This window comes from Thermomonospora sp. CIF 1 (assembly GCF_001896795.1).
Classification (GTDB): domain Bacteria; phylum Actinomycetota; class Actinomycetes; order Streptosporangiales; family Streptosporangiaceae; genus Thermomonospora; species Thermomonospora curvata.
The window spans coordinates 114093-344778 of the sequence record NZ_MOYN02000015.1 but is presented as its reverse complement, the minus strand read 5'-3'; the positions used below and the strand labels follow the sequence as shown (position 1 = coordinate 344778).

Annotated in this window: 170 protein-coding genes and 4 pseudogenes (2 of these 174 only partly in view); 98 read left to right on the top strand and 76 right to left on the bottom strand. The window is 73.1% G+C overall.

Translation table 11 applies throughout. The features are described 5' to 3' along the window. Both BUE48_RS09525 and BUE48_RS09520 read left to right on the top strand, forming a co-directional pair. A protein-coding gene (locus BUE48_RS09525) for a hypothetical protein (RefSeq protein WP_286989653.1) crosses the window boundary here: on the top strand, window positions 1–1014 show its final stretch. 4680 nt of this gene lie to the left of the window's left edge; the window shows 1014 of its 5694 coding nt (coding positions 4681–5694); its start codon lies off the left edge, out of view; the stop codon is at window positions 1012–1014. Further along, a complete protein-coding gene (locus BUE48_RS09520) occupies window positions 1011–2969 on the top strand; it encodes an MBL fold metallo-hydrolase (RefSeq protein ID WP_286989652.1) in 1959 nt (652 codons plus the stop codon). The genes BUE48_RS09525 and BUE48_RS09520 overlap by 4 nt, the downstream gene beginning before the upstream one ends. Window positions 2970–3000: 31 nt before the next feature. Here BUE48_RS09520 and BUE48_RS09515 read toward each other — a convergent pair whose 3' ends face one another. Further along, window positions 3001–3810: a hypothetical protein gene (locus tag BUE48_RS09515; RefSeq protein WP_012852262.1), complete on the bottom strand. Its 810-nt coding sequence runs from the start codon at window positions 3808–3810 to the stop codon at window positions 3001–3003. Window positions 3811–4034: 224 nt separating this feature from the next. On the opposite strand from BUE48_RS09515, the gene BUE48_RS09510 reads away from it, so the two are divergent. From BUE48_RS09510 to BUE48_RS09500, 3 genes are all read left to right on the top strand, one after another. After that, window positions 4035–4193, top strand: coding sequence for a hypothetical protein (locus tag BUE48_RS09510; RefSeq protein ID WP_286989651.1), 159 nt, complete (start codon window positions 4035–4037; stop codon window positions 4191–4193). A gap of 543 nt (window positions 4194–4736) precedes the next feature. Next, window positions 4737–5924: a hypothetical protein gene (locus BUE48_RS09505; protein WP_286989650.1), complete on the top strand. Its 1188-nt coding sequence runs from the start codon at window positions 4737–4739 to the stop codon at window positions 5922–5924. An 89-nt stretch (window positions 5925–6013) separates the two neighbouring features. After that, window positions 6014–7147 (top strand): NUDIX domain-containing protein, encoded by a 1134-nt coding sequence (locus tag BUE48_RS09500; RefSeq protein WP_012852259.1) that lies wholly within the window; start codon window positions 6014–6016, stop codon window positions 7145–7147. 27 nt (window positions 7148–7174) lie between these two features. On the opposite strand, the gene BUE48_RS09495 is transcribed toward BUE48_RS09500, so the two are convergent. Both BUE48_RS09495 and BUE48_RS09490 read right to left on the bottom strand, forming a co-directional pair. Further along, complete coding sequence (locus BUE48_RS09495) at window positions 7175–7990, bottom strand: PIG-L family deacetylase (RefSeq protein ID WP_012852258.1); 816 nt, start codon at window positions 7988–7990, stop codon at window positions 7175–7177. 83 nt (window positions 7991–8073) lie between these two features. Next, a complete protein-coding gene (locus BUE48_RS09490) occupies window positions 8074–8949 on the bottom strand; it encodes a class II glutamine amidotransferase (protein WP_012852257.1) in 876 nt (291 codons plus the stop codon). Between the two features lie 143 nt (window positions 8950–9092). Here BUE48_RS09490 and BUE48_RS09485 point away from each other — a divergent pair, with 143 nt between their 5' ends. The 3 genes from BUE48_RS09485 to BUE48_RS09475 are packed head-to-tail and all read left to right on the top strand — an operon-like array spanning window position 9093 to window position 10892. Beyond that, complete coding sequence (locus tag BUE48_RS09485; RefSeq protein ID WP_012852256.1) at window positions 9093–10022, top strand: SPFH domain-containing protein; 930 nt, start codon at window positions 9093–9095, stop codon at window positions 10020–10022. A 9-nt stretch (window positions 10023–10031) separates the two neighbouring features. Continuing rightward, window positions 10032–10265, top strand: coding sequence for a type II toxin-antitoxin system antitoxin (locus BUE48_RS09480; RefSeq protein WP_286989649.1), 234 nt, complete (start codon window positions 10032–10034; stop codon window positions 10263–10265). 3 nt (window positions 10266–10268) lie between these two features. Beyond that, window positions 10269–10892, top strand: coding sequence for a GOLPH3/VPS74 family protein (locus tag BUE48_RS09475; protein ID WP_012852254.1), 624 nt, complete (start codon window positions 10269–10271; stop codon window positions 10890–10892). 91 nt (window positions 10893–10983) lie between these two features. On the opposite strand, the gene BUE48_RS09470 is transcribed toward BUE48_RS09475, so the two are convergent. Next, the gene (locus tag BUE48_RS09470; protein WP_012852253.1) at window positions 10984–11955 is read right to left on the bottom strand and encodes an AurF N-oxygenase family protein; all 972 of its coding nucleotides are present in this window, start codon (window positions 11953–11955) and stop codon (window positions 10984–10986) included. Window positions 11956–12111: 156 nt separating this feature from the next. Here BUE48_RS09470 and BUE48_RS09465 point away from each other — a divergent pair, with 156 nt between their 5' ends. From BUE48_RS09465 to BUE48_RS09455, 3 genes are all read left to right on the top strand, one after another. Next, complete coding sequence (locus BUE48_RS09465; RefSeq protein WP_012852252.1) at window positions 12112–12789, top strand: TetR/AcrR family transcriptional regulator; 678 nt, start codon at window positions 12112–12114, stop codon at window positions 12787–12789. A 59-nt stretch (window positions 12790–12848) separates the two neighbouring features. Continuing rightward, window positions 12849–13088, top strand: a complete 240-nt coding sequence (locus BUE48_RS09460) for a hypothetical protein (protein ID WP_012852251.1) — start codon at window positions 12849–12851, stop codon at window positions 13086–13088. A gap of 65 nt (window positions 13089–13153) precedes the next feature. Then, complete coding sequence (locus tag BUE48_RS09455; RefSeq protein WP_041441408.1) at window positions 13154–13735, top strand: 3'-5' exonuclease; 582 nt, start codon at window positions 13154–13156, stop codon at window positions 13733–13735. A gap of 60 nt (window positions 13736–13795) precedes the next feature. Here the strand turns inward: BUE48_RS09455 and BUE48_RS09450 are convergent, their stop codons facing one another. Next, window positions 13796–14842 (bottom strand): mechanosensitive ion channel family protein, encoded by a 1047-nt coding sequence (locus BUE48_RS09450; RefSeq protein ID WP_012852249.1) that lies wholly within the window; start codon window positions 14840–14842, stop codon window positions 13796–13798. 161 nt (window positions 14843–15003) lie between these two features. On the opposite strand from BUE48_RS09450, the gene BUE48_RS09445 reads away from it, so the two are divergent. Then, complete coding sequence (locus tag BUE48_RS09445) at window positions 15004–16641, top strand: CocE/NonD family hydrolase (RefSeq protein WP_012852248.1); 1638 nt, start codon at window positions 15004–15006, stop codon at window positions 16639–16641. Between the two features lie 17 nt (window positions 16642–16658). On the opposite strand, the gene BUE48_RS09440 is transcribed toward BUE48_RS09445, so the two are convergent. Both BUE48_RS09440 and BUE48_RS09435 read right to left on the bottom strand, forming a co-directional pair. After that, entirely contained in the window at window positions 16659–17114 is a 456-nt protein-coding gene (locus BUE48_RS09440) for a peroxiredoxin (RefSeq protein WP_012852247.1), read from the bottom strand. A 16-nt stretch (window positions 17115–17130) separates the two neighbouring features. Continuing rightward, window positions 17131–17778: a hypothetical protein gene (locus BUE48_RS09435; RefSeq protein ID WP_012852246.1), complete on the bottom strand. Its 648-nt coding sequence runs from the start codon at window positions 17776–17778 to the stop codon at window positions 17131–17133. A 267-nt stretch (window positions 17779–18045) separates the two neighbouring features. On the opposite strand from BUE48_RS09435, the gene BUE48_RS09430 reads away from it, so the two are divergent. Continuing rightward, a complete protein-coding gene (locus BUE48_RS09430) occupies window positions 18046–19260 on the top strand; it encodes a glycosyltransferase (protein ID WP_245537022.1) in 1215 nt (404 codons plus the stop codon). Window positions 19261–19279: 19 nt separating this feature from the next. Here the strand turns inward: BUE48_RS09430 and BUE48_RS09425 are convergent, their stop codons facing one another. The 8 genes and pseudogenes from BUE48_RS09425 to BUE48_RS09390 all read right to left on the bottom strand — a co-directional run bounded on the left by BUE48_RS09425 (window position 19280) and on the right by BUE48_RS09390 (window position 52918). Continuing rightward, window positions 19280–20020 (bottom strand): thioesterase II family protein, encoded by a 741-nt coding sequence (locus BUE48_RS09425; protein ID WP_012852244.1) that lies wholly within the window; start codon window positions 20018–20020, stop codon window positions 19280–19282. A 28-nt stretch (window positions 20021–20048) separates the two neighbouring features. Further along, entirely contained in the window at window positions 20049–20264 is a 216-nt protein-coding gene (locus BUE48_RS09420) for an MbtH family protein (RefSeq protein WP_012852243.1), read from the bottom strand. A 40-nt stretch (window positions 20265–20304) separates the two neighbouring features. Next, window positions 20305–24204: pseudogene (locus BUE48_RS09415) on the bottom strand (amino acid adenylation domain-containing protein); the annotation flags it as partial. Window positions 24205–24248: 44 nt separating this feature from the next. Beyond that, window positions 24249–25358, bottom strand: coding sequence for a condensation domain-containing protein (locus tag BUE48_RS09410; RefSeq protein ID WP_286989669.1), 1110 nt, complete (start codon window positions 25356–25358; stop codon window positions 24249–24251). A 436-nt stretch (window positions 25359–25794) separates the two neighbouring features. Then, window positions 25795–32058 (bottom strand): annotated as a pseudogene (locus tag BUE48_RS09405) (amino acid adenylation domain-containing protein); the annotation flags it as partial. Continuing rightward, window positions 32040–39869, bottom strand: a complete 7830-nt coding sequence (locus tag BUE48_RS09400) for a non-ribosomal peptide synthetase (protein ID WP_286989648.1) — start codon at window positions 39867–39869, stop codon at window positions 32040–32042. The pseudogene BUE48_RS09405 and the gene BUE48_RS09400, both read right to left, overlap by 19 nt. Continuing rightward, window positions 39866–51019: a non-ribosomal peptide synthetase gene (locus BUE48_RS09395; protein WP_286989668.1), complete on the bottom strand. Its 11154-nt coding sequence runs from the start codon at window positions 51017–51019 to the stop codon at window positions 39866–39868. Before BUE48_RS09395 ends, BUE48_RS09400 begins: the two co-directional genes overlap by 4 nt. 402 nt (window positions 51020–51421) lie before the next feature. After that, the gene (locus BUE48_RS09390) at window positions 51422–52918 is read right to left on the bottom strand and encodes an amino acid adenylation domain-containing protein (protein WP_286989647.1); all 1497 of its coding nucleotides are present in this window, start codon (window positions 52916–52918) and stop codon (window positions 51422–51424) included. A gap of 353 nt (window positions 52919–53271) precedes the next feature. On the opposite strand from BUE48_RS09390, the gene sbnA reads away from it, so the two are divergent. The 7 genes and pseudogenes from sbnA to BUE48_RS09350 all read left to right on the top strand — a co-directional run bounded on the left by sbnA (window position 53272) and on the right by BUE48_RS09350 (window position 58765). Beyond that, entirely contained in the window at window positions 53272–54273 is a 1002-nt protein-coding gene (sbnA, locus tag BUE48_RS09385; protein ID WP_286989646.1) for a 2,3-diaminopropionate biosynthesis protein SbnA, read from the top strand. Window positions 54274–54316: 43 nt separating this feature from the next. After that, window positions 54317–55342, top strand: a complete 1026-nt coding sequence (sbnB, locus tag BUE48_RS09380) for a 2,3-diaminopropionate biosynthesis protein SbnB (RefSeq protein WP_012852237.1) — start codon at window positions 54317–54319, stop codon at window positions 55340–55342. Between the two features lie 89 nt (window positions 55343–55431). Continuing rightward, window positions 55432–55909, top strand: a pseudogene (locus BUE48_RS09370) (response regulator transcription factor). Between the two features lie 34 nt (window positions 55910–55943). Further along, window positions 55944–56311: pseudogene (locus BUE48_RS09365) on the top strand (ATP-binding protein); the annotation flags it as partial. A 29-nt stretch (window positions 56312–56340) separates the two neighbouring features. Further along, window positions 56341–56583, top strand: coding sequence for a hypothetical protein (locus BUE48_RS09360; RefSeq protein WP_012852236.1), 243 nt, complete (start codon window positions 56341–56343; stop codon window positions 56581–56583). A 41-nt stretch (window positions 56584–56624) separates the two neighbouring features. Next, on the top strand, window positions 56625–57734 hold the full coding sequence (locus BUE48_RS09355; protein WP_012852235.1) for an acyl-CoA dehydrogenase family protein: 1110 nt from the start codon (window positions 56625–56627) through the stop codon (window positions 57732–57734). 26 nt (window positions 57735–57760) lie between these two features. Continuing rightward, complete coding sequence (locus BUE48_RS09350; protein ID WP_012852234.1) at window positions 57761–58765, top strand: ADP-ribosylglycohydrolase family protein; 1005 nt, start codon at window positions 57761–57763, stop codon at window positions 58763–58765. 222 nt (window positions 58766–58987) lie between these two features. Here BUE48_RS09350 and BUE48_RS09345 read toward each other — a convergent pair whose 3' ends face one another. Continuing rightward, complete coding sequence (locus BUE48_RS09345) at window positions 58988–59650, bottom strand: class II aldolase/adducin family protein (protein WP_245537020.1); 663 nt, start codon at window positions 59648–59650, stop codon at window positions 58988–58990. Between the two features lie 231 nt (window positions 59651–59881). Then, complete coding sequence (locus tag BUE48_RS09340) at window positions 59882–60586, bottom strand: ACT domain-containing protein (protein WP_286989645.1); 705 nt, start codon at window positions 60584–60586, stop codon at window positions 59882–59884. Between the two features lie 264 nt (window positions 60587–60850). On the opposite strand from BUE48_RS09340, the gene BUE48_RS09335 reads away from it, so the two are divergent. The 7 genes from BUE48_RS09335 (at window position 60851) to BUE48_RS09305 (ending at window position 71834) form a co-directional block, all read left to right on the top strand. Beyond that, window positions 60851–61537, top strand: a complete 687-nt coding sequence (locus BUE48_RS09335; RefSeq protein ID WP_245537019.1) for a nucleotide exchange factor GrpE — start codon at window positions 60851–60853, stop codon at window positions 61535–61537. 3 nt (window positions 61538–61540) lie between these two features. Then, window positions 61541–63124, top strand: a complete 1584-nt coding sequence (locus BUE48_RS09330; protein ID WP_012852230.1) for an Hsp70 family protein — start codon at window positions 61541–61543, stop codon at window positions 63122–63124. Window positions 63125–63139: 15 nt separating this feature from the next. Further along, window positions 63140–65740, top strand: coding sequence for a SaeA-related protein (locus BUE48_RS09325; RefSeq protein WP_286989644.1), 2601 nt, complete (start codon window positions 63140–63142; stop codon window positions 65738–65740). A 2-nt stretch (window positions 65741–65742) separates the two neighbouring features. Then, window positions 65743–66975 (top strand): TRAFAC clade GTPase domain-containing protein, encoded by a 1233-nt coding sequence (locus BUE48_RS09320; RefSeq protein ID WP_012852228.1) that lies wholly within the window; start codon window positions 65743–65745, stop codon window positions 66973–66975. 3 nt (window positions 66976–66978) lie between these two features. Then, the gene (locus BUE48_RS09315; RefSeq protein WP_286989643.1) at window positions 66979–69333 is read left to right on the top strand and encodes a GAP1-N2 domain-containing protein; all 2355 of its coding nucleotides are present in this window, start codon (window positions 66979–66981) and stop codon (window positions 69331–69333) included. Window positions 69334–69337: 4 nt separating this feature from the next. Continuing rightward, window positions 69338–71089 (top strand): TRAFAC clade GTPase domain-containing protein, encoded by a 1752-nt coding sequence (locus BUE48_RS09310; RefSeq protein WP_012852226.1) that lies wholly within the window; start codon window positions 69338–69340, stop codon window positions 71087–71089. A 118-nt stretch (window positions 71090–71207) separates the two neighbouring features. Next, window positions 71208–71834 (top strand): malonic semialdehyde reductase, encoded by a 627-nt coding sequence (locus tag BUE48_RS09305; RefSeq protein WP_012852225.1) that lies wholly within the window; start codon window positions 71208–71210, stop codon window positions 71832–71834. 81 nt (window positions 71835–71915) lie between these two features. Here the strand turns inward: BUE48_RS09305 and BUE48_RS09300 are convergent, their stop codons facing one another. Beyond that, the gene (locus BUE48_RS09300) at window positions 71916–72521 is read right to left on the bottom strand and encodes a TetR/AcrR family transcriptional regulator (protein ID WP_012852224.1); all 606 of its coding nucleotides are present in this window, start codon (window positions 72519–72521) and stop codon (window positions 71916–71918) included. Between the two features lie 126 nt (window positions 72522–72647). Here BUE48_RS09300 and BUE48_RS09295 point away from each other — a divergent pair, with 126 nt between their 5' ends. Both BUE48_RS09295 and BUE48_RS09290 read left to right on the top strand, forming a co-directional pair. Next, window positions 72648–73628 (top strand): phosphotriesterase family protein, encoded by a 981-nt coding sequence (locus BUE48_RS09295; RefSeq protein WP_012852223.1) that lies wholly within the window; start codon window positions 72648–72650, stop codon window positions 73626–73628. A 199-nt stretch (window positions 73629–73827) separates the two neighbouring features. After that, window positions 73828–74457: a DUF1707 SHOCT-like domain-containing protein gene (locus BUE48_RS09290; RefSeq protein WP_012852222.1), complete on the top strand. Its 630-nt coding sequence runs from the start codon at window positions 73828–73830 to the stop codon at window positions 74455–74457. 12 nt (window positions 74458–74469) lie between these two features. Here BUE48_RS09290 and BUE48_RS09285 read toward each other — a convergent pair whose 3' ends face one another. The 7 genes from BUE48_RS09285 to BUE48_RS09255 form a co-directional block, all read right to left on the bottom strand. Further along, the gene (locus BUE48_RS09285) at window positions 74470–75069 is read right to left on the bottom strand and encodes a hypothetical protein (protein WP_012852221.1); all 600 of its coding nucleotides are present in this window, start codon (window positions 75067–75069) and stop codon (window positions 74470–74472) included. Between the two features lie 84 nt (window positions 75070–75153). After that, a complete protein-coding gene (locus BUE48_RS09280; protein ID WP_012852220.1) occupies window positions 75154–76905 on the bottom strand; it encodes a substrate-binding and VWA domain-containing protein in 1752 nt (583 codons plus the stop codon). 675 nt (window positions 76906–77580) lie between these two features. Continuing rightward, window positions 77581–79389, bottom strand: coding sequence for a carboxyl transferase domain-containing protein (locus BUE48_RS09275; protein WP_012852219.1), 1809 nt, complete (start codon window positions 79387–79389; stop codon window positions 77581–77583). A gap of 380 nt (window positions 79390–79769) precedes the next feature. Then, the gene (locus tag BUE48_RS09270) at window positions 79770–80630 is read right to left on the bottom strand and encodes an esterase/lipase family protein (protein ID WP_012852218.1); all 861 of its coding nucleotides are present in this window, start codon (window positions 80628–80630) and stop codon (window positions 79770–79772) included. Between the two features lie 348 nt (window positions 80631–80978). Then, window positions 80979–82187 (bottom strand): acetyl-CoA C-acetyltransferase, encoded by a 1209-nt coding sequence (locus tag BUE48_RS09265; protein ID WP_012852217.1) that lies wholly within the window; start codon window positions 82185–82187, stop codon window positions 80979–80981. A gap of 219 nt (window positions 82188–82406) precedes the next feature. Next, window positions 82407–83561 carry a CaiB/BaiF CoA transferase family protein gene (locus BUE48_RS09260; RefSeq protein ID WP_012852216.1) on the bottom strand — a complete coding sequence of 385 codons (1155 nt, stop codon included), beginning with the start codon at window positions 83559–83561 and terminating at the stop codon, window positions 82407–82409. A gap of 518 nt (window positions 83562–84079) precedes the next feature. Beyond that, a complete protein-coding gene (locus BUE48_RS09255) occupies window positions 84080–84748 on the bottom strand; it encodes a response regulator transcription factor (protein WP_286989642.1) in 669 nt (222 codons plus the stop codon). 417 nt (window positions 84749–85165) lie between these two features. Between BUE48_RS09255 and BUE48_RS09250 the strand changes: the two genes are divergently transcribed. The 9 genes from BUE48_RS09250 to BUE48_RS09210 all read left to right on the top strand — a co-directional run bounded on the left by BUE48_RS09250 (window position 85166) and on the right by BUE48_RS09210 (window position 94389). Continuing rightward, complete coding sequence (locus BUE48_RS09250; protein ID WP_041439453.1) at window positions 85166–85387, top strand: Flp family type IVb pilin; 222 nt, start codon at window positions 85166–85168, stop codon at window positions 85385–85387. A 98-nt stretch (window positions 85388–85485) separates the two neighbouring features. Next, window positions 85486–85902: a TadE/TadG family type IV pilus assembly protein gene (locus BUE48_RS09245; RefSeq protein ID WP_012852213.1), complete on the top strand. Its 417-nt coding sequence runs from the start codon at window positions 85486–85488 to the stop codon at window positions 85900–85902. Between the two features lie 50 nt (window positions 85903–85952). After that, window positions 85953–87038: a pilus assembly protein TadG-related protein gene (locus BUE48_RS09240; protein ID WP_169313010.1), complete on the top strand. Its 1086-nt coding sequence runs from the start codon at window positions 85953–85955 to the stop codon at window positions 87036–87038. Between the two features lie 25 nt (window positions 87039–87063). Then, window positions 87064–87732: a Flp pilus assembly protein CpaB gene (gene cpaB / locus BUE48_RS09235; RefSeq protein ID WP_286989641.1), complete on the top strand. Its 669-nt coding sequence runs from the start codon at window positions 87064–87066 to the stop codon at window positions 87730–87732. 14 nt (window positions 87733–87746) lie between these two features. Next, window positions 87747–88940, top strand: coding sequence for a CpaE/TadZ family protein (locus BUE48_RS09230; protein WP_012852210.1), 1194 nt, complete (start codon window positions 87747–87749; stop codon window positions 88938–88940). A 112-nt stretch (window positions 88941–89052) separates the two neighbouring features. Then, window positions 89053–90465, top strand: a complete 1413-nt coding sequence (locus BUE48_RS09225; protein WP_012852209.1) for a TadA family conjugal transfer-associated ATPase — start codon at window positions 89053–89055, stop codon at window positions 90463–90465. Continuing rightward, complete coding sequence (locus BUE48_RS09220; RefSeq protein ID WP_286989640.1) at window positions 90459–92441, top strand: type II secretion system F family protein; 1983 nt, start codon at window positions 90459–90461, stop codon at window positions 92439–92441. Before BUE48_RS09225 ends, BUE48_RS09220 begins: the two co-directional genes overlap by 7 nt. A 1-nt stretch (window position 92442) precedes the next feature. After that, window positions 92443–93366 carry a type II secretion system F family protein gene (locus BUE48_RS09215; RefSeq protein ID WP_012852207.1) on the top strand — a complete coding sequence of 308 codons (924 nt, stop codon included), beginning with the start codon at window positions 92443–92445 and terminating at the stop codon, window positions 93364–93366. 120 nt (window positions 93367–93486) lie between these two features. Further along, window positions 93487–94389, top strand: a complete 903-nt coding sequence (locus BUE48_RS09210) for a phosphorothioated DNA-binding restriction endonuclease (RefSeq protein ID WP_286989639.1) — start codon at window positions 93487–93489, stop codon at window positions 94387–94389. A gap of 927 nt (window positions 94390–95316) precedes the next feature. Here BUE48_RS09210 and BUE48_RS09205 read toward each other — a convergent pair. Further along, window positions 95317–97170 (bottom strand): hypothetical protein, encoded by a 1854-nt coding sequence (locus tag BUE48_RS09205; protein WP_012852204.1) that lies wholly within the window; start codon window positions 97168–97170, stop codon window positions 95317–95319. 317 nt (window positions 97171–97487) lie between these two features. Here BUE48_RS09205 and BUE48_RS09200 point away from each other — a divergent pair, with 317 nt between their 5' ends. The 9 genes from BUE48_RS09200 to BUE48_RS09160 all read left to right on the top strand — a co-directional run bounded on the left by BUE48_RS09200 (window position 97488) and on the right by BUE48_RS09160 (window position 109889). Further along, window positions 97488–99164: a protein kinase domain-containing protein gene (locus tag BUE48_RS09200; protein WP_012852203.1), complete on the top strand. Its 1677-nt coding sequence runs from the start codon at window positions 97488–97490 to the stop codon at window positions 99162–99164. Between the two features lie 82 nt (window positions 99165–99246). After that, window positions 99247–100005 (top strand): M50 family metallopeptidase, encoded by a 759-nt coding sequence (locus BUE48_RS09195; RefSeq protein ID WP_012852202.1) that lies wholly within the window; start codon window positions 99247–99249, stop codon window positions 100003–100005. A 69-nt stretch (window positions 100006–100074) separates the two neighbouring features. Next, window positions 100075–101394, top strand: a complete 1320-nt coding sequence (locus tag BUE48_RS09190; protein WP_286989638.1) for an SWIM zinc finger family protein — start codon at window positions 100075–100077, stop codon at window positions 101392–101394. 82 nt (window positions 101395–101476) lie between these two features. Continuing rightward, window positions 101477–103117 carry a DUF5691 domain-containing protein gene (locus BUE48_RS09185; RefSeq protein WP_286989637.1) on the top strand — a complete coding sequence of 547 codons (1641 nt, stop codon included), beginning with the start codon at window positions 101477–101479 and terminating at the stop codon, window positions 103115–103117. Window positions 103118–103167: 50 nt separating this feature from the next. Beyond that, the gene (locus tag BUE48_RS09180) at window positions 103168–104304 is read left to right on the top strand and encodes an ATP-binding protein (RefSeq protein ID WP_012852199.1); all 1137 of its coding nucleotides are present in this window, start codon (window positions 103168–103170) and stop codon (window positions 104302–104304) included. A gap of 153 nt (window positions 104305–104457) precedes the next feature. Next, window positions 104458–106863, top strand: coding sequence for a DUF5682 family protein (locus BUE48_RS09175; RefSeq protein ID WP_286989636.1), 2406 nt, complete (start codon window positions 104458–104460; stop codon window positions 106861–106863). A gap of 161 nt (window positions 106864–107024) precedes the next feature. Continuing rightward, window positions 107025–108188, top strand: coding sequence for a VWA domain-containing protein (locus BUE48_RS09170; protein ID WP_286989635.1), 1164 nt, complete (start codon window positions 107025–107027; stop codon window positions 108186–108188). An 80-nt stretch (window positions 108189–108268) separates the two neighbouring features. Then, a complete protein-coding gene (locus tag BUE48_RS09165) occupies window positions 108269–108709 on the top strand; it encodes an ArsR/SmtB family transcription factor (RefSeq protein ID WP_012852196.1) in 441 nt (146 codons plus the stop codon). A 175-nt stretch (window positions 108710–108884) separates the two neighbouring features. Beyond that, on the top strand, window positions 108885–109889 hold the full coding sequence (locus tag BUE48_RS09160) for a cation diffusion facilitator family transporter (protein ID WP_286989634.1): 1005 nt from the start codon (window positions 108885–108887) through the stop codon (window positions 109887–109889). A gap of 23 nt (window positions 109890–109912) precedes the next feature. On the opposite strand, the gene BUE48_RS09155 is transcribed toward BUE48_RS09160, so the two are convergent. Next, window positions 109913–111010 carry an alpha/beta hydrolase gene (locus BUE48_RS09155; RefSeq protein WP_286989633.1) on the bottom strand — a complete coding sequence of 366 codons (1098 nt, stop codon included), beginning with the start codon at window positions 111008–111010 and terminating at the stop codon, window positions 109913–109915. Window positions 111011–111225: 215 nt separating this feature from the next. On the opposite strand from BUE48_RS09155, the gene BUE48_RS09150 reads away from it, so the two are divergent. The 9 genes from BUE48_RS09150 to BUE48_RS09110 all read left to right on the top strand — a co-directional run bounded on the left by BUE48_RS09150 (window position 111226) and on the right by BUE48_RS09110 (window position 121079). Beyond that, window positions 111226–112158 carry a diacylglycerol/lipid kinase family protein gene (locus BUE48_RS09150; RefSeq protein WP_286989632.1) on the top strand — a complete coding sequence of 311 codons (933 nt, stop codon included), beginning with the start codon at window positions 111226–111228 and terminating at the stop codon, window positions 112156–112158. 154 nt (window positions 112159–112312) lie between these two features. Then, window positions 112313–113767: a flavin-containing monooxygenase gene (locus BUE48_RS09145; RefSeq protein ID WP_012852191.1), complete on the top strand. Its 1455-nt coding sequence runs from the start codon at window positions 112313–112315 to the stop codon at window positions 113765–113767. Between the two features lie 19 nt (window positions 113768–113786). Then, window positions 113787–114545: an SDR family NAD(P)-dependent oxidoreductase gene (locus BUE48_RS09140; protein WP_012852190.1), complete on the top strand. Its 759-nt coding sequence runs from the start codon at window positions 113787–113789 to the stop codon at window positions 114543–114545. A gap of 131 nt (window positions 114546–114676) precedes the next feature. Continuing rightward, window positions 114677–114997 (top strand): GroES family chaperonin, encoded by a 321-nt coding sequence (locus BUE48_RS09135; RefSeq protein ID WP_012852189.1) that lies wholly within the window; start codon window positions 114677–114679, stop codon window positions 114995–114997. Between the two features lie 886 nt (window positions 114998–115883). Continuing rightward, window positions 115884–116852 carry an ABC transporter substrate-binding protein gene (locus BUE48_RS09130; RefSeq protein ID WP_286989631.1) on the top strand — a complete coding sequence of 323 codons (969 nt, stop codon included), beginning with the start codon at window positions 115884–115886 and terminating at the stop codon, window positions 116850–116852. 53 nt (window positions 116853–116905) lie between these two features. Next, on the top strand, window positions 116906–118228 hold the full coding sequence (locus BUE48_RS09125; protein ID WP_012852187.1) for an ABC transporter substrate-binding protein: 1323 nt from the start codon (window positions 116906–116908) through the stop codon (window positions 118226–118228). 67 nt (window positions 118229–118295) lie between these two features. Continuing rightward, window positions 118296–118982: a RibD family protein gene (locus tag BUE48_RS09120; RefSeq protein WP_012852186.1), complete on the top strand. Its 687-nt coding sequence runs from the start codon at window positions 118296–118298 to the stop codon at window positions 118980–118982. A gap of 56 nt (window positions 118983–119038) precedes the next feature. Continuing rightward, a complete protein-coding gene (locus tag BUE48_RS09115) occupies window positions 119039–119494 on the top strand; it encodes a deaminase (RefSeq protein WP_286989630.1) in 456 nt (151 codons plus the stop codon). Between the two features lie 151 nt (window positions 119495–119645). Next, window positions 119646–121079, top strand: a complete 1434-nt coding sequence (locus BUE48_RS09110) for an aldehyde dehydrogenase (RefSeq protein WP_012852184.1) — start codon at window positions 119646–119648, stop codon at window positions 121077–121079. Window positions 121080–121134: 55 nt separating this feature from the next. Here BUE48_RS09110 and BUE48_RS09105 read toward each other — a convergent pair whose 3' ends face one another. Both BUE48_RS09105 and BUE48_RS09100 read right to left on the bottom strand, forming a co-directional pair. Beyond that, window positions 121135–122628, bottom strand: coding sequence for an AMP-binding protein (locus BUE48_RS09105; protein WP_286989629.1), 1494 nt, complete (start codon window positions 122626–122628; stop codon window positions 121135–121137). Between the two features lie 120 nt (window positions 122629–122748). After that, window positions 122749–125409 (bottom strand): LuxR C-terminal-related transcriptional regulator, encoded by a 2661-nt coding sequence (locus BUE48_RS09100; protein ID WP_286989628.1) that lies wholly within the window; start codon window positions 125407–125409, stop codon window positions 122749–122751. A 227-nt stretch (window positions 125410–125636) separates the two neighbouring features. Between BUE48_RS09100 and BUE48_RS09095 the strand changes: the two genes are divergently transcribed. The 4 genes from BUE48_RS09095 to BUE48_RS09080 are packed head-to-tail and all read left to right on the top strand — an operon-like array spanning window position 125637 to window position 131132. Then, window positions 125637–126851: a hypothetical protein gene (locus BUE48_RS09095; RefSeq protein ID WP_286989627.1), complete on the top strand. Its 1215-nt coding sequence runs from the start codon at window positions 125637–125639 to the stop codon at window positions 126849–126851. Beyond that, the gene (locus tag BUE48_RS09090; protein WP_012852180.1) at window positions 126848–127375 is read left to right on the top strand and encodes a hypothetical protein; all 528 of its coding nucleotides are present in this window, start codon (window positions 126848–126850) and stop codon (window positions 127373–127375) included. Before BUE48_RS09095 ends, BUE48_RS09090 begins: the two co-directional genes overlap by 4 nt. Next, the gene (locus tag BUE48_RS09085) at window positions 127372–128052 is read left to right on the top strand and encodes a hypothetical protein (protein WP_012852179.1); all 681 of its coding nucleotides are present in this window, start codon (window positions 127372–127374) and stop codon (window positions 128050–128052) included. The genes BUE48_RS09090 and BUE48_RS09085 overlap by 4 nt, the downstream gene beginning before the upstream one ends. After that, window positions 128049–131132, top strand: coding sequence for a coiled-coil domain-containing protein (locus tag BUE48_RS09080; protein ID WP_012852178.1), 3084 nt, complete (start codon window positions 128049–128051; stop codon window positions 131130–131132). The genes BUE48_RS09085 and BUE48_RS09080 overlap by 4 nt, the downstream gene beginning before the upstream one ends. A 91-nt stretch (window positions 131133–131223) precedes the next feature. Here the strand turns inward: BUE48_RS09080 and BUE48_RS09075 are convergent, their stop codons facing one another. From BUE48_RS09075 to BUE48_RS09015, 13 genes are all read right to left on the bottom strand, one after another. Then, a complete protein-coding gene (locus BUE48_RS09075; protein ID WP_012852177.1) occupies window positions 131224–131727 on the bottom strand; it encodes a nitroreductase family deazaflavin-dependent oxidoreductase in 504 nt (167 codons plus the stop codon). After that, window positions 131728–132759 carry an NAD-dependent epimerase/dehydratase family protein gene (locus BUE48_RS09070; protein ID WP_012852176.1) on the bottom strand — a complete coding sequence of 344 codons (1032 nt, stop codon included), beginning with the start codon at window positions 132757–132759 and terminating at the stop codon, window positions 131728–131730. It lies immediately after the preceding gene. Window positions 132760–133043: 284 nt separating this feature from the next. Then, window positions 133044–135440: an endopeptidase La gene (gene lon / locus BUE48_RS09065; RefSeq protein WP_012852175.1), complete on the bottom strand. Its 2397-nt coding sequence runs from the start codon at window positions 135438–135440 to the stop codon at window positions 133044–133046. 906 nt (window positions 135441–136346) lie between these two features. Further along, entirely contained in the window at window positions 136347–136967 is a 621-nt protein-coding gene (locus tag BUE48_RS09060) for a GNAT family N-acetyltransferase (protein WP_286989626.1), read from the bottom strand. 383 nt (window positions 136968–137350) lie between these two features. Next, window positions 137351–137659 carry a DUF3817 domain-containing protein gene (locus BUE48_RS09055; protein ID WP_012852174.1) on the bottom strand — a complete coding sequence of 103 codons (309 nt, stop codon included), beginning with the start codon at window positions 137657–137659 and terminating at the stop codon, window positions 137351–137353. A gap of 74 nt (window positions 137660–137733) precedes the next feature. Continuing rightward, a complete protein-coding gene (locus BUE48_RS09050; RefSeq protein ID WP_041439446.1) occupies window positions 137734–138093 on the bottom strand; it encodes a hypothetical protein in 360 nt (119 codons plus the stop codon). 137 nt (window positions 138094–138230) lie between these two features. Next, the gene (locus BUE48_RS09045; protein WP_286989625.1) at window positions 138231–138659 is read right to left on the bottom strand and encodes a phage holin family protein; all 429 of its coding nucleotides are present in this window, start codon (window positions 138657–138659) and stop codon (window positions 138231–138233) included. A 376-nt stretch (window positions 138660–139035) separates the two neighbouring features. Continuing rightward, complete coding sequence (locus BUE48_RS09040) at window positions 139036–139941, bottom strand: oxidoreductase (RefSeq protein ID WP_012852171.1); 906 nt, start codon at window positions 139939–139941, stop codon at window positions 139036–139038. A gap of 92 nt (window positions 139942–140033) precedes the next feature. Next, entirely contained in the window at window positions 140034–140522 is a 489-nt protein-coding gene (locus tag BUE48_RS09035) for a glutathione peroxidase (RefSeq protein ID WP_012852170.1), read from the bottom strand. Between the two features lie 80 nt (window positions 140523–140602). Beyond that, window positions 140603–140761, bottom strand: coding sequence for a hypothetical protein (locus BUE48_RS09030; RefSeq protein WP_012852169.1), 159 nt, complete (start codon window positions 140759–140761; stop codon window positions 140603–140605). Between the two features lie 274 nt (window positions 140762–141035). After that, window positions 141036–141191 (bottom strand): hypothetical protein, encoded by a 156-nt coding sequence (locus BUE48_RS09025; protein ID WP_012852168.1) that lies wholly within the window; start codon window positions 141189–141191, stop codon window positions 141036–141038. Window positions 141192–141292: 101 nt separating this feature from the next. Next, window positions 141293–141586: a hypothetical protein gene (locus BUE48_RS09020; protein ID WP_012852167.1), complete on the bottom strand. Its 294-nt coding sequence runs from the start codon at window positions 141584–141586 to the stop codon at window positions 141293–141295. Between the two features lie 67 nt (window positions 141587–141653). Continuing rightward, window positions 141654–142880, bottom strand: a complete 1227-nt coding sequence (locus tag BUE48_RS09015; protein WP_286989624.1) for an LCP family protein — start codon at window positions 142878–142880, stop codon at window positions 141654–141656. Window positions 142881–143035: 155 nt separating this feature from the next. Here BUE48_RS09015 and BUE48_RS09010 point away from each other — a divergent pair, with 155 nt between their 5' ends. After that, on the top strand, window positions 143036–145024 hold the full coding sequence (locus tag BUE48_RS09010) for an ABC transporter ATP-binding protein (RefSeq protein WP_286989623.1): 1989 nt from the start codon (window positions 143036–143038) through the stop codon (window positions 145022–145024). Window positions 145025–145179: 155 nt separating this feature from the next. Here BUE48_RS09010 and BUE48_RS09005 read toward each other — a convergent pair whose 3' ends face one another. Genes BUE48_RS09005 through BUE48_RS08990 form a run of 4 tightly spaced genes read right to left on the bottom strand, consistent with a single transcriptional unit; the run spans window position 145180 to window position 149653 of the window. Then, window positions 145180–145758: a GTP-binding protein gene (locus BUE48_RS09005; RefSeq protein ID WP_012852164.1), complete on the bottom strand. Its 579-nt coding sequence runs from the start codon at window positions 145756–145758 to the stop codon at window positions 145180–145182. Between the two features lie 37 nt (window positions 145759–145795). Then, entirely contained in the window at window positions 145796–146251 is a 456-nt protein-coding gene (locus BUE48_RS09000; protein ID WP_148232964.1) for a DUF742 domain-containing protein, read from the bottom strand. Between the two features lie 58 nt (window positions 146252–146309). Beyond that, window positions 146310–146717 (bottom strand): roadblock/LC7 domain-containing protein, encoded by a 408-nt coding sequence (locus BUE48_RS08995; protein WP_012852162.1) that lies wholly within the window; start codon window positions 146715–146717, stop codon window positions 146310–146312. After that, window positions 146714–149653, bottom strand: coding sequence for a sensor histidine kinase (locus BUE48_RS08990; RefSeq protein WP_286989622.1), 2940 nt, complete (start codon window positions 149651–149653; stop codon window positions 146714–146716). Before BUE48_RS08990 ends, BUE48_RS08995 begins: the two co-directional genes overlap by 4 nt. Before the next feature lie 1156 nt (window positions 149654–150809). On the opposite strand from BUE48_RS08990, the gene BUE48_RS08985 reads away from it, so the two are divergent. Further along, window positions 150810–151613, top strand: coding sequence for an ABC transporter ATP-binding protein (locus BUE48_RS08985; RefSeq protein WP_012852160.1), 804 nt, complete (start codon window positions 150810–150812; stop codon window positions 151611–151613). A gap of 7 nt (window positions 151614–151620) precedes the next feature. On the opposite strand, the gene BUE48_RS08980 is transcribed toward BUE48_RS08985, so the two are convergent. The 4 genes from BUE48_RS08980 to BUE48_RS08965 all read right to left on the bottom strand — a co-directional run bounded on the left by BUE48_RS08980 (window position 151621) and on the right by BUE48_RS08965 (window position 157127). Then, window positions 151621–153174, bottom strand: coding sequence for a metallophosphoesterase family protein (locus BUE48_RS08980; RefSeq protein WP_286989621.1), 1554 nt, complete (start codon window positions 153172–153174; stop codon window positions 151621–151623). A gap of 413 nt (window positions 153175–153587) precedes the next feature. Next, complete coding sequence (locus tag BUE48_RS08975) at window positions 153588–154523, bottom strand: hypothetical protein (protein ID WP_286989620.1); 936 nt, start codon at window positions 154521–154523, stop codon at window positions 153588–153590. Between the two features lie 88 nt (window positions 154524–154611). Next, the gene (locus BUE48_RS08970; RefSeq protein WP_286989619.1) at window positions 154612–155538 is read right to left on the bottom strand and encodes a diacylglycerol kinase family protein; all 927 of its coding nucleotides are present in this window, start codon (window positions 155536–155538) and stop codon (window positions 154612–154614) included. 2 nt (window positions 155539–155540) lie between these two features. Next, complete coding sequence (locus tag BUE48_RS08965) at window positions 155541–157127, bottom strand: FAD-binding oxidoreductase (RefSeq protein ID WP_286989667.1); 1587 nt, start codon at window positions 157125–157127, stop codon at window positions 155541–155543. A gap of 51 nt (window positions 157128–157178) precedes the next feature. Between BUE48_RS08965 and BUE48_RS08960 the strand changes: the two genes are divergently transcribed. From BUE48_RS08960 to BUE48_RS08945, 4 genes are all read left to right on the top strand, one after another. Then, a complete protein-coding gene (locus BUE48_RS08960; protein WP_286989618.1) occupies window positions 157179–157772 on the top strand; it encodes a TetR/AcrR family transcriptional regulator in 594 nt (197 codons plus the stop codon). 76 nt (window positions 157773–157848) lie between these two features. Continuing rightward, window positions 157849–159405 (top strand): glycerol-3-phosphate dehydrogenase/oxidase, encoded by a 1557-nt coding sequence (locus BUE48_RS08955; RefSeq protein ID WP_012852154.1) that lies wholly within the window; start codon window positions 157849–157851, stop codon window positions 159403–159405. Between the two features lie 112 nt (window positions 159406–159517). Further along, window positions 159518–160456 carry a ferredoxin family protein gene (locus BUE48_RS08950; protein ID WP_012852153.1) on the top strand — a complete coding sequence of 313 codons (939 nt, stop codon included), beginning with the start codon at window positions 159518–159520 and terminating at the stop codon, window positions 160454–160456. A gap of 184 nt (window positions 160457–160640) precedes the next feature. Further along, complete coding sequence (locus BUE48_RS08945) at window positions 160641–160937, top strand: WhiB family transcriptional regulator (RefSeq protein ID WP_021600082.1); 297 nt, start codon at window positions 160641–160643, stop codon at window positions 160935–160937. Between the two features lie 467 nt (window positions 160938–161404). Here BUE48_RS08945 and BUE48_RS08940 read toward each other — a convergent pair whose 3' ends face one another. From BUE48_RS08940 to BUE48_RS08920, 5 genes are all read right to left on the bottom strand, one after another. Continuing rightward, window positions 161405–162049 (bottom strand): dienelactone hydrolase family protein, encoded by a 645-nt coding sequence (locus BUE48_RS08940; protein ID WP_012852151.1) that lies wholly within the window; start codon window positions 162047–162049, stop codon window positions 161405–161407. Continuing rightward, the gene (locus BUE48_RS08935; protein ID WP_012852150.1) at window positions 162046–162744 is read right to left on the bottom strand and encodes a phosphoribosyltransferase; all 699 of its coding nucleotides are present in this window, start codon (window positions 162742–162744) and stop codon (window positions 162046–162048) included. The genes BUE48_RS08940 and BUE48_RS08935 overlap by 4 nt, the downstream gene beginning before the upstream one ends. A gap of 127 nt (window positions 162745–162871) precedes the next feature. Continuing rightward, complete coding sequence (locus BUE48_RS08930) at window positions 162872–165124, bottom strand: MMPL family transporter (RefSeq protein ID WP_286989617.1); 2253 nt, start codon at window positions 165122–165124, stop codon at window positions 162872–162874. A gap of 309 nt (window positions 165125–165433) precedes the next feature. Beyond that, window positions 165434–166396 carry a phosphotriesterase family protein gene (locus tag BUE48_RS08925; RefSeq protein WP_286989616.1) on the bottom strand — a complete coding sequence of 321 codons (963 nt, stop codon included), beginning with the start codon at window positions 166394–166396 and terminating at the stop codon, window positions 165434–165436. A 59-nt stretch (window positions 166397–166455) separates the two neighbouring features. After that, complete coding sequence (locus tag BUE48_RS08920) at window positions 166456–167358, bottom strand: YihY/virulence factor BrkB family protein (protein WP_012852147.1); 903 nt, start codon at window positions 167356–167358, stop codon at window positions 166456–166458. A gap of 888 nt (window positions 167359–168246) precedes the next feature. Here BUE48_RS08920 and BUE48_RS08915 point away from each other — a divergent pair. The 5 genes from BUE48_RS08915 (at window position 168247) to BUE48_RS08895 (ending at window position 172214) form a co-directional block, all read left to right on the top strand. Next, on the top strand, window positions 168247–169899 hold the full coding sequence (locus BUE48_RS08915) for a nitrite/sulfite reductase (protein WP_012852146.1): 1653 nt from the start codon (window positions 168247–168249) through the stop codon (window positions 169897–169899). A 60-nt stretch (window positions 169900–169959) separates the two neighbouring features. Beyond that, the gene (locus BUE48_RS08910; RefSeq protein WP_012852145.1) at window positions 169960–170139 is read left to right on the top strand and encodes a hypothetical protein; all 180 of its coding nucleotides are present in this window, start codon (window positions 169960–169962) and stop codon (window positions 170137–170139) included. A 131-nt stretch (window positions 170140–170270) separates the two neighbouring features. After that, window positions 170271–170996: a phosphoadenylyl-sulfate reductase gene (locus tag BUE48_RS08905; RefSeq protein ID WP_012852144.1), complete on the top strand. Its 726-nt coding sequence runs from the start codon at window positions 170271–170273 to the stop codon at window positions 170994–170996. Then, on the top strand, window positions 170978–171745 hold the full coding sequence (locus BUE48_RS08900; protein ID WP_286989615.1) for a sirohydrochlorin chelatase: 768 nt from the start codon (window positions 170978–170980) through the stop codon (window positions 171743–171745). Before BUE48_RS08905 ends, BUE48_RS08900 begins: the two co-directional genes overlap by 19 nt. Before the next feature lie 220 nt (window positions 171746–171965). Next, on the top strand, window positions 171966–172214 hold the full coding sequence (locus BUE48_RS08895; protein ID WP_012852142.1) for a hypothetical protein: 249 nt from the start codon (window positions 171966–171968) through the stop codon (window positions 172212–172214). 9 nt (window positions 172215–172223) lie between these two features. On the opposite strand, the gene BUE48_RS08890 is transcribed toward BUE48_RS08895, so the two are convergent. Next, window positions 172224–172844: a DUF1707 SHOCT-like domain-containing protein gene (locus BUE48_RS08890; protein ID WP_012852141.1), complete on the bottom strand. Its 621-nt coding sequence runs from the start codon at window positions 172842–172844 to the stop codon at window positions 172224–172226. 296 nt (window positions 172845–173140) lie between these two features. On the opposite strand from BUE48_RS08890, the gene BUE48_RS08885 reads away from it, so the two are divergent. The 6 genes from BUE48_RS08885 to BUE48_RS08860 all read left to right on the top strand — a co-directional run bounded on the left by BUE48_RS08885 (window position 173141) and on the right by BUE48_RS08860 (window position 178771). Then, a complete protein-coding gene (locus BUE48_RS08885) occupies window positions 173141–174772 on the top strand; it encodes an isovaleryl-CoA dehydrogenase (RefSeq protein WP_012852140.1) in 1632 nt (543 codons plus the stop codon). A 79-nt stretch (window positions 174773–174851) separates the two neighbouring features. Then, on the top strand, window positions 174852–176333 hold the full coding sequence (locus BUE48_RS08880; RefSeq protein WP_012852139.1) for an amidase: 1482 nt from the start codon (window positions 174852–174854) through the stop codon (window positions 176331–176333). A gap of 42 nt (window positions 176334–176375) precedes the next feature. After that, a complete protein-coding gene (locus BUE48_RS08875; RefSeq protein ID WP_012852138.1) occupies window positions 176376–176792 on the top strand; it encodes an acyl-CoA thioesterase in 417 nt (138 codons plus the stop codon). Between the two features lie 133 nt (window positions 176793–176925). Then, a complete protein-coding gene (locus tag BUE48_RS08870) occupies window positions 176926–177588 on the top strand; it encodes a maleylpyruvate isomerase family mycothiol-dependent enzyme (protein WP_012852137.1) in 663 nt (220 codons plus the stop codon). A gap of 4 nt (window positions 177589–177592) precedes the next feature. Further along, window positions 177593–178228: a TetR/AcrR family transcriptional regulator gene (locus BUE48_RS08865; RefSeq protein ID WP_286989614.1), complete on the top strand. Its 636-nt coding sequence runs from the start codon at window positions 177593–177595 to the stop codon at window positions 178226–178228. A 9-nt stretch (window positions 178229–178237) separates the two neighbouring features. Then, on the top strand, window positions 178238–178771 hold the full coding sequence (locus BUE48_RS08860) for a DUF4262 domain-containing protein (protein WP_012852135.1): 534 nt from the start codon (window positions 178238–178240) through the stop codon (window positions 178769–178771). A gap of 23 nt (window positions 178772–178794) precedes the next feature. Here the strand turns inward: BUE48_RS08860 and BUE48_RS08855 are convergent, their stop codons facing one another. After that, window positions 178795–179451 carry a hypothetical protein gene (locus tag BUE48_RS08855; protein WP_286989613.1) on the bottom strand — a complete coding sequence of 219 codons (657 nt, stop codon included), beginning with the start codon at window positions 179449–179451 and terminating at the stop codon, window positions 178795–178797. A 338-nt stretch (window positions 179452–179789) separates the two neighbouring features. On the opposite strand from BUE48_RS08855, the gene glgX reads away from it, so the two are divergent. After that, window positions 179790–181895: a glycogen debranching protein GlgX gene (gene glgX, locus BUE48_RS08850; RefSeq protein WP_012852133.1), complete on the top strand. Its 2106-nt coding sequence runs from the start codon at window positions 179790–179792 to the stop codon at window positions 181893–181895. 76 nt (window positions 181896–181971) lie between these two features. Here glgX and BUE48_RS08845 read toward each other — a convergent pair whose 3' ends face one another. The 3 genes from BUE48_RS08845 to BUE48_RS08835 form a co-directional block, all read right to left on the bottom strand. Next, a complete protein-coding gene (locus BUE48_RS08845) occupies window positions 181972–183054 on the bottom strand; it encodes a peptidoglycan-binding domain-containing protein (RefSeq protein ID WP_041439443.1) in 1083 nt (360 codons plus the stop codon). Window positions 183055–183291: 237 nt separating this feature from the next. After that, a complete protein-coding gene (locus tag BUE48_RS08840) occupies window positions 183292–184089 on the bottom strand; it encodes a hypothetical protein (protein WP_286989612.1) in 798 nt (265 codons plus the stop codon). Next, window positions 184086–184604 carry a SigE family RNA polymerase sigma factor gene (locus BUE48_RS08835; protein ID WP_012852130.1) on the bottom strand — a complete coding sequence of 173 codons (519 nt, stop codon included), beginning with the start codon at window positions 184602–184604 and terminating at the stop codon, window positions 184086–184088. The genes BUE48_RS08840 and BUE48_RS08835 overlap by 4 nt, the downstream gene beginning before the upstream one ends. Before the next feature lie 76 nt (window positions 184605–184680). On the opposite strand from BUE48_RS08835, the gene BUE48_RS08830 reads away from it, so the two are divergent. After that, window positions 184681–185370, top strand: a complete 690-nt coding sequence (locus tag BUE48_RS08830; RefSeq protein ID WP_012852129.1) for a pyrimidine reductase family protein — start codon at window positions 184681–184683, stop codon at window positions 185368–185370. On the opposite strand, the gene BUE48_RS08825 is transcribed toward BUE48_RS08830, so the two are convergent. Together BUE48_RS08825 and BUE48_RS08820 are read right to left on the bottom strand one after the other, a co-directional pair. Then, entirely contained in the window at window positions 185352–186074 is a 723-nt protein-coding gene (locus BUE48_RS08825) for a dihydrofolate reductase family protein (protein ID WP_012852128.1), read from the bottom strand. The two genes, BUE48_RS08830 and BUE48_RS08825, sit on opposite strands and share 19 nt — an antisense overlap. A 90-nt stretch (window positions 186075–186164) precedes the next feature. Then, entirely contained in the window at window positions 186165–187832 is a 1668-nt protein-coding gene (locus tag BUE48_RS08820; protein WP_286989611.1) for an alkaline phosphatase D family protein, read from the bottom strand. A gap of 406 nt (window positions 187833–188238) precedes the next feature. Here BUE48_RS08820 and msrB point away from each other — a divergent pair, with 406 nt between their 5' ends. Continuing rightward, on the top strand, window positions 188239–188646 hold the full coding sequence (gene msrB / locus BUE48_RS08815) for a peptide-methionine (R)-S-oxide reductase MsrB (protein ID WP_012852126.1): 408 nt from the start codon (window positions 188239–188241) through the stop codon (window positions 188644–188646). Window positions 188647–188653: 7 nt separating this feature from the next. Here msrB and BUE48_RS08810 read toward each other — a convergent pair whose 3' ends face one another. The 3 genes from BUE48_RS08810 to hemG all read right to left on the bottom strand — a co-directional run bounded on the left by BUE48_RS08810 (window position 188654) and on the right by hemG (window position 191496). Then, complete coding sequence (locus BUE48_RS08810) at window positions 188654–189184, bottom strand: hypothetical protein (protein WP_041439441.1); 531 nt, start codon at window positions 189182–189184, stop codon at window positions 188654–188656. A 157-nt stretch (window positions 189185–189341) separates the two neighbouring features. Next, the gene (hemQ, locus tag BUE48_RS08805; RefSeq protein ID WP_286989610.1) at window positions 189342–190058 is read right to left on the bottom strand and encodes a hydrogen peroxide-dependent heme synthase; all 717 of its coding nucleotides are present in this window, start codon (window positions 190056–190058) and stop codon (window positions 189342–189344) included. Beyond that, window positions 190015–191496, bottom strand: coding sequence for a protoporphyrinogen oxidase (hemG, locus tag BUE48_RS08800; protein WP_286989666.1), 1482 nt, complete (start codon window positions 191494–191496; stop codon window positions 190015–190017). The genes hemQ and hemG overlap by 44 nt, the downstream gene beginning before the upstream one ends. A gap of 256 nt (window positions 191497–191752) precedes the next feature. Between hemG and BUE48_RS08795 the strand changes: the two genes are divergently transcribed. Continuing rightward, window positions 191753–192655 carry a DUF4349 domain-containing protein gene (locus tag BUE48_RS08795; protein WP_012852122.1) on the top strand — a complete coding sequence of 301 codons (903 nt, stop codon included), beginning with the start codon at window positions 191753–191755 and terminating at the stop codon, window positions 192653–192655. Window positions 192656–192658: 3 nt separating this feature from the next. Here the strand turns inward: BUE48_RS08795 and hemE are convergent, their stop codons facing one another. After that, window positions 192659–193723: a uroporphyrinogen decarboxylase gene (gene hemE, locus BUE48_RS08790; RefSeq protein WP_012852121.1), complete on the bottom strand. Its 1065-nt coding sequence runs from the start codon at window positions 193721–193723 to the stop codon at window positions 192659–192661. Between the two features lie 405 nt (window positions 193724–194128). On the opposite strand from hemE, the gene BUE48_RS08785 reads away from it, so the two are divergent. From BUE48_RS08785 to BUE48_RS08755, 7 genes are all read left to right on the top strand, one after another. Then, window positions 194129–194725 carry a DUF3000 domain-containing protein gene (locus BUE48_RS08785; RefSeq protein WP_041439437.1) on the top strand — a complete coding sequence of 199 codons (597 nt, stop codon included), beginning with the start codon at window positions 194129–194131 and terminating at the stop codon, window positions 194723–194725. An 82-nt stretch (window positions 194726–194807) separates the two neighbouring features. Beyond that, on the top strand, window positions 194808–196064 hold the full coding sequence (locus BUE48_RS08780) for a ribonuclease D (protein WP_052305654.1): 1257 nt from the start codon (window positions 194808–194810) through the stop codon (window positions 196062–196064). 318 nt (window positions 196065–196382) lie between these two features. After that, window positions 196383–197579: a thiolase family protein gene (locus BUE48_RS08775; RefSeq protein ID WP_286989609.1), complete on the top strand. Its 1197-nt coding sequence runs from the start codon at window positions 196383–196385 to the stop codon at window positions 197577–197579. Continuing rightward, window positions 197576–199654: a 3-hydroxyacyl-CoA dehydrogenase NAD-binding domain-containing protein gene (locus tag BUE48_RS08770; RefSeq protein WP_286989608.1), complete on the top strand. Its 2079-nt coding sequence runs from the start codon at window positions 197576–197578 to the stop codon at window positions 199652–199654. Before BUE48_RS08775 ends, BUE48_RS08770 begins: the two co-directional genes overlap by 4 nt. A gap of 144 nt (window positions 199655–199798) precedes the next feature. After that, entirely contained in the window at window positions 199799–201286 is a 1488-nt protein-coding gene (locus BUE48_RS08765) for an amino acid permease (RefSeq protein ID WP_012852116.1), read from the top strand. Window positions 201287–201479: 193 nt separating this feature from the next. Continuing rightward, window positions 201480–202838, top strand: coding sequence for an FAD-dependent oxidoreductase (locus BUE48_RS08760; protein WP_012852115.1), 1359 nt, complete (start codon window positions 201480–201482; stop codon window positions 202836–202838). 86 nt (window positions 202839–202924) lie between these two features. Beyond that, on the top strand, window positions 202925–203290 hold the full coding sequence (locus BUE48_RS08755) for a hypothetical protein (RefSeq protein ID WP_012852114.1): 366 nt from the start codon (window positions 202925–202927) through the stop codon (window positions 203288–203290). Between the two features lie 140 nt (window positions 203291–203430). On the opposite strand, the gene dxs is transcribed toward BUE48_RS08755, so the two are convergent. Then, window positions 203431–205350, bottom strand: coding sequence for a 1-deoxy-D-xylulose-5-phosphate synthase (dxs, locus tag BUE48_RS08750; protein ID WP_012852113.1), 1920 nt, complete (start codon window positions 205348–205350; stop codon window positions 203431–203433). 150 nt (window positions 205351–205500) lie between these two features. On the opposite strand from dxs, the gene idi reads away from it, so the two are divergent. Further along, entirely contained in the window at window positions 205501–206076 is a 576-nt protein-coding gene (gene idi, locus BUE48_RS08745; RefSeq protein ID WP_012852112.1) for an isopentenyl-diphosphate Delta-isomerase, read from the top strand. Between the two features lie 318 nt (window positions 206077–206394). Next, the gene (locus BUE48_RS08740; protein WP_286989607.1) at window positions 206395–206844 is read left to right on the top strand and encodes an ASCH domain-containing protein; all 450 of its coding nucleotides are present in this window, start codon (window positions 206395–206397) and stop codon (window positions 206842–206844) included. Window positions 206845–206899: 55 nt separating this feature from the next. Here the strand turns inward: BUE48_RS08740 and mug are convergent, their stop codons facing one another. From mug to acnA, 4 genes are all read right to left on the bottom strand, one after another. Then, a complete protein-coding gene (mug, locus tag BUE48_RS08735; protein ID WP_286989606.1) occupies window positions 206900–207493 on the bottom strand; it encodes a G/U mismatch-specific DNA glycosylase in 594 nt (197 codons plus the stop codon). A gap of 101 nt (window positions 207494–207594) precedes the next feature. Then, complete coding sequence (locus BUE48_RS08730) at window positions 207595–208317, bottom strand: sulfite exporter TauE/SafE family protein (protein WP_012852109.1); 723 nt, start codon at window positions 208315–208317, stop codon at window positions 207595–207597. 54 nt (window positions 208318–208371) lie between these two features. After that, window positions 208372–209250 carry a DUF192 domain-containing protein gene (locus tag BUE48_RS08725; protein ID WP_012852108.1) on the bottom strand — a complete coding sequence of 293 codons (879 nt, stop codon included), beginning with the start codon at window positions 209248–209250 and terminating at the stop codon, window positions 208372–208374. A 137-nt stretch (window positions 209251–209387) separates the two neighbouring features. Beyond that, window positions 209388–212153, bottom strand: a complete 2766-nt coding sequence (gene acnA, locus BUE48_RS08720) for an aconitate hydratase AcnA (protein ID WP_012852107.1) — start codon at window positions 212151–212153, stop codon at window positions 209388–209390. 350 nt (window positions 212154–212503) lie between these two features. Here acnA and BUE48_RS08715 point away from each other — a divergent pair, with 350 nt between their 5' ends. The 4 genes from BUE48_RS08715 (at window position 212504) to BUE48_RS08700 (ending at window position 219199) form a co-directional block, all read left to right on the top strand. Beyond that, window positions 212504–213157 carry a PadR family transcriptional regulator gene (locus BUE48_RS08715; protein ID WP_286989605.1) on the top strand — a complete coding sequence of 218 codons (654 nt, stop codon included), beginning with the start codon at window positions 212504–212506 and terminating at the stop codon, window positions 213155–213157. Between the two features lie 4 nt (window positions 213158–213161). After that, window positions 213162–213635 (top strand): DUF1707 SHOCT-like domain-containing protein, encoded by a 474-nt coding sequence (locus tag BUE48_RS08710; protein WP_012852105.1) that lies wholly within the window; start codon window positions 213162–213164, stop codon window positions 213633–213635. Between the two features lie 483 nt (window positions 213636–214118). After that, window positions 214119–217889 carry a WD40 repeat domain-containing serine/threonine protein kinase gene (locus BUE48_RS08705; RefSeq protein ID WP_286989604.1) on the top strand — a complete coding sequence of 1257 codons (3771 nt, stop codon included), beginning with the start codon at window positions 214119–214121 and terminating at the stop codon, window positions 217887–217889. 98 nt (window positions 217890–217987) lie between these two features. Next, a complete protein-coding gene (locus BUE48_RS08700; protein WP_012852103.1) occupies window positions 217988–219199 on the top strand; it encodes a M28 family metallopeptidase in 1212 nt (403 codons plus the stop codon). On the opposite strand, the gene eda is transcribed toward BUE48_RS08700, so the two are convergent. From eda to edd, 3 genes are read right to left on the bottom strand one after another with little or no spacing between them, the layout of a single operon-like run. Continuing rightward, window positions 219200–219820, bottom strand: coding sequence for a bifunctional 4-hydroxy-2-oxoglutarate aldolase/2-dehydro-3-deoxy-phosphogluconate aldolase (gene eda / locus BUE48_RS08695; RefSeq protein WP_012852102.1), 621 nt, complete (start codon window positions 219818–219820; stop codon window positions 219200–219202). It abuts the gene before it with no gap. Beyond that, entirely contained in the window at window positions 219817–220797 is a 981-nt protein-coding gene (gene glk / locus BUE48_RS08690; protein WP_286989603.1) for a glucokinase, read from the bottom strand. The genes eda and glk overlap by 4 nt, the downstream gene beginning before the upstream one ends. Continuing rightward, the gene (edd, locus tag BUE48_RS08685) at window positions 220794–222635 is read right to left on the bottom strand and encodes a phosphogluconate dehydratase (protein WP_286989602.1); all 1842 of its coding nucleotides are present in this window, start codon (window positions 222633–222635) and stop codon (window positions 220794–220796) included. The genes glk and edd overlap by 4 nt, the downstream gene beginning before the upstream one ends. 175 nt (window positions 222636–222810) lie before the next feature. Between edd and BUE48_RS08680 the strand changes: the two genes are divergently transcribed. Further along, window positions 222811–223959: an ROK family transcriptional regulator gene (locus BUE48_RS08680; protein ID WP_245537013.1), complete on the top strand. Its 1149-nt coding sequence runs from the start codon at window positions 222811–222813 to the stop codon at window positions 223957–223959. Between the two features lie 58 nt (window positions 223960–224017). Here BUE48_RS08680 and BUE48_RS08675 read toward each other — a convergent pair whose 3' ends face one another. Beyond that, window positions 224018–224809 carry a thioesterase family protein gene (locus tag BUE48_RS08675; protein WP_286989601.1) on the bottom strand — a complete coding sequence of 264 codons (792 nt, stop codon included), beginning with the start codon at window positions 224807–224809 and terminating at the stop codon, window positions 224018–224020. A gap of 272 nt (window positions 224810–225081) precedes the next feature. Here BUE48_RS08675 and BUE48_RS08670 point away from each other — a divergent pair, with 272 nt between their 5' ends. Continuing rightward, on the top strand, window positions 225082–226734 hold the full coding sequence (locus tag BUE48_RS08670) for a glycoside hydrolase family 13 protein (RefSeq protein ID WP_286989600.1): 1653 nt from the start codon (window positions 225082–225084) through the stop codon (window positions 226732–226734). A gap of 279 nt (window positions 226735–227013) precedes the next feature. Here BUE48_RS08670 and BUE48_RS08665 read toward each other — a convergent pair whose 3' ends face one another. Further along, window positions 227014–228273: a glycoside hydrolase family 6 protein gene (locus BUE48_RS08665; RefSeq protein ID WP_286989665.1), complete on the bottom strand. Its 1260-nt coding sequence runs from the start codon at window positions 228271–228273 to the stop codon at window positions 227014–227016. Window positions 228274–228470: 197 nt separating this feature from the next. On the opposite strand from BUE48_RS08665, the gene BUE48_RS08660 reads away from it, so the two are divergent. After that, window positions 228471–229742, top strand: a complete 1272-nt coding sequence (locus BUE48_RS08660) for an ABC transporter ATP-binding protein (RefSeq protein WP_012852095.1) — start codon at window positions 228471–228473, stop codon at window positions 229740–229742. A gap of 197 nt (window positions 229743–229939) precedes the next feature. Then, on the top strand, window positions 229940–230686 hold the 5' portion of the coding sequence (locus tag BUE48_RS08655; protein WP_012852094.1) for an ABC transporter substrate-binding protein. Its footprint extends 561 nt past the window's final position; 747 of the gene's 1308 nt are visible here — the first part of the coding sequence; the start codon lies at window positions 229940–229942; its stop codon lies off the right edge, out of view.

The window sequence follows — 230686 nt, the reverse complement described above, 5'->3', positions numbered from 1 at the left end:
GAGCTGGAGCTGCCGGACTCCTTCGACGTGCACTCCTACCGTCCCGCCTACGGGGCGGGCCCGGAGCGCTCCCCGCTGACCGGCGGGCAGATCTCGCGGCTGCTGACCCGGGCCAACCTGGTGCACGTGATCGCCGGTTCGGGGGCGCTGCAGCTGGAGCGGGTGCCGATGGCGCTGCAGGCCGAGGAGGAGCGGCACGAGGACGTCACCGTGGTGCCGGTGCGCTCCGACGGCCTGACCTTCGACGACGCGGTGCGCGACGCCCGCGACCGGCCCGGCCACACCCTGGTGGTGGTCGGGCTGCGGGGCCGGACCCTGGCGCAGGCCCGGCGGCAGATCCGGGACGCCTGCCAGATCATCTCCCGCCACCGGGGCCGCAACGACGGCACGCTGGCGGTGGTGTTCACCGCGCCGCCCGCCCTGGCGCCGCTGTGGCTGGCGGTGCGCGAGTCCGGCGGGCCCGAGCCGCTGCCGGAGCTGGGCGGGCGGGCCGAGCTGATGCAGCTGCGCCGCTTCGACGCCGCGGCGGTCCGGCAGTGGATGCGCGAGGCGGCGCACGCCTTCCAGAACCGGCGCGGCCAAGAGGAGCTGCTGGCCTGCACCGGCGGGTGGCCCATGCTGATCAGCATCGTGCTCGGCGGCGACATGGTCGCCGACCAGCAGCAGGCCCTGGAGCGCTGCCGGCGTCACCTGCGCGACCGCCCCGCCGACCTGGTGGAGGCCGCCGGGGTGCGCTGCTGCCCGCCCGTCGCCGCGGCCTGGCGCGAGCTGGTGGACCTCGCCGGCTCCGGGTCCCCCGCCGACCTGGCCGATCTGCTCGCCCCTTCCGACCTGGAGGAGGATCACCCCCTGTCCCCGCGTTCCCTTCACCAGCACGGCTACCGCACCGTCGACGACGTCATCGAGGTTCTGCGCATCCTGGGCGCCCTGGTGCCGGCCCCGCACGCCCCCCACGAGCTGCAGTGCGAGCCGGTCCTGGCCGAGGCCACCAGAAACAGCGGTGAGGTGCGGTGAGCGGCGACGAGCACGCCCTGGCCTCGGTGGAGGAGGCGCTGGAGGCCGCGGCGCGGGTCGTGCTGTCGCGGCCGCGCTATGCGGGACCGGAACGGCGGGCCGCCGAGCTGGTGCGCAACCGGCGGGAGTGGCTGCTGGACCTGATCGAGGCGTCCCCGACGCTGCGGGCCGCCGCCCGTGACCTGCTGCGCTCGGCGAGCGGGCCGGGGCGGCTGCTGCTGCACCCCGACCCCGAGGTCGCCGCAGGGGTACGGCGGCTGCTGAACGGCGCGAACGGCACGGGCGGCCGGTCCGCGGCCGCCGCCGAGCGCAAGGTGCGCCGTCTCACCGAGGCGCGCAACAAGCTGCGGGAGAAGCTGGCCTCCTTCCGCCAGAAGCTGGAATACGCGCACGCTGACGCGGCCCGGCTGCGAGCCGAGCTGGCCGAGGCGCGCCGCGGCATGGCCGACGCCGAAGAGGAGCTGGCCGGGCTGCGGGCCCGGCTGGCGGCCCAGCAGCGCCGGCTGCAAAACCCCCGGTCGCTGGCCGCCGCGCTGCTGGCCGCGCTGCCGCAGCCCGCAGACGGCGCCGCGGCCGAACCCGATGCGCTGCGCAGGGGGCTGCGGGAACTGCTGGAGCCGCCGCGGCCGGCGTCGCTGAGCGTGGGCCGCTGCCGTGAGCTGCGGGTGACGCCGCTGGGCGGCGACGACCACATCGGCGGCTCGTGCCTGCTGGTCGAGGCCGGGGACACCAGCCTGCTGGTGGACGCCGGCATCCGGCCGGGCACCCCGCCGCAGCCGCCGCGGGACGTCGCCGAGGCGCTCACCGCGCGGCCCGAGGCGGTGATCGTCACGCACGCCCACAACGACCACTGCGGCTATGTGCCCGCGCTGGCGCACCGGCTGCCCCGGCTGCGGATCATCGCCACGCCCGAAAGCTGCCGGCTCATGCCGGTGATGTGGCAGGACGCGCTGAAGGTCATGCGCCGGCACACCGCCGGTGCCTCCAGCGGAGGGTCGTGGACGCCGCTGTATGAGCAGGACGCCGTGGACGTCGCGATGGAACGGCTGGAGGAGCTGCCGACCGGCGCTCCCCGGCGGGTCGGCGACCTGACCGTCGAGCTGTTTCCCGCCGGGCACATCCTGGGCGCCGCCGGGGCGGTGATCAGCGCGGGCGAGCGGCGGGTGGTCATCACCGGTGACATCTCCGGCTTCCGGCAGGCCAGCGTGGACGGCTACCGGCTGCCCGACGGCGCCCGCGGGGCCGACCTGCTGGTGCTGGAGTCGACCTGCTGCGGTGAGGAGCACGGCGACCACCGGGCCCGGGTCGGCGAGCTCCTCGGCATCGTCGAGGAGGTGCACGCCGCCGCCGGACGGGTGCTGATCCCCGCCTTCGCGCTGGGCCGTGCCCAGGAGCTGGCCCTGCTGCTGCGCGAGCACCTGCCCCACGTGCCGGTGCTGATCGACGGCATGGCCGCCGAGGTGAGCGCCGTCTATGAGACGGCCGACGGGCCCGGGGAGCGCCGGCTGTCCATCTTCGGCGGGAACGTCACGGCCGCCGGCCACCCGCGGGACTTCGACGGCTTCACCAAGGGCGTGGTCATCGCCCCGGCCGGGATGCTGACCGGCGGCCCCGCCGTGGACTGGGCGGCGCGCATCCTGCCCGAGCCGCACAGCGCCGTGCTGCTGGCCGGTTACCAGGACGATTCCTCCGGCGGGCGCCGCCTGCTGCAGGACGTCCGGGAGGGGGCCGCCGAACACCTGCTGCCCGGCAACCGGCCGGTGCCGCTGCGCGCCCGGGTCCACCAGGTGCGCCTGTCGGCGCACGCCGACCGCCACGGCCTGCTGCAGATCGCCAAGGAGGTCTCCGCCCGCCAGACCATGCTGGTCCACGGCCTGCCCTTCCGCCAGCGCGCCTTCCGCGAGATCCTGCACGTCCGCCACCACCGCACCGTCGACACCCGTCCTTGGAGCTGACCTTTTCTCCGGCGGTTTTCCGGCAAAGAGCTCAACGCACGGCCGGTTGGGCGCCTTCGGCCGCCGGTTCCCGGTGGAGGCGGATGGCGGTTCTGGCGGCGGTCAGCGCGCGCAGGGCGCGGGTCAGCTCGGCGGAGTCCGGGGGACGGTCGGTGGCCTGGGAAAGGTAGTCGTCGCAGTCGCGCATCCAGCGGCGGATCACCTGCTCGCTGCGGGTCTGCTCGCGCCGGGCGGCCTCCAGGGCCATGATCCGCTGCTGTTCGGCGACGGCCGCCTGCAGCTCCCGGTCGCCGGCCAGGGCCCGGACGTCGGCCAGGGCGTACCGGCCCAGGCGGTCGACGGGCAGGGCGCGCTGGGCGGCGACGCGCAGGAAGAGGCTCTTGGGCCAGCCGAGCAGCGTGGCCGCTCCCTTGGCGCCGACCGTGGCGAAACGCGGCCCCTTGCGGGCCGCCACCACCTCGGTGACCCGTTCGGGGTCGAGGGCGTCGAGGTCGTGCGGGTCATACAGTGGGCGGCCCTGGTAGCGGTGGACCACCTCCAGGTCTCCGGAGAGCACCAGCACCTCGATGTCGGCCGGCTCCACGTCCAGGCCGACGCGCACGGCCAGCCGCTGGGCGGCCTTGACCGCGCCGATCGGCGGGTCCTCCCCCAGGGCCGCCCGGATCTGAGCGGCATGCCCGGCGATCTGCTCGGCGACGGCCGCCGACCAGCGTCCGCCCTCCAGGTCGGGAGGGGGGATCAGGCCGCGTTCCCGGGCCAGGCGCATCTGCCAGCGGGCGAGATCGAGTTCGGCGGCCAGCTGCCCGAATCCATAGTCGGCCCTGGCGGCGGGTTCGGCCATGAAGTGCTCCTTTCCCGAAAAAGCCTCCACGGCGATCCTCTCCGTGACAGAACCCGGCAGGCAGCAGAAGGCGATTCTGTGGATAAGCGCACAGAAACGAACGTCTCCGGGCGTGCGGCCGCTCGGCGGCGATGAGCCCTTCCCGCTGCCGCTCCCATGGGTCAAGACGGCGGCGCCCCGGTCAGGGACGGCGGGGCGGCCCCTGCGGGCCGAGCCTTTTCGGCATGCTGTCTTCGCAGGTCAAGACGGGTGAGCCGCAGCCGGGGGCGGTGCGGGCGGCCTGGGACGCCCCGGCACCGGGCGCCATCAGTCCTCCGGTCTTCGACGCCCGAGACGGCGTGGCGAAAAAATTCAATGCGCGCGAGATTTCACCGCGCACGTGAAAGGGATTTCATCCGGTCCCCTTACGCTCATCGCAGCCGCAGCCGCCGGCTATGGCGATTTGTACGTGACCGAGGACGGCGGCAATATGGAAGCCTGCACGATCAGACCGGACGGCGAGATCCCGGTTTCCTGCAGATCTTGGGGCGGGGTTCCCCGAAGATCTGCGGGCCGGCGTTCAACCCGGCGGGAGACCGGCCGCACTTCTCCTCCCGGCGCGGCACGTCCGGGTCCTCCTCCGGAGGCGCCCTCTCTTGCGTGACCGGCCCGTCCCGGAAGTGATGGACGCAAGGAGAGACGGACCGGCCGCGCGTACGTTCTCAGCCGGGCGCGCGGCCCCGCATTGTTCAGAGCACCGAACCCCCATGCGGTCCGATAAATCCAGGTATCACCCTGATGAGTGAGAGTCTCAAAAAGGGGGAGGCCGAAGAAAACCCGGGAGTGTGGCGAAATAAACGCAGCCAGTAATCCAATCAGGACACCCGAGCGTCTCCTTCTGTGTACGATCAGCGGCCTCACGGTCACACGAAGCCACATTCAGGAAAATGAACCGCCTCATTGCACTTTCCACCGCCGCCGGGCGGTTTCTCGGCTCCCGCCGGCTCGGCCGCGGTCTGCTGGGCTGTGCCGTGGTCGCCCCCGCCGTCGTCCTCGCCGTGGGACACCTGGCCCATGCCACGACGGCGGCCCCTCCGGCGGTGCGGTGCCCCGAGGATGCGCGGTCCCTCGATGCGCAGGCCACACCGACCGGCCCGGCAGCCGTCGCGGGCACCGGCCGCGACCGCAATCCGCCACCCGAGCCGCACCGCGGCGGCGACCATGCGGGCCGTGAGCACCACCCTCACGGTCCCGCCGCGGTCTCTGCGCTCCCGCAGGCGGACGGCCGGGCAGAGCGCGCCGCGGCACCGCCCCCGGCGGCGCGCTCGGCCTCCACCTGGCCCACCCCCCGGCCCGCGCCCTCCGGTGAGATCACCGAAGATCCGGCGAGCCGTCCCGTGGAGCCCTCTCCCCTGCTGGGGCTGCTCATCCTGCTGCTTCCGGTGGCGGCGATCGGGCTGACGCTCCGCCGGCGGGCACCGGCCCCCGCACCGGCGATGACCGCGCGGGTCTCCGCCGCCCCGCCCGCCGCGGCACCGCCGGCGCCCCCTCCGCCCCGGCAGCGGGCCGATGGCGTCGCGCTCACCCCGTTTTGCGGCCTTCTGCTGGCGCTCGGCGGCCGGCGGGCGGCCGACCTGGCACGGCTGATCACGTTGTCGGCGCTGGAGGACGGCTCCGGCCTGGTCGTGCTGCCGCGTGCCGACGCCATGAGACTGCTGGGACTGGAGGAGGACGAGCTGCTCGACGAGCCGCCGGATGAGCTGTTCCTGCCCGGCACCCTGGATGCCGCGCTCAGCTACCTGGAGACGGAATTGCGGCTGCGCGCCAGGGGGCAGGGCTCCGGCGCGCAACCCCGCCTGCTGCTGGTGGCCGACTGCGGCGCAGAGGCCGACCGGATCGCCCGGCTGTTCGCCCGCCATCCCGGGGCGCTGTCAGCGGTGATCCTGGGCGAGTGGCCGGGCGAGCGGACCGTCGTGGACACAGACGGCCGGATCTCGGCGCCGTCCCATCTCGCCGCCCTGCTGCCGAAGCAGGCGCCGGCGCTCTCCCGCGCAGAGGCCCGTCACCGGCTCGATGCCCTGCTCGCCGGCTCCCGCCGCCGGTCTCGCGGCCCTCGGCGGGGGCGGCGCCGCTGACCCGCCTCACCCCCGGGGACTCAAGCGGCGCGCCCGGGGCCGTCCGGAAACGGAAGCGGCGGGTTCCCCGGACGGCTACCGTCGAAGCCATGGACACCAGCAAGGCGGGCGACGGGATTCGGGGGTCGCTGGGCCGGGTGCTGGCGGAGGTCGCCGCCGAACGCGCCGCCCAGGACGCGTTGTGGGGAGTCCAGGAGTTCCCCGACGGCACCGGTGCCGCCTGGCGCAAGCGGGCGGAGCAGGCCCGCCGGGAGCGGGCGCAGGCCGCCTCGTCCGGTGAGGTGACCTGGCGGCACGCGCTCACCGAGGAGTTCTATGAGGCCCTGGCCGAGGAGGACCCGCAACGGCTGCGCACCGAGCTGATCCAGGTCGCCGCCGTGGCCGTGCAATGGGTGCAGTCGCTGGACCGCCGCCACGGGGTGATGCCCCACCACCCTCCGCAGCGCGGCGGGCGGACCGAGAAACTGGTGCGCGACCGGATCCCGGAGATCATCGAGTCGGCGGGCGGACGGCCGCAGACCCGCATCGCCGACGACGGCGAGTACCGGGCGCTCCTGCGGGCCAAGCTGTATGAGGAGGCCGGGGAGTACGCATCCGGCCAGGACCCGGCCGAGCTGGCCGACGTGCTGGAGGTGGTGCGGGCGCTGGCCGCCGCGCACGGGATCGACGCAGCCGAGCTGGAGCGGATGCGCGCCGCCAAGGCCGCCGAGCGGGGCGCCTTCACCGGCCGGGTGGTCTTGTGCGGTCCGGAGCGCACGGTCCCCCACGAAGAGCTGCGCACCCGGCATGCGGTGCGGGCGCTGCTGCTGGACGGTAACGGCGACCTGGTGCTGCTTCGCCGGACCAAGCCGGGCCGGCGGCCCTACTGGTCGACGCCGGGCGGCGAGATCGAGCCGCAGGACGCCGACCCGGAGGCGGCGCTGCGCCGGGAGCTGGACGAGGAGCTGGGCGCCACCGTGGGGCCGGTGCGGCAGGTGTTCGCCTATACCGAGCAGACGCTGGGCCTGCGCTACCTGAGCACCTTCTACCTGTGCCGGCTGACCGGGATGGACCTCTCCCGCCGGCACGGCCCGGAGTTCGACGACCCGTCCAAGGGCGTCTATGAGGTGGACCGGGTGCCCTGCAGCGCCGAGGCCGTGGCCGCCATCGACCTGTTCCCCGCCCCGCTGGCGGCGTACCTGCGGGCTCACGCCGAGGAGCTGCCCGGTCTGCTGCCCGCCTGAAACAGGGCCCCGGCCCGGCGCGGGCGCTCAGCGCAGGCCGGCGAACAGGTCGTCCTCCCGGGCGGGGGCGTCGATCCGGCATCGGACGCGGACGAAGTGCTCTTCGCCGAAGACGCGCAGCTGGAGCTCCTCGGGCAGTTGCAGCAGGAAGATGCTGTCGCTTTGGCTGGCGTGGGCCCGCAGGGCGCGGCGCTTGCGCTCGGCGTAGGCGGAGACGTCCAGGGACGTGGTGATCAGTTCGTCGGGGGTGCCGAAGTCCTCGGGCAGTTCCTCCTCGCCGAAGTCCCAGCCGGCCTCGGCGGCGCGGGCGGCCATCTCCTTGATCCGGCCGCGGGGGACGGCGGTGTAGTAGAGCTTGTCGGGGACGCCGCTGAGCTCGGCCGCCGCCATCGTGATGCGGTGCGCCTGGATGTGGTCGGGGTGGCCGTAGCCGCCTCGTTCGTCGTAGGTGACGACCACCTGCGGGCGGTAGCGTTCCATCAGGGCGGCCAGGCGGCGGGCGGCCTCGGCGACGGGGACGCCGGCGAACGCGCCGGGGGCGTGGTTGGCCTCCCAGCCCGCCATGCCCGAGTCCCGGTAGCCCAGCAGCTCGATGTGGCCGATGCCCAGGTGGGCGGCGGACTCGCGCAGCTCGGCCAGGCGCCGCCGGCTGACCTGCCGCTCGTCGTGGCCGGGCCGGCCGGGCTTGACTCCCCCGGGGCCGTCCCCCTGCTCGCCGTTGGTGCAGGTCACCAGGACGGTCCTGATCCCTTCTGCGCTGTAGCGGGCGAAACTGCCGCCGGTGCCGAGCACCTCGTCATCGGGGTGGGCGTGCACGGCCATCAAGGTGAGCTCAGAGTCCATGATCCCGGTTTCCGCCAAGGAGTCGTCGGTCGCGGCTCACTGTAGCCAGCGACGCGGACGTTCCCTGCGGCCGGGCTTTGCGATCAGGTCGCGTGCTCCTGGGAGGCGGCCTCCCGGGCCGACAGGTCGGCTGTGGTGAGCCGGATGCGGGGCGGGTCGAAGGGGAAGCGGGACTCCCCTTTGAGACCGTTGACGATCAGCAGCTCGCCCGGTTCCAGCAGCCGCCAGCCGGGGCTGTCGTCCATGGGCTCGCTGGCCACCACGTAGGCGGGGACCGCCCGGCCGGCGGCGGTCACCTCGACCGAGCCCGGCTCGTGGGCGGAGGCCAGGTGCCGGGCGCAGGTGTCGATCATGCCGCCGCCCTCGTCCTCGGGGGGCAGCACCCACAGCTCGTTGGACTCCGGGTAGCGCAGCGCCCAGATGCGGTGCGCCTCGGCGAGCACCAGGTTGAGGGAGTAGACCGGCAGCTCGGCCCCGATGCGGCGGACGGCCTCCACCAGGCCGGCGGTGGTGTCGCCGTGCCGGCGGATCTCGGCGGTGATGTAGGCGAAGACCCGCTCAGAGTCGGTCTGTCCTTCGATGAGGGCCTTGTCGGCCTCGCTCAGCCAGCTCTCCAGCACGTCCAGGCCCTTGACCACGCCGTTGTGCGCAAAGAGGCGGTCGCGCATGTGGAACGGGTGGCAGTTGTGGACGTGCACCGGGCCGGCGGAGGCGTAGCGCAGGTGCGAGACGAAGGTGTGGGAGACCACGTGACGGGCCGCCAGCACGAAGTCGCGGCTGTCGTAGGCGGGCAGCGGGGCGCGGTCGCGCACCGGCTCGTCGCCGAGTGAGAACCAGCCCAGGCCGACGCCGTGGGGCATCCGGCGGCTCTGCTCCCGAAGGCTCTGCGGGGCGTCCAGGAGCCAGAACTCCGCCTCGACCCGGGGCCCTCCCGTGGTCATCCCGAACAGTCTGCACATGCCTCTCACCTTGCCATTCGGGTGGGGATGCTCACGCCGCGCCCGGAGCCGGGCCGGCAAAGACCGCCGGATCGGGACGTCCCGGGCCGGTTGGAAAAGTGATATCACTTTGATAGTTTGCAGCTAGCAACGGAAGGAGTGCGATGAACATCGCGAGCACCCCCGATTCCCCCCTGCCCGAGCCGTCGATCGGCGAACGGCCGGCCCGCGACCTGTCCGGCTGGCCGATGCTGGCGCTGACCCTGGCGCTGATCGTCGGCGGCGCGGTGGTGGTGGCGGTGACGGCCGTGAAGAAGGGGCCGGACCTCGATCCGGCGGGGATCACGCTGCTGGTGGCCGGCGGGCTGCTGATCGCGGCCGGGCTGCTGGTCGGCGCCGGGCTGACGTTCGTGGCGCCCAACGAGGCCCGCGTGCTGCAGCTGCTGGGCGCCTCCTACAGCGGCACGGTGCGCCGTGACGGGCTGCGCTGGGTCAACCCGCTGACCGTGCGGCGCAAGATCTCCACCCGGATCCGCAACCACGAGACCGGCCTGGCCAAGGTCAACGACCTGGACGGCAACCCGATCGAGATCTCGGCGGTGGTGGTCTGGCAGGTCGAGGACACCGCCCGGGCCTGTTTCGCGGTCGACGACTATGTGGAGTTCGTGGCCTTCCAGACCGAGGCGGCCGTGCGGCACATCGCCGGCAGCTTCCCCTACGACTCCGATGACCGGCTGTCGCTGCGCGAGAACGCCGACGAGATCACCGCCAAGCTGTCAGAAGAGATCAGCGCGCGGGTGGCCTCGGCGGGGGTGCGGATCATCGAGTCGCGGATCAACCAGCTGGCCTACGCTCCCGAGATCGCCCAGGCGATGCTGCGCCGCCAGCAGGCCGGCGCGGTGGTGGCCGCCCGCCAGCGCATCGTCGAGGGAGCGGTCAGCATGGTGGAGCTGGCGCTGGCCAAGCTGCAGGAGCAGGACGTGGTGGAACTGGACGAGGAACGCAAGGCCGCCATGGTCAGCAACCTGATGGTGGTACTGTGCGCCGACCGGGACGCCCAGCCGGTGGTCAACACCGGGACGCTCTATCAGTGATGCGAGTCCGTGCCCAGGGAACGCAAGAAACTCCTGCTGCGGCTCGACCCGGCCGTCTACGACGCGCTGGCGCGCTGGGCCGGTGACGAGCTGCGCAGCACCAACGCCCAGATCGAGTTCCTGCTGCGCAAGGCCCTCAAAGAGGCCGGGCGGATGCCCCGCGACGCCGGGCAGATGCGCCGGCCGGGCCGGCCGCCCAAGCCCCGGCCCGCCGAGGAGGGCGCCCCCCGCGACGAGGAGTAGCCGATGGTCAAGGTCCCCGACTCCCTGCCGGCCAGGATGTACCTGCTGGCCTACGACATGGAGCGCGGGCGGCTGACCGCCCGTGACCGGCTGGGGATGCTGCTGCGCGCCGCCGCGCTCACCGAGCTCTACCTGGACGGCCGGCTGGTCGGCGAAAAACGCCCGGCCCTGGGCACCCCCGGCGACGACCCCTATGGGCTGCTGGCGCAGATCGGCTCCTCCCGCCCCCGGCGCTGGCAGTACTGGATCGGCCGGGACGGGCGGGCGATGGTCCGCGCCGTGCAGGCGGAGCTGGAGTCCGGCGGCTGGATCCGGGTGCGCTCCCGCCGCCTGCTGGGGGTGCTGCCCGTCCGGCGCGTGGAGGTGCGCGACCCCAGGGTGGTCAAGGACCTGTGGGGGCGGGCCTCGGCGGCGCTGCGCGGCCGGCCGGTGGCGCATCTCAACAGCTATGACGCGGCGACCATGGCGCTGGCGGCGGCCGGGCGGCTGCGCACCGTGATCGCCCGGGACGAGCAGCGCCGCCACCGCGAGCGGATCGCGGCGCTGACCGCCCGGTCCGGCCCGGCCGTGCCCGCGCTGCGCCGCGCCCTGGAGAGCCGGAACGCGACGATGGCCGTCACGGGCTGACCGTCTGCGGGCCGTGCGCGATCCCCTGCCGTTCCGGATTCCCGGCGGGTGCGGCTGCCGGGGCGACTTGTCCAGCGGCGTCCGGTAGCGGTCAGGGGATCGTGATGTGGCTGTCGGGGAGCAGGCCGGCGCGGGCCCACAGGGTGCGGCCCCGGCCGTCCAGGAAGCCGACCTCGTCGAAGAAGCGGGTGCAGCGCCGCATGGCCCACGCCCACACGGCGCGGCGGTGCGGGCTGGTGGCGGCGGCCCGCCGGGCCTCCTTGGGGTCCAGCCCCACCTCCGCGTAGATGGCGGGGTGGATGAGGGTGGCCTGGATGAAGGAGACGAAGCGGGCGATGCCGGCGGCGGCGAGGCGGCGGCGCAGCGGGGAGGCGGTGGCGATGTGCCGCTTGAGCTCTTCCTGGGCGTACCTGATGTGCCGGGCCTCCTCGATGACGTGGATGCGGGAGACCTGCCGCACGATGGGCTGGATCTCCTCGTCCGCCATGGCGACCCGCTGCAGGGAGTCGGTGAACTCCTCCACCACCAAGATCCCGGCGAACATGTGCAGCGGCATGTAGGGCGCGCCGGCGGACAGTTTGCCGAAGTGGTAGGCCACCGGGTGCGGCCGGCGGGTGCGCAGCCCGAAGGTGCGCACCATGCGGCCGAACATGATGGAGTGCCGGCACTCGTCGGCGATCTCGGTGAGCGCGTAGGCGGTGTGGTTGCTGTCGTAGCGGAACCGGTAGGCGGTCTTGACCAGGATGTGCATCAGCAGCAGCTCGGCCCAGATGCCGAAGGAGGCGATCTCGGCGACCTCCCGCTTGGACAGCTCCACCCGCTGCCGGTGCGTCATCTGATCCCACAGCGGCGTCTCATACAGCGACACCAGCTGCGGCGGCATGTAGAAGCGGTCCGGGTCCTGGGGAGCGTCCCAATCGACGTCGGTGTCGGGGTTGAAGGAGTGCTTGCGGGAGATCTTGATCAGCCGTTCGGCGACCGGTTCCCGTTCGGTCAGCTCGATGGTGTGATCGCCGTTCTTGCACCGCACCACCGCGGTGCGCGACGCGGTCTGGACGCCCATCCGACTCCTCCAGTCCTTGCCGACTTACGGCGTAAGTGTGGCACTTACGGCGTAAGTCGGCAAGGTTCTGCCGAGGCGTTCCGGGCGCGTAACGTGTGCATACGGGCGCGCGCGAACCGACCGCGTCCCGCGGCGAGCACTGGCGAAAGGCGGCAGGTGGCGGAGCAGACGAGCGGCGGCACCCTCCCGGTGGACGGGCGCGTGCCACTGACCTACGACCGGATCATCCGCACCGCGATCGAGCTGATCGAACGGGAGGGCGAACAGGCCCTGTCCATGCGCCGGGTCGGGGGCGAGCTGGGCGTGGCCGCCATGTCGCTGTACAACCACGTGTCCGGCAAAGAGGCCATCTTGGACGGGGTCGCCGACCGGATCCTGGCCGGGCTGGAACTGGAGGCCGACCCCGAGGCCGACTGGCGCGACCAGATCCGCGCGCTGGCCCACGCCTTCCGCCGCATCGCCCATGAGCACCCGCGTTCGATGTCGGTGGTGCTCTCCCGGCCGGCGGTCTGGACGAGCAGCCTGCCGGTGATCGAGCGGATGCTGACCATCGCCGAGCTGGCCGGGCTGGAACGGCGGACCGCGGTGCGCGTGATGCGGCTGTTCATGTCGTATGTGATGGGCACGCTGATGCGCGAGGAGGGCATGGCCAACACCCTGCGGCACATCGCCCAGGACGGGGCGCGCGCCGCCGAGCTGGTGGACCCCGCGGCCTTCCCGCACGTGGTGCAGTCCGCCTGCGAGCTGCTCAGCTCCGACTTCGACGCCGACTTCGACTTCGGGCTGGAGCTGCTGATCGCCGCCATCGAGCGCCTGCCGCGCACCCCCCGCTGAACCCGGCCGCCGGGCCGGCTCGTACCCGTGGGCAGCCGACCCGGAAGGGGGCCACCGCCATGATCTGCCTGAGCAGGCTGGGCAGGTTCCACCTGCACCGTCCCGCACTGCGCGGACCCGCCGAGCGCGTGCTGATCGAGATCTGGCCGACCGGCCTGACCGGCCTGGCGCTCAACGGGTACCCCGAGCCGCCGGCCGGGCCGGTCCGGCGCTGGTCGATGCGTCCCTACCGGGCCGTGCGGTACCTGGTGCCGGCCCCGCGCAAGCCCGCCCCGGCCGGGCGGGCGCGGGCCGCCTGACAGGACGCCGGCGCGGCGGGAAAATCATTGGCCCGCCGCGCCGGCGGAACGCTAGCGTGCCCGGCATGGAACCGCCCGGACGCTTGCTCAACGTCATCGATGTGGAGGCCACCTGCTGGGAGGGCTCCCCGCCGGACGGCCAGGTCAGCGAGATCATCGAGATCGGGTTGTGCGTCGTGGACCTGGCGGCGTGCAAGCGGGTCGCGCGGCACGGCATCCTGGTGCGGCCGGAGCGCTCGTCGGTGAGCCCGTTCTGCACCGAGCTGACCGGCTGGACGCAGCAGGAGGTGGAGCGCGGGGTCACCCTCGCCGAGGCCTGCCGGATCCTGGAACGCGAGCACTGCGCACGGTCGCGGCCGTGGGCGAGCTGGGGCGACTACGACCGCAAGCAGTTCGAGCGGCAGTGCGCGGCGGGGCAGGCCGACTACCCCTTCGGCGCCCGGCACATCAACGCCAAGGCGGTGTTCACCGAGGTCTACGGGTTGCGGCGCAGGCCGGGCATGGCGCAGGCGCTGCAGATCGCGGGGCTGCCGCTGGAGGGCCGGCACCACCGGGGCGTCGACGACGCCTGGAACATCGCCGCACTGGTGCTGGACATCGCGGCGCGCGGCGCCTGGCCCGACCCGGCGGACGCCGTGCCGGCCTGAGCGGGGCCGGTCGGGCTTTTCCGCACGGGCCGGGCCGGCCGGCACGTCGGGCAGGGCGCGCTACGGCAGCAGAGCGGCGCTGCCGTCGGGGAAGAGCAGCTTGCGGGTGGGCAGCGGGATCTGGATGTCCTCTTCCCGGAAGCGGGCGTGCAGCCGCTTGATGAACTCGTGCTTGACCACGAACTGGTCGGCGAACTGGCGGACCCGCAAGATCACCGTGAAGTCGATGCTGGACTCGCCGAAGGTGTGGAAGCGCACCAGCGGCTCATGGTCGGGCACGCCGCCTTCGACCTGGGTCATCACCTCGCGGCCGACCTCGATGGCGACCTTCTCCACGTGCGCCAGGTCGCTTTCATAGCCGACCTTGGCCTGGATCAGGACGCTCATGTCCGGGTCGGGACCGTGGAAGTTGGTCAAGATGGCGTCGGCGAAGCGGGCGTTGGGGATCACCACCAGGTTGTCGGCGAGGGTCTGGATGGTGGTCTTGCGCCAGTTGATGTCGACGACGCTGCCCTCCTCCCCCGTGCTGAGGCGGACGAAGTCGCCGGGCACCACGGTCTTGGAGGCCAGGATGTGCACCCCGGCGAACAGGTTGGCCAGGGTGTCCTGCAGTGCCAGCGCCACGGCCAGACCGCCCACGCCCAGGGCGGTGAGCATCGGGGTGATGGACAGGCCCATGCTCTGCAGCAGCACCAGCACGCCCACCACCAGCACCACCGCGCGGGTGATGTTGGCGAAGATGGTGACCGACTGGGCGACGCCGGAACGGGCCAGCACGATCGAGGTGACCACCCCGGCCGCCAGGCGGGCGCTGGCCAGCGTCACCGCCAGGATGATCACGGAGACCAGGATCGAGCCGATCACCTGGCGGGTGCCGGGCTGGAACCGCACGATCAGCACCGCCGCCCACAGGCCCGCCACGGTGGTCAGCACCACCGCCAGGTCGCACAAAAGCCGGGCCAGCAGATCGTCCCAGACCCATTTGGTGTTCTCGGCCCGCCGGATCAGCCGTTTGAGCAGCATCCGCAGCGCGATGCCGAGCACCACGGCCGACACCACCACCACGGCGCCGACCAGGACTCGTCCCCATTCCACCGGATCAGGCACGTTCGTCCGTTCTATTCAAATGTTCGGGATTGTCGGTCGGGTCTGATCGTAGCGATCAATCCCCGGTCAGATGGGCGGGTTCACTTTGCCGGAAAAGTGAGTGAGCACCGTGGGCAAGGGGCGCTTCCACCGCGGGTGACATGCCTGAATAGCCTGGCGGTATGGAGGGGTTGGGGCTGATGCGCCGGCTGGGGGCCGGCGCGCTGCGGCTGCCGCACGGCCCGTACCGGGTGAGGGTGCACCGGGACCTGGAGGTCCCCGCGCCGGACGGGGTGACGCTGCTGGCCGACCGGTACGCACCGCAGGGGCTGGACCGTCCACCGGTCATCTTGGTGCGCTCCCCGTATGGGCGGCGCGGGCCGTTCGGGCTGATGTGCGGGTACGTGTTCGCCACCCACGGGTTCCAGACGGTGGTGCAGAGCGTCCGCGGCGGGTTCGGCTCCGGCGGGGCGTTCGAGCCGCTGGACGAGCGCGAGGACGGGCTGGCGACGGTGGCCTGGCTGAAGGCCCAGCCGTGGTTCGGCGGCGCGTTCGCCATGCACGGCCCCAGCTATCTGGGCTATGTGCAGTGGGCGGTGGCCGCGGACGCCGGGCCGGAGCTGAAGGCCTTGTCGATGCAGGTGACGGCCTCGCAGTTCCGGGATGCGATCAATCTGGGCGGCGGGTTCGCCCTGGAGTCCACGCTGACCTGGGTGGATCTGACCACCCGCATCCAGCGGCCGCTGTCGGGGCTGGTCGCCGGGGTGCTCTCGCCGCGCCGGGCCCGGCGGGCGGCATTGTCGGGCCGTCCGCTGGCCGAGCTGGACGCGCTGGCCACCGGGGCGCCGGTGCGGTTCTTCCAGGACCTGCTGGCCAACGGCCCCGACACCCCGTTCTGGCACAAGCGGGACTTCAGCCGGGCGGTGGGGCGGGTGCAGGCCCCGGTGAACATGACCGGCGGCTGGTATGACGTGTTCCTGCCCTGGCAGCTGGAGGACTACGCGGCGCTGCGGGCGGCCGGGCGCAACCCGCACCTGACCATCGGCCCGTGGTGGCATTCGGATCCACGGCTGACGCGCCACTCCATGCGCGACTCGCTGCAGTGGTTCCGCGCCCACCTGCTCGGCGACCGCTCCGAGATGCGCCGGGACCCGGTGCGGCTTTACATCACCGGCTCCGGGGAGTGGCGGGACTTCCCCCACTGGCCGGTGCCCGGGATCGACGAGCAGCGCTGGCACCTGCAGCCCGGCGGCGGGCTGTCCCCCGACGGGCCGCCGCAGAGCCCGCCCGACTCCTACCGGTACGACCCGATGCACCCCACCCCGTGCATCAGCGGCCCCTCGCTGCTGGGCGACTGCTCCCCCGCCGACCAGCGCCGCCTGGAGGCCCGCCGCGACGTGCTGGTCTACACCTCCCCGCCGCTTTCCAAGGGGCTGGAGATCATCGGGCCGATCCGCGCGGAACTGCATGTGCGCTCCGACCGGGCGCACGCCGACTTCGTGGTGCGGCTGTGCGACGTGGCCCCCGACGGGGTGTCGCTGAACCTGTGCGAGGGCGTGCGCCGGGTGCGCCCGGGGGTGGGCGAGACCGACGGCGAGGGCGTCTGCAAGATCACGGTGGATCTGTGGCCGGCCGGGCACCGGTTCCGCCCCGGGCACCGGCTGCGCGTGCACGTGGCCGGCGGCGCCTACCCCCGGGTGGCCCGCAATTCCGGCACCGGCGAGCCGCTGGGCGCGGAGACGGCCTGGCTGGCCGCCCGCCACGAGGTCTTCCACGACCCCGGCCGCCCTTCGGCGATCATCCTGCCGGTGCTGCGCTGAGACCGGCCCGGCGCCGGTCAGCCGCGACGACGGCGAAGGGCCTCCAGAGCGCGGTCGGCGTGGACGCTCATGCGGATCTCGCTTTTGACGATCTCGATGATGCGGCGGTCGGTGTCGATCACGAACGTCCGGCGCTTGGTGGGGGCCAGCGCGAAGCCGCGGCGGACGCCGAAGCGGCGGGCGACGGTGCCGTCCTCATCGCTGAGCAGGGGGTAGCCGAGGGAGTGCTTGCCGCTGAACTCGCGCTGCTTGCTCACCGGGTCGGCGCTGATGCCGACCGGCTGGGCGCCCAGCTCGGCGAACTCGGCGGCCAGGTCGCGGAAATGGCAGGCCTCGGCGGTGCAGCCCGGCGTCATCGCCGCCGGGTAGAAGAACAGCACGACGGGACCGCCGGCCAGCAGGCCGCTGAGGGAACGGAGGGTGCCCTGCTCGTCGGGGAGCTCGAAGTCCTCCACCACATCACCGATCTTCATGGACGTCAGTATTCCCTTATCGGCACTCGGCCGACAGGGCGGCCCCCGCGTCCTGCAGCAGCCCGGCGATGTCCTGCGGCGACCAGTGCTCCCGGGCGCCGGGGCAGGCGGCCAGGTAGGAGGCGGCCCGCTCGGCCGGCCAGCCGTGCGCCTGGCGCAGGCCGCGGCCGAGCATCCGCAGGTAAGGAGCGGAGGGGGCGTTCAGATCGGCCCGCAGCGCGCCGTGCGGGGCGGTGAAGGTCAGCATCGGGTGCCCGTCGCACTCGCCGACCCGCAGGATCGTCTCATAGCGGCCGGGGCCGAGGCGCTGCCGCCCGGTGCGCAGCGCCTCCGACAGGTCCAGGTCGGCGCCGACCCGGCGGCGCATCTCCTGGGCGAGGACGTCGGCGAACTGCCCGACCGTCAGCAGGTAGGCGCGGGCGGCGGTGCGGGCCGGCAGTTGCGGGTCGTAGAAGGCCATGCCGCCGCCCCAGGTCTGCGAGGTGTGGGCGAAGTAGATGCCGCCGGGCAGCGTCAGCGCCCGCTCGGCCCGGGCCGGGGTGGCGTCGCGGCAGCCGGTGTAGTGGCGGGCGGCGCCCTCGGGCCGTCCCCCGGCCAGGTAGCACTGAAACCGTTCGCGCGCCAGATTCGACCCGTAGGCCACGTACCAGACCCTGCCGTTCACCCCTTCAGTATGGCCGCCGGGTCCGACATTTCCCCGTGTGCGCGGCGGCCCGGTATGCGTGGTCTTCCCCCTGCTCAGGACATCAATACGACAGGCACCGATCACCCTGAGCGTCGAAAAGATCCCGAGTTCACATGTTTGGTGGAGAAGTGGCTTGGATACAACGATCACCGTGGGTGTCTAAGACGCAGATACCTCCTGGTTCCATTCCTGTGCGATCCCGGAGGCCGCGTCATGCCCTCGTCCCTGAACCTAGCGCTTGTCTCATTGGCCGATCTGACGGGCGATTCGGCAAGCGCCGGCGTCCACTCCATCCACGTGCTGGAGTTGGCCCGCGCATTGGGCGGGCAGGGCCATCGAGTGACCGTCTACACCCGGCGCACCACCGAGAGCGGACGCCCCCGGACCAGGCTCGGCGCGGGCGCCACGCTCGAACAGATCACCGCGGGCCCCGCCCGGCCGCTGCCGGAGGCCCATCTGCTGCCGCACATCCGGGCGTTCACCGACGAGCTGAGCCGCCGGCTGGCGCAGCAACGCAACCGGCCCGACCTGGTGCACGCGCACGGCTGGCTGGGCGGGCTGGCCGCCTACGCCGCGCTGCAGGACACCGGGCTGCCGCTGGTGCAGTCCTTCCACGGCCTGGGCGTGGTGGAAAGCCGCCGGCCCGGCGGGCGGCGCACCGTGCACCCGGCCCGCATCCGGATCGAACGGGCGCTGGGCCGCGGCGCCGACACGGTGCTGGCCGGCTGTGAACACGAGGCCGACGAACTGGTGCGCATGGGCGTGGCGCGGCCCCGGATCTGCGTGGTGCCCTACGGCGTGGACTGCGAGCGGTTCCGCCAGACGGGCCCGACGATGCCGCGGGGGCGGCGCCCCCGGCTGGTGCTGGTCGGCAACGACCTGGACAACGCCGGCGCGGCGGTGGCCGTGCGGGCCCTGGCGCACGTCCCCGAGGCCGAGCTGGTGGTGGCCGGCGGCCCGGCCCGCGAGGACCTGGAAAGCGACCCCACCGTGCACCGGCTGCGCACCCTGGCCAAGGAGCTGGACGTGGCCGACCGCACGCTGTTTTTGGGCCGGCTGCCCCGCAAGGACGTCCCCAAGCTGCTGCGCACCGCCCGGCTGGCGCTGTGCCTGGCCCCGCACCAGCCCTCGGGGATGGTGCCGCTGGAGGCCATGGCCTGCGGCGTGCCGGTGGTCGCGGTGCCGACCGGCTCCGGCGCCGACAGCGTGCTGGACGGCGTCACCGGGCTGCACGTGCCGCCCGGCCAGCCGGTGACCCTGGGACGGGCGCTGCGCCGGCTGCTGGCCGAGGAGACCACGCTGTCGGCGTGGGCCATCGCCGCCGCCGACCGCGCCCACTCCCGCTACGCCTGGGAGCGGATCGCCGCCGAGACCGTGCGCTGCTACAGCGCGCTGCTGCCCGAGCCGGAGCCCGAGCCCGCCGAGCGGCACGCCGAGGAACCGGTGGGCGCCGGCGTCTGAGCGCCCCGCCCGGCCGCGCTCAGGTGGGCACGTGCAGGGCGCGCTGGATCTCCCCCAGCACCTCGGCCTGCCGCGGGACCAGGTAGAAGTGGTCGCCCGGCAGGACCTTCAAGGCGAAGGGGCCGTCGGTGGCCTCGGCCCAGGCGGCGGCCCGCTCCCGGTCCACGTGCGGGTCGGCGTCGCCGATGATCGCGGTGATCGGGACCGAGGGGTTGGGCCCGGGCCGGCGCTGATAGTTCTCGATCAGCCGGAAGTCGTTGCGCACATACGGCAGCACCAGCTCGCGCATCTCCGGGTCGGCCAGCACCTCGGCGTCGCTGCCGCCCAGCTCGGTCAGCGCCGCCACCACCCCCTCATCGTCCCGGTCGGCGACGCGGTCCTCATCGGCCAGGTCGCGGCGGTGCGGGGGGCGGGCGCCGGAGGCGAACAGGTGCGTGGGCGGCACGCCGCGCTCCTCCAGCAGGCGGGCGGTCTCATAGGCCAGCACGGCGCCCATGCTGTGCCCGAACAGGGCGGTGGGCCGGTCCATCAGCGGCACCAGCGCCCCGGCGATGAGCCGGGCCAGCCGGTGGGCGTCGTCGATCATGGGCTCGGCGAGCCGGTCGGCCCGGCCGGGGTACTGCACGGCGTGCACCTCGATCGCCGCGCTCAGCTCCTTGCCCCAGGAGCGGTAGGCCACCGCCGAACCGCCGGCGTGCGGGAAGCAGATCAGCCGCAGCGACGCCCACGGCCGGCTCTCCGGGCAGCGGAACCAGTTCACGGCCGGCCCCCCGCCTTGCGGACGCGCCTCAAGCCGAGCCCTCCATGGCCTCGATCAGGCTCTTGGGCCGCATGTCGGTCCAGTTGGCCTCCACGAACTCCAGGCACGCCTGGCGGGTGTCGGCGCTCTTGGCCACCGTCCAGCCGGCGGGGACCTCGGCGAACGACGGCCACAGCGAGTACTGGCCCTCGTCGTTGACCAGCACCAGGAACGTGCCGTCGGGGTCCTCGAACGGGTTGCTCATCCGGGGGTTCCTTTCGGGGTCTTGGGGCAAGGTTAATCGGTCAGCGTGAGTGCAGCTTGCCGAGCCGGGCGGCCAGCACCGCGCCGATCTCGGCCGCCGGCCCCGGCTCCATCAGCAGATGGTGCTCGACGTCGATCGGGTAGTCCTCGATCTGGCCGTCGGTGACCGGCTGCCAGTTCTCGCGGGCGGTGGGCGCCCCGTCCGGACGGCCCTGCGTGGCGGTGAAGAACACGATGTCGCCGCGGAAGCGGCCGGGCCGGTACTCCTCGGCGCAGCGCAGCCCGTTCTCGTAGTTGCGGTACAGCTTGAGCAGGTCGTCCTCGTCCAACGTGGCGAAGGCGTCGCCGCGCTCCCTGATGACCTGCATGATGCGGTCCATGTCGGGGGTGCCGTCGGCCTTCATCCCGGCGTCGATCCCGGCGGCCTCCAGCAGCTCCGGCAGCACCTCGCGTTTTTCGGAGTTCAGGTCCTGGCTGTGGTAGGAGTCGATCAGCGCCAGCAGGGCGACCTCCTCCCCGTCGGCCTGCAGCCGGCAGGCCATCTCGTAGGCGATCAGGCCGCCCAGCGACCAGCCGGCCAGGTGGTAGGGGCCGTGCGGCTGGACGGTGCGGATCTGCTCCAGGTAGTCGGCGGCCATCGCGTTCACCGACTCCGGCAGCGTCCCGGAGGTGAAGACGCGCGCCTGCAGCCCGTAGATCGGCTGCTCGGGTCCCAGGTGCCGCTGGAACTGGAAGTACGGCCAGGCCAGCCCGCCGGCGGGGTGGACGAAGAACAGCGGCGGGCGCGACCCGGTGGCGCGGATCGGCAGCAGCACCTCCAGGCTGGGGGCGTCCTGCTCGGTGGAGTCCCCGGCCCGTGCCAGCGCCTCGACGGTCTGGTGGGTGAACACATCGCGCGGCGACAGCTCCAGCCCCGCCTGCCGGGCGCGGGTGGCCAGCCGCATCGCGGCGATGCTGTCGCCGCCCAGGTCGAAGAAGCTGACGTCGGCGCCGACCTTCTCCACGCCCAGGACCTCGGCGAACAGGGAGCACAGCAGCTCCTCCCGCACGCCCTGGGGCGGGCGCCCGCCCAGCAGCTCGCCGTAGTCGGGGACGGGCAGGGCGCGGCGGTCCAGCTTGCCGTTGGCGTTGGTGGGCAGCGTCTCCAGCGGCACGATCGCGGCGGGCACCATGTACTCCGGCAGCGATTCGGCCGCGTGGCGGCGCAGCTCGGCCGGGTCGACCCGGCGGCCGGCGACCGGGACCACATAGCCGACCAGCCGTTTGTCGCCGGGCCGGTCCTCGCGGGCGATCACCGCGACGTTGGCCACGTCGGGGTGGCCGGCCAGCACCGATTCGATCTCGCCCAGCTCGATCCGGAAGCCGCGGATCTTGACCTGGAAGTCGGCGCGGTCGATGTACTCCAGCATCCCGTCCGGCCGCCACCGCACCAGGTCGCCGGTGCGGTACATGCGCTCGCCGGGCGCGCCGAACGGGTTGGCGACGTAGCGTTCGGCGGTCAGGCCGGGCCGGCCGAAGTAGCCGCGGCCCAGCCCGGCCCCGGCCACATAGGCCTCGCCGACCACGCCCGGCGGCACCGGCTGCAGGTTCTCGTCCAGCACGTACACGCGCATGTTGTCGATGGGACGGCCGAGGAGGGCGACCTGCTCGCCGCGCTCCAGGATCTCCCGCATCGACAGGACGGTGGTGTAGGTGGTGGCCTCGGTGGGGCCGTAGACGTTGCCGACCCGGGTGTCGGGGCAGGCCCGCAGCACCTTGCGCATGGCGGTCACCGAGCCGGCCTCGCCGCCGGTCAGCACCTCCCGCAGGCCGGCGAAGGCGCCCGGCCGTTCCTCGGCCACCAGGTTGAACAGGGTGGTGGTGATGAACAGGCCGGTGACCTGCTCGGCGGTGATGATGCGTTCGAGGGCGGCGGCGTCCACCTCACCGGGCGGGGCGATGACGACGGTGCCGCCGGCCAGCAGCGGCACCCACAGCTCGTAGGTGGAGGCGTCGAAGGCGTGCGCCGAGTGGCACAGGACGCGGTCGTGGGCGCCGTCGCGCATGGTGGCGTCCAGCGCCAGGTCCACCACGTCGCGGTGGCGGACCGCCACGCCCTTGGGCAGCCCGGTGGAGCCGGAGGTGAACAGCACGTAGGCGGCCTGCTCGGGGTGGCAGGCGACGCCGGGATCGGTGGCGGGCAGGCCGGCCAGGGCCGCTTCGTCGTCGACCAGGACGACCCGGGCGGAGTGCTCGACCTCCCGCCGGGCCATGGCGCGGTCCAGCAGCAGCACCGGCGCCCCGGTCTCCCGGATCGCCCAGGCGATGCGGTCGGGCGGGTAGCTGTGGTGGATGGGCGCGTACACCCCGCCGGCCTTGAGGATCGCCAGCGTGGCCACCACCACGTGCGCCGAGCGCTCCACCATCATCGCCACCGGGGTCTCCGGCCGCACCCCCAGCCCGATCAGGCGGTGCGCCAGGCGGTTGGCGCGTTCGTCCAGTTCGGCGTAGGTGATGGAGCGTCCCCGCAGCTCCCCGTCCTCGACGGTCAGCTCGCGCAGCGCGACGGCGTCCGGGGTGGCGGCCACGTGGCGGGCGAACCGTTCGAGGATGGTCTGCGGACCTTCCGGGCGCGGCACGACCGGCCCCTGCCAGGCGGTCAGCAGGCGCCGGCGTTCCTCCTCGTCCAGGATGTCGATGGCGGCGACCGGCTGGTCGGGCCGGCGGGCGATGGCCTCCAGGATGCGGCGCAGCCGGCGCATGATCTGCTCGGCGTCCCGGTCGCCGAACACTTCCGGACGGTGGTCCAGCCGCAGCGACAGCTGCTCGCCGGGCACCGCGGCCAGCGCCAGCGGGTAGTGGGAGGCGTCGTGGCCGCCGGTGCCGCGCACCCGCAGCCCGCCCAGGTCGGTGCCGTCGGCCTCGGGGTCGAACGGGTAGTTCTCCAGCACCGTCATGGTGTCGAACAGGGCGCCGAGCCCGCTCAGCCGCTGGATGTCGGCCAGCCCCAGGTGGTGGTGGGGCATCAGGTCGGCCTGCTCGCGCTGCAGCCGGCGCAGCGCCTCGGCGATGGTGTCGCCGGGACGCACCCGCACCCGCACCGGGATGGTGTTGATGAACAGGCCGATCATCTGCTCCACGCCGGGCAGCTCCGGCGGGCGGCCGGAGACCGCCACGCCGAACACCACGTCGCTGCGGCCGGTCAGCCGCCCCACCAGCAGCCCCCAGGCCAGTTGCAGGATCGTGCTGAGCGTGACGCCGTGGGCCTTGGCGCACTCGGTGATCGCGGCGGTGAGGTCCGCGTCCAGCTTGATGTGCAGCTTGTGCGGGACGGACGGTTCCCCGCCGGCGGCGTGCGGGGCGACGAGGGTGGGCTCCTCCAGCCCGGCCAGCGCCCGCCGCCAGGCGTCCTCGGCGGCGGCGCGGTCCTGCCGGGCGACCCAGGCCAGGTAGTTCTTGTAGGGGGTGGGGCGGGGCAGGCCCGTGTCGTCGCCGCCGGCCACATACAGCGCGAACAGCTCGGTCTGCAGGATCGGGGTGGACCAGCCGTCCAGCAGGATGTGGTGGTTGGTGAAGATCAGCCGGTGCCGGTCGGGGGCCAGTTTGACCAGCAGGAACCGCAGCAGCGGCGGGCGGGTCATGTCCCAGGGGCGGGCGCGTTCGGCATCGGCCAGCACCGCGGCCTGCGCCTCGGCCTGCTCAAGCGGCAGGTGCGACAGGTCCCGCTCCTGCCAGGGCAGCTTCACCTGGCGGTGCACGAGCTGGACGGGCGAGCCCTCCTTGCGCTGCCGGAAGCTGGTGCGCAGATTGGGGTGGCGGCGCAGCAGCGTGGCGACCGACCGGCGCAGCGCGGCCACATCCAGCTTCCCTTCCAGGTCCAACACGCCCTGGGCGGTGTAGACGTCGCCGGCCTCGTCGTAGAGGGCGTGGAAGAACAGGCCCTGCTGGAGGGGCGACAGCGGCAGGATGTCCTCGAGCTGCGACTGCCGGGCCTGCTTCGGCTGGGTCATTGCTCCAACTCCCAATCGTCCAGCTCGGCTTCGAATTCGTCGATCTCGTCCTGGGTGAGGTCCACCAGCGACAGGTCCGAGGGGGTGAACCCGCCGGCGCCCTCGGTGGAGGCGTGCGCCACCAGGCCCCGCAAGGCCTCGAACCACGCCTCGGCCAGGGCGCGGACCTGTTCTTCGGCCAGCAGGTCCCCCGGCCAGATCCAGGTGGCGTGCAGCTGCGGGCCGGTGGGCAGGTCGCGGGTGTGGGCGCTGATCTCCAGGACGTGCGGCATGGCCAGGCCGGGGTTCTGCCCGGGGCCGAGGGCCTCGGCCTCGTCGGGGGCGGCCGGGCTCCAGTCGGCGGCCTGCCCGCCGTCGTCGGCGGTGACCCGGCCCAGGTAGTTGAAGGCGATCTGGGGGCGGGGCAGGCCGGCCAGCTTCCCGGCGGTGGCCGGGTTGAGGTGGCGCAGCAGGCCGTAGCCGATGCCGTTGTCGGGGGTCTCCCGCAGCTGCTCCTTGACCGTCTTCAGCGCGGTGCCGACCTGCGGGCCGCCGGTGCGGACCTCCTCCCAGTCGACGGGTCCGGGGTCCAGGCGCACCGGGCTGATGGAGGTGAACCAGCCGGCGGTGCGGGACAGGTCCACGCCGGGGAAGATCTCCTCGCGGCCGTGTCCCTCCAGGTTGACCAGGACGGCGGTCTGCGCGCCGGGGCGGCGGTGGGCGACGGCCAGCGCCAGCCCGGTCAGCAGCACGTCGTTGACGCGGCCGTGGTAGGCGGCCGGGACGGTGGTCAGCAGCGGCTCGGTGACCTCCGGCGGCAGCGTCAAGGTGAGCTGCCGGGCGCTGCCGAAGGTGTCGACGTCCGGGTCCAGGGGACGGTCGCCCAGCTGAGGATCGGGGGTGCGGCCGATCTCGAGCCAGGTGTCCAGTTCGGCGACGCGTCCCGGGTCGGTGGCCTCGGCGACCAGGCGCTGCGCCCAGCGGCGGAAGGAGGTGCCGACCGGTTCCAGGCGCGGGGTCTGCCCGGCGGCGATGGCGGCCCAGGCGGTGACCAGGTCGGGCAGCAAGGCGCCCCTGGGCGGTGGGCCCGGCGTCGAAGTGGACGAGCTGGGCCATGATGCCCGCATCCGGGCGCAGCCGGGAGCGGGCGGCGGCGCCTTCCTCGGCGAGGACGGCCTTGAGCGCCTCGCCGTCCAGGCCGGCGACGTCCACCCGGCGGACCAGGGCGGCGGCGTCGACGGTTCCCGGTTCGGTGATCTCGAAGCCGTCGCCGGTGACGCGCAGGCGGAGCATGTCGTGGTGGTCCAGGACGGCCTGCAGCGCTCCGGTCAGGTGGTCGAGGTCCAGGCCGGGGGGCGCGTGCAGCAGCATCCGCTGGCTGTAGTCGTCGGTGGGGCCGTGCAGCTCCCGGAACCAGTGCATGATCGGGGTGGCCGGCACAGGACCCACCCCCGCACCCGGAGGTTCGGTTTCGGCGGCCTCGTCGGTGGCGTTGCGGGCGATGGCGGCCAGTTCCTCAACCGTCTGATGCTGGAAGACCTCCCGCGGGGAGATCACCAGCCCGGCCTGGCGGGCACGGGAGACCAGCTGGATGGCGATGATGGAATCCCCACCCAAATCGAAGAAGCCGTCATCGATGCCGACCCGCTCCAGCCCCAGCACCTCGGCGAACAGCCCGGCCAGGATCTCTTCCCGCTCATTGCGCGGGGCACGCGAGGAGACCTGGGCGGAAAAGTCCGGAGCCGGCAGGGCCTTGCGGTCCAGCTTGCCGTTGACCGTCAACGGCAACGCATCCAAGAACACCACCGTGGCCGGAACCATGTAATCCGGCAACGACCGGCCCGCGAACCTGCGCAGCTCGGCCACATCGGCATCCCCGACCACATACGCAACCAGCCGATCATCACGAACGATCACCGCGACATCGGAGACCGCTTCGTGGCGGGAGAGCACCGCTTCGATCTCACCGAGTTCGATGCGGAAGCCACGCAGCTGCACCTGCTGGTCCGAACGCCCCAGGTACTCCAGGCGGCCATCACGCAACCACCGCCCCAAGTCCCCGGTGCGGTACATGCGACTGCCCGGCTCCCCGAACGGATCAGCGATGAACCGCTCAGCCGACAACCCCGGCCGGTTCAGATAGCCGCGGGCCAGCCCGGCACCGGCCACGTAGAGTTCACCGATCACTCCCGGCGGGACCGGCTGGAGCCGCTCATCCAGCACATACAGGCGCAGGTCCGGGATACCGGTACCGATCACGCTGCCCGGGGCCGAGGCGCAGTAGAAGCTGTCCAGGGCGATGTAGGAGACATGCACGGTGGTCTCAGTGATCCCGTACATGTTCACCAACACCGGCGCATCATCGGCATGCCGGGAGTACCAGTCCTCCAACCGGCCCAGCTCCAGCGCCTCACCACCGAAAATCACATACCGCAACGCCAACTCGGCGCCCGGGTTGTCCCGGTCGGCGGCCATCAACTGGTAGAAGGCCGACGGCGTCTGGTTGAGCACGGTCACCTTCTCCCGGGCGAGGAGCTTGAGGAAGTCCTCGGGCGAACGGGAGGTCAGGAACGGCACCACCACCAGGCGGCCGCCATACAGCAGCGGCCCCCACAGCTCCCACACCGAGAAGTCAAAGGCGTAGGAGTGGAACAGCGTCCACACATCGTCCGGGCCGAAGCCGAACCACTGCTCGGTGGAGGCCAGCAACCGCACCACATTGCGATGCGGAATCACCACACCCTTAGGCCGGCCGGTGGAACCGGACGTGTAGATCACATACGCCGGATTGTCCGGACGCAACCCCACATCGCCCAGGTTCTCGGCTGAGTAATCGGCGAGGGTGTGCTCGTCCAGGAGCACCTTGGGCATGGACTCCGGGAGCACCCCGGCGGCCTCGGCCGTGGTGACGGCCAGGACGGGGCGGGAGTCTTGGAGCATGTAGGCGATGCGATCGGCCGGGTAATCGGGGTCGATCGGCACATACGCCGCCCCCGCCTTCAACACCGCCACAATCGCCACCACCAGCTCAGCCGAACGCGGCAACGCCAACGCCACAAACCGCTCCGGCCCAGCCCCCCGCTCCCGCAACAACCGCGCCAAACGGTTGGCCGCCGCGTTCAACTCCCCATACGTCAGATGCGCACCCTCAAAAGTCACCGCCACCGCATCCGGAGCACGCAACGCCTGCGCCTCGAACAACGCAGGAATCGTGGCCCGCTCGGCGGTCGTGTCCGCTCCCGCGAGCAGGGCCGGGGCGGCCGGGGCGGCGGTGCTCAGGTGCGCTCCGCGCGCCCAGTCGGTGAGGATGGTGCGCCGCTCGGCCTCGCTCAGCAGCTCCACCGAGCCGATGGGGGCGTCGGGGTCGGCGGTCACCGCGCGCAGCAGGCGGGTGAGGCGTTCGGCCAGCGCCGCCACGGTGGGCTGGTCGAAGCGGTCGAGGGCGTATTCGAAGGCGGCCTCGATCCCGGCCGGGGTGCCGTCGTCGCCGGTGCGTTCCTCCACATACAGCGACAGGTCGAACTTGGCGGCGCCGGCGCCCAGGGATTCGGGGGCGGCGGTCAGGCCGTCGACCTCCAGCGACGCCTCGGGGTTGTTCTGGAAGGACAGCACCACCTGGAACAGCGGGTGGCGGCCCATGTGCCGGGCCGGGTTGAGCACCTCCACCAGCCGTTCGAACGGCACGTCCTGGTTGGCGTAGGCGGCCAGGTCGGTCTCCCGCACCCGCGCCACCAGCTCCCGGAAGCTCGGGTTCCCGGAGGTGTCGGTGCGCAGCACGAGCATGTTGACGAACATGCCGACCAGGTCGTCCAAGGCCTCGTCGGTGCGGCCGGCGATCGGCGAGCCGATCGGCACGTCGGTGCCCGCGCCCATGCGGGTCAGCAGGGCGGCCAGCGCCGCCTGCAGCACCATGAACAGGCTGGCCTGCGAGGAGCGGGCCAGTTTCGTCAGCTCCGCGTGCAGCTCGGCGTCCAGCTCGAAGGAGTGCAGGCCGCCGCGGTAGCTGGCCTCGGCCGGGCGGGGCCGGTCGGCCGGCAGCGCGATCTCCTCCGGCAGATCGGCCAGCGTCTCCTTCCAGAACGCGATCTGCCGGCTGATCAGCGAGTCGGGGTCGTCCTCGGAGCCGAGGAGCTGCTGCTGCCAGAGGGTGTAGTCGGCGTACTGCACCGGCAGCGGCGACCAGCGCGGCTCCTCGCCGCCGCGGCGGGCCAGGTAGGCGGTGATCACGTCGCGGGCCAGCGGCGCCATCGACCAGCCGTCCCCGATGATGTGGTGCATCACCAGCACCAGGACGTGCTCGGTCTCGCCCAGCCGCAGCAGCCGGGCGCGCAGCGGCGGCTCGGCGGCCAAGTCGAAGCCGCGGCCGGCGATCTGGGCCAGCGCGGCCGGCAGGGCGGCCTCGGTGACGTCCTCCACCGGCAGGGCGGGGCGGGCGTCGGCGGGGTCGAGGATCTGCTGGCGGGGGGTGCCGCCGCTGTCGGGGAAGATCGTGCGCAGCGACTCGTGCCGGGCCACCACGTCCGCCAGCGCCGCCCGCATCGCCGCGTAGTCCAGCTCGCCGTGCAGCCGCAGCGCCACCGGCACGTTGTAGGTGGCCGACGGACCTTCGAACCGGTTGAGGAACCACAGCCGCTGCTGGGCGTACGACAGCGGGATGCGGTCGGGGCGTTCGGCCGGCCGCAGCGGGGGGCGCGCCGTGCCGGCCGCCTCGTCCAGGCGGGCCGCCAGGCGGGCCACGGTGGGCGCCTCGAACAGCGCGCGGACCGGCAGCTCGACCGACAGCGCCGAGCGGATCCGCCCCACCAGGCGGGTGGCGGTCAGCGAGTCACCGCCCAACGCGAAGAAGTCGTCGTCGATGCCGACCCGGGGCACGCCCAGGATCTCGGCGAACAGCCCGCACAGGATCTCCTCGCGGGGGGTGCGCGGGGCCCGTCCGGCGGTGGCGGAGGCGTCGGGGGCCGGCAGCGCCGAACGGTCCACCTTGCCGCCGACCGTCAGCGGCAGCGCCTCCAGCACCACCACCAGCGGAACCATGTAGTCCGGCAAGGTTTCGGCGAGGAAGCGGCGCAGCTCGGCGGCGTCCAGGGCGCGCCCGGCGGCGGGCACCGCGTAGGCGGCCAGCCGCCGCTCGCCGGGCCGGTCCTCGCGGACGATCACGGCGGTCTGCGCCACGTCCGGGTGGCGCAGCAGCGCGGCCTCGATCTCGCCCAGCTCGATGCGGAACCCGCGGACCTTGACCTGGTCGTCGACGCGGCCCAGGTAGTCCAGCGCGCCGTCGGCCCGCCAGCGCACCAGGTCGCCGGTGCGGTACATGCGGGCGCCGGGCGGGCCGAACGGGCAGGCCACGAACCGCTCGGCGGTCAGGCCCGGCCGGTGCAGGTAGCCGCGGGCCACGCCGTCGCCCTCGACGTACAGTTCGCCGGGCACCCCGATCGGGACGGGCCGCAGCCGGTCGTCCAGCACGTGCAGCCGGGCGCCGGTCACCGGGCGCCCGATCGGCGGGGTCTCCCCCACCTGCAGCGGGTCGCTGATGGTGGCGGCCACGGTGATCTCGGTGGGCCCGTAGGCGTTGATCATGCGGCGGCCGGGGGCCCAGCGCGCCACCAGGTCCGCTCCGCTGGCGTCGCCGCCGACCACCACGGTGCGCAGCGACTCCAGCCCTTCGGAGGGGACGCCGGCCAGCGCGGCGGGGGTGATGAACGCGCGGGTGACGCCCTGGTCGCGCAGCAGTTCGGCGAGCTGCTCCCCGCCGTAGATCCCGGGCGGGACGATCACCATGGCCGCGCCGGGGCGGAAGGCCATCAGCGCCTCCAGCACGGAGGCGTCGAAGCTGGGCGAGGAGAACTGCAGCGTCCGGTCCTCGGCGCTCACCTCGTAGCGTTCGACCTGGGTTTCGGCGAGGTCGGCCAGGCCGCGGGCGGTGACCACCACGCCCTTGGGGCGTCCGGTGGAGCCGGAGGTGTAGATGACGTAGGCCGGGTTGTCCGGCCGCAGCGGGCCGCGCCGTTCACCGTCGGTGACGTCGGCGGCGTCGTAGCCGGAGACGTCGGTCTCCTCCAGGATCAGCCAGCCCGCCGCGGACGCGCCCGCGTCCGCCCCGGGCGCCGGGGGCAGGGCGGCGGCGTGCTCGCCGGTGGTGATGCCCAGCACCGGCCGGGAGTCGCCCAGCATGTAGGACAGCCGGTCGGCCGGGTTGGCCGGGTCCAGCGGCAGGAAGGCGGCGCCGGCCTTGTTCACGGCCAGGGCGGCGGTCCAGTACTCCACCGAGCGGGGCATCGCCAGCGCGACGATGTCCTCCGGGCCGACGCCCCGTTCGATCAGGTGGCGGGCCAGGCGGTTGGCGCGGGCGTTCAGCTCGGCGTAGCTCAGCACGGCCTCGCCGGAGATGACCGCCGGGGCGTCGGGGCGGGCGGCGGCCTGGGCCTCGACCATGGCGGGCAGGGTGAGCGGCGGCACCGAGGGGGCGCCGGTGCCCCAGGCGGTGATGCGCCGGTGCTCCTCCTCACCCAGCAGGTCCAGCCGGCCGATCTCGGTCTCGGGGTCGTCGGCGAACGTCTCCAGCAGCCGCACCACGCGGCCCAGCAGGCGGTCGGCGGACTCGGCGTCGCAGGCGTCGGGACGGTGGTCCAGCCGCAGCGACAGGCGCGGCCCGGGCACGGCCACGAACGACAGCGGGAAGTGGGTGGCGTCGCGGGAGCCGAAGCCGGTGATGCGCAGCCCGCCCAGGGTGCCGTCCATGGCCGACGGGTCGAACGGGTAGTTCTCCAGCGCCGTCATGGTGTCGAACAGGGCCGGGTGCCCGGTGACGCGCTGGATGTCGGTCAGCCCCAGGTGGTGGTGGGGCAGCAGCTCGGCCTGCTCTTCTTGGAGGCGTTCCACCAGGTCGGCCAGGGTGTCGGTGGGGGCGAAGCGGACCCGCACCGGGATGGTGTTGATGAACAGGCCGATCATCTGCTCCACGCCGGGCAGCTCCGGCGGGCGGCCGGAGACGGCGGCGCCGAACACCACGTCGCGGCGGCCGGTGAAGTTGCCGAGCACCACGCCCCAGGCGGCCTGCAGCAGCGTGGCGAGGGTGGCGCCGTGCCGGCGGGCCAGCCGGGTCAGCCGGCCGGACAGTTTCTCCTCCAGCTCCACTTCCCGCCGGCCGGGCGGGACGGGGGGACGGCCGGCCAGCTCGGGCGCCACCAAGGTGGGCTCTTCCAGGCCGTCCAGGGCCTGCCGCCAGGCGTCCTCGGCGGCGGCGCGGTCCTGCTTGACCAGCCAGGCCAGGTAGCTCTTGTAGGGAGCGGGACGGGGCAGCCCGTTGTCGCTGCCGCCGGCCACATACAGCGCGAACAGCTCGGTGGCCAGCACCGGGGTGGACCAGCCGTCCAGCAGGATGTGATGGTTGGTGAAGATCAGCCGGTGCCGGCCGCCGGGCAGGCGGGCCAGCGTGAACCGCAGCAGCGGCGGCTCGGTCAGGTCGAACGGGCGCCTCAGCTCCTGTTCGGCCAGCCGGTCGGCCTCTTCTTCGGAGGCCACGTCGATCTCCTGCCAGGGCAGGTCGACCCGGCGGGGGATGACCTGGACGGGACGGCTGAGCCCTTCATGCCAGAAGGCCGCCCGCAGGTTGGGGTGGCGGCGCAGCAGCGTCTGCGCGCTCGCCCGCAGCACCGCCGCATCCAGCGGCCCCTCCAGGTCGAGGGTCAGCTGGGCGGTGTAGATGTCGCCGCCGGCCTGCCCGGCGGACCCTCCGTCCAGCAACGCGTGAAAGAAGAACCCCTGCTGGAGCGGCGACAGCGGCAGGATGTCTTCCAGGTCCGACCGGTTCAACTCTTGTTCCTCCACGCCGCCTGCAGTGCGTCGATCTCAGCCTGGTCAAGGTCCACCAGCAGGTCGGAGGGGGTGAACCCGCCGGCCTGCCCGTCGTCGGCCTCCAGATGGGCCACCAATCCGCGCAACGCCGCGAACCACGCCTCGGCCAGCGCCCGCACCTGGTCTTCGGGCAGCACGCCGTCCGGCCAACTCCAGGTGGCGGTCAGCTCGGGACCGCCGGGCAGGTCGCGGGTGACGGCGTTGATCTCCAGGACGTGCGCCATGGGCAGCCGCGGGTCCTCCCCGGAGGGCGGCTCCTCGGGGGCCAGCGCCCAGTCCTCCTCCCCGCCGGGGGCGACCCGGCCCAGGTAGTTGAAGGCGATCTGGGGGCGGGGCAGATCGGCCAGCTCCTCGGCGGTGGCCGGGTTGAGGTGGCGCAGCAGGCCGTAGCCGATGCCGTTGTCGGGGACCTGCCGCAGCTGCTCCTTGACCTGCTTGAAGGCGGTGCCCAGGGCCGCGCTCCCGGCGGTGACCTCCTCCCAGGGCACGGCCCCGGGGTCCAGCCGCACGGGGTGGATGGTGGTGAACCAGCCGACCGTGCGGGACAGGTCCACGCCGGGGAAGATCTCCTGCCGGCCGTGGCCCTCCAGGTCGATGAGCACCCCGCTGCCCTTGCCGCCGCGGTCGCGCCGCCACTTGGCCACGGCCAGCGCCAGCCCGGTCAGCAGGGCGTCGTCCACCCCGGCGTGGTAGGCGGCCGGGACCGAGGTCAGCAGCGGCTCGGTGACCTCCGGCGGCAGCGTCAGCGACAGGCTGCGGGCGCGGGCGGCCACGTCCACCGCCGGGTCCAGGCGGCGGTCGCCGAGCTTGGCGTTGGGGCCTTCGAGGATGCCGATCCAGGTGTCCAGTTCGGCGACGCGCTCCGGGTCGGTGGCCTCGGCGACCAGGCGCTGCGCCCAGCGGCGGAAGGACGTGCCGACCGGTTCCAGGCGCGGGGTCTGCCCGGCGGCGATGGCGGCCCAGGCGGTGACCAGGTCGGGCAGCAGGATCCGCCACGACACCCCGTCCACCACCAGGTGGTGCAGCATGACCAGCAGCCGGCCCTGGGCGGCGGGGCCGGCGTCCAGCCACACCAGCTGCGCCATGACGCCGCCGGCCGGGTCCAGGCGGTCGCGGGCGGCGGCGGCCTGCTGGGCCACCACTTCGGCGATCTTGTCGCCGTCCAGCCCGGCGATGTCGACCCGGTGCACGAGCGCGGCGGCGTCCACGCTCCCGGCCGGCCGCACCACCGGCTGCCAGCCGTCGTCGATGCGCAGCCGCAGCATGTCGTGGTGGTCCAGGACGGCCTGCAGCGCTCCGGTCAGGTGGCCGAGGTCCAGGCCGCCGGGGGTGCGCAGCAGGACCGACTGGTGGAAGCCGCTGTGCTCGCCGCCGCGTTCCCGCAGCCAGTGCATGATCGGGGTGGCCGGCACAGGACCCACCCCCGCACCCGGAGGCTCGGTTTCGGCGGCCTCGTCGGTGGCGTTGCGGGCGATGGCGGCCAGTTCCTCAACCGTCTGATGCTGGAAGACCTCCCGCGGGGAGATCACCAGCCCGGCCTGGCGGGCACGGGAGACCAGCTGGATGGCGATGATGGAATCCCCACCCAAATCGAAGAAGCCGTCATCGATGCCGACCCGCTCCAGCCCCAGCACCTCGGCGAACAGCCCGGCCAGGATCTCTTCCCGCTCATTGCGCGGGGCACGCGAGGAGACCTGGGCGGAAAAGTCCGGAGCCGGCAGGGCCTTGCGGTCCAGCTTGCCGTTGACCGTCAACGGCAACGCATCCAAGAACACCACCGTGGCCGGAACCATGTAATCCGGCAACGACCGGCCCGCGAACCTGCGCAGCTCGGCCACATCGGCATCCCCGACCACATACGCAACCAGCCGATCATCGCGAACGATGACCGCCACGTCCGTCACGGACGGGTGCCGCGCCAAGGTCGCCTCGATCTCACCGAGTTCGATGCGGAAGCCACGCAGCTGCACCTGCTGGTCCGAACGCCCCAGGTACTCCAGGCGGCCATCACGCAACCACCGCCCCAAGTCCCCGGTGCGGTACATGCGACTGCCCGGCTCCCCGAACGGATCGGCAATGAACCGCTCAGCCGACAGTCCTGGGCGGTTCAGGTAACCACGCGCCAGCCCGGCACCGGCCACGTAGAGTTCACCGATCACTCCCGGCGGGACCGGCTGGAGCCGCTCATCCAGCACATACAGGCGCAGGTCCGGGATACCGGTACCGATCACGCTGCCGGGGGCCGAGGCGCAGTAGAAGCTGTCCAGGGCGATGTAGGAGACATGCACGGTGGTCTCAGTGATCCCGTACATGTTCACCAACACCGGCGCATCATCGGCATGCCGGGAGTACCAGTCCTCCAACCGGCCCAGCTCCAGCGCCTCACCACCGAAAATCACATACCGCAACGCCAACTCGGCGCCCGGGTTGTCCCGGTCGGCGGCCATCAACTGGTAGAAGGCCGACGGCGTCTGGTTGAGCACGGTCACCTTCTCCCGGGCGAGGAGCTTGAGGAAGTCCTCGGGCGAACGGGAGGTCAGGAACGGCACCACCACCAGGCGGCCGCCATACAGCAGCGGCCCCCACAGCTCCCACACCGAGAAGTCAAAGGCGTAGGAGTGGAACAGCGTCCACACATCGTCCGGGCCGAAGCCGAACCACTGCTCGGTGGAGGCCAGCAACCGCACCACATTGCGATGCGGAATCACCACACCCTTAGGCCGGCCGGTGGAACCGGACGTGTAGATCACATACGCCGGATTGTCCGGACGCAACCCCACATCGCCCAGGTTCTCGGCTGAGTAATCGGCGAGGGTGTGCTCGTCCAGGAGCACCTTGGGCATGGACTCCGGGAGCACCCCGGCGGCCTCGGCCGTGGTGACGGCCAGGACGGGGCGGGAGTCTTGGAGCATGTAGGCGATGCGATCGGCCGGGTAATCGGGGTCGATCGGCACATACGCCGCCCCCGCCTTCAACACCGCCACAATCGCCACCACCAGCTCAGCCGAACGCGGCAACGCCAACGCCACAAACCGCTCCGGCCCAGCCCCCCGCTCCCGCAACAACCGCGCCAAACGGTTGGCCGCCGCGTTCAACTCCCCATACGTCAGATGCGCACCCTCAAAAGTCACCGCCACCGCATCCGGAGCACGCAACGCCTGCGCCTCGAACAACGCAGGAATCGTGGCCCGCTCGGCGGTCGTGTCCGCTCCCGCGAGCAGGGCCGGGGCGGCCGGGGCGGCGGTGCTCAGGTGCGCTCCGCGCGCCCAGTCGGTGAGGATGGTGCGCCGCTCGGCCTCGCTCAGCAGATCGACCGACCCGATGGGGGCGTCGGGGTCGGCGGTCACCGCGCGCAGCAGGCGGGTGAGGCGTTCGGCCAGCGCCGCCACGGTGGGCTGGTCGAAGCGGTCGAGGGCGTATTCGAAGGCGGCCTCGATCCCGGCCGGGGTGCCGTCGTCGCCGGTGCGTTCCTCCACATACAGCGACAGGTCGAACTTGGCGGCGCCGGCGCCCAGGGATTCGGGGGCGGCGGTCAGGCCGTCGACCTCCAGCGACGCCTCGGGGTTGTTCTGGAAGGACAGCACCACCTGGAACAGCGGGTGGCGGCCCATGTGCCGGGCCGGGTTGAGCACCTCCACCAGCCGTTCGAACGGCACGTCCTGGTTGGCGTAGGCGGCCAGGTCGGTCTCCCGCACCCGCGCCACCAGCTCCCGGAAGCTCGGGTTCCCGGAGGTGTCGGTGCGCAGCACGAGCATGTTGACGAACATGCCGACCAGGTCGTCCAAGGCCTCGTCGGTGCGGCCGGCGATCGGCGAGCCGATCGGCACGTCGGTGCCCGCGCCCATGCGGGTCAGCAGGGCGGCCAGCGCCGCCTGCAGCACCATGAACAGGCTGGCCTGCGAGGAGCGGGCCAGTTTCGTCAGCTCCGCGTGCAGCTCGGCGTCCAGCTCGAAGGAGTGCAGGCCGCCGCGGTAGCTGGCCTCGGCCGGGCGGGGCCGGTCGGCCGGCAGCGCGATCTCCTCCGGCAGATCGGCCAGCGTCTCCTTCCAGAACGCGATCTGCCGGCTGATCAGCGAGTCGGGGTCGTCTTCGGAGCCGAGGAGCTGCTGCTGCCAGAGGGTGTAGTCGGCGTACTGCACCGGCAGCGGCGACCAGCGCGGCTCCTCGCCGCCGCGGCGGGCCAGGTAGGCGGTGATCACGTCGCGGGCCAGCGGCGCCATCGACCAGCCGTCCCCGATGATGTGGTGCATCACCAGCACCAGGACGTGCTCGGTCTCGCCCAGCCGCAGCAGCCGGGCGCGCAGCGGCGGCTCGGCGGCCAAGTCGAAGCCGCGGCCGGCGATCTGGGCCAGCGCGGCCGGCAGGGCGGCCTCGGTGACGTCCTCCACCGGCAGGGCGGGGCGGGCGTCGGCGGGGTCGAGGATCTGCTGGCGGGGGGTGCCGCCGCTGTCGGGGAAGATCGTGCGCAGCGACTCGTGCCGGGCCACCACGTCCGCCAGCGCCGCCCGCATCGCCGCGTAGTCCAGCTCGCCGTGCAGCCGCAGCGCCACCGGCACGTTGTAGGTGGCCGACGGACCTTCGAACCGGTTGAGGAACCACAGCCGCTGCTGGGCGTACGACAGCGGGATGCGGTCGGGGCGTTCGGCCGGCCGCAGCGGGGGGCGCGCCGTGCCGGCCGCCTCGTCCAGGCGGGCCGCCAGGCGGGCCACGGTGGGCGCCTCGAACAGCGCGCGGACCGGCAGCTCGACCGACAGCGCCGAGCGGATCCGCCCCACCAGGCGGGTGGCGGTCAGCGAGTCACCGCCCAACGCGAAGAAGTCGTCGTCGATGCCGACCCGGGGCACGCCCAGGATCTCGGCGAACAGCCCGCACAGGATCTCCTCGCGGGGGGTGCGCGGGGCCCGTCCGGCGGTGGCGGAGGCGTCGGGGGCCGGCAGCGCCGAACGGTCCACCTTGCCGCCGACCGTCAGCGGCAGCGCCTCCAGCACCACCACCAGCGGAACCATGTAGTCCGGCAAGGTTTCGGCGAGGAAGCGGCGCAGCTCGGCGGCGTCCAGGGCGCGCCCGGCGGCGGGCACCGCGTAGGCGGCCAGCCGCCGCTCGCCGGGCCGGTCCTCGCGGACGATCACGGCGGTCTGCGCCACGTCCGGGTGGCGCAGCAGCGCGGCCTCGATCTCGCCCAGCTCGATGCGGAACCCGCGGACCTTGACCTGGTCGTCGACGCGGCCCAGGTAGTCCAGCGCGCCGTCGGCCCGCCAGCGCACCAGGTCGCCGGTGCGGTACATGCGGGCGCCGGGCGGGCCGAACGGGCAGGCCACGAACCGTTCGGCGGTCAGGCCCGGCCGGTGCAGGTAGCCGCGGGCCACGCCGTCGCCCTCGACGTACAGTTCGCCGGGCACCCCGATCGGGACGGGCCGCAGCCGGTCGTCCAGCACGTGCAGCCGGGCGCCGGTCACCGGGCGCCCGATCGGCGGGGTCTCCCCCACCTGCAGCGGGTCGCTGATGGTGGCGGCCACGGTGATCTCGGTGGGCCCGTAGGCGTTGATCATGCGGCGGCCGGGGGCCCAGCGCGCCACCAGGTCCGCTCCGCTGGCGTCGCCGCCGACCACCACGGTGCGCAGCGACTCCAGCCCTTCGGAGGGGACGCCGGCCAGCGCGGCGGGGGTGATGAACGCGCGGGTGACGCCCTGGTCGCGCAGCAGTTCGGCGAGCTGCTCCCCGCCGTAGATCCCGGGCGGGACGATCACCATGGCCGCGCCGGGGCGGAAGGCCATCAGCGCCTCCAGCACGGAGGCGTCGAAGCTGGGCGAGGAGAACTGCAGCGTCCGGTCCTCGGCGCTCACCTCGTAGCGTTCGACCTGGGTTTCGGCGAGGTCGGCCAGGCCGCGGGCGGTGACCACCACGCCCTTGGGGCGTCCGGTGGAGCCGGAGGTGTAGATGACGTAGGCCGGGTTGTCCGGCCGCAGCGGGCCGCGCCGTTCACCGTCGGTGACGTCGGCGGCGTCGTAGCCGGAGACGTCGGTCTCCTCCAGGATCAGCCAGCCCGCCGCGGACGCGCCCGCGTCCGCCCCGGGCGCCGGGGGCAGGGCGGCGGCGTGCTCGCCGGTGGTGATGCCCAGCACCGGCCGGGAGTCGCCCAGCATGTAGGACAGCCGGTCGGCCGGGTTGGCCGGGTCCAGCGGCAGGAAGGCGGCGCCGGCCTTGTTCACGGCCAGGGCGGCGGTCCAGTACTCCACCGAGCGGGGCATCGCCAGCGCGACGATGTCCTCCGGGCCGACGCCCCGTTCGATCAGGTGGCGGGCCAGGCGGTTGGCGCGGGCGTTCAGCTCGGCGTAGCTCAGCACGGCCTCGCCGGAGATGACCGCCGGGGCGTCGGGGCGGGCGGCGGCCTGGGCCTCGACCATGGCGGGCAGGGTGAGCGGCGGCACCGAGGGGGCGCCGGTGCCCCAGGCGGTGATGCGCCGGTGCTCCTCCTCGCCCAGCAGGTCCAGCCGGCCGATCTCGGTCTCGGGGTCGTCGGCGAACGTCTCCAGCAGCCGCACCACGCGGCCCAGCAGGCGGTCGGCGGACTCGGCGTCGCAGGCGTCGGGACGGTGGTCCAGCCGCAGCGACAGGCGCGGCCCGGGCACGGCCACGAACGACAGCGGGAAGTGGGTGGCGTCGCGGGAGCCGAAGCCGGTGATGCGCAGCCCGCCCAGGGTGCCGTCCATGGCCGACGGGTCGAACGGGTAGTTCTCCAGCGCCGTCATGGTGTCGAACAGGGCCGGGTGCCCGGTGACGCGCTGGATGTCGGTCAGCCCCAGGTGGTGGTGGGGCAGCAGCTCGGCCTGCTCTTCTTGGAGGCGTTCCACCAGGTCGGCCAGGGTGTCGGTGGGGGCGAAGCGGACCCGCACCGGGATGGTGTTGATGAACAGGCCGATCATCTGCTCCACGCCGGGCAGCTCCGGCGGGCGGCCGGAGACGGCGGCGCCGAACACCACGTCGCGGCGGCCGGTGAAGTTGCCGAGCACCACGCCCCAGGCGGCCTGCAGCAGCGTGGCGAGGGTGGCGCCGTGCCGGCGGGCCAGCCGGGTCAGCCGGCCGGACAGTTTCTCCTCCAGCTCCACTTCCCGCCGGCCGGGCGGGACGGGGGGACGGCCGGCCAGCTCGGGCGCCACCAAGGTGGGCTCTTCCAGGCCGTCCAGGGCCTGCCGCCAGGCGTCCTCGGCGGCGGCGCGGTCCTGCTTGACCAGCCAGGCCAGGTAGCTCTTGTAGGGAGCGGGACGGGGCAGCCCGTTGTCGCTGCCGCCGGCCACATACAGCGCGAACAGCTCGGTGGCCAGCACCGGGGTGGACCAGCCGTCCAGCAGGATGTGGTGGTTGGTGAAGATCAGCCGGTGCCGGCCGCCGGGCAGGCGGGCCAGCGTGAACCGCAGCAGCGGCGGCTCGGTCAGGTCGAACGGGCGCCTCAGCTCCTGTTCGGCCAGCCGGTCGGCCTCTTCTTCGGAGGCCACGTCGATCTCCTGCCAGGGCAGGTCGACCCGGCGGGGGATGACCTGGACGGGACGGCTGAGCCCTTCATGCCAGAAGGCCGCCCGCAGGTTGGGGTGGCGGCGCAGCAGCGTCTGCGCGCTCGCCCGCAGCACCGCCGCATCCAGCGGCCCCTCCAGGTCGAGGGTCAGCTGGGCGGTGTAGATGTCGCCGCCGGCCTGCCCGGCGGACCCTCCGTCCAGCAACGCGTGAAAGAAGAACCCCTGCTGGAGCGGCGACAGCGGCAGGATGTCTTCCAGGTCCGACCGGTTCAACTCTTGTTCCTCCACGCCGCCTGCAGTGCGTCGATCTCAGCCTGGTCAAGGTCCACCAGCAGGTCGGAGGGGGTGAACCCGCCGGCCTGCCCGTCGTCGGCCTCCAGATGGGCCACCAATCCGCGCAACGCCGCGAACCACGCCTCGGCCAGCGCCCGCACCTGGTCTTCGGGCAGCACGCCGTCCGGCCAACTCCAGGTGGCGGTCAGCTCGGGACCGCCGGGCAGGTCGCGGGTGACGGCGTTGATCTCCAGGACGTGCGCCATGGGCAGCCGCGGGTCCTCCCCGGAGGGCGGCTCCTCGGGGGCCAGCGCCCAGTCCTCCTCCCCGCCGGGGGCGACCCGGCCCAGGTAGTTGAAGGCGATCTGGGGGCGGGGCAGATCGGCCAGCTCCTCGGCGGTGGCCGGGTTGAGGTGGCGCAGCAGGCCGTAGCCGATGCCGTTGTCGGGGACCTGCCGCAGCTGCTCCTTGACCTGCTTGAAGGCGGTGCCCAGGGCCGCGCTCCCGGCGGTGACCTCCTCCCAGGGCACGGCCCCGGGGTCCAGCCGCACGGGGTGGATGGTGGTGAACCAGCCGACCGTGCGGGACAGGTCCACGCCGGGGAAGATCTCCTGCCGGCCGTGGCCCTCCAGGTCGATGAGCACCCCGCTGCCCTTGCCGCCGCGGTCGCGCCGCCACTTGGCCACGGCCAGCGCCAGCCCGGTCAGCAGGGCGTCGTCCACCCCGGCGTGGTAGGCGGCCGGGACCGAGGTCAGCAGCGGCTCGGTGACCTCCGGCGGCAGCGTCAGCGACAGGCTGCGGGCGCGGGCGGCCACGTCCACCGCCGGGTCCAGGCGGCGGTCGCCGAGCTTCAGGCGGCGGTCGCCGAGCTTGGCGTTGGGGCCTTCGAGGATGCCGATCCAGGTGTCCAGTTCGGCGACGCGCTCCGGGTCGGTGGCCTCGGCGACCAGGCGCTGCGCCCAGCGGCGGAAGGACGTGCCGACCGGCTCCAGGCGCGGGGTCTGCCCGGCGGCGATGGCGGCCCAGGCGGTGACCAGGTCGGGCAGCAGGATCCGCCACGACACCCCGTCCACCACCAGGTGGTGCAGCATGACCAGCAGCCGGCCCTGGGCGGCGGGGCCGGCGTCCAGCCACACCAGCTGGGCCATGACGCCGCCGGCCGGGTCCAGGCGGTCGCGGGCGGCGGCGGCCTGCTGGGCCACCACTTCGGCGATCTTGTCGCCGTCCAGCCCGGCGATGTCGACCCGGTGCACGAGCGCGGCGGCGTCCACGCTCCCGGCCGGCCGCACCACCGGCTGCCAGCCGTCGTCGATGCGCAGCCGCAGCATGTCGTGGTGGTCCAGGACGGCCTGCAGCGCTCCGGTCAGGTGGCCGAGGTCCAGGCCGCCGGGGGTGCGCAGCAGGACCGACTGGTGGAAGCCGCTGTGCTCGCCGCCGCGTTCCCGCAGCCAGTGCATGATCGGGGTGGCCGGCACAGGACCCACCCCCGCACCCGGAGGCTCGGTTTCGGCGGCCTCGTCGGTGGCGTTGCGGGCGATGGCGGCCAGTTCCTCAACCGTCTGATGCTGGAAGACCTCCCGCGGGGAGATCACCAGCCCGGCCTGGCGGGCACGGGAGACCAGCTGGATGGCGATGATGGAATCCCCACCCAAATCGAAGAAGCCGTCATCGATGCCGACCCGCTCCAGCCCCAGCACCTCGGCGAACAGCCCGGCCAGGATCTCTTCCCGCTCATTGCGCGGGGCACGCGAGGAGACCTGGGCGGAAAAGTCCGGAGCCGGCAGGGCCTTGCGGTCCAGCTTGCCGTTGACCGTCAACGGCAACGCATCCAAGAACACCACCGTGGCCGGAACCATGTAATCCGGCAACGACCGGCCCGCGAACCTGCGCAGCTCGGCCACATCGGCATCCCCGACCACATACGCAACCAGCCGATCATCGCGAACGATGACCGCCACGTCCGTCACGGACGGGTGCCGCGCCAAGGTCGCCTCGATCTCACCGAGTTCGATGCGGAAGCCACGCAGCTGCACCTGCTGGTCCGAACGCCCCAGGTACTCCAGGCGGCCATCACGCAACCACCGCCCCAAGTCCCCGGTGCGGTACATGCGACTGCCCGGCTCCCCGAACGGATCGGCAATGAACCGCTCAGCCGACAGTCCTGGGCGGTTCAGGTAACCACGCGCCAGCCCGGCACCGGCCACGTAGAGTTCACCGATCACTCCCGGCGGGACCGGCTGGAGCCGCTCATCCAGCACATACAGGCGCAGGTCCGGGATACCGGTACCGATCACGCTGCCGGGGGCCGAGGCGCAGTAGAAGCTGTCCAGGGCGATGTAGGAGACATGCACGGTGGTCTCAGTGATCCCGTACATGTTCACCAACACCGGCGCATCATCGGCATGCCGGGAGTACCAGTCCTCCAACCGGCCCAGCTCCAGCGCCTCACCACCGAAAATCACATACCGCAACGCCAACTCGGCGCCCGGGTTGTCCCGGTCGGCGGCCATCAACTGGTAGAAGGCCGACGGCGTCTGGTTGAGCACGGTCACCTTCTCCCGGGCGAGGAGCTTGAGGAAGTCCTCGGGCGAACGGGAGGTCAGGAACGGCACCACCACCAGGCGGCCGCCATACAGCAGCGGCCCCCACAGCTCCCACACCGAGAAGTCAAAGGCGTAGGAGTGGAACAGCGTCCACACATCGTCCGGGCCGAAGCCGAACCACTGCTCGGTGGAGGCCAGCAACCGCACCACATTGCGATGCGGAATCACCACACCCTTAGGCCGGCCGGTGGAACCGGACGTGTAGATCACATACGCCGGATTGTCCGGACGCAACCCCACATCGCCCAGGTTCTCGGCTGAGTAATCGGCGAGGGTGTGCTCGTCCAGGAGCACCTTGGGCATGGACTCCGGGAGCACCCCGGCGGCCTCGGCCGTGGTGACGGCCAGGACGGGGCGGGAGTCTTGGAGCATGTAGGCGATGCGATCGGCCGGGTAATCGGGGTCGATCGGCACATACGCCGCCCCCGCCTTCAACACCGCCACAATCGCCACCACCAGCTCAGCCGAACGCGGCAACGCCAACGCCACAAACCGCTCCGGCCCAGCCCCCCGCTCCCGCAACAACCGCGCCAAACGGTTGGCCGCCGCGTTCAACTCCCCATACGTCAGATGCGCACCCTCAAAAGTCACCGCCACCGCATCCGGAGCACGCAACGCCTGCGCCTCGAACAACGCAGGAATCGTGGCCTGCTCGATCACGGAGGCGGCGTCCACGCCCAGCAGGTCCGCGAAGACGCTTCCCTGGGCGTCCTGCGCCGCCTGGGCGGTGCCGCGCGCCCAGTCGGTGAGGATGGTGCGCCGCTCGGCCTCGCTCAGCAGCTCCACCGAGCCGATCGGGGCGTCGGGGTCGGCCAGCAGCGCCGCCAGGAACCGTTCGAAGCGGGCCGCCAGGTCCTCGGCGGTGGACGGGTCGAACAGGTCCAGGGCGTACTCCAGTTCGCCCTCCAGCCCGTCGTCGGTCTCGGTCAGCACCATCAGCAGGTCGAAGCGGGCGGTGCCGGCGTGCAGCGGTTCGGGCTCGGCGGTGAAGCCGGGCAGTTCCAGGCGGGCCCGCGGGTTGTTCTGGAAGGTCAAGCCGACCTGGAACAGCGGGTGGCGGCCCAGGTGGCGGGGCGGGTTGAGCACCTCCACCAGCCGTTCGAACGGCACGTCCTGGTTGGCGTAGGCGGCCAGGTCGGTCTCCCGCACCCGCGCCACCAGCTCCCGGAAGGTGGGGTTGCCGGAGGTGTCGGTGCGGAAGACCAGCATGTTGACGAACATGCCGACCAGGTCGTCCAAGGCCTCGTCGGTGCGGCCGGCGATCGGCGAGCCGATCGGCACGTCGGTGCCGGCGCCCATGCGGGTCAGCAGGGCGGCGAACGCGGCCTGGGCGACCATGAACGGGCTGGCGCCGGTGGCGCGGGCCACTTCCTGCAGCCGGTCGCGCAGCGCGGCGGGCAGGTGGAAGCGGACGGTGCCGCCCCGGTAGCTGGCCTCGGCCGGGCGGGGCCGGTCGGCCGGCAGCGCGATCTCCTCCGGCAGATCGGCCAGCGTCTCCTTCCAGAACGCGATCTGCCGGCTGATCAGCGAGCTGGGGTCGTCCTCAGAGCCGAGCAGTTTCTGCTGCCAGAGGGTGTAGTCGGCGTACTGCACCGGCAGCGGGTCCCAGCCGGGGGCGCGGCCCTCGGCGCGCGCGGCGTACGCGGTGATCAGGTCGCGGGCCAGCGGCGCCATCGACCACCCGTCGGCGGCGATGTGGTGCATCAGCAGCAGCACCACGTGCCGGTCGGGGGCCAGGGTGAACAGGTGGGCGCGCAGCGGCGGCTCGGCGGAGATGTCGAAGGGGTGACCGGCCGCCGAGGCCAGGTGCATCGGCAGTTCTTCCTCGGTGGTCTGCACGACCTGCAGCTCGGGGCGGGCCGCCGCCGGGTCCAGCACCAGCTGGCGGGGGGTGCCGCCGCTGTCGGGCAGCACGGTGCGCAGCGACTCGTGGCGTTCCACCACGTCACCGAGGGCGGCCTGCAACGCGGCCGGGTCGAGCCGGCCGGTGATCCGCAGCGCCACCGGCACGTTGTAGGTGGCCGACGGACCTTCGAACCGGTTGAGGAACCACAGCCGCTGCTGGGCGTAGGAGGGCGGGATGATCTCCGGGCGTTCGGCGGCCACCAGCGGCGGCCGGGCGGCGCCGGAGCCCTCCTCCCCCAGCAGGGCGGCCAGCTCGGCGACGGTCGGGGCGGTGAACAGCGCGCGGATCGGCAGTTCGGCGCCGAGCGTGGCGCGCACCCGGCTGACCACCCGCATGGCCAGCAGCGAGTCGCCGCCCAGGGCGAAGAAGTTCTCGTCGATGCCGACCTGCGGCAGTCCCAGCAGGTCGGCGAAGATCCCGCAGAGGATCTCCTCGCGGGGGGTGCGCGGGGCGCGGTGCTCTTCGGCGGTGACCGTCAGGTCCGGCTTGGGCAGCGCCTTGGTGTCGACCTTGCCGTTGGGGGTCAGCGGCAGGTCGTCCATCATCACCACCGCGGCCGGGACCATGGTCTCCGGCAGGTGCTCGCGGACGAAGGCGCGCAGCTCCTCGGGGTCGATCTGGGCGCCGGGGGCGGGCACCACGTAGGCGACCAGCTTCTTGACCGGGGCGGGGGCGGCCCGTCCGGCGTCGGCCGGGCTCTGCTGGGCGGCCAGCTTCTGGAACGCCGCCCGCAGCGCCGCGGCGTGCTCGCCGTCCGGCAGGTCGAGGTCGGCGATCTTGCGGGTCGCATCGTCGATCACCGTCTCGATCAGCGCCGGCAGCAGCGCGGCCAGGTGGCCGGCGCTTTCGCGGTCCAGCACGTCGGGGCGGTGGCCCAGCCGCAGGTGCATCCGCTCGCCGGGCACCACGTCCAAGGTGAGCGGGTAGTGGGTGGCGTCCAGCAGGTCCGCCCCGCTCAGTTGCAGGTCGCCGATGCGGGCGCCGAGCAGGGAGGAGTCCAGCGGGTAGTTCTCGAACACCGTCATGGTGTCGAACAGGGCGCCGCCGCCGGCCAGGCGGTGGATCTCCCCCAGCCCCAGGTGGTGGTGGGGCAGCAGCTCGGCCTGCTCGCGCTGCAGCCGGGTCAGGAACGCCGCCACCGTCTCATCGGGGTTCAGCCGGACCCGCACCGGCAGGGTGTTGATGAACAGGCCCACCATCTGCTCCACGCCCGGCAGCTCGGGCGGGCGGCCGGAGACCGTGGCGCCGAAGATCACATCGTCGCGGCCGGTGAGGCGGGCCAGCAGCAGGCCCCACACGCCCTGCATGAGGGTGTTGGGGGTCAGGCCGTGCCGGCGGGCCCAGCCCTGCAGCCGCTCGCCCAGGCCGGCGGGCAGCTCGATGCGGGTCTTGTCCGGCGGGACGGGGGGCCGGTCGGCGGCGGCCGGGGCGATCAGGGTGCCGGTGGCGCCCTCCAGCGCGGTGCGCCAGGCGGCCCGGGCCTCGGCGGGGTCCCGGTCGGTCAGCCAGGCCAGGTAGTCCTTGTAGGCGGGGGCGCGCGGCGGCTCCTGCCCGGTGTAGCGGGCCAGCAGCTCGCCGGCCAGCACCGGCATCGACCAGCCGTCCAGCGCGATGTGGTGGAAGCTCAGCAGCAGCCGGTGCCGCCGCTCCCCCAGCGTCAGCAGCGCAAAGCGCAGGAACGGCGGGCGCGTCAGGTCGAAGGGCCGGTTGCGTTCCTCGGCCATGACCTGCCGGACGGTCTCCTCGTCGGCCCCGGACAGGTCCAGGTGCCGCCAGGCGGGTTCGGCCCGGTCGCCGCGCAGCACGACCTGCAGCGGGGTGCCGTCGGCGCCCTGGACGAACGCGGTGCGCAGCGCCGGGTGCCGCCCGGGCAGGGCGCGGGCGGCCTCGCGCAGCGCGGCCTCGTCCAGGTCGCCGTCCAGGTCGAGGATGAGCTGGCCGGTGTAGACGTCGGTGACGCCCTCGGCCTCGGCGGCCAGCAGCGCGTGGAAGTACAGGCCCTGCTGCAGCGGCGCCACCGGCCAGATGTCCTCCAGGTCCGGGTGGGCGCGCTCCAGCCGTTCGACCTCGGCCTGGTCGAGGGAGACCAGCGGGAAGTCCGAGGGGGTGTGGCCGCCGGCGCCGGGGGTGCGGGTGTGCGCGGCGATGCCGCGCAGGGCGTCCAGCCACGCCTGCGCCAGCTCCCGCACGTCGGCCTCGGTCAGCAGGCCGGCGGGCCAGGTCCAGGTGGCGCTCAGGGCGGGGCCGTCGCCGGTGTCGCGGACGAGGGCGTCCACGGCCAGGGCGTGCGGCAGCGGCATCTGCGGGTCGGCGCCGCCGCTCAGCGCGCCGGCCTCGGCGGCCACGCTCCAGTCCCCGGAGCCGGACTCCACCTGGCCCAGGTAGTTGAAGACGACCTGCGGGGCGGGCAGCGCGGCCAGTTCCGGGGCGGTCTGCTCGTTGAGGTGGCGCAGCAGCCCGAAGCCCAGCCCGTCGCCGGGTACGGCGCGCAGCTGCTCCTTGACGCGTTTGACGGCCCGGGCGGCGTCGGGGCCGCCGGAGCACAGCGACGCCCAGTCGACGGCGCCCACGTCCAGGCGCACCGGGTATTTGCTGGTGAACCAGCCGACGGTGCGGGTCAGGTCGATGCCGGGCCGCAGCTCGGCGCGGCCGTGCCCCTCCAGGTCGAGCAGCACCGGGCCGGCGCCGCGGCCGCGGCCGCGGTGCCAGTGGGCGAGCGCGGCGGCGAAGGCGGCCAGCAGCACGTCGTTCGCCCGGCCGTGGAAGGCGGCCGGCGCCTCGCCCAGCAGGCGGGCGGTGACGTCGGCGTCCAGTTCCACTTCCAGGCGGGCGGCCGTGGCGTGGGTGTCGACGGCCGGGTCCAGCGGGCGGTCGCCCAGCGGCGCGTCGCCGCCGGACAGCACGTCCTTCCAGTGGCTGAGTTCGGCGACGCGCTCGGGGGCGCGCGCCTCCTCGGTGAGCAGCTCGGCCCAGCGGCGGTAGGAGGTGCCGACCGGGTCCAGCTCGGCGGGGCGGCCGTCGGCGGCGGCCTGCAGGGCGGTGACCAGGTCGGGCAGCAGGATCCGCCAGGAGACCCCGTCCACCGCCAGGTGGTGCAGCACCAGCAGCAGCCGGCCCTGGGCGGCGGGGCCGGCGTCCAGCCACACCAGCTGCGCCATGATCCCGGCGGACGGGTCCAGCCGCCGCCGGGCCGCCTCCAGTTCGGCGGCGACGGCCTGCTGCAGGTCGCCGGGGTCGGGGACGGGGACGCGCCGCACGCAGCCGGCGGCGTCGAGCGAGCCGGGCGGGGGGATCTCCAGGCCGCCGTCGGGCAGTTCCCGGATCCGCAGCGCGTCGTGGTGGTCCAGCACCGCCTGCAGCGCGGCGGTCAGGTGGCCGGTGTCCAGCCCGGCGGGGACGCGCAGCACCACGTTCTGGCTGAAACCGGCGGTGGGGCCGCCCAGTTCGCGCAGCCAGCGCATGATCGGGGTGGCGGTGAGCGGGCCGACGCCCGAGTCGGGGGCCTGCTCGGCCGTCTCCTCCTCGTCCCGGGTGCGCACGACGGCGGCCAGTTCCTCCACGGTGGGGTACTGGAACACCTCGCGCGGGGAGATCACCAGCCCGGCCTTGCGGGCCCGCGACACCAGGCGCATCGCGACGATGGAGTCGCCGCCCAGGTCGAAGAACCCATCGTCCAGCCCGATCCGCTCCACGCCGAGGACCTCGGCGAACAGGGCGCACAAGGTCTCCTCCACGGGCGTGCGCGGCGCCCGGTGGGGGCGTTCCTCGGCGGCGGAGTAGTCGGGGGCGGGCAGGGCGCGGCGGTCGAGCTTGCCGTTGCCGGTCAGCGGCAGCGTGTCGAGCACCATCACCGCGGCGGGCACCATGTACTCCGGCAGCCGGCGGGCCAGGTGGGCGCGCAGCCCGGCCGGGTCGGGGGCGGCGCCGGCGGCGGGCACCACGTAGCCGACCAGGCGTTTGTCGCCGGGCCGGTCCTCGCGGGCGATCACGGCGGCGTGGGCCACGTCCGGGTGGGCGGCCAGCGCGGTCTCGATCTCGCCCAGCTCGATCCGGAAGCCGCGGATCTTGACCTGCTGGTCGGCCCGGTCCAGGTACTCCAGCGTCCCGTCGTCGTTCCAGCGGACCAGGTCGCCGGTGCGGTACATGCGCTCGCCGGGCGCGCCGAACGGGCAGGCCACGAACCGTTCGGCGGTCAGCGCCGGGCGGTTCAGGTAGCCGCGGGCCAGGCCGGTGCCGGCGATGTACAGCTCGCCGGGCACGCCGGGCGGCACCGGGCGCAGCGCCTCGTCCAGCACGTACAGGCGGGTGTCGGCCAGGGGACGGCCGATCGGCACCGAGGTGGCGTCCTCGGGCAGGTCGTCGACGTAGTGGATGCTGGAGTAGGTGGTGGTCTCGGTGGGGCCGTAGACGTTGGCGATCCGCAGCGCGGGGCAGGCCTCCTGGACCCGGCGCATCGCCGCGGCCGAGGCCGCCTCGCCGCCGGTGTGGACCTCCCGCAGCGACGCCAGCGCCTGCGGGCGCTCGGCGGCCACCAGGTTGAACAGCGAGGTGGTCAGGAACATCCGGGTCAGCCCGCCCCCGGCGACGGCGCGGGCGAGCGCGTCGGCGTCCACCAGGCCCGGCTCGGCGACCACGCAGGTGGCGCCGCCCAGCAGCGCCGCCCAGGTCTCCACGGTGGAGGCGTCGAAGGCGTGGGCGGTGTGCACCAGGACGCGCTCGCCGGGGTGCATCACCAGGGCCGGGTCGGTGACGAAGTCGACCACGTCGCGGTGGCGGATCGCCACGCCCTTGGGGTGCCCGGTGGAGCCGGAGGTGAAGATGCCGTAGGCGAGCTGCTCGGGATGGACCGGTACGCCGGGGTCGGTGGCGGGCTGGGCGGCCAGCAGCGGGTCGGCGTCGACCACCAGCACGGTGGCGTCCAGCCCGGCGGCGCGGCCGGCCATGGCCCGGTCGCACACCAGCACCGGGGCGCCGGTGTCGGCCATCAGCCAGGCCACCCGCTCGGCCGGGTAGCCGTGGTGGACCGGCACGTAGTAGCCGCCGGTCTTGAGGATCGCCAGCGAGGCGACGATCAGTTCCGGTGAGCGGTCCACCAGGACGGCCACCGGGGTCTCCGGGCCGACGCCCAGGCCGATGAGGCGGTGCGCCAGGCGGTTGGCGCGCTCGTTCAGCTCCGCGTAGGTCAAGGTGGTCTCGCCGGCGCGGACGGCGATCGCGTCCGGGGCGGCGGCGACCTGCCGGGCGAAGCGGCCGACCACGGTGTCGGGGGTGCGGCCGGTGGCGGTGTCGTTCCAGCGGTGCAGCACCGTGTGGCGCTCTTGCGCGCCGAGCAGGTCCAGGGAGGCGAGGGTGGCGTCCGGGCCGGCCTCGGCCATGCGCTGCAGGAAGCGCACGTGGCGCTCGTGGTGGGCGGCGATCTCCTCGGCGGTGTACAGCTCGGGGTGGCCGTCGAGGTCGATGCGGGTGCCGCGGCCGTCCAGGCCGTCGTGGATGTTGAACGACAGGTCCTCGGTGAGTCCCAGCGCCAGGGCGTGGGCGCGGGCGCGGGCTTCGCCGAAGCGGGCGGTGTAGTCGAAGGGCATGATGTTGACGACCGCGCCGTACAGGCGGCGTTCCGCGCCGCCCAGCAGGCCCAGGTCGCGCATCAGGTCCTCGCGGCGGTAGCGCTGGTGGCGCAGCGCCCGCGCGGTGGCCCGGGAGACGGCGCGGGTCAGCTCCGCCACCGTCATGGACGGGCGCACGCTCACCCGCAGCGGCACGATGTTGGACATCATCGTGGGGGTCTGGCGGGCCAGCTCGGTGGTGCGCCCGGTCACCGCAAGGCCCAGCACGACGTCGTCGGTGCCGGTCATGGCGGCCATGTAGGCGGCGGTGGCGGCGATCGCCAGGGCGGGGGTGGCGCTGCGCAGCGCGCGGGCGGCCTCGGCCAGGCGGCGGCTGTCGTCGGGGCCGAGCGCGGTGGTGGCGCGGACGAAGTCCATGCTGGGGGCGACGACCTTGCCGACGTGGCGGGACAGGCCGCCGACCTCCGGCAGGTCGGCGAAGCGCTCGGTCCAGTAGGCGCGGTCCTGCTGGAAGCGCTCAGAGGAGCGGTAGGCCTCCTCTTCGGCCAGCAGCTCCCGGTAGGAGCCCAGGGAGCCGGGCCGGTAGCCGCGGCCCTCGGCCAGGTCGGTGTAGACCTCGGCGACGCGGGCGGCGATCAGGGCGCCGCCGAAGCCGTCCACGCAGATGTGGTGCGCCCGCAGGTACCACAGGTGCCGGTCGGGGGCCAGCCGCAGCACCGCCATCCGGTACAGCCGCTCACCGAACAGGTCCATGGGGGCGGCCATGTCGGCGCGCATCCACTCCTGCGCCGCCGCCATCGGATCGGCCTCGGCGGTGAAATCGACCGTGGGAATCGTGGCCTGAACACCCTCGGGAACGATCTGGTAGGGAATTCCGTCCCGTTCGACCAACCGGATGTGCAGCCCGGGGGTCTCGTCGGCCGCGAGGCGGGCCACCTCGTCCAGCAGCCCGGGTTCCAGCGCCCCCTCGATCTCGATGTACTGGGCGATGCAGATCGGCGTCTGCGGATTCAGTTGCTGCGCGTACCAGACACTGCGCTGCGCCGCTGAGAGAGGCAGAAGTTCCGGTGTCGACATCAAGCAAGCACTTTTCCGGTGAGAGGGGTTTCGGTCACACGAAGACAAAAACCGGGATGGGCTGGCCGGCCCCGTTTTCTTTTCGCTATGCCATACGGCATCACGGTCCCCACAAGCCGACCTTCCCGTCCCTTGTCCAGCCGGCTTCCCCCACCGCAGAGGCCCCCGTCTCTACTCAGGAGTAGCGGGGCCTTAGTCAACCAGTGTGTCACTAGCGTTGCAATCCCCTCACCATGCGAACCTGACCTCCCGAAACACTCACGCCCGTGACAAAAATCCGAGCCGCGGGAGGCTTGGCCCGCTTCCGTTCACCGAACATTCACCGGCGTGCGGGCCGACGGTCGGGGGCGGCCGCGAAGACGGCCGAGCCCGGCCCGATCGGCTACCGATGGTGATGGCCGGTCACCTGCTGGGGGTGAACTCGTGCACCACCACCGCGGCCGCGGCCACCGCCGGGTGGCGTTGCAGCACCGCCTCGATCTCGCCCAGCTCCATCCGCACGCCGGCGATCTTGACCTGGCGGTCCACCCGGCCCAGGTACTGCAGGGTGCCGGTGGGCAGCAGCCGGACCGCATCCCCGGTCTTGTACAGCCGTCCGCTGGGGGTGTCGGCGATGGGGTCGCGGAAGAAGGCGGCGCGGGTGCGGTCGGGGTCGCCCAGGTAGCCGCGGCCCACGCACAGCCCGCCGACGAACAGCTCGCCGACCTCGCCCATCTCGCAGGCCGCCCAGGTGCCGTCGTCCTCTTGGCGCAGCACGTACAGGTCGGCGTTGACGATGGGGGTGCCGATCGGCAGGCGCCGCAGCTCCAGGTCGGCGTGGGTGACGGTGTGGTGGGTGACGTCGTCGGAGCACTCGGTGGGCCCGTAGGCGTTCAGCAGCCGGGCCTGCGGCATGGTCTCCAGCCAGCGGCGGGCCAGCTCGGTGGGCAGCTCCTCGCCGGTGGCGATCATCCAGCGCAGCCCGCCCAGGGTGCCGGCGGGGGCGCCGGCCAGGTCGTCCAGCAGGTGGCGGACCATGGTGGGCACCAGCTCGACGATGGTGATGCCGCGCTCGTCCACGGTGCGGGCCAGCGCCACCGGGTCGTGGCCGACCTCGTCGCCGATCACCTCGACCCGGCCGCCCAGCAGCAGCGGGCACAGCATCTGCCAGACCGAGATGTCAAAGCCCAGCGGGGCGGTCTGGGCGAGCACGTCGGCGTCGGTCATCTCCAGGTCGATGACCTTGGCCCACAGGTGGTTGAGCATGCCGCGGTGCTCGACCACCGCGCCCTTGGGGCGTCCGGTGGAGCCGGAGGTGAACAGCACGTAGCGGGGCTGGTCCAACGAGTGCAGCCGGGGCTTGCCGGCCCACGGCTCGAAGTCGGACGCCTCCAGCGCGCGCAGCACCGGGCAGCCGGCCTGCGCGGCGCCCTCCAGCAGGGCCGGGGAGCGCTCGCCCTCGTCGACGTCCAGCAGCGCCACCGCCCCGGCCTGGGAGAGCACGTCGCGGACGCGGGCGGCCGGCCAGGTGGCGTCGGCGGGCACGTACAGGGCCCCCAGCAGCTCGATCGCCAGGAACGCCGCCACCACGGTGGCCGAGCGCCGTCCGCCCACGCCGACCACCTCGCCGGGCCGCACACCGGCCTCTTCCAGCAGCGCGGCCAGCCGGCGGGCCTCCTCGGCCAGCTCCCCGTAGGTCAGACGGCGCCGTTCGTCGGCCACCGCCGGGCGGTCGCGCTCGGCGGCCCACCGCTCCACCCGGGTGATCACCGGGTCGGCGATGTCCAGCTCGCGCGTGCGTGTCATCGCGTGCCGCACCGCCAGCTCACGGGCGCGCTCGGGCTGGCCCGGGCGCATCGGCAGCTCCTCCAGCCCGCTGAGCGGCAGCAGCCGGTCGGCGGCCGGTCCAGGACGCTCCATGATCACTCTCCGTAAACACAAACTGCTGCACAGTCACCCCGGAACAGATCCGGCAGGCGGCACTCGTCGTAGCTTATGACCACCTGGCCGCCAAATCAGCATTGTTGACGCAATCGAGCCTGATCGGGGCTTGCAAGGGGACATGCCCACAGGTACGGTGAGGCTCCGCCGCGCTTGATCAGCAACACGGCGAGTTCGGGGACGAGGAAAGTCGGGGGCAGCGACCCAACTAAAAACAATACTCCTTGCAAACGTCTTTTGAAAGACGTCTTCGAAACCTCCGGACCCAACAATAGAATAACGTTGACAAATTTCCCGGATCCGGGTTTTGAATCTCGTACGAGGTGCCCAGCGTGCCCATCATCAACTCGCCTCAGGACTTCAATGTCGAGGACCTTTACGTCGATTTGCGACCGGTGCTCGGCTACCCACTGTTTCTGAAGTGCGAGGGCTTCAATTTCGCCGGCTCGGTGAAACTCAAGGCGGCCGGGGAGATGGTCGCGGCGGCCGAGCGCGACGGACTGCTGACCTCACGCTCGGTGATCGTGGAGTCATCCTCCGGCAACCTGGGCATCGCGCTGAGCGTCATCGCCGCCAGCAAGGGCTACCGGTTCCTGTGCGTCACCGACCCCCGCTGCAACCCCGCCTCGATCCAGGTGATGCGGGCCCTGGGCGCCGAGGTGCGGGTGATCTCCGAAAAGGACGCCAACGGCGGTTACCTGGCCAGCCGGATCCGCTATGTGCAACAGCTGTGCGCCTCCGACGACCGTTATGTGTGGCTGAACCAGTACGCCAACCACAACAACTGGATGGCGCACTACCGCGGCACCGCCCCCGCCATCGACCGGCAGTTCCCCAACCTGGAAGTGCTGTTCGTGGGGGCCGGCACCACCGGCACGCTGATGGGCTGCGCCCGCTACTTCCGGGAACTGCGCCGCCCGGTCACCATCGTGGCGATCGACGCGGTCGGCTCGGTCACCTTCGGCGGCGCCCCCGCCCCCCGCCTGGTGCCGGGGCTGGGCACGTCCACCCGCCCGGAGCTGGTGGACGAGTCCTACATCGACGACGTGGTGCACGTGCCCGAGGCCGACACCATCCGCACCGTGCACCGCCTGGCCGCCAAGGGGTTCCTGTTCGGCGGCTCCACCGGCACCGTGGTCAGCGGGGCCGCCCGGTGGCTGGCCGAAAAGTACCCCGGTGAGGACCCCGTCGCCGTGGCCATAGCCCCCGACCTGGGGGAACGCTACCTGGACTCGATCTATGCGGAAAGCTGGCTGCGCGAGCACTTCGGCGAGATCGCCGATGAGCTCCCCGGCCGATCCGCCGCACGCGGCGCCGATATCCTCGGCGACTGATTCGTCATCCCCGTCCTTCGACCGGTCTACGGAGCCGTCCCAGATGAGCCAAGTCCCCAGCTTCGCCGTGATCTCCGGTGCCCAGGTGCACCAGGCCGTCAGCGGCCGCGAAGAGCAGATCATCCGCATCGTCGAGGCCGCCTACCGGCTGCACGGCCAGGGACGCACCGTCAACCCCGACTCCTACTTCCTGCGCTTCCCGGACCGCCCCTCCTCGCGGATCATCGCGCTGCCGGCCTCGGTGGGCGGCGAGGTGGACGTGCACGGCATCAAGTGGATCGCCAGCTTCCCCGAGAACGTCGCCGCCGGCATCCCGCGCGCCTCGGCGGTGCTGATCCTCAACGACACCCAGACCGGCTACCCGTTCGCCTGCCTGGAAAGCTCCATCATCAGCGCCGCCCGCACCGCCGCCTCGGCCGCGCTGGCCGCGGTGGAGCTGAGCAGGCGGCGCGGGGTGCGCCCCCGCCGGGCCGGGTTCTTCGGCGTCGGGCTCATCGCCCGCTACCTGCACACCTATCTGGTGGCCGGCGGCCTGGAGTTCGAGGCGATCGGGGTGCACGACCTGGTCGCCGAGCACGCCGAGGGCTTCAAGGGCTACCTGGAGCGCACCGAGCGCGGCCCGATCACCATCTACGACAAGCCCGAGGACCTGATCCGCTCCTGCGACCTGGTCGTCTTCGCCACCGTGGCCGGCGAGCCGCACGTGCTGGACCCGTCCTGGTTCGAGCACAACCCGCTGGTGCTGCACATTTCGCTGCGGGACCTGTCGCCGGAGATCATCCTGTCGTCCTACAACGTGGTCGACGACGTCGAGCACTGCATGAAGGCCAACACCTCCCCGCACCTGGCCGAGCAGCGGGTCGGCAACCGCGACTTCGTGGCCGGGACGCTGTATGACGTGCTGACCGACCGGATCACCCCGCCGGCCGACAAGCCGGTGATCTTCTCCCCGTTCGGGCTGGGGGTGCTGGACCTGGCGGTGGCGCGCTACGTCTACGACCAGGTCAAGGCCAAGGGCGAACTGCAGACCGTGCCGGACTTCTTCTACGAGCTCAAGCGGTACGGCTGAGCCGGCCGCCGTCCGATCATGGGGATGGACTCGGCCGGCAGGGGCGGCTCCTCCCCGAACACGTCGTCGCCGGCGGCGACGGTGAGCAGATCGGCGCCCAGCCGTTCCAGCGCGGCCGTCAGGTCGGCGCGGCTGGAGGCGGAGACGCCGCGCTGCAGCGGCTGGGCGTCAACGACTACGACGTGCTGGTGCTGGACCGCGACCTGCCGGTGGTGCACGGCGACGACGTGTGCCGGGCGGTGGTGGCGGCCGGGGCGCACGTGCGGGTGCTGATGCTGACCGCCGCCGCTGCGCCGGGCGGGCATCACGCTGGACCCGGCCCGCCGGGAGGTCTTCCGGAACGGCCGCCCGCTGTCGCTGACCCGCAAGGAGTTCGGGGTGCCGGCCGAGCTGCTGCGGGCCGGCGGCGCGGTGGTGCCGGCCGAGGAACTGCTGGAGAAGGTGTGGGACGAGCGCATCGGCCCGTTCACCCACACGGTGCGGGTGACGCTGATGAAGCTGCGCCGCGAGCTGGGCGAGCCCGCCGTCATCGAGACCGTGCCCGGCGTCGGCCACCGCATCCGCTGAGCCGTCCGCGGCGGGCGCGGCCTGAAGAGGGCCGCGTGCCGTACTGGGCCCTGCGCCCACCGAGGGCGATCCGGTGCTGCTGGAACGGCCGGTGCAGAACCTGGTGGAGAACGCCGTGCGGCACCACGTCGCCGTCGGCGGCCGGAGGGCGTGGAGCTGACGGTCGTCAACACCGGACCGGTGGTGCCGCCGTATGAGATCGAGGCCATCTTCGAGCCGTTCCGGCGGCTGCGCGGCGGCCGGGTGGGCTCGGAGCGGGGGGCCGGGCTCGGGCTGTCGATCGTCCGGGCGATCGCCGCCGCGCACGGCGGCCTGGTCGTGACGGTCCTCCTGCCCGCCGCCTCCGTCCCGGCCGCGCCGCCGAAAGATCCCGGGGAAGCGAAACAGGCGCATCGCGTCTGAGCGGACGTGCTGCGGGCACAAGCCCGTCCATGGGTGACAGACGAACCGACGTGCAAGAGCTGAGCGACCTGGAGCTGTACGTCTACGACGCGGTGGCCGGCGCCGACAAGGCCGGCCGGGCGCTGGGCGAGGCGGAGATCGGCGAGATCGCCGAGGAGACCGGGCGAGGCGAGGAGGAGGTGCGGCGGGCGCTGGAGCACCTGGTCGCCATCGACCATCTGCGGTCCCATTCGGCGGGATACGTCCTGGGACCGCACGACTGGGCGGCCTAACGTGAGCGGTCGGCAACCGTCCGGCTGAAGAGGGGTTGGGCATGCGGCTGGCCGTCACCGAGGAGCAGGAGGAACTGCGCGCCACACTGCGCCGTTTCTTCGCCGACAAGTCCCCCAGCGAGCGGGTGCGCCATCTGATGGCCACCGCCGAGGGGTACGACCCGGCGGTGTGGCGGCAGCTGGCCGAGCAGCTGGGGGTGCCGGGGCTGGCGATCCCCGAGGAGTACGGCGGCGCCGGGTTCGGCATGCGCGAGCTGGTGATCGTCATGGAGGAGGCCGGCCGGGCGCTGGCGTGCGCGCCGCTGCTGTCGGTCGCGCTGGCCGCCCAGGCGCTGCTGGCCTGCGACGATGAGGAGGCCAAGCGGGAGCTGCTGCCGCAGATCGCCGCCGGCCGCATCGCCACGGTGGCGGTCGCCGAGGAGGACGGGCGCTGGGCGGCCGAGGCCATCGCGGCCACGGCGGCGTCCGCAGCCGGCGGCCACCGGCTGGAGGGCGTCAAGTCGTTCGTGATCGACGGGCACACCGCCGATCTGCTGCTGGTGCTGGCGCAGGCGCCCGGCGGCCTGTCGCTGCTGGCGGTGGACGGCGACGCCCCGGCTCTGACGCGCACCCTGCTGCCCACCATGGACCAGACCCGCAAGCTGGCCCGGCTGGAGCTGGCCGGCACGCCCGCCCGGCTGATCGGCCGGGAGGGCGACGGGGAGCGGGTGTTGGCCCGGCTGCTGGATGTGGCGGCGCTGGCGCTGGCGGCCGAGCAGCTCGGCGGCGCCCAGCGGGTGCTGGAGATGAGCGTGGAGTACGCCAAGGTCCGCCACCAGTTCGGCCGTCCGATCGGCAGTTTCCAGGCCATCAAGCACAAGTGCGCCGACCTGCTGATGGAGATCGAGTCGGCCCGCTCGGCGGTGCTGTACGCGGCGACCGCGGCCGATGAGAACCCCGCGGAGCTGCCCGTGGTGGCCGCGCTGGCCCAGGCCTACACCTCCGAGGCGTTCTTCCACGCGGCCGGGGAGAACATCCAGATCCACGGCGGCATCGGCTTCACCTGGGAGCACGATGCGCACCTGTACTTCAAGCGGGCCAAGTCCTCTCAGCTGCTGCTCGGCGGCCCCGCCCACCATCGTGAACGGGTCGCCCAACTGATCGGCCTGTGAAAGCGGCCGATCTGTAGGATCGGCGCATGCCCCCCATCGCCCGGGCCGCCAGCGGCTGCCTCTTCGGACTGGCCTACGGGGACGCCCTCGGCGCCGAGACGGAGTTCCTGGACATGCAGACGATCCGCGACCGGTTCGGGGAGGAGGGGCCGCGGGATCTGCCCGGCGCGCCGGCGCTGGTCACCGACGACACGCAGATGACGATCGCGGTGGCCGAGGGGTTGCTGGGCGCCCTGGAGCATCCGCCGCTCGCCCCCGAGTCGGTGCTTCCCCGCTGGCGGCGGCACTTCATCGACTGGCTGCACGATCCGGACAACGACCGCGCCCCGGGCGCCACCTGCCTGCAGTCCTGCCGGAACCTGGAGGACGGGCTGCGGTGGGTGGAGGCGACCCAGCACCGCTCCAAGGGCTGCGGCGCCAACATGCGGGTGGCGCCGGTGGGCCTGGTGCCCGGGCTGACCGACGAGCAGCGGGCCGGGGCCGCCCAGCTGCAGGCGGCGCTCACCCACGGCCACCCGACCGCCCTGGTCGCCGCCGAGCTGACCGCGTTCGCGGTGTGGTGGCTGCGCGAGGGCTTGGCCCCCGCCGAGCTGCCCGCCGCGCTGCGCGAACGCTGCCATGCCGCCGCCTACCGTGAGCAGTGGCTGGAGGACCTGTGGCGGCGGGCGGGCGCGGACGGCCCGCGGGAGTTCATCGCCCTTGGCCGGCGAGAGTGCCTGACGGCGCTGGACCGTCTGGAGGAGGCGCTGGCGCGGGCCGGCCGGGAGGACGACCCGTGCCGGATCACCGGGGAGGGCTGGGTGGCCGAGGAGGCGCTGGCCACCGCGCTGCTGTGCTTCCTGCTGTTCCCCGGCGACCCGGTGGCGGCGATCCGGCGGGGCGCGGCCAGCTCCGGCGACTCCGACTCCATCGCCTGCCTGGCCGGGGCGTTCGCCGGGGCGCACCTGGGCATGGACGCCTGGCCCGCCGGCTGGGCCGGCCGCATCGAGTACGCCGAGAAGCTGGCCCGCTTCGGCCGCGCCTGGGACTGACCGCGCCGCGGGTGCGTCGCGGCCACGGGCGATGCACCGGCCCGGACCGTCACGGCGTCGGGGCCTGGCCGAGGTCTCCGGCCGCGAAAGGCCCGCCGAAGCGGCGCCGTCCACCCGAGCCTTCGGTCCGCGAAGGGAGCGGCCGCACGGCAAGGTCGAGGAGAACTTCACCCCGGTGGGACTTCGGTCCGCGAAGGGAGCGGCCGCACCGGGGGTGCGTTCTCAATCGGCGGGCAGCGGGCGGGGGCGCAGGCCGCGTTCGGTGACCCGGCGCAGTTGCTCACTGGTGAGGACGCGGGGTTCGCCGATGGACTTGGCGCGCACGTAAAGGCCGCACAGCCACTCCAGCAGCCGGGCGTTCTCGAAGGCGTCCTCCAGGTCGGCGCCGATGGTGACGCCGCCGTGGTTGGCCATGAGCGCCGCCCGCATCCCCCCGTCCATCGCCTTGCGGACGTTGGCGGCCAGTTCGGGCGTGCCGTAGGTGGCGTATTCGGCGACCTTGACGATCCCGCCGAGCAGCAGGGTGTTGTAGTGGAGCGGGGGCAGCTCGGTCAGGGTCGTGGCCACCACCGCGGCGTAGGTGGAGTGGGTGTGCACGATCGCCGGGGCCCCGGTGGCCTCGTAGACCGCCAGGTGCATGGGGGTCTCCGAGGACGGTTCCCGCTCGCCTTCGACGACGGCGCCCGTCAGGTCGATCACCGGGCAGTCGGCGGGGGTCATGCGCTCCAGGCGCATCCCGGCCGGGGAGACCGCCACCAGGTCGCCCCGGCGCACGCTGATGTTGCCGGCGGCGCCCAGGACCAGCCCGGTGTCGACCATCTTGCGGCCGATCTCGCACAGCTCCCGGCGTTCGTCCTCCAGCAGCATCCCCGACCTCGCGTCCACGGCGTCCCGGCCACCGGAAGGCGGCAGAGCGCGTCCCCGACGCCGGCTCTGCGGATCCGGTGATCGGGGCGGCTCCCCGACCGAACCGTCTCACATCCGACGATTAGTCACTTATCGCCACAGCAGAAACACAGCATAAGGAAATGGCTCTCGATGCGACCGCGCCGCCGCACCGAGAGCCACGCTTTAAAGAAAGTAGACGCCCGGAACATGTCATTGGTTTCCGGAGTGTTACGAAGCCCCTCCTCCCGCAGCGGTGACCGCCGGGCCCACCCGGGGAAGCGGACCCGACTCGGCCCACAGCCGGTCGCCGAGCACCGCCTCGGCGGCGCCCACCAGCTGGGTCAGCCGCAGCACCTCGCTGCGGTGGAACGGCGGCGCCCCGGTCCGGGCGACCAGCAGCGCCAGCCGCCGGTCCCCGATCGGGATCACCGCATAGCGCGTGCCGTCGGCGGCGGTGAAGGCACGCGGCCGCAGCGGTTCCAGCGGCGGCACCTCGATCCCGCCGAACACGCCGAGGCTGGTGTGGACCAGCACGGCCTCTCCGGCGTCGTCGCCCTCCGGCGCGACCTTGAGCAGTCCCGCCCAGTCGGCGCTGAGCATGGCCGGCACCGCGTCGGTCAGGACGGCCAGCGCCCTCTCCCCCGCGGCGGCCAGCTGGCCGATCAGCGCGACGTCCTGGCCGGTCCCCTGCGGCTCGACGGTGGGCCAGATGCCGACCACCTCCACCCCGGGCACCGAGGTCAGCCCCTCACGCAGCCGGTCGACGCCGGCGCCGGTCGGCCAGAGCACCGTGAAGTCGTCCAGCGCCCGCCCGCCGTCACGTTCCAACACGGTCATCTGGACGATGTCGGCGCCCGCGGCCCCCAGCGTCCGGGCCACCTTGCCCAGCGAGCCCGGCCGGTCCGGCAGTCGCACCCTGATCCGCAACAACATCGTCACCTCCTCGTACACCCCAGCCTGCGCATGTCCGGTTTCCAGCGTGTTACCCCGTCGTTTCCGCACCGAGAAGCATGAGGTGATATGGATTTCGAATATCCTTCCCCGGATCCGCCTCCGGCACGGCGGCACGCCCGGGCGCCCGATGGCGCAACATCCGTGTCATGACCAACATTCGCCCAGGAAAAGCCACCATGATGGGGTGACAACACAAAGCGCGGGTCTGTCGCGGGAGGTCACGGCTCATTAATGTTGCTGCACGTGTCGAGAGCCCAGGACCTTCCTTCCGCCTCCTCCGCCGAAGCCCGCTCCGCCGACGGACGTGACGGGGCCACCGGTCCCCCGGAGCCGGAGCGTCCGCCGCATACCGAACCGCACGCCGGGCCGCCCCAACCGGCCCTCGACATCGATCGCCTGACCGCCGAACTGGCCCGGCTGGCGGCCGCCCTCGAACGCGAGCACGAGCGGGCCGCGCACCGGGAGGCCGTGATCGACCGGCTGCACGCCGACGTGCAGACGCTGCGCCGCGGCGAGCTGCAGACCCTGTTCGAACCGGTGCGCGCCGTGCTCTACCGGCTGCACGACCTGACCAGACGCGAGGCGCGGCGCTGGGCCGACGACCCGCCCGAGCCCCGGCACGCCGCCGCGCTGCTGGCCACGGTCGCCGACGAGATCGCCGAGGCGCTGGCGCGCACCGGCGTCGAACGCTTCACCGCCCGGCCCGGCGACCCCTTCGACCCCGCCCGGCACCGCCCGGTCGCCGTCGAGACCGTCGAGGACCCCGCGCTCGAGGGCGCCGTCATCAGCGTGTGCAGCGACGGCTTCGAGCGGGCCGACCGGGTGGTCCGCAAGGCCGAAGTCCGCATCGGGCGTCCCCCCACCCCGGACCGCGACGACCCGGCCGACTCCGCGCCGCATCCCCGATCCGACCGACCAACAGGTGAGTAGGACATGGCTGTCTATGGGATCGACCTGGGAACCACGTACTCGTGCATAGCCTGCATCGACGAGGTGGGGCGTCCCACGGTCCTGCGCAATCTCGAGGGCACCGACACCACCCCCTCGGTGGTCTACTTCGAGACCAGCGACAACGTGATCGTCGGCGCGACCGCCAAGGACAACGCGGTGCTGGAGCCCGACAAGGTGGTCAGCCTCATCAAACGCGACATGGGGCGCGACATCACCTACCCCATTCACGAGTTCGGCTACACCCCTGAGGAGCTGAGCGCGTTCATCCTGCTCAAGCTGGCCACCGACGCGCGCACCACCACCGGTGAGGACGCCCGGGACGTGGTGATCACGGTGCCGGCCTACTTCGGCGCCGCCGAGCGGGACGCCACCCGCAAGGCCGGCCGGATCGCCGGGCTCAACGTGATCGACATCATCTCCGAGCCCATCGCCGCGGCCATCAACTACGGGGTGCTCAACCCCGAGCAGGACCGCACCATCTTGGTCTACGACCTGGGCGGCGGCACCTTCGACACCACCGTCATCGCGTTGCGCGACGGCAACATCGAGGTGATCTGCACCGACGGCGACCACGAGCTGGGCGGCGCCGACTGGGACGCGCGGCTGGTGGAGTACCTGGCCGAGCGGTTCCGCGAAGAGCACCCCGACGCCGGCGACCCGCTGGACGACAAGCAGACCGAGCAGCAACTGCGCCGCGACGCCGAGGACGCCAAGAAGGCGCTGACCACCCGCACCTCCTACACGGTGCGGGTGATGCACGACGGGCGGGCCGCGGCCATCGAGATCACCCGCGAGAAGTTCGAGGAGATCACCAAGGACCTGCTGGACCGCACCATCGAGATCACCGGGCGGACCCTGGCCACCGCCGCCGACAAGGGCATCACCGACTACGACGACCTGGTGCTGGTCGGCGGCTCCACCAAGATGCCCGCGGTGGCCGCGCGGCTGGAGGCCGAACTCGGCCTCAAACCCCGGCTGCAGGACCCCGACCTGGCGGTGGCCAAGGGCGCGGCGCTGTACGCCTTCGAGGAGACCTACCGGCGGCTGCTGCGCTCGGGCGCCACCGAGCAGGCCCAGGAGATGGCCAGCAAGGCGGGACTGTCGGCCGAGCAGCAGCGGCAGATCGCCGGACGGCAGATCAAGACCGTCGCCTCGCACGCCTTCGGCATCGTGGTGGTGGACCGCGAGACCCAGGCCGAGCAGGTCGCCCACCTGGTGCACGCCAACGACGAGCTGCCGGCCTCGCACACCGAGGACTTCTTCACCGTCTACGACAACCAGACCGCCGCCGACGTGCGGGTGATGGAGCAGGCCGGCAGCGTGGAGTCCCCCGAGCCGGCCGACAACAACGAGATCGCCACCGGGGTCATCAAGATCCCGCCGGGCAAGCGGGCCGGCTGGCCGGTGGAGGTCACCTTCGAGCTGGACACCTCCGGCCTGCTGCACGTGACGGCCGTGGAGAAGGAGACCGGCGAGAAGCTGGAGCTGAAGGTGGACGTGGGCGGCATGTCCGAAGAGGAGGTCGAGCGCTCGCGCGCCGCCCTGTCCCGCGTCCAGGTCAGCTGACGGTGACCGCGTTTCATGGGGTTTGACGACGACTACAAGCGGGAGGTGCTGGAGCCCGCGCGGGAGGCGGGCGATCAGCCCCCGGAGGACCTGCGGGTGCGCTACCGGCTGCGCGATCCGCTGGTGCCCGCCCAGGTCGCCGAGCAGGTCCGGCTGGTGCGCCAGTGCTGGCGGCGCGCCCGGGGGCAGCTGAAGTACCGCAAGCTGATCGACCGGCTGGAGGCCGAGCACCGGCAGCTGGCGCCGCTGTTCGCCGCCGCCGAGCGGGGCGATGTGCGCCCGCTGGCCGAGCGGCTGCGCGGCAGCCGGGAACGCAGCGCGCAGCGGCTGGCCGACGCCCGCGCCCGCCTGACCGACGCGGCCGGCGAGGTGCGGATGGTCACCCCGGCCGAGGTGGAGGAGCTGGCGCGGGCGGCCGGCATCGCCCCCGGTGAACTGGAGTCGGTGGCCAAGGTCGAACGGATCGAGATCCGCGACCCGGACCGGCTGCCGGCCTCCCCGCCGTACGCCGGCTACCGCAAGGTGCGCGAGTCGCTGGATGTGCTGGGCCACCGGCATCTGGCCGAGTTCCTGTTCGGGGACGCGCTGGGCGGGCCGATGCGGGTGCTGGAGGGGTTCGCCGCCCCCGGCGTGCCGCCCGGCCCGCAGGCGCTGGCGCAGGCCGTGCAGCAGGCGGCCGAGCAGTGGGCGCGGCGCGCCCGCGACAGCAGCAGCACCCACGCCGGCACGGTGCTGGTGGCGCTGCGGGAGGCCCCACCGGACGCGCTGATCTGCTACGACCTGGCCGAGCGGCTGCGGGAACGGCACCGCCAGCGGGCCTCCCAGGGCGCCCTGCTGCGGCACGCGGTGCAGGACCTGGGGATCGAGCCGGCCGATGCGCGCCGCCTGGTGTTCGCGGTGCTGCGCGAGGACGGCCCCGGCGGCGGCGCGGCGGCGCGGCTGCGGGCGCTGCTGGACGCCGGGGAGGTGTACGCGGCGGCGCTGCTGGGCGAGAAGCTGGCCGGCTCCGAGCTGCCGGAGGAGGCCGAGCTGCTGGCCGAGGAGGCCCGGCAGCGGGTGGCGGCGGCCGTGCGGCTGCGGGAGGCGGCCACCGCCGAGACCGACGCCGACCGGGCCTGGCGGATGCTGGCCGACGCGCTGGCGCTGGTGCGCGACCTGCCGGGCGCCGCCGAGCACCAGCGGCGCCTGCCGCCCCGTCCGGTGCCGCGCCTGCGGGCGGTCGCCGAGGGGACGGGGGTGCGGCTGGACTGGGCGCCCAGCCCGTCCGCGGTGGGCGAGATCACCTACCGGGTGGTGCGGTGCCAAGGCCGCCCGCCGGGCGGGGACGGCGACGGGGAGACGGTGGCCGCGGTCGCAGAGGCCACCGGGGCGTTCGACGCGGACCCGCCGGTCAACGTGCCGCTGTACTACGGGGTGGTGGCCCGGCGCGGCGCCGCGGACGCGCCGATCACCTGCGCGGATCCGGTCGTGGTGCGCCCGGAGGTGCAGTCGCTGGAGCTGGTGGCCGGCGACGGGGTGGTGACCGGCCGCTGGATCGCCCCGCCGGGCGCCGCGCGGATCGTGGTGCTGCGGGAGGGCCGGCCGGTCGCGGCCGAACGCGACGGCTTCCGCGAGCAGGTGCCCAACGGGGTTCCCTGCCACTACCGGATCGCCGCCGTCTACCTGGACGGCGAGGGCCGGGAGACGATGACGCCGGGGGTGACGGCCTCGGTCACCCCGAACGCCCCGCCCGAGCCGGTGCGCGAGTGGACGGTGGAGACCGACCCGGCGGACCCGGCGCGGACCCTGCTGTGCTTCCCCCACCCGCCCGGCGGCACCGTGGAGATCCTGATGCTGGAGGCGCCGCCGCCCTGGCCGGTGGGCACGCTGCTGCCGGCGGCCAAAGCGCTGCAGGCGGGCCGCAGAGTGCCGGCGGCGCCCACCTCCCGGGGGCTGATGCTGCGCCCGGACGGCGGCGGGTGGCTGCTGGCGGTCACGGTGTCGGGGGACCTGGCGGCGATCGGCGCCTGCCACCGGCACGTCAACCTGCCTCCGCCGGCCGCGCTGGTGGCCGAGCGGCGCGGGGAGAGGGTGCACGTCGGGTTCGACTGGCCCGAGGAGGTGGCGGAGGTGGAGCTGACCTACCGGGTCGGCGCGTCCGCCCCCCGCGAGGAACGGCTGACGGTCACCCGCGCCGCCTATGAGTCCGGCGGCGGGATCCACCTGCCGGTGCCGGCGGACCAGCCGGTCACGGTGGCGGTCGCGGCGGCCGGGATGCGGCAGGGCGCGCGGGTGGTGGGACCGGCGGCGCAGACCACGCTGCCGGCCCGCCGGCGGGTCCGCTACGACCTGCGGCGCTCGGGGCCGCCGTGGCGGCGGTCGCTGACGGTCCGGCTGTCGGCGCCGCACCCGCTGCAGGTGGCGCGCCTGACCCTGGTGCACCGGGACGGCCAGGTGGAGCCGCAGCGGCCCGAGGACGGCCGGGTGCTGGGGACCTGGGAGCAGGTGCCGGTCCCCGGTGAGCTTTCGGTGCCGGCGCCCGGCGGATCGGGGCCATACTGGCTTCGCTGTTTCGCCGACGATGAGTCCATCGAACTGATCGACCCCCCGGTCCGCAGCCGCCAGACCCTGAGGTGAGGATGCGCCCGATCACCTGCCCCTACTGCTTCGCCGAGGTGCCCCGCCAGCAGATCGCCTTCCGCTGCATGGGCCGGGCGGGCCGGGGCCAGGGCTGCGACCCGGTGCTGGATGAGCGGCTGGCCGCCTACACCGGCTCGACGGCCGGGGCGTCGCTGCCGCCGGTGTTCACCGCGCCGGGACGGCGCAGCCGGGCCGAGTGCCCCTCCTGCGGGCGCGTCAGCACGCGGCGGGTGTGCCCGCACTGCCACAACCCGCTGCCGGCGGCCTACTGCGAGACCCCGGGCCGGATCGTGGCGCTGGTGGGCGCCAAGAACGCCGGCAAGAGCACCTATATCGCGGTGCTGCTGCATGAGCTGATGAACCGGGTCGGCACCGAGCTGGACGCCTCCCTGGTGGCCTGCGACGACCGCACCATCGACCGCTACAAGCGGGACTTCGCCCGGCCGCTGTATGAGGAGCGGCGGCTGCTGCCCACCACCACCAGCGCCGCGACCGCGCCCCGCGAGCCGCTGGTGTACCTGCTGACCCGCACCCGGCAGGCCCGCCGCCGGCTGCCGAGCAGGCTGCGGCTGGGCCGCGAGCGCACCGAGTCGCTGGTGCTGGTGCTGTTCGACACCGCCGGGGAGGACCTGCGCAGCCGGGAGGTGCGCGATCTGCACCTGCGCTACCTGGAGGCGGCCGACGCGATCATCTTCCTGGTGGACCCGCTGGAGCTGCCGGGGGCGCGGGCGGCGCTGCGGGAGGAGGCCGCCGCGCTGCTGCCGGCCACGCCGCCCGACCCCGACGCCGAGCCGATCAACGTGATCGCCCGGGTCACCGAGGCGCTGCGGCAGCGGCGGGAGCTGCGGACCGGCGAGCGGCTGAAGGTGCCGGTGGCGGTGGCGCTGACCAAGATCGACGCGCTGGCCCCGGCGCTGGCGGTGCAGTCGGCGCTGCACCGCACCCGCCCGTCGCCGGGGACGCTGGACCTGGACGACCGGGAGGCGGTGGACGCCCAGGTGCGGGGGCTGCTGCACCAGTGGCAGGCCGGGCAGCTGGATGTGTACCTGCGCCAGCAGTACGCCGAGTACGCGCTGTTCGGGGTCTCGGCGCTGGGCGGGATGCCCAGCGACGGCCGGGTGGGCGCCGGCGGGGTCCGCCCGCACCGGGTGGAGGATCCGCTGCTGTGGCTGCTGCACCGGTTCGGCATGCTGGAGGGCACGCGCGGCCGGGCGAACGGGAACGGGAGCTGACAGGTGGCCTGGCAACTGCACTACACCTCGGCGCGCAAGGGCCCGACGGGCCGTTCGGGGTTTCAGTTCGTGGCCGAAACGCCCGGCCTGCCGCCGGGCGTGCGGGCGGCGGTGACCCCGTTCATGGCCTACCGGCCGCCGCCGGATGCGCCGCTGTCGCCGACCCCCAAGGAGCTGGAGCGTTTCCCGGTGGCGCTGTCCTACGACCGGGTGGGCGGGCGGGCGCTGCTGGTGCGCTCGCGCTACCTGGGCCAGGACTATTCGGGCCGGCAGGGCAACTTCTTCGCGCACGCGGTGGTGGCCGAGCCGGAGGAGCTGGAGGGGCTGCGGCCGATCGAGCTGTGGCAGGCGGAGATCTGGGCCGAGCAGCCGGGCGACGGCGAGCTGGCCCCGCTGGAGGACCTGCCGCCCGGCTCGGGCGTCTCCCCCGAGACGCTCGCCGAACGGCTGGCCGCGGAGAACTCCTACCCCCTGCTGGTGCGGCTGGTGGACACGGCGGTGGCGGCGCTGGACCGCGGGCACGGCAGGCTGGTGCTGGTGTGCCGGGACGCCGGGCCGATCGTGCACTGGATCGCGGTGCTGTCGTATTCGCTGCCGGCGGCGGTGGCGGCCCGGCTGTCGTTCACCACCTTCACCGCCGACCCCGCCGGCACGCCGCACCGGGTGGTGGGCACCACGCCCGATGTGTGGTCGGCCGTCCGCCCCGACGACCCGGCGTTCTTCCTGGACGAAAAGGAGCCCCGGGAGGAGAAGGCCGGGCGGGCCGCCGCCGGAGACGGCGGCAGCCGGTTCGCGCGCACCGTGGCGGACTGCTGGCGGGAGGCCGATTTCGCCGGGCTGGACGCGCTCGGTGAGCTGGTCACCGTCCAGCTCGACGGCGAAGACGGCGGCGCGGAAAAGGCCGCGCTGGCGCCGGCGCTGGAGCGGGCGGCGGCGCTGCTGGCGCTGTGCCGGGGCCGCACCGCCCCCTCCCCCGAGGAGGAGAAGCCGGCCGCCGAGCTGCTGACCCGCCACGGCGGGCGCGTCCCCGAGTGGGTGTGGCCGGAGCTGGTGCCGGCGCTGCCGGCGGTGGGGTTCGACCTGGCGCTGGCGATGCACACCTGGGCGCGGCGGGTGCAGGCGGCGCAGGTCGCCGACCGGTGCGCCGAGCGCTGCGCGATGCTGGCGCTGCAGGACCCCGGCCTGGCCGGCCGGCTGCCGCGCTTTGAACTGTCGGCCCAGGCGCTGGAACGGCTGGAGCCGCAGCTGACGCAGGCGCTGCGGCAGGCCGCCGACCTGACGAGGGTGGGGCATCTGGTGGCGGCGGCCGTACGGGCCGGCGTCCCGCCGGCCGCCGAGGAGGTGCGCGCCGCCGCCGTCCGGTGCGCCCGCCGCGGCGCCGGCGACCTGGCCGAGGCGCTGACGGCGGTGCCCGCCCCCTGGCGGGAGCGGCTGACCGACGGCGTGATCGCCGGGCTGGCGCAGGCCGATGCGGCCGGGCGCGCCGCCCTGCTCACCGACCGGGCCTGCGACCTGCTGCAGGCCCGGGACTGGTCGCAGGCGCCCGAGGTGGGGCTGGCGGTGCTGGCGTCGGTGGGGCGCCGGCACCGGGACCGCCGGGTGGATGTGACCGGCGCGCTGCTGCGGCTGGACGCATCGCAGTCGGCGGCGGTGGACGCGGTGCTGCGCGAGGTGTGGGCGGTGCCGGCGTCGGCGGCCGAGTGCGGCGCGCTGCTGGACGCCTACGAGGAGCTGGTGCCCCGCTACCCGGCGCTGGCGGCGCTGCCGTCGCGGACGTTCCGGCAGGCGGCGGTGGACGGCGAGCTGGCGCTGGAGGACCCGGTGCTGCTGCGGGTGGCCGGGCAGGTGCTGGCGGCCTTCGAACCGCAGGCGCGCGCCGCCCGCGACGCCGCGGTGCTGATCGCCTACGCCAAGACCGTCGGCGCCGCGCAGCCGGACACCGCCGCCGCCGAACTGGAGGTGGTGCACGCGGCCGCCGGCCAGGCCGACCCGCAGCTGTGCCGGACCGCCTTCACCTGGGCGGCCCGGCGGCTGGCCCGCCGCGACACCCGCTTCCGGGCGGCGGTGCTGGCCGCCGCCTCCGCCCCGGTCCGCGCCCGGCTGGCCGGGCGGTGGATGGAGCCGCGGGGACGGCGGATCTGGGGGCGGCCGGCTTTCGGGCCCGGGCAGCGCAACGAGCTGGTCGAGATCGCCCTGCGGCTGCGGCGGGCCGGGGTCAGCGAGCCCCGCCTGGAGGCGTGGGCGCGTTCGGCCGCCGGGGGCTGGATGGCCTCCCGGCAGCTGGAGTCGCACCTGCGCCAGGAGCCGGAGCTGCGCGCCGAGCTGCGCAGACTGCTGGCCGGCGGCGAGGAGGGCTGAGGCGGTGCCCGCCGTCATCGCGTTCCTGCTGGTGGCCCTGTGGCTGGGCGCCATGTGGCTGGGCTTCATCGTCATCTTCCCGGTGCTGTTCACGCTGACGCTGCTGAGCGCCGGGGCCGTGGTGCTGGGGTTCGTCTACCTGCAGGCGTGGCGGACGCTGGCGCCCATCACCGCCAAAGGGCCCTCGCCCGTCCCGGTGCCCGAGGTGGCCTACCGGCACTACCTGCTGGGCCAGGTGTGGCTGGACTGGTGGGCGATGACGCGGGTGGTCGTGCCCTGGGCCTGGCAGACCGCCCGCACCGCGATCGTCAAGGTCACCCGGGTGCTGCTGGGCGGCCTGTGGGGTTACTTCCTCATCCCGGTGTGGCTGGCGCTGGTGGCCGGGATCGCGCTGGCGGCGCTGCCGGCCACGGTCATCGGCGCCGCGCTGACGGCCTGCTACGGCCTGGTCGCGGTGGTCGGGCTGGGCGGGTGGCTGGTGTGCGTGGCGACGCTGGGCCTGCTGGAGCGGGCGTTCATGGCCTATGGGCGGATTCTGCAGACCTGCCCGCACCCGTTCTGCTACGAGAAGATCGCGCTGCCGGTGTATGAGTGTCCCGGCTGCGGGCTGCGGCACCGGCGGCTGGTGCCCGGCACCGCCGGGGCCTTCCGGCACGTGTGCCGGTGCGGGGCGCGGCTGCCCACCACGATCCCGCTGGGCCGCTACCGGCTGACCGCCTACTGCCCGCACTGCAACGGGCGGCTGCCGGAGCGGATCGGGCGGGTGCGGGTGGAGCCGCTGCCGTTCGTCGGGGGGCCGGCGGCGGGCAAGACGACGTTCATGTTCCTGGCCATCCGGGCGCTGCACGCGCGGGCCCGCGCCGCGCACGGCGCGCTGGCCTTCGTCGAGCGGCGGCACGCGCAGGCGTACGCGAGCGCGATGCGGGAGTTCCAGCGCGGCGGGCGGCTGGCCAAGACCGGCCCGGAGCTGCCGCTGGCCACCATGGTGGATGTGGAGCTGCCCGGCGCCGGGCACCGCATCCTCTACCTGTTCGACCCGGCCGGCGAGCATTTCACCGGGGCCGGGGAGGTGGAGTCGCTGCGCTATCTCGACCACGGCGAGGCGCTGCTGTTCGTGGTGGACCCGTTCGCGCTGCCGGTGGTGCGGCGGGCGTTGAGCGAGGAGGAGCGGGCCGCGGTGGAGCAGGCGGCGCCGTCGTCGGAGGAGGACCCGGCCGACACCCTGCAGCGGGTGCTCAACGAGCTGCGTTCGCGTCCGGACCGGGGCCGGCAGCGGCGGGTGGCGGTGGTGCTGACCAAGATCGACCTGCTGCGCACCACCATGGTCGGCCGCTCGCTGGCCGGCCTGGAGGGCCTGTCCGGGCGGGAGGCGGGCGAGCGGGTGCGCCGCTGGCTGCAGGAGGCGGGGCTGGGCAACGCGATCCGGGCGCTGGACCAGCTGGCCGGGCGGGTGCGTTACTTCGGCTCGGGCCTGGACACCGACCCGGCCGAGGTGGCCGGGCTGCTCGGCTGGGTGACCGGGCTGCCTTCTGCCGGCCGGAAGGGGGCGCCGGTCCCGCCGCTGGAGATCGACGAGGAGGTGCCCGGCACCGCCCCGCTGCGCGACCCCTGGCCGGTGCGGGGCCGGCGCAACGCGCTGGTCCCGGTGGGCTATCAGGCCGGGCGCTGGTCGGTCTTCGCCGGTCTGGTGCTCTTGGGCGTCGCCGCCTTGGCGGTCGGCGTCGGCCAGGGCGTGCACGCCCTGCCCTGGTCGTAGCGTCCGCGCCCCGGCCCGCGAGGTGTGATCGAGCTTACTCAGAGCGCCGGAATGAGTTGAAACTTCAACTCGTTTCGTGAGGACGATCCCGAACCTCTAGAGCCAGAAGGTTTGCGATATGACGGCACCCACCGTGCAGGACGACACCGCCGCGCAGGAGCTGGCCCTGGACCCCTTCGCCCAGGACCTGCTGTTCCGCCAGGCGCGCACCGCCAACGCCTTCACCGACGAACCGGTCACCGACGAGCAGGTGCGGGCGATCTACGAGCTGGTGAAGTGGGGGCCCACCGCGATGAACTCCCAGCCGCTGCGGCTGGTGGCGGTGCGCAGCAAGGAGGCCCGCGAGCGGCTGATCAAGCACTTGTCCCCGGGCAACCGGGACAAGACCGCCACCGCGCCGCTGACGCTGATCGTCGCCGCCGACAACGACTTCCACGAGCACCTGCCGACGGTGTTCCCGCACGCCCCCAACGCCAAGGACGCCTTCGCCGACCCCGAGGCCCGGGCCGGTGCGGCCCGTTTCAACGCCGCCATCCAGCTGGGCTACCTGATCGTGGGCATCCGCGCCGCCGGGCTGGCGGCCGGCCCGATGACCGGTTTCGACGCCGACGGCCTGTCTGCGGAGTTCTTCCCCGACGGCCGCCACCGGGCCATCGCCGTGGTCAACGTCGGCAAGCCCGGCCCCAACGCCTGGTTCGACCGCAACCCGCGCCTGGACTACGAGCAGGTCGTCACCACCGTCTGATCCGCCCGAGGATCCCCTTCGCGCCGGGGCTCGCAGCACGTCCGCGGGCCCCGGACCGTTTCCCCGGCCGGGCGGGCCCGCTCAGCGGGGCCGCAGGGCGGTCAGGACGAAGTCGGCGACCTCGGCGGCGAAACGGGAGGCGGGTTTGGGGCCGTCGGCCCGGTACCAGCGGGGCATCTCGTTGACCATGCCGAAGACGATCAGCGTCACGGTGTCGGCGGGGGCGACGCGGGAGAACACCCCCTCGCGCTGGCCCCGTTCGATGAGGTCGCGGAAGGCGGTGTGGTAGCGGCGCCGCTCGGCGCGCACCGCGGCCAGGCGGGCCGGGTCGAGGCGGTTCAGCTCCCGGGCGAAGACCTTGGCCTCGTCGATGTGCTCGGCGGTGGAGATCACCAGCGCCTCGATCACCGCCCGCACGGTGGCGGGCGGGTCCAGCCCGGCCGCCAGGATGCGCTCCAGGTCCTGCAGCTGGCGGCTGATCAGCGACTGGTAGATCTCCTGCAGCAGGTCCTGCTTGGAGCCGAAGTAGTGGTAGAGGCCGCCCTTGGTGATCTGGGCCCGTTCCACGATCTGCTGCACGGAGGTGCCGTCGAAGCCGTGCTCGGCGAACAGGTGCACGGCGGCGGCCAGAATGCGCCGCTCCGTCGGCGACGTCCGCGCGCCGGCGGGCCGTCTGTCACCGGCCATGCCCCCGCCCTCCCGCCGCCGGTCCGGAAAGCTCCGCTCGCTCGATGTGCCGAAAAGCCTGCCACTGCGCCTGCGCTCCCCCTAAGTTTGCCAGGTACCGACTAGTCGGTACGCGAGGAGGCGGACATGACCACCGTGGAGACCGTCAGGGGCGCCGTCGACGTCGCCGCACTGGGCCGGACGTACATGCACGAGCATGTGTTCGTCCTGTCCACCGAGCATGTGCACAACTACGGCCTCGGCGGCTGGTGGGACGAGGAGGAGCGGGTCGCCGACGCGGTGGCCAAGCTGCGCGACCTGGCCGCGCAGGGGGTCTCCACGATCGCCGACCCGACGGTGTGGGGGCTGGGCCGCTACATCCCGCGCATCCAGCGCATCGCCGAGCAGGTGCCGGAGCTGAACATCATCGTGGCCACCGGCCTGTACTCCTACGATCAGCTGCCCTTCCAGCTGCACTACCGCGGCCCGGACACGCTGCTGGGCGGCCCGGAGCCGCTGGTGGAGATGTTCGTGCGCGACCTGACCGAGGGCATCGCCGACACCGGCGTCAAGGCGGCCTTCCTCAAGTGCTGCGTGGAGGCCCAGGGCCTGACCCCCGGCGTCACCCGCATCCTGCGCGCGGTGGCCGCCGCCCACCGGGAGACCGGGGCGCCGATCACCGTGCACACCTCGGCCGCCGCGCAGACCGGACGGCCGGCGCTGGAGCTGCTCGGCAAGGAGGGCGTGGACCCCTCCAAGGTCGTCATCGGCCATGCCGGCGACAGCAACGACCTGGACTACCTGATGGAGCTGGCCGACACCGGCGCGATCTTGGGGATGGACCGCTTCGGGCTGGATGTGTTCAACCCCACCGAGCAGCGCGTGGCCACCGTCGCGGCGCTGTGCGAGCGGGGGTACGCCGACCGGATGGTGCTCAGCCATGACGCCAGCTGTTACATGGACTGGTTCGGCCCCGACCCGGAGTCGCTGCGCAGCATGGCCCCCAACTGGCACTACGGGCACATCGGCCGGGACGTGCTGCCCGCGCTGCGCGCCGCCGGGGTCAGTGAGGCCCAGATCGAGCAGATGCTGGTGGGCAACCCCCGCCGTTACTTCAGCGGCGCCTGAGCCCGCTCGTCCCGGATGACCGCGTGCGCCGGCGGCTCCCCGCGGGGCCGCCGGACGCGCGTCCTCCTTTCCGGCGGGCGCACGGGCCGCCCGCCGGCGCCGGGGCGCACGCTCGTCCGGGGAAGGGGTGCCCCGTCCGGAGCCGGCCGGTGACCGCACCGCACTCGAAACCGCGACACGCCCGAATTACGGTAGGGCCATGACCGATCTTCCCGACCGCCGGATCCCCGCCGACCCGCGGGATCTGCGGGCCTCCGACGCCGATCGCGAGCAGGTGGCCCAGAGGCTGCGCGAGGCCGCCGGTGACGGCCGGATCAACCTCGAGGAACTGGAGGAGCGGCTGACCGCCGCCTACACCGCCCGTACCTATGGGGAGCTGGAAGCGCTCACCCGCGACTTGCCGGGCGGCGCCGTGCCCGCCTTCGGCCCCGTGCCGCCCGGCCAGCGCATCACCGGTGGCGAGCCCACCTCCCGGACCGGTATCGCGATCATGAGCGAGTTCAAGCGGCGGGGGCCCTGGACGGCGCCGCGCCGCTTCACCGGGTTCGCCTTCTGGGGCGGCGGGACGATCGACCTGACCGAGGCCCGCTTCAGCGAGCCGGAACTGCGGATCAACGCCTTTGCCATCATGGGCGGCATCGACGTCATCGTCCCCGAGGACCTGGAGGTCACCGTGCGGGGGCTGGGCATCATGGGCGCCTTCGACGACAAGGCCACCGGGCCGGGCGCGCCCGGGGCGCCCAAGGTGGTGGTCGGCGGCTTCTCCTTCTGGGGCGGCGTGACGGTCAAGCGCCGCAAGAAGAAGGAGCTCAAGAAGGCAGAGGACTGATCCCGCCGGCGGTCAGCGCCCGGTCAGCCGCCGCCGGTAATCGGCCAGCATGCGGTGGACCGCGGCCATGTCGTAGCCGCGCAGCACGATGTCGAAGGCGGCCTCGTCCAGCTCCCGGTCCTCCAGCGGCTCGGGCTCGATGCGGTAGGCGCGCAGGGAGTAGCGGCCCAGGCGGCCCCATATCCGCACCACGAACTGCTCGACCTGGTGGCGGTCATAGCCGCGCCAGCGCACCGCCAGGCCGTGCTCGCGGCGGATCTCCTCGCGCAGCTCCAGCGGCAGGTGCAGCCGCTGGAGCTCGGGCCCGGTCCTGTGCTCCGGCTCGGGTTCGGGCTCGCCGAGCACCAGGCTCAGCCCGCCGTCCGGCTCGTCGTCGGTCAGTTCCACGCCCTCCAGCGCGGCCAGTTCCCGGCGGTAGCGGCGCATCGCCCCGTCCACCTCGAACCGGTCGTAGCCGCGCAGCGCGACGCTGAAGCTGGTCCACTCCAGCAGCTTGAGGGTGACCGGCGGCCCTTGCAGGGGGGCACGGCCCAGTGTGCCCTCCAGCTTGGCCACCATCTCGTCCACCTGCCGCGGGTCATAGCCGCCCAGGACCATCGAGAACTTCGGCATTCCCGGTACCTCCGCGCCGGAAGGTAGCCAATCCCCGGCCGCGCGGGCCACCCGGCCGCCGGGTGGCCCGCTGAGCGCCGCCGCTCAGAAGTTGGAGACCACCTGGGTCAGCACCTTGTCCAAGGTGGCCGGGTCGCGGGAGTCGTAGGCGGCGGCGTCGGTGGCCTCGGAGATCTTCTTCAGCGCCCCGCCGTCGGCTCCGGCGCCGTAGGCGATGGTGAAGATCCGCACTCCGTCGGCGCCGTCCAGCTCCTTCAGCAGTTCCTCCAGCGACAGCCCGCCGCCGGGGTCGTCGTTGCGGCCGTCGGTGAGCACCACCACCGAGTTGATCGCCCCGTCCTGGCGGACGGCCCGCACGTGCCGGAAGGCCGCCAGCGTGCTGTCGTACAGCCCGGTGTCGCCGCGCGGGCGCAGTGCGGCGATCTGCTCGCGCAGCCGCTCCCGGTGCCCGGGGGTGCTCATCGGTCTGATCGGGACGAGCGGGCGGTAGTCGCGGCCGCCGCCCAGATCGGTGGAGAACTCCCACAGTCCCACGCGGTCCACTGCGACGAAGTCGTCGACGGCCTGCCGGAGCGCGCGCTGGGCCTGCTGCATCCTGGTGCGGCCGGTGCCCGGCAGCGGTTCGGCCATCGAGCCGGACACATCCACCAGGAACAGCACGTTGGCCCGCTTGCGCAGCGACTCCCAGCTGCGCAGCACCCCGTCCAGCACCTCGGGGTCCGGCGGGGCGAGCGTCTTGCGCGGCCGGTCCGGCAGCAGCCCGTCGGCCTCCTTGATCACCTCGCCGGGCCGGTTGTCGAAGCCGCGGAAGCCGTCGGCGCGGAAGGCCCGCTGCACCCGCTCACCGCGCAGGTAGGACAGGAAGTCCTCGGCGGCGCGGCGCTTGCCGGGGGCGATGGTGCGCAAGATGACATAGGGGTGGTCGGAGACCAGCGTTCCTTCCTTGGGGTAGATGGCCACCAGCGGCGTCTTCGGCTTGGGATGTTTGCCGGCCTGGGCCGGGTCCCCGGTGGGGTTGCCCTGGTTGTAGTAGTGGACCGACATCTCCTCCACCGCCACGGCCGACACATACGACAGCCCGGCGCCGGCGTCGTCGGCGCGCTGCAGCCCTTCCAGGAAGGTCAGCGTGGTGTCGCCGTAGTGGACGACGGAGTTCTCCAGGGTCCGCACGGCCGCCTGGACGCCGGCGCGCCGCAGGTCGGCGGCGGTCAGGCCGCTGGTTTTGCCCGCGGCGGCGTAGTAGGCCCCGACCGTGGCGTTCAGCCCGGAGGTGGAGAAGCCGGGGTTGGTCTTGCCCATGCGGAACTCTCCCCACTCCGGGTGCCCGACCGCGCCCCAGCCCCGCCGGTCGCGCGCCAGCTTCAGCAGGTCCGACCAGCCCAGTTCCCGGTCCGGCCAGCCCAGGGCCTGCGCCATCGGCTTGGGCATGGCGATCACCAGGGGCGCCGCGGCGATCCCCTGGCTCTGCTCCGGCAGCAGATCCAGGCGGCGTTCGGACTGGGCGAGCCGGTGCCGCAGCAGGGTGACCCAGCCGGAGCCGGCCGGTGACCACACATCCGGCACCGGCCCGTCGGTCTGGGCGTCCCAGCCGCGCGCCAGCGCGCTCATCGCCTCGCCGGAGGACTTGACCTGGACGGCGACGTGCACGCACCGGCCGTCCACCTCGCGGCCGGAGTAGTCCTCAGCCGCCCGGCGGACGATCCCCGCCTTCTCCGGGGAGGTGACCAGGTTCAGCGTGATCCCACCGGTGCCGCACCCGCCACCGCTCACCGCCTTGACCAGCGCCACCACGGACACGATGACGATGGCGACGACCAGGATGACGAAGAGCGACATGAGCCTGCCCGGCCATCTGCGCCGTGGCGGCACGGGCGGCAGCACGGGTCCCGGCGGAGGCGGGAAACCCGGTGGCGGAAAACCGGGAGGCGGAGCGGGGGGCGGGTGGTACACGGAAACCTCCAACGGGCCGCCGGACCGGCGGCGATCATCGCCGGCCGCGGCGCAACGCTACCGGGCCGGACAACGCCACTACCAGCAACTTTCGCAGATAAGACTTCTTGCGCTCTTGTGAAGGTTCCGCTCTTTGCTGCACAAGACCGTCTATTCCGCTCCGGACGGCCCGGCCGGTCCGAGCACGAAACGCGTTCGGAGAAGAGCGGTTCGCAGGTGCGGCGGCCCAGGCGTCCCGGCGGGTTCGTGTCCGCGACCGGCGACGGCGCACGCGGCAGCCAGGCGCCACCGGCCGTGCCTCCTGCCGAAGACGCCCACCGCGGTCGATGGGCCCGGCCGGCCGGAAGACGGCTGCAAAGTTCTGGCAGGCGTAGACCGGCCAGGGCCGCCGCATTCGCGGCGGCCCTGGGAATCAGCCCGGTGGTCGATCTCAGCGGGCCCGTCTCACGCACCTTCCGGTGCGCCGGGAGAGGCGGTGCAGAGGGCCACTACCCCGGCAGACGGCGCTGACACCCGTTTCCTCATTCCGGTGCCGTGGCGGTTCCGCGCCGCGGGGATGCGTCACCAGGTGTCGATGAAGGCGCGGCGGGCGGACTCCAGGGGGACGTCGCGCAGGGCTGTGGTGATCCAGCGCCGGGTGTCGGCCGGGTCGATCACGTCGTCGATTTCGAAGACGGTGGCCGCGTTCAGCGCCTTGCCCTGCTCGTAGGCGGCCGCCACCAGCGCATCGAAGGTCGCCTGCCGCTCGGCCGGGTCGGCGATCGCCTCAAGTTCCCGGCGGAACCCCAGCCGGACCGCCCCTTCCAACCCCATGCCGCCCAGCTCCCCGGTCGGCCAGGCCACCGTGGCCAGCGGCACCCGCAGGCTGCCGCCGGCCATCGCCTGGGCGCCCAGCCCATAGGCCTTGCGCAAGATCACCATGCAGATCGGCACCCGCAGGTGCGCGCCGGTCACGAACAGGCGGGAGAAATGCCGCACGGTGGCGGTCTGCTCGGCGTCCGGGCCGACCATGAAGCCGGGGGTGTCGCACAACGACACCACCGGCAGGCCGTGGGCGTCGCACAGCTGCAGGAAGCGGGCGGCCTTGTCGGCGGCGTCCCGGTCGATGGCGCCGCCCAGGTGGGCGGGGTTGTTGGCGATCAGCCCGTAGGGGCGGCCCTCGATGCGCACCAGCGCGGTGATGATCCCGGCGCCGAACCCTTTGCGCAGCTCCAGCACCGAGCCGGTGTCGGCGAGGGTTTCGATCACCGCCCGCACGTCGTAGACGCGGCGGCGGTCCTGCGGGATCAGGGACCGCAGCCGCCGCTGGTCCGGCGCGTCCCACTGCGGTGCCGGGCCCTGGAAGTAGGACAGGTAACGGCGGGCCACCGCGACCGCCTCGGCCTCGTCGGCGACCGGCAGGTCCACCACCCCGTTGGGGACCTGCACCGAGATCGGGCCGATCTGCTCGGGGGTGTAGCTGCCGAGCCCGCCGCCTTCGATCATCGCCGGGCCGCCCATGCCGATGTTGGCGTCGGCGGTGGCGATGACCACATCGCAGCAGCCCAGCAGGGCGGCGTTGCCGGCGAAGCAGCGCCCGGCGGCGATGCCCACCAGCGGCACCTGCCCGCTGAGCCGGGCGAACAGGTGGAAGGCCATGGTGTCCAGGCCGGAGACGGTGGGGGTGTCGGTGTCGCCCGGCCGTCCGCCGCCGCCCTCGGCGAACAGCACCACCGGCAGGCGCCGCCGGGCCGCCAGCTCGAACATGCGGTCTTTTTTGAGATGGTTCATCGCCCCCTGGGTGCCGGCCAGGACCATGTAGTCATACGACATGACCACCGCCTGGCGGCCGTTGATCTCGCCGATCCCGGCCACCAGGCCGTCGGCGGGGGTGCGCTCGATCAGCTCTTCGACGGGGCGGCGGCGCCGCTGCGCGGCGATGACCAGCGCGCCGTACTCGGTGAAGGTGCCCGGATCGCACAGGTCGGCGATGTTCTCGCGGGCGGTGCGCCGGCCGGTGGCGCGCCGGCGGGCCACGGCCTGGGGCCGGGCGGCGTCCAGGCCGATCTCGTGCCGCCGGATCACCTCGGCGAGGTCCTCCCTGATCTCCTCCTCCGCCGTGCCGTCCGGCCGCCCGTCCTCGGCGGCGGGCGCCTGCTCCTCGACGGCGGCGGGCTCCAGGTAGGCGACCGGGTCGCCCTCGGCGACGGTGTCGCCGGGCGCGACCGGCAGCCGGCGCACGATCCCGGCGGTGGGCGCCTCGACGACGTGCTGCATCTTCATCGCCTCCAGCACCACCAGCGGGCCGCCCGCCGCCACGGCCTGCCCCTCTTTCGCCTCCACGCTCTCGACCGTGCCGTGCATCGGCGCGGTGACCTGGACTTCTGCCACGCTCACGCTCCTTCGCCGCCGGTTTGCCGCAAAGCGACCTGCAACCCGATGTTCCGGGGGAATGCGGACGATACTCGGTCCCGTCCGAAAGCGGCCGGACGGGGCGCGTCGCTGCAAAGCCGAAACGGCGAGCCGAGGGGAACGCACGGGCCACGGCGACGATCCGGCCGATCCCGCCGGCGCCGCATGGGCGACCGGTGATGCCGCAGTTCTAAGCGCGGCCGGTGAGTTCTTTTCGGCGTGCGCCCGCGGGAGGCCCGCCGGTGCTCACGGCCGCATCCCCCGGCCTGCCGCCCGCGGAAATCACGCCAAGGCCCGCCGACGGGCCGGGAGGGTGACGAGCCCCGGGGCCGGAGGCGAGCCCCGGGGCCTGCTCGAAGTCACGGCCTGGGGAAGGCGCACTCCACAGGGGTGCGGGGATCCAGCCCGGCCAGCGTGTTGAGGATGACCAGCTGGGTGGGCTTGTCCCAGATGATGGCCAGGTGCTCGACGGGGTTGAGCGGGCACAGGTCCTGGATGGTGAGGTTGCGGGCCCGCCCATCCTTGAGGAAGGAGTTGGTGTAGGGGGTCACCACCTCGTCGTACCTGCTGGCGATGACGGTGTAGACGACGCCGGGCACGGTGTCGCCGCCGTCGTTGAGCTTGCGCAGGAACTGTGAACCCTCGATCTGCTGACCGACGGCCGGTGCCAGCCGCACCGCCAGCTCGGTCAGCCGCATCAGGCCGCCTTCGACGACCAGGCCCCAGAAGGTGGTGCCGTAGTTGGACGGCGCCAGCCCGATCAGGTGGTGGACCTTGTCGGCGCCGCCCAGAAAGCGCACGTAGTAGCGGGGCATCATGCCGCCCTGGGAGTGCCCGATGATGTCGACCTCGGCGGCCCCGGTGGCTTTCAGCACGGCGTCGACGAAGGCGGCCAGCTGCCCGGCGGAGGTGGGGATGTCCTCGGTCCCCTGGATGGGGGACTCGGGGGTCTTGCCGCCGTAGTTGAGGGCGAAGACGCAGTAGCCGTGGCGTTTGAGCACCGGCGACAGCCACTGCCAGTTGAACGCCATGTTCTCGAACGTTCCGTGGACCAGCACCACGGGGCGGGGCCGCTGCGGGGTGGGCTTGCAGGTCCAGTCGTTGGCGCCGGGCGGGGAGGTGTCGGCGTGGGCGGTGCCGGGCGCCGCCAGGAGCATCGCGGCGGCGGTGACGGCCGAGGCGGCCAGGGCGCTCCAGGCGCGCATTCTGCGGCGGCGCATTCGTTCTCCTTTACGGGCCGGGGGTGGAAGGGGCGGTGGTCCGCCCGCGGAAAGGAGCCGTGGGGTTGGTTAGAGCAGCGCCGAAATATTCAATAAGTAAGTTATTACAATCGCGGGAACGGCTGTCTTGTCAGCATCGGAGCCAAAACCGGCGGGCACTTGTCACCCGGCTGACAATTGCTTCTCTCCACCCGCACCGAAAGCTCCCTGCCCGGATACGGCCGGGCGGCGGGCCGAAACGCCCGCCGCCCTTGCACATCACCCGGGTGGCACGCCACCGTCTTCGCGCCATCCGGACGCCTTGCGGGAATCACCCCGTCCTCAAAAGGCGTCCCGGAAAGGGCGGGCTCAGGCGGGCACGCGCTCGAACACCGCGGCCAGGCCCTGCCCGCCGCCGATGCACATCGTCTCCAGGCCGTAGCGGGCCTGGCGGCGCTCCATCTCATACATGAGGGTGGCCAGGATGCGGCAGCCGGTGGCGCCCACCGGGTGGCCCAGCGAGATGCCCGAACCGTTGACGTTGAGCCGCTCGAAGTCGCCCGCGCCGAACCCCCACTCGCGGGTGACGCCGAGCACCTGGGCGGCGAACGCCTCGTTCAGCTCGATCAGGTCCATGTCCGCCAGGGTCAGGCCGGCCTGCTCCAGGGCGCGCGCGGTGGCCGGCACCGGCCCCAGCCCCATCAGCTCCGGCGGCACCCCGGCCACCGCCCACGACACCAGGCGGGCGCGCACGGTCAGCCCGAGCCGGTCGGCCTCCTGGCGGGTGGTCACCAGGCAGACCGCGGCGCCGTCGTTCTGGCCGCTGGCGTTGCCCGCGGTGACCGTGGCCCCGGGGTCCACCGCGGCCCGCACCGGGCGCAGCGCGGCCAGCTTCTCCAGGGTGGTGTCGGCGCGCGGGTGCTCGTCGCGGTCCACCACGACGGTCTCCTTGCGGCCGGGCACCTCCACCGGGACGATCTCCGCATCGAAGCGTCCCTCCCGCTGGGCGGCCACCGCCCGCTGGTGGGAGCGCAGCGCCAGCTCGTCCTGCTCGGCGCGGGGAATGCCGTATTTGGCCCGGACGTTCTCGGCGGTCTCCAGCATCCCGCCGGGCACCGGGTGGTGCTCGCCGCCGGGGGTGACGCGCGCCCGGTCCAGCCGGTCCATCAGCTTGATCTCCGCGCCGGGGCGGCCCCAGCGCAGCCCGGTGGCGTAGTACTCCACCTGGCTCATGCTCTCCACACCGCCGGCGATGACGGTCTGGCAGGCCCCCGACTGCACCATGAGCACGGCGTTGATGACCGCCTGCAGGCCCGAGCCGCAGCGCCGGTCGATCTGGCTGCCGGGGACCTCCACCGGCAGCCCGGCGTCCAGGGCCGCCACCCGGCCGATGGCGGGGGCCTCCCCGTTGGGGTAGCACTGGCCGAGGATCACCTCGTCGATCCGGTCGGCGCCGGTGCGCTTGAGCAGCTCGGCGATGACCGTGGCGGCCAGCCGCTGCGGCGGGACGTCCCGAAGCGCCCCGCCGAACCTGCCGACGGGAGTGCGGACGGGCGAGCAGATCACGACCTCACGCATACGGCGACCTCCAGAACCGATCAGCGATTTCCAGAGTGTGCCGCATGCCCCGGGTCGCGCCGAGGCCCGGGGGCGCGGGTTGTCCGCCCGCCCATTCCACGCCCCCGGCACTTGGTCCAAAAGCCCAGCCGGAAGGCCCACCCGGCTCCTTGGGGGCGTCCCGCCGGGCCCGCGGGGCGGACGCGGGCGCCCGGCGGAGAGCCGCTCCTGCCGGGGCGGTCAGCCCTGGGCGACGGCCCCTTCGGCCAGCAGCTCGTCCACGTCGGTGAAGCCGAACTCCTCCAGCACCTGGCGGGTGTGCTGGCCGGGCAGGGCGGGCGAGCCGGAGATGGCGCCCGGGGTGCGGGAGAAGCGCGGCGCGGGCGCCGGCTGCAGGTGCCCGTCCCGCTCGACGAAGACCTCGCGCTCGGTGTTGTAGGGGTGCTCGGCCGCCTCCTTCAGCGACAGCACCGGCGCCACGCAGGCGTCGCCGGGCAGGAAGATCTCGGCCCACTCGTCGCGGGTCTTGGTCTTGAACGCCTCGGCGAACCGCTTGCGCAGCACCGGCCAGCCGGCCCGGTCGTGCTGGGCGGGCAGCTCGTCGGCGTCCTCGATGCCCAGCCGCCGCAGGAACTCGGCGTAGAACTGCGGCTCGATCGCGCCGACGGCCACGTACTTGCCGTCGGCGGTCTCGTACACGTCGTACCAGGGGGCGCCGGTGTCGAGCATGTTCACCCCGCGCTCGTCGGTCCACATCCCGCCGGCCAGGAAGGCGTGGATGAAGGTGGTCAGGTGCGCGGTGCCGTCCACGATCGCCGCGTCCACCACCTGGCCGCGTCCGCTGATGCGGGCCTCCAGCAGCGCCGCCAGCACCCCCACCACCAGGTACATGCTGCCGCCGGCGAAGTCGCCCAGCAGGTTCATCGGCACCTGCGGCGGCCCGCCGGCCCGGCCGATGGCGTGCAGCGCCCCGGTGATGGCGATGTAGCCGATGTCGTGCCCGGCGCTCTGCGACAGCCGCCCGTGCTGCCCCCAGCCGGTCATCCGCCCGTACACCAGCTTGGGGTTGACGGCCAGGCAGTCGTCGGGGCCCAGCCCCAGCCGCTCGGTCACGCCCGGCCGGAAGCCCTCCAGCAGCACGTCGGCCTTCTCCACCAGGCGCAGCACGACCTGCTTGCCCTTTTCGCTCTTGAGGTCGACGGCGATGGAGCGCTTGCCGCGGTTGGTGAAGTCGGTGGTCGCCTGCCCGGCCCCGCTCACCGCCGAGGCCCGGTCCACCCGGATCACCTCGGCTCCCAGGTCGGCCAGCAGCATGGCCGCAAAGGGCCCCGGTCCGATCCCGGCCAGCTCGATCACCCGGATGCCCGTCAACGGCCCCTGCTTCGACTCGCTCATCCACGACCCCTTTCACACCGTTGGGCACTGTGCCGGCGGCTCGACAGAACCGCGTTCGGCGCCCCCTAGTCTGCCCGACCTCGGTAAGCAATGCCTGACCGCCCCGACCGGACGGGCCCGGCATCGGCAGGGCACCGGGCGTCCCCCGGCGACGCTCAAAACCAGGCGGCGGAAAACCGCGGCGCCCGAGCACCGGCCTCCTCATTCAGGAGGCCTTTCCAAGACGGGCGTGGCGGGAACGGGCGCTCCGGGCCGCTGGGAATCGCGCTCTTTGCAGCACAGAGGACAAGACGCCCGGTACTGCGCCGCGGCAGGTCGCCTCAGCACCACTGAATCTTGTTCAACACGTGGTCCCGGGCGCCGAATACGGGAGTCAGAGCGGTATCCGGGGTCATGACATTGCCGGTCACGGCATCGTCCCTGGCTCCGAGGCCCCGCCTGCGGGAACGTCGTGCTGAAAAGGTTCACTGAGCGGCGCAGGAGGTCAAGGCCCCCTCGCGCCGCGGATCCGCAGGACCTCAGCGAGAGCGGGCGGTCTCCGGCAGCCGGGGCGGGGGGACCAGGGAGTCCTGTTTGATCAGGCCGAGGCGCAGGGCGGTCATCACCGCCTGGGTGCGGTTGGCGGCGCCGAGCTTCTCATACAGGCGGGCCGCATAGGTCTTGGCCGTCGAATGACTCAGGTGCATGCTGTCGGCGATCGCGGCGATGGAGCGGCCCTCCATCAGCAGGGCCAGCACCTGGCGTTCGCGCGGGCTCAGCAGTTCGCCGGTGCGGCGGCGGGCCAGGGCCTGGGCCAGGCCGGCGGAGGTGAAGGAACCGGGGGCGACCGCGGCGTGCCGGATGGCCGCCACGACCTCGGCGGCCGGGGCGGAGGTGGTCACGTAGGCCGACGCCTCGGCCTCCATGGCGCGAAACAGCGCCTCGTCGTCCTCGGGCGGCCCCAGCACCACCGCGCCCAGTTCCCGGTCGCGGGTGCGCAGCGTGCGGACCAGGTCCAGCCCGTCCCCGTCCGGCAGCCTGGTGGACACCACGACCACGTCCGGCGAGCAGGCGGCGACCCGCGCGGCGGCCTGCGCCAGGGTCCCCGCCCCTCCGGCGAAGTCGATGTCCGGCTCGCGTTCGGCGAGCTGCGCCAGGCCATGGCGGCTGAGCGTATGGGCGTCGACGACCACGACCCGAATGCCCATCGGGACCTCCCAGGGTGCGATCGGGCTGGAATCCGGCCTGCAGACTCGCGATCACTTCCCGATCGCTCGGAGAGCGAGACTCTGACAAGTGTGACGGATCACAGCAAGCCCAGGTTTACCACTGGCAACAGGGTTCTATCCGCAGAAGTAAGGCAAAAGGAGACTCAAAGTCACCATCCGTTCTGACAGCCCTGCAAAGCGATCATGCCGCTCGACATGCGCTTCTTGGGCCGCATGTCGTCCGAACGGATGACATGTCACCCGGGCGGCCAGTTTTTTCGACCCGAAAGGCGGCTTAACGCGCGGTCGCCGCGCTCATCACTCTGATCGGCGCAGGCGAACGTCGCCGCCCGGCCGGTGCGGGGGCCGGATCGGACCGTTCCCAGCTCGGAGGGGGCTATACCCGTGTTTAACAGAATGATAACGGCGCTTGCCGCGCGCATCCAGACGCTGGACTTTTCCCGGCTGAGCGGTTCACGGCTGCGCGACCGCGGCGAGGAGGGGGTGACGGCCGTCGAGTACGGGCTGATGGTCGCGCTCGCGGTCACCATCGCCGCCGTCGCCTTCGGGCCGCTCCGGGACGCCGTTCAGAACGCCTTCCAGGCCGCGGCCGACGCCCTCAACAACGCCCGCTCCTGACTCCGGGCCGCCGGCCGCGGGGCGGGACGGCCTGCGCCGCCCCGCCCCGCGGCCGCTGGTTCCCTCGTCGCGGCTGATCTGTTGAGGACGAAACGACCATGTCGATCCGGTACCCGGTGCGCGAAGCCCCGCGCCGAGCGGTACAGGCGGCGCCCGCCCGGACCGACCGGGGCGCCGTCACCGTGGAGATGGCGTTCCTCCTGCCGATCATGCTGATGCTCATCTTCATGATCATCGACTTCGGCCGGGCCTTCAACGCGCAGTTGCGGATCAACGAGGCCGTCCGGCAGGGCGTGCGGACCGCGGTGCTGACCCAGCCGCCCGCCGACCCCAAGACGGCGGCGGCCGACATCATGACGACCGCGCTGGGCGGGCTGACCGTGGCCAGCCCGGAGTGGATCCAGCCCTGCACCGGGACGGCCACGGTGGCCAGGGCCACCGCCACCTACCGCTTCGAGGGGACGCTCTTTTCCCGGGAACTGACCGGACAGGCGGTCATGCAGTGCCCCAGCTGAAACTCCCCGTGCCGGGCCGGATCCCGCCGCCGCAGCGGGACGAAGGGGCCGTGACCACCCTCTTCGCCCTGCTGCTGAGCAGTCTCATCGTGGTCGGAATGCTGGCTTTGGTCGTGGACATCGGCCGGCTCTACATCGAGCGCGAAGAACTGCAGAACGGCGCCGACTCCGCCGCCCTGGCCGCGGCGCGCGGATGCGCCCAAGACGAGCGGTGCGACCCGAGCGACCTGCTGAGCGCGGCCGCCGCGGCGGCCCGGGCCAACGCCAGGGACGGAGCCGCCCAGACGACGTTGCGCTGCCTCCGCGTCGCCGGAGTGACGCCGATGACCTGCCCCTACGACGACACCCAGCTCACCCGGTGCGTCGGCCCCAGGCCGAGCAGCGGGAACTTCGTGGAGATCCGGACGAGCACCGAGACCGAGGACGGCAGCACACTGCTGCCGGCGACCTTCGGCAGCGCGCTGCTGGGCGAGAGTTACCAGGGCACCAGGGCGATGGCCTGTGCCCGTGCCGCCTGGGGAGCGTTGTCGGCCCATCCCCGGGCCTTCAGGCTCGGCGTCCACTCATGCGTCTTCGAAGGGTCGCCCGCCCCCGCGTTCGTGCCGCTGGAGCAGATCAAGGCGGGCACCCCCGATCCCGCCGGGGAGACCGGGGTTCACCGGGGACTGTGCGCCGCGGAGGGATCCTCGCCGCCAGAGGACGACTCCGTCTTCGCCTGGCTCGGCGCCTCCGGAGACGACTGCTTCCAGAAACTGGAGGCCGGCACCGCCCAGCCGGGCAGTGAGATCACCCCCGGCTGGGCGGCGGCCTGCCGGGTGGACGGCCGGGAGCTGACGCTGGACGCCCTCTTCAGCGAGAACCGTGAGCCGCTGGTGCTTCCCGTCTACGAACCGGCCGCCGAAAGCGGCGGGGGAAACGCCTACCACATCGTGGGCTTCGCCTATTTCCTGCCGACCGGCTACTGGTTCGGCCCGCATGACTTCCAGAACTCCTGGAGCACCGGAAGCGACTGCGACATGGCGGACGCGGAAACCCCGCAACCGTGCCTCATCGGTTTTTTCACCAAAGGCACGCTGGTCGGCGCCGTGGGACCGGGAGACGGCTACGGACTGCAGGCCATCCAACTGATCGGATGAAACAGACAGCAGGAATGGGGACACCGTGAATCGCCGCCTGATCACCATCGTGGTCGCCGTGGCACTGGCCGGGCTGGGCAGCCTGATGGTGTACGGATACGTCCACGGCGCCGACGAGCGCGCGCTGCGCGGCCAGCGCGCGGTGAACGTGCTGGTGGCCGCCAAGGCGATTCCGGCGCCCGACGACGTGCTGAGCCGGATCGAGGACGTCGACAGCGACATGGTGACCGGATCGCCCGTCCGGCCCGGCGAGCTGATCCGCAAGCCGCTGCTGGTGCCGCGCGGCTCCAGCCAGACCTTCACCGTCCCAGAAGGCAAGATCGCGCTGACGGTGGAGCTGACCGACCCGCAGCGGGTGGCCGGGCACGTGGTGCCCGGCTCCAAGGTGGCGGTCTTCCTGACCCGCAGGATCCTCGACTCGAACGGCCGGCCCCGGGGAGAGCTGACCGAGACCAGGCTGCTGATGTCCGGCATCGACGTGCTGTGGATCGGTCCGGCTCCCAAGGACAAGTCGGCGGCCAAGACCGAAGGTTCCAGCCTGGTCACCTTGGCCGTCACCCAGCGGCAGGCCGAAAAGCTGGTCTGGAGCGTCTCCGGGACGGGCGGCGGGCGCCTTTACCTCGGGCTGGAGGGCGGATCCTCGGAGCTGTCGGAGAGCGGGTCCGGGGTCAGCAGCTTCAAGGTCTTCAAATAAAGCCGGGGGGTGTGATGCCGATCGTCTGCGAACCCGACGGGAGCACCGCACGGCGGCTGGTCGCCGGCTTCCGCGAGCACGGCCGCACCGTCGCGGATCTGAAGACGCTGGAGCAGATGCTGGCGGCCGACCCCGACGAGCTGATCGTGGTGTTCGGGCCCGGCGCGCCGCTGGAGGCGGTGCTGAGCTTCGCCGCGGCCCGCCGCTTCACCCGCCCCTCGCTCGGGGTCGTGCTGGTGCGCACCGCCCTGGAGGTCAACACGCTCGCCCAGGCGATGCGCGCGGGAATCCGCGAGGTGGTGCCCGACCGGGACTTTCCCGCCCTGATGGAGGCGTGCAAGCGCTGCTGGGAGGTCTCCTCCCGGCTGCGGGCCGCCGAGCAGGCCCAGCTGCCGGAGGGCGGCGCCGCCGGCCCCGGCAAGGACGGCACGGTGGTGGTGCTGTTCGCCGGCAAGGGCGGCTGCGGCAAGTCGATGGTCTCCACCAATCTGGCGGTCGCGCTGGCGCGCCGGGAACGCCAGGTGTGCCTGGTGGATCTGGACCTGGCGTTCGGCGACGTGGGGATCATGCTGCAGCTCAGCCCGCAGCGCACGATCGTCGACGCGGTGCCCATGGGCCAGAACATGGACCAGACCGGGGTGCGCTCCCTGCTGGTGCGGCACGAGTCGGGAGTGCACGCGGTGCTGGCGCCGGTCGCCCCCGGCGACGCCGAGAAGATCACCGGCCGGCTGGTGACCGATCTGCTGGCGGTGCTGCGGCAGATGTTCGACGTGGTGATCGTGGACACCCCTTCCCAGTTCAGCGAGACGGTGCTGGCCGCCCTGGACGCCGCCGACCGGCATCTGCTGCTGGCCGGCCCCGAGGTCACCGCCCTGAAGGCGCTGCGGGTGACGCTGGACATGCTGGACCTGCTGGGCTACCCGGCGGCCGGCCGCAAGATCCTGCTCAACCGGGCCGACGTGCGGGCCGGGCTGTCGCGCTCGGACATCGACCGGGTGGCCGGACGCCCGGTCAACGTGCGCATCCCGTCCAGTTCCGACATCCCGGCCTCGATCAACAAGGGCGTCCCGCTGGCCCTGTCCCACCCCGGCCACCAGGTCAGCCGCGCCATCGAGGAGGTGGCCGACCTGGTGCTCGGCGAGGAGCGGCGGCCGCCGGGACGGCTGCGCCGCCGGGGCGGGCTGCGCCGGGCGAAGGCGGGCCGGTGAGCCGCAAACCGCGGAACGAGGCCGCGTCTTGCGGCCCGTCGCAGGCGGGCCGAGGTGAGTACGCGACGACGAGAGCCGGTGCCCTGGCACCGGGGACATGCGGGGAGCACGCATGAGCAGCCTGAGTGAACGGCTGGCCCGGCTGCAGCGGGAGGCCGAGCAGCCGGCCGCGGAGCCGACCACCGCGCTGGTCCACACGCCCCACCGCCGCTCGACCCGTCCGCTGGACCCGTTCGCCGGGCTCAAGCGCCGGGTCCACCAGGCGCTGGTGGAGGCGCTCGGCCCGCGCATGTACGACGTCAACCTCAGCGCGGGCGAGCTGGAGAACCGGGTCCGCAGCACCCTGCAGATGGTGCTGGAGCAAGAGGACACCCCGATGACGGCGGCCGACCGGGCCCGGCTCAGCCAGGAGATCTTCGACGAGGTGATGGGGCTGGGGCCGCTGGAGCCCTACCTCAACGACCCCGAGGTCACCGAGATCATGGTCAACGGCCCGGGCCAGATCTACGTGGAGCGCAACGGCAGGCTGGAGCTGGCCGCGGGGGCGTTCGCGGGCGAGGGCAGCCTGCGCCGCACCATCGACAAGATCGTGGCCCGGGTGGGGCGGCGGATCGACGAGTCCAGCCCCATGGTGGACGCCCGGCTGCCGGACGGCAGCCGGGTCAACGCGGTGGTGCCGCCGGTGGCGCTGGACGGGTCGCTGCTGACCATCCGCAAGTTCGCCGCCGACCCGTTCACCGTGCACGACCTGGTGGACTTCGGCACCCTCACCCCGCAGGTGGCCGACCTGCTGGCGGCCTGCGTGCGGGGCCGGCTGAACATTCTGATCAGCGGCGGCACCGGCTCGGGCAAGACCACCACCCTCAATGTGCTCAGCTCCTTCATTCCGCCCGATGAGCGCATCGTGACCATCGAGGACTCCGCCGAGCTGCAGCTGCGCCAAGAGCACGTGCTGCGGCTGGAGTCCCGTCCCCCCAACATCGAGGGCCGCGGCGAGGTGACCATCCGCGACCTGGTGCGCAACGCGCTGCGGATGCGCCCGGACCGGATCGTGGTGGGCGAGGTCCGCGACGGGGCGGCCCTGGACATGCTGCAGGCCATGAACACCGGCCACGACGGGTCGCTGACCACGGTGCACGCCAACGCGCCCCGGGAGGCCATGGCCCGGCTGGAGACGATGGTGCTGATGTCGGGGATGGACCTGCCGGTGCGGGCGATCCGCGAGCAGATCGCCTCCGCCATCGACCTGGTCATCCACCAGGCGCGCTTTAAGGACGGCTCCCGGCGCATCACCCACGTCACCGAGGTGTCCGGCCTAGAAGGCGAGGTCATCACGCTGCAGGACGTGTTCCTGTTCGACATGCGGGCGGGGGTGGACGCCGACGGCCGGGCGCTGGGCAGGCTGCGGCCGACCGGGCTGCGGCCCCGCTTCCTGGAACGGCTGCTGGATGCGGGCATCACCGTCCCGAACGAGATCTTCGAGATCGGCCGGGGCGGGCAGACGATGGGCCGGCCGCCATGGTGACCGGGCGGCTGCTGGCGGTGCTGTGCGGCCTGGCGCTCCTGCTGCCCGCGGGGACGGCGGGCGCCGCCGAGCCCGGCGGGCGGATCAGCGCCCTGGAGGTGATGGCGAACCGGGTCCAGTTCCTGTTCACCGCGCACGGCCTGCCGCCGAAGGCGGCGCTGGACCCCGATTCGGTCACGGTGACGGCCGCCGGACGCACCCTGCCGGCGAAGGCCGAACCGCCCGGCTCGCCCCGCCCCGGCGGCCCCTCCCCCGGCGGGCGGAACGCGCGGGCGGTGATGCTGGTGCTGGACACCAGCGGGTCGATGAGCGCCGCCGACCTTGCGGCCGCCAAGGCGGGGGCGGTGGCCTTTCTCGACCTGCTGCCCGCCGACGTGCCCGCGGGATTCACCACCACCGGGACGCCGACACGCCCCGTGATCGATCCCACCACCGACCGCCGGTCCCTGCGCAAGGCCCTCGGCCGGATGCGGACGGGCGGGGAGACCGCCCTGTATGACGCGATGTCCGCGGCGGTGGACCGGCTGGCGCGCGCCAACGCCGCGGAGGGCCGGCTCGTGGTGCTGTCGGACGGCGAGGACTCCGCCAGCACGAGCACGCTCGCCCAGGTGCTGGCCCGGCTGAAGAGGACCCGCATCGCGGCCGACGTGGTGGCCTTCAAGACGGCGGCGACGTCGGAGGGAACGCTGCGGCAGCTGGCCGCCGACTCCGGCGGCCGCCTGCTGTCCTCGCCCGATCCCCGCCGGCTGAACGCCGCGTTCGCCGACGCGGCGGCCTCCTTCCGCCAGTCGATGTGGATCACGGTCACGCTGCCGCAGTCGCTGCAGGGCACCGCGCTGCGGCTGGAGGTGCGGGTCCGGGCCGGAGACACCGCGATCAAGGCCACGGCGTCCGCGGCGGCCTCTCCCGCCGGGACCGCCGGGCCGCACGGCCGGACCTCCGCGTCCCCCCGGCATGCGGGGACGGCCCCGGCGGACGCGGCCGGTCCCCTGGCCGGTCTGCCGCTGCCCGCGGTGCTCGGCGTCTGCTTCGCCGCGATCCTGCTGCTCATCCTGGTGGTGGGAGGTCTGGGCCGCAAGGAGCCGCCGGAGTGGGCGGTGCGGATCGAGCGTTACCGGCTGCGAGCGCGGCCCTCCCCCGCCGAGCCCGATGCCGAGGAGTCCCGGGCGCGCAACCCCCTGATGCGCGGCGCACTCACCCTCAGCATGAAGATCACCGGCTCGGGCCGGCTGGCGCAGCGCCTGGCACAGGACCTGGACCGGGCCGGAATCTTGCTGCGTCCCCATGAGTGGACCCTGCTGCGGATCGTCATCGGGGCCTGCCTGACGGCGGTGGTGACCCCGCTGGTGGGCAACGTCCTCCTCGCCGCCCCTCCGGTGGCCGTGATCACCTGGGTCGCCACCCGGGCCTATCTGCGTGGCAGGGCCGAACGGCGGCTGACGGCGTTCGCCGACCAGCTGCCGGATGCGCTGCAGCTGGTCGCCGGGTCGCTGCGGTCCGGTTTTTCGGTCGCCCAGTCGGTGGAGCGCCTGGCCGGGCTGGAGCTGCAGCCGATGGGCCAGGAGATGGCCCGTGCCGTGGCGCAGACCAGGCTGGGGGTCTCCACCGAGGACGCGCTGCGTTCGGTGGCCGACCGGATGAACTGCCGCGACCTGCACTGGGTGGTGCTGGCCATCCAGATCCAGCGGGAGGTCGGCGGCAACCTGTCGGAGGTCATCGAGACCACGGCCGAGACGATGCGCGAGCGGACCCGGCTGCGCCGTCAGATCCGGGCCCTGTCGGCCGAGGGCAGGCTCTCGGCCTATGTGCTCATCGCCCTGCCGGTCATCACCGGCGGCCTGCTGACGGTGTCACGGCCGGACTACATGCGGCCGTTGTACACCACGCCGATGGGCATAGGGATGATCTGCCTCGCGGTGTTCCTGGTGGCGCTCGGCTGGCTGTGGCTGAGCAAGGTCGTCAAGGTGGAGGTCTGAGATGACGGGCGTTGCCACCCTGCTGGCCGGGATGGGCGCCCTCGCGGCGGCTCTCGTCCTCCTGCTGAGCCCGCCGCGGCGGAGCGACCGGCCCACCGGCGTCGCGGGCGCCCTGCACTCGATCGAGACCGAGTACGCCGGGAAGGCGACCGGGACGGTCCCGCCGCCGTCCCGGGACGAGCGGCTCGCCGAGCCCTTGATGCGGCGGCTGCGGATGCTGGCCCAGTCGCTCAGCCCCGGCACCGGCGTCGAGGGCCTGCAGCGCCGCCTGGACCTGGCGGGCAATCCCGGCGCATGGACGCCGGAGCGCATCCTGTCCTACAAGGGGCTCGGGCTGCTGGCGGTGGGCGCGACGGGCGCGCTGGTCGGCAGCGGCAGCGTGCCCGGGATCCTGCTGGGGGCGGCGTTGGGCTCCCTGTTCGGTTTCTTCCTGCCCGACATCCTGCTCTACAACGCCGGGCTGCGCCGCCAGGAGGAGCTGAAGCGCTCCCTGCCCGACACCCTGGACCTGCTGGTGGTCAGCGTGGAGGCCGGGCTCGGCTTCGACGCCGCGCTCACCCGGGTGGCGCAGCACACCAGCGGGCCGCTGGCCGAGGAGCTGGCCCGGGTGCTTCAGGAGATCAGGATCGGCAAGTCCCGGACCGAAGCGCTGCGGTCGATGGGCGAGCGGGTCGCCGTGGAAGAGGTGCGGACGTTCATCGCGGCCCTGGTGCAGGCCAGTGAGCTGGGGATGTCGATCGGTGTGGTGCTGCGCGAACAGGCCCGGGAGGCGCGGCTCAAAAGACGTCAGCGCGCCGAGGAGATGGCGCAGAAGGTCCCGGTGAAAGTCATGTTCCCGGTGGTGCTCTGCATTCTCCCCGCTCTTATCATCACCGTCGTCGGGCCGGGGGTTTTGAGCATCATGGAAAGCCCGCTGTTTCGGTGAGACCGGTGCGCCCTATCCGGACAGGTGACAAACCCGCGTCGCCCCTGTCACTGCAGTCCCCCTCTCCCACCTGGGAGAATATCTCCCGTATCGCACCATGAGCACCTTATGCTGCTGGTCATGGAGTGGTTCGAGAGAGTGGCTCGCATGCGCCGCTGGACCCGTGGCGGCGAACGCGATCCCCACCGTGCACTGCTCCTGCTGCTGGCGCTCGGCGACCTGCACCGGCGCGGCTATACCCAGCTTCGTTACCGGGACATCGAAGAGCCGCTGGGCGAACTGCTGACCGAGTTCGGCCCGGCCAAGCCGGCCAGCCCCGGGTACGCCTTTCACCAGCTGGCCGCCGACGGCCTGTGGGAGGTGTTCACCCCGCACGGCGCCGGAAGCCCTGGGCCTGACGCGGCCGCACTGCGCGCCTACGACGCCGCCGGCCGGCTGGTGCCCCGTTTCGCCAAGGAATTGCTGGCCGACCCGACGGCGTTCGCGCAGATCGTGCATCTGCTGCTGCAACTGAATTTCGAGCCCGGCCTGCACGAGGACCTGCGCATGGCGGTCGGGCTGCCGCATGAGCCGCCGGTGCCGGTCACGCTGGCCGCCAATCTCCAGGGCCTGCTGCCGCGGGCCCGGCCGGACGTGCTGCTGCGGCAGAAGGTGCTGGTCGCCTACGACTGCCGCTGCGCGTTCTGCGGTTTCGAAGGATGGATGGGCAACAGCGTGGTGGGCCTGGAGGCCGCCCGGCTGCGCTGGTGGGCGTTCGACGGTTATGACGACCTGTCCAACGCCCTGTGCCTGTGCACGCTGCACCACCGGCTGCTGGACCGGGGGGTGCTCAGCCTGAGCAGCAGCGGAACCATCCTGGTCAGCCGGCAGTTCGTGGGCACCACCGAATCGTCGCACGCGCTGGTGGACTCACTGGTCGGGCGCAAGGCCGCACAACCCAAGGTCGGTTTCCCCGCTCCGCACCGCAACAACATCGACTGGCATGTCCGGCAGGTTTTCCGGGGGCCCGCTCGCACCGCCTGAAAACCCGTACACCGGACATCGGATACGGGCCCACGATGGCCACTATCGGCCAAAAGTTCAGGTTTGAGCCCTTGCACCGTTCCACTTTCTTAACAAACTCTACAAAACGACATAGACAGGTCGATATCGCATGCCGGGCCGCTCTGGTCTTCTCTCTTCCCATGGGAGAACCTCGTACTGGGATCATGACCGTCATGCTCGGAGGGGTTCCATGGGATTGCGCAGCAAGGCCGGGGTGGTCACATTGGTGGGCCTGGCAACGGCCAACTGCGTGGTACTGGTGAGCGGAGGCGTCGCGGTCGCCAACTCCTCCGCCGCATCGTCCAAAGTCGTCAGAGCGTGCGTCAAAAAATCCGGCGGCGCGACGCGCATCGTGGGGGCCAAGACCAAGTGCCGTAAAAACGAACGGCTGGTGACCTGGAACAAGACCGGCCCCAAGGGCGCCCGCGGACCCGCCGGCCCCAAGGGCGCCACCGGCCCGGCCGGTCCCAGGGGCGCCACCGGCCCCCAGGGGCCGAAGGGCGATCGCGGCCCTCAGGGACCGAAGGGCGACCCCGGTCCCCAGGGGCCGCCCGGGCCGCTGCCCGCCGCGTTCCGCAAGCACCAGCCCTTCACCCTTCCCGTGGGAGAGGACTTCACCAAGGTCGCCTGGATCGACCTGCCGGCGGGGACCTACGTGATCCAGGCCGGGGCGCTCATCGTCGGAGGCGACGCCCGCTGCGGGATCTCGGCCAACGGCGCCGCCCCCGCCTACAACCAGATCGTGTCCTCCGGCGGGCTGGCCGAGGGAATGTGGCGTCCGCTCACCGAGATCATCAGGGTGCCGGGCACCGGTCAGGCCACCTTGATGTGCGCCCGGATTCCCCAAAGGGGCCAGCCCTCGGTGGGCGCCGACCTCACCGCGATCAAGGTGAACGACAGCTCCATTCAGGGCGTGCGGGCCGTCACGATCACCCGGCCGGCGGGCCGCCGCCCCGGCTCGGGGCCGGTGGCGACCAGCAGCCGGCCCCTGCGGAAGGCCGTCTTGACCGGGCCGGCGGCGTGCGGGACGGCGCCCGGCGCGGCGGCGGCCAGGTAGTACCAGCGCTTGTCCGGCCCGCGCCACCACAGACCGCTCACCGGGCGGCGCGGGTCGCCGCACGAGCCGGCGTCGTGGCGCCGGCCGCCGGGCTCCAGCAGCGTGGCGTGCGTGGACGTGCCGCCGCCGGCGTAGGCATGGCGGGTGCACACCCAGCGGGCGGGCCGGTCCTGGCCGGGCAGCCGGCCCGTCCAGAACTCCCAGGAGGTGGACTCGACCACCGGGCGGGCGGGAGTGGAGGCGGGCAGTCCGCACGACAGCCGGCGCCACAGGCCCACCGCTGCCGAACGCGGCATCACGGGCCTGGGAGCGGCGTCCGTGGCCGACCGGTGGCGGACGGTGGTCAGGACCGGGCCGCCCAGATCGGCCAGCATCGCCGAGCCGTGGTGGTCGCGGAGGCTCATCAGCGGCCCCCTCCGGCACGGGGTACGGGCGGTGAGGGGACCCACCACCGGGTTCTCCATTCCCTGGGTCGGTGCGCCTTCGGCCGACGCGGCCCTGGCCGAGGCCGGCCGGACCGATGCGCTCCTGCCCGCCGTCTTCCCGCTCGCGGCGTTCTCGTCCGTCCCGTCCTCGCCCGCCGTCTCCTTATTCCTCGCCTCGTCTCTCGCCGTCCCGTTCGCCGTGCCCTGTCCGGACCGGTCCTTGGCCTGCGTCTTCCTCACCGGTCCCCGCCGGGCGGGGAGCGGCTCGCCGTCGGGAGTCTGGACATGGGTCGTCCACGGCGGCAGCAGGTAATGACCGCCGCCCAGAGCCAGCGGGCCGGGCGGCACGCGGCCCGCCACGGGAAGGTCGCGCAGCGCCCCGTCCGGCTCGGTGTAGCGGACGATGCGGTCGCGGTGACGCAGCAGCGCGGTGGGAGTGCGGCCGACGCGGCCCGCATACAGCAGCTGGGGGTCGCCGTCGGCGCCGGCGCGGCGGACCCAGGCGGCCAGCGCCCGGCCGGTGAAGGCCCGGTCGCCCACCAGCTCGCCACGGGCCGGCCACACATCGAAGGTGCGGGGAGCGTTCTCCCAGGAGGCGCGCGGCGCGGCCATGATCAGCCGTCCGTGCCGGGGAGCCGCGGCGGGGCCGGAGGAGGAGCCGGTCTCCAGCACGAACACCGTCCCCACCAGCGCTATGGTCAGCGCCGTGGCCACCGCGACCGGCACCCGGGAGCGGCGGCGGACCGCGCGCTCCCGGGCCCGCCGGGCCGAGACGTCCACCACCACCTCGGCGGGGTTGCCGCTGCTCTTGGGCAGTCCTTGGATGGACTCGGAGGCCTCCAGCACCGCCTGAACGTCCTGCACCCCCAGCTCGACCAGCAGGTCGCGCACCGCGTACCGGGGCATCCGCTCCACCTGGCGCAGCACGTACGCCACCCGGACCGGGGGATCCAGCTCCGCCAGGGCCAGGGTCAGCGCCGGGTCGGGCAGGCGGGTGGGCAGCCCGCGCAGCCAGGGGCCCAGCCCGATGCGCAGGCGCCAGGAGGGGTTCATCGCACGGCGCACCACCCGCGCGCGCATCCGGGCGTATCCGTGGCGTCCACTGCCCGGACGGGCCGGGCGGATGGACACCAGCGGGAACTCGCAGTCGACGATCCGCTGGGCCAGCGCCAGCCGGTAAAGCCGCCTGCCCTTCCCGGGAAGGATCAGATAAGCCAGCCGGACGAGATCGCGATAACGCCGCTCGAGCACGGCACTGGGCGAGGCTTTCTGCGGCATGGACGGGCTCCTCGGATATCCAGGGAATGGCTGTGACCGAGGCTAAAGAGATCACACGGAGCCGTCCGGAAATTGAACCAACGATTAAACTGGCGGGTGCATATTTGCGGCTATTTCCCCTTAAAACACCCACCCGAAGGCGCGTTGCCGTGGGCGGATCCGGCCTGCGGGCGCAGCACGGATCCGGCGTGCGCCGGCGGCCGGCCCACCGTCCGTTTAGGTCACGTATTACCCTGGTTGAACGCCGGGAACCGATCCGGCAGGCCGCAGCCGAACCTGGTGCAAGCCCCACGAACAAGCCCGACGAAAAGGACTCCATGATCGAGGACGTGCCCGGCTACCGCATCTTGGAAAAGGTGGGCGAGGGTGGGTTCAGCGTGGTCTACCGGGCCTACCAGGAGCGCCTCGACCGCCAGGTCGCGCTGAAGGTGCTGTCGGTGGGCGCGGTGGGCGCGGTGGCCATGAACCGCTTCCAGCACGAGTGCCGCATCACCGGACGGCTGACCGGCCACCCCAACGTGGTGACGGTGCTGGAGACCGGCTGGACCGGCGCCGGCCGTCCCTACGTCGCCATGGAGTATTTCGAGCAGGGCTCACTGCTGGACCGGCTCCGGCGGGAAGGCCCCCTGCCGGTGCCCGACGTGCTGCGGATCGGGGTGAAGATGGCCGGCGCGCTGGCCGCCACCCATGAGAACGGCGTGCTGCACCGCGACGTCAAGCCGCAGAACATCCTGGTGTCGCGCTACGGGGAGCCGGCGCTGACCGACTTCGGCATCGCCTTGCTGATCGGCTCGCCCGACGAGGGGCACTCCCCGGCGTTCACCCCCCACCACGCCGCACCGGAGGTGCTGGCGGGCGGCCCGCCGGGCGTCCCCGCGGACCTGTACTCGCTGGGTTCCACGCTGTATCAGCTGCTGGCCGGCCTGCCGGCGTTCCAGGGACCCCCTGGAGAGGACCTGGCCGCCTTCACCCGGCGCGTGCTGCAGGAGTCTCCCCCGCCGATCCCCCGTCCCGACGTGCCCGCGCCGGTGCGGGAGGCGATCGGCACGGCGATGGCCAAGGCGCCCGAGCGGCGTTTCACGTCCGCGGTGGCCATGGCCCGGCGGTTGCAGCAGGTGCAGGGCGAGCTGGGGCTGCCGGTCACCGACCTGGCGCACAGCCCGGTGGAGGTGACCGAGCTCGGCCCGCTCCCGGGCGACCGGCCGTCCTCCCCGCTGCCCCAGGTCGCCGCCCCTCCCCCGGCCGCCGTGCGGCTTTCTCCCGCCTCCGCCCCGCGCCTGTCGCCGCAAGAGCTGGAAGAGCTGGTGTTCCACCAGAACGACGAGCCCGCCGGGGGGCCCGCCCCGGATGCGGCCGCCACCGGGCCGATGGCCGTCGCCGGCGAGCAGGCGGCGCGAGACAACGGCCGGCAGGAGGCCGAGCCCGCCGCCGGGCCGCCGCAAAGACGGCAGAAGACCGCCGGCGCCCGGCCGGCGGAGGAGCCCGAGTACCGGCCCTCCCGGCGGGTCGCCGCCGGGACGGTGATCCTGGTCGGCGGAATGGTCGGGGGGATCGTCACGGCCGGGGCGATGAGCGACAACGGCACCTCGGCCAGGGCCGGGAGAGCCGCCGTCGCCCCGCGCACCGGCACGCCCACCGCGCAGCCCCGGCCGGATCGGTCGGCGCCGGTCACGCAGGCACAGGTGCGGGCCGCCGCGCCGCGCCGGCTGCAGCTGGTCTCCGACCGGCGGACCTGGGTGCGGTTGCGCTGGTCGCTGCCGGAACCGTCGCGCCGGCTGCCGATCGTGGTGCTGCCCTCGCCCCGGGACGGCCGCCGGATGATCTCGGCGGGGAGAGGGGCGACCGGCGTCCGGGTGGACCGGCTGCGGCCGGGGACCGGATATTGCTTCCGGGTCGGGGCCATGCTCCGCACCGCCTCCGCCGGCGGCGGCCGGGCGCTGGTGGCCTGGTCGGAGCCGCTGTGCATCCGCACCGTCCGCCCGCAGAACACCTGACCGGCCCGCCGCCGGCGATCTGAACGCGCAGACCGTCCGTAACGTCCTACTGTGAGGCGATGGCGACGAGGATCGACCAGAGGTGGACGTGGACGCAGCGGGCATCGGTGAACTGTGGGATCGGCTGACCGGCACCCAGCCGGATCCGCCCTTGTGGCTGGTCGTCTGCGCCGGGGTGCTCGCGCTGGCCGCCGTGGTGCACGGGCCGACCTGGCGGGTGGCCCGCAACGTGGTCACCATCGCGCACGAGGGCGGGCATGCGCTGGCGGCGGTGCTGACCGGCCGGCGCCTGGAGGGCATCAAGCTGCATTCCGACACCTCGGGGGTGACGGTCTCGCGCGGCAAGCCGCACGGGCCGGGGATGGTGTTCACCGCCATGGCCGGCTACCTCACCCCGCCGCTGCTGGGGCTGGTGTTCGCGGCGCTGCTGAGCTGGGGCCGGATCACGTTGATGCTGTGGGCCTCGCTGGCGCTGCTGGCGGCGATGCTGGTGATGATCCGCAACGCCTATGGGGTGCTGTCGGTGGTGGCCACCGGCGCGGTGATCTTCGTGGTGTCCTGGCTGGGCAGTGCGACGGTGCAGGCCGCCTTCGCCTACCTGGCGGCCTCGTTCCTGCTGCTGGCCGGGGCGCGGCCGGTGATCGAGCTGCAGCGGATGCGCGCCCGGCAGCTGGCGCCGTCCTCCGACGCCGACCAGCTGGCGCAGCTGACCGGGCTGCCGGGGCTGGTGTGGGTGGGCCTGTTCGCCGCCGTGGCGCTGGTGGCGCTGCTGGCCGGCGGCAAGCTGCTGCTGCCCGACACCTCCGAGCTGCTGCCGCAGTTCCTGCGGGATCGCCCGTGACCGGGCGGGCTTTCCCCGCCCCCATCGGATCGCCCTGATTTGTCAGAGGCCCCCGCTAGCTTCGGGGCCGTGAGCGATCGGTGGGGTCGGGAACAGGTGCTGGCGCTGGCGCCGGACGCGGCGTCGGTGAAGGCGGCCGGCGGGGTCGCCAAGCCCGCCAAGTGGCACGGCGCCGGCTGTGATCCCCACAGCGTGTGGGGCGAGTGCAAGGGCAGCGGCAAGAGCCTGTACCAGGCGTGCGTGGAGCTGGCCGAGCCGGCGTTCCGGTGCTCGTGTCCCAGCCGCAAGATCCCCTGCAAGCACGTGCTGGGCCTGCTGCTGCTGTGGAGCGAGGGCGCCGTCGACGCCGCCGAGCCTCCGGAGTGGGTGGCGGAGTGGCTGCGGCAGCGGCGGGAGCGCGCCGCCAAGCGCAAGGCCGCCTCCGCCGCCAAGACCCCCGATCCCAAGACCGCCGAACGCCGCGAGCAGCGGGTCGAAGACGGCGTGGCCGAGCTGGACCAGTGGCTGCGCGACCAGATCGACCAGGGCCTGGCCCAGGCCGAGCACGCCTCCTACCGGGTGTGGGACGAGGTCGCCCGCCGGCTGGTCGACGCCCAGGCGCCCGGCCTGGCCGCCCAGGTCAGGTCGCTGCCCGCGCTGCGGCACGGCGCCGGCTGGCCGGAGCGGATGCTGGAGGAGTACGCCCTGCTGGCGTTGCTGGTCCGCGCCTATCAGCGGCGCGCCGAGCTGCCCGGGCCGTTGCGCGCGACGGTCCGCTCGCGGGTGGGCTTCACCGCCCGGCAGGAGGAGGTGCTGGGCGGCAAGCGGGTCCGGGACCACTGGTATGTGCTGGGCTCCCGGGAGTCGGTGCAAGAGCAGCTCACCACCCGGCGGACCTGGCTGCGCGGCGTCCGCACCGGACGGCCCGCGCTGGTGCTGTCGTTCGCCGCGCCGGGCCGCCCGCCGGAGGTGCCCTTGGCCACGGGCGCCGTCTTCGACGCCGAGCTGGCCTTCTATCCGGGGGCTCAGCCGCTGCGCGCGCTGGTGGCCGAGGAGCACGGCCCGGTCTCCGCCGTGCCGCGCGGCACCGCCATCGGCGGTCTGCTCGCCGAGTACGCCCAAGCGCTGGCCCGTGACCCGTGGCTGGAGCGCTGGCCCGCCGTGCTGGAGGGCGTGCGCCTGGCGCTTCCGCAGGGGGCGCCGCTGCGGCCCGACGCGCTGCACGTCGTCGACGACCACGGCGACGCCCTGCCGTTGCGCTTCTCCGCCGGCGAGGAGTCCCGGCACGGCCCCTGGCGGTTGCTGGCCCTCTCGGGCGGCGGCCGCTTCACCTTGGCGGGCGAGTGGTCCCCCCACGGCCTGCACCCCCTGTCGGCCTGGCACGAGCAGGAAGGTCTGGTGGTCCTGTGACACCGCACTCCCCTGAGGCACGCGAACCGGCAGCGCGCGGCACGACCTTCACCGCCGCTTTTCCGGGGGAAGGGCCGCTGGGATGAGCACCTGGGCCGAACACGTCAGCACGGCGCTGCTGGGCACCCGGCGGCGGCCCGTCCCGGCGCTTGCGGTCCGCCTCGCTCCAGAAGACGACGGGGAGAGCGCGCCGCGCTCTTCCCACGGCGGCACCGGCGGGATCCCCGCGGGGGCGGATCCCGCCGGTGCGCTGCTGGAGCAGGCCGCCGTGCTGACGGTGCAGCGGCGGGCGGGGCGGCGCGCGGGGAGCGCCGCCGAGCACGCCGTGATCGCGCCCGCCCCGGCGGAAACGCTGCCGGTGGTGCCGCCGGCGGCGGCCCGGCGGCTGGCGCAGATCCTGGCCGGCGACCGCCTGCCGCTGCTGCCGCAATGGCTGCAGGCCGCCGCCGAACGCGGCTTCAGGGTGCCCCCGGCGCTCCTGCCCGACCTGCTGGAACGGGGCCGCGCCGACCGGTCCCTGCGCCCGGCGATCATGCGGGCGGCCGGGCGGCGCGGGGTGTGGCTGGCGCTGCACAACACCGACTGGGCGTATCTGGTGAACGAAGGGGGCGACCTGGGCGACGACGACCCCCGGGTGTGGCGGACCGGCACCCGCAGCCGGCGGATCGCCTACCTGACCCGGCTGCGCGGCCGCGACCCGGGGGCGGCGCGGCGGGCGCTGGCGGACAGCTGGCGGAGCGAACCGGCCCCCGACCGGGCCGCGTTCCTGGCCACTTTCGCCCGCGGCCTGTCCCCAGATGACGAGGAGTTCCTGGAGAAGGCCCTGGACGACCGGGCCAAGGACGTGCGGCAAGTGGCGGCCGACCTGCTGGCCGAGCTGCCCGGCTCGGCCTACGGACGGCGGATGGCCGAACGGGCCAAAAGCTGCGTGCGGGTCGAAGAGCACGTGGCAGAGGGACGGCGGCACGTCCGGATCGTCGTCGAGCTGCCGCACGCCCACGACGAGGGCATGGCCCGGGACGGCATCCCGTTCCACCCGGCGGGCTCGTTCGCCCCGGCCGGCGGGTCGGGCGCCCCGGTGGGGACCCGGGCCGGGTGGCTGCGCGAGATCCTGGCGCGCACCCCGCTGGAGACCTGGACCGACCTGCTGGGGATGCCCGCCTGCGAGGTGGTGCGCCTGCCGGTGACCGGGCCGGAGGCGAAAACCGGGCGGCGCCGGGGCAAGGCGGGGGCGAAGGACGACTCCTGGGCCCGGGATGTGCACATCGGCTGGGTTCGGGCCGCGCTCCGCCTGCGCGATGCGCAGTGGGCGCGGGCCCTGCTCGCCGACGGCGCGGTGCCGGCCGAGGAGGCCGCGGCGCTGGCCGATCTGGTGGGGCTGCTGCCCGCCGGTGAGCGCGAGCCGATGGCCGCCGCCTTGATCCGGCGGCTGGGGGACGCCTCCTGGGCGCTGACGGCGCTGGAACGCATCCCCGGCCCGTGGGCCGGGGAGCTGGCCGACCTGGTGATCGAGCTGCTGGTGGCCGCGGCGCAGGAGGAGGAGCGCCGCCGCGGCGGGCGGGCCGGTCACCGGCTGGCGCCGCTGTGCAAGCTGGCCGGCACCCACCTGGCCCCCGAGGTCGCTCCCCGGCTGGCGGCGCTGGGCCTCCCCGACTCCTGGCCGGTCCAAGAACTGATCGACAGCCTGCGATTCCGCCACCAGATGCTGCGGGAGCTCGCCTGACCTCCCGCCCGGCGGACATGACCACCACACGACCGAGAGGATCGTCACCCATGGCCGAAGCCGAAGGTTTGCGCTTCTGCGGCCGGTCCGGTGCCGCGCCGGCCGCAGAAGCGGTGCTGCGTCCGCACGCCGAACAGCAGTTCGCCGACGAGCTGGCGCGGCTGGCCGAGCACGACGACCGTCCCCGCCCGCCGGGCTGGCGGCTGTCGCCGTGGGCGGTCACCACCTATCTGCTGGGCGGCACGCTGCCGGACGGCACTGTGATCACCCCCAAGTACGTGGGGCCGCGCCGGCTGATGGAGGTGGCGGTGGCGACGCTGGCCACCGACCGGGCGCTGCTGCTGATCGGGGTGCCCGGCACCGCCAAGACCTGGGTGTCGGAGCACCTGGCGGCGGCGGTGTGCGGGGACTCCACCCTGCTGATCCAGGGCACCGCGGGCACCACCGAGGAGGCCGTCCGCTACGGCTGGAACTACGCCCGGCTGCTGGCCGAAGGGCCTTCGGAGCGGGCGCTGGTGCCCAGCCCGCTGATGCGGGCGATGCGCGAGGGCATGGTGGCCCGCATCGAGGAGCTCACCCGCATGCCCAGCGACGTGCAGGACACGCTGATCACCATCCTGTCGGAGAAGACCCTGCCGATACCGGAGCTGAACACCGAGGTGCAGGCCCGCCGCGGGTTCACCGTGATCGCCACCGCCAACGACCGGGACCGGGGCGTCAACGAGCTGTCCTCGGCGCTGCGCCGCCGCTTCAACACGGTGGTGCTGCCGCTGCCGGCCAGCACCGACGAGGAGGTGGAGATCGTCTCCCGGCGGGTGGCGCAGATCGGCCGGTCGCTGCAGCTGCCGCAGGTCCCGGCCGGGCTGGAGGAGATCCGCCGGGTGGTGACGGTGTTCCGGGAGCTGCGCTCGGGGGTGACCGTCGACGGCCGCACCAAGCTGAAGTCGCCGTCGGGCACGCTGAGCACCGCCGAGGCCATCTCGGTGATCACCAACGGGCTGGCGCTGGCCGCGCATTTCGGCGACGGGGTGCTGCGCGCCGCGGACGTGGCCGGCGGCATCGTCGGGGCGGTCGTCCAGGACCCGGTCTCCGACCAGGTGGTCTGGCAGGAGTACCTGGAGACCGTGGTCCGCGAGCGCAGCGAGTGGAGCGACTTTTACCGGGCCTGCCGCGAGGTCTCCCCGTGACCCTCGGCCGGCACGCCCACGGCGTCCCGGGAAACGGCGCGTGCACCGCCCGGACGGGCGGCGCCGGCGGGGACGCCCTCGTGGGAGGGGTCGTTTTCGCCCGGGCGGTGGCGCCGCCACGGCCGGACGGCGCACGAGGTGGAAAGGGGCGCGGTGGCACGGACTGAGATCTACGGGATCCGCCACCACGGGCCGGGCTCGGCGCGTTCGCTGCGCCGGGCGCTGGAGGAGTTCCGGCCCGATGTGGTGCTGATCGAGGGGCCGCCCGAGGCCGATGCGATCGTCGAGCTGGCCGCCGACCCGGACATGAAGCCGCCGGTGGCGCTGCTGGCCTACACCACGGACACCGCCGCCAAGGCCGCTTCCGCCGATGCCGGCGACCGGCGGCACCGCGCGGCGTTCTGGCCGCTGGCGGAGTTCAGTCCCGAGTGGCAGGCGATCCGCCACGCCGTCGGCAACGGCGTGCCCGTCCGCTTCTGCGACCTGCCCGCCGCCTGCCAGCTGGCCGACCGGCCGGAGAGCACGGACGGCCCGCCCGGAGCCGACGGCCAGGCCGGTGAGGGCGATCCTCCCGCCTCGCAGGCCGCCGCGGAAGAGCCCGCAGCGCACGACGGCGCCGCGGGAAGCGGCGGCGGGGAGGCCGAGCTGATCCGGCTGGACCCGCTGGGGTGGCTGGCGCAGGCGGCCGGTTACGACGACGCCGAACGCTGGTGGGAGGACGTCGTCGAACACCGCGGCGAAGGACCGTCCCCGTTCCCGGCGATCGCCGAGGCGATGGACGTGCTCCGCCGGGAGGCGGAGGAAAGATCCGCCCGGGGCGAGCAGGTCGTCTCGGAGGCGTACGCCCGGCGGGAGCGGCGGCGCGAGGCGTACATGCGGCGGACGCTGCGGCGCACCCTCAAGGAGGGGTATCAGCGCGTCGCGGTGGTCTGCGGGGCCTGGCACGTGCCGGCGCTGCGGGCCGATGTCCCGGCGAGCCGGGACGAGCAGGTGCTGCGCGGGCTGCCCAAGGAGAAGGTGGCGGTCACGTGGGTGCCGTGGACGCACGGACGGCTGGCGCAGTGGTCGGGGTACGGCGCGGGCGTGCGCTCCCCCGGCTGGTATCACCACCTGTTCACCTCCCCGGACCGCCCGGTGGAGCGGTGGCTGACCGAGGCGGCCCGGCTGCTGCGGGCAGAGGACCTGCACGTCTCCTCCGCCCATGTGATCGAGGCCGTCCGGCTGGCCGAGGCCCTGGCCGTGCTGCGGGGACGCCCGCTGGCCGGGCTGGAGGAGGTCACTGAGGCCACCCGGGCGGTCCTGTGCGAGGGCGCCGAGGAGCCGCTGGCGCTGATCCAGCGGCGGATGGTGGTGGGCGAGCGGCTGGGGGCCGTTCCCGCCCGCACGCCCATGGTGCCGTTGCAGCAGGATCTGCGGGCCGCGCAGCGCCGCCTGCGGCTCAAGCCGTCGGCCCTGGTCAAGGAGCAGGATCTGGACCTGCGCAAGCCGCTGGACCTGGAACGCAGCCGCCTGCTGCACCGGCTGCGGCTGCTGCAGGTGCCCTGGGGCCGGCCGCAAAGCGCCGCTGGCCGTTCCAAAGGCACCTTCCGGGAGAGCTGGACGCTGCAGTGGCAGCCGGAGTTCGACGTCGCGCTGATCGAGGCCGGGGCGTGGGGCACCACGGTGCGCGGCGCGGCCGATGCCCGGGCGCGGGCGCTGGCGGCCGAGGCCACGGCGCTGGCCGAGCTCACCTCGCTCGTCGAGCAGTGCCTGCTGGCCGATCTGGGCGAGGCGCCGGCGGCGGTGATGCGGGCACTGGCCGATCTGGCCGCCACCGATCAGGACGTGGCCCATCTGATGGCGGCGCTGCCGCCGCTGGTGCGGGCGCTGCGTTACGGGGACGTGCGGGGCACCCCGACCGGCCCGCTGCAGGAGGTGGTCGACGGGCTGGTGGTGCGGATCTGCGTGGGGCTGCCGCCCGCCGCGCGCGGCCTGGACGACGATGCCGCCCGCGAGCTGCTGGAGCGCATCGACGCGGTGCACGAGGCCGTGTGCCTGCTGGCCTCCCCGGCGGACGGGCGGGCCCCCGCCGGACGGCCCGCGGCGAAGGAGCATCTGGACCGCTGGCAGGACACGTTGGCCGCGCTGGTGGACCGGCCCGGGCTGCACGGGCTGCTGGAGGGACGGCTGACCCGGCTGCTGCACGACGCCGGGCGCCTGGCGGACGTCGCCGACCGGATGGCCCGGGCGGTGTCGGTGGGGCAGGAGCCCGCCCGTGCCGCCGCCTGGATCGAGGGTTTCCTGTCCGGCGGCGGTTTGATCCTCGTCCACGACGAGGCGCTGCTGCGCCTGGTGGACGGCTGGCTCGCCGGCCTGCCGGCCGACTCGTTCACCGACGTGCTGCCGCTGCTGCGCCGCACGTTCGGCCGGTACGCCGCGCCCGAGCGGCGCGCCATCGGCGAACGCGCCCGCAGGCTCGGCGACCCGGCCGCCGGCCGCCCGGCCGCCGAAGACCTCGACCCGGCCCGGGCGCTGCCCGCGGTCCGCACGGTCGCTCAGATCCTGGGCCGGCCCGCATGAGGCACAGGACGCCCGCCCCGGGCGTCCACGTCCACGGGCCGGGAAAAGCCCGCTGAAAAGCACACGGCACCGGACGAGATGAAAAGACCGGCGAATCCCGGATCGCCGCAGGCCCGGCGGCGATCCGGGAGGCCGCCGCAACGGCTTGGAACGGAGATCGCATGCAGACCGACGAGCGGCTCAGGCGCTGGCGGATGGTGCTCGGCGGCCCGGACTGCGACGGCACCGGGGTGCGGCTGACCGGCGACGACGTTCGCATGGACGCCGCGCTGGAGGCCCTCTACGGGGGCGGCGACGGGCCGGACGGCGGCGGGCGGGGCCGCAGCCGCCAGGGCGGGCTGGGGGCGTCCGCGCCGAAGGTGGCGCGGTGGCTGGGCGACATCCGCGCCTACTTCCCCTCCACGGTCGTCCAGGTGATGCAAAAAGACGCCATCGAGCGGCTGAATCTGACCGAGCTGCTGCTGGAGCCGGAGATGCTCGAGGCGGTGGAGCCCGATGTGCACCTGGTCGGCACGCTGCTGTCGCTGAACCGGGTCATGCCCGACCGGGCCAAGGAGTCGGCGCGGGCCGTGGTGCGCAAGGTCGTCGGCGAGCTGGAAAAGCGGCTGGCCCAGCGCACCCGTTCGGCGGTGAGCGGGGCGCTGGACCGGTCGGCGCGCGTGCAGCGTCCGCGTCGCCCCTCCGATGTGGACTGGCACCGCACGATCCGCGCCAATCTGCGGCACTACCTGCCGGAGCGGGGCACCGTGGTGCCGGAGCGGCTGATCGGGTACGGCCGCAGGCAGCAGGCCGTCAAGCGGGATGTGGTGCTGGCCATCGACCAGAGCGGTTCGATGGCCGCCTCGGTGGTGTACGCCGGGGTGTTCGGGGCGGTGCTGGGGTCGATGCGGTCGCTGCGGACCTCGCTGGTGGTCTTCGACACCGCCGTGGTGGACCTCACCGATCATCTGCACGACCCGGTGGAGGTGTTGTTCGGCACCCAGCTGGGCGGCGGCACCGACATCAACCGGGCCATCGCCTACTGCCAGGGGCTGATCACCCGTCCCCGGGATTCGATCCTCGTCCTGATCAGTGACTTGTACGAGGGCGGGAACCGCAAGGAGATGCTCCGGCGGGTGGCCGAGCTGACCTCGGCGGGAGTTCAGGTGATCGCGCTGCTGGCGCTGTCGGACGAGGGCGCCCCGGCCTATGACCACGACAACGCCGCCGCTCTGGCCGCGATGGGGGTTCCGGCGTTCGCCTGCACTCCGGACGCCTTCCCCGACCTGATGGCCGCCGCGATCGAACGCCGCGACCTCAAGGAGTGGGCCGAACGGCACAAGTGACCTCCGGCGGCCGTCCCGTTCCCTCTTTAAGAGCGCTCTCCCTTTCCCGATGGGGTCGTCGTCCCTTAGAGTCTGAATATATGAGCAGCTCTTCATATGAACAGACATTGGCCCCGGAGCCGCCCGTCGCGCCCGCCCCACAGGCCGCCTCCTTCGGCGACGGATGCGCGGTGCGGATGGTCGACCGGCAGAAGGTGGCGGAGGTGGTCGCCGCCATGCCGGCAGAGGAGACGATCGCCGAGCTGGCGCAGGTGTTCGGGCTGCTGGCCGACCCGGGACGGGTCCGGGTGATCACCGCGCTGCTGGAGGGCGGGGAGATGTGCGTGTGCGACATCGCGGCGGCCTGCGGCAGCAGCGAGTCGGCGGTCTCGCACGCGCTGCGGCTGCTGCGCGCCCACCGGGTGGTGCGGGTGCGGCGGGCCGGCCGGCGGGCCTACTACCGGCTCGACGACTCCCACGTCCGGATGCTGCTGGACCTGGCGCTGGCGCACGTGGGGCACCGCGCGGAGGCCCCGGCGTGACCGCCGCTTTCCCGACCCCGCTCTGGAAAGGGACGATCCGGGACGAAAGAATGCTGGATCGTTCCGTCTCGGTCCGCTGCCGCCCGGCCGATGCGGGAGGGCGGGGGCATCACCACCGGGCCGAGCGGGAATGCGGCGTCGCAGGGGTCGGCGCGGTGCTGAGCGGGAGGCTCTGATGGGTGCAGGGCACGGTCACGGGCACGGCCATGGGCACGCCGTCTCGGCCACGGCCGACCGGCGCTACCTGGCCGGTGCGCTGGCGCTGATCGTCGCCTACATGTCGGCCGAGGTGGCCATCGGGCTGATCGCCCGGTCGCTGGCGCTGCTGTCGGACGCCGCGCACATGCTCACCGACGCGTTCGCCATCGCGTTCGCGCTGATCGCGATGCGGATCGCGGCGCATCCTCCCAAGGGCGGCTACACCTATGGGCTGCGCCGGGCCGAGATCCTGTCGGCGCAGCTGAACGGGCTGACGCTGATCCTGCTGGCGGCCTATTTCGTGTACGAGAGCGTGCACCGGCTGCTCGACCCGCCGCAGGTGGCCGGCGCGCTGGTGTTCTGGACGTCGCTGAGCGGCATCGCCGTCAACCTCGCCGCCACCTGGCTGATCGGCAGGGCCGACCGGGCCAGCCTGAACGTCGAGGGCGCCTTCCAGCACATCCTCAACGACCTGTACGCCTTCATCGCCACCGCGGTCGCCGGACTGGTGGTGTGGACGACCGGTTTCGCCCGCGCCGACGTGATCGCCTCGCTGGTGGTGGCCGCCCTGATGGTCAAGGCCGGCTACGGGCTGCTGCGGGACGCCGGGCGGGTGCTGATGGAGGCCGCCCCGGCGGGGATCGACCCGGCCGAGATCGGGGCGCGGATGGCCGGGCGGGCCTGTGTGCAGGAGGTCCACGATCTGCACGTGTGGGAGGTGACCTCCGGCTACCCGGCGCTGTCGGCGCACGTGCTGGTCGAGCCCGGCGGCGACTGCCACGCCGTCCGCCGCGACCTGCGGCAGATGCTCGCCGCCTCCTACGGCATCACGCACACCACCTTGGAGGTGGACCACATCGGCGAGCCCGGCACGCCGTGGGACGGGCAGGAGCACTGCACGGACGCCCACGGCCCCCGCCACCTCTCCGACGCGCCTCCCGGGCCGCCCCCGCAGCCCGGCGGGGCCGTGTGCGGGCATTGAGGTCCGTCCACGGGAGATGGGCCCTAACGCAAGTCCGCCAGCAGCAGGGGCAGCGCCGCGCGCAGTTCCCGCTCCCAGCGCCGCCACGAGGAGGGCCCCTCATACAAGTGGACGGTGGCGGGGATGCCCAGTTTCTTGAGCTTGTCGGCGAGGCGGGCGGTGCTGCGGCGGGCCAGCGCCTCGACCGGCCCGTCATCGCCCGCGCTCAGGTAAAGCCGCACTCCGGCCAGCCGTCCGGCCAGGTCGTAGGGGTTGTTGCGGCGCCAGATCGACCGCTGGGCGACCGGGTCGCCCCAGATGCGCCGCCAGTCCACGCCCCGGCGGGCGGTCTGGGCGGCCAGCCGCACCAGGTCGGCGCCGTCCAGCGCGGCGGGATCGGGGTGCAAAAGGTCCAGCGGCCCGCTGAAGGAGGCGGCGGCGCGGAACAGGCCCCGGTGCCGGGCCGCGTAGGCCAGCGCCGCTCTTCCCCCGGTGGAGACCCCGGCGACGGCGCGCGCCGGCCCGGCCCGGTAGCCGCGTTCCAGGATCTGCGGCAGCTCGACGGTGTGGAAGGTCTCCCAGCGCGGGGCTCCCCCGGCGCCGTGGTTCCACCAGTCGGCGTGGTCGCCGCACCGGCCGCCGTCCGGCATCACGACCAGCACGTCCAGCTCGCGCGTCAGGCGCTCGACGCCGGTGCGGGAGGTCCAGGCGGTGTGGCCGGCCGGTCCCCCGGCGGCGGGCGGGCCGCCGTGCAGCAGCCACAGCGCCGGCCAGGTCCGGGTGGCCGTCGGCGACCAGCCCTTGGGGAGCAGCAGCCGGACCCGTCCCATCTCCTCCAGGACGGGCGAGCTGATGGCCAGGTCGAGAATGCGGGGGGCGCGGAACCAGGAGCCGACGACGATCGCCCCGTCGTCGGCGCGGGCCCGGCAGTCGTCCCCTGGATCGGCGGGGAAGGGACGCATCCGATCGGGGGGTGGGCCGGTCGGTCCGGGCGGGCCGCCGGGCGGCGCGATGGAACAGGCGCTGGAACGTACCAACAGCGCCCCCAGCACTCCCCGTGCCACCAGCAGCCCGGCCGCGGCGCACCCGGCCAGTCCCATCGCTCCCGCCACGAACCAGTCCCGCCGCCGCACCGCTCTCACCCCCTCCTCCCGTCACCACGGAGTGTGCCCGAAGCCGCCTTGAAGTCAACGGAGGGTATGGCACTTATAAAATGCAAAAGCCCGATCCGGGCCGGTTGAGGCGACGCCCGAGCGGCGCGTCCCCGTCCCGGCGGGTCCGTTGCGGACGGTCGGGCACGACGGGGTTCCACAGCAGACGTCGCCCGAGGCGATGGGACGGGAGCGGATCCGGCCGCATGCGCAGCAAACAGGAACTGGAGGCGGCGATCCGCGCCCAAGGCCGGACGGCGCTGGTGGTCAACACCCGCTCACGGCGCGGCCGCAGGCTGTTCGCCAAGGCCAGGCGGCTGCTGGCGGAGGCGGGCCTGGAGTTCGCCGAGGTGCACCCGGTCTTTGACCCGGCCCGGCTGCCGCAGGTGCTGAAGGAGGTGCTCGGCCGCAAGCCCGATCTGGTCGTGGTGGGCGGCGGCGACGGCACGATCGCCGAGGCCGTGGGGCATCTGGCTCAGCAGGACGTGGCGCTGGGGGTGCTGCCGCTGGGCACCACCAACAACTTCGCGCGCAGCCTGGAGCTGCCGGTGAAGCTGGCCGGGGCGGTCGGCGTGCTGCGGGAGGGCAAGGTCGCCGACGTGGACCTGGGCTTCGTGGCCGGCAAGGTGTTCGCCAACATGGTCAGCGTGGGCCTGTCGGCCCAGGTGGCCGAGCAGGTGCCGCACGCGCTCAAACGCCGGCTCGGCCGGGCCGCCTACGGGCTGACCGCCGCCCGGCTGATGTGGCGGCACCGGCCCTTCACGGCCGTCGTGGAGGTGGAGGGCAGGACCCATGAGATGGTCACCCACCAGCTCAACATCGCCAACGGCAGCCATCACAGCGGGCGGCGCTTCGCCGGCGACGCCAGCCCCGATGACCGGCTGCTGAACGTCTACCGCCTCGGCGACCGCTCCCGGCTGGGCCTGGCCGCCGCCACCGTGGCCCACGTGGTGACCGGCCCGCGGCGGCGGCTGGCCGACGAGATGTTCATCAACACCAGTCATGAGGTGCGGGTGACCACCGATCCGCCGCTGCCCGTGGACGTGGACGGGGAGATCCGCGGGCGCACCCCCGTCACCATCGGCCTGCTGCCCAACGCCCTGCGCGTGCTGGTCCCCCACACCTTCGACGACACCTGAGCACGGTCCGCCCGGCTCCCGCCGGTTTTTCCGCCTTTCGGTCAACGATCGTTGACAGCGCCCGCCGTAAATGACCTACTAGTCAGCTAGAGAGAAGACGACGGGGGCGCGGCGGGCACCCGGCGCGCCGCGCCGGAACGGGCGGGACGGCCGGATGGACTCTTCGCATGAGGTCGCGATCATCGGCAGCGGGTTCGGCGGGCTGGGCATGGCGATCCGGCTCAAGCAGGCCGGCATGCACGACCTGGTCGTACTGGAGAAGGCCGACGAGATCGGCGGGACCTGGCGCGACAACACCTACCCCGGGGCGGCCTGCGATGTGCCCTCGCACCTGTACTCCTTCTCTTTCGAGCCCAAGCCCGACTGGAGCCGCAAGTTCCCGCCGCAGCCGGAGATCCTGGAGTACCTGCGGCACTGCGCCCGCAAGTACGGGGTGATGCCGCACATCCGGTTCGGCACCGAGGTCACCGAGGCGCGCTTCGACGGCGAGGCCGGGCTGTGGCGGATCTCCACCACCACCGGGCAGCTGTCGGCCAGGGTGCTGGTCGCCGCCTGCGGCCAGCTCAACCGCCCGGCGCTGCCGGACATCCCGGGCCGGGACTCCTTCGGCGGCATCGCCTTCCACTCGGCGCGCTGGGACCACTCGGCCGACCTGGACGGCAAGCGCGTGGCGGTCATCGGCACCGGGGCCAGCGCCATCCAGTTCGTCCCCGAGCTGGCCAAACGGGTGGGACGGCTGCACGTCTTCCAGCGTTCGGCCCAGTACATCATCGACAAGCCCGACCGGCCCTACACCGCCCTCGAGCAGGCGCTGGCAAGGCACGTCCCCGGCTGGCGGCAGCTGCAGCGGGCGCTGATCTACACGCTGCTGGAGGCCAGGGCGCTGGGGTTCATCAAGTACCCGTGGCTGCTGGCCCCGGCGGCGTGGCGCTTCAAGAAGAACCTGCACGCCCACATCAAGGATCCGGCGCTGCGCGAGGCGCTGACACCGGACTACCCGATGGGCTGCAAGCGCATCCTGCTGTCCAACGACTACTACCCCGCCCTGGCCGAGCCGCACGTCGAGCTGATCACCGACCCGATCGAGCGCATCACCGCCGACGGCATCCGCACCCGCGACGGCATCGAGCGCAAGGTCGATGCGATCGTCTACGGCACCGGTTTCCACGCCAACGACTTCCTGGCGCCCATGAAGATCGTCGGGCTGGACGACCGGGAGCTGAACGAGGCCTGGCAGGGCGGCGCCTCGGCCCACCTGGGCATCACCGTCAGCGGTTTCCCCAACCTGTTCCTGCTGTACGGCCCCTACACCAATCTGGGCCACAACTCGATCATCTACATGCTGGAATCGCAGATCCGGTACGTGATGGGCTGCCTGCGCGCGATGCGGCACGCCCGCCTGCGCTGGATCGACGTGCGGCCGGACGTGCAGAGCGCCTTCGAGCGGCGGATGCAGCAGGCGATGCGCGACACCGTCTGGTCACGGGGCTGCACCAGCTGGTACATGACCGCCGACGGCAAAGTCGTCAACAACTGGCCGGGTTTCACCTTCGCCTACCGCAACGCGACACGCCGTCCCGATCCGCGGCATTTCCGGGTGCGGCGCTAGGGGGCGCTAGGTTGGGGGCATGCCGACCGCTCTGATCACCGGTGCCACCGCGGGCATCGGCGCGGGATTCGCCCGTCGGCTCGCCTCCGACGGCTTCGACCTGGTGCTGGTCGCCCGCGACACCGCCCGGCTGGAGCGCACCGCCGCCGAACTGCACGACCGCTACGGCGTTGCGACCGAGACGCTGCGCGCCGACCTGTCCACCGACGAGGGCCTGGCCGCCGCCGAGGAACGCGCCGGCAAGGGCATCGACCTGCTGATCAACAACGCCGGGTTCGGGCAGCGCGGGGTCTACCTCGACGTTCCGGTCTCCGATGAGATACGGATGCTGCGGGTGCACTGCGAGGCGGTGCTGCGCCTGACCTCCGCGGCGCTGCCGGGCATGCTGGAGCGCGGCCGGGGCGGCGTCATCAACGTCGCCTCGGTGGCGGCGTTCTTCTCCCGCGGCACCTACGGCGCTTCCAAGGCGTGGGTGGTGTCCTTCAGCCAGGCCGTCATGCGCGACCTCGGCGGCCGGGGCGTGCACGTCATGGCGCTGTGCCCGGGGTTCGTGCACACCGAGTTCCACGAGCGGGCGGGCATGAACATGGACGGCATCCCCGGCTTCATGTGGATCGACCAGGACCTGGTGATCGACACCGCGCTGCGGGACCTGCGCCGCGGCGTGCAGGTGAGCATCCCGAGCGCCCGCTACAAGGCCATCGTCGCCTTGGGCAAGGTGGTGCCCCGCGCCCTGGCCGACCGGATCTCCTCGCGCGCCGGCCGCCGTTTCGATTGAAATCCCTCTCCCCGGCTCCCCGGGTGCGTGCTCTGCGGCGGTCTTCGGGTTATGGGCTGCTCGTGCCGCACCGCCCCGATCCGCGGCTTCGCCTTTACTGGCAAAGGGGTGTGCTCTACTAAGCTCTCAATGTGTCCGAGCCGAAGTTCGAAGTCCAGATGCTGCACGACCGGGTGATGATCAAGGTCGAGCAGGAGTCCGGAGAGCGCCGCAGCAGCGGGGGCATCGTCATTCCGGCCACGGTGCGGCAGTCCAATCGCCTGTGCTGGGGCGAGGTATGCGGTGTCGGGCATCACGTGCGGACCGTCAAGGTCGGTGACCGGGTGCTGTTCCACCCCGACGACCAGTACGAGGTGGAGATCCAGGGACAGCAGTACCTGGTGATGCGCGAACGGGACCTGCACGCGATCGCCAGCGAGCGGCCCGAGCACGGCACCGGCCTCTACTTGTAGGGGTGCTCGCAGGGGCCGTACCGCCCGGTGCGACCCGCCCCCGGGTCGCCCGGTGGCGCGTGCCCGCCGGGCCGGGCGACGCCGGGGAACGCCCCGGCGGGGAGCGGCCGCCGATGCGCCGCATGGCACAGGAGCGGGCGGGCCCTTTAAGGCTTCGGCCAGGCGATGACCGGACAGGACGCGTGGCGGTGATGGAGCGCCCCGCCTGCATGCGCCTCCCGTGGCCCGGGCGAGGACGGTCAGGAGCCCGGCCCCGCCCGGGCCTCGGGAAGGCGCGTACTTTCACGCGGCGCCCAAGGCAAGGGACGGGTGTCCGCCGCAGACGGTGACGCCCTCCGTCCGTGCCGAAGGCGCAGGGCGGCTGCGCCGGCCCCGGCGGATTGTGTCCGCTCCCCAACGGGCAGGCGCGGCCGGCGGCACCGCACCCGGTTGATCGGGTGTTATGAAATGGTTCGCATGTTCACCTTGTGACTTCTGTCACCTCAGAGCACACTTTCCTCCCACCGGGAGGAAGATTCCCACCGGTGCGCGCCTGTTTTCACAGCACCATGCCGATGCGGGGTCAAAGCGGCCCCGCCACCGACCGGTTTGGAGAAGTACGTGCGTCCGACCCCCGTGCGTCCCCCCCGCACGCGCACGTCCTGGCCGCGCCTGGGTTCGGCCGCGGCGGCGCTCGTCCTCGCCCTGGCGGCGTGCGGCGGCGGCCCGCAGGACAAGGGCGCGGCGGCCCCGGTGCCGGGGGTGACCGACGAGCCCTGCCCGAAGGCGGTCAACCCCGACAACGGCTGCATCTACCTGGGCATCATCTCCGACCTCAGCAGCGGGCCGTTCAGCTCCCTGCTACGACATCGACGCCACCACCTACGTCCGCGACAACAAGTACGACGTGGCCACCCACAAGCGGGCCTACCAAGAGATCCGCACCAAGGTCCTGGCACTGGCGCAGACCCTGGGATCGCCGACCACCGCCGCGGTGCTGCCGCAGATGCGCGCCGACAAGATGGTGGCGGCGCCGGCCTCCTGGACCTCGCTGTGGGAGTTCGAGGACGTCCTCATCAAGTCCGGCACCAATTACTGCTTCGAGGCCATGAACGCCGTGGACCACGCGGTGGAGGCCTGGGGCATCGACAGCGTCATGGCCGTCCACTACCCCGGCGACTACGGCGGGGACGCCGCCGGCGGCGCCCGCATCGCCGCCGAACGCAACCGCCTGAAGTTCACCGACGTCCCCACCCCCACCGGAGCCGACAAACAACGCCCCGCCATCGACAAGATCGTCAAAGAATCCCCCGACCTGGTGCTGCTGAGCACCAGCCCCCGGGACACCGCCGTCCTGATCGGCCAGGCCGCGGCACGCGGCTACCGGGGCCGCTTCATCGGCAGCAGCCCCAGCTGGACCAAGGAACTTCTCGGCATCAAGACCCGGCCCGCCGCCGAGGCCATCCGCACCCGTTTCCTGCAGGCCGCGCCCTGGAAGCCGTTCGCCACCGACACCCCCGGCCATGCCGCCATGCGCGCCGCCCTAGGCAAGGTGGACCCCAACGACGCCTACACCACCGGGTGGATCTGGTCCTATCCGCTCAAGACCGTCCTGCAAAAGGCCATCGACCAAAACAGGCTCACCCGCGCCGGGCTCTACCAGACCCTGCGCAACCTCGGCGCCGTGGACTACGAAGGGATGCTGAGCACCGAGCGGGGCGCCTACCCCGGCGTGGCCGCCACGTCGTTCCGCGCCACGACGCTGAACGTTCCCGACGACAACGCCCACACCGGCGTCAGGACGGCCCGGGACTTCTTCACCGGTCCCACCGCCCGCCGCCATGTGATGACCGAGCCCTGCTTCAAAGCCTCCTGAGCCCGCGGATCCCGGCCCGGGAGCGCCCCATCAACGATCGTCTGGAGAGGTACGTGCGTCCATCCCCCAAGCATCCCGCCCCTGTACGTTCGTCCCTGCTGCGCCTGGGTTCGGCCGCGGCGGCGCTCGTCCTCGCCCTGGCGGCGTGCGGCGGCGGCCCGCAGGACAAGGGCGCGGCGGCCCCGGTGCCGGGGGTGACCGACGAGCCCTGCCCGAAAGCGGTCAACCCCGACAACGGCTGCATCTACCTGGGCATCATCTCCGACCTCAGCAGCGGGCCGTTCCGTCTCATCGGTTCTTCGACCACGGCCGCTCAGCAGGCGTTCTGGCGGCGGGTCAACCAGCAGGGCGGCATCGGCGGCTACGACATCGACGCCACCACCTACGTCCGCGACAACAAGTACGACGTGGCCACCCACAAGCGGGCCTACCAAGAGATCCGCACCAAGGTCCTGGCACTGGCGCAGACCCTGGGATCGCCGATGACCACGGAGATCCTGCCGCTGCTGAAGAAGGACAAGATGGTGGCGTCCACCGTTTCGTGGACGTCGCTGTGGGAGTTCGAAGACATTCTCATCAAGTCCGGCACCAATTACTGCTTCGAGGCCATGAACGCCGTCGACTACGCGGTGGAGGCCTGGGGCATCGACAGCGTCATGGCCGTCCACTACCCCGGCGACTACGGCGGGGACGCCGCCGGCGGCGCCCGCATCGCCGCCGAACGCAACCGCCTGAAGTTCACCGACGTCCCCACCCCCACCGGAGCCGACAAACAACGCCCCGCCATCGACAAGATCGTCAAAGAATCCCCCGACCTGGTGCTGCTGAGCACCGGCCCGCAAGAGGCCACCGTGCTGATCGGCCAGGCGACGGCGCGCGGCTACCGGGGCCGTTTCATCGGCAGCGCTCCGAGCTGGAGCAAGCTGATGCTCAAGGTGAAGGACCGCACCACCGCCGAGGCCATCCGCACGCGTTTCCTGCAGGCCGCGCCTTGGAAGCCGTTCGCCACCGACACCCCCGGCCATGCCGCCATGCGCGCCGCTCTCGGCAAGGTGGACCCCAACGACGCTTACATGGCCGGGTGGATCTGGTCTTATCCGCTCAAGACCGTCCTGCAGACGGCCATCGACCAGAACAAACTCACCCGCGCCGGGCTCTACCAGACCCTGCGCAACCTCGGCGCCGTGGACTACGAAGGGATGCTGCCCACCGAGCGGACCACGGGACCCGGCCGGGCTCCGGCGTCGATGCGCTCGACGGTCCTGAACACCCCCGCCGACGACGGCTACACCGGTGTCAAGACCGTCAAGGACTTCTTCACCGGCCCCACCGCCCGCGACCACACCCTGACCGAGCCCTGCTTCAAGGCCTCCTGAGCCCCGGCCGCGAGCGGATCCTCCATACCTGGTCAGAGCATGATCGTGGCAGCGCTATGGTCGGAGCGTGAGTGACCGTCCCTATGTGCTGCTGAGTTGCGCGATGTCCGTCGACGGCTACATCGACGACGCCAGACCCGAACGGCTGCGTCTGTCGAGCCCGGCCGATTTCGACCGGGTGGACGGGGTTCGCGCCACTTGTGACGCCATCTTGGTGGGGGCGGAGACGATCCGGCGGGACGACCCCAAGCTGCTGATCAAGTCTCCCGTCCGGCAGGAGCGGCGGGCCGCCCGGGGCCTGCCGCGCCAGCTCACCAAGGTCACCTTGACCCTGCGCGGCGACCTGGACCCCACCAGCCGTTTCTTCACCACCGGGGACTGCCCCAAGCTGGTCTACGCGGGCTCGCGGGCGGTTCCCGCGCTGGCCGAGCGGCTGGAGGGGGTGGCGGAGGTCATCGACGGCGGTGACCCGGTCGACGTGCGGCTGGTGCTGGCCGATCTGGCCCGGCGGGGCGTGCGGCGGCTGATGGTGGAGGGCGGGGGCGGCATGCACACCCTCTTCCTGACCGAGGGCCTGGCCGACGAGCTGCACCTGGTGGTGGCGCCGTTCTTCATCGGCGACCCGTCCGCGCCGCGCTTTGTGCACCCGGGCCTGTTCCCCCAGGACCCCGCCCACCCGATGCGGCTGGCCGAGGTCACCCGGATCGGCGATCTGGCCCTGCTGCGCTATCTGCTGAAGCGTTCGCGCACATGAAACGCCGGGACGCGGCGGGGAACGTCACCGGGGACGAGGGCGCGAAGGGGGCGGCGGTGAGCCGGAGGCAGGATCGGCACTGGCTGGAGGTGGCCTGTGACCTGGCGCGGCGCTGCCCGCCGTCGCAGACGGCCTTCTCCGTCGGGGCCGTGATCGTCGGCGCGGACGGGACGGAGCTGGCCCGGGGGTTCTCCCGCGAGACCGACCCGAAGGCCCACGCCGAGGAAGAGGCCCTCGCCAAACTCCGGGCCGCGGGCGCCGGGGCGGACCTGGGCGGGGCGACGATCTACAGCTCCCTGGAGCCGTGCGGGCGGCGCCTGTCGCGGCCCCGGCCGTGCGCGCGGCTGATCGCGGAGGCGGGGATCGGGCGGGTGGTGTACGCCTGGCGGGAGCCGGTCCTGTTCGTCGAGGGCGGGGGCGAGCAGGTGCTGCGCGCCGCGGGGATCGAGGTGGTGCGCATTGCGGACCTGGCGGCGCGGGCCCGGGAGCCGAACGCGCATCTGCTGGGCTGAGCCTCCGCCGGGGCCGCGGCAGGCGACCTTGGTGAGACTGGCGTCCATACGGAAGTCCAAATCAGTGCCCCGGGCTTATGGACAAGATCGATCCGGTGCGCAAGGCTGGAAAACCGAGCAAGCATTCGGTCAGCTCTGGTTGGGAGGCGGTATGCACGAGCACGACCGGCTGTTCATCGGCGGCCAGTGGACGGCTCCGGCCGGCACCGGCGTCATCGAGGTGATCTCCCCGCACACCGAGGAGGTCATCGGCCGGGTGCCCGAGGGCACGCAGGCCGACATCGACCGCGCGGTCGCCGCCGCCCGCCGGGCCTTCGACGAAGGCCCCTGGCCCAAGATGACCCCGGCCGAGCGGGCCGAGATCGTGGGACGGCTGGCGGCGATCTACGCCGAACGCCAGCAGCAGATGGCCGAGCTGGTCACCGCCCAGATGGGCTCGCCGATCCTGTTCTCGGTCTTCGGGCAGGCCGCGATCCCCCAGCAGGTGCTGCAGTACTACGTGGACCTGGCCGCCACCTACCCCTGGGAGGAAGAGCGGCAGGGCATGCTCGGGCCGGTGACCGTCACCCGGGAGCCGGTCGGGGTGGTGGCGGCGATCGTGCCGTGGAACGTCCCGCAGTTCACCCTGATGCTCAAGCTGGCCCCGGCGCTGATCGCCGGGTGCACGGTGGTGGCCAAGCCGTCCCCGGAGACCCCGCTGGACTCCTACCTGCTGGCCGAGTGGATCACCGAGGCGGGCATCCCCGAGGGTGTGGTCAGCTTCGTGCCCGCCGGGCGCGAGGTCGGCGCCTACCTGGTGGCGCACCCGGATGTGGACAAGGTCTCCTTCACCGGCTCCACGGCGGCCGGGCGGCAGATCGGGGAGGTCTGCGGCCGCCAGCTCAAGCGCGTCACCCTGGAGCTGGGCGGCAAGTCCGCGGCGATCCTGCTGGAGGACGCCGACCTGGCCGCCACCATGGAGGGCCTGAAGCTGGCCTCGCTGATGAACAACGGGGAGGCCTGCGCCGCGCAGACCCGCATCCTGGCCCCGCGCAGCCGCTATGACGAGGTGGCCGACGCGCTGGCGGAGATGGTCGGCTCACTGAAGGTCGGCGACCCGGCCGACTACTCCACCGAGATCGGCCCGCTGGTCAGCCGCCGCCAGCAGGAGCGGGTGGAGGGCTACATCCGGCTGGGCCAGGAGGAGGGCGCCAAGGTGATCACCGGCGGGCTCAACCGCCCCTACGACCGGGGCTGGTACGTGGCGCCCACCGTGTTCGCCGACGTGGACAACTCGATGCGCATCGCCCAGGAGGAGATCTTCGGCCCCGTGCTGGCCCTCATCCCCTATGAGGACGAGGCCGACGCCATCCGCATCGCCAACGACAGCTCCTACGGGCTGGGCGGCTCGGTGTGGACGGCCGATGTGGCGCACGGCATCGAGGTCGCCCGGCAGATCCGCACCGGAAGCTGCGGCGTCAACATGTACACCCTCGACCCCAACACCCCCTTCGGCGGCTTCAAGAACAGCGGCCTGGGCCGCGAGCTGGGGCCGGAGGGACTGGTCGCCTACCTGGAGCACAAGTCCATCCCCCACCCGGCCTGACGTCCGGTGAGGGATGCGCCGCGCGCTCCGGCGCACCTGTCGCCTCCCCTCCTTATCACGGCGACAGGTGCACGCTTTGCAGGAGCGCGCGGCGCATGACCCGGCCACTCGGCGAACGCGGGATCGCATCCACCGGGTGGACGGCCTGGATGCGCTGGTAGGACGGCACATGGCCGTTCACGTAAGGCAGCAGCCCGCCGGCCTGCTCCGGCTTGCCCAGCACCACGAAGGCGTGCGGGGCAAGGCCCAGGTGCGGGTCGGGGACCGGGACCACCGCCGCGTCCCGCACCGCCGGATGCGCGGCCAGCAGCCGGCCGGGGTCGGCGACGGGCTCGCCGGGCGTCTCCTCCATGCGGCCGAGGATGTAGACCCGGTCGTGCTCGTCGGTGAACGCCGCGTCCCCGGTGGGCAGCCAGCCGCCGCCGGGCGCGGCGACCATGGGGCCGCGCAGCCACAGCTCCCCGGGCTGATAAGGCGGGCGGGCCCGGCCGGTGGCCGGGTCGGCGATCCGCCATGACACCCCGGGCAGGCCGCAGCCGGCCGAGTCCAAGGTGCCCTCTTCGGCGCCGCGCAGGTTGAGGTGGGTGAAGCCGGAGGCCGCGGGATGCCCGTAGACCTGCCGGACCGGGCAGCCCAGCCGCCGGGAGCAGGCCCGCGCGAGGCGGCCCGGCAGCGGGCCGGCGACCAGGACCGAGCGCAGCGAGCCCAGGTCGTAGTGCCCGACCGCCGGCTCGGCCGCCAGCGCCGAGGCCGCCGCCGGCGGCAGCACCGCCACGGTCACCCGGTGGTCCTGCACGGCGCGCAGCAGGTCGTGCAGGCCGCCGCGGCAGGTGACCACGGTCGCGCCCAGCCACAGCGCCGGGCCGAGCACCCCGTTCAGGCCGAGCACATCGGTGAAGGGGATGCCCGACAGCACCACGTCCGAACCGCTCAGCGCCCCGGCGGTGGCGAACCGGACCAGGCCCTCGATCACCTGGCGGTGGGTCAGCCAGGTGCCGGGGCCGCTCCCGCCCGGCGCATCGGCCAGCAGTGCGGCGCCGGCGTCCCGCACGGGCGGGATCCGGTCGGCGGCGGGTTCCTCCGCCAGGCGGGCGAACGGCTCCAGGCCGGTTCCGCCGTCCGCTTCGCCCAGACACCACATCCGTTGCAGGGCCGCTCCCCGGGCCACCGCCCAGGCCCGGGGAGCGGCCTGCGGGCAGGTGATCAGGGCGTGCGCACCGGATGCCCGCAGCCGCCGGACGGTCTCCTCGGCCCCGGCGGCGGCGCGGACGGGGACCAGGACCGCGCCCGCCGCCCAGACCGCGTAGGCGGCCACCACGAAATCGGGGCCGTCGGGGGCTTGCAGGCCGATCACCGTGCCCGGCCCCTGGCGGACCAGCCCCCAGGCGGCGGCGGTGACGGCGGCGGTCAGCTCGTCGTAGGACAGGACGCGGCCGCTGCCGGCGTCCACCAGCGCGGCGCGCGGCCCCCAGCAGCGTTCGCCGAGCACGGTCTCGGTCACCGTGGTCGCGGCGACCGCTGTTGGGGGGTCCGACGGGCTGGAGATCATGCTTCGACCCTACGCACCCAGATGCGCGTGCACATGCATTGAACTATGCAAGTCCATATGTAGAGACTCTTGCAGTGCAAGTTGCCCGCCCCGGGAGGGCGCGTCCGAAGTGATCGCGTTTTACCGTCCGGTGGTGCCGTTGCCGGCAGGGGCCCGGGTGTCGCCTTCGGGAAGGTTGCCGACGGCCCACACCGCGATCTGCGCACGGGAGCCGAAGCCCAGCTTGGCGAGGATGTTGGCGACGTGCCGGGCGACGGTGGCGGGGCTGATCACCAGTTCGTCGGCGATGCCCCGGTTGCTCAGCCCGCGTGCGATCAGCCGGGCGATCTCCCGTTCCCGGGGGGTCAGCAGCCCCGGCGGGCGGGCGAGCGCACCGCTCCCCGGTCCCGCGGCCGGCAGCTCCCCGCTGTCGTGGAGCCGGGAGCCGGCGCGCCTTTCCTCGCGCTTTTTCTCCGCCGCCGTCTCCTCCGCCGCGCCGTGGGCGCCCTGCGGGGCCGCGCCGCAGGCGTCCTCCCGCTTCCGGTCGGACGGCCCGTGCAGCGCGTAGGCCACCGCGTCCTCCACCGCCATCGCCCGGCCCTGCCCCCACAGCCAGGAGAGCCGGTGCTCGCCCAGCCTCCGCAAAGACCGTTCCAGCAGCTCCTCCCGCCGGCGGCAGGCATGCGTGCCGCGCCCCGGCCGGGCCCCGATCGCCTCCCGCAGCGCCGCGGCGGCGCCGGCCAGCAGCACCGCCCCCTCCACGTCGCCCTCCTGCTCCAGCAGGTCGGCGAACGCCTCCAGGCCGCGGGCGACGGCGATGCGCAGCCCGATCGACGCCCCCAGCCGCAGTCCCTCCCCGAACGCGCGGCGGGCGCCGGCCAGGTCGCCCTGTTCCAGGGCGCACCGCCCCAGGCCGATCAAGCACCGCACCAGCAGCGGCCGGGCGTCGATGTCGCGCAGCGCCGGCAGCGCCTCGGTGAAGTGCGCGCGGGCCGCGGCCAGGTCGCCGCGGGCCCGGGCCACCGTGCCCAGCAGCGCCTGGCCCACCGCGGCCCCCCATCGCTGGTCCAGGCCGCGCATCAGCGCGATGCCCTCCCGCAGCGCGGCCTCGGCCTCGCGCAGCCTGTCCCGCCACAGCTGCGTCAGCCCTTTGCGGAACAGCGCCAGCGCCGCCTCCCAGCCGCCGTGGCCGGCGGGCAGCAGCCGCACCGCCTCATCGGACAGCTCCAGCGCCCGATCCCGGTCGCCTTCGAACAGGGCCAGACTCGCCAGCACCACCAGCCCGGCCGCCACCATGCGCTCATCGCCCGCGGCCCGGCAGTGCTCCAGCCCGGCCCGGGCGCAGCCTTCGGCCCGGGCGAAGTCCCGCTGGTCGAAGGCCAGCTGGGCGCGGCCCACCAAGGCGGGCCCCAGCACGTGCGAACCGGCCTGCGCGCCCCGTTCCAGGAACCAGTCGCTCCAGCCGGCGGCCTCGGTGTAGTGGCCCCGCGGCCCCCAGTAGACCCGGGCCGCCAGGCACAGCCGCAGCCCTTCCGCCACATCGCCCCGCTCCCGTGACCACGCCAAGGCGGCCCGCAGATTGTGCTGCTCGACCTCATAGGCGCGGTACAGGGCGACCCGCTCCCGCCAGGAGGCGGGCCGGTCGGCCAGGACGATCTCGGCCTCGCGTTCCAGCGCCTCCAGCACCGCGTCCCGGTGGCGGCGGCGCAGCCGCTCCTCCTCCCCCGCCTCGGCCAGGCGCTGCAGGGCGTACTCGCGGACGCTGTTGAGCATCCGGAAGCGGTTGCGGCCGGCCACCTCCCGTTCGAGCGTCACCAGCGACTTGTCCACCAGCGCGCTGAGCAGATCCAAGATCGTTCGCCGGGGCAGCAGGTCGTCGGCGCACACCTGCTCGGCCTGCTCCAGGGACCAGCCGTGGAACACCGACAGCCGGCGCAGCAGGATCCGCTCCGGCTCGGTCAGCAGCTCATAGCTCCAGTCGATGGCGCCGCGCAGCGTGCGCTGGCGGGGCGGGGCGGTGCGGTCTCCCGCGGTCAGCAGCCCGAACCGGTCGGTCAGCCGGTCGGCGAGCTGTTCCAGCGACAGCACCCGCACCCGGGCGGCGGCCAGCTCCAGCGCCAGCGGCACCCCGTCCAGCGCCCGGCACAGCTCGGCCAGCGCGGGCGCGTTGTCGGCGGTGACGGTGAAGCCGGGCCGGGCCGCCTTGGCCCGCGCCACGAACAGCCGGGCCGCCTCCGAACGCTCCGTCTCGGCGAGCGCGTCGGCGCCGGGGTCCGGCACCGGCAGCGGCGGCACCCGCCAGACGTTCTCCCCCGGCACCCGCAGCGGCTCCCGGCTGGTGGCCAGGATGCGCAGCCGGTCGCACCCGGTCAGCAGCGCCCGGCACACGGCGGCGCACTCTTCCACCAGGTGCTCGCAGTTGTCCAGCAGCACCAGCGCCCGGCGGTGCCGCAGCGCCCGGGTCAGCGCCTCCAGCGGGGCGCGGCCGAGCTCGTCGGCCAGCCCCAGCACCGCCGCCACCCGGCGGGCCACCGCGTCCGCCCCGGACGTTCCCGCCCGCACGTCGGCCAGTTCCACGAAGCAGACCCCGTCGGGGTGGTCGCCGGCCAGCTCCCGCGCCACCTGGATCGCCAGGCGGGTCTTGCCGATGCCCCCCGGGCCGCACAGCGTCACCGCCCTGGCCTGCGGCAGCAACCGGCACAGCTCGGCCAGGTCACGGCGGCGGCCGATGAAGGGGTTCGGCTCGGCGGGCAGGGCCGAAAGTCGCCCGCCGGCGCCGGGACGGGTGGTCTGCGATGTCATGTGCCCTGGCGATCTGGGGTGAAGGTCGGCTCGACATCTGCTGGGGTCACTGGCGAGTGTTGCATCTGCGGACACACCGCGTCCCGGTTTCGGGACGGAAAGTTTCCATCCGGTCACGATTGGGCGCCATTCGCGCACCGATGGCGCGTCCTTCGTGACGTTCCGGGCCGGGGCACTCGCCGCGGACGCGCCCGAGCGCCCCGGCCGTCCCGGTACGGTAATGCGCCGTGCCCTCACACCGCGAACCCCCGCAGACCCTCGAGGACGTCCTGGCCGGCGAGGCCGTGCTGGGCGTCTACCGGCAGATGTTCGCCGCCTTGGCCCGCGACGCCGGCGCGGTCGTCGACGACCCGGAGATGGTCGACATCGCCGAGACGCTGCTGTCGGCGTTCGCCGAGGCGGGCGAGGAGGGGCTGAGCCGCGAGCAGATGCGGCACGTGTGCCGGCACTACCCGGCCGAGGCGTTCGAGAACCGGCTGCGGGTCCTCAAGGGCCTGGGCGCGATCCGCGAGGTGTTCCCCAAGCCCAACCAGCTGCGCTACCGCGCCTCCTTCACCAGCGTCGTCGGGCTGATGTTCGTGCGCCGGATGATGCGGGACGGCGGCCAGTCGGAGATGCACCGGCTGCTGGCGCTGGAGCAGCTCAACGTGGCCGACCCGCGGATGACCGCCGAGCAGGCCCGCGACGGCGCCGAAGGGCTGGCCCGGGCCTTTCGGCTGTGGAGCGTGGAGCTGGTGACGCTGACCCACTCCACCATCGAGGAGCTGCGCGAGCAGGCGCCCAAACTGTGGGGCACCGCGGAGATCATCGAGCGGGCCGAGCGGCTGCACGAGGCGATCTTGCGCCGCTGGCCCGAGCTGGAGGGCGCCTGCACCGAGCTGCGCGCGGCCATCCACGCCTACGGGGACGCCTCCCGGCGGGCCGCCGCCCGGCTGGCCGACTCGGCCGGCACCACCCGTAACCTGACGCTGCTGCCGGCGGAGAGCTGGCGGACCTTCGCCCGCACCGCCTCACGCGAGGAGCTGGCGGCGGTGCTGGAGGGGTTCGTGTTCGACGCGCCCGCGCCCTGGCACGACCCCGCCGCGATCGTCGCGGCGGTGCAGGAGGGCCCGCGCACCGTGCCGCCGCGCCCGGCGCCGCCCCGCCCGGCGGTGCCCGACGCGGGCCTGGTGGAGCGCGTGCCCGCCGGCCGTTCCGAGACCGACCGGCTGGCCGCCGTGGCCGAGCAGGTGCTGCGCGGCCGCGACCGGGTGCCCGTCGGCGAGGTGCTGGAGCGGGACTGGCCGGCCGCCCGCCGGCTGCTGGCCGACCTGTCGGCGGCGCATCTGCGGCCGGAGCTGCCGTACCGGCTGGTGTGGTCGGACGGGCTGCGGGTCCGGCCGGACGGCTCTCCCTCGTGGCTGTCGGACGGCGTCTTCGAACGCACCGGGCGGGCCTCATGACCGAGGTGGATCCGCGGGTGCTGGCGCGGGCGCGGGCCCGCGTCACCGGCCCGGTGGCGGATGCGGCCGCGGCGCCGGTGCCCGCCGGGCTGGTCGGCGTCACCGACGGGGAGCGCCGGTGGGCGCTGCCGGCCTGGCCGGACGGGGCGACCCCGGCGCTGCTGGAGGAGTACCAGAGCGCTCCGATGCCGCTGGAGCGGCCCGGCCCGCTGCGCCGGGTGCTGGCCGCGGCGCTGCGCTGCTGCTGGCGGAACCTGGACGACGACCCCTGGCCGGGGCGGCCCGCACAGATCGCCGACGTGCTGGAGGTGCACGTGGCGAGCGTGCGCGGGGACGCCGAGCTGATGCGCCGCTGGGCGGTCGGCGACCTGCGCCGCCTGGCCGACACCGGCTGGCTGCTGCTGGATGAGGAGGCCGGCACGGTCCGGCTCGGCCCGCGCACGGCTCTTTGGCCGCCAGAGTCGCTGCCGCCGCTGCGCGCCCTGCTGCGCCGGATGCCCCCGCCGCCGGCGGAGGGCGCATGAGCGGGCCGGAGGGCCCGGCGGCGAACGCAAGCGAGCTGCTGGAACCGCTGCTGCGGCCCTATGACGAAAAACGCCGGGCCGAGCTGGTCGCGGCGTACATGGCGGTGGAGCATGCGGCCGACCCGGTGCCGGAGGTGCGTTTCGCCGCGCTGCGCGAGCCTGCGCTGCGCCGCACGCTGGCGCAGATGCTGGAGCTGTCGGGCCGGACGCTGATCCGCACCTCGCGGGGGCACTGGACGTCCGGTTACGACGATGCGGTGCGGGAGGCGCTGGCCGCCGACCCGGCGTGCACGCTGCCGGTGGCCGACCGGGCGGTGCTGGTGCTGGTGCTGATCCACTCGGTGGCGATCCCGCGGGCCGAGGGGCTGCTGACCGACGACACGTGGCTGTCGCCGTACCCGGCGCCGCTGGAGGAGCTGCGCCGCCGTTCCCAGCTGACCGTCTCCGAGCTGGAGGGGGCGCTGCGGCGGCTGCGGGCGGCCGGGCTGGTCACCCAGGTGAAGGCGGGGGCGGACGAGACGTCGGGAGGGTATGTGCCCGGCCCGCAGTTCCACCGGCTGACCGAGGCGGCGCGGCGGCGGCTGACCGAGGAGCTGATCTTGGCCGCGGGCCCGGACTCGCCGCTGGCGGCGGCCATCCGGGCCCGGCGGCGCGGCATGCGAAGGGGGCGGACGTGACGGCGATCGGCGAACCGGAGGAGCTGGGGGACCGGCCCGACGGCGTGGTGGGCGACCGTTCACTGATCGCGGTGCAGGCGATCAACATCTCCCGCCTGTCGACGCACCCGGTGCCGCTGGTGCCGGGAACGCTGATCGCGGTGGCCGGCCAGGGCCCCAAGGACTCCAACGGGGCGGGCAAGTCCTCGTTCATCGCGGCGATCACGGCGCTGCTGGGCGATGAGCAGTGGCGGTTCGCCTCGGGGGCGCGGGCGGTGGCCGAGCTGCTGTTCAACGCCGAGCTGGCGGCCCAGGGCGAGAACCGGTGGGCCAGCGCGGACCACGGCTACATCGTGGGGGTCTTCGCCCACACCGGGGACGCGGAGGGCACGGGGGAAGACGATGCGGTCACGGTGTGGCTGCGGGTGAACGTGGACGCCCCGCACCTGGAGATCCGCTGGTGCCGGGGCGTGCACCTGGCGGCGGCGCCGTCGGAGGCCGAGCGGGTGCGCCTGGCCGACCGGCGGTGGGCCGAGCTGCCCCGTTCGGCGGGACGGCGCGACCTGGTGGCCAAGGATCTCGGTCGCGTGCTGTACGGGGGCCGGGTGCGGTGCGTGTCGTTCCTGTCGACGTCGGTGCGCAGCAAGGTGGCCACCAATCTGCTGTCGCAGCCGCTGAACGAGATCCCGCCGGAGCGGATCTTCACCGCCATCGCCGCGCTGACCGGGCTGGACCGGGAGCTGGAGGCCGAGCGCCGCTCCCGGGCCGAAGAGCACCGCGAGCGGGCCCGGGCCGCCGAGGCCCGGCGGCGGCTGGCCGAGTGGGAGGCCGAGGCCGCCGAACTGCTGAGGACCTTCGACCGGCGGGACCGGGCCCGCCGGGAGGTGGCGGCGGCGCTGCGGCACTGGCGCACCCGGCAGGCCCTGCTGCTGGTGGAGGCCGCGGAGAGCGACGCCGCCTGGGCCGCCGAGCTGAGGCGGCTGCAGGATGAGGCCGCCGAGCTGGGCGAGGCGATCGCCGCCACCGCCAAAGAGATGGAGCAGCTGGCCGACGGGACGCTGGAGGAGCGCCTGGCCGAGGCGTCGGCGGTGCTGGCGGAGCTGAAGGGCCAGGCCGAGCGGATCGGCGAGGACAAGGCGGTGGCCCGCGACCGGCTGGAGGAGCTGCGCCGGCAGGCGGCGGCGCTGGAGGAGCGGCGGCGGGAGGCCGACGGCCGCACCGAGGAGACGGCGGCCAAGGAGCTGGCCGACGCCGAGGCCCGCCGGGACGAGGCCCAGCAGGCGCTGGGCATGGCCAAGGCCCGCCTGGCCCAGGCCGAGCGGGACCTGGCCGCCGCCGAGGCCGGCCGCAGCGGCGCCCCGGCGCAGATCGGGGCGCTGGCCGAGGCCGGGGTGCCGGCGGTGGGCCTGCTGGACGCCATCGAGCTGGCCGAGCCGGTGCGCGAGCGGTGGGAACGCGCGCTGTGGCCGTACCGGGACGCGGTGGTGGTGGCCGAGCGGGACCTGGCGGCCGCGGTGGCGGCGCTGCGGGAGCTGCCGGGGTCGATGCTCGTCCCCGCGCAAGGCCCGCTCACCGGGGAAGTGACCGGCGAGGGGCTGCCGGAGGGCGTGCGGTGCCGCGCGGCGCTCGGGCGGTTCTTTTCCGCGCTGTCCGGGACGGACCCCGCCGGGGTGGTGGTGGTCGGGGGTTTTCCCGAGCCGGTGACCGGACGGGCCGTCCGGGTGCAGGCCGCCCGCGCGGCGCTGGAGGAGGCCCGGGCGGCGCTGGAGGAGGCGCGGCGGCAGGTCGCCGACGCCTCCGCGGAGGTGACGCTGGCGATGCGGCGCCTGGCCGGGGCGCGGGCCGGCACCGAGCTGACCGGCGTCCAGGAGGCGATGGCCGGCCTGCGGGAGCGGCTGGAGTCGCTGGCCACCGGCGAGGCCATGCTGGGGCCGCGGCTGGGCGCCGCCGAGCAGACGGTGCGGCGGCTGCAGGCCAAGGCCGACACCCGGGCGCTGGAGATCGACCGGCTGCGCGGGCGGCGCGAGGCGCACGAGCGCACCCGCGACAGGCTCCGCGAGCAGGCCGCCGAGCTGGCCGAGCGGCGCCTGACGCTCGGCCTGGCCGAGCTGCAGGAGCAGTGGGGCGGCCCGGTGGAGTCGGCCCGCGAGCTGCTGGCCGGGCTGACGGGCGACCAGCGCACCTGGACGCCCGAGGAGTGGTGGCACACCGCCGAACGGCATCTGGGCGAGGCGCTGCGGCAGGCGTTCCCCGACGGCACGGCCGATGAGGACATGCCCGAGGAGATCCGTTTCCTGCTGCGTGAGCGCGCCGAGGGCGAGGGCCGCCGCACCGAACGCGAGCAGGCCACCTTCCCGCGGCTGGCCAGGGCGCTGGAGAGCCATCTGCGCGGCCTGGAGGACTATGAACGGCACCAGCGGCGGCAGATCGAGACGCAGCTTGCGGCCCGCCGCGTCGACCTGGAGAAGGCCGAGGCCGGGGAGCGGGAGGCGGCGGGCGCGGCGGCGGCCCACCGCGCCGCGCTGACGGCGGCGATCCGCACCCGGCTGCAGCGGGTCGCCGAGGAGTTCGAACGGCTCGACCTGGCCTACGGCGGCTATGGGGCCACGCTGGACTTTCCCACCCCCGAGCCGCCCGCCGACCCCGAGCAGGAGTGGCGCTGGCGGGTCGTCCCCAAGTGGCGGCGCGCCGAGGGGCAGCGGTATGTGCCCTACAACCGGCGGGCCAACACCGCCCTGATGGACGAAAAGGCGGTCAAGCTGGTGTGCGCGGCGGCGCTGGCCGGCTCCGGCGGCGGCCGGCTGGTGCTGGTGCTGGATGAGCTGGGCCGCAACCTGGGCCGCGAGCACCGCAGGGAGGCGGTGGCGCTGTTCCGGCGGATCGGTGAGACGCACGGCATCACGGTGATCGGTGCGCTGCAGGACGACATGGAGCCGTACGCCATCGACGCCTGCGGCCAGTACATCAAGCTGCGCCGTTCTTCCGACGCCATGCCCTACAACGAGCCGCCGATCGTGGTGGGCCACGACGAGCACCGGGAGCGGGTCCGCATGCTGGCCGCGCACATCGGGGCCACCCGCCCGGCGCCTTCTGGGGCGTAACGTCCACTTGTGGACATACCCCGCGACCCCCGGCAAGGCGGCACCGGCCGTCTTGTTCCCCCTGGGTTCCCCTGGCGGGTGAGGGCGGGCGTCAGCGGGCCGCTTCGGGCGGGTCGGGCACCAGGCGGAAGATGCGCAGCTGCCGTTCGACGCGTTCGGCATAGCGCGCATAGACCGGCCAGACCTGCAGCAGGCGGGGCCAGATGCGGTCCCGTTCGGCCTCGTCCAGCAGGTGCGCGGTGACCGGCACGGTCCGGCCCTGGAAGACGACGGTGGCCTTGGGCTCCTTGAGCAGGTTGGTGGTCCAGGCCGGGTGTTTTTCGCGGCCGAAGTTGCTGCCGACCACGATCCAGCCGCCGTCCGGCTCGGGCATGCAGGCCAGCGGCACCTGGCGGGGCCGGCCGCTGACGCTGCCGATGGTGGTCAGCACCAGGCTGGGCACCAGCAGCTGGCCGAGCATCAGCCGCCCGCCGCTGACCCGGTGCAGCGCCCGGTCCAGCGGCGGGACGATCTTCGGGCCGACCTTGGCGAACCAGGCCGCCCCGGAGATGCGCTGGAAGATCGGCCCGAGGGTCTTTTGGATCAGCGTCGCCACTCAGTGCTCCTCGGCAGGGGGCGCCAGCCGGCCCGCCTTGCGGGGGTCCAGATGCCCGGCCTCGGCGAGCCAGCGCAGCGCGTCGGACAGGGTCTGCTCCACCGGCCGCAGTTTCATGCCGAGCTCCTCGAGGGCGGGCCGGTCGTCGGTCGGCACGAGCCTGGTCATGAACTCGGCGGCGTCCCTGGTCAGCGGGTAGTCGAAGGGGCGGACGCGCCGGAGGGCGTCCAGCAGCGTCCCGGCCGCCCGCAGCGCACCGCCGGGCACCGGCAGCCGCCGGTGCCGCACCCCGGTCAGTTCCCGGCACAGATCCGAGCATTGGCGCCAGGTCAGGTAGTGGCCGCCCAGCAGCCAGCGGCGAGGGCCCCGACCGGGCACCAGCGCCCGCGCCAGGGCCTCGGCCAGGTCGCGCACGTCGATGACGCCCACCCCGCCGGGCGGCAGCGGCCACACCAGGCGCAGCGCACCGACCAGCCCCTCCATCAGGGAGTCGAGCACCGGCTGGTGCGGGCCGCACACCCCGCCGGGGTAGACGACGGTGACCGGGGCGCCCTGGTCCTGCAGCCGGCGCACGTACCGTTCGGCGGCCACCTTGGAGCGGCCGTAGGCGGTGCGGGGGCTGGCCAGCGGGCCGTCCACGGTGATCACCGGGTCGCGGGGCGGCACGAACACCGCGACGGTGGAGACGTGCACCACCGGGTCCAGCCCGCGCTCCACCGCGCCGCCGACCACGTTGCGGGTGCCGCCCAGGTTGACCTCCACCAGGTCGCCGCCCCGGCCGGTGACGCCCACCGCGGCCGCCGCGTGGATCGCCGCCCGGCAGCCCTCCAGGGCCCGGCCGACCGCGGTCTCATCCAGCATGTCGCCGGTCACCAGCTCCACCCGGGCGGGGTCGGCCCCGGCCGCCTCCAGCGCCCGGGTCGCCTTGGCGGGGTCGCGGACCAGCGCGCGGGGGGTGTGCCCGGCCTCCAGCAGGGCGGCGACGGTGTGGGAGCCCACGAAGCCGGAGGCTCCGGTGACGAGCACGCGCATGGCGAGTAAACCTAACGCTTGTTCGGCCCGCTGGCCAGATACCGGGCGCCTGCAGCCCGAGGCCGGACGGCACGTGGTGCACACCACATCGATCCCCACCGATTGTCAGGAACCCGGAAGGCCCTTCGCGCGTCTCCTTCAGTGGGGTGGAACGGAAGCGGGCCCCTCATCTGGGGTGGGTGAGGGGCCCGCGTCCTTCCAGGATCCGACCATCGATCTCGGAGAGCGCCGGGCCAGGCGGCATTATCGGGGGCCGCCTGGCCCATCGCCGTCCGGTTCCTCCGTCAGGCGGCGACGACTCCGTCCGCGGCGGGCTCCAGCGCCAGCTCCAGCACCTCGCGCACGTCGGTGACGGTGAAGACCGTCAGCGACCGCAGCACCTCGGCCGGCACGTCGTCCAGGTCGGGCTCGTTGCGCTTGGGGATCAGCACGGTGGTGATCCCGGCCCGGTGCGCGGCCAGCAGCTTCTGCTTGACCCCGCCGATGGGCAGCACCCGCCCGGTCAGCGACACCTCCCCGGTCATCGCCACGTCCGCGCGGGCCGGCCGTCCCGACAGCAGCGAGGCCAGCGCGGTGACCATGGTGATGCCCGCGCTCGGCCCGTCCTTGGGCACCGCCCCGGCGGGCACGTGGATGTGCACGCCGCGGTCGGCCAGGTCGCCGACCGGCAGGCCCAGTTCGGCGCCGCGGGAGCGCAGGTAGCTGAGGGCGATGCGGGCCGATTCCTTCATCACGTCGCCGAGCTGGCCGGTGAGCGTCACCCCGACCTCGCCGGTCTGCCGGTCGGCCAGCGACGCCTCGACATACAGCACGTCCCCGCCGGCGCCGGTCACCGCCAGGCCGGTCGCCACGCCCGGCACCCCGGTGCGCCGCTCGGCCGGGCTGAGCAGGCTCTCGGGGGTGTGGCGAGGCCGGCCCAGGTAGTCCTTCAGGTCCGCGGCGTCCACTCGCGCCGGCAGCGCCGAGGGGTCCAGCGCCGCCTTGGCGGTGAGCTTGCGCAGGATCCGGGCGATCGACCGCTCCAGCGCGCGCACCCCGGCCTCGCGGGTGTACTCGGCGGCCAGCGCCCGCAGCGCCTGCTCGGTGAAGGTCACCTCCTGCGGCTCCAGGCCCGCCTTCTCCAGCTGGCGCGGCAGCAGGTGGTCGCGGGCGATGGTGACCTTCTCCTCCTCGGTGTAGCCGTCCAGGGTCACCACCTCCATGCGGTCCAGCAGCGGGCCGGGAATGGCCTCCAGGACGTTGGCGGTGGCCAGGAACAGCACGTCCGACAGGTCGAGCTCGACCTCCAGGTAGTGGTCGCGGAAGGTGTGGTTCTGCGCCGGGTCCAGCACCTCCAGCAGCGCGGCGGCCGGGTCGCCCCGGTAGTCGGAGCCGACCTTGTCGATCTCGTCCAGCAGCACCACCGGGTTCATCGAGCCGGCCTCGCGGATGGCCCGCACGATCCGGCCGGGCAGCGCGCCGACGTAGGTGCGGCGGTGGCCGCGGATCTCGGCCTCGTCGCGGACGCCGCCGAGCGCCACGCGCACGAACTTGCGGCCCATGGCGCGGGCCACCGACTCCCCCAGCGAGGTCTTGCCGACGCCGGGCGGGCCGACCAGGGCGAGCACCGCGCCCGAGCGGCGTCCGCCGACGACGCCCAATCCGCGGTCGGCGCGGCGCTTGCGGACCGCCAGGTACTCGATGATGCGGTCCTTGACCTCCTCCAGGCCCGCGTGGTCGGCGTCCAGCACCGCCCGTGCCCCGGCGATGTCGTAGGAGTCCTCGGTGCGCTCGTTCCAGGGCATGTCCAAGATCGTGTCCAGCCAGGTGCGGATCCAGCCGCTCTCGGGCGAGGAGTCGCCGGCCCGCTCCAGCCGGCCGACCTCCTTGAGGGCGGCCTGGCGCACCTTCTCGGGCAGGTTCGCCGCCTCGATGCGGGCGCGGTAGTCCTCCTCCTCGCCGGCCGGGTCGCCGTTCAGCTCGGCCAGCTCCTTGCGGACGGCCTCCAGCTGCCGGCGCAGCAGGAACTCCCGCTGCTGCTTTTCCATGCCCTCCTGGACGTCTTTTCGGATGGACTCGGCCACGTCCATCTCGGCCAGGTGCTCGCGGGCCCAGCCGATCACCATCTCCAGCCGTTCGGCCACGTCCGGGGTCTCCAGCAGCCGGACCTTCTGCTCGGCCGACAGGTAGGGGGCGTAGCCGGCGTTGTCGGCCAGGGCGGAGGGGTCCTCGATCCGCTGGACGATGTCCACGACCTGCCAGGCGCCGCGCTTTTGCAGGATGGCGCCGACCAGGCCCTTGTACTCCCTGGCCAGCTCCGGCACGCGCGGGCCGGCGGGGGGCACGGCGATCTCGGTGCCCTCCACCCACAGCGCGGCGCCGGGGCCGGTGGTTCCGGTGCCGATGCGGACGCGGGTCACCCCGCGCACCACGGCGCCGGGTCCGCCGCCGGGCAGCCGGCCCTCCTGTTCGATCACGCCGAGCGTGCCGACGGCGGCGTACTGGCCGTTCAGGCGGGGCACCAGCAGCACCCGGGGCTTGGCGGCGGACCGGATGCCGGGGCCGCGGGCGCGCTCGGCGGCGCGGGCGGCCTCGACGGCGGCGCGGATCTCGCCGTCCGACAGATCCAGCGGCACCACCATCCCGGGGAGCACGACCTCCCCGTCCAGGGGCAGCACCGGCAGCGTCAGGGTCTCGCTCATGCTCAGCTCTCCATCGTCCGAGGACTCAACCGAAAGTTGAGTCACTCACACTCAAGAAAACGGAGCCGAGTTTTGTTTCCGCGGCACCGTTCGCCCTCGGCGATCAAGGACGCGCGAAACACGAAACGTTCCGGACCTTCCCGGAAACTTTGCCGGCCGGTGTTTACGCGGCCATGACCCCCGGGTACCAACAGCAACGAGAAGATGACGCAACGTGATGAGCGAGTCCTTGCGCAGGCAAAGGACGGTTCATCACCCGACCGACGAGGAGGGCTGGATGCTATGGACGGCACGAGCTGAGGCCGGCCCTCCGGCGGCCGCCTCCCCGGTTCCTCCGTCCCGGGCGGCCGCCTCCGGACGGCCGAGGATGCTCCCGGCCGGGCGCTCCCCCGCACTCCGCACCCGTCGGCGCGCCGAGGCCCCCGGCGCGCGTTCGGCGCGGCATGCGCACCACCGGCGCCCACCGGCGACACACCTCGGATCCTCGGCCGTCCGTCCTCCATCCGCTCTTCCCCGGCGTTCCCGCCGGCGCCGCCGGTGCCGGGGGGCCGGACGCCGGCGCCGTACGCCCCCGCGGCACCGGCGTCCGGCCCCATCCGCACCGCACCCGGCGGGCAGATCCCGCGGTGCGCCGCAGACCTCGGGGTGGCGTCTTCGGCCCGGCACGCCACCCCGAGCCCCAAGCCCGGGTCATGCTCCACCGCACCGTCATGGGGGGAGGTGATCGACTGACTCATCCGATGCGCCCTTGACCGGCGCGGTGGACCGGCCGCCGATCGGCCGGCCCGCCTAGCGATCACTTCGACCGTTGCGACCCCCGGCCCGCGGAGACCTCCGTCTCCGCGGGTCCGCGCATTTTCGGCGCCCGCCGCCGGGCCGCACCGGCACCGCAGCCCGGGCCTCCGCTCACCGCACGCGGCGCCAGTACCGGCCGACCAGGTCCCGGCCGAAGCCGTGGTGCGGCTCCCCGGACTCCAGCGTGAAACCGGCCCGCCGGCAGATCCGCCGGGCCACGGTGAGGCGGTCGTTGGCCCACAGCACGATCTCCCGGCAGCCCGCCCCGGCGACGAACCGCAGGCACTCGTCCACCAGGCGCCCCCTGATGCTCATCCCGCGGGCGGACGGCCCGACCAGCAGCCGCTGCCCCGTCGTCTCGTCCCGGCGGACGCAAAAGACGCAGCCCACCGGCTCGCCCTCCAGGCCGGCGATCCACGCCGCCTCGCGCCCGGGATCGTGATCTGCGGCGAAGCCGGCCACGATCCGGGCCACCAGTGCCTTGTAGGTGTGCTCCCAGCCGTATTCGCGGTGGTAGAGGACGGCGTTACATTCCACCAGCCAGCCCAGTCCGCCGGGACGCAGCGGGCGCAGCACGACCTCGAGCCGCTCGACCGGATCCTCCGGCCGGGCCTGCACGGTCCGCATCGCGGCGATCAACCGGGAACAACGCTCGTCCGGCAACAGGGCCAGCAGCACCACAACATCCTGGTCGGACCGCCCACCGAGCATGGCGTACACCTTGCAGCCCACGGGAGCGAGGCAAACGACCTGACGGCGGGGCGTCGGTCTCCGCGCGTTCCCGGGTATCAGCCCGTCGGTGTCGAAACGGGCCAGGATCCGGCCCAGGCAGCCGGGTCCAGGCCCGGCTCCCGGCGCAGCGCGGCCGTTTCGGTGGGCCTCCCGCTGCGCAGGCTTGAAGATCACCCGGGCCTCGGTGAGGGAGTAGGGGGTGTGCACCGGCTCTTTCGCCCAGCGCCCCCATGACAGCGGTGTAGAAGCGGTTGAAACGGCGGACGACGGCGGGAACGCCCATGACGCCCTTCGGAGCAATCTTTGACTGAGTCAACGATTGCTCCAGCAGGGCCGGCCGGTCGAGCGTCGCGGTCGCTTCGGCGGCGGGGAGGGCCGCCGGATCAGGTGCCGGGCAGCAGGGCGCGGGCCTCGCGGACGATCTTGCGTTCCACGAAGAAGGCCAGGAAGGGCACCAGCCCCCCGGAGACCATGATCAGGAACTGCTTGAGCGGCCAGCCCGCCCGCCGGTGCAGGTCGAAGGCGAAGGCCAGGTAGACGATGTAGAGCGCGCCGTGGATCGGCGAGATGATCCCCGAGGGGGTGGGGTTCCCGCCGATGTAGCGGATCGGCATGCCCACGAAGACGACCATCAGCAGCATCACGCCCACGGCGAAGGCCAGGATGCGGTACCGGTTGATCGCCGCTTCCACAGTTCACTCCTTGATCTCGAAAGGCCCGCGGCATGGCGATGCCATGGCCGGGGCCGATGTCCAGGCGGCCGGTGTCAGCCGCGCCGCTTTGACTGGGAGTTGAGGCGGGCCAGATAGCGGTTGTAGGCCGCCAGCTCCTCGTCCTCTTCCTCCTGCTGCCGGATGATCTCGCTTTTGGCCGGCGGCTCGGGGGGCTGCAGGGGCGGCTGGGGCTTGGGCTTGCCGTCGTCGTTGAGCTCGTCGCGGATCATCTTGACCCACATGACGACCACGAAGATCGCAAAGATCGGCCACTCGAAGACATAGGCCCAGCTACGGTCGTTGCCGGCCTGCGCCCGGCTCAGCTGCCACCACCCGAAGAACAGGAACGCGCTGAAGAGGGCTATGGCCAGCGCGTGCAGCCCGAGCCATCCGGGGGTGAAAAACCGTCGCACACCTTGAGAGTACCCCTCACCCGGCATGGTCCCGCCCCTCACCCGCGCCTATGGGCGGTTGACGCCGCTCCCGTCCCTTGCACGGGCACGGGCGCGGCCTGCGTTCGCCGGGCCTTTGCGGGCCGCGGCGCGGAAGGTCACCGGTGGGCGTGTTCCCGGACGGCCTGGACGTCCCGCTTCATCGACTCCATGGTGCGCACGGGCGTGGGCGGAGTGGCCTTGCGGGCCTGGGACCGCCCCAGCAGAGCCAAGATCGCGGCAACCGCCAGCAGCACCACCGCCACGATCAGCGCCGCGACCCAGGCGGGCATCGCCAGGGCCAGCAGCAGGACGATCGCGGCCAGCAGCACGCCGATGCCGTACAGCGCCACGAGCGCCGCGGCGGCGAGCATCCCGGCGCCGCGGCCGGCGCGCTTGCCTTTTTCCACCAGTTCGCTGCGGGCCATCCGCAACTCTTGCCTGACCAGCTCGCGGGTCTGCTCCGACAGCAGCCTGAGCAGCTCGGCGGTCGAGCGCTCCTTGAGCGGCCCGGCGGCCGTTTCGTGCTCCACCAGTTTCGTCGCCACGGTCGCCACACCTCCTTGCGATCCCCGGCGGGATCCGCGCCGTGGCATACCCCGCAAGCCGGGATTATGCGCATTCACCGCCGGCAGGCCCGCCGTTCGCGGGCCGGTAGGGCGCACCGCGCCGATGCTGAGCGCCCCGGGGATCGGCAGGGCCCGGCCTGAACGGTCAGCGGACTGGACGGCTCTGCCCGCCTTTCCGCGCGGGCCGTCCAGCCCGCCGCCGAAGGGCCAGGTTCGGCAGACCTTTTTCAACGCGACGTTCCCGCAAGTGGGGGCGGAAGCTTCGGGGCAGGGACGATGCCGCGACCGGCAAGTCACGGCCTCGGGCGCCGTCCGGGCTCCCGTCCCCGGTGCCCAAGACCACGTGCTGAAAGGTTCAGTAGGTCACACCGGTGAGCTTTTCGGAGACCTCCCACAGCCGCCGGGCGACGTCCTGGCGGTCGGCCGCCGGGGGCGTGCGCACCTGCGTGGGCAGTCCCCGCTGCTGCAGGAAGCGGGGGCCATAGCAGGCCCCGCCGCGCACATCCGGTGCGGTGGCGGCATACAGCGACGGCAGGGCGCCGTCGGCGTCGCTTTGGGCGAACAGGCCGTTGGCCGCCTTCATGAGACGTTCGGTGAACCGTTCGCCGGCCATGCGCGGCCCCACCAGCTGCAGGTTGGTGGCCGCATAACCGGGGTGGGCGGCCACGCTGGTCACCTCGGCCACCCGCCGGTCCAGCTCCTTGGCGAACAGCAGATTGGCGAGCTTGGACTGGCCGTAGGCCCGCCAGCGCCCGTAGCGCCGCTCGCCCTGCAGGTCGTCGAAATCGATGCGGCCCGCCCAGGCCAGCATGCTGGTCACCGTGACCACCCGGGGCGCCGGCGCGGCCCGCAGCGCCGGCAGCAGCAGGCCGGTGAGCGCGAAGTGGCCCAGGTGGTTGGTGCCGAACTGCATCTCAAAGCCGTCGGCGGTCCGCCGCCGCGGGATCGCCATCACCCCGGCGTTGTTGACCAGGATGTCCAGCCGCTGCCCGCCCTGGTCGTCGGCGAAGGCCCGCACCGAGGCCAGATCCGCCAGATCCAGCGAGGCCAGCGCGACATCGGCGTCCGGCAAGGCGGTGCGGATGCGCTCCAGCGCGGCGCCGCCGCGTTCGGCGCTGCGGCAGGCCAGCACCACCGACGCGCCGTGGCGGGCCAGCTCCAGGGCGGTGTGGTAGCCGATCCCGCTGTTGGCGCCGGTGACGATGGCGCGCCGTCCGGTCAGGTCGGGGATGTCACAGGCCCGCCAGCCGCCCTTGAACATCGGTTCCCTCCCTCTGCGAGATCACCACGGCCGGGCGGTCCGTCCCGCGTCGGCCTGGGCGGACGGGCGCAGCCGTCCGCGCGGAGCGGTGATCAGCGGGGCAGGGCCCGTTCGATCGCCGCCACCAGCTGCTCATCGTCCGGCTCGGTCTGCGGGGCGAAGCGCGCCAGCACCGAGCCGTCCGGGCCGATCAGGAACTTCTCGAAGTTCCAGCGGATGTCGCCGGTGTAGCCGGTGGCGTCGGGGACATCCACCAGCTCCCGGTACAGTGGGTGCCTGCCCTCCCCGTTGACCTCGATCTTCTCGGTCAGGGGGAAGGTGACGCCGTAGTTGACCGAGCAGAACTCGGCGATCTCCTCATGGGTGCCGGGCTCCTGCTCCAGGAACTGGTTGCAGGGAACTCCCAGCACGGTGAAGCCGCGTTCGGCGTACCGCTCGTGCAGCTCCTGCAACCCCTTGTACTGCGGGGTCAGGCCGCATCTGGAGGCGACATTGACCACCAGCATGGCCTTGCCGCGGTACTGGGCGAGGTCGGCCGGGCCGCCCCGCAGGTCCTGGATCTCAACGTCGTAGACCGACATGGCCCCGATCCTAGAAGATCGCCGACCACGCGCACAGACCCGCGTCGGGCCCGACGCGGGTCGCGTGGCGGTCCCCTCGGTCAGGTGCCGATGCCGGTGATGAACTGCTTCAGCGCGTCGCCGGCGTCACCGAGGTTCTCGAAGGTGCTGTTGACCACATCGGCCGCACCTTGGGGGTCTGTCCACAGAAAGAAGATGACAAAGGCTATCGCCGCGTAGCGAAGGTGCTTCTTGTTCATCCCGTCGCCCGTCCCTCATGTAGCACAGTGGCACAACCGACTCATGCAGGTGTGCCCGTCTGCATGCGCTCGCAAAGAGACTGTAAGGCTTTCCTGTCCGGAGGGGTACGCGGTCGGGGGTCGAGTCGTGACTTACTTGCAGGTCAGTCCCGGACGATGAAATGGGCCACATCCGGCACAGAAGACAGATCCGGTCACAGCGGCCCGCTTGCGGCGACGAAACAGCCCCGTACCCGCCTGCCACGGGTACGGGGCCGACGTTTTCCGGAGGCGATCAGGGGAGCGCGCTGACGAAGACCGACAACGACTCGGCGGCATGCCCGAGTCCGCCCATCGCGTTCGACACCAGCTCGGCCGCCCCGTACGGGCTGGTGATCACGTACCAGAACACGAAGGCCAGCACTAACAGCTTGATCCACTTCTTGTTCATAGGACCCCCACTCTCGGTACGCATATAATTACGCACCGCTGTGAGCGTGGTGGGGCGACAGCCGCCAAGAAGCGGCAAAGATCGCCGATGCCGTCGGCTGCTCAACGTCGCTGTTTCGTCAGATAGTCCAGGTAGACCGGGCGCAGCGCCTCGGCCAGCGCGCCTTCCCCGGCGTGCAGGAACTCGTTGATCAGCGCCGACACGTGCAGGATGTCCGCGGTGCCCTGCTCCGGGCGGCCGATCGCGGCCTCCGCGGCGGGGATGTCGTGCAGCAGCCGCCACAGAAAGCCCAGGTCGCCGCGCGCCAGCGCGAGGCGCATCGCCGCATCGTGCAGTTCCTTGGTCGGCAACCGGTCGAGTTCGGCGCGGTCCGGACGGTCAGCGGCCTGCTCCATGACGCAGGTCTAACCGGCTGGGCGTCCGCCAACCGTCCCACCGCGGGAACGGCCGGCGGACGCGCCCTCACTTGTCCAGGACGCTGTCGGGAACCGGCTTGTCCTCCCGGAGGGCCGCAAAGAGCGCCTCGGCCCTGGCGGTGTCCCACCTGACATACGAGCCGACTCCGGGGGCGGAGCCGAAGCCGCTGATGGGGACCGTGGCGGTGACCCCGTCGCCGCCGCTGACACCGCGCATCGCCCACATCAGCCGGACCAGGTCCACCAGGTGGTCGTCTTCGTCCACGGTGAAGTTGGCCGCGGAGTTGAGCGCCAGGGGGACGCCGCGGAAGGGGTTGAGCATCACGCCGGGGCTGGTGGCCTTCTTCATCAGCGCGGCGAAGAACTTGCGCTGGTTCTCCACCCGTTCCAGGTCGCCGTTGGCGAAGTTGCGGGTGCGCACGAAGCCCAGCGCCTGGCCGCCGTCGAGGGTCTGGCAGCCGGCCTTCAGGTCCAGCCCGGCCTTGGGGTCCTTGAGGGGCTTTTCGACGCAGATGTCCACGCCGCCCACCGCGTCCACCACGCCCACGAACCCGCCGAAGCCGATCTCGGCGTAGTGGTCGATGCGCACCCCGGTGGCCTTCTCCACCGTCTGCACCAGCAGCTTGGGGCCGCCGAAGGCGAACGCGGCGTTCAGCTTGTTGCGGCCGTGCCCGGGGATCTCCACATAGGAGTCACGGGGCAGGCTGAGCAGGGTGGTGCCGCCGGAGCCGTAGTGCAGCAGCATCATCGAGTCGGTGCGCCGCCCGCTGGCGTTGCCGGTGGCGTACTCCTTGCGCTGCTCCTTGGTCAGCCCTTCCCGGCTGTCGGAGCCCACCACCAGCCAGTTGGTGCCGGGGGTGTCGGCGGGACGGCCCGGGTAGTCGGCCAAGACGGCCTCGCGCTGCAGCTTGGAGTCCAGGTAGAAGTAGCCGCCGACGAGCACCACCAGCAGCAGCGCCACCAGCGCGGCCAGCACCCGGGACCGGCGCCTGCGCCGCGGCCCGGCGCCGCGCAGACCGCGGGCGGCCCGGCGCGAGGGCCGTTCCGCATGGCCGTAGGGGTCGTTGTAGCCGCCGTAGGGATCGTGGCCCCCATACCCCGGGGACGCCGCATACGGGTCGGGAACCGGCTCCTGGTAGGCGCCCTGGGGAGCGCCGTAGGCGCCATAGGCGTCATAGGCCGCCGCCTGCTGCGGGGGCAACCGCTCGGTCGGCGGGTCCGTCCGCTGCTCCCGCCCCTGTCGTGTCCAGCCTTCCGGCCACCCGTCGGTCATGGCGTCAAGATATTCAAAACGGGAGGTTTCCGTGTCCTTCTCGCGCATGATGTCAAGCCGTCTCCTCCCGGTGCGATATGTGACACCCGCCACCATCTCTCCCTTGCAGAGCGGCAGACTGCTTGTGGGCGGCGTGGGTGAAGCGAGGGGGCCGGATGCGCGTGCGGTGGTTTCGATGGCCGGGACGGCTGCTGCGGGGGCGGCGCTCCCCCGATGAGTCCCCCGGCACGTCCCCCGGCAAAGACGCCTCGTCCGGCCCGGCCCTCCCCGAGCTCAAGGAGCTGAAGTGGTACGCGCGCACCGGTGAGCTCGCCGAGACCGGCCTGCGCACCATGGCCCGGCGGCTGCCGGTGCTGGTGGGACAGGCGCTGCGGCTGGCCTGGCGGGCCGGCCCTCTCGACACGGCGGTGACCATCGCCTGCAACCTGGCCGCCGGGTTCTTCACCGCGTTCGGGCTGCTGGCCACCACCGGGGTGCTCACCGCGCTGCTGGCGGCCGGGCCGACGCCGCAGCGGGTGCGGGCGGCGCTGCCCTCGCTGGCCCTGGTGGGCCTGGCGGTCATGCTGCGGGCGGGTTTCCAGGCGCTCGCCGGATGGTCGCAGGCCAGGCTGCAGCCCAAGGTCACCCGCATCGTGGAGATGCGGCTGTATGAGCTGACCTCGGCGGTGGAGCTGGCCGCCCTGGACGATGCGGATTTCCTGGACGAGCTGCAGCGGGCCGACTCCCGCGGCACGGCGGCGGCCTCCGGGGTGGTGGAGAGCACCGTGGACCTGCTGACCGGGGCGGTCGGGCTGCTGGCCGCCGCGAGCGCCCTGGGCGTGCTGCATCCGCTGCTGCTGCCGTTGCTGCTGCTGACCGCCGTCCCAGAAGGCTGGGCGTCGGTGCGGTCGGCCCGGATGCGGTACCTGACCGTGCTGCGGCTGGTGGGCGCGGCCCGCCGCAAGTGGATCCTGTCGGACCTGATGGTCGACCGCCGGCACGCCCCCGAGGTCCGCTCGTTCACCATGCGGGAGTTCCTGCTGCGGGAGTACGACCGGGTCGCCGCCTACCAGCGCGACACCGAGCTGGAGCTGGCCCGCCGGCAGATGCTCGCCCGCGTGCTCGGCGACGCCCTGGAAGGGCTGGCGGTCGCGGGCGTGTACGTGGCGCTGGGCGTGCTGCTATGGCAGGGGATGGTGCCGCTGGCGGTGGCCGGCGCCGCGGTGCTGGCCATCCGCACCGGGCAGGGCGCGCTGGGCAACTTGGTCTACGCGGTCAACCACTGCTACGAGGAAGGGCTGTACTTCAGCGACTACATCACCTTCTGCGAGAAGGCCGAACGCCGCATCCCGGCGCCGCCGCGCCCCGTCCGCGCGGTACCGGTGCCGTTCCAGAAGATCACCGTCGAGAACGTCGTCTTCACCTACCCCAAGGCCGAACGGCCCTCGCTGTGCGGCGTCTCGATCGAGCTGCGCCGGGGCGAGGTGGTGGCGCTGGTCGGGGAGAACGGCTCGGGCAAGTCCACCCTGGCCAAGCTGGTGGCCGGGCTCTATACGCCCGATGAGGGGCGGGTGTGCTGGGACGGCGTTCCCCTGCAGGAGACAGACCCGGAGCAGGTGCGCGAGCACATCGCGGTCATCGCCCAGGACTACACGCACTGGCCGATGACCGCCCGGCAGAACATCGCCATGGGCCGGCTGCCCGACCGGGTGGACGGGGGTGAGCACCCGGCGCTGCTGGCGGCGGCCCGCGCCGCGGGCGCCGACGAGGTGATCGACGGCCTGGAGGACGGCTACGACACGCTGCTGGACCGCCGGTTCAAGGGCGGCGCGGAACTGTCGGGCGGCCAGTGGCAGCGCCTGGCGGTGGCGCGCGGTTTCTTCCGGGACGCACCGCTGCTGATCTGCGACGAGCCGACCGCCGCCATGGACGCCCGCGCCGAGCACGCGTTGTTCGAACGGATCCGCGCCCACGCCGACGGCCGCACCGTGCTGCTGATCACCCACCGGCTGGCCAGCGTGCGCCACGCCGACCGCATCTACGTGCTGGAGCACGGCAGGGTCATCGAGGAGGGCGACCATGAGTCCCTCATGGCCCTCGGCGGGCTGTACGCCGACCTGTACGCCCTGCAGGCGTCGGCCTACCGGGTCTCCCCCACCGGCTGACCTCGGGCACGGCCCGTCCCGCCCGATCGCCGGGCCGGGCGCCGTGCCGCACCGGCCGCGGGGCCTTCGGGGTGAACCGCGTCCCACGCTTTGCCGTCCGCACCCCGCAGGATGCGGACGGCAAAGCAGATCACCGGGCCCGTCGCGCCGGCGGATCAGGTCCAGCCGCCGTGAGCGGCGGCGACCGTGCCGCTGCCGGAGTGCACCGCCATGGCGTGCTGCACCAGCACGATCAGCGCCTGCTTGGTGGACTCCCGGCTGCGGGCGTCCACCTTCACGATCGGCACCTCCGGCCCGATCGTCAGCGCCTCGCGGATCTCCTCGGCGGTGTGCGGGAACTCCCCGTGGAAGCCGTTGACGCCCACGATGTAGGGCAGCCCCGACTCCTCGAAGTAGTCCAGCGCCGCAAAGCAGTCCGACAGCCGCCGGGTGTCGACCAGCACCACCGCGCCGATCGCCCCGCGCACCAGGTCGTCCCACATGAACCAGAACCGGTGCTGGCCGGGGGTGCCGAACAGGTAGAGGATCAGGTCGCTCTCCAGCGTGACCCGGCCGAAGTCCATCGCCACCGTGGTGGTGGTCTTGTCCGGCACCGCGGTCAGGTCGTCGACACCGGCGCTGGCGGCGGTCATCACCGCCTCGGTGGTCAGCGGCATGATCTCCGACACCGAGCCCACGAAGGTCGTCTTGCCGACCCCGAACCCTCCGCCGACCACAATCTTCACCGAGGTCATCGCAGGACCTTCGCCGTCGTGGGGGGGACGGCGAGGGTCAGAGCTTCCGTAGACCACTTAGGACCCTTTCCAGCAAGCGGAGATCGGGCTGCGCGTCGGCCGGACGCGACTGGTGCAGCCGCAGCAGCCCTTCGTGTGCCATGTCGGCGATGAGAACGCGGGTGACCCCCAGCGGCAGGCGGAGCAGGGCCGACACCTCCGCCACCGACCGCCAGGAGCGACACAGGTCGACGATCGCCCGGTACTCCGGTGTCAGCGTGCTCACATCGCGCGGCGGATAGGGCGCCGCCGACACCAAGGCCTCGATCGCCAGGTCATAGCGCGGCCGGGTACGTCCCCCGGTCACGGTGTACGGGCGGACGAGGGAGCGCCGGTCGCCGGGGGCCGGGTCCTCGGTTCCCCAGCCGGGGGCGCCGGGCTGCTCGGGCCCGCCCGGCCTGCCGCGACCGGGGCCTCCCGGTCCGGCACCGAAATGCTGCCTGCCGTGGTCCACCACGGTGCCTTCCGTCCAGAGCCTCGATGAGCTTCGGTCAGGGGGTCACTCGGTGTTTTCAGCGGGGCGGGCCGGCGCCCAGTTCGGTGCGCAGCGCCGGGGTCAGCACCCGGCCCACCCGTTCCACCAGCAAGGTCATCTCATAGGCGACCAGACCGAGGTCGCAGTCCGGCGCGGCGAGCACCGCGAAGACCGCCCCGTCGCGGATGGACATCACAAACAGCAGTCCCCGCTCCATCTCGACCACGGTCTGGCTCACGCCGCCGGCGTCGAAGATCTGGGCCGCCCCCTGGGTCAGGCTGGTCAGCCCGGAGGCGATCGCCGACAGCTGGTCGGCGCGCTCGGGCGGGAACCCCTCCGAGTACGCCAGCGGAAGCCCGTCGGAGGAGACCACGACGGCGTGCGCGGCCTTTGGAACGCGGTCCACGAAATTCGTGACCAGCCAGTTGAGATCCTGCCGGCTCACGCGGATTCTCCCCTTTCTGTGTCCCCTTGCGCCTGCCTGGCGCCGCCGGTGTCCGGCGGGACGATCTCATCCGAAGCACCGGCCTGGCCGAGCCCCGAGCGGGCCTCCGATCGGCCGCGGTGCACACCACGTTGCAGGCTAGCGAAGCGATCACGCATCCGGTCGGCGGACTGATTCGGCCCGATATGGGTCGGCCGGGAGACCGGCTGCTGGCTCACCGCTCCGGGCACCCGGTTGCGGCCGGGCACCCGCTTGGGCAGCCCCGCCTTGGTCACCCCGCCCGAGGCGGGCTGCCGGACGACCTGCGCGGCCTGCCAGCCGGCGTCGCCGGGAGACTTCCAGCTCTGGCCGCCGGACCCGCCGGAGCGACGCTGGAACCACTCCGACTCCATCGCATCGAAGATCGGCGAGCGTCCGCCCGTCTCCACCGGACGCGTCTCCTCGCCGTTCCCCCAGGAGACCGTGCGTTCGGAGCCGGAAGCGCCCGACGGCGATCCGGAGAGGACATCGTCGCCCGGGCCGGTCGCCGACGCGGGCGGTGAGCCGGCGGCGCCGTCCCGGCCGGGCGAGGGGAAGCCGGGCAGGCGGGCGGCGAGGGTGGGCTGTCCGAGAGGCTGAGGGGTATCCGACACGATGGGCTGTGGTCCCGTCTGGTCTGCCGGCGGCCGGCGCGGACCGCCCGAGCCGGTGACGGGCAGCGGGCCGGTCTCACGCTCGGGCACCGAGGGCTGGGCGCCGGTGTTTCCGGTGGAGGAGGGGGTGCGAGGCGGCGGCACGGCCCCATCGCCGACGGTCGGCAGCGGGCCGGAGTCGCGCAGGGTGGGCTGGGGTCCGGTGCCGCGTCCGTCGCGGCGGCCCAGCGGCGAGGACGGCCGCCCGCCCACGGCGGGCAGCGGGCCGGTGCCGGAGGAGGAGGAGGCCACTCCGGCGGCCACCGGGGTCGGCGTCCAGGCCGTGCTGGTCACCGGCTGGTCGACGGCCGGGTCGGGGCTCAGCGGCGCGTCCTGGCCGGTGGACTCCTCGCCGTGGGCGATGGCCGAGGACGGCAGCAGCACGAACGCGGTGATCCCGCCCGACAGCGCGGGCCGCAGCTCGACCCGGATGTTGTGGCGCATCGCCAGCCGGCCGACCACGAACAGTCCCATGCGGCGGGCCGCGGAGAAGTCGATGACCGGCGGGTTGGCCAGCCGCCAGTTGGCCTGCTCCAGGTCCTCGGGGGAGATCCCGACGCCGTTGTCGGTGATCTGCAGCATCGCCCCGCCGCCGGACAGCAGGTGCCCGGAGACGGTGACCTTGGTGTGCTGCGGGGAGAAGACGGTGGCGTTCTCCACCAGCTCGGCCACCAGGTGGACCAGGTCGTTGACCACCTGGCCGGTGACCGACACATCGCTTTGCACCCGCAGGGTGACCCGCTCGTACTGCTCGACCTCCGACAGCGAGGCCCGCACGATGTCGATCAGCGGCACCGGCTGGTTCCACCGCCGCACCTGCTCCTGGCCGCCCAGAACCAGCAGGTTCTCGCAGTTGCGGCGCATGCGGGTGGCCAGGTGGTCCAGCTGGAACAGGTTGGCCAGCTGCTCGGAGTCCTGCTCGTTCTGCTCCAGTTCGTCGATCAGGCGCAGCTGGCGCTCGATGAGCGACTGCATGCGCCGGGAGAGGTTGACGAACATGGCGTTGATGTTGCCGCGCAGCACCGCCTCGTCGGCCGCCAGCCGCACCGCCTCGCGGTGGACCTCGTCGAAGGCGCGGGCCACCTGGCCGATCTCGTCGGTGCTGTCGATGTCGATCGGCTCGACCTCGATGCCGCCGGCCGCCGCCTGCGGGTCGCGCAGCCGCTCCACCAGGCCGGGCAGGCGGGTGCCGGCCACCTCCAGGGCGCTGTCGCGCAGCCGCCGCAGCGGGCGCACCAGGGAGCGGGCCATGATCGAGGTGATCAGCAGCACCAGCAGCACGATCACGGCGGTGATGGCCCCGTCGATGAGGGCCGAGGTCTGCGCGGAGCTCTTTTCGTCGCCGGCCCGCTTCAGCAGCTCCTCGCCGAGGTTGCGTTCGGCGGTGCGCATCTGGTCGACCATCGCGGTCATCGAGGCGGTCAGCGTCTCGATGGCCTCCGCGGTGCGCAGCGAGCGCGGCAGCCGGCCGCCGGTGGCGTTGGCCGAGGCGATGGCCTGCTGCCGGATGACCCGGGCCCGGTCGATCTGGGGGCCGACCACGGTGTCTTCGAACATCTGCCGCTGCGGCAGGGTGGCCGTCTGCAGGAAGGCGTTCAGCTCGCTGTTCTCCCGGTCGCGGGAGGCCTCCAGCGCGGCCAGCTCCTCGACGCTGAGCCGGCCCTGGACGGCGCCGATGGTCAGCAGGGCGCGCTGCCGGGAGACCTGCTCCTTGGCGCGGGAGAGGGCGGCCATCGCCCGGGTCGTCTCGGCCAGCTGCTCGTCGGCCACGCCCTGGGCGACGCCGTCCAGCACACCGATCAGCTCGTTGATGACCTCGGAGTACTTCTCCACCACGACCAGGGCGGGCGCCCTGCTCTGGGTGGCGGTGGAGCGCAGCGAGCCGATGGTGTCGAGGCGGTTGAGCACGCTGCGGGCGTCGCGCACCGCCTCGGCGGAGAAGGAGTCGTCGATGCCGAGGGCGACCTGGCGGACCTGGTCGGCGGCGGCGTCGGTCTTGCGGTACTGCGCCTGGAGTTCATCGGCCCCCCTTCCGGAGCGGCCGGCGCTGATGTATCCGGCGGCCATGTCACGCTCGGCGGCGAACTCCTGGGCGAACGCGGCGATGCCGTTGCCCAGCCGCGCCATCCGTTCCACCCGCCCGTAGGCGTCGGCGCTGACGGTGGACTCGGTGATGCGCAGCCCGCCGAGCACCGTGGCCGCGGCGGTCGGGATCAGGACCAGGACGACCAGCCGCTGCGCCACTCGCCAGTTGCGCAGGCGCAACCGGGCGCCGCGCCATGACGGTGACGATGCTTCCGACTGCGCCCCAGCACCCCCGAGCCGAGGAAGGTCGCGACCTGTCTCGCTTGGTTGCATCCGGTTTTTACACCCTCTCGGTCCATGCCGCATCGGCAGAAGAGGGACCACCCCGGGGTAGTGGGCGGGGTAGTAGGTGCAGCGTCATTCTGCCTCCGGCGCTGCACATTGGAGCACATTGCAGCGAGGGCCGCAAAGGTTGCTCGAAGCTTAGCGGGACACCCTTGCCGTAGAAAACTCTTCCTGCCCGAATGTCCGATTATTTGAATTCAATCGATCACGATCCGTGAGCGGTGTGCACCACAGTGTCGACACGTTGCGTAGCAAAACAATCACGGAAGCATTACTTGAGAGGTGATACAACGGCAAAGACGGTGTTGCATTCCAAATGGACCGCGACAAACCGTGGTGTCAGAGCACAACGGGGCGGCTTGCCGCGCCCGGCCCCAAGGCGGCGGGCCGGGGCCGGGGACCGGGAATCGGCGACGCCTCGCCCAGGCGGTGCGGCATGGGTGAGACTTGCCACACCAACGGAAGCAGCCCGCCGCCGCGACATCCGCTTCAATGAACTAACGCTTACTTGGCAGCGGTATCGTCGGTCAAGCACCGAAGCGGCCGCCGCACCCTGCCTGATGATCACAGGATCGTCACCCGTCCGCAGAACGCCCCGCGCAAGGCGCCGAGTGCGCTACTCTCCACGCTGCCGACGATGCCCGCAGCCCGGCCGCCGCACCCGTCCGGCAGTCAAGGGTGCGCAGTCAAGGACGCCTGTGCACCGCAGTGCTCCGGCGAGCGGCCGCGGCCCGGATTACCCGGTGGAGATATGAGCGCGCAGAAATCCGCACACTGTTTCAATGCGCCTGACGCCGGGAGCGATTCCGGCGGTCCGGCGGGCGTCTCCCGCAGGTGATCGGGCTCCTCGGGAGGATGAAGACGGCGGTGGAGCGAAGAAGAGAAAAATCACAGCATCGACACCGCCCGCGGCCGGCGGCGTCCCGGCGCCGCCTGCAGCGCGCCGGCAGCGCTCTATTCACTCATCGTCAAGTGCGGAATACAGGCGCTCCCCGGCGCCGACCGACACGGCGGACATCGGTGTGCCATCCTCATAGGGCACTCCCGTGGCATGCCGCCCCTGACTCCGGGATGGTTTCCCTTGCTTGAGATCAAAGATCTGACGCACGCCTATGCCGACGGCCATGTGGCCATCAAGGACGTGAATCTGTCCGTGGCCGACGGTGAGCTGGTCAGCATCGTAGGCCCATCCGGCTGCGGCAAGTCCACCCTGCTGCGCTGCATCGCCGGGCTCATCCGCCCCACCCAGGGCCATGTGATCCTGGACGGCAAGCCGACCGAGGGGATCCCCGACAACCTGGCCGTGGTCTTCCAGGACTACAGCCGTTCGCTGTTCCCCTGGCTGACGGTGCGCGACAACGTGGCGCTGCCGCTGAAGCGGCGCGGCATGTCCCGGGCCGAGCGGCGGGAGGCGGCGATGGAGGCGCTGGAGGCGGTCGGGCTGGCCGCCGCCGCCGGCAAGTTCCCCTGGCAGCTGTCGGGCGGCATGCAGCAGCGGGTGTCCATCGCCCGCGCCCTGGCCTACCGGCCCTCCCTGCTGCTGATGGACGAGCCGTTCGGGTCGGTCGACGCGCAGACCCGCGAGGACCTGGAGGATCTGACGCTGCGGGTGCGCGGCAGCGACGGCATGACGATCCTGCTGGTCACCCACGACATCGACGAGAGCGTGTACGTGGGCGACCGGGTCGTGGTGCTGGGCTCCTCCCCCGGCCACATCAAGGCGGACCTGCGCATCGACCTGCCCGCGCCGCGCGAGCAGATCTCCACCCGCCAGCTGCCGGAATTCGTCCGCCTGCGCGCCGAGGTCGGCCGCCTGGTGCGCGGCACCGAGCAGCCGACGGCCGCCACCGCCTGACCGGCGTTCAGCGCAGCGGGATCGTCACCTCGTCCTCGCACGGCGGCCGGCTCTCCTGCTCGCCGCAGCCGCTCACCCCATAGCAGCGGATCGTCAGCGTGTCGGCGGTGACGTCCACCCGCAGGAAGTTCTTGAAGAACGGCGGGGTGTCCCAGTCGGCGAACTCCGAGCGGAAGCGCTGCGGCAGTTTGCGCACCGGCAGCCGCAGCGGCCCGCGCCGCGGCCGGTGCCCGCGCGGCACGCCCAGCAGCGCCGCCACCAGGCGGGCGCGCGCCGAGGGCCGCAGCGTCCCGCCGCTTTTGCGGACGGTGCCGGTGCCCAGCCGGTGGGCGACCGCCACGGCCGCCTCCTGGGGCTCCAACGCCAGCCATTTCATGCGCAGCCAGCGGGCGTACAGCCTGCTGTAGCGCGACAGGGAGTCGCCGCGCAGCGGGTAGCAGCGGAAGTCGTCCTCATCGACCACGGTGGTCTTGGGGATGGTGTGCGTGGCGTGCATGAACGCCCCGCCTCCCCCGGAGACCAGGTACTCGATGGTGCGGCCGTCCTCCAGCGTCCTGCTGTAGCGCTGATAGTTGTGGATGTCGCCGCCGATCACCGCGACGTAGCGGTGCGCGGGGTCGGTGACGATGTCGGCGACGGTGGCCTGCTCGCCCTCGATCGGGCCGGGTTCGATCCGGTCGTCGACGATCAGCGGCTTGCCGGTCAGCAGCAGCTTGGGTTTGGGGCCGGCGGAGACCTCGCGCAGCCAGGCCGCCTGGTCGCGGTCGATGCTCCCGGTGATGCCGGTGTCGATGCCGATGATGCGCAGGGACGGGGCGTCGATCGCCCAGTAGGGGCCGGGCTGGAGGGCGCGCTGGGAGCGGGCGCCCCGCCAGCGTTCCCGGGCCACCGCCAGCTCCCCATCGTCGATCGGGGCGGGGTCGCGCCACAGCAGCCTGGCCAGCGGGCCGAGCGGCCCCCGCCAGCGCGGCTCATGCGCCCCCTCCAGGCCGCAGAAGACCCGCATGAACCCGCGCAGCCCGTCGTACCAGTCGTGGTTGCCGGGGATGGCGTAGATCGGCGCCGGATAGTCGGCATAGGGGCGGAAGAACTTGGCCTCGTAGTCGGCGGCCTCCCCGCCCGGGTAGATGACGTCGCTGCAGATCACCATGAAGTCGGTGTCGGCGCCCACCGCCAGCATGGGGGGCACGACGGCGTACTGCGAGCGGTCGCCTTCCCCGGTGTCGCCCAGCAGCAGGAAGGAGAACTCCTCGCTCGTCTTGCGCATGACGAACGAGGAGCCGGGGTCGCGTTCGCGCAGCGCCGCCACCCATGCGCGGCGCATGGCGTTGGACGGGTCGCCGAAGACCTTGGCCACCCAGTCGTTGCGCGAGCGCCACAGCACTCCCGGATGCCGCCAGGAGAATCGCCGCATCCGGTCGGCGAGCGGCATGCGTTCCAGGAAGCTGCCCGGACTGCCGCACTCCCAGCCCGCCCCGGCCTCCGAGACCCGCGAACTGTCCGGGGCCGGCGAGCCACCGGGGACGCTGGGGGACGGCGGAAGCTGGTCATCGGCAACCACGGTTCTCCTTCGGACGGCGGGCGGTCACCGTCACCTTCCCGGCAACCTCCCGCCGGGTCAACCGCTTCAGCGCAGACCGTACGCTTCGCCGCCGATGTCCGTTTCTTTCGGGCCGTCTTTCCGCTCGCGCCGGCCGGGCCGCCGCCGCGCGCACGGCTTCAGGCGCCGGTGGCGAAGGCCCTGCCGGTGGGCTTTTCCCCACGTGGGGGCCGAGACGGGGCCCGGGCGGCCTCCGAGGTCATGACGTTGCAGGTCACGGCGCCGTTCCCGGCCGCGGTGACTCGGTCTCGACCTGCGGGAGCGGCGTGTTGAAGAAAGCCCGGTGCCCGAACCGGCGCCGTTCCGGGACGCCGCATCGCCGCCGACCTGCGATGTGCTCGCCTCGGCCTGAGGGAACGGCGTGCGGGAAGAGTTCAGTATCCAGGGCCGAAAGGCCGCGGCGGTTCTATGTGGGCGCCGCCGGGCCGCCGCTCGTACTCGCCGGTCGTGGGGAAGCGTCCGCCGGGCGGCTCCTGGGGCGGGGCGGGCTGCTCGGGGGGCAGGTGCCGTGGCGGCGCCGGGCGCTCGGGAGGCGCCTGGTGTCCCCGCGGCAGGTAACGGCCCTGGTCGTAGGGCTCGTGGTGGCCCCGCCGCCCGTGCGGGGCCTCGGGGTCGGGGCCGGGCTGGGGCCGGTGCTGGGCGGGGGGCTGCCGGTGCGTCCCCGGCCGGTAGGCCGGCGGGTCGTGATCGCCGCCGCGGTGCGCGCCGGGCCGCCGCTGGGGTCCGGTCGAGCGGCCCTGGTGACCGCCCCGGGCGGGGCCGGGGTGCGGGGGCGGCGGGACGGGCGGACGGGCGGGCTGCCGGTGGGGCCGCCCTTGCTGGGGCGGCGGGGCGGGAGCCCCCGGCGGGACCGGTGTGGACAGGCTTTTGAGGGCGTGCAGCGCCTGGGTGGTGGGCCCCGGCTCGCGATCGTCGCGGGAATCGCCGGGCTCGGGCGCGTCGTGCGGGGGCGGCGCGGACCGTGCCTCGGCCGCCGGCGGCGGCAGGTACTGGGTCTCGGCGGCAGCAGGTTCGGGGCGCTCGGGCGGCTGCCGCCGCTGCGGGCCGCCGGAGGCGTCGGGACGGGCCTCGGCGGAGGCGTGGCGCCGTCCCCGGGGCTGGGGCGCGGGCATGCCCTGCGACAGCGACTCCATGAAGGCCGGGATGTCGCGGGCCGACAGCCGGAAGGTGCCGCTGCAGACGCCGCCGTTCCAGATGCTGATCACCATGACCTGGGCATCGGGATGCCAGCTCAGCCGCAGCGCACGGTCCTCGCCCCGGGCGTCGAAGAAGACCTCCCCGGCCCGGGGCAGCGGGTTCGCGCCAGACATGGCGCCCATAGTGTCCATGGCCCCGGGCTGTTGTCCAGGGCGGGAACCCCTGGCAGTGACCTTGTTCACCGCCGTTCACCGCCGCCGTTCACCCGGCGGCCTCCCGGCGCCGGTCCGCCGGCGGGGCCAGCACCCGCAGCGCCCCGGGCATGACCTCGGCGGTGACCGGAAGGGTTCCGGGCAATTCCCCATCGGCCCCATAGCGCAGCGGCCGGCCGTCCGGTGCGATCTGCTCGATGCGCACCCGGCGGCCGCGCAGCACCTCCACCTGGGGGCGGCGGACGTGCCGTCCCTCCGGCAGCTCCCGCATCACCTGGAAGAACAGCAGCCGGGACGAGCGATTGAGGATGACCACATCCAGCAGCCCGTCGTCGACCCGGGCGTGCGGGGCGATGCGGCGGCCGTGGCCGTAGTAGCCGGAGTTGGCCGCCACCACGGTGAAGCCGTGCCGTTCGTGCGTCACGCCGTCGACGGTGATGCGGTAGCCGACCGGCCGCCAGGCCGCCACCGCGCGCAGCGCGCCGACGTAGTAGGGGGCCGACCCGCCCAGGAGGCGCGACCGGTTGGCGTAGTGGTTGGCCAGGGCGTCCACCCCGGTGTAGACGCTGCCGAGCACGGGCACGCCGTTGGCCGCGATGGCGTCCACCGCCTGCGGCCGTCCGGTCAGCAGCAGGCGGGCCAGCTCGGCCGGGTCGGTGGGCAGCCCCAGCTGGCGGGCGAAGTCGTTGCCGCGCCCGGCCGGGACGATGCCCAAGGTCGCCGAGGTGCCGGCGAGCGCGCCGCCCACGGCGCCGGCCATGCCGTCGCCGCCGACCGCCAGCGCCACCCGCCCCTGCTCGGCGGCCGCCCGCGCCAGCTCGGCGGCGTGCCGCAGGCCGTCGCTGTAGGCGATGTCGACCTCGGCGCCGCCCTCGCGCAGCAGCCTGGTCAGGCGCAGCAGCGCCGCGGGCGGGCCCTTCCCGGGCCCGCCCGCCGAGGGGTTCACTATGGCGGTGAAGGAGCGGTCGCCGGTCACGGTCACCTCGCGGGGGGCAGCAGGACTCCGGGGTTGAGGATGCCGGCGGGGTCGAGGCGTTCCTTGACCGCGCGCAGCACGTCCACGGCCAGCGGCCCGACCTCGGCGGCGTACCAGTCCCTGTGGTCGGTGCCCACGCCGTGGTGGTGGCTGATCGTGCCGCCGGCCGCGATGATCGCGTCGCAGGCGGCGCGCTTGGCCCGCGTCCAGTGCGCCACCGCGTCGTCGCCCTGGGCGGAGACGACGGTGAAGTACAGCGAGGCGCCCGCCGGGTAGACGTGGGAGATGTGGCACATGACCACCGGTGGCGTGCCCGCGGCGGTGAGGGTGTCGGTCAGCGCCGTCCGGACGGCGGCATAAAGCTCGGGGATCTGCGACCAGAACGTGGCCGTCTCCAGCGTCTCGGCGAACGCGCCCACTTCCAGCAGCGCGTCCCGCAGGTAGGGGGCGTTGAAACGGCCGTGCCTCCAGCCTTCGCCCGGTTCCGGCCCCAGCTCCCGCCCACCGGCGTCGGCCAGGACGCCCGCGGCCGCCTCCCGCCGCCGGGCCACCTCGGCGGCCTCGCCTTCGAACCCGGCGATGACCAGGCAGCCGGAGTCGCCGCCGGTGCCTATCCGGTCGGGCCTGGCCAGGCCGATCATCGTCTCGGTCTCGTCCGACAGGCGCAGCACGGTGGGCAGCGGGCCGTCTTGGGCCAGGCGCCGCAGCGCCGCCGTGCCCGCCTCGAAGGTGGGGAAACGCCAGCCCTCGTAGACGGCGGTCTCGGGCGCCGGGTGCACCCGCACGGTGACGGAGGTGATCACGCCGAAGGTCCCCTCGGAGCCCAGCACGAGCTGGCGCAGGTCCGGTCCGGCCGCCGAGCGCGGGGCGCGGCCCAGCCGCAGGGTGCCCTGCGGGGTCGCCACGGTGAGGGCGAGCACCATCTCATCGAAGCGCCCGTACCCGGCCGACGCCTGCCCGCTGGAGCGGGCCGCGGCGAATCCGCCGATCGAGGCCCACTCATAGGACTGCGGGAAATGCCCCAAGGTGAAGCCTTTTTCGCGCAGCAGCGCCTCGGCGCGGGGGGCGCGCAGCCCGGGCTGGAGGGTGGCGGTGCGCGAGACGGGGTCCACTTCGACCAGGGCGTCCAGCCGGCGCAGGTCCAGGGCGATGACCCCGGTGAAGTCCGCCGCCCGGGGGGCCAGGCCGCCCACCACCGAGGTGCCGCCGCCGAAGGGGACGACCGCGATCCGCCGCTCGGTGCAGATCCGCAGCACCTGCAGCACCTCCTCGTGGGAGGCGGGCAGCACCACCGCGTCGGGGGCGTCGGCGGCGTCCCCGGCGCGGATGCGCAGCAGGTCGGGCGTGGACTTGCCGCGGGTGTGCCGGATGCGGCTTTCGGCGTCGGCGCGCACGTGCGCGTCGCCGACGGCGTGGGCCAGTTCGGTGAGCGCCTCCCCCGGCAGCCGCGGCGCCCCCAACCGGACCTTGCCCATCGGGATCGACGGCGTGTGCGGGGTGCGGACGCCGAGCAGATCGTGCAGCAGCGCGGCCACCGGCTGCGGCAGCGGCGCCGCCCGGGCCGGGTCGCCCCAGCCGTTCCAGGCCATCTCCTGAGGCTCCACCGTGCTCCTCCCCTCTAGGTGCTTACACTGTGACATATGACGTCCAAACGTCACAAGCAGACCGACGACGATGCGGTGCTGGACGCGGCCCGCGAATGCGTGCTGGCGGTCGGGGTGCGGCGGACCACGCTGACCGACATCGCCCGCCGCGCCGGGGTCTCCCGGATGACGCTCTACCGCCGCTGGCCCGACGTCCGCTCGATCGTCGCGGACCTGATGACCCGCGAGTGGACCGCGCTGGCCGCCGAGATCCCCGCCGCCGGCCGCGACGCGTCCGGCCCGGCCCGCCGCGCGCTGGTGGACAACCTGGTCGAGGGGGTCAGGGCGCTGCGCGACCACCCGCTGCTGCGCAAGATCGTGGACGTCGATCCCGAGCTGCTGCTCCCCTACGTGCTGCACCGGCAGGGCGCCAGCCAGCGGGCGTTCTGCCGGATCCTGGAGGAGGCCGTGCGGGCCGGGCACGCCGACGGCTCGATCCGGCGCGGCGACCCGGTCCGGCAGGCCCGCGCGCTGCTGCTGATCGCCCAGTCGTTCGCGCTGTCGGCGCCGATCGTGACCGACGCCGAGCACACCGCCGGCGACTTCGACGCCGAGCTGCGCGAAATCCTGGAAAGGGCGCTCAGGCCGTGAGCCCCGTCCCATCGAACGCCCGCCGGCGGGATGCGTCCCCTCCGGCGGAACCGCCCACGCAAGGGAGATCCCGGTCATGACCCCTGTGGCCTCGTCCTCGCTGAACGCCCGGCGCCGGGCGCGGGAACTGCAGGCGCTGCCCGATGAGGTGGTGGACGTGCTGGTCGTGGGGCTGGGCGCCACCGGGGCCGGTGCGGCGCTGGATGCGGCCTCCCGCGGGCTTTCGGTGGCCGCGATCGACGCCCACGACCTGGCCTTCGGCACCTCCCGGTGGAGCTCGAAGCTGATCCACGGCGGGCTGCGCTACCTGGCCTCCGGGCAGTTGGACGTGGCGCACGAGAGCGCGCGGGAGCGGGGGGCGCTGATGATGCGCATCGCCCCGCACCTGGTGCGCGCCGCGCCGTTCGTGCTGCCGCTGACGCCGGCCGTCTCCCGGCCCCAGGCGGCGCTGGTGCGCGCGGGACTGGCGGCCGGGGACGCGCTGCGGCTGGCGGCGGGCACGCCCCGCTCCCTGCTGCCCGGCCCCCGCCGGCTGCCGGCCCGGCGGACGCTGCGGCTGGCGCCGGTGCTGCGGGACGAGGGGCTGCGCGGCGGGCTGCTGTCGTGGGACGGGCGGCTGGCCGACGACGCCCGGCTGGTGGTCGCGCTGGCCCGGACCGCCGCGGCCTACGGCGCCCGCGTCCTGACCCGGGTCCGGGCGCTGCGGCTGAGCGCCGGCGGCGCCCTGGCGCGCGATGAGCTGACCGGGCGGGAACTGCAGATCCGCGCCCGCGCGGTGATCAACGCGACCGGGGTGTGGGCGGGCGAGCTGGCCGAGGGGGTGCGCCTGCGGCCCTCGCGCGGCACCCATCTGGTGCTGGGCGCGCACTCGCTGGGTGGGCTGCGCTGCGGGCTGCACATCCCGATCCCCGGTGAGCTCAACCGGTTCGTGCTGGTCATCCCGCAAGACGACGGGCGGGTCTACGTGGGGCTGACCGATGAGCCGGCCGACGGGCCGATCCCGGACGTGCCGCAGCCCACCGAGGTGGAGATCGGGTTCTTGCTGGACGTGCTGGGCGGGGTGCTGCGCGCACCGGTGCGCCGCGCCGATGTGCTGGGGGCGTTCGCCGGGCTGCGTCCGCTGCTGGACGACGGGCGGGGCCGCACCGCCGACATCTCCCGGCGGCACGCGGTGCTCACCGGCCCCGACAAGGTGATCACGGTGGTGGGGGGCAAGCTCACCACCTACCGGCGCATGGCGCAGGACGCGGTGGACGCGGCGGTGGCCGCCTGCGGCCTGCCCGCCGGCCCGTGCCGCACCGCGCATCTTCCGCTGGTGGGCGCCGCCCCGCGCTCCCGCCTGGAATCCCTCATCTCCCCGCGGGTGCCGGCCTGGCTGGTGCGGCGCTACGGCACCGAGGCCCCCGCGGTGGCGGCCCTGGCCCGCCGGGACCCCTCGCTGGCCGAGCCGGTGGTGCCCGGGCTGCCGGTGCTGGGGGCGGAACTGGCCTGGGCGGTGCGGCACGAGGGCGCGTTGGAGGCCGCCGACCTGCTGGACCGGCGCAGCCGGATCGGGCTGGTGCCCGAGGACCGTCAAGCCGCACTCCCGCTGGCGGAGCGTTTGATCGCGGCGGGCGGGGAACACGAGGGCTGAAACCGGCGACCCGCACCCCCGCGCCCCCGGCCCGCATGATCCCTGTTAGGTTAGGGATACCTAATACTGTCGGGGGCGTCAGCCGCCGGGACGAGCAGGAGAGACGGGGGCCGTGTCGCGCACCAGCCATTGCGACCACTGCGTGGGCAGTCACACCGGCGAGCGCTCCTGCCTGGCCACGGCGACCGCCACGGCGCGCAGCTGGCTGCTGATCGAGCATCCCGGCCCCTGGCCGGAGCGGATCGAGCAGCTGACCGGCCCCGCTCCCCTGGTGGCGGTGATCGAGCGGGCCGCCCGCGCGGGAGTGCGCCCCCAGCTCATCCGCAGGCCGGGCCGCGGCCGCCGGCCCACCCCGCCCTTGCAGGTCTACCTGGGCGGCTCCCTGGGCGGCCCGGTGTGGCTGGAGGGGCGCACCCTCGGCGACCACCGTGAGCTGGAGGAGCTGGACGAGGGCGTGCTGGCCGAGGTCGCCGCCGGGCGCCGGCCCCGCTTCGGGGAGCCGGTCGCCGGTCCGGCCGGCGCGCCCGGGAAGCCGCTGCTGCTGGTGTGCACGCACGGCAAGCGCAACGCCTGCTGCGCCCGGTACGGGGCTCCGCTGGCCAGGGAGCTGGCGGCGCGTTTCGGGGACCTGGTCTGGGAAACGACGCACGTCGGCGGTGACCGCTACGCGGCGAATCTGGTATGCCTTCCCCACGGTCTGTACTACGGCGACCTCGGCGCGGCCGAGGCGGCATCGGCCGTGGAGTCCTATCTGCGCGGCGAAGTCGCCTTGGAGAGACTGCGCGGGCGGGCCGGGCTGCCGGCGCCGGCGCAAGCCGCGGAACATCATGTGCGCGTTCTGACCGGCGTGCTCGGGGTGGACTCGGTTTCCGTGGAGTCCCTGACCGGGACATCTCCGTACGAAGCGGTCATCGATGTTGCCGGCGCGCGTTACCTGGTGACCGTCGAAGAGACAGAACCAGTACACGACTGCGAGCCCGGTTGTCAGGAGAACGTAAGATCTTACGTTGTTAGAGGGATCACCCTTCTCAACCGGGCAGCCCTCGTGTAATCTCCTACAGGCCCCATTTCACAGGGCTTCCCGCCGCGCGACTCCAGGACTCCTTCCGCAAACAGGACCCGGGGGAACAGAGCGGCACCTCTCAGACGTTGGACCTTTCGGCGCTTCCGCAAAAGCTGCACGTAGAGCGTCCATGTCCGAAATTTGCTCAGCAACCAACCAAGGTGGGTGTTCCATGGCTCAGGTACGTCGTCAGGCAAACCTCCCTCGTCCCAGCTGGGGCTGGCAGGACGCCGCGGCGTGCCGGGGGGAGGACCTCGTGCTCTTCTTCGGGCCTGACGGCGAGCGTCAGCCCGAGCGCGAGATCCGTGAGCGCAAGGCAAAGCAGATCTGCATGGGCTGTCCCGTTCGCACGGAGTGCCTCGACTACGCGGTCTCCCGGCCCGAGAAGTACGGCACGTGGGGCGGGCTGAACGAGGACGAGCGCGCCTCCGAGCGCCGTCGCCGGATGCGCCGCGCCAACGCCGCCTGAAAGCGGTATACGCGTCCGGCCAGACGCTCTAGGCGTGCGTTCAAAGCACATGCGCCACGCACCTCCGGTGCGCCACTCCCAACGTTACGGCCCCGCTCGCCGGGGCCGTTTGCGTTGCCCGCACGGGCTTGGCGGGGCGGGTGTTTTCACGCATCTTTCATACCGGCTCGACATCGCTTCGCGGGCACGCCTGCGGGAGTAAAGCATGCGCGCATAAGATCTCATACCCCGTTGCGGGCGAGATCATGCACGCTTCTGCTGTGCAAAACCCCAAACGCACCGTCGTTCACAGATGAGACCCCACACTCATGACTCTCATGCGACGAACGCGTGCGGCCGCATACTTAAGGCCCACATAAGCCCATGCGTCCGCCGTGCCCCGCGCTCTCGCGGGGCACGGCGGACGCTCACTCGGGAAGGCGCCCGGTTTCTCGGAAATAGAGCGCCATCGATTCGCACATAAAGGATTATTCCGACAAATGTTCGCGGAACCATTGGGCGGTCAGCCGGCCGACCTCCTCCAAAGCACCGGGTTCCTCGAACAGGTGGCCGGCGCCCGGCACCACGACCAGCCGGTGCCCGGCGGCCGGCCCGCCCATCGCCTCCAGCGCCTGCTCGTTGAGGGCCAGCACCTGCCGGTCCTGACCGCCGACCACGAACAAGGTGGGGCTGCGGACCTCGGCCAGGTCGGGCCCGGCCAGATCGGGCCTGCCGCCGCGGGAGACCACGGCCGCCACGTCCCCGGGCCGGCGGGCGGCGGCCACCAGCGCCGCGGCGGCTCCGGTGCTGGCGCCGAACAGGCCCACCGAGGGCGGGGCCGGGCCGGCCCGCAGCCAGGCCACCACCCGGCCCAGCCGGCCGGCCAGCAGGCCGATGTCGAAACGCAGCCGGGCGGTCCGCGCGTCCATCTCCCCCTCTTCGGGAGTGAGCAGATCGAACAGCAGCGTCCCAAAGCCCTGCTCGTTCAAGAACGCCGCCACCCGGCGGTTGCGCGGGCTGTGCCGGCTGCTGCCGCTGCCGTGCGCGAAGACCACCACGGCCCGCCCGCCGGGCGGCTCGACCAGATCGCCTTCCAAACTCGCGGTCCCGGCCGGTATCCGCAGCGTCGTCACGGTCGCCTCCCCTTCGCCAGCAGGGCGTTGACGTCCGCGTCGGTGAGCTGGTCGAAACGCCGGTACCACTGGCCCACCGCATGGAAGGCCGCCGGCGCGGCGCACACCACCACCTCGTCGGCCTCCTCCCGCAGCGCCCGGACGGTCTCGGGGGCGCCGACCGGGACCGCCAGCAGCAGCCGGGCCGGAGTGCGCGCCCGCACCGCCCGCAGCGCCGCCCGCGCGGTGCCGCCGGTGGCCAGCCCGTCGTCCACGACGACCACCGCACGCCCGGCGGGGTCGGGCAGCGGGCGCCCGCCCCGGTAGGCCCGCACCCGGCGGTCCAGTTCGGCGCGTTCGGCCGCCACCGTCGCCGCCAGGTCCTCCTCGGTCAGCCCGAGCCGTTCCAGCAGCCGGTGGTCGAACACCGGCTCGCCGCCCTCGGCGATGGCGCCGACCCCCAGCTCCGGCTGCAGCGGGTACCCGATCTTGCGGGTGACCAGCACCTCCAGCTCGGCCGGCCGGTCGGGCCGGCCCAGCCGCGCGGCCACTTCGACCGCCACCGGAACCCCGCCGCGCGGCAGCGCCAGCACCAGCGGGTCGGTCAGGTCGTAGGGCACCAGGAGCTCACCGAGCATCCGCCCGGCCTCCGCCCGGTCCGCGAACGGCAGCCGGACGTGCACGGTGCCGGCGCCGCCGCTCGTCGTGAAGACCATCGCGATCACCTCTGCGGCCTCATCGCCCTTACCCGGATCGCCGCTCTTTGGGCCCCTACCCCGCCTGCCACCGCCAATCCGCCGGAAGCCGGCCGGCGGGGAAAAGACGCCGGGAAAAGACACGGCGTCATCTGCGCCGGTGGCGTCCGACCTCATGAGCGTCGCCGCCGTGGACCTTGGCGTGGGCCCCGGTGGCGCGCAGCAGGCCGCGGTGGGGTTTGGCGTGGTGGGCCACGGGCTTGCTCCCCGCCAGTTGCGCGCCCGCCAGATGCGCGCCCGGCGGGGACCGGTCCGCCCGGCGCCACAGCCGGCTGGGCCACCAGGCCCGCCGTCCCAGATCACCGACCAGCGCGGGAACCAGCAGAGAGCGCACCACCAGCGTGTCGAGCAGCACGCCGAAGGCCACGATGAAGGCGATCTGGGCCATGAACGTCAGCGGGATGACGACCAGCGCGGTGAAGGTGGCCGCCAGCACCACCCCCGCGGAGGTGATCACCCCGCCGGTGGTGGTCAGCCCGCGCCGCACGCCCTGCCGGGTGCCGTGCGCGGCGGTCTCTTCGCGGACCCGCGACATCAGGAAGATGTTGTAGTCGACGCCCAGCGCGACCAGGAAGACGAACCCGTAGAGCACGAGCGCCGGCTCGGTGCCGTCCAGTCCCAGCAGGTGCGCAAAGACCAGCGCCGCCACGCCCAAGGTGGCCAGGAAGTTCAGCACCACGGTCGCCACGAGCAGCAGCGGGATCGGCAGCGAGCGCAGCAGGGCGATGAGGATCACCGTGACGATCGCCAGCACCACGGGGATGATGACCCGCCGGTCGCGGTCGGCGGTGACCTGGGTGTCGTAGCGCTGCGCGGTGTACCCGCCGACCAGCGCGTCGGCGCCGGGGACGGCGTGCAGCCGCTGCCGCAGCAGCCGGACGGTGCGCTCGGCGGCGGCGCTGTCGGCCTCATCGCGCAGCGTCACATCGATGCGCACCCGCCCGTCCACCACCAGCGGCTCGCCCGTGCCGGACGGGCCGGGCGGCCCGGGGCGCGTCAGCGGGGTCACCGCGGCGATCCCCGGGGTGCGCTGCGCGGCGGCGATGACCGCATCGGCCCGGTCGGCGTCGGCGATGACCACGGCGGGGTTGCCGAAACCGGCGGGAAAGTGCTCGGCGAGCGCCCGCTGGGCGGCCACCGCCGAGGTGTCGTCGACGAACGTCTCGGTGAGCGGGGTGCTGCGCACCACCAAGGTCGGGGCGAAGGCGGCCAGCGCGGCCAGCAGCAGCGCGGTGCCCAGCCACACCCGCCGGGGCGCCCGGTCCACCACGGCGGCGACCTTGCGCCAGAACGCGTTCCGCCCGCCCGGTTTGGGCTTGGAGGGCCAGTAGGCGGCCCGGCCCAGCAGCGCCAGCGCACCCGGCAGAAAGGTCAGCGCGCTCAGCAACGCGCAGCCGATGCCGATCGCCCCGACCGGGCCGAGGGCGCGGTTGTTGGTCAGGTCGCTCAGCAGCAGGGCCAGCAGGCCCAGCGCCACGGTGGCGGCGCTGGCGACGATCGGCGCCCAGGAACGGCGCAGCGCGGCCGCCGCCGCGGCCACCCGGTCGCGATGGGCGGTGCGGTCGGCCAGTTCCTCCCGGAAGCGGGCGCTCAGCAGCAGCGCGTAGTCGGTGGCCGCGCCGATCACGAGGATGAACAGGATGCCCTGCACCTGGCCGTCGACGCGCACCACGTCCCGGTCGGCCAGCGCGTAGGCGATCGCGCCGGCCAGGGCCAGCGCGGAGACCGCCCCGAGAATGATCACGAAGGGCAGCAGCAGGCTGCGGTAGACCAGCAGCAGGATCAGCAGGACCGCGCCGACCGCCACCCCCAGCAGCACCCCGTCGATGCCGGCGAACGCCTCCGCGAAGCCGGCCTGGATCGCGGCCGGTCCGCCGACCCGCGCCGTCATGCCCTCGACCCGTTCGGCGGCGCGGGTGATGCGCTCCACCGTGGGCGGCAGCTCATCCCCCAGCCCGGGTTCGAGCTGGACGACTCCGGCCAGCGCCCGCCCGTCCGAGGAGGTCAGCACCGATCCGTCCCCTGCCTCGCCCACCACCCCGGGTGTGCCGTTGAGGGAGGTGAGCGCCGCGACCGCCTGCTTGCGCTGCGCTTCGGTGGCGCGTCCGCGATCGGCGGTCCACACCACGATCGCCGGGAAGGTCTCGGTCTGCTGGAACTTCTTCTGCTCTTCCAGTGCCCGGGTGGATTCGGCGCTCTGCGGCAGGAACGCCGCCTGGTCGTTGGTGGAGACCTGCGAGAGCTTGCCGGCGTACGGTCCCAGCGCCCCGCCGACGGCCAGCCAGGCCAGCACGATCAAGACGGGCGGCAGCCGGCGGACCGCTCGCGGTAGGCCCTGCATCGCCACCCCCGGGCAAGCCGTCGTGACCTGGCATCACCGAACCCTTTTCACCACGGGGTCCCCGGGCGCCGGCCCGCATGCGATGCCCCGTCCGGCAGGGACGACGTGGTGAAGAAGGCCCACTCACCCGAGGAGGGCGCCCGGGCGGCCCGGACGCGCCGTGCGGGCGTCCTGCCGCGGCAGGCGGCTCCGCGCCTCGGTCACCGGGCGGCCCGCACCCGATGCGCACCCGGCGCAGGCAGGTGTTCCCAGCGGACCGGCCGCCGAACATCCACGCCGGGTCAGGGCCGGGTCAACGGCCGGGCCCGGTCAGCCGGCCGTGCCGGTCAGCCAGCGCAGCGGGTTGTCGTGCAGGATCGTGCGCAGCGCGGCCTCATCGACCCCGGCGGCGCGCAGCGCGGGCACGAAAACATCCATCAGGTAGCCGTAGCCGCTGCCGCCATAGCGCTTGATCTGCGTCATCCGGGAGATTCCGGTGCTCAGCAGCACCCGGTCGCCGTGCCCGGCCTCCAGCAGCTCCAGCACGTGGCGGACGCGGGCGCCCAGGGCGGCGGCGTCCTGGCCGGCCAGGCCCAGCGAGCCGAAGGAGACGTAGGCGCCCATCTCGGCGATCTTGCGGTGGGCCCCGGCGTCGTCCACCAGGTCCAGCTGCCCGACCGCCACCCGCTCGGCCGGCAGCCCGGCCGAGGTGAGGATCTCCAGCAGCGTCAGCCCGGCCCGCCCATAGGTGGCCACCGACAGCCCCGATTCCAGGCCGGCGCGGGCCGCCGCGCGCAGGCAGCGCTCCTCGGCCGCGGTGGGGACGGCGCCCCAGGAGCCGATCTCGCCGATCACGCCGGGCAGCGAGCTGGTGCCGTCCATCCCGAACTCGATCTCGGTCATGATCCGCTCGGTGAGCAGGTCCTCGTCGGCCGTGCCCACGAACTGGGGGTGGAAGGGCTCGGTGAAGAACCCGGTGCCGGCCACCACCGCCACGCGGGCGCCGGCGCTGATCCGCGACAGCATCGCGGCGTTGCGGCCCATGCCCTGGCAGGTCAGATCGACCACCAGGGACAGCTCGTGCTCGGCGCGCAGCCCGCTCAGCTCGGCGGTGACCGCCTGCTCTTCGTCCAGCCAGCGGCGGGGGTCGGAGGGGACCGCGGCGAGCCCGCGCTGGGGCCAGCGCAGGTCGAGTTGCAGATGCTCGTGAGGAAGCACGGTTCCGGTGACGGCGTGCACCGGGACGCTTCCGGTCACGGTGCGCAGCAGACCGGGCTGCGAGCGAGACGTCATGTGCAACGAGATTACGTCATGTTTGCCCTAATCAGAGCGGTTATGGGAGTGGAATTTACCTATCCGTCACTCCGGGCGGCCCGGGCGGCGGCGGTGGCGGCGGACGGCCACATCCGGTCGATCTCGGCGTTGAGCATCGCCCCGATCAGCACCGCGAGGGCGGTCACATACAGCCAGGCCATGACGGCGATGGGGGCGCCCAGCGAGCCGTGGACCGACACTCCCGACAGCGATCCGGCCAAGTAGACCCGCAGGGCGACGCTGCCCAGGATCCAGATCGCCAGCGCCAGCACCGCCCCCGGCACCGTGCGCAGCCAGGAGGTCCGCACCGGCACGCTCATGTGGTACAGCGTGGCCAGGAACATGATCGACAAGGTGACGACGACCGGCCAGTACAGCAGCCGCACGAACGCCTCGCCCACCGGCAGCGCCTGGCGCACCAGGGCGGGCCCGGCCACCAGCAGCGGGATCACCACGACCGCCACGGCCAGCCCGATCAGGTACAGCGTGAACGCCCGCAGCCGGGTGCGGATCACCCCGCGCAGCCCGGACAGTCCGTAGGCGATGGTGATGGTGTCCACATAGACGTTGGTGGCCCGCGATCCCGCCCACAGCGACAGCAGGAAGCTGACGGAGATGAGGTCCACCCCGCCGCCCCGGATGACCTCGTCGATCAGCGGGGTGACCACGTCGTCCACCGCCGGTCCGGCGAGGATCTTGTGCGCCTGCCGGATCAGCCAGGCCCGGATGTCGGCGACCGTCTCCCCCGCCAGCGCGCCCCGCAGGTGCCCCATGGTGCTGATCAGCCCGATGACCAGCGGCGGCAGCGACAGCAGCGCAAAGAACGCCGCCTCGGCCGCCAGTCCCGTCACCCGGTGGCGGAATCCGGCCACGGCGGTGCCCTTGACCAGCCGCCAGGCGATCGTTCGCCGGGGCGTGCGCGTGGCATTCGTGTCCCCCACGGACGGGCCATCCCCCGCAGGAGGATCCTCTCCCCTGCGCCGGCCGCCCGGCGGGGAGGGAACATCCGGGACGGGGGCGGTGTCCGGGGGCCGGCTTCGGCGGCGGAGACCGGTCATGCCCGCCCGCCGCAGCGCATCCGCAACCCGCGAACGGGCGGGCCGGGGGTTTGCGACCTCCACGCCGGCACCTTCATCACTCTCCGTGTGACTGAATTCACACTTGCGGACCGGTGCCGGTGTCAGCCGTCCACCGGGTGAGAGATCCGTCATGCCGCCGCTCATGCCGGCTATGACGCTCCGCGGCGGCGAAACGACGGAGATCACCGGGGCCTGGGCGGCGCGTCCCGCCCGTGGGGGCCCGCGCCGGGGGCGAGACGGCGGGGCATGGTGCGAAGCACTCCCCGGAGTGGGTGAAAATGATGCCGTGATCTGCCATTCCTGTCGGGAGCGACGCCACGAGGAGTGCCGTGGCGGTTCGTGGTGCGACTGCCAGCACCAGACGCGCCCGGCCATCCGCGGTCGGCGCGAGATGGACCAGAACGCAGGTCAGGGCCGGTCTTCAGGGAGCGAACCGCCGGTGAACTGGGTCAGGCAGGGTTGACCGATGTCACTCGTCCACATGGTGGACGAAACTGGACAGCCCTTGAGACGGCATGTCAGAGTCGGAGTATGACTGCTGCGAACCCGACGCTGGTGAAGCGCCGGCACGTTGACTTTCTGCGGGTACGCAGCGCTATCTGTCGGTGACGCTCGACCACGCCCATGCAGTTCCCATCGCGTGGTGCGCCGGCGTCACCCTTGACTCGCACCGCTCACCGTCGAGCCGGCGGTTAAGCCTGCCGGTGTGCCGCGCGTCGCCCCTTCCCGATCTAGGAGCAGGACGCGACCGTGCCACCCAGTGTGAGGCGCAAGCGAGGCGAGGGCCAGTGGGCCCTGGGCTATCGCGAGCCGTTGAACAAGAACGAAGAGACCAAGAAGAACGATGACGGCCTGAACGTCCGCCGGCGGATCATCGACATCTACTCCAAGACCGGCTTCGACTCCATCGACCCGGCCGACCTGCGCGGCCGGTTCCGCTGGTACGGCCTGTACACCCAGCGCCGGCCCGGCATCGACGGCGGCAAGACCGGTGCGCTGCCGGACGAGGAGCTCGACGACCGCTACTTCATGCTGCGGATCCGCATCGACGGCGGCCAGCTCGACACCCGCCAGCTGCGCGTCATCGCCGACATCTCCAACCGGTACGGCCGCGGCACCGCCGACGTCACCGACCGGCAGAACATCCAGCTGCACTGGGTGGAGATCGAAAACGTCCCGGCGATCTGGGAGGCGCTGGAGGCGGTCGGGCTGACCACCACCGAGGCCTGCGGCGACACCCCCCGGGTGATCATCGGCTGCCCGCTGGCCGGGATCGCCGCCGATGAGGTGATCGACGCCACGCCGCAGATCCGCGACGTGCGCGACCGCTACATCGGCAGCCCGGAGTTCTCCAACCTGCCGCGCAAGTTCAAAAGCGCCATCTCCGGCTGCAGCTCCCAGTGCACCGTGCCGGAGATCAACGACGTGGCGTTCGTCGGCGTGGTCAACGACGCCGGGGAGGCCGGCTACCAGCTGCTGGTGGGCGGCGGGCTGTCCACCAACCCGATGTTCGCCCAGAGCCTGGGCGTGTTCGTGCGGCCCGAGCAGGTGCACGAGGTCTGGAAGGGCGTCACCTCGGTCTTCCGCGACTACGGCTACCGGCGGCTGCGCAGCCGCGCCCGGCTGAAGTTCCTGGTCAAGGACTGGGGCGCCGAGAAGTTCCGGCAGGTGCTGGAGCAGGAGTACCTGGGGTACGCCCTGCCGGACGGCCCCGAGCCGGCCGCGCCGCTCCCCCACCGCGACCACGTGGGGATCCACCGGCAAAAGGACGGCAACTACTACGTCGGGTTCGCGCCCAAGGTCGGCCGGCTCAACGGCGACCTGCTGAAGGTGATCGCCGACCTGGCCGACGAGTACGGCTCGGGCCGGGTGCGCACCACCGCCGAGCAGAAGATGGTCATCTTGGACGTGCCCGAGGCGCGCACCGAGGAGCTGGCCGCCGAGCTGGCCCGGCACGACCTGCAGGTCCGCCCGTCGGTGTTCCGGCGGCAGACGATGGCCTGCACCGGCATCGAGTACTGCAAGCTGGCGATCGTCGAGACCAAGCAGCGCGGCATGGACCTGATCGAGGAGCTGGAAAAGCGCCTCCCCGACTTCGACCAGCCGCTGTCGATCAACATCAACGGCTGCCCCAACGCCTGCGCCCGCATCCAGGTCGCCGACATCGGCCTCAAGGGCCAGCTGGTGGTGGATGAAAGCGGCGAGCAGGTGGAGGGCTTCCAGATCCACCTGGGCGGCCGGGTCGGCGCCTCCTTCGGGCGCAAGGTCCGCGGCCTGAAGACCACCGCCGACGGTCTGGCCGACTACGTCGAGCGGGTGGTGCGCAAATACGACGAGCAGCGCGCCGAGGGCGAGAGCTTCGCCGACTGGGTGCACCGGGCCGACGAGGCCGACCTGCAGTAGCGGCGCGTTCACCCACGAAGGCGGCAAAGCGATGCGAGCGATGAGACAGGGGAGGCGGCGATGAGCGAACGCGCGGCGCCGTTCTACTGCCCCTACTGCGGCGATGAGGACCTGGTCCCCTACGAGGGCGAGGGGACCTGGCACTGCCGTGCCTGCGCCCGCGCCTTCGGGTTGAAGTTCCTGGCGGTGGCGATGCCCGGCCCGGCCGCCCCGCCCACCGCAGACCGCGCCACCCGATGAGTTCCCACCGGCCTCACCGCCGTCAGGGCACGGCAGGCGGCACGGCCGCGAGAGGTCCGGCGGCTACGGCGCGGGCCGCCGGGCCTCTCGCGCACGACCCGATGACGAGCACCCTCGGGAGAGGAGTCCCCATGCCCCCCACGACCGTTGTGGCGACCTCGACCGACCGGCCGGCCCTCGACCTGCGCGACGTCGCCGACTCGGCGGCCCAGGCACTGGAGGGCGCCTCTGCACTGGAGATCGTCCGCTGGGCGGTGGCGACGTTCGGCGACCGCATCTGCCTGACCTCCTCCATGTCGGACGCGGCGCTGATCCACCTGGTCTCCAAGGTCAAGCCGGGCATCGACGTGTTGTTCGTCGACACCGGCTACCACTTCGCCGAGACCATAGGCACCCGCGACGCCGTCGAGGCGGTCTACCCGGTCAACGTCATCAACGTGACCCCCACCCGCACGGTCGCCGAGCAGGAGGCCGCGCTCGGGCCGCGGCTGTATGGGCGCAACCCGGACCTGTGCTGCCATCTGCGCAAGGTCGAGCCGCTGAGCCGGGCGCTGGAGGGCTACATGGCCTGGTTCAGCGGGATCCGCCGGGAGGAGACCCCCAGCCGCCGCGACCGCAAGGTCGTCGAATGGGACGGCCGGCGCGGCATGGTCAAGGTCAACCCGATTCTCAACTGGACGCAGCAGGAGATGGACGACTACATCGCCGACAACGGGGTGCTGGTCAACCCGCTGCACTACGACGGCTACCCGTCCATCGGCTGCGCCCCGTGCACCCGCCCGGTGGCGCCGGGCGAAGATCCGCGCAGCGGCCGGTGGGCCGGGTTGGGCAAGACCGAATGCGGCATTCACCTTTGATCCGCACCGGCCGGCCGGTGCCGCTGGTGGCGGTGGCGCACGGCAGCAGGGACCCGCGGAGTGCGCTGACCGTGGCGCGGCTGCTGGCGGCGGTCCGCCGCCGGCGGCCGGGCCTGCCGGTGCTGGCCTCCTATCTCGACCACGCCCCGCCCTCCCCCGACCGGGTGCTGCGGGGCCTGCAGGAGGACGCGGCGGTGGTGCTGCCGCTGCTGCTGACGGCGGCCTACCACAGCAAGATCGACATTCCCGGGGTGCTGGCGGGGGTGCGCACCGCCCGGCCCCGGCTGCACATGCGGCTGGCCGGCACGCTGGGACCGCATCCGCTGCTGATCGCCGCGCTGGAGCGGCGCCTGGCCGAGGCCGGGGTGCCGATCGGCGACCCGGACACCGCGGTGGTGCTGGTGGCGGCCGGCTCCAGCGACCCGGCGGCCAACGCCACCGTGGCGGGCCTGGCCCACGGCTGGCGGGCGGCCGGCTGGTGGAACGTGGTCCCGGCGTTCGCCTCGGCGGCCCGCCCCCTGCCGGCCGACGCGGTGGCCTCGCTGCTGGCCGCCGGTGCGCCCCGGGTGGCGGTGGCCTCCTACTTCCTGGCCCCCGGCCACTTCGCCGACAAGGTCCGCGCCGAGTCGCTGGCCGCCGGCGCCGCCGTGGTCTCCGATGTGCTGGGCGATGCGCCCGAGCTGGCCGAGGTGGTGCTGCACCGCTACGACGAGTGCCTGGCCGGCGCCGGGGAGGCCGCGGCGGTCTGACCGCGGCGGCGGATTGCGCCGTGGCGATCGGGGTAGGCGATCTGGCGTGGCCGGCGCGAACGCGCACCCGACCCGGCAGGCGTGCCTTCGCCGCGGCCGGGGAAGGGTCCCCGCCGGGGAGGGCCGCCGGCCCGCGCGCATGCGGCCGGTGGGCAACGGAGCGTGGTCGCGGTGAAGGAGGTTCGTTGATCCCGTTGGTCGCCGGGAAGGGGCCCGGCCGGTGATCCGCTCGGCCGGCACCGATGCGGTGGAGGAGCTGCTGCGGCTGAGCCAGGCCACCGCCGATGAGGATCCGCTCAAGGCGCTGGCCGCGGCCAACGCGCTGCGCCGCCGGGCCGAGCGCCTGGAGGCCGTCCAGGTGCGGCGGGCCCGTGCCCACGGGCTGCCGTGGACCCGCATCGCCGAGGCGCTCGGGGTCTCCAAGCAAGCCGTCCACAAAAAGTACGGCGGCCGGCGCGGGGAACGGTGAGCGGCGCCCTCACCAGTCGCGCACGGAGCGGCCGGCCGCGGCGTCGTGCTCGCCGTCGACGATCTCGATGTCGCCCAGCACGCAGTGGGCGCACACCCGCACCACCGGGGCGGCCCGGCCGGCCGCGGGCCGGCGCAGGCTCACCCGGCGGTCGCCCAGCACCGCATAGCCGCTCATCTGCACCTGCACCCCGTCCGGCACGACGACCTTGATGTCGCCCAGCACCGCCACGGCCGCGATGGCGACCTCGCCGCGCGGCACCTGGGCGTCCCGCAGGTCGAGCACGATGTCGCCCAGCACCGACAGCAGGTTCAGCTCCTCTTCGATACGGCCGACGATGTGCTCGCGCACATCGCCCAGCACGGCGGTGAAGCGGCGGCTGACCAGGCTGGGGGCGGGTTCGGCGCCGGGGGCGCCCACCCCCGGCAGGTCCTCGACGACCTTCTCCAGCTCCCCGCGGGTGACGGCGGCGTAGGCGGCGGCGGTGCGCTCGGTCAGCTCGGCGAACGTCAGCCGTCCCTCCACCGAGGCGATCCGCAGCCGTTCCACGACGGCCTCCCGCTCGGCGTCCGAGGCGCGCACCGAACCCGGCGGGAGCGGACGCCGCGGATGCGGGGTGAGGTGTTCCATGCCTATGACGTTACGGCCCGCACCGGCGCCGGCCCTCCGACCCGCGGACGAGATCACCCCTCCATGAGGAGGACCCGCCGGGCCTTTTCCGGCACGTGGTCCACGGCACCGGGGACGGGAGCCCTTGCGTTCTCCATGCCGCGACGTTGCAGATCACGGCAGCGTCCCGGCCGCGCGGCCCTCGCATGCGACCTGCGGAGACGGCGTGGTGAAAAAGGTTCACCGGCCATGGGATTTTCGAATGTCGTTCTGTACAGTGGCGGGGCAGCGAGCAAGCCGTCCAGGGAGCAGCAGCCATGGCCACGACGCATGAAGTGTTCAACCAGGCCCCTCCGCTGGAGGACTACGACCTCGCCGACGACCCCGCGCTGCTGGAGGGGCTGGAGCGCGAGGGCGCCGGCTGGGCGTCCGCCGAAGTGCACGAGCTGGGCCGGCTGGCCGGCACCCGCCGGGCCCAGGAGTGGGGGCGGCTGGCCAACGAGTACCCGCCGGTCCTGCGCACGCACGACCGCTACGGCCACCGCATCGACGAGGTGGAGTACCACCCGGCCTGGCATGAGCTGATGACCGTGGCCGTCACCCACGGCCTGCACGCCGCCCCTTGGGCCGACTCACGCGAAGGCGCGCACGTGGCGCGGGCCGCCAAGTTCTACGTCTGGCGGGTGGACGCCGGTCACGGCTGCCCGATCTCCATGACCTACTCGGTCGTCCCCGCGCTGCGGCACAACCCCGAGCTGGCCGCCCAGTACGAGCCGCTGCTCGTCCAGCGCACCTACGACTTCGGGCTGCGTCCCCCGCTGACCAAGGCCGCGCTGCTGGCGGGCATGTCGATGACCGAAAAGCAGGGCGGCTCGGACGTGCGCGCCAACACCACCACCGCCACGCCCCAGCCGGACGGCTCCTACCGGCTGGTCGGGCACAAGTGGTTCACCAGCGCCCCGATGTGCGACATCTTCCTGGTGCTGGCCCAGGCGCCGGGCGGGCTGACCTGCTTTTTGCTGCCGCGGGTGCTGCCGGACGGCTCGCTCAACCCGATGCGGATCATGCGGCTGAAGGACAAGCTGGGCAACCGCTCCAACGCCTCTTCGGAGATCGAGTACGAGGACGCGGTGGCCTGGCGGGTCGGCGAGGAGGGCCGGGGCGTGCGGACCATCATCGAGATGGTCAACTCCACCCGGCTGGACTGCCTGATCGGCGCGGCGGCCGGCATGCGCCAGGGGGTGACCGTCGCCGCCCACCACGCCGCCCACCGCAAGGCGTTCGGCGCCTACCTGATCGACCAGCCGCTGATGCGCAACGTGCTGGCCGACCTGGCGGTGGAGTCGGAGGCCGCCACCACGCTGATGATGCGGCTGGCCGGGGCCGCCGACCGGGCCATCCGCGGGGACGCCGCCGAGGCGGCCTTCAAGCGGCTGGCGCTGGCGGTGGGCAAGTACTGGGTGACCAAGCGCTGGCCGGCGCACGCCGCCGAGGCGCTGGAGTGCCTGGGCGGCAACGGGTACGCCGAGGAGTCGGGCATGCCGCGGCTGTTCCGCGAGTCCCCGCTGAACTCCATCTGGGAGGGCTCGGGCAACGTCGCCGCGCTGGACGCGCTGCGGGCCATGGCCAAACAGCCGCAGTGCCTGGAGGCGTTCTTCGCCGAGGTCGAGCAGGCCGCGGGCGCCGACCGCCACCTGGATGCGGCGATCCGCCGGGCCAAGGACAGCCTCACCGACACCGCCACCCTGGAGCTGCGCACCCGGCGCGTCGCCGAGCTGCTGACGCTGGTGCTGCAGGCGTCCCTGCTGGTCAGGTACGGCCACCCGGCCGTCGCCGACGCCTTTTGCGTCTCCCGCCTGGGCGGCGACTGGGGCGGGGCCTTCGGCACGTTGCCGGCCGGGCTGGATCTGGGCCCGATCATCGAGCGGGCGACCCCGAAGGCGGGCTGACCGCCTGCAGATCGCGGCCGGCCCGCCTGCGCGGTGCGGCAAAGATTCCGAGCCAACCCCTCAGTTTCCGGTGGTGGTCATGGAGTACGGCGAATACCGCAAGTTCGACGCCGTGGGTCTGGCGGAGCTGGTGGCGCGCGGGGAGGTGACGCCCGGCGAGCTGCTGGAGACGGCGATCGCCCGCGCCGAGCAGGTGGACGGGCGGGTGAACGCCATCGTCCGCCCGATGCACGAGCAGGCCCGCGCCCGGGCGGCCACTCCGCTGTCCGGCCCGCTGGCCGGGGTGCCGTTCCTGGTCAAGGACCTCAACCAGGACTACGCCGGCGTGCCGACCGGCTGCGGCTCCCGCGCGCTGCGCGATGTGCCCGCGCCCCACCACAGCGAGGTCGTGCGACGCTGGCTGAACGCCGGGCTGGTCATCTTCGGCCGCACCAACACCCCCGAGTTCGGCACCACCGCGGTCACCGAGCCGGAGGTCAACGGCCCCACCCGCAACCCCTGGAACCTCGACCACACCCCCGGCGGCTCCTCCGGCGGCTCGGCGGCGGCGGTCGCGGCGGGCATCGTCCCGGTGGCGGGGGCCAGCGACGGCGGCGGCTCCATCCGCATCCCGGCGGCCTGCTGCGGGCTGGTCGGGCTCAAACCCGGCCGCGGCCTGGTGCCCGCCGGCCCCGACTACGCCGAGTACCTGCACGGCGCGGCCACCGACGGGGTCATCTCCCGCACGGTCCGCGACACCGCGGTGATGCTGGACGTGCTGACCGCCGAGGTCGACCCGGGCGGCCCCTATGCGGTGCGCCGCCCGGAGACCTCCTACCTGGAGCTGTCGCGCCGTCCGCCCAAGCCGCTGCGCATCGGCTACACCACCGAATCGCCGATCGGGACGCCGGTGGACCCGCAGGCGGTCGCCGCGGTCGAGACCGCCGTCACCATGCTCACCGAGCTGGGTCACCGCGTGGAGCCCGCCGCGCCGGCCGTGGACGGGCGCAAACTGGCCGAGGACTTCCTGACCATGTGGTGCGCGCAGGTCGCCGCCACCATCGATGAGATCCGCCGCCGGACGGGGGCGCCGGCCCGGCACTTCGAGCTGGACAACCGGCTGCTGGCCGCCGCGGCCCGTTCGGTGAAGGCCGCCGACTACCTGCTCGCCCACCACCGCTGGAACGAGCACACCCGCGCCCTGGCGGCCTTCCACGAAGAGTACGACCTGCTGCTCACCCCGACGCTGGCCGGCCCGCCGGTGCGCATCGGCGCCCTGGCCACCCCGCCGCTGCTGCGGCTGCTGGGCCGGGCGCTGCTCCTGCTCGGGCTGACCGGCACGCTGTCGAAGACCAAGCAGTGGAAGGACACCATCACCGCCAACCTGGCGCCGGTGCCCTTCACCCAGCTGGCCAACATCACCGGCCGCCCGGCGATCTCGCTGCCGCTGTACCGGACCCCCGACGGCCTGCCGCTGGGCGTGCAGTTCGTGGCGGGCCTGGGCGGGGAGGGGCTGCTGCTGTCGCTGGCCACTCAGCTCGAAGAGGCCCACCCGTGGGCCGACGCCGAGCCGCCGCTGTGACCGCCGCGGACGCCGATCGGCGCGCTTTTTAGACTCTGGCGAGTGACCTTCGCTGTGCGCATCGGCGTCCGCGGCTATGAGCTGGACGTCCAAGGACATCTCAACCAGGCCGTCTACCTGCAGTACGCCGAGCACGCCCGGTGGGAGTGCCTCAGGGCGGCCGGGATCCTGCCCGACACGCTGGTGGCCGCCGGGGTCGGGCCGGTGGTCCTGGAGACCGTCATCAAGTACCTGCGGGAGCTGCGCGGCGGGGATGAGGCCGAGGTGACCTGCGCGTTCGTGTGGGGCGAGGGCAAGACCTGGCGGGTGGAGCAGCAGGTGCGCAAGCTCGACGGCACGGTGGCGGCGACCGTGAGCAGCGTCTGCGGCCTGCTCGACCTGGCCGAGCGCCGCCTGGTGCCCTCCCCCGCCGAGCGGCTGCGCGCCCTGGCCGGCGCCCCCGCGCCGCTGGGTCTGTGATCCGTCTTCGAGGGCCGTCCCTGCGGTCTTTCCGGAAGTGACCGAACCGCTCCGGGAGAGGCTTCGCGCGCCCTATACATACAGACTGCATGTATGTATGGTGGAAACCCCCGCGACGAAGGGATCACCCGCGATGAACTCGAACGACCCGACCCCCGCCGACCTGGTTCAGGGACTGGCCGAGGAGTACGCGGCCTTCGCCGACCTGATCGAGCCGCTGAGCGAGGCCGAGTGGAGCGCCCCCACCCGCTGCACCGGCTGGGAGGTCCGCGACGTGGCCGGGCACGTGACGCTCGGCGCCGTCGAATCCCTGGACGGCACGATCGGCGAACGCAGCCCCGACGAGCAGGCCAAGGCGCTGCGCGGCTCCTCCCCCGCCGAGGTCGCCGGCCTGCTGCGCGGCGCGGCGCCCCGCCTGATCCGGTTCCTGAGCGGGCTGGACGAGCAGGCGTGGCGCTCCCCCAGCCCGGTCCCCGGCCGCACGATCTTCAACGGGGTGCTCACCCTGTGGTACGACGCCTTCGTCCACACCGACGACGTCCTGGTGGCGCTGGGCAGGCCCCGCAGGCGCGGCGCGGGACTGGCCGCCGCCGTCGCCTGGCTGCGGCAAGAGCTGCACCGGCTGGGGCGCGGCCCGCTGCGGCTGGAGCTGGACGGCCTGCCGTCCCAGCAGATCGGCACCGGCGGCCCGGTGATCGCCGCCGACCCGATGGACTTCGTGATGGCCGCCTCCGGCCGCAGCGACCCGGCCGCCATCGGCGCGGACCGGACGCTGAACGTGCATCTCCTACCATGACCCCATGAACCGCAAGGTGGAACAGGGCGACGCGACACGGGCACAACTGATCGCCGCAGGGGTCGCCCTGTTCACCGAACGCGGCTTCGCCGGGACCTCCACCACCGAGATCGTCCGCCGCGCCGGCGTCACCCGCGGCGCCCTCTACCACCACTTCGCCGACAAAGAGGACCTCTTCGAAGCCGTCTACCAGGAGGTGGAAAAGGAGGTCTTCGCGCGCTGCGCCGCCGCCTCGGCCGGCGCCGCCGACACCGCCTCGGCGCTCGTCGCCGGCCTCCACGCCTTCCTGGACGCCTGCCTGGAACCGAAGGTGCGGCAGATCATGCTGCGCGACGGGCCGGCCGTGCTGGGCTGGGAGCGGTCGCTGAGCTTTGAGGACCCGCACTGCGCGCGCCGGCTGCTGCGCAGGGCGCTGCACGCCGCCGCGGCGGAGGGTCTGCTGCCGGCCGAGCACGCCGACCCGCTCACCCACGCCCTGTTCGGTGCGGTCTTCCAGGCCGGCTATGCCATCTGCGTCGCCGCCGACCCGGCGGCCGAGCGGGACCGCGCGGGCAAGGCGCTCGGCGACCTGGTCTCGGCCCTGCTGTCCCCGCTCCGCTGCAGGCGAACCGGCCCGCATGAGGACGATCACACCGCTTAAGCTCTGGCCATGGGGTCCGTCTGCCGGTGCATCATCTGCCACGACTACGGCGACCGCGACCGGCTGGGCAAGTTCGAACTGCGCACCATCGTCCACGTCAAGCAGTACGGCTGGAGCGTCATCCTCACCTCCCCCCGGGAAAACCGCCCGGGCTGGGCCTTCACCGCCGGCCTGTGGCACACACTCCGCTCCCCCGAGCTGGTGGTCTTCGGGCTGGAGCCCTATGACATGCAGACCATCGTCAACAACCTCGGCGACCGCGCCGCCGCCGGTCACCCCCTGGTGGCCGGGCAGGAGCGCCGGGACGCCACCGATCGTCACCCGGTCGTGCTGCGCCCGGTGCACACCCACTGGTACGAGCGTCTGCTGAGCGAGGCCCTGCGCTTCTACCGCCACCCGCCGCTGCCCTTCCTGCAGGCGGTGTGGCCCGATGCGGCCGGCCGCTACCCCTGGCAGGCGGGCAGCGACCCCGCCCTCGGCCGATACCAGCCGTCCCTGTGGCTCTCCCCCGAATCCCATCCCCCCGGCATCTGGACGAGCTGAGCGCCCCCTCCCCCCATGCGCGTTCAGCGCCGCCAGCGCGGCTGCCCCGGTCCCTTGCAGGTGTAGATGCGCCCGTTGTAGATGCCGGTCGCTCCCGGTGGCGAGCAGAACGCCCCGGGCCGGACGGTGCGGAGGGCCGGACGGTTCTCCGGCCGGTTCTCCGGCCGGGGCGCCGGACGCCGGGTGGTCTTGGCGGGCGTGGGCCGCTCGGGCACCGGGGAGGCGGTGACGTCCGGCAGGTTCACCCTGCACCAGACCCCGGCCCGTCTGGCGAACGTGCCGTCCGTCCGGCCCGCCAGGACCGCGACCTCCGGGTGGCGGGACAGGGACGCGGCGTCCATCGCCTTGTCCAGCGCGGTCTCGGCCTTGCCGGTCCATCCGGCGCGGCGCAGCGCCCCGGCCCGGACGGTGTAGGCGCACATGAGGCGGGCGGCCCGATCCGCGGTGGGGGCGGGCACGGGAGTGGCGGCAGGGGTGACGGTGGGCGTGACGGCGGAGGCGGTGGCCGCCGGGGTGGCGGCGGCCCGGTCGGTCGAGGTGGGCGAGGGCTGGGGATCGACCGCGTTGAGGACGGCTCCGCAGGCGACGAGCAGGACCAGCATGCCCAGGCATCCCAGGCAGCCCAGGCCGGTGACCTTCTTGGGGTCGGGGGTGGGGCGTGGTCGGGACGGTGGATACATGGCCGTACTCCTGGGGTCGCTGATGTGATCTGCCACACATGGGACGCTGTGAAAGCACAGCCGGTTGCCCATTGCCGCACGCCCCATCCCGGCGCTTTTTCGAAGCGGACTTCATCGGCGACGGACGCCTTCCGCCCGAGAAGATCGAAAAACGCGAGTCACATGTGACCCAGGAGTTTCCCGGGGAGCCAGAGAGAGAAGAAAAGCAACTTAAGCGCGGTTTAGGCGGATTTCCCTACCGTGCGGTAAACAGGTGTGTTCCCGCACACCGGCCATGAGCGCCGGCCGGGTAGGGAACAATCGGGGGCTGTTGCCAGGTGAGCCGAGGAGAGGACAGCATGCCGGAGGTGTGGCCGGGCGAGGCTTATCCGCTGGGCGCCTCCTGGGACGGGACGGGCACCAACTTCGCGTTGTTCTCCGAAGTGGCCTCGCGGGTGGAGCTGTGCCTGTTCGACGAGGACGGCGTTGAGACGCGGGTGGACCTGCCCGAGACCGACGGGTTCGTCTGGCACGGCTACCTGCCGGGCATAGGACCGGGACAGCGGTACGGGTACCGGGTGCACGGCCCCTACGACCCGCGCAACGGGCACCGCTGCAACCCCTCCAAGCTGCTGCTGGACCCCTACGCCAAGGCGATCGAGGGGCAGGTGCGCTGGCACGAGTCGCTGTTCTCCTACCGGCTGGACGACCCGGACGCCCTCAACACCGACGACAGCGCGCCCTACATGCCCAAGAACGTGGTGATCAACCCGTTCTTCGACTGGGGGGACGACCGGCCGCCCAAGATCCCCTACCACGAGACGGTGATCTATGAGGCCCACGTCAAGGGCCTGACGATGCGGCACCCGGCGATCCCCAAGGAGCTGCGGGGCACGTACGCGGGGCTGGCCCACCCGGCGATGATCGACCATCTGCTGGACCTGGGCGTCACGGCCGTGGAGCTGATGCCCGTCCACCAGAACGTCCCCGAGCACGCGCTGGTGGCGCGGGGGCTGACCAACTACTGGGGCTACAACACCATCGGGTTTTTGGCCCCGCACAACGCCTACAGCTCCTCCGGGCAGCTCGGCGAGCAGGTGCTGGAGTTCAAGGCGATGGTGCGGTCCCTGCACAAGGCGGGGATCGAGGTCATCTTGGACGTGGTCTACAACCACACCGCCGAAGGCGACCACCTGGGGCCGACGCTGTGCTTCCGCGGCATCGACAACGCCGCCTACTACCGGCTGCGCGATGACGACAAGCGCTACCACCTGGACTACACCGGCTGCGGCAACTCCCTGAACGTGCGGCACCCGCACGCCCTGCAGCTCATCATGGACTCGCTGCGGTACTGGGTGCTGGAGATGCACGTGGACGGGTTCCGCTTCGACCTGGCCTCGGCGCTGGCCCGCGAGCTGCACGATGTGGACCGCCTGGCGGCCTTCTTCGACCTGGTGCAACAAGACCCGGTGGTCTCCCAGGTGAAGCTGATCGCCGAGCCGTGGGACGTGGGCGAGGGCGGCTACCAGGTCGGCAACTTCCCGCCGCTGTGGACCGAGTGGAACGGCAAGTACCGGGACACGGTGCGGGACTTTTGGCGCGGCGGGTATGCGGCGATGCCGGAGTTCGCCTCCCGGCTGACCGGCTCCTCGGACCTGTACGCCCACGGCAACCGCCGTCCCATCGCCTCGATCAACTTCGTGACCTGCCACGACGGGTTCACGCTGACCGACCTGGTGTCCTACAACCACAAGCACAACGAGGCCAACGGCGAGGACAACCGGGACGGCACCGACGACAACCGGTCCTGGAACTGCGGGTATGAGGGCCCCACCGACGACCCGGAGATCCTGCGGCTGCGCGCCCGGCAGCGGCGCAACTTCCTGGCCACGCTGTTCCTGTCGCAAGGGGTGCCGATGCTCTCCCACGGGGACGAGCTGGGCCGCACCCAACGCGGCAACAACAACGCCTACTGCCAGGACAACGAGGTCTCCTGGGTCGACTGGGACAACGCCGAAGAGGACCTGCTGGAGTTCGTCCGGACGCTGTCGCGGCTGCGGCGCGAGCACCCGGTGTTCCGGCGGCGGCGGTTCTTCCAGGGCCGCGGCGGCCACGGCGAGCTCGGCGACATCGCCTGGCTGACCCCGGCGGGCACCGAGATGACCGACTCCGACTGGCACGCCGGCTACGCCAAGTCGCTGGGGGTCTTCCTCAACGGCGACGCGATCACCGAGCCGGATCCGCGCGGCCGGCGGGTGCGCGACGACTCGTTCCTGCTGCTGATCAACGCCCACTCGCAAGGGGTGGAGTTCACCCTGCCCGGCCCGGAGTTCGGGGAGCGGTGGGAGCACCTGCTGGACACCGCCGACTTCCCGCCCGGCGGCGAGGAGGGCGTGCGCACGGCCAAGGCGGCCGATGTGATCGAGGTGGCGGGCCGTTCGATGATGGTGCTGCGCCGGCTGTGACCGGCCGGGACGCGCCCGGCCGGCCGCAAGGCGCCGGCCTCGTCCCCGCCGAGGGGACGGGGCCGCAGCCGGCGGATCAGCAGTCCTTCAGGCGTCCGCCGCTGTAGCCGTAGCTGATGCCCGTGTCGCCGTAGTAGTAGAAGCCGCCGCCGCTGCGTTCGAAGGTCAGGATGTACTTGGTGCCCACATAGTTGACCACGTGGTCGGCGATCATGCTGAACTTGTTGTCCATGCGGTCGCGGGTGTTGGGACCGACGATCCCGTCGGCCGCCAGGCCGCGGGCGGCCTGCCAGGAGGCCACCGCCGAGGCGGTCTGGCTGCCGAACATGCAGTCGATCGACGAGCGGCTCATCCTGTTGTCGGCGTACAGGAAGTACTGGATCATCCCGGCGTAGTTGCCGCTCCAGTAGGTGCAGCCGTTGCACAGCGTGGCCTCATCGCCCAGGTCGTTGGTGGCGATGCCCACGCCGTCCACCCACTTGTTGCCGGTCCCCTGGGCGCCGACCCCGCCCTTGCCGGGGCCGGTGGCGTCGGCGCCGTTGTCGACCGGCGGCTTGGCCTTGGCCACCAGCGAGCGGACCTTCTTGGAGACCTTGGTGTCGTCCCGGGGCAGCGCCTGCGCCAGCCGCACCAGGTCGGCCCGGCTCACCCGGCCGCTGACGGAGATCTGGTAGTTGACGCCGCGCCGTTCGCTCCACGACAGGATGGTCAGCCCCGGTCCCGCGGCGTCGGCGGTGGTGGTCAGCAGGGCCTTGCGGGCGCCGGCGCCGGGGCGGCGCACCGTCGGCTCGGCCAGGATCCGACTTCCGGGCTGCTGCTGGGCGCGGGTGACCTCCCGCGCCGCGCCGACGCTGCGGGCCAGCAGGATCACCCGGCCCTTGCCGCGGAACGCGGCGAGCTCGACCCGGACCTTCAGGGAACGCCGCAGCGAGGAGGTGACGTTGTAGGTGAAGCGCTCACTGAGCGCATGGCCGGGCAGCGCCTTGGCGACGGCCCGTTTGGCCGCGGTGGTGAAATCCGGGGCCTGCACCCGCGGCGCCTGAAGATGCACCTGCCGCGCACCGGGCTGGGCCGCGGTGCTCTGCCGGGCCTGGGCCGGCGGTGTCATCAGCCCCAGCAGTGCCAGCGGAGCCGCCACGACGACCGCCGCACGTCGCAAGAGAGGCCTTGGACGCATCGCTCTCCCCTCCCCTGGGCGGTGCCCCCTCCCGCCAGGTGATCCTTTGACATCAACCTTTCAAGATCTAGAAGAAATCTACGGACTCAGACGGCGAGGGGAAGCCCTTGGGGCAAAGTTGTGCATTTTGTCATGCAAGGTGCACAGGATGTGCAAAACACATTCCTTGCTCCAGTCCGGCCGCCGGAGCAAGGAAACGTCGGGAGCAGACCGAGAAGATCAGGCGGTCACGCGCATACCGGAGATCACCTTGCGCAATTCGGCGGACGGCATCCGGAACGCCTGAACGATGACCAGCAGCCCCTCCTTGGGCTCCCAGTAGATCCGCGCCTCGTGCGCCCGCGAGCCCTTCACCGGCGCAACGGCCAGCGCCCGCCCCATGGGAACCCGATAGGGCTTCAGCAGCGCGCCGTCGCGCTCCTCCGCACCGCCGTAGGTGCCGAGCCCGTCACGGACCAGCGCCGCTCGGATGATCAGCACCTGTTGCGTCCCGTGCAGCCGTTCGTAACGGACGGCCCAGAGCAGCTCCTCCCCCGGGCCGGCGAACAGCCTCGCCGGTATACGCCTCACCTCGTCCCCGCGCAGCGGAACCCGGCGCCATCCCCGCGGCACGTACCCCACGTCGACCATGCGGCTTGGGGCGGGTTCGGCGGACGCGCTCACCACGACGCTGGGCGCGGCGCTGAAGGGGCCGTCGTGGCGGGGGGCGCCGGACCCCTGGGACAGCAGGGCGGGCACGATGGCCGCGCCGCCCACCACTCCCGCGCACGAGACCACGGTCACCCCGATCAGCAGGGCCGCATGGGCGCGGCCCCAGGGACGGCGCGCCCGGCTCCCGTGGATCACCCGCTGGGCCATCGCGCCCGGGAACACCAGGCCTTTGAGCTCTTCGTCGATGGACCGGCGGATCAGCTCCGGCAGCTCATCGCCCGCACCGGGATCCCGCCGCCAGGCCGGACCGCCCTCCCACGGATCATCGGGCTCGCGGCGACGGTGCGGATCGTGCCAATTGCTCATCGTCTCGTCCCCCGCGCGCTCTCGGTCCTGGCCAGCCGGGCCCGCAACTCCCGCATCGCCCGGTGCGCCTGGCTTTTGACCGTGCCCACCGAGGTGCCCATCAGGCGGGCGGTCTCGACCTCGGTGTAGCCGCCCCAGTAGCGCAACGCGATCACCATCCGCTGTCGCGGCGGCAGCGCGGCCAGCGCCTTGCGCACCACGTCCCGGGTGAGCAGATCATCGATGGGCAGGTAGGCCGAGTCCGCGGGCTGCTCCTCGTTCTCCAGGCCGAGCAGCTCCGGGTGCCGGCGGCGGCCCCGCCAGCCGTCGCGGACCGCGTTGATGATGCTGCGCCGCAGGTACCACTCGGGATCGCCGCGCCGCTTGACCCTGCCCCACCGCCCATACAGCCGTTCCAGCGCCCCTTGCAGCACGTCCTCGGCCTGGTCGCGGTCGCCGGTGAGGGCCACCGTGAAACGCAGCAGGTCCAGCCCACGCGTCTGAACGAACTGGGTGAATTCGGCATCGTCGTCCACGGTTCTCCTCTCCGGCACCATCTGGAACACGCTTCACGGGGCGAGATGGTTGCCTCGGTCGGCTAACCTGCGTTCGGTGCGCCCGCTGCCCACCGATCCGACCGAGCTTCAAAAGGCGTACGCCTATCCCCCCGAGGGGGTGTGGCTGCGCGCCAACATGATCGCCAGTCTCGACGGCGCCGCCTGGGTGGACGGCAGGTCCGGCGGGCTCGGCTCGCCCGGCGACCGGCGGCTGTTCGCCGCCCTGCGCGCCATGGCCGACGTGGTGATCGTCGGGGCCGGGACCGTCCGGGCCGAGGGGTACGGGCCGGTCAGGCCCGGGCCGCAGGGGCAGGCCCCGCCGCTGGCCATCGTCTCCCGCCGGCTCGACCTGGACCTGGACTCGCCGGTGTTCACCGAGCCGAAGGCACGAACCGTCCTGCTGACCGTACAGGCCGCCCCGCCCGAGCGGCTGCGGGCCGCCGAACGGGTCGCCGAGGTGATCATGGCCGGCGAGGACGGCATCGATTTCTCCCGGGCGGTCCGAGAGCTGGCGGCCCGCGGTCACCGCCGGCTGCTGTGCGAGGGCGGCCCGGCGGTCCTGGCCCGCGCCGCCGCCGATGGGGTGCTGGATGAGCTGTGCCTGACGCTGAGCCCGATGCTGGTCGCCGGGGATCCCTCCCGCATCCTGGCCGGGCCGCCGCTCCCCCGCCCCCTGCGGATGCGGCCGGCGAGCGTGTACGAGGAGGACGGTTTCCTTTTCTTGCGCTACCGGCGGGTGAGATAACGCAGGAACAACACGTCCTCTGCGGTGTAGACGGCGCTCAGGCGCAGCTCGACGCGGGCGTCCAGGTCGGCCAGCAGCCGGGTGTGGTGCCGCCCGCCGATCAAGGTGGGGGCCACGTTCAGGCACAGCTCGTCCACCAGCCCGGCCCGCAGCAGCGCGGCGGCCAGGTGCGGGCCGCCCTCGCACAACAGGTGCGCCAGCCCGTGCTCCTCGCGCAGCCGGTGCACCGCCTCGGCCAGATCCAGGCCCTCGCCGGTCTCGGCCACGGCGATCACCGGCACGTGCGCGGGCACCGCGGCGGCGGCGGAACGGGCGGTCACCACGAGCGTGGGGGTCTGGGCGGCGGTGAACAGCGGCAGCCGCCAGTCCAGCTCGGCCCGGCGGGTGACCACCACGATCGGCGCCGGCCCCCGCTTGCCGAGCGCGGCGCGCCGCGGGCGCAGGTCGTCGCGGAGCCGGGCGGGCCCCACCCGGCCGGTGCGGACGGTGGCGGCGCCGACCACGATGGCGTCGGCCAGCGCGCGCAGCGTCCGGAAGACCGCAAAGTCGGCGGCGCCGCCGAGGCCGTCGCTCCAGCCCTGCTCGTCGGTGACCGACCCGTCGGCGCTCAGCACCATCCCGACCCGCAGCCAGGGGCCGGTGACCCGCCCGTACTCCTCGAAGGGGTCGATGCGGGCGGCGGGCTCGGGCAGCAGGCGGCGCATGGCCGCCAGCGTATTGGCCGCTTCCGGCGCGCTCTGGGGCGGGTGCCCGAAGCCGCGGCCCGGCCCGCGGCTTCGGGCAGGGGGCGCAGATCAGGGCCGGACGGTCTCCTCGCGCACGGTCCGCCGCCCCAGATCCTGGGCCCGGGCGGCCGAGGCGCCCTCCACCGGGCGCAGGTAGGTCTGCTGCACGCCCGGCACCCGGTCCTCGATCACGAAGGTGGCCTTGGTGTGCACCGGGGCGCCCGGGGCGTGCACATAAGGCAGCACCTTGAAATGCGCCGTCAGCTTCTTCTTGGTGATCTTGGTCAGCACATAGCCGCGCTGGTTGTTGTAGAACCGCAGGTGCGGGTTGATCTGCAGGAACGGGTGGTCGGCGGGGTCGGAGTCGCCGCCGTCGCCGCCGCTGGTGATGGAGGTGCACACCAGCTCCGAGCCGACCGTCGGCGAGTCCGGGTCGTCGTAGTCGAGCTTGAGGTCGCCGGCCCAGTGGGCGTGCACGTCGCCGGTCAGCACCACCGGGTTGCGGACGCCGGCCTCCACCCAGCCCTTGGTGATGCGCTCGCGGGAGGCCACATAGCCGTCCCAGGCGTCCATGCTGGTCACCTTGAGCGGGCCGGCGTCGCTGTCGCGCTGGGCGAAGAAGACCTGCTGGCCGATGACGTCCCAGCGGGCCTTGGAGACGCGGAACCCCTTCAGCAGCCACTTCTCCTGCTCCGGGCCGGTGATGCTGCGCTCGGGGTCCGAGGCGGCCGGGCAGGCGCGGTAGCCGTCCCCGCAGGCCTGGTCGTCGCGGTACTGGCGGGTGTCGAGCATGTGGAAGGTGGCCAGCCGCCCCCACCGGATCCGCCGGTAGAGCTGCATGTCGATGCCGCGGGGCACAGAGGTGCGGCGCAGCGGCATGTTCTCGTAGTAGGCCCGGAAGGCGGCGGCGCGGCGCTCTGGGAAGTTCGGCTGGGGGATTTCCGGACGTTCGGGGGTCTCACCGGCCCAGTTGTTGTCCAGCTCGTGGTCGTCCCAGACCACCAGCCAGGGAGCGGCGGCGTGCGCGGCCTGCAGGTCGGGGTCGGTCTTGTACTGGGCGTGGCGCCGCCGGTAATCGGCGAGCGTCTCGGTCTCGGGGCCCTCGTGGTCGCGGGGGTTGCCGCCGGGGGCGACGTAGGTGTCCTTGCGGTACTCGTACTGGTAGTCGCCGAGGTGCAGCACCAGGTCAGGGTCTTCTTCGGCCAGACGGCGGTAAGCCGTGAAATAACCGTGCTCGTAGTTGGAACACGAGGCGAACGCCATCGTCAGGGCCGGGCCGAAGGTTCCCGGGCGCGGCGCGGTGCGGGTGCGCCCCACCGGGGAGATGTAACGCTCCACCCGGAAGCGGTACCAATAGTCGCGCCCCGGCTGCAGGCCGTTCAGCTCCACGTGGACGCTGTGCGCCGCCTCCGGCCGGGCCACCGCGGTGCCGCGCCGCACGATGTGGCGGAAGCGCTCGTCGGTGGCCACCTCCCAGCGAACGGGCAGCGTCCGGGAGGGCATGCCGCCCAGCCCGTCCTCGGCCAGCGGCTGCAAAGCCAGCCGGGTCCACAGCACGAACCCGTCGTGGTCGGGATCCCCGGAGGCGACGCCGAGGGTGAACGGGTCGGCGGGAAGGCTGCGGCTGCGGGGGGCGGCGTGGGCGGCGGCGCGCGACGGCACGGTGACCGCGCCCGCCACCAGCCCGGCGGTGACGAGGAAGGTCCGGCGGCTGGGTACGAGACGACCGTCGGGCATAGGCGACCTTTCGGATAGCTCGGACATCGACCGCCCGACAGCCTCACCGGCCGCGACGACCATCCCGTTCCCCTCAGGTGACGTCCGTTCCAACGGCGGTCGTCGCATCGCTTCCGGCAAGGCTCCCCGGGCACCGCGGTCAAGCTTGCCGACCGGCGTCCCAGGAGACCTCCAGCCTGGGCTCTAGGGCGGGTAAGGCGGGGTGCGCCGGCCGTTTTGGCTGATGGCGGCACATTTCGTACGGTGGAGAGAGGAGGTGCCGGGCTTTGGGGGGAGCGACCGGCACCTCCTCGTTTGCGGTCTTCTCTTCCTGCGGTCGGCGTTCCGTTCCCGCGCACCCGCCGGAGGCGCGCGTTCTTGGACGCCGCAAGGGCTGCCGAATGCGGCAGCGGGTACGGTCGAAGGCATGGAGAAGGTCCGAAGGAGCGAGGACGAGTGGCGTGCCCTGCTGACCCCCGAGGAGTACCACGTGCTCCGCGAGGGAGGCACCGAGCCGCCCTTCAGCGGGGAGTACAACGACACCAAGACGGTCGGTGTCTACCGCTGCCGGGCGTGCGGGGCGGAGCTGTTCCGCTCGGAGACCAAGTTCGAGTCCCACTGCGGTTGGCCGAGTTTTTACGCCCCGGCCGACTCCGACGCGGTGGTGCTGCTGGAGGACCGCTCGCACGGCATGGTGCGCACCGAGGTCCGCTGCGCCCGCTGCGACTCCCATCTCGGGCACGTCTTCCACGGCGAGGGCTACGGCACGCCGACCGATGACCGCTACTGCATCAACAGCGTCTCGCTGACCTTGGAGCCGGCCGAGCCGCAGTGACCCCGGCTCAGGGGGTCTTCCCGACCCGGCAGTCGTCGTCGGCGCTCTGCTTGTTGGCCAGCACGACGTGCCCGTTGTCGCTCTCCCCGGCGTGCACGAACACGACCGGTTCGAGCTCCCCGAGGTGCCGGCGCAGGTACTCGACCGTCCACTCGCACAGTGAGATCGCCGAGCGGGAGTTGGCGTCCCGTTCCTTCAGGTCGGTGTAGACCCGCAGGTAGGAGCCGCTGCGGCGGACGTCCTCCACATGCCGGGAGACCTTGCGCTCAGGGTCTTTGGCCTGCAGGAACGCCTTGGCGGCGGGCATTGGGCCAAGGTCGGGGGAGGAGGAGGGCGCGGGGGCGGGGGCGCGCTGGGCGGCGGCGTTCAGTCGCAGCCCGTCGGCCCGCTCCTGCCCGGCGCCCGCCGCCCATATCACCGTTCCCCCGGCCATCGCCATCACCAGCATCGAGGCCGTGGCGGCGCTGACCGCGACGACCTTGCGCCGGTTGCGTTCGCTGAGCACGGCCTCCAGCATGCGGTCGTACCGAGCGGCCAATGGAGAAGGTGGCTTTGCGTGTCTCCCACGTGTTCTTGCAGTCACGCAGCGTAACTCTACTGATCCGCGACCTCCCGCACAGCTCGACGTGACGTTTTCATTACTTAAAGAAGCAGATCGACTACGCCACGTCACTGCGATGGCCGGGGCCGGCTCGTCACGGCAGCGCCGCGACCAGTTCGGCGACCGGCTTGCGGCGCCCGGTGTAGAACGGGGTCTCCTCACGGACGTGCCGGCGGGCCTGCGAACCGCGCAGGTGCCGCATCAGGTCCACGATGCGGTGCAGCTCGTCGGCCTCGAAGGCCAGCATCCACTCGTAGTCGCCCAGCGCGAACGAGGCGACCGTGTTGGCCCGCACGTCCGGGAAGCCGCGCGCCATCTGCCCGTGCTCGGCGAGCATGGCGCGCCGCTCGGTGTCGGGCAGCAGGTACCACTCATAGGAGCGGACGAACGGGTAGACGCACACGTAGGCCCGCGGCTCCTCCCCGGCCAGGAACGCCGGGATGTGGCTCTTGTTGAACTCGGCGGGGCGGTGCAGCGCCACCTGCGACCAGACCGGCTCGCAGCACCGGCCCAGCGCGGTGCGGCGGAACCGGCTGTAGATCTCCTGCAGGTCGTCGGTGGTGGGCGCGTGCCACCAGAACATGAAGTCCGCATCGGCCCGAAAACCGCTGACGTCGTAGACGCCACGGGTGGTCACGTCCTTCCCGGCGGCCTGGGCCAGCAGCTCCTCGACCTCCCCGGCCGCCTCCTCGGGGCGCTCCAGCGACCGGCGCACCCGGAAGACCGACCACATGGTGTAGCGGATGACCTGGTTGAGGTCGCGCGCCTTAGCGCCGCGCGTCTTCGACGCTTCGGTGTTCTCGGTGGTCATGGTCCCTTCCTCCTCGGCTCTCCAGTTCCCGCAGCACCCGGCTCGCCGCCGCCCGCGCGGTGGCGATGCACGCCGGGATGCCCAGCCCGTCGTAGGCCGCGCCCGCCACCGCCAGCCCGGGCACGGCGGCCACCGCGGCGCGGATGCGGGCCACCCGGTCGGCGTGGCCCACCGCGTACTGCGGCAGCGCCCCGCCCCAGCGGGTGACGCGGCTGTCCACCGGCAGCCCGCCGACCCCGCACACCTGGGCCAGCTCGGCGATCGCAGCGGCCTTCAGCTCCTCGTCGGAGCGCTGCAGCAGGTGCTCTTCGCCGAAACGCCCGATGGAACAGCGCACCACCATCAGGTCCGGGGCCTGCTCGGCCAGCTGCGGCCACTTCACCGAGCTGAACGTCACCGCCTTGACCTGACGTCCCTCGACGGCGGGCACCAGGTACCCGCTGACCGTGGGCCGGCGCGGGAAGGCGGCCGCCGGGTAGACCAGGGTGACGATGGCCATGCTGGCGTACTCGATCCCGGCCAGCTCCCGGGCGGCCGCCGGGACCTCCTCGGCCAGCAGCCGCGCCGCCGGCTGCGCCGGGACGGCCAGCACCACCGCATCGGCGTCCAGCCGTTCGGGCTGATGGGCCGACCCGAAGGTCAGCCGCCAGGTGCCGTCCGGCTGCCGGGCCAGGTGCCGCACCATCGCCCGGGTGCGGATCCGGCAGTCGGTTCCCATCGAGTCGGCCAGCAGGGCGGGCAGGGCTCCGATCCCCTCCGGCAGCGAGGCGAACACCGGGCCGGCGCCTTTGGGCGCCGCGCCGTTGAGGCTGCGCACGGCGGCGATCAGCGAACGGTGGGTGCGCGCCGCGGCGGCGATCGGCGCCAGCGTGGCCTCCAGCGACAGCTCCTCGGCCCGCCCGGCGTACACGCCGCCCAGCAGCGGCTCGACCAGCCGGTCGACCACTTCCGGGCCCAGGCGCGCGCCGATGTAGCCGGCCACCGACACGTCCGAGCCCAGCGGGGTCTTCGGCAGCACCAAATCCAGGGCGGCGCGGGCCAGGGCGGCCGGGGACAGGATCCGCGAGGCCGCCAGCGCCCGCAGGTCGGCGGGCACGCCCATCATCTGGCCGCTGGGCAGGGGGCGCAGCGCGCCGCGGCTGTAGATGGCCGAGCCGCTCACCGCCGGGTGCACCTGCCGCTGCGCCACGCCCAGCTCGCGCAGCAGCTCCATGCCCTCGGGGCGGCGCGTCAGCAGCGACTCGGCGCCCTCGTCCACCGGCAGCCCGGCGACCCGGCTGACCCGCAGCTTGCCGCCGATCTGCGGGCCGCCCTCCAGCACGGTGACGCGCGCCCCGCCGTGGACCAGGAAACGGGCCGCGCTCAGCCCCGCGATCCCGCCGCCGACGACCACGACATGAGGCCGCGACGGCCCTTGCGTCCAGCCGGGGCGCTCCATGGCACGGCCCTCCCTCATCGTCCGTTCCCTCGTTCCCGGCCCGCGCCCTTACGGCCGCGCGGGCTTTTCCGAGCGGCCTGCGGGTTCGGTATCTACCTTCCCAGACGACCGCCGACCCCCCTGCCCCACCCACCCCCGGCCGACCGGCGCTCGTGCACGGCCGTGATATGGCCGCACCCGCCCCGTGACCCGATCGCAACCGAAAGGGACGGTCCGTGACACGGCTCACCGCGTCGAATCCACCATGAGACACCAGATGCCACCCAAAACGGTCTGTGCCGCCCTGCTGGCCGCGTTCCTGGCGGGGGGCGTCCTCACCGGCTGCAGCCAGAACACCGGCCATGACGCCGGACCCGCCACGGCCGAGGGCGGCGGGGCGCCCGCGCAGGCGCAGCGCGAGGATTCCCGGGAGCCGGAGCAGGGGGCCGCCGGCGGCGCGGGCCGGCAGGACGGGCAGCAGGTCAAGATCGCCCCTGACGACCGTGCGGTGATCCACGAAGCCGCACTGCGGGTGCAGGTCGACGACGCCGCAGGTCTGGAGCGGGCCGCCGAGCGGGCCAAGCAGATGGTGACGGAGGCCGGCGGCCATGTGCACCGCGAGTCCACCTCGGGCGACGCCCGCCGCGCCGAGCTCACCTTCAAGATCCCCGTCGACCGCTACCCGGCCACGCTGCAGCGGCTGGCCGGCGAGCTGGGCAGGCGGCTGTCGCTGACCCAGCAGGCCGAGGACGTCACCGAAGAGGTCGCCGACGTCGACAGCCGGGTGCGTTCGGCGGAGGCGACGCTGGCGTCCCTGCGCAAGCTGATGCAGCGGGCGAACACCGTCGGCGAGGTGATCTCGGTCGAGCGGGAGATCGCCCAGCGGCAGGCCGATCTGGAGGCGCTGCAGGCCCGGCAAAAGGCGCTGCGGGGCCGCACCGCCCATGCCACCGTGACGCTCACGCTGGTCACCCCGTCTCCCGCGGAGACCGAGAAGAAGACAGGGCCCGGCGGTTTCCTCGGCGGCCTGCGGATGGGGTGGACGGGGCTGGTGACCCTCGCCACCGGGGTGGCGGTGCTGGCCGGTCTGCTGCTGCCGTTCGTACCGGTGATCGCGGTGATCGCCGTGGTGGCGCTGGGGGTGCGCCGCAGGCTGCGGGCCCGCCGCACCGGCGGCTGAGCGCTAGCGGGCGGACGCCTGGTGCACCAGGTCGGCCAGGCGGGCCAGCCGGTCGGGGTCGGTGGACGGCAGCACCCCGTGGCCGAGGTTGAAGATGTGCCCCTCGGCGGTGCGGCCCCGCTGCAGCACGTCCCTGGCCCGTTGTTCGATGACCTCCCAGGGGGCGAACAGGACGGCCGGGTCCAGGTTGCCCTGCAGCGCCTTGCCCGGCCCGACCCGCAGCACCGCCTCATCCAGCGGCACCCGCCAGTCGACGCCGACCACGTCCGCCCCGGCCTCGCCCATCAGGCCCAGCAGCTCGCCGGTGCCCACGCCGAAGTGGATGCGCGGCACGCCCAGCGGCTCGATCGCCTCGAAGATGCGGCGGGTGTAGGGCAGCACCGAGGCGCGGTAGTCCTCCGGGCCGACCGCGCCCACCCACGAGTCGAACAGCTGGATCGCGCTCGCCCCGGCGGCGATCTGCACCTTCAGGAAATCGGCGGTGATGTCGGCCAGGCGTCCCATCAGCTCCGCCCACAGCTCCGGGGCGCCGTACATCATCGCCTTGGTGCGGTCGTGGTTCTTGGACGGGCCGCCTTCGATGAGGTAGGAGGCCAAGGTGAACGGCCCGCCGGCGAACCCGATCAGCGGGGTGTCGCCCAGCTCGCCCACCAGCTCGCCCACCGCCTCGGTCACGTAGGGCACATCGTCGGGGGTCAGGCGGCGCAGCGCGGCGATGCCGGCGCGGTCGCGGATGGGGTCGGCGACCACCGGGCCGACGCCGGGCTTGATGTCCAGCTCGATGCCGATGGCCTTGAGCGGGACCACGATGTCGCTGAAGAAGATCGCCGCGTCCACCGCGTACCGGCGCAGCGGCTGCAGCGTGATCTCCACGATCAGCTCGGGGCGGGCGCAGGCCTCCAGCATCGGCACGCCCTCGCGCACCCGCAGGTACTCCGGCAGGGAACGCCCGGCCTGGCGCATGAACCACACCGGGGTGTAGGGCACCGCCTGGCGGCGGCACGCCTTCACGAAGACGCTCTGGGACGGCCCGGGGCCGGTTGGAAGATCAGCAGTGTCGGCAGCCACGCGTCGATGCTCCCACGTCCCCCGTGCGCTCCGGCACACCGGTGCCGCTTCCGCGGGCACATCTGAACGGAGTTTTGGACACGCCGCAGGAAGTCCCGCATTCCGGCGGCCGCCCGTGGCAGCGTGGGGGCTGGTCAGAAGCCGGAGGAGGTCTTCCTTGTCCAGCACCGCTCCGCCGTGTTTCCGCCACGGTGACGCCCGGCCCTGTGCAGGGTCTTTCCGCCCCGGTCCGGCCCGCGCCGGGCGCGGCGGCGCCGCGGTGCACCCCAAAGGAGCCGCCGCCGGCCTGCATCCCACCCCCACCCACCCCCGGGCCGCCTGACGGCCCCCGAGCCCCGAGACCGTGCGGTGCCTACTTCTCTCGCCCGTCCCGTCGTCCCCGCCGGCGCCGTGGCCGGCCCGGACATGACCCGGGAGACGCCCCCCGACCCGGCCGCCGAGCCGGCCCCCTTCCGGCGGGCCCGTGACACGCTGCGCCGGATCCTGGAGGGCGACCCGCTCCGGCCGGAACTGGAACTGGAGGACATGCCCGCCCCGCAGCGGCTGGCCCCTTATGCCGCGGCGCTGGCCGGCTCGGTCTGCCGGGACGCCGAGGACATCGCCGCCACCGGCCGGCTGATCGTGCTGTACGACCCGGCCGGACGCGACGGCTGGACCGGCGGTTTCCGCATGGTCGCCTATATCCAGGCCGACCTGGAGCCCGACATCGCCGCCGATGAGCTGATCGGCGGGGTGGCCTGGAGCTGGCTGACCGAGGCGCTGGAGCCGGTCGGGTACGCCGACGCCTCCGGGACGGTCACCCGGGCGGTCTCCGAGAGCTTCGGCACCAAGGGCGGCGACCCTTCGGCCACCGAACTGGAGATCCGTGCGTCCTGGTCGCCGACCGGCACGGATCTGACCGGGCATGTGCGGGCCTGGTGCGAGGTGATGTGCATGGCCGCCGGGCTGCCTCCGCTGGGGGTCAGCGCGCTGCCGGATCGGTCCCGTCGTCCAAGGCCGTGAACGACGTACGGTAGGGCTCGTGGGAGTGTCTGAAACCGAAGCCGCCGAACCCGCCGCCGAACCCGCCGCGGAAAACCCCCAGATCGCGGTGGAACGTGAGATCGCCCGACGCGAGGCCATCCGCGCCGACGCGGTGCCGCTGCTGGACCCCCGTGAGGGCATCCCCCCGGTGATCTGCGACGCCGCCGGCCTGGAACGTGTCATCCGGGCGTTTGCGGCCGGGCACGGCCCGGTGGCGGTGGACGCCGAACGGGCCTCCGGCTACCGGTACGGGCAGCGCGCCTATTTGATCCAGCTGCGCCGCCAGGGGGCCGGCACGGCGCTGATCGACCCGATCGCCTGCCCCGACCTGTCGGGACTGGATGCGGCGCTGGCGGATGCGGAGATGGTGCTGCACGCCGCCAACCAGGACCTGCCGTGCCTGGCCGAGGTGGGGCTGCGGCCGCGGCGATTGTTCGACACCGAGCTGGCCGGGCGGCTGCTGGGGCACCCCAAGGTGGGGCTGGGCTCCATGGTGGAGAACGTGCTCGGCTTCGTGCTGGAGAAGGGGCATTCGGCGGTCGACTGGTCGACCCGTCCGCTGCCGGAGGACTGGCTGCGGTATGCGGCGCTGGACGTGGAGCTGCTGATCGAGCTGCGCGACGCCCTCCATGCGGAGCTGGAGCGGGCCGGCAAGCTGCAGTGGGCGCTGGAGGAGTTCGCGGCGATCTTGGCCACTCCGCCCAAGCCGCCGCGGCCCGACCCCTGGCGCCGCACCTCCGGCATGCACCGGGTGCGCACCCGGCGGCAGCTGGCGATCGTCCGCGAGGTGTGGCTGGCCCGGGACCGGCTGGCCCGCGAGCGGGACCTGTCCCCGGGCCGGGTGCTGCCGGATGCGGCGATCGTGCAGCTGGCGCTGGAGGCCCCCCGCACCCCCGCCGAGCTGCTGGCGCTGCCCGCGATGCGCAACCGGGGGGCGCGCCGCCACCAGTCGGTGTGGCTGCGCGCGGTGACCAGGGCGCGCAACCTGCCGGAGGATCAGCTGCCCGTGCCCAGCCAGCCGGGCGAGGGGCCGCCCCCCACGCACCGCTGGGCCGAGCGCGATCCGCAGGCCGCCAAGCGGCTGGCGACCGCCCGCACGGTGGTCGCCGCGCTGGCCGACGAGCACACCATGCCCGCCGAGAACCTGCTGCAGCCCGATGTGGTCCGCCGTCTGGCCTGGTCGCCGCCGGCCGAGCTGTCCCCGGCCACCGTCGGCGGCGCGCTGCGCGCCCTGGGCGCCCGCGACTGGCAGGTCCGCCTGGTGGCCACTCCCCTGGCCAAGGCCTTGATCCGGCTGGAGACCAAGGGCGAACTGTAAGACCGCCGCGCGGTTTCCCCGGCCCCGAAACGGCGATCTCCGTACGGCGCCCGGCCCGTGCCGGGCGCCGTCGCATTGCCGCCGTCCGATTCGTGCGGCTTCGTGCGGCGGGACGAAGAACGAGCTGGGCCTTTGACGGAACGTGACAGATTGATGACGGAATAACTAGTTACTGACGAGTAGCTTTTTGGGTTACTCGCTAGTAGCATCGCGGCCGTGGGCACTCGTGCCCGTCCCGCTCCTGCTCCGACAGACGCCTGGCTTGGCGGGCACGAGGCTCAACGTCACGCAGCCACCGCATCGAAAGAGGGACCACTCGTGCCGCGCACCGCACGTGACGTCGTGTTCATCGACGGCGTCCGCACGCCGTTCGGCAAGGCGGGCGGCCTGTACGCCGAGACCCGCGCCGACGACCTGGTCGTACGCGCCATCCGGGAGCTGCTGCGGCGCAACCCCCAGCTGCCGCCCGAGCGCGTGGACGAGGTCGCCATCGCCGCCACCACCCAGACCGGCGACCAGGGGCTGACCATCGGCCGGTCGGCCGCCGTGCTGGCCGGGCTGCCCAAGAGCGTCCCCGGCTACGCCATCGACCGGATGTGCGCCGGGGCCATGACCGCCGTCACCACCACCGCCTCCGGCATCGCCTTCGGCGCCTACGACGTGGCGATCGCCGGCGGCGTGGAGCACATGGGGCGGCACCCGATGGGCGAGGGCGTCGATCCCAACCCGCGTTTTCTGGCCGAGAAGCTGGTGGACCCGTCCGCGCTGGTGATGGGGTGCACCGCGGAGAACCTGCACGACCGGTTCCCGCAGATCACCAAGGAGCGCGCCGACGCCTACGCGGTGCGCAGCCAGCAGAAGGTCGCCGCCGCGTACGCCGCCGGCAAGATCCAGCCGGACCTGGTGCCCACCGCGATCCGCTCCGCGGAAAAGGGCTGGGGGCTGGCCACCGAGGACGAGCCGCCCCGGCCCACCACCACGATGGCCGACCTGGCAAAGCTGAAGACCCCCTTCCGCCCGCACGGCAAGGTCACCGCCGGGAACGCCGCCGGCATCAACGACGGCGCCACCGCCTGCCTGCTGGCCGCCGAGGACGTCGCCGCCGAGCTGGGCCTCAAGGCCCGGATGCGGCTGGTGGACTACGCCTTCGCCGGGGTGGAGCCGGAGGTCATGGGCCTTGGGCCGGTGCCGGCCACCGAGAAGGTGCTCGCCCGCAACTCGCTGACCATGGACGACATCGGCCTGATCGAGATCAACGAGGCGTTCGCCGTCCAGGTGCTGGCCTTCCTGGAGCACTTCAAGATCGCCGATGACGATCCGCGGGTGAACCCCTGGGGCGGCGCGATCGCGCTCGGCCACCCGCTGGCCTCCTCGGGGGTGCGGCTGATGACCCAGCTGTCGCGGCTGTTCGCCGAGCGGACCGACGTGCGCTACGGGCTGACCACCATGTGCGTCGGCATGGGGATGGGCGGCACCGTGCTGTGGGAGAACCTCGCCTGGGAGGGGGCCAAGTGAGCGACATCAAGGACCTGTTCAAAGACGAGGTCGTCACCAAGGCCCTCGTGCGGGATGTGACGCTGCCGCACGGCGCCGGGACGATGGCGCTGATCACGCTGGACAACGGGCACGACCACACCAAGCCCAACACCTTCGGCCCGGGCGGGCTGAGCGCGCTCAGCGAGGCGCTGGATGCGATCGCGGCCCGCGACGACCTGGCGGCCGTGGGGATCACCGGCAAGCCGTTCATCTTCGCCGTCGGCGCCGACCTCAAGGGCGTCCCCCTGATCACCACGCGCGAGCAGGCCAAGGCCATCGCCGAGCTGGGGCACGCGGTGTTCCGCCGGCTGGGCGAGCTGCCGGTCCCCTCGTTCGCGTTCGTCAACGGCGCGGCGCTGGGCGGCGGCCTGGAGGTGGCGCTGCACTGCACCTACCGGACGATCTCGGCGGGCGTGCCCGCGGTGGCGCTGCCGGAGTGCCTGCTGGGGCTGGTGCCCGGCTGGGGCGGCACCTACCTGCTGCCCAACTTGATCGGGCCGGAGAAGGCGCTGCGGCTGATCGTCGACAACCCGCTGGCCAACAACAAGACGATCAACGGACGGCAGGCCTTCCAGCTGGGCATCGCGGACGCGTTGTTCGAGCCGGCCGACTTCCTGGAGGAGTCGCTGAGCTGGGCCGCCCGGGTGATCAAGGGCGAGGTGCAGGTGCAGCGGCCCGAGATCGACCGGGGCCGGGCCTGGGAGGAGGCGGTGGAGCGGGCCCGCGCGGCGCTGGCCGGCAAGCCGCAGGCCGCCCCGCACCGGGCGCTGGAGCTGGTCGCCGCCGCCCGCACCGCAAGCCGGGACGAGGGCTTCGCCGCCGAGGACGAGGCCCTGGCCGACCTGATCATGAGCGATGAGCTGCGCGCCGGGCTGTACGCCTTCGAGCTGACCCAAAAGCGCGCCAAGCGGCCGGCGGGGGCGCCCGATAAGTCGCTGGCCCGCCCGGTCACCAAGGTCGGCGTGGTGGGCGCCGGGCTGATGGCCGGTCAGCTGGCGCTGCTGTTCGCCCGCCGCCTGCAGGTCCCGGTCGTGATGACCGACCTGGACCAGGAGCGGCTGGACAAGGGCGTGGCCTATGCCCACGGCGAGATCGACAAGCTGCTGGCCAAGGGCCGCATCTCCGCCGATGAGGCCTCCCGGTTCAAGGGGCTGATCACCGGGTCGCTGGACAAGGCCGCCTTCGCCGACGCCGACTTCGTCATCGAGGCGGTCTTCGAGGAGATGGCGGTCAAGCAGAAGGTGTTCGCCGAGGTCGAGGCGGTGGTGTCGGCCGAGTGCGTGCTGGCCACCAACACCTCCTCGCTGTCGGTCACCGAGATGGCCTCCGGGCTGCAGCACCCGGAGCGGGTGGTGGGCTTCCACTTCTTCAACCCGGTCGCGGTGCTGCCGCTGCTGGAGGTGGTGCGGGGCGGCGCCACCGATGAGGCGACGCTGGCCACCGCCTTCGCCGTGGGCAAGCAGTTGAAGAAGTCCTGCGTGCTGGTCAAGGACGCCCCGGCGTTCGTGGTCAACCGGCTGCTGGTGCGGCTGCTGGCGGAGATCATGGCGGCGGTGGACGAGGGCACCCCGATCGAGGTGGCCGAGCGGGCCACCGCGCCGCTGGGCCTGCCGATGACGCCGTTCACGCTGCTGGGGCTGGTCGGCCCGGCGATCGCGCTGCACGTCAACGAGACGCTGCACGCGGCCTTCCCCGACCGCTTCCCGCTGTCGGGCAAGCTGGCCAAGCTGGTGGCCGCCGGCAAGAAGGGGGTCTACCTGCCGGACCTGACGCTGGACCCGGAGGCCGTGGAGATCTTCTCCGGCGGCACCAGCCCCTCCACCGAGGAGCAGGTGCGCGAGCGCGCGCTGCGGGCGCTGGCCCAGGAGATCCGGATCATGCTGGACGAGGGTGTGGTGGCCGAGCCCGCCGACATCGACCTGTGCATGATCCTGGGCGCGGGCTGGCCGTTCCACCTGGGCGGCATCACCCCCTACCTGGACCGGATCGGGGTGTCGCAGCAGGTCACCGGGCGGCGTTTCCTGCCACCGGGAGTGGCCTCGCTGCCCGCCTGAGGGTCGCCCCCTCCCGGGAGCGACCGGCGGCCGCGCGGGCGGGGAAGCCGGAGCCCCCGCCCGCGCGGCGACCGGCCCGCACAGGGGTTTGGATCGGTCCACCGCGGGTGATCCCTAAGGGACGATTCCGCGTTCGCTTGGGGGATGACCGTGGGGCTGCTGCGCACCAAGCCCGTCGAGCGGTCGATCGCCGACACCGAGGAGCCCGGGCACCGGCTGCGCCGCGAGCTGTCGGCCACCGACCTGATCGTCTTCGGGGTGGGGGTCATCATCGGCACCGGCATCTTCGTGCTGACCGGCCGGGTGGCCCGCGACTACGCCGGACCGGCCGTGGCGTTCTCGTTCGTCATCGCCGCGGTGGCCTGCGCGCTGGCCGCCCTGTGCTACGCCGAGTTCGCCTCCACGGTGCCGGTCGCCGGCTCGGCCTACACCTTCTCCTATGCCACCTTCGGGGAGTTCCCGGCCTGGATCATCGGCTGGGACCTGCTGCTGGAGCTGGGACTGGCCGCCGCGGTGGTGGCGGTCGGCTGGTCCGGTTACGCCCAGTCGCTGCTGCAGACCCTGAGCATCGGGCTGCCCGAGGCGCTGGCCGGGGAGAACTCGGTCTTCAACATCCCGGCGGTGCTGGTGGTGCTGCTGGTGACCGGCGTGCTGGTGCTGGGCGTGCGGCTGTCGGCGCGGTTCAACCAGATCGTGGTCGCCATCAAGGTGGCCGTCATCCTGCTGGTCATCTTCCTCGGGCTGTTCTTCGTCAAGGCCGCCAACTACAGGCCGTTCATCCCGCCGCCGGAGAGCAACCCGGCGACCGAGGGGCTGCAGGCGCCGCTGATGCAGGTGCTGTTCGGCATCACCCCGGTCAGCTTCGGCTGGCTGGGGGTCTTCGCGGCGGTGGCGATCGTGTTCTTCGCCTACATCGGCTTCGACATCGTCGCCTCGGCTGCCGAGGAGTCCCGCCGTCCCCAGCGGGACCTGCCGATCGGCATCATCGGCTCGCTGCTGATCTGCACGCTGCTGTACGTGGCGGTCTCGCTGGTGGTGGTCGGCATGCAGAACTACACCCGGCTCAGCCAGGAGGCCCCGCTGGCCGACGCGTTCAAGGCCGTCGGGCAGCCGTGGGTGGCCACCGTCATCAGCGTGGGCGCCATCGCCGGGCTGACCACCGTGGTGCTGATCTTGATGCTGGGGCAGAGCCGGGTGCTGTTCGCCATGAGCCGCGATGGGCTGCTGCCGGACTGGCTGGCCGAGGTCCACCCTCGGTTCGGCACCCCCTACCGCACCACGATCCTGGTGGGGCTGGCCGCGGCGATCCTGGCGGGGTTGATCCCGCTGTCGACGCTGGCCGAGCTGGTCAACATCGGCACGCTGTTCGCCTTCCTGCTGGTGTCGATGGGGGTGCTGGTGCTGCGCCGCACCCGCCCGGACCTGCCGCGCGCCTTCCGCACCCCGCTGGTGCCCGTGGTGCCGATCCTGTCGGCGCTGACCTGCCTGTTCGTGATGCTGAACCTGCCGGTGGAGACCTGGCTGCGGTTCGGGGTGTGGATGGCGCTGGGCGCGATGCTCTACTTCGCCTACGGCTACCGGCACAGCCGGCTGGGCCGCCGCGAGCGAGCCGCCTCCGCTTCCACAAGGTGAGACGGCGCTTGTGCCGTCCGCCACGAAATCCCCGTCCCGCGCGGCGGGGACGCAAGGGTGCGCCCCTGGGTGCTGATCCACAAAACCGCTGCTGTGCGTACTGGGCGTTATCAGGACCCTCCCAACTCTCTCTAATAGAGAGAAGTCAAAGTGATACTGGACACGGTGTCCTTTCAGGTGCGAGGTAGGCACAATGACGCCCATGGCTGACATGCGGGTGGCGGTGATCGGATCCGGGCCGGCCGGTTTGTACGCGGCCGAGGCGCTGGTCAAGCAGAGCGACGGCGACGTTCAGGTCGACGTGCTGGACCGGCTGCCGACGCCCTATGGGCTCGTCCGGTACGGGGTGGCGCCCGATCACAAGTCGATCAAGTCGATCGCCCGGTATCTGCAGCGGGTGCTGGAACACCCGGCGGTGCGGTTCCTCGGCTGCGTGGAACTGGGCCGGGACGTGACCCGCCGGGAACTGCTGGAGTGCTACGACGCGGTCATCTACTGCACCGGCGCGATGGTGGACCGGCAGCTGGGCGTACCGGGCGAGGACCTGCCGGGCAGCGTGGCCGCCACCGACTTCGTCAACTGGTACTGCGGCCACCCCGACGCCGCCGACCACGTCTTCGACCTGTCGGTGGAGGAGGTCGCGGTCATCGGCGTGGGCAACGTCGCGGTGGACGTGGTGCGCATCCTGGCCAAGACCGCCGATGAGCTGCGCGAGACCGACATCCCCCAGCACGTCATCGAGGCGCTGGCCACCAGCAAGGTGCGGCGCATCCACCTGATCGGACGGCGCGGGCCCGCGCAGGCCAAGTTCACCACCAAGGAGGCCCGCGAGCTCGGCGAGCTGGACAACGCCGAGATCCACGTCCGGCCCGAGGACCTGGAGCTGGACGCCGCCTCCGCCGAGCTGGCCGCCTCCGACCGGCGGGTGGGCGGCAACCTGAAGGTGCTGCGCGGCTGGACCCGGCCGCCGGAGGGGGTCAAGCCGCGGCTGATCGACGTGCGGTTCTGGCTCGCCCCCACCGAGATCCTGGGCACCGAGCGCGTGGAAGGGCTGCGGCTGGAGCGCACCGCGCTGGACGACAACGGGCGGGTGCGCGGCACCGGGACGTTCGAGACGCTGCCGGTCGGCATGGTGGTCCGCTCGGTCGGCTACAAGAGCGTCCCGCTGGAGGGCGTGCCGTTCGACGAGCGCGCCTACGTCATCCCCAACGAGGGCGGACGCGTCATCGACGCCTCCGGGGCGCACCTGCCGGGCGAGTACGTGGCCGGCTGGATCAAGCGGGGCCCCACCGGCGTGGTGGGCACCAACAAGTCCGACGCCGCCGAGACCGTCGCGAACCTGCTGGCCGACCTGGCCGGCGCCGGCGACCGGCCCCGCCCGCAGCGGCGGATCGAGGAGCTGCTGGAGGCCCGGGGCTGCCGGGCGGTCACCTACGACCAGTGGCTGAAGCTGGACGCCGCCGAGATCGAGCTGGCCCGTTCGCTGGGCCGCGGCGAGCGGGTCAAGCTGGGACGCTGGGAGGACATGCGGGCCGCCTGCCACGGAGGCTGATCCGGCGCCCAGCACGGCGCGCACCGCGCTGGAGACCACCACAGGGGTAGTGACAGAGCTCACAACTGGGCAGTAACGTGCGCTCTGTGATCGGTGGTCTTGAGCTTCACGGTTTTCCTCCGCCAGAGCTGCTGCCGGACCTGCGCTGGCTCGGCCCCGACTACGTGTCCTTGCTGGTCTCAGACCTGACGCGGGGCCTGCTGCGCCAAGATCCGGGCACGCGAGTGATGGGCGTGCGCTGCGAGGCCCGGCCCGAACTGTGGGACACCCGAGACTCCACAGGCGCGATCCGGGCCCGCAACGCCGCCTTCCCCCTGCAGGTGTTCGTCCAAGACGGCACCGGACGGCCGTGGATGCTGCGCGGCCGCTGGAGCTATGTCGGACGGGAGCTGGGCACCCGGGAGGCGTGCATCGACCATTACTGGCACCTGGAGACCTCCCAGGGCGTCTGAGCGCCGCATGAACAGGGCGGCGGGCCCTCCTGCGGTGCGGCACTCGCGCCTGCCGGTGAACGCCGCGCCGGGCGGGAGGCAGAGCCGCTCGGCCCTGCCTCCCGCCCGGCCTGGAAGATCACACGCGGACGGCGTGCCGGTCAGTCCCGGGAGGTGTGGACGTGCTCGGCCGTGGTGGGCTCGCCGGTCCCGGCCACGGCCTCGGTGATGTCGCGGGCCAGGGCCTGGGGGGTGAGCCCGAAGTCGGCCAGCAGCTCGGCCCGGGAGGCGTGCTCGGGGAACTCCTGCGGGATGCCGAAGGTGCGGACCGGCACGTCCACCCGGTTGTCGCGCAGCAGCCGGGCGACCGCATCGCCCACCGCGCCGACCCGGCCGTTGTCCTCCACGACCGCGACCATGGTGTGCCGGCCGGCCTCGGCCGGCAGCGCCGCGTCCAGCGGCTTGACCCAGCGGGGGTCCAGCACGGTGACGCCGATGCCCTGGGCGGCCAGCCGGTCGGCGACCTCCAGCGCGGTGGCGGCCATGGGCCCCACGGCCACCAGCAGCACCCGGGCGCCATTGCTGCCGGAGTGGCGGGCCAGCACGTCCATGGCGCCGACGCGGTCGATCGCCTCGACGTCTGGGGCGACCGCTCCCTTGGGGAAGCGCAGCGCGGTCGGGCCGTCGCAGACCGCCAGGCACTCGCGCAGCAGCTCGCGCAGCCGGGCGCCGTCGCGCGGCACCGCGATCCGCAGCCCCGGCACCAGCTGCAGGATCGACAGGTCCCACATGCCGTTGTGGCTGGGGCCGTCGTCGCCGGTCACCCCGGCACGGTCCAAAACGAACGTGACCGGCTGGCGGTGCAGCGCCACGTCCATCAGCACCTGGTCGAAGGCCCGGTTGAGGAAGGTGGCGTAGACGGCCACCACCGGGTGCAGCCCGCCCATCGCCAGCCCGGCCGCGGACGTCACCGCGTGCTGCTCGGCGATGCCCACATCGAAGATCCGGTCCGGGTAGGCCTCGGCGAAGGCGCCCAGCCCCACCGGGTGCAGCATGGCGGCGGTGATGGCGACCACGTCGGAGCGCTCGGCGCCGATCTGCACCATCTCCTGGCCGAACACCTTGGTCCAGCTGGGACCGCCGCCCTTGGCGACCGACCGGCCGGTGGCCGGGTCGAAGGCGCCGCCGCCGTGCATGCAGTCCTCTTCGTTGTTCTCGGCGGGGGCGTAGCCGTAGCCCTTGCGGGTGATGCAGTGGACGATCACCGGGCCGCCGAAGCCGCGGGCGCGGCGCAGCGCGTGCTCGACCGCCTCGATGTCGTGGCCGTCGATGGGGCCGACGTACTTGAGGCCGAGGTCTTCGAACATCGCCTGCGGCTGCAGCACGTCTTTCAGGCCCTTCTTGACGCCGTGCAGGGCCTCGTAGGCGACCGGGCCGACCACCGGGGCGCGCGGCACCGTCTTTTTGATCATGTCGAGGGCGCGCTCGTAGCCGCGGGTGACGCGCAGGTCGGCCAGGTGGCGGGCCAGCCCGCCGATGGTCGGCGCATAGGAGCGGCCGTTGTCGTTGACCACGATGATCACCGGCAGGTCGGCGCCGGCGATGTTGTTCATCGCCTCCCAGCACATCCCGCCGGTCAGCGCCCCGTCGCCGACCACCGCGACCACGGCCCGGTCGTGCTCGCCGCGCAGCGCGAACGCCTTGGCCAGCCCGTCGGCGTACGACAGAGCGGTGGAGGCGTGCGAGTTCTCGATGATGTCGTGCTCGGACTCGGCCTGGCTGGGGTAGCCCGACAGCCCGCCGCGCTTGCGCAGCCGGGAGAAGTCCTTGCGGCCGGTCAGCAGCTTGTGCACATAGGCCTGGTGGCCGGTGTCGAACAGGATCTTGTCGCGGGGTGAGTCGAAGACCCGGTGCAGCGCGATGGTCAGCTCCACCGCGCCCAGGTTGGGCCCCAGGTGCCCGCCGGTCTTGGACACCGCGTCGACCAGGAAGTCCCGGATCTCCACGGCCAGGTGGGACAGCTCCGCCCGATCCAGCCGCTTGAGATCGTCGGGACCGTCGATCGACTCCAGAACGCTCACACCGTCCTCCTCGCCCTCATCCCCCCACAGGCCCCGAATCGCCTGACGCCCCGAGTTTAGTCACGGATCCGCCGATCCATCGGCCAAGCGGTCTGGAACGATCTTCTTCGGACAACGCGTCGCATCACCCGGACGAAGGGCACCGCGTTCATGGGCATTGAGGAGATCGTGCTGCTCAATCCGGCGGGCGAGGCGATCGGCACCGCGCCGAAAGCCGCCAGCCACCATCGGAACACCCCCTACCATCTCGCTTTTTCCTGCTATGTGACGGACGGGGAGGGACGGGTGCTCATCACCCGGCGGGCGCTGGACAAGGCGACCTTCCCCGGGGTGTGGACCAACACCTGCTGCGGGCACCCGGCTCCCGGCGAGAGCCTGCGGCAGGCGGTCGCGCGGCGGCTGGAGACCGAGCTGGGGCTGACGGCGGAGGACCTGACGCTGGTGCTGCCGGAGTTCGACTACCGCGCCACCGCGCCCGACGGGACGGTGGAGCACGAGCGGTGCCCGGTGGTGCGCGCCCGCTGGAGCGGCCGCCGGCTCCGGCCCAACCCCGCGGAAGTGGCCGACGCCCGCTGGCAGACCTGGGCGGAGTGCCTGGAGCTGGCCGGGGCGCCCGAGGCGTCGCCGTGGTTTCGGATGCAGATGGCCCAGCTCGCCCCGCTCGGCTCGCCCGAGCAGTGGCCCGGCGCCGATCCCTCCCGGCTGCCGCCGGCGCTGAGCTGGTGAGGCCCCGGCCGCCGCGGGCGGGATTCCCGCCCGCGGCGGCGGCCATTACCCCGCGAACGGAACGGTCTTCACCCGTCCGGTCAAGTGACCGGGTGTTCATGGTTGTCTCACCGATGAAGATGTGAGAAATCACCTTCCACGGTCGGCGGCGGGGCCGATTCGCCATGGTCAGGGCGGGGTTCCGGCTTGCCCGGCGGCCATGTTCGCCTGGCGTCCGTCTGGCGGATACGGCCTTGAGATAGATAATTCACTACAAATCGGACGGCTGATCAGCGTCGTCCGGTAAGGGGCCATGAAGCGAGCACGGGAGGTACCCGCGTGCAGGCGATCAGCGTTCGGCAACCGTGGGCCTTCGCCATCGCACGAGGCGGCAAGACCGTCTACAACCACGCACTGCCGACCGCCTATCGCGGTCCGCTGCTCATCCACGCCTCCATGCGCGTGGACCTGGCCTCCTGTGACTCGCCGCTGATCCGCTCGGCGGGCTGGGACCCCAGCGACCCGCTGGCCACCCTCGGCGCGGTGATCGCGCTGGCCGAGCTGACGGACGTGTGCACGGCGGCGGTCCACGGGGAGCGCTGTGAGTGCGGCCCGTGGGCCGAGCCGCAGCGCTACCACTGGCGGCTGGCCGACGTGCGGCCGCTGCCCCGCCCGATCGTGGCGCTGGGCCGGGTGGACCCGTGGATCCCGCCGCCCTCCCTGGTCAGCGAGGTCCACGCCATGCTCGCCACCGCGGCCAAGCCGGCCACCCTCGATGCGGGCCGCTAGCCCTCCACGCCGTCTTCGGCCGCCGCAGCCGGGCGGACTCTGCGGCCATGCGCTTTCAGCGTCCGGCCGATGTTCGGCCCGCCCGGTCGTCCTCGGCGTCCGCCGCCTCGCGCAGCCGGGTGAACTCGGCCACCATGCGCTCCAGGGTCCAGCCCGCGTTGAGGCCGCTGGGGTTGGGCAGCACCCACACCTTGGCCGGTCCCAGGGGCTCAGGCTGCGGCCCGATTCGGGCCTTGGGCCTGCCGAAGGCCGTCCGGTAGGCGGTCACCCCGGCCACCGCCAGGTAGCGCGGCCGGTGCCGTTCGACCAGGGCGGTCAGGCGCCGGCCGCCCTCGCGCAGCTCCTGCGGGGTCAGCTCATCGGCCCGGGCCGTGGTGCGGGCCACCAGGTTGGTGATCCCCAGCCCATGCGACAGCAGCTCAGTCTGCTCGGCGGGGGTCAGCAGCCGGTCGGTGAACCCGGAGCGATGCAGCGCGGGCCAGAACCGGTTGCCGGGGCCCGCGAAGTGGTGCCCGCTCGCCCCTGAATACAGCCCGGGGTTGATCCCGCAGAACAGCACCCGCAGCCGCGTCCCGTCCGCCGGCAGCACGTCCTGGATCACCCGGCTGCGGGCCGCCTCCAGCTCGGCCCTCGTCGGCCTCTTCGCCACCGTCACGCTCCGTCGCACACGCCGACGCCCCGGCCGGACGGGCCGGGGCCACCGGAGGGGTCAGGGTAACGCGATGATCCGCCTTCCGCACCGGCGGCCGGTCACAGCAGGCTGCGCACGATCAGCGTCATCGCCGAGACGCCCACCACGATGAGGACGGCGCGGCGCATGCGGCCGGCGTCCAGGTAGCGGCGCAGCGGGCCGGACAGCCAGAACCCGGCCGCCACGAACGGGGTCAGCGCCAGCCCCGCGGTCACCTGCACCGGCGGCAGCTCCCCCATGGCGGCCAGGGTCAGCACCGACAGCAGGGCGCCGACGACGAAGAACGCCGCCAGCGTGGCCCGCACCCGCGGGCCGCTCTCCCGCTGGTACAGCAGTGCGATCGGCGGGCCGCCGATCGCGGTGGCGGTCCCGGTGGCGCCCGCCACCAGCCCCGCGGCGGTGAGCGTGAGGGGGTTGCGCGGCACCCGGGCCGACCAGGCGGTGGCCGCCAGCGCCGCCAGCACGACCAGGCCCACCACGGCGCCCAGCACCCGGGTGGAGAGCGCGGCCACCACCCACACGCCCAGGGGCGTTCCGGCCACCCGGCCGAAGAAGGCCCACCGCAGCCCGCTCAGGTCGGCGTGCCGCAGCTCCCGCCTCAAGGTCAGCAGCGGCAGCACGGTGGCGGCGACCAGCATCGAGCCCGGCATGAGGGACGGGAACAGCAGGGTCACGATCGGCGCGGCGACCAGGCCCAGCCCGAGCCCCACGCTGCCCTGGACGATCGCCCCGGCCAGCGCGGCCACCCCGCCGATCAGCAGAAATTCCGGATCCGGCAGCACGTGGTGGAACGTTACATCCCGCCGTTTCCAGGCACCGCCGCGGGCATGGGCCTGTCAGTGGACGGTGAGCGACGCACCCGGCGCCGGGTAGGGCAGGTAGCCGCTGGGCGCTTCGATCACGTACGAGAAACCCACCCACGGGGAGTAGCGCGGGCAGACCGCCGGGGGCTGAGCGCAGGGCCAGCCGGTGAAGCCCATCAGGAAACGGCCGCTCGCATCGAAGAAGAGCACGTCGGTGACGAAGCGGTAGCCGCTCAGCGAGTGGGCGCCGGCCTGCGGCGACGGGTAGCGGTAGAGCATCCCGGACCGATCGCCGAGGTCGGCCGGGCTCCACTCCCGCATGCCGAGCGCCATCTGCTCGGGCCTGTCGACGAGCGCAAGGCGGTGGCGGCGGCCCATCAGCCCGACCTCGACGGTGGGCAGCGCGCTCGGATCCAGCCGCTGCCCGGCCTGCGGCCGCCGCGGTGCCCAGCCGGCGGGCGGAGGGCCGGGCCGAGCCCCCCGGCGGGCCACGACGGCGCCCCGGCACTCGCTGTGCGCTCGGGAGGGATCGACGACCCGCACCGTCGTGGCCTCCCGGGGCACCACCACCCGGATGACGCCGGAGGAGATGGAGGTGATCGAAGGGCCGTCCACGCACACCGTCATCGATCCACGGCGTTTGATCTTGAACCTGTCCTCCATAGCCTCGCCCTGCCGGGCGATGGTCACGATCGTCTCGTCCTTGTCCGGCTCTTTCAGGGCCGTCTCGACGCCCACCCTGCCGAAGGGGGTGGTGATGCCGCGGCCGAGCTGGACGCCGAACTCGCCGGTGGAGGAGAGGGTGAACACGATCGGCAGCAGCGGAGGCTGGTAGGCGACTCCCCCGGTGAGATCACACCCGCAGAGGGCGAAAAGCCCGGCCAGGACGGCCGCGGCGCGCACAGGTCTCACGTCACCGGCTCCCGTCGGGGGTGCTGCCGGCGCCTTTCCCAAGGCGCCGGGTTGCGCCCATCGTGGCCGGAAAACAGACGGGTCGTTCCCCTCAGGCGAGGGAAACGACCCGTTCAGCCGGCCGCTTTATGCGCGCACTACTTGCGCAGCAGGTTGCGCAGGACGTACTGCATGATGCCGCCGTTGCGGTAGTAGTCGGCCTCGCCCGGGGTGTCGATGCGGACGATGGCCTGGAACTCCTTGCCGTCGGCGCGGACGGTCACCTCGCGCGGGGTGACGCCCTCGTTGAGCTTCTCGATGCCGATGATGTCGAAGGTCTCGGTACCGGTCAGGCCCAGCGACTCGGCCGACTCGCCCTCCTTGAACTGCAGCGGCAGCACGCCCATGCCGATCAGGTTGGAGCGGTGGATGCGCTCGAAGGACTCGGCGATGACGGCGCGCACGCCCAGCAGCGCGGTGCCCTTGGCGGCCCAGTCGCGGGAGGAGCCGGAGCCGTACTCCTTGCCCGCGATGACCACCAGCGGGATGTTCTGGGCGGCGTAGTTCTGCGCGGCGTCGTAGATGAACGTCTGCGGCGCGCCCTCCTGGGTGAAGTCGCGGGTGTAGCCGCCCTCGACCCCGTCCAGCAGCTGGTTGCGCAGCCGGATGTTGGCGAAGGTGCCGCGGATCATCACCTCGTGGTTGCCGCGGCGGGAGCCGTAGGAGTTGAAGTCCTTGGGCTCGACCCCGTGCTCCTGCAGGTACTGGGCGGCCGGGGTGCCGACCTTGATGGCGCCGGCCGGGGAGATGTGGTCGGTGGTGACCGAGTCGCCCAGCTTGGCCAGGACCCGCGCGCCGCGGATGTCGCGCACCGGCTCCGGCTCCATGGTCATGCCGTCGAAGTACGGGGCCTTGCGGACGTAGGTGGAGTCCGGGTCCCAGGAGAAGGTGTCGCCGGTCGGGACCGGCAGCTCCTGCCAGCGCGGGCCGCCGTCGAAGACGTTGGCGTAGTCGCGCAGGAACATCTCCTGGCCGATGGAGCTTTCGACGATCTCGGCGACCTCCTCCTTGGAGGGCCAGATGTCGCGCAGGTAGACCGGCTGGCCGTCGGCGCCCTCGCCGATCGGCTCGTTGAACAGGTCGATGTCCATCGTCCCGGCCAGCGCGTAGGCCACCACCAGCGGCGGGGAGGCCAGGTAGTTCATCTTGACGTCCGGGTTGATCCGGCCCTCGAAGTTGCGGTTGCCCGACAGCACCGACACCACGGTCAGGTCGTTGTCGTTGATCGCCTTGGAGATCTCCTCCGGCAGCGGACCGGAGTTGCCGATGCAGGTGGTGCAGCCGTAGCCGACCAGGTTGAAGCCGAGCTTGTCCAGGTAGGGGGTGAGCCCGGCGCGCTCGTAGTAGCCGGTGACCACCTGGGAGCCGGGGGCCAGGGAGGTCTTCACCCACGGCTTGCGGCTCAGGCCCTTTTCCACCGCCTTCTTGGCCAGCAGCGCGGCGCCGACCATCACATACGGGTTGGAGGTGTTGGTGCAGGAGGTGATCGCGGCGATCACCACGGCGCCGTGGTCGAGCTCGAAGGTGGTGCCGTCGGCCAGCGTGACCGGGACCTTCTTGTGCGGCCGGGCGGGGACGCCGCCGTCCTGCTCGCGCGGCTTGTCGCCGTTGTCGCTGTGGGAGACGGCCGGGGAGTCGGAGGCGGGGAAGGACTCGGCGGTGGCCTCATCCAGCGTGCCCTCGACGGTGACGTAGTTGCGCACGTCGCGCCGCCAGGTCTGCTTGGCCGCGGTGAGGGCGATGCGGTCCTGGGGGCGCTTGGGGCCGGCGATGGACGGGACGACCGTGGACAGGTCCAGCTCCAGGTGCTCGGAGAAGTCCGGCTCGGCCTTGGGGTCCAGCCACAGGCCCTGCTCCTTGGCGTAGGCCTCGACCAGGGCGATCTGCTCCTCGGAGCGGCCGGTCAGCCGCAGGTAGGCGATGGTCTCCGCGTCGATGGGGAAGATGGCGCAGGTGGAGCCGAACTCCGGGCTCATGTTGCCGATGGTGGCCCGGTCGGCCACCGGCAGCGCGGCCACGCCCTCGCCGTAGAACTCCACGAACTTGCCGACCACGCCGTGCCGGCGCAGCATCTCGGTGATGGTGAGCACCAGGTCGGTGGCGGTGCTGCCGGAGGGCAGCTCGCCGGTCAGCTTGAAGCCGACCACCCGCGGGATGAGCATGGAGATCGGCTGGCCGAGCATGGCGGCCTCGGCCTCGATGCCGCCCACGCCCCAGCCCAGCACGCCGATGCCGTTCTCCATGGTGGTGTGGGAGTCGGTGCCCACGCAGGTGTCGGGGTAGGCGACCCCGTCGCGGGCGAACACCACGCGGGCCAGGTGCTCGATGTTGACCTGGTGGACGATGCCGGTGCCCGGCGGGACGACCTTGAACTGGTCGAAGGCGGTCTGGCCCCAGCGCAGGAACTGGTAGCGCTCGCGGTTGCGCTGGTACTCGCGCTCGACGTTGCGCTCGAAGGCGTCCGGGGTGCCGAAGTGGTCGACGATGACCGAGTGGTCGATGACCATCTCGGCCGGGGCCAGCGGGTTGATCCGGGACGGGTCGCCGCCCAGGTCGCGCACGGCCTCGCGCATGGTGGCCAGGTCCACCACGCAGGGCACGCCGGTGAAGTCCTGCATGATCACCCGGGCGGGGGTGAACTGGATCTCCTGGCTGGGCTGGGCGGAGGGGTCCCAGCCGGCCAGCGCGCGGATGTGGTCGGCGGTGACGTTGGCGCCGTCCTCGGTGCGCAGCAGGTTCTCCAGCAGCACCTTCAGGCTGTACGGAAGACGGGCCGCGCCTTCGACGGCGTCCAGCCGGTAGATCTCATACGACTTGTCGCCCACCCGCAACGTGCTGCGGGCGCCGAAGCTGTTGGCGGACACGACTCCTCCTCCATCACGCCGCGCGCACGCCCGCCCCGCATGCGCGGGTCCCGCGTGCGGCGGACCATTCCCTGTAGAGCCCTATAGGCGCGTTGACGTCTGCTGAACCGCTGCCGGCACGGTCCGGCGCGATCGGTATTCCCTCTGAATCCTGCCCTAGCCGAAGCCCGCGCCGCGCCCTGGGGGGACCTAACTTCCGCGGCTTTTCTCTCGACGTCAAGCTACCTGCCAATTTATCTCGACATCAAGCTATCTGCACCGGGAACCGGGATGACCGGCGACACGTTTCAGATATATCGTTGTCGTATCGCGATTGGTCTCAGAAAGATCAAAGAAGGGCGGTTAAGAACATGAGTTCGGCCACCTTCGCGCCCCACTGGGCACTGGCCGCCGCGGCGCTGGCCGCCAAGGCGGCCGGCCGGCACTGCGGCCCGGGCGTGCACGGCCCCGGCTTCGGATGGGTGTTCGGCGCCGGCCCGTGGGGCGGCCACGGCCCGTGGGGCCGCGGCGGCGCACCCTGGGGCGGATGGGCGCCCGGGCAGGGGACGCGCGCCCGCAAGGGCAACATCCGGGCGGCGATCCTGACGCTGCTGGCCGAGGAACCGGCCAACGGCTACCAGCTCATCCAGCGGATCGGCGAGCGCAGCGGCGGCGCCTGGCGGCCCAGCCCCGGCGCGGTCTACCCGGCCCTGCAGCAGCTGGCCGACGAAGGGCTGATCCGCGCCGCCGAAAACGAGGGCCGCAAGACCTACTCCCTCACCGACGCCGGCCGCGCCTACGTCGCCGCGCACGCCGAGGAGCTGAACGAGCCCTGGGCGCAGATGACGCCCGAGTACGGCGAGGGCGTGCCCGACCTGCTCAAGCAGGCCGCCCGGACCGGAGCGGCGGTGATGCAGATCGTCCACGCCGGCTCCCCCGAGCAGGTCGCCCAGGCCGCCCAGGTGCTGGCCGACGCCCGCAGCAGGCTGTACCGCATCCTCGCCGAGGACGATCCCGAGGAGTGACCGCATGGACCTGCGCATCGGAGACGCCGAACGCGACGCGGTGACCGAGGCGCTGCACGAGCACTTCGCCATGGGCCGCCTCACCCGCGCCGAACTCGACGAGCGCCTGGAGGCGACGCTGGCCGCCAAGACCGAGGGCGACCTGCGTGAGATCGTCAAGGATCTGCCCGGCCCCCATGGGCTTCCCGAGCCCGCCTGGCAGGGGCCGCGGGCCGGTCACCCGCACTGGGCGCATTGGCACGGCCATCGGCACCACCCGCATGGCCATCACGGCCGTCACCTGATGCACCACCGGCACCACCACGGCCCGGCGCCGCTGGTGCCGATCCTGCTGGTGCTCTTCCTGATCGGGGCGTTCACCGCCGGGCCGGCCGCGGGGATCGTGCTGGCGCTGAAAGCCGCGCTGGTGCTCTGGCTGGCGGCGGGCCTGTTCACCGCCGTCCGCCTGCACCGCCGGCTGCGCGCCATCCGGCGCTGAACCCTCAGGCCCCGGGACCTCGCCACGGCCGGCCCGGGGCCTGAGGGCCGCTCCGGCGCCGCGGCCGGGACCGCCTCAGGCCCGCCGGGCCGGCCGGTCCCGGCCGCGGCGCCGGGGAGCGCGCCCTTCCATACGCGGTCCCGGAAGGCCGGAACGGGAACCCCGGCGGTCTCCGAACGCATGACATCGCAGATCACGGCGCTCCTCCCGGCCCAAGTCCCGTCTTTGCCGGCGGAAACGGCATGCCGCCGAAGGTTCAGCGAGTGCTCTCTGTGAAGACATGGGCGACACAGCGGAGCACTGGTACGGTGCCGGTCATCGGAAGGTGGTACCGGAACGCCCCCCTTGTGCGATGCGCGCCGTCCGAAACGGGCGCAGTCCCATGGCACCAAGCCGGTGCCGATCACGGTCCTCCCCACCGCAGGCGGATCGCGGGCGGCCGCGGGGGCACCGGCCGGGACGTCCGTCTGAGGAGGTGACCGCGTGGCCGATCCGCTGGAACCGGGCGATCCGGAACGGCTGGGCGAGTACTGGCTGGCCGGACGGCTGGGGGCCGGCAGCCAGGGAGTGGTCTACGAGGGCTACGGCGAGGACGGGACCCGAGTCGCGATCAAGGTGTTCCACGCCCCCGACGGGGCCGCGGCCGACCTGGAGCGCATGGCGCGGGAGGTGGAGGCGGCGCAGCGGGTCTCCTCGTTCTGCACCGCCAAGATCCTGTCGGTGCAGATGACCGGGCCCCGCCCCTACATCGTCAGCGAGTACGTCGAAGGGCGCAGCCTGGGCCGGGTGGTCAAGGAGGGGCGCCGCTTCACCGGGGACGACCTGCACCGGCTGGCGATCGGGATCGCCACCGCGCTGACCGCCATCCACGAGGCCGGGGTGATCCACCGCGACCTCAAGCCCGACAACGTGCTGCTGGGCCCGGACGGGCCGCGCGTGATCGACTTCGGCATCGCCCGCACCCTGGAGATGTCGCTGACCCCGCTGGGCAACCCGGCGGGGACCCCGGTGTACATGGCGCCGGAGGTCTACCAGGGCAAGCGCGCCGGGGCCGCGGCCGACGTGTTCGCCTGGGGCGCGATCCTCTACTTCGCCGCCACCGGCGAGCACGCCTTCCGCGCCGACAGCCTGCCGGCCGTGATGCACCGGGTGCTGACCACCCAGCCGGACCTGGAGCCGCTGCCGGAGAAGCTGCGCCCGCTGGTCAAGGCCGCCCTCGACAAGGACCCGCTGGCCCGCCCCACCGCCCGCTCGCTGCTGTCGGCGCTGGTCGGCGGCCCCTCCGCCGACACCGGCGGGCTGATGGCCGCGGGCACCGCGCAGGCCGAGCAGCTGGCCCAGACCGGGCCGCAGGACCCGGCGCTGGGCCAGATCGCCGAGCAGATCTACCAGTCCCTATCCGCCGAGGACCGCGAGCTGGTCCCCGAGCTGTTCCTGCGGCTGGTGCTGGCCACCGAGGACGGCGACATCGCCTCCCGCCGCCTGCCCGCCGACGAATTGTTCGACCGGCCCCAGATGGAGCAGACGGCGGCCCTGCAGCGGATCGTGGCCGCCTTCGGCCCGGTGCTCACCCACACCGAGGACGGGCAGATCGCCCTGTCGCGGCCGGCCCTGCTGCGCGCCTGGCCGCGCCTGCGCGACTGGATCGACCAGGACCGCCAGGGGCTGGTCGGGCACGGCCACATCCGCCAGGCGGCCCGCACCTGGAACACCCACGGGCGGCGCCGCACGGACGTGCTGACCGGCACCCGGCTGCAGGACGCCCTGCTGTGGGCCGCCCACCACCAGCGTCCGGCGCTCAACCGGCTGGAGCGGGCCTTCCTGGACGCCAGCACCCAGGCCCAGACCCGCGCCGCCCGGCTGCGGCAGATCGCCACCGTCACGCTGGCCGTGCTGCTGGTGCTGGCGCTGGCCTCGACCGGCGTCGCGGTGCAGGCCAGGCAGAGCGCCGTCAGCGCCCAAAAGGAGACCGCCCGCGCCCAGCGCGACACCGCCCGCCAGCGCGACGTCGCCGTGGCCCGCCTGGTGGCCTCCGAGGCCGAGAACCTGCGCTCCAGCCAGCCGGGCCTGGCCAAACAGCTCAGCATCATCGCCTACCGGACCGACCCGGCCTCCGGCACCGCGGCGCTGTTCTCCTCCCTGGAGCTGCCGGGGGTGTTCAACGCCGGGGTCCCCGCCTGGGACATCTCGCTCAACGCCGACGCCACGCGGCTGGCCGTCTCCACGGGCAGCGACGTGGCGCTGTGGGACACCGGCAAGGGCCGCAGCCTGGCCCGGCTGAGCGCCGGCGGCTCCAGGGGCGTGGCGCTGAGCCCGGACGGGCGGCTGGTGGCCGCCGCCGTCACCGACGCCGGGCCGGGCCGGACGCCGGTGCGGCTGTGGGATGTGAGCAACCCCTCCGCGCCCCGGGAGCTCACCGTCCCCGCCAATCAGCCGGCCAAGGTCGCCTCGCTGGCCTTCAGCCCGGACGGCCGCATGCTCGCCCTCGGGCTGGGCAACGGCCGCGTGCGGCTGTGGGAGATCCCCGCCACCGGCGCCCCGCGCACGCTGCGCACGCTGACCGGGCACAAGGGCGCGGTGGACTCGGTGGCGTTCGCGCCGTCGGGGAAGCTGCTGGCCAGCGCCGGCCTGGACGGCACGGTGCGGCTGTGGGACCCCCTCGACCCCGAGCGCACCTCCGCGCTGGCGAAGATCGCCGGCGGGGAGCCGAACGCTCGGCTGTCGCAGGAGAAGATCCTGCGCCGGGTCTCCTTCAGCCCGGACGGCAAGACGCTGGCCGGCCCGGGAGACTCCAAGGACATCGTGTTCCGCCTGTGGGACGTGCAGAACCCGGGCAAGCCGCGGCGCCTGGCCGCGGCGAAGAAGGAGGGGGCGGCCTTCAACTGCCCGGGGGAGCTGCTCTCGACCGCCTTCAGCCCGGACGGCAAGACGCTGGCCACCGTCTGCAACCGGGACACGCTGCTGTGGAACCTCCCCTCCCCCACGCAGCCGAGGCTGGTCAACCGGCTGGCCGGGATGGGCGACTCGGCGGGGCGGACCGGCCCGGCGCTGTTCGCCTCGCGCGGCCACCGGCTGCTGCACGCCACCTATGGGGGCGTCTACTTGTGGTATGTCGAGAACACCCTGCGGCTGAGCTCGGTGGCCACCTACGGCACGGTCCCGTCCGGTTTCCAGGTCACCACGCGCTTCAGCGGCGGTCCCCGGCGGCTGCTGGTGATCCAGGGCGCGAACTTCGGCCTGCTGGTGGACTTGACCGGCGAAGGGGGCATGCGCCGGCTGGCCGAGCTGCCGGGCAGCGGTCAAGTCGGCGCCCAGGGCGCCGACTTCAGCCCGGACGGCCGGATCCTGGCCGTCAGCGAGATGGCGGGCAAGGGCGGCGACGCCAGGCCCGTGGTGCGGTTGCGCGACACCGGCCGGCCCGGCGCCCCGGTGGTGGGCACCGTCACCGGCCTCAGCAACGGCGTCGAGGACGTCTCCTTCAGCCCGGACGGCCGGATCCTGGCCGTGGCCGACAACAACGACTTCCTGCCGGCCAGGACGGGTCCGGCGTCGGTGAGGCTGTTCGACGTGTCCACCCCCGCCGCTCCCCGGCAGCTGACGTCGATGCGCGGCGAGGTCTACGACGTCACCTTCGCGCCCAAGGGGAACCTGCTGGTCGCCACCACCGCCGACACGCTGCTGTCGTGGAACACCGCCGACCCGAGCCGCCCGGTGCAGCACCCGACCCTGCGGCTCACCCCGGATGCGGGCGACTCCGGCTTCGCCACCTCGGCTTTCCGTCCCGACGGCGGGCTGCTGGCGGTCAGCGACAGCCGGGACACCACCCGCCTGTGGCGGGTCCAGGGCGACCGGATCGTCGGGGAACCGGTGCTGATGCGCACGGTGGGCTCCGGCAAGGGCCTGGCCTTCAGCCCCGACGGCCGCACCCTGGCCTGGACCGCCGGGTCCGCCGCCTCCCCCTCCTTCACCGGCGAGACCTCCCCGCACATCGAGCTGTGGGACGTCAGCAACCCGGACGCCCCGGTTCACCGGGCCTCTTTCGCCTACGACTCGCGGGAGAGCGAGGACCTGTCCTACAGCTCCCAGGGGCCGACGCCGTTGCTGGTGTCCACCAGCGACACGGTCGATGTGTGGAACACCGATCCGGAGTTCATGACCCGCATCCTGTGCCACAGCGTCGGCGATGTGATCACCCCGGCCCAGTGGGCCAAGTACGTGCCCGGACTCCCCTATGACCCGCCGTGCGGCCGGTGATCTCGCTCCGTCCGGGGCCGGAGGGACCGCGCCCGGCCCCGGCGGATCCGTCCCGGGGCGGTGGACCGGGCGGCAGAAAAGGTGAGAATCTTTCACACATGTCTCTGCGCTCGCCGCACCCGGTGCCGAACGTGCCCCGGCCCGCCGAGAGCGGGCTGCGCGCCACCGTCGAGGAACTGGCCGCGATCGAACGCCCGCCCTGCTCGCCGGGGGAACGCCGGGCCGCCCATCTGATCGCGCGCCGGCTGCGGGCGCTGGGCTGCCGGGCCGAGGTGGAGGAGGAACCGGCGTTCTCCTCCTACGCCCGCCCCGTGGGCGCGCTGGCCGTGCTGGGCGCGCTGGCCGGCCTGGCCGGGGGGCGCTCCCCGGTGCTGGGGACGCTGGGCGGCGCGGTGGCCGCGGCCGGGCTGGCCGATGAGATCTCCTACGGGCGGCAGCTGGCGCGGCGGGTGGTGGACCGGCGGCGCACCGCCTGCAACGTGGTGGCCGAGCTGGGCGACGCCCGGGCCCCGCGGACGCTGGTGGTGATGGCCCACCACGACGCGGCGCCGTCCGGGCTGATCTTCGACCAGCGGCTGGAGCGCCGGCTGGCGCGCCGTTTCCCGCACGTGGTGGAGCGGATGACGGAGAACCCGCCGCTGTGGTGGGCGGCGATGGCCGGGCCGGTGCTGGCGGCGCTGGGCAGCGCCACCGGCTCGGCAAGGGTGCGGCGAACGGGCGCGGTCTTGAGCGCGCTGACCGCGGCGGCGATGGCCGACATCGCCTCCCGCCGGGCGGTGCCGGGCGCCAACGACAACCTCAGCGGGGTGGCGGTGCTCATCGCGCTGGCCGAGGCGCTGCGGGAGCGGCCCGTCGAAGGACTGCGGGTGGTGCTGCTGTCGGCGGGTGCGGAGGAGGCGCTGCAGGAGGGCATCCGCGGCTTCGCCCGCCGCCACTTCCCCGAGCTGCCCCGCGAGAGCACCTGGTTCCTCAACCTGGACACGGTGGGGTCGGGCAGGCTGGTCATGCTCGACGCCGAGGGCCCGCTGCGCATGGAGCGCTACGACGCCGCCTTCGGCGACCTGGTCGCCCGCTGCGCCCGGGAGCTGGGCGTGACCCTGCTGCGCGGCCTGCGCTCGCGCAACAGCACCGACGGCGTGGTGCCCAACCGGTACGGCTACCCCACGGTCTGCCTGGTGTCGGTGGACGAGGACAAGCTGCTGCCGCACTACCACCTGCCCTCCGATCTGCCCGAGCACGTGGACTACCGCTGCGTGGCCGACGCCGCGCAGCTCGCCGAGGCGGTCGTGCGCGTCCTGGCCGAGGGCTGATCAGCGCAGCGCCGCGGCCTGGCGCGCCAGTTGCCGGATGCGGTCCCAGGCGCCGGCGCGCATCGCCTCCTCGGGGGCCAGCCAGCTGCCGCCGACGCAGCCGACGTTGGGCAGGGCCAGGTAGTCGGGGGCGGTCTGGGGGGTGATGCCGCCGGTCGGGCAGAAGCGGACCTGCGGCAGCGGCCCGGCCAGCGCCTTGAGATAGGCGGGGCCCCCCGCGGCCTGGGCGGGGAAGAACTTCATGGCGGTGATGCCGTGCTCCAGCAGGGCCATGGCCTCCGAGGCCGAGGAGACCCCGGCCAGGAACGGCAGGCCGGTGTCGGTCATCGCCCGCCGCAGCGTGTCGGTGCAGCCGGGGCTGACCAGGAAACGGGCGCCCGCGCCGGCCGCCTGGGCGGCCTGGGCGGCGGTGACGACGGTGCCGGCGCCGACCACGGCCTCGGGGACCTCGGCGGCGATCCGCTTGATGGCCTCCAGCGCGGCGGGGGTGCGCAAGGTGACCTCGACGGCGGGCAGGCCCCCGGCCACCAGGGCGCGCGCCAGCGGCACCGCGTGATCGGCGTCCCGCAGCACCACCACGGGGATGACCGGGCACACATTCAGCAGGTCTTCGGCGTTCACACCGGCTCCAGGGAGGCCAGACGGGCGGCGGCCCCCGCCAGCGCGGGGGTCGGGGCGACGATGAGGGCGGTGGAGATGGCCCGCAGATAGCGTTCCATGGGCGGCTTGGACTCGAACCGGCGGCGGAAATCGCTGCGGCGCAGCACGTCCCAGATGCGCGGCAGGATGCCGCCGCCGAGGTAGACGCCGCCGCGGGCGCCGAAGGTCAGCGCCACGTTCCCGGCGAAGGAGCCCAGCAGGGCGCAGAAGGTCTCCAGCGTCTCCTGGCACAGCGGGTCGCTGCGGCGGGCGCAGATCTGGGCGGCCGACAGCGGCTGGACCGGCACCGCGTGCATCCGGGCGATCAGCTCATACAGCCGGGTCATCCCCTCCCCCGACAGCAGCCGCTCGGCCTCGGCGGTGCCGTGCTCCTCCCGCAGCATCGCCGCCAGCTCCAGCTCGCGGGGGGTGGTGGCGGGCAGGTCGACATGGCCGCCCTCGCTGGGGATCGCCACCAGCCGCTCCCCGGCCCGCACCAGGGCGGCCACCCCCAGCCCGGTGCCCGGCCCGAGCACCGCCGCGGGGGTCTGGCCGCCGGGCGCCCGCTCGCCCAGCACGCGCAGGTCGCCGGGCTGCAGGGTGGGCAGCGCCAGCGCCAGCGCCTCGAAGTCGTTGATCAGTTCCACATGGTCCAGCCCCAGATCGGCGCGGACCTCCTCGGCGCTGCCGGACCAGTGGGCGTTGGTCAGCTGGAAGCGGCCGTCGTCGGTGACCGGCCCGGCGACGGCCACGCAGGCGGCGCCGGGCCGCACGTCCCCGGCGTGCCGGGCCAGGTAGGTGGCGGTGGCCTCGGCCAGCCCGGCGTGGTCGCGCAGCGCCAGCACCTGCACCCGGCTGGGCGGCGCGCCGGGCGCCTGGATGAGCCCGAAGCGGGCGTTGGTGCCGCCGATGTCGGCCACCAGCCAGGGCCGCTCCGCCGAAGGCGCCATCGCCGTCATGAGGTGAACACCGCCGCTCCGCGCTCGGCCGGGCCCACCGCCCGGCGGAAGGCCGCAAACAGCTCACGGCCCGTTCCGACCTGCTCTCCGGGGGCCGCGGCGGGCTCCCGGGCGGCCAGCTCTTCCTCCGGCACCAGCACCTGCAGTACTCCTTCGTCCGCATCGAGCCGGATGAGGTCGCCGTCGCGCACCCGGGCCAGCGGCCCGCCGGCGGCGGCCTCCGGGGACAGATGGATGGCGGCCAGGACGCTCCCGGACGCCCCCGACATGCGCCCGTCGGTGACCAGCGCGACCTTGTGGCCGCGGTCCTGCAGCACCGACAGCGGCGGGGTGAGCTTGTGCAGCTCGGGCATTCCGTTGGCGCGCGGCCCCTGGTGGCGGACCACCACGACCACATCGCCGTCCAGCTCGCCGGCCCGGAAGGCCTCCTGCAGCTCCTGCTGGGAGGCGAAGACCCGGGCCGGGGCCTGCACCGCGCGGTGGGCGGGGTCCACCGCCGAGACCTTCACCACGGCGCGGCCGAGGTTGCCGCTGACCGTGCGCAGCCCGCCGTGGGTGTCGAACGGGTCGGCCACCGGCCGCAGCACCGAGGTGTCGGCCGAGTCGCGCGGCGCCGGCCGCCAGACCAGCTCGCCGTCCTCCCCCAGCTCGGGCGTCACCCGGTAGTCGGCCAGCGTCTTGCCGCCGACGGTGCGGGCGTCGGCGTGCAGCAGCCCGGCCTCCAGCAGCTCGCCGATGAGGAAGCCGGTGCCGCCGGCGGCGTGGAAGTGGTTCACATCGGCGCCGCCGTTGGGGTACAGGCGGGTCAGCAGCGGGGTGACCGCCGACAGCTCATCGAAGTCGTCCCAGGTCAGCTCGATGCCCGCGGCGGCGGCCATGGCCACCAGGTGCAGGGTGTGGTTGGTGGAGCCGCCGGTGGCCAGCAGCGCCACCACCCCGTTGACGAAGGCCCGCTCATCCAGCAGCTCGCCGACGGGGGTGTAGGAGCCGCCGAGCGCGGTCAGCTCGGTGATGCGGCGGCCGGCTTCGAGGGTGAGGGCCTCGCGCAGCGCGGTGCCCGGCGGGACGAAGCTGGCGCCGGGCAGGTGCAGGCCCATCACCTCCATCAGCAGCTGGTTGGAGTTGGCGGTGCCGTAGAAGGTGCAGGTGCCCGGCGAGTGGTAGGAGGCGGCCTCGGCCTCCAGCAGCTCCTCCCGCGTCGCCTTGCCCTCGGCGAACAGCTTGCGGACCTTGGCTTTTTGCGCGTTGGGCAGCCCGGAGGCCATGGGGCCGGCGGGCACCAGGATCGCCGGCAGGTGCCCGAACGCCAGCGCGCCGATCACCAGGCCGGGGACGATCTTGTCGCACACCCCCAGCAGCAGCACGCCGTCGAACATGTCGTGGGCCAGCGCGACGGCGGTGGCCATGGCGACCACGTCCCGGCTGAACAGCGACAGCTCCATGCCGGCGCGCCCCTGGGTGACGCCGTCGCACATGGCGGGCACCCCGCCGGCGACCTGGGCGGTGCCGCCGGCCTGCCCGATCGCCCGTTTGAGCAGGTCGGGGTAGTCCTTCAGCGGCTGGTGCGCCGAGAGCATGTCGTTGTAGGCGGTGACGATCGCGATGTTGGGCGCATCGGCGCCGCGCAGGGCGAGTTTGTCGGCCGGGGCGCAGGCGGCGAAGCCGTGCGCCAGGTTGGCGCAGCCCAACGCGGTGCGCGCGGGTCTGACCCGCCCGTCGCGTTCGTTGCCGCGCCCGGCGTCGGCGATCCGCGCCAGGTAGTCGGCGCGGCGTGCGGCGCTGCGCCCGGCGATGCGCTCGGTCACCCGTGCGACCACGGGGTGGAGGGTTGGCGGCATTGAGAGGGCTCCATAGGTAAGGCGTCGGACCGCAAACTACCGACCCTTTGGAAACTTACACAAGCGTGCTTATGAAGGTTTTCTTACAAAAGATTGCGAACATGTGTAACTCGACACGCCGAACCTGGCATGATTCACTGTCCCAGTGCCCAAACAGCCTTCGACCAGCGGAGACTTGCTCCGCCTGATCCGTGAGGGCGTCTGCACCCGCGCCGAGCTCGGCCGGCTGACCGGGCTGTCCCGGCCGGCGGTCGCGCTCCGCGTCTCCGAACTGATCGCCCGCGGCCTGGTCATCGAGCGCCCCGGCGGGCCGTCCTCCGGAGGGCGCCCGCCGGCCCGGCTGGAGTTCAACGCCGCCGGCGGCGCCGTGCTGGTGGCCAACCTCGGCCAGCGCCGCGGCCAGGTCGCCGTGTGCGACCTGGCCGGGCGGATCCTGGTGCAGTCCGACCCCGACCTGCCGGCGCACCCGGATCCGCAGGCGCTGCCGCAGTGGCTGACCGAGCACTGGGACGAGCTGCTCGGCAAGGCCGGGCTGACCCGTGCGGCGGTGCGCGGCGTGGGAGTGGGCAGTCCCGGCGCCGCCGGGATCGCCGGCGGCACGGCGCCCGTCCCGCTGCGCCGGCTGGTCCCGCCGGCCCCGGCGCCGCGGCCGGACGGCATCGACCTGCGCCCCGCGCTGGCCGAGCGTTTCCCCGTGCCCGCCTACTTCGACAACGACGTGAACGTGGCGGCGCTGGGCGAGTACCAGGCCCGCTACCGGGGCCAGATCGATGACCTGCTGTTCGTGAAACTGTCCACCGGCATCGGCGCGGGACTGATCGCCGGGGGCCGCATCCAGCGCGGCGCGCTGGGTGCCGCCGGGGAGATCGGGCACATTCCCGTCCGCGACGGCGAGGGCGTCCCCTGCCGTTGCGGCAACTTCGACTGCGTGGAGGCGGTCGCCGGCGGCGCGGCGCTGACGGCCGCCACCGGCGCCGCCGACCTGGCCGAGCTGGCGCTGCGGGTGCGCGGCGGCGACCCGGCGGCGGTGGCGCCGGTGCGGCGGGCCGGCCGGCGGATCGGCGAGGTGATCGCCGCGGCGGTCAACCTGCTCAACCCGGCCGTGGTGGTGCTGGGCGGCGATCTGGTCGAGACCGGCGAGCCGCTGATCGCCGGGGTGCGGGAGGCGGTGTACCAGCGGGCCACCGCCCTGGCCACCCGTCAGCTGCGGATCGAGCCCAGCACGCTGGGCGATGCGGCGGGCCTGACCGGCTGCGCGGCCATGGTGCTGGACCACATCCTCTCCCCCGCCGCCATCGACGAGTGCCTGGCCGCCGCCCGCTGAAACGATGCGGCGGGCCCACCGCTCCCGGCGGGCCCGCCGGGAGCGTTCCAGTGGGCGATCAGGCGGAGAGGAGCAGGCCCAGCTGCCGGGACTGGGCCACCAGGTTGCCGGCCGAGTCCCATATCTCCATGTCCTCTTCGTGGAAGCCGTCCATCACGTACCGGGTGCTCACCCGGCAGGCCAGCCAGCCGGGGACGGGGCGGCGCCGCACGTGGACGGTCAGCTCCACGGTCAGCGAGGCCTCCCCGATGTCCAAGACGGCCGGGGCCATGGCGTCGACGAAGAACGGCAGCGACAGCGCGTCGGGCTCGCGGCCGTCCCGGAAGCGCATCCAAAACTCCCACTGCGGCTTCCCGCCCGGTTCGCCGCGCATCCAGCCCGGCGGTTCCGCCAGGCGGTACTCGACCCGGCCGGCCAGGCTCAGCCCCGGCATCGACAGGCCGCCCAGGGCGTCGGAGAGGGTCTCCGGGTCGGGCAGCCGCGGCGCCCGGCCGAGCACCAGCGTCCGGCCCCGCGCCTTGTCGAGGTCGCCGAAGGAGGCCACCACCCGGAGCATCTCCTTGCCGTCCTGCCATAGGCTCGCCATCCCGGTGGCCAGCCGCCGCCCGGTCTTGACCGTCTCGGTGGTGATCCGGGCCTTGCCCACCCCGGCCGGACGCAGGTAGTGGGCGGACACCGCGATCGGGTCGGGCAGCGGCAGGCGGTGCCGCAGCGCCTGCAGGCACACCGCCAGCGTGTAACCCCCGTTGGGGGTTCCATTGGGGGTGTGCCAGCGGTCGGTGACGTCGGCCAGGTAGGCGTCCTCGCCGTCCGGCTCCACCCGGGTGTCCAGGTCGAATTCATATGTCATGCGGTAAATCTGCCGGACCGCGCTGAGCTGGGACGATGCCCCGGAGGGTAATGCTGATCACATCGGGCGCCCGGCGGCGGGCGCCTTCCCCGCCTCCGGACGCCCCGACCATCTGCGGAAGCGGCCGTCGTCGCAGGCATGCCCGTCGCCGGCGGCGTCAAGGAAAACCGCACCCCGCCGGCATGTCATCGCGGCGGCCTCATCGGCCACCGTGGAGGAAGACCGACGAGCGGGCACGCGTGCCCACGTCCATCTACACGCAAAGGAATTCGATGACGCAACACATCGTCGACGTCTCCGGCACGGCCCCGCCCGTCCCCGCGCGGGCCGCCCGGTGGTGGCGGGACGCGGTGATCTACCAGGTGTACGTGCGCAGCTTCGCCGACTCCGACGGCGACGGGATCGGCGACCTGCCCGGCATCCGCAGCAGGCTGCCGTACCTGGCCGAGCTGGGCGTGGACGCCCTGTGGGTCACCCCCTTCTACCCCTCGCCGATGGCCGACTTCGGCTACGACGTGGCCGACTACCGGGACGTGGACCCGCTGTTCGGGACGCTGGCAGACGCCCGCGCCCTGATCGAGGAGACGCACCGGCTCGGCCTGCGCATCATCGTCGACCTGGTCCCCAACCACACCTCCGACCGGCACCCCTGGTTCGCCGAGGCGCTGGCCTCCCCGCCCGGCAGCCCGGCCCGCGACCGCTACATCTTCCGGGACGGCCGCGGCCCGGACGGCTCGCTGCCGCCCAACGACTGGGAGTCGGTCTTCGGCGGATCGGCCTGGACCCGGGTGCCCGACGGGCAGTGGTACCTGCACCTGTTCGCCGTCGAGCAGCCCGACCTGAACTGGGACAACCCCGAGGTCCGCGCCGAGTTCGCAGACGTGCTGCGGTTCTGGCTGGAGCTGGGCGTCGACGGGTTCCGCATCGACGTGGCGCACGGCATGGTCAAGGCCCCCGGCCTGCCCGATGTGGGCTGGAGCGGGCAGGTCACCATGCTGGGCGACAACGTGCTGCCCTACTTCGACCAGGACGGGGTGCACGAGATCCACCGGTCCTGGCGGCGGCTGCTGGACTCCTACCCCGGGGAGCGGATCGGGGTGGCCGAGGCGTGGGCGCCCACCCCCGAGCGGCTGGCCGCCTACGTGCGCCCGGACGAGCTGCACCAGGCGTTCAACTTCCACTACCTGACCGCCGGCTGGGACGCCGACGCCAAACGCAAGGTGATCACCGAGTCGCTGCGCACCGCCGCCCTGGTCGGCGCCCCCACCACCTGGGTGCTGTCCAACCACGACGTCAAACGGCATGTCACCCGTTACGGCGGCGGCGAGCCGGGGTTGCGGCGGGCCCGCGCGGCGGCGCTGCTGACGCTGGCGCTGCCCGGCTCGGCCTATATCTACCAGGGCGAGGAGCTGGGGCTGGCCGAGGTGGAGGACCTGCCGGAGGAGTACCTGAAGGATCCCCAGCGCGCCCGTGACCCCGACGCCGGCCGGGACGGCTGCCGGGTGCCGCTCCCCTGGTCGGGGGAGGAGCCGCCGTTCGGGTTCGGGCCGGGCGCCACCAGCTGGCTGCCCATGCCCGCGCACTGGCGGGAGCTGACCGTCGAGCGGCAGGCGTCCGACCCGGAGTCGATGCTGTCGCTGTACCGGCGGGCGCTGGCGATCCGGCGCGAGCACCCGGCGCTGGGCGACGGGACGCTGCGCTGGCTGCCCGCCCCACCGGAGACGCTGATGTTCTCCCGCGACTGCGCGCAGCGGTCGCTGGTGTGCGCGATCAACATGGGAGAACGCGCGGTCCAGGTGCCCGCCCCGGGTCCGGTGCTGCTGTCCAGCGGCCCCGTCCAGACGGACGGAGATTGCCTCTCCCTTCCCCCCGATACCGCCGTGTGGTGGGACGGCGCGGGAACCGCCGGTTCAGGGGAAGAGTGACTTCACGGCTCTCCTGTGTCTGGCCGGCATCACCGCCCACGCCGGGGTCAGTGAGGCGGCCGTCGGCCGGGTGCCGACCGGCAAGCCGGGGTGGCCCCGGCGACCCGGCAGACCGTGCTCACCGCCCCGGCCGAGCCGTCGGCGGTGGCCGACGCCCGAACGCCGGCCGAAGCCCCCGCATCCGGCCGGCGGGGCGAAACGAGCCGCCGCCTCACGGGACGCCGGTGCCCGAAGACGTTCGGGGCGCGACCCGCGCCCCGAAAACCCCGGGTGACCGGCTCACTTGAGGGGTGGCACGGCCCGCCGGGCCAGGCCCAGGGCGTACTCGGGCCACCACTGGCCCGCGGGCGGGTCGACGATGCCGTACTCGGGGTCCTGCGGTCCGGCGGTGCCGCGGGTGCACTGGCCGTCGGACTCGCCGGGCCGTTTGACCCACAGGAAGGCGTCCACCAGGCGGTGGCCGGTGCGGGTGGTGGGACGGACGCCCAGGCCGCGGCCGGGCGGGTTGCACCACTCCTGGGGGTCGGGGTACGCGCCCTCCGGCGCCGTCCACGGCCCCCGGCCGTTGCGGCTGGTGTCCAGGACGAAGGGGGTCAGGTCGCGCCGGCCGTCGGGCACGGCGGCCAGATCGGCGTCGGTGCACTCGCGCGCGCCGGTGCTGCGGCGCAGCCACAGGCACTTGGAGACCCGGACGCCGTAGTCGATCAGCTCGGCGTCGGCCCGGTAGTTGGAGACGTTCAGCACGAACCCGTCGGCCTTGGCGACGCCGCCGCGCAGCAGGCGGCTGACGATGCCGAGCTGGGCGCGCGGCTCGCCGTAGCCGGCGTCGTAGTCGTTGAGCGGCTGCCAGGCCGAGTGGCCGGCGTCCACGTACACGCCGGTGTTGGGGAGCTTGGCGAAGGTGGTGATGGCGTGGTCGATCTCCCGGAAGCGCTGCTCGACCAGCGACATGTCCTCCGGCCGGCCGGTGGAGCCGCCGCCGCCTTCGTTGCACCACGGCTCGCTGGACAGCAGGGCCAGCCCGTCGGGTTCGACGATCACCACGGCCCGGCCGCCGCCGATGCCGCGGGCGAAGGCGTTGATCCACTCCCGGTAGGCCCGCTCGCTGGGGGCGCCGCCGGCCGAGTACTGCGAGCAGTCCCGTCCCGGCACGTAGTAGGCCACCAGCACGGGGACGGCGCCTTGGCGGCGGGCCTGGCGCATGGTCTCGCGGACCCGCCGCTGCACCTGCTGGGGAGTTCCCTCGGTGAACCAGACCGCCTGGGAGATCTTCGACAGCGCCCGCATGAGGGCGGCGTCGTGGAAGCGTCCCTGCGCGGCCCACACCCGGGCCTGCCGTCCGGCGTTGGTGTCGGGTTCGACGAAGAAGCGGATCTTCGCCGCCCTCGGCCCCTGCAGGGGGTTGCCGGCGGCATGCGCCTGGGCGGGCGGCGCCGCTGCGGCGGTGAGGGCCGCCGCGGTCGCGAGTGCGGCGCAGCGGGCCGACCAGGCGCGCAGCCGGGCGCGCACGGGGGCCGGGGCGCCGCGAGGGGGTGCCATGCTCACGCGGTGCTCCCTTCGAAGGGGTGGGTGGGAGCGCTCCCACTTCAGGAACCATCCCCGCGCCCCCAGCACTTGTCAAGACCTTGGGTCTGGACATTCTCCAAACCGGAAGATGTACTTGTGGTCTACATCACAAAATCAGCGTCGGGGGTCGCCGGGGAACACCAAGAGCCGGTCGTCAGAGGGGACGCCGCATGGCCGCAGTCGTGCTGGATTCGGTCAGCAAGGTCTATCCCGGAGGACAGCGCGCCGTGGCGGACCTGTCGCTGGAGATCGCCGATGGCGAGTTCCTCGTGCTGCTCGGCCCCTCCGGCTGCGGCAAGTCCACCACCTTGCGCCTGGTCGCGGGCCTGGAGGAGATCACCAGCGGCGGGCTGTGGCTGAACGGCCGGCTGGCCAACGAGCTGACCCCGCGCGAGCGCAACGTGGCCATGGTGTTCCAGAACGGGGCCCTGTACCCGCACCGCACGGTGCGCGACAACATCGCCTTCCCGCTGCAGGTCGCCAAGGCCGACCCGGCCGAGTCCGGCCGGCGGGTGGTGGACCTGGCCCGCGCGCTGGGCATCGAGCAGACCCTCGACCGGCTGCCGGCCACCTTGTCGGGCGGCCAGCGGCAGCGGGCGGCCATGGGCCGGGCCATCGTCCGCGAACCGGCGGTCTTCCTGATGGACGAGCCCCTGTCGGATCTGGACGCGGCGCTGCGCACCGAGCTGCGCGCCGAGATCGGCGGGCTGGTGCGCAGCCTGGGCGTGACCACCTTGTACGTCACCCACGACCAGGTGGAGGCGCTGACGCTGGCGGACCGGATCGCGGTGCTGCGCGAGGGCGCCCTGGAGGACGTGGGCACCCCCTCCCAGGTCTATGAGAACCCCGCGACCGCGTTCGTCGCCGCGTTCCTGGGCGTTCCCCAGATCAACCTGCTGGCCGCCGTCCCGGAGGCGGTGCCCGGCGAGGGCGTCGCGCTGCGCATGGGCGCCCAGCGCCTGGTGCTGCCCTGGGGCGATCCGCGCGCCGAGCACGTGGCCCGCCACCAGGCCTCCCAGGTCATCGTGGGCATCCGCGCCGATGCGCTGCGCCCCACCGGCGACCCGCACCTGGGGGCGGTGCTGTCGGGCACCGTCCGGTCGCTGGAGTACCACGGGCACGAGTGGCTGGCCCGCGTCGACGCCGACGTCACGGTGGTGGACGCGGCCGCGCTGGGGGCGCCCGCCCGTCCCCGGCCCCTCGTCCCGCCGCGCCCGGCGGGTCCGGTGGAGCGGGCGCTGTCGCTGCTGCGCGGGCGGCGGCGGGCGCCCCTTCCCGAGCCGCCGGCGCATGTGGGCGCGCACCGCCGGTCCGATGTGCTGGTGCGGCTGCACACGCGGGACGGCTGCGACCAGGGCTCACCGGTGCACCTGGCCGTGGACCTGGACCGGGTGCTGGTGTTCGACGGGCACGGCCGCCGGGTGGATCCGGTGACCCGCTGACCTGCACTGATTTCCGGCCATCGGATATGGTTCGCCGAACTTTGTCCGAGTCGTCCAGATAACGGTTGTGTTTCAACACATTGACAGTGAGCCAGGTCACCGTCTTTCCTTCGTGGGAGCGCTCCCACACATTGCGCCGGGCGGCCCCCGCCCGCGCCCCGTTCCACGACACAGCGAAGACCTGAGAGGGGTCCGCAATGGGTTCTCCGAGACGACGCGGACTGACCGCCATCGCGGCGGTGCTGGCCGGCGTCCTGGCGGCCACCGCCGCCTGCGGCGGCGGCGATGACGGTGACGGCGGCTCCGGCGGCACCATCACGCTCACCGTCGACACCTTCGGCGAGTTCGGCTACGAGGAGCTGTTCAAGCAGTACGAGGCGTCCCACCCCAACATCAAGATCAACTCGCGCAAGGTGGCGGACCTGGACACCTACAAGCCGCGCCTGCAGCAGTGGATCGGCACCGGCAAGGGCGCCGGCGACGTGGTCGCCCTGGAGGAGGGCCTGCTGCCCACCTACATGCAGCAGCGCGACAAGTTCCTCAACCTCTTCGACTACGGCGGCGCCGAGCTGGAGCAGAACTTCCTGCCCTGGAAGTGGCAGATGGGACTGAGCCCCGACGGCAAGCAGCTCATGGCGCTGGGCACCGACATCGGCCCGCTCGGCATGTGCTACCGCAAGGACCTGTTCGAGAAGGCCGGGCTGCCCACCGACCGCGACGAGGTCACCAAGCTGTGGCCGACCTGGGAGGAGTTCTTCAAGGTCGGCCAGGACTTCCAGCGCAAGGTCTCCGGCACCAAGTTCCTCGACGGCCCGCAGGCGCTGCTGCGCGTCACCGTGCTGCAGGAGGCCGGCAAGGGCCCGGGCTACAGCTACTTCGACAAGAGCGACAACTTCGTCTTCGACACCAACCCGGCGGTCAAGAACGCCTTCGACACCGTGCTG

Bases quoted from the DNA above. Each gene is read 5' to 3' on its own strand.
- BUE48_RS08825 (WP_012852128.1), bottom strand. From the start codon at position 186,074: ATGCGCCGCCTGCTGCCCGAGCCCGCCGCCCGCATCGACCCCTTCGAG.
- BUE48_RS09455 (WP_041441408.1), top strand. From the start codon at position 13,154: ATGGAACCGCCCGGACGCTTGCTCAACGTCATCGATGTGGAGGCCACC.
- hemG (WP_286989666.1), bottom strand. From the start codon at position 191,496: ATGGAGCGCCCCGGCTGGACGCAAGGGCCGTCGCGGCCTCATGTCGTG.
- BUE48_RS08910 (WP_012852145.1), top strand. From the start codon at position 169,960: ATGAGCGAACGCGCGGCGCCGTTCTACTGCCCCTACTGCGGCGATGAG.
- BUE48_RS09005 (WP_012852164.1), bottom strand. From the start codon at position 145,758: ATGACCTCGGTGAAGATTGTGGTCGGCGGAGGGTTCGGGGTCGGCAAG.
- BUE48_RS09510 (WP_286989651.1), top strand. From the start codon at position 4,035: ATGCTGTCTTCGCAGGTCAAGACGGGTGAGCCGCAGCCGGGGGCGGTG.
- BUE48_RS08925 (WP_286989616.1), bottom strand. From the start codon at position 166,396: ATGACGTCTCGCTCGCAGCCCGGTCTGCTGCGCACCGTGACCGGAAGC.
- edd (WP_286989602.1), bottom strand. From the start codon at position 222,635: ATGCCGCCAACCCTCCACCCCGTGGTCGCACGGGTGACCGAGCGCATC.
- BUE48_RS08935 (WP_012852150.1), bottom strand. From the start codon at position 162,744: ATGGTCTTCACGACGAGCGGCGGCGCCGGCACCGTGCACGTCCGGCTG.
- glgX (WP_012852133.1), top strand. From the start codon at position 179,790: ATGCCGGAGGTGTGGCCGGGCGAGGCTTATCCGCTGGGCGCCTCCTGG.
- BUE48_RS09185 (WP_286989637.1), top strand. From the start codon at position 101,477: ATGAGCACCTGGGCCGAACACGTCAGCACGGCGCTGCTGGGCACCCGG.
- BUE48_RS09100 (WP_286989628.1), bottom strand. From the start codon at position 125,409: ATGACATCGCAGACCACCCGTCCCGGCGCCGGCGGGCGACTTTCGGCC.
- BUE48_RS09215 (WP_012852207.1), top strand. From the start codon at position 92,443: ATGACGGGCGTTGCCACCCTGCTGGCCGGGATGGGCGCCCTCGCGGCG.
- BUE48_RS09040 (WP_012852171.1), bottom strand. From the start codon at position 139,941: ATGTTCAAGGGCGGCTGGCGGGCCTGTGACATCCCCGACCTGACCGGA.
- BUE48_RS09260 (WP_012852216.1), bottom strand. From the start codon at position 83,561: ATGAGCGAGTCGAAGCAGGGGCCGTTGACGGGCATCCGGGTGATCGAG.
- BUE48_RS09475 (WP_012852254.1), top strand. From the start codon at position 10,269: ATGGTCAAGGTCCCCGACTCCCTGCCGGCCAGGATGTACCTGCTGGCC.
- BUE48_RS09395 (WP_286989668.1), bottom strand. From the start codon at position 51,019: ATGTCGACACCGGAACTTCTGCCTCTCTCAGCGGCGCAGCGCAGTGTC.
- BUE48_RS09255 (WP_286989642.1), bottom strand. From the start codon at position 84,748: ATGGGCATTCGGGTCGTGGTCGTCGACGCCCATACGCTCAGCCGCCAT.
- BUE48_RS09150 (WP_286989632.1), top strand. From the start codon at position 111,226: ATGCGCAGCAAACAGGAACTGGAGGCGGCGATCCGCGCCCAAGGCCGG.
- BUE48_RS09270 (WP_012852218.1), bottom strand. From the start codon at position 80,630: ATGCGCCGCCGCAGAATGCGCGCCTGGAGCGCCCTGGCCGCCTCGGCC.
- BUE48_RS08905 (WP_012852144.1), top strand. From the start codon at position 170,271: ATGCCCCCCACGACCGTTGTGGCGACCTCGACCGACCGGCCGGCCCTC.
- BUE48_RS09035 (WP_012852170.1), bottom strand. From the start codon at position 140,522: ATGTCGGTCTACGACGTTGAGATCCAGGACCTGCGGGGCGGCCCGGCC.
- BUE48_RS09280 (WP_012852220.1), bottom strand. From the start codon at position 76,905: ATGTCGCTCTTCGTCATCCTGGTCGTCGCCATCGTCATCGTGTCCGTG.
- BUE48_RS08890 (WP_012852141.1), bottom strand. From the start codon at position 172,844: ATGGAACACCTCACCCCGCATCCGCGGCGTCCGCTCCCGCCGGGTTCG.
- BUE48_RS08855 (WP_286989613.1), bottom strand. From the start codon at position 179,451: ATGTATCCACCGTCCCGACCACGCCCCACCCCCGACCCCAAGAAGGTC.
- BUE48_RS09355 (WP_012852235.1), top strand. From the start codon at position 56,625: ATGCGGCTGGCCGTCACCGAGGAGCAGGAGGAACTGCGCGCCACACTG.
- BUE48_RS09030 (WP_012852169.1), bottom strand. From the start codon at position 140,761: ATGAACAAGAAGCACCTTCGCTACGCGGCGATAGCCTTTGTCATCTTC.
- BUE48_RS09140 (WP_012852190.1), top strand. From the start codon at position 113,787: ATGCCGACCGCTCTGATCACCGGTGCCACCGCGGGCATCGGCGCGGGA.
- BUE48_RS08945 (WP_021600082.1), top strand. From the start codon at position 160,641: ATGGCTCAGGTACGTCGTCAGGCAAACCTCCCTCGTCCCAGCTGGGGC.
- idi (WP_012852112.1), top strand. From the start codon at position 205,501: ATGGGCATTGAGGAGATCGTGCTGCTCAATCCGGCGGGCGAGGCGATC.
- BUE48_RS09495 (WP_012852258.1), bottom strand. From the start codon at position 7,990: ATGGACTCTGAGCTCACCTTGATGGCCGTGCACGCCCACCCCGATGAC.
- BUE48_RS09245 (WP_012852213.1), top strand. From the start codon at position 85,486: ATGTCGATCCGGTACCCGGTGCGCGAAGCCCCGCGCCGAGCGGTACAG.
- BUE48_RS09320 (WP_012852228.1), top strand. From the start codon at position 65,743: ATGCGCCCGATCACCTGCCCCTACTGCTTCGCCGAGGTGCCCCGCCAG.
- BUE48_RS09165 (WP_012852196.1), top strand. From the start codon at position 108,269: ATGAGCAGCTCTTCATATGAACAGACATTGGCCCCGGAGCCGCCCGTC.
- BUE48_RS08700 (WP_012852103.1), top strand. From the start codon at position 217,988: ATGTCTCTGCGCTCGCCGCACCCGGTGCCGAACGTGCCCCGGCCCGCC.
- lon (WP_012852175.1), bottom strand. From the start codon at position 135,440: ATGAGCGAGACCCTGACGCTGCCGGTGCTGCCCCTGGACGGGGAGGTC.
- BUE48_RS09420 (WP_012852243.1), bottom strand. From the start codon at position 20,264: ATGAGCAACCCGTTCGAGGACCCCGACGGCACGTTCCTGGTGCTGGTC.
- BUE48_RS08660 (WP_012852095.1), top strand. From the start codon at position 228,471: ATGGCCGCAGTCGTGCTGGATTCGGTCAGCAAGGTCTATCCCGGAGGA.
- BUE48_RS08795 (WP_012852122.1), top strand. From the start codon at position 191,753: ATGCCACCCAAAACGGTCTGTGCCGCCCTGCTGGCCGCGTTCCTGGCG.
- msrB (WP_012852126.1), top strand. From the start codon at position 188,239: ATGGAGAAGGTCCGAAGGAGCGAGGACGAGTGGCGTGCCCTGCTGACC.
- glk (WP_286989603.1), bottom strand. From the start codon at position 220,797: ATGACGGCGATGGCGCCTTCGGCGGAGCGGCCCTGGCTGGTGGCCGAC.
- BUE48_RS09330 (WP_012852230.1), top strand. From the start codon at position 61,541: ATGGCTGTCTATGGGATCGACCTGGGAACCACGTACTCGTGCATAGCC.
- BUE48_RS09505 (WP_286989650.1), top strand. From the start codon at position 4,737: ATGAACCGCCTCATTGCACTTTCCACCGCCGCCGGGCGGTTTCTCGGC.
- BUE48_RS09145 (WP_012852191.1), top strand. From the start codon at position 112,313: ATGGACTCTTCGCATGAGGTCGCGATCATCGGCAGCGGGTTCGGCGGG.
- BUE48_RS09305 (WP_012852225.1), top strand. From the start codon at position 71,208: ATGACGGCACCCACCGTGCAGGACGACACCGCCGCGCAGGAGCTGGCC.
- BUE48_RS08710 (WP_012852105.1), top strand. From the start codon at position 213,162: ATGGACCTGCGCATCGGAGACGCCGAACGCGACGCGGTGACCGAGGCG.
- BUE48_RS08675 (WP_286989601.1), bottom strand. From the start codon at position 224,809: ATGACATATGAATTCGACCTGGACACCCGGGTGGAGCCGGACGGCGAG.
- BUE48_RS09090 (WP_012852180.1), top strand. From the start codon at position 126,848: ATGACCGAGGTGGATCCGCGGGTGCTGGCGCGGGCGCGGGCCCGCGTC.
- BUE48_RS09515 (WP_012852262.1), bottom strand. From the start codon at position 3,810: ATGGCCGAACCCGCCGCCAGGGCCGACTATGGATTCGGGCAGCTGGCC.
- BUE48_RS09160 (WP_286989634.1), top strand. From the start codon at position 108,885: ATGGGTGCAGGGCACGGTCACGGGCACGGCCATGGGCACGCCGTCTCG.
- BUE48_RS09265 (WP_012852217.1), bottom strand. From the start codon at position 82,187: ATGCGTGAGGTCGTGATCTGCTCGCCCGTCCGCACTCCCGTCGGCAGG.
- BUE48_RS08820 (WP_286989611.1), bottom strand. From the start codon at position 187,832: ATGCCCGACGGTCGTCTCGTACCCAGCCGCCGGACCTTCCTCGTCACC.
- BUE48_RS09225 (WP_012852209.1), top strand. From the start codon at position 89,053: ATGAGCAGCCTGAGTGAACGGCTGGCCCGGCTGCAGCGGGAGGCCGAG.
- BUE48_RS09485 (WP_012852256.1), top strand. From the start codon at position 9,093: ATGAACATCGCGAGCACCCCCGATTCCCCCCTGCCCGAGCCGTCGATC.
- BUE48_RS09205 (WP_012852204.1), bottom strand. From the start codon at position 97,170: ATGCCGCAGAAAGCCTCGCCCAGTGCCGTGCTCGAGCGGCGTTATCGC.
- BUE48_RS08960 (WP_286989618.1), top strand. From the start codon at position 157,179: ATGACGTCCAAACGTCACAAGCAGACCGACGACGATGCGGTGCTGGAC.
- BUE48_RS08930 (WP_286989617.1), bottom strand. From the start codon at position 165,124: ATGCAGGGCCTACCGCGAGCGGTCCGCCGGCTGCCGCCCGTCTTGATC.
- BUE48_RS09445 (WP_012852248.1), top strand. From the start codon at position 15,004: ATGGAGGGGTTGGGGCTGATGCGCCGGCTGGGGGCCGGCGCGCTGCGG.
- BUE48_RS09410 (WP_286989669.1), bottom strand. From the start codon at position 25,358: ATGCGGGCATCATGGCCCAGCTCGTCCACTTCGACGCCGGGCCCACCG.
- BUE48_RS08900 (WP_286989615.1), top strand. From the start codon at position 170,978: ATGCGGCATTCACCTTTGATCCGCACCGGCCGGCCGGTGCCGCTGGTG.
- BUE48_RS09470 (WP_012852253.1), bottom strand. From the start codon at position 11,955: ATGGGCGTCCAGACCGCGTCGCGCACCGCGGTGGTGCGGTGCAAGAAC.
- BUE48_RS08975 (WP_286989620.1), bottom strand. From the start codon at position 154,523: ATGTCTGGCGCGAACCCGCTGCCCCGGGCCGGGGAGGTCTTCTTCGAC.
- BUE48_RS09200 (WP_012852203.1), top strand. From the start codon at position 97,488: ATGATCGAGGACGTGCCCGGCTACCGCATCTTGGAAAAGGTGGGCGAG.
- BUE48_RS08965 (WP_286989667.1), bottom strand. From the start codon at position 157,127: ATGGCCTGGAACGGCTGGGGCGACCCGGCCCGGGCGGCGCCGCTGCCG.
- BUE48_RS09285 (WP_012852221.1), bottom strand. From the start codon at position 75,069: ATGCCGAAGTTCTCGATGGTCCTGGGCGGCTATGACCCGCGGCAGGTG.
- sbnB (WP_012852237.1), top strand. From the start codon at position 54,317: ATGAGCCAAGTCCCCAGCTTCGCCGTGATCTCCGGTGCCCAGGTGCAC.
- BUE48_RS08860 (WP_012852135.1), top strand. From the start codon at position 178,238: ATGGGGTCCGTCTGCCGGTGCATCATCTGCCACGACTACGGCGACCGC.
- BUE48_RS09250 (WP_041439453.1), top strand. From the start codon at position 85,166: ATGATAACGGCGCTTGCCGCGCGCATCCAGACGCTGGACTTTTCCCGG.
- BUE48_RS08840 (WP_286989612.1), bottom strand. From the start codon at position 184,089: ATGAGCAATTGGCACGATCCGCACCGTCGCCGCGAGCCCGATGATCCG.
- BUE48_RS09105 (WP_286989629.1), bottom strand. From the start codon at position 122,628: ATGATCTCCAGCCCGTCGGACCCCCCAACAGCGGTCGCCGCGACCACG.
- BUE48_RS09460 (WP_012852251.1), top strand. From the start codon at position 12,849: ATGATCTGCCTGAGCAGGCTGGGCAGGTTCCACCTGCACCGTCCCGCA.
- BUE48_RS09180 (WP_012852199.1), top strand. From the start codon at position 103,168: ATGGCCGAAGCCGAAGGTTTGCGCTTCTGCGGCCGGTCCGGTGCCGCG.
- BUE48_RS09390 (WP_286989647.1), bottom strand. From the start codon at position 52,918: ATGGAGCGTCCTGGACCGGCCGCCGACCGGCTGCTGCCGCTCAGCGGG.
- BUE48_RS09110 (WP_012852184.1), top strand. From the start codon at position 119,646: ATGCACGAGCACGACCGGCTGTTCATCGGCGGCCAGTGGACGGCTCCG.
- BUE48_RS09325 (WP_286989644.1), top strand. From the start codon at position 63,140: ATGGGGTTTGACGACGACTACAAGCGGGAGGTGCTGGAGCCCGCGCGG.
- BUE48_RS09350 (WP_012852234.1), top strand. From the start codon at position 57,761: ATGCCCCCCATCGCCCGGGCCGCCAGCGGCTGCCTCTTCGGACTGGCC.
- BUE48_RS09170 (WP_286989635.1), top strand. From the start codon at position 107,025: ATGCAGACCGACGAGCGGCTCAGGCGCTGGCGGATGGTGCTCGGCGGC.
- BUE48_RS08665 (WP_286989665.1), bottom strand. From the start codon at position 228,273: ATGGCACCCCCTCGCGGCGCCCCGGCCCCCGTGCGCGCCCGGCTGCGC.
- BUE48_RS09360 (WP_012852236.1), top strand. From the start codon at position 56,341: ATGGGTGACAGACGAACCGACGTGCAAGAGCTGAGCGACCTGGAGCTG.
- BUE48_RS09010 (WP_286989623.1), top strand. From the start codon at position 143,036: ATGCGCGTGCGGTGGTTTCGATGGCCGGGACGGCTGCTGCGGGGGCGG.
- BUE48_RS08955 (WP_012852154.1), top strand. From the start codon at position 157,849: ATGACCCCTGTGGCCTCGTCCTCGCTGAACGCCCGGCGCCGGGCGCGG.
- BUE48_RS08670 (WP_286989600.1), top strand. From the start codon at position 225,082: ATGACGCAACACATCGTCGACGTCTCCGGCACGGCCCCGCCCGTCCCC.
- BUE48_RS08885 (WP_012852140.1), top strand. From the start codon at position 173,141: ATGGCCACGACGCATGAAGTGTTCAACCAGGCCCCTCCGCTGGAGGAC.
- BUE48_RS08760 (WP_012852115.1), top strand. From the start codon at position 201,480: ATGACGCCCATGGCTGACATGCGGGTGGCGGTGATCGGATCCGGGCCG.
- BUE48_RS08785 (WP_041439437.1), top strand. From the start codon at position 194,129: ATGACCCGGGAGACGCCCCCCGACCCGGCCGCCGAGCCGGCCCCCTTC.
- BUE48_RS09300 (WP_012852224.1), bottom strand. From the start codon at position 72,521: ATGGCCGGTGACAGACGGCCCGCCGGCGCGCGGACGTCGCCGACGGAG.
- BUE48_RS09340 (WP_286989645.1), bottom strand. From the start codon at position 60,586: ATGTTGTTGCGGATCAGGGTGCGACTGCCGGACCGGCCGGGCTCGCTG.
- BUE48_RS09440 (WP_012852247.1), bottom strand. From the start codon at position 17,114: ATGAAGATCGGTGATGTGGTGGAGGACTTCGAGCTCCCCGACGAGCAG.
- BUE48_RS09220 (WP_286989640.1), top strand. From the start codon at position 90,459: ATGGTGACCGGGCGGCTGCTGGCGGTGCTGTGCGGCCTGGCGCTCCTG.
- BUE48_RS09015 (WP_286989624.1), bottom strand. From the start codon at position 142,880: ATGACCGACGGGTGGCCGGAAGGCTGGACACGACAGGGGCGGGAGCAG.
- BUE48_RS08715 (WP_286989605.1), top strand. From the start codon at position 212,504: ATGAGTTCGGCCACCTTCGCGCCCCACTGGGCACTGGCCGCCGCGGCG.
- hemQ (WP_286989610.1), bottom strand. From the start codon at position 190,058: ATGACCACCGAGAACACCGAAGCGTCGAAGACGCGCGGCGCTAAGGCG.
- BUE48_RS09025 (WP_012852168.1), bottom strand. From the start codon at position 141,191: ATGAACAAGAAGTGGATCAAGCTGTTAGTGCTGGCCTTCGTGTTCTGG.
- BUE48_RS08985 (WP_012852160.1), top strand. From the start codon at position 150,810: ATGCCGCCCCTGACTCCGGGATGGTTTCCCTTGCTTGAGATCAAAGAT.
- BUE48_RS09070 (WP_012852176.1), bottom strand. From the start codon at position 132,759: ATGCGCGTGCTCGTCACCGGAGCCTCCGGCTTCGTGGGCTCCCACACC.
- BUE48_RS09210 (WP_286989639.1), top strand. From the start codon at position 93,487: ATGGAGTGGTTCGAGAGAGTGGCTCGCATGCGCCGCTGGACCCGTGGC.
- BUE48_RS08865 (WP_286989614.1), top strand. From the start codon at position 177,593: ATGAACCGCAAGGTGGAACAGGGCGACGCGACACGGGCACAACTGATC.
- BUE48_RS09085 (WP_012852179.1), top strand. From the start codon at position 127,372: ATGAGCGGGCCGGAGGGCCCGGCGGCGAACGCAAGCGAGCTGCTGGAA.
- BUE48_RS09500 (WP_012852259.1), top strand. From the start codon at position 6,014: ATGGACACCAGCAAGGCGGGCGACGGGATTCGGGGGTCGCTGGGCCGG.
- BUE48_RS09295 (WP_012852223.1), top strand. From the start codon at position 72,648: ATGACCACCGTGGAGACCGTCAGGGGCGCCGTCGACGTCGCCGCACTG.
- BUE48_RS09490 (WP_012852257.1), bottom strand. From the start codon at position 8,949: ATGTGCAGACTGTTCGGGATGACCACGGGAGGGCCCCGGGTCGAGGCG.
- BUE48_RS09290 (WP_012852222.1), top strand. From the start codon at position 73,828: ATGACCGATCTTCCCGACCGCCGGATCCCCGCCGACCCGCGGGATCTG.
- BUE48_RS09230 (WP_012852210.1), top strand. From the start codon at position 87,747: ATGCCGATCGTCTGCGAACCCGACGGGAGCACCGCACGGCGGCTGGTC.
- BUE48_RS08765 (WP_012852116.1), top strand. From the start codon at position 199,799: ATGACCGTGGGGCTGCTGCGCACCAAGCCCGTCGAGCGGTCGATCGCC.
- BUE48_RS09020 (WP_012852167.1), bottom strand. From the start codon at position 141,586: ATGGAGCAGGCCGCTGACCGTCCGGACCGCGCCGAACTCGACCGGTTG.
- BUE48_RS08870 (WP_012852137.1), top strand. From the start codon at position 176,926: ATGAACTCGAACGACCCGACCCCCGCCGACCTGGTTCAGGGACTGGCC.
- BUE48_RS08880 (WP_012852139.1), top strand. From the start codon at position 174,852: ATGGAGTACGGCGAATACCGCAAGTTCGACGCCGTGGGTCTGGCGGAG.